This window comes from Gilliamella sp. B2887 (genome assembly GCF_026537015.1).
Classification (GTDB): Bacteria; Pseudomonadota; Gammaproteobacteria; order Enterobacterales; family Orbaceae; genus Gilliamella.
Genome location: NZ_JAFNMX010000004.1, coordinates 1 through 182,457, shown reverse-complemented (window position 1 = coordinate 182,457; position 182,457 = coordinate 1). Strand labels below are relative to the sequence as shown.

The window sequence follows — 182,457 nt, the reverse complement described above, 5'->3', positions numbered from 1 at the left end:
GTGGCCCAGTTTATGATATGTTAAGTAATGTATTTGATAAATTGAGCACTAAGTTGTCTAATATCATTTCTTAATTAGCAATACTTATTGTTATAGTGATATAAGCCACGCCTTTATAAGGGGTGGTTTATTATTTTAAGGTAATTTATGCTTGCTTCAAGATGAAAAATAAACTGTCGAAAAATAAAATAAGTATTATTAACGGTTAGCATAATAAGCTTAAGTCCTAAGTTTATTATTGTGAAAATTGCATTTCTTTTAATTTATTTATACTCAAATTTACTAATTGATAGCTCACATTTTATATTGCCTATTTTCAACTCATAATAACTTAGAGATATATCTAAATTTCTTAATAATTTTAATATTGTAAATAGCTTAATTATCCTAACAACCAGATGACCACCCAATAAATTTTCAATAAAATTTCATATAATCACTATTATTTTTACTAAATAACAAGGATTCTATTATTTTTACAATTAAGCTCATGTTTTATATTGATTTAATTTTTGTAAAAATTTAAATAAAATTTACATTTAGCACTAGCAAATTTATACTATTTCGCATATAATGTGAAAAGTTTACAATAATAAAGTAAAATAATTATAAAGAAACCGTAAATTTAAAAAGAATTACTATGTTTATCAGTTAGCTGATTGTGTAAAGTTGCTGAATTTACAAGTGGATTTACCAAAAAATAAACGCAATATAACTGCGAATATATATACAATCATTGTTTTAAATATTTCAGCAATGTTTTTAGTACTTTCGATAAAAATTCTATACGGTTCATGATGTTTTAGGGAAAGCATTTGATTCATTTGAGTTAAATGGGATCATTGCTTAATTACTATTCTAGTATCTCTTTCTTTATACAAAAGATATTGATGTTGAATAGTTTAATATCATTTCAATTTATAAGATAAAAGTTGCTGATACAATATATTGCAAGTAGCTTTTGTTAGTTAGGGGCTCGAACAAAAACGCTATGGCTAATGAACAATTTAAGTTTTCTAACGAGTGGGGAAAGGTTCGTGATTTAGTATTTCAAGTCCTAGATCTTGATTTAATTGATCAATTTAAAAAAGAACCTAACCGAGTTTTACGTGAAATACAAACTATAATCCGAGATATCATCAATTCAGGTAGTGCTTATATTACAGCAGATGAATCAAATGTATTAGCCGGTATGATCTGTGATGAGATCGTGGGTTATGGACCAATTGACTCTTTAATGAAAGATGAAACGGTTAATGATATTTTAGTTAATGGTCCTGATAGTATTTATATTGAGCGAGGCGGAATTCTTAGTAAAACTGATAAATTTTTTATTAGCGAACGACAATTACTAGATATTGCAAGACGACTCGTAAATAAAGTAGGAAAAAATATTGATGAATCGCACCCTTTAGTCGATTCAAGGATGCCTGATGGCAGTCGTCTTAATGTTGTTATTCCTCCAATAGCCATTGATGGTACATCAATGTCAATTCGTAAATTCGGTAATGGTCACCGAACATTTCATGATTTAATTAAATTCGGTTCATTGAACGAACATATGGCTAATTTTTTAGTGATTGCTGCTCGTTGTCGTATGAATATTATTATATCGGGTGGAACGGGGTCAGGTAAAACAACAATGCTTAATGCCCTCTCTGGATTTATTGGTGAACATGAACGTACCATCACACTTGAAGACGCCGCAGAATTAAGACTTCAACAAGAACATGTAGTTAGAATGGAAACTAAAAGTGGTGGTGAAGATGGGCGTGGCAAAGTAACCATGCGTGATCTCTTAATTAATGCCCTGCGTATGAGACCAGATAGGATTATTTTAGGGGAGTGTCGTGGTGAAGAAGCATTTGAAATGCTACAAGCCATGAACACCGGTCATAGTGGTTCAATGTCAACACTTCATGCTAATACGGCTAAAGATGCATTAGCGCGTTTGGAAAGTATGATTATTATGGCTCAGTCTGAATTACCTATTGCTGCAATTAAGCGTTACATTAGTTCATCTATAAATTTTATTATCCAAGTCTCACGTCTACCCGATGGTCAACGGAAAGTGATGAGTATTACAGAGGTTATTGGATTAGAATCGGGTAATATTGTTACTCAAGACGTATTTGAATTTCGCGTTAATGACGAAAGGGATCCTCATGGGAAAATTCAAGGCGAATTTGTTTGTAATGGATTAGTTAAACGTTCAGCTCTTTATGAAAGTGCTCAATATTATGAAATGTCAAATATTTTAGAAAAACTGATGTTTAGTGCCATGGGAATTGAATAATGATTATTATACTTTCGATAGCTCTTATTTTCGCTGCTCTTATGAACCTTTTTTCATTGCGTCGTCGTAGGGAACGTTTACAGGTTTTCAATAATATTGAACCTAAAAGTATATCATTATCGAATTTGATTGAAAATCAAGTCCCTGGTCGAGAACAATCTTTTTCAGATCAAGTTGTCTTTGGTATTAACGCTTGGATCAAATTTAATCTTCGTCTATTAATGACGGGACAATCAAAATCTAGAACGATAATTTACATTTTAATAGGAACAGTTGCAGGTATTATTTTAAATAAGAAATATGTAGGTTATGACAACTACCTAGTAATCCCTTTAAGTCTTATTTTTACTATAGCAGTCATTTGTATTTATAGAAAAAAAAGGCTTAAAACAGAGTTTTATAATAATTTTCCAGAAGCATTAAATATTATTACAGGTCTTGTTGCTTCTGGTTATGCAATTGCTACAACCTTCAAAACTTGTGGGGCTAATATTGAAGGAGTAGTTGGCAAAACGTTGAAAGAGGTTAGTGATAGATTGGAAGTAGGGGATAGCGTCGAAAATGTATTGATCAATTCTTATCTACAGCTTCCTTTTCCTGAATATTATTTTTTTGTTTTAACGGTAATGGTTAATCTTGATAGTGGTGGCGAACTAAAAGAGATTTTTAGCCGATTAAGTAAAATGTTAACAGACAATCGAATTATGGCTAAAACTAGAGATGGTAAAACGGCTGAATTAAGAATGACCATGTGGATTTTAGGTGCTATGCCTTTTCTTTTTATTGGACTACTCAGGCTTGTCTCAAAAGAAAATTATAACTTTTTAGTAAACACTGATGGGGGTCATTATATTATTTACTATGTTATAGGCAGTGTTGTTATTGGTTTTCTAATTATCAAAAACTGGATTAATAAAATTATTTAAATTATGAATATCTTATTAAATATAACAATCTCGTTCTTTCTTATCGTTGTTGGCTGTAGACAGTTGTTTAATATCTATTTGCTTTATCGCAATCGAGAAAGGGTTGCTTTACTACTCAATAATGAAAGTCAAGAAAGAAAGTCTTCTAAAAAACGCGTGAATGAGAAAAATGTTGCTTTTGAAAAAATTGTTGCAAAAAACAGTGTATCTATAAGCTTTTTAAGAAGTTTTCAGGATAAAAATAGCTGGAAAGTTTATGCCATTATTATTGTATTTTCGATTTTTTATTTGATAAATGAAATCTCCAAACTTATTGAAATTAATCCAAATGTATTATTGATTATTTTGTTATTGATTGTCATTTTTGTCATCATCGTTCCGGATATACTTGTTAAAAGACAAACACAAAGACAGATTAAAATTGTTTCACGAGATTTACCTTTGGTTATTGATATGATGGCGATTATGGTTAGATCGGGTATGACAGTCGAAAGTAGTTTTAGATATTTAAGTACAAGAGTGAAGCCGATCAATAAAGATATCGCAGCCATTTTAGAAAGAGCTTGTTTAATGATGGATGTTAATGGTATTGAACTTTCAATTGATCTAATTCAACGAGAAGTGCCTAGCAAAGAAATGAGAATGTTTTGTGCAACATTAAAAAGAAGTATTAGTTATGGTAACTCAATTTATGATGCTCTGTTAGATTTATCAGCTGAGATAAGAGAGATGCAGAGGTTAACGATAGAAGAACAGATTTCTGCGCTTGCTGCTAAGCTGACTATACCAACGATGGTATTTTTTCTAGCGCCAGTTCTTGTGATCATTGCTGGGCCTGTTTTTATGAATATTGTGTCAACGTTTAATAGGATGTAGAGATAATGAATTATTTTTCCAGATGCTGTAAATCAAGTAGGCTATTAGAACCAAAATTTATGGTTGTATGTTCAGTGATACTTTTTATTGTTGGGTGTCAAAATAGTACATTAAAATATGATATGAATGAACAACAAAAAATTTATATTAACGAAACAACAAAAAATTATGGTGGTTTAATTGAATTGTATAAACAGCGCTTGAAACGTGAAGATACAGAAGATACAAGACATAAACTTGCTAAAGTTTATTATCTTTCTAATGATTTTAATGCTGTGAAAAGAGTTTTGGATCCTATTATAAAAAATACCGAAAATGATGGTATTCTTATTTTATACGGTCATGTTGAATCTAGATTAGGTCACAATGATGCGGCATTAAAATATTTAAATAGGGCAATAGAAATCAATAGTAAAAATGGTGAAGCATACAATGTAAAAGGTATCGTATTGCTGAAAAAAAAACAATATGATGCTGCAAGATTTGCATTTCATGAAGCTAGAGATAACTTTTATGATGAAAATAAAGTTACTAATAATTTAGCAATGCTATCGATCTTAAATAAAGAATACAGCGAAGCTTATAAACAGCTCAATATTTTATATACTAAAGGATATCGAGATCAAACCATTCTTCACAATTTACTTTTTACATTAGTAAAGTTGGATAAAATGCAATTAGCTAAGTCATTTTGCGTTGCACATAGACTATCTAATGAACCAGATATCTTAGTTCAAGAGTTAAGACAAATTGAGCCAATAGAGGCTATTAAGTTTAATGAAGTTAAATCTTCACAAAATGATAATCAAAAACAATACACAATTGAGAAAGCAGCAGAACAGTTAGCGTCTAATACAAATGCAAAAATTATCCCTATAGATAAAAATACAACTAAATCAATAAAATCAGCTAAGTCAGTCACTCCCGTTAAGTCAGACTTCAATGCTAAATTAACAAATATGACCAAATTAGATGCGACGGATTCTTCAAAGATGACTAGCTCATCGACTAATGTTCCACCTGTTTCCCTGAAACAAAATAAACAAACCGTTCAAAAAACATCTACTCAATTGGCTATCTTAGTGGTTCGTTCTGGGGAACATGGAAAGTTTAGTAGGATAACTTTTGAAACTGAAAATAAATTAAGTAAAAAAAATTATTCAGTTGAAAAAATTTCTCCTACAGAATTTAAATTGTCATTTTATGGCGTGACGCTTCCTGCTGAGGGAATTAATCAAATTATCAAACATATTTCAAGTAGTGATCGCGATTTTGCAACAGTTACAGGAACCTTAACCGCTGAAAAAACATTAATTCTTAAAATAAAAACTAAACAAAAATCAATAGTAAAAGATTTTTATGCTGGACCTAATTCTAAAGGGAAAGCTCATTGTTTCGCGTTTGATTTTTATTTAGAAAAGAAATAAGTGCAAAGGAAAAGTAAAAAAATAATATAGTACGGAGTGGAGTTTGCATGAAAGATAAAAAATTAATTGTTTTATATTTAGCCATGATAGTTGTGGGTCTGGCCTTACTTTTTACTAAGTCAGCCCCTTCAACTGTTGAGCCACCAGATCCAATAGTGGTGATTGAACCGCCTAAAAAAGAAGAGCCTAAAACTGAGTTCATTAATGTTGCTGTGGCAAAGCATAATATCGATAAAAAAACAATCTTGACGAAAAATGACTACTATTTTAAATCAATTGAAGTTGCTATTGATAAAGAAAGACCTAAGTTTATAACTAATGCGGCTGAAATTGATGCTCATGTTGTAAAAAACCATATTGCTAAAGATACTATATTTGAAGAAAGTCTTATTGTATCCCCAACTTCAAAAGATTATGTGATGTTAGCATTAAAAGATGGCAATTATATGTTTCCATTTGCATTAGATCCACTTGATTCTTATTTAGTAAAAAATCTTAAAGAAGGCGATCTGGTTGATCTTTATGTTTTTTATGCTGATGAAACAGAAAAAGGATCAAATATCAGAGAGAATAAATTTGTTTCCCCTGGTCGTGATTTCGTTAAAAATCGCATAAAACCAATTATTGTTGGCAAGAAAATTTTATTCTTTGATCACGAAGAAGGTTTAGACAAAATTTATAACAAAAATGATGTTCCTAAAATTCAACTAGAACTTTCTAATCAGGAAATTAAGTTATTAAGAACATTAATGGCGAACTCAACAATTATTATGTACCCAAGTACTTTCAAAAAAAATGTTGAAGATGGATTACGTCTCTTAAATGATAAAGAAAAAAATTGGCCTCTATCTGAAAAAGATATTTTTTCAGGAACACGAATTAATTTGTTAAAAGGTAACTAAGAATGCTAATAAGAACTAAATCAATTATTAAAGTGCTCAAACCTCTAATCTGTTTATTATCTATTGGTTTTTCTTCATTGGCTTTTGCTAATATTCACAATTTACAAATCGGACAAAGTAAAACACTAGTGTTGCCAGAAAATGTCGGGACCGTTTTTATTAGCCAAGACAGTATAGCAAATTATGAGGTTGTTGGTGGTAAATCACTGATTATATATGGAAAATCAAACGGAAGGGCAAGTTTAATTGTTTATGATAGCGATAATAATATCATTATTAATGACACTATTAATGTCGATCCGCTTTTATATCAAATTACAAATCGATTAGCGCAAAATTTTCCAAATAGTAATGTAACAATCGATCGTTATGATAGTGGGGAGTTAAATAGTAAATTTGTGTATATATTATCAGGTACTGTACCAGATACTACAACAAAAGGTAAAATTTTGGCCCTTATAGGGTCTTCAATTGGGCAAAATGCAGAACGGATTAGAGCGGAATACAATAGTGAAGGGAGCTCTGGAGGTATTCCTATTACATTCCAAGATTATTATACTTACAGCAATATAATCGATAATATCAGAGTAATACAAGAATATCAGGTTAACGTGCAATTAACGTTCGTTGAAGTTAGCAAGGATTTCACAGATTCCCTAGGTATTGAATGGCAAAGTTTGACCCTCGACAGCATGATAAATAATGAATCTGTTGTCAATTCTATTGGTGAGTTTTCACTATTAGGCATAAAAAAAGGATTAAACATACATAATATAACCACCATGATCCGTGCCGTAAAAAATGATCGTTTGGCTAAAGTATTAGCTCAGCCTAATTTATCTGTGCTCTCTGGTGAAACTGCATCGTTTTTGGTCGGAGGTGAGATTCCTATTGTAACTAAAAACAAAGATGGCGATGCTAATGTGACTTATAAAGAATATGGTATTAAGTTAAACATTAGTACAAAAGTAAATAATGATAAACGTATAAGATTATTCATGGAAAATGAAGTGAGCTCAGTTTCTGGTTCGTACGCTTTTAATAACTATAATATTCCTACGTTGTCATCTCGAAGAACAAGATCCACTATTGATTTATCTGATGGTGATAGTTTTGTCATTGCGGGATTAATTAATGAAAATGATCAGGAGCAATTATCTCGTCTTCCTTTTATTAGTGATATTCCAATTTTGGGTGCACTAGCGCGAAGTTCAACAACGAGTCGTTCTAAATCCGAGATGGTAGTTTTTGCAACAGTGAATTTAGTAACACCAAAAAATAGTTTTGATAGTATTGAATTACCAACTATAGAGCGGACTGATGTAATCAATAGTTTCTTTAATATTAAAAACAATATTAATAAGCAAAGAAATAATACAGTACCAGCTTCTAACGAAAGTGAAAAATTTATTAATGACATGGGCTTTATTGAATAAAAGGTTATTGGGATTCTTATGCAATTATTTGGAAATATAAAAGATACAGATACATCAACAAATTCTCCTTCACAAGAATTCGTTGTTGGAAGAATATCTGGCTATAAAGTAGCTATTGTAAGTAAAAGAACTGAATTAATTGAAAAAGTTCGTTCTGTACTATTTCTATATAACATATTGGGTATGGAGATTATTTCATTAACATTATCTGAGTTAAAAGAAACGCCAAATTGGAATCAGTTTGATGCAGTTATTATAGACATTCAAAATGCTGATGATGCTGAACAAATAACAGAAAATATCAATCGTTGTATTCCTATTCAAGCGACAACAGTACTTATAGGTAGTTATGATTCAATTCAGTTCTCTGAATTTTTATTAAAAAAAGGAATATATTTCTTATTGGAAAATAGTCAATTAGAAAAAATTCCAGATATTTTACATAAAAGAAGCATGACACCTCCAGGTTCAAGTCAAAGAGTAGGAAGTGTTATTACCTTCTTAGGTTGTAAAGGCGGAATTGGAACTTCATCATTGGTAGTTCATACACTCAAGAAAATTAGTGATTTAACCAATTACCCACTTCTTTATATACAAGGTGCAACAACAAGCTCTAATGCGGATTTTTTGTTTGAAATGCCAATACCTGATGATGGTTCATTAATTGATGTTGGAAATTCTTTGCAGGTTAAAGTAGAAACTAATGAAAAAGCATGGAACTATAAAGACCTCCATTCTGGTGAATTCAACATTACTATTATTGATCAGAATATGGGATTATCTTCATCATTCAAACATTTTGAAGAAATAATAACGTTTTCTAACATTATTTTTATTGTAATAAATAGAGATCCCTATTCTATTAAAGTGGCTAAGAAGATGCTAACAGAAATCACGCGCGCCAGTGCCACAAATTTTGATTTACTCAACAAGCGTTTTTTAATTTGTCTCAATGATGATATTCCTTATGATAAAAAAAATGCTTTGCGTGATTCAGATATTGAAGATTTTTTAGAACGGAAAATTGACTTTACTCGTAAATTTATACCAAGTATTGATAAATTTAAGAAAGCAAGTGATAGTGCAGAAATAAAAGAAATAGCCGCTGCTATTATTGGCAATAAAGTAATGAATGATGATCAACAGAAAGCTTTTTTTTCTTTATTAAGAAAAAAGAAAAATCATTTTTAAGACAAAGTAGAGTAAAAATATGTTGAAATATTGGGAATTTTTTTTTAGACAAAAAAATGGAGTTGTTTCAATACAATTTGCCATTATTTTTCCTTTTTTACTTATTCTTTTTTTGTTGGCGTTTGAATTTAGCCGAGTTATGATTATTGGCTCGGCTTTAGATTTAATGACTACTGAAATAACAAGGCAGGTAGCCATCACAGAAGAAGACGATTATGCTGAGAAAATCGAAGATTTAATTCAATCTGAAGTTCCTTTATGGCCTTATGTCGCTAATCCTGATCATTTTGAAGTTTCTGTAAAGTATTGTAAAAAAATAAACGACATCATCAGTAACAATTGTCAAACAACACTTTCTGATGAAACCAACTTATTGCTATTTGATTTGAAATATCAATATTCAGTTATATTTTCTGAGTTTTTTAGTTTTCTTGACACCGCATTGGCCAGAAAAACTGTCGTTTACCGTGAGTTTATTAAAAGTGAAATGGAAAACAAAGGAAATTGGTAATAATGAAAGATTCTAAAAACTTTTTCCATAATAAAGATGGAGCATTGTCAATTGAGTTTGCATTTTGTTTCATATTGTTTTCACTCATAGTTTTCATTATTTATGATGTGTACACAACTATTATGTTACAAAATAAAATAGAACGCGCAAATTATACTGTAGCATCAGTTTTTCGTGAAAGATCAACTTTGTATAAAGATAAAGTCAAACGAGCTGGGGAGGTCCTTTCCGCAGGTTTATGTGCCAATAGAAATGCTTGTTATATTTCTAGTGAATTATTTGATTCACAACAAGTCAATGAGATGAGTAAATTAGCAAGCTCATTATTGAATAATCGTGAAGTTGCTTTACAAATAGAGGCTCTGTTTATTTTACAAGATCCCGATAATATTGAAGATTTGGAAAAAGCCAAATTAGTAACTTATGGAAAAAAAATTCTATCTTGTTCTAAAGGTACATGTGGTAATAATTCAATTAAAAGCTATTTTAATTCTTTACCAGCCATGGACGATCCTTCAAATAATTACCAACAACTTGCTCCTTATGCCCAAAAATTTGTAGATTCATCAAATATGTTGAGTGGGCGTTGGATTCCTTTATATCGGGTTTCAATGTGTATTGTCAATGAAGACAGCCTTTTTTTAAATTTGGTAAATCATACTGGACAAAGCTCAGATGGTATCGTACCAAATCTATGTAGTAACGTTGTTGTGTTGTCACGTTGTAACAATTCAAGAATTTGTCCTACTTATTATTAAATACACTTTTGAGACGATAATATGAACAATAATAGCCAATTAATTATAAGAAATCATAAAGATTCTTTTTTCAAGTGTACTTCTGGAGCAGTAGCAATATCTATGGCAATTATGCTCCCTGCTATCTTTACTTGTGTGGCATTTTCAATTAATCAAGCATACACTATGCGCAATCGGGCTAAGATATCTGAGGCTACTAATGAAGCATCATTAGCGGTGATAGCTATAGATAACAGAAATGTTGATGATAAAGCAAAAAAACAAAATCGAAAAATCGCATTGAATTATATTAATTATTTCATTTCTAAAAAAATTGGTGATCACTCTGTGTCAGATGCAAATTTATTAGAACCGGGGTCCAAAATTAAAATAGATTATAATGGAGATAAAGAGGAATATTATATCGCCTATAACCAAGCGTTTAACGAATTTACTGAGATTAAACTTCATGATGGTCAACAACCTCAGCCAATTGTTGTGGGTAATAAAACAGAAAGCTATGGGAATACTAGAAAATATCTAATTCGAGATTCATTTGATTTCGCTTTTATCAGTGATTTTTCTTCTTCATCAACATGTCAATATAGTAATGTAAACTGTAATAATTATTCTTCAAATAATAATGCTCAGCGACGTCTTGACTATATGAAAGAGGCAATAACAGACATTATTGAAAAATATAAAGATTATCCAGAATACCAATTTGCATTAGTGCCCTATGATATTGGTGTCCCAGTAGAAAGCCAAACTAAGAATGCAGCTGGGGGGCAAAGTTATGATTGTTCTGTTATGTATAAAATGAACCAACCTTATAATTCTATCGATTATAATTTTTGGGCAAACAAAAATATTGGGTTTACAAAATGGAGTAAACTGAAAAAAGATAAAGTTATTACAGATTATTTGGATAAAAATAATTATTTTCCTAAGCATAGAAAATTGTTAACTTACTATATGGATAGTTCTTATTATAACTATTATGCACAAATAATTGGACCTGCATTAGGTTTAGAATATGGTAATAATCAAGCATTAGTTGATGCTGGTTTATGTAGTTTGAGAACTGATTATCAAGATCGAATTGAAAATGGTTTACATGAATATGCTTGTGGCACAGACAGAAAAGATCATCCAGAAAAAAATAGAGTCCTCATAAATACTCAATATGCTGCAGTGGTTCAAATGTTTGATTACATGTTCTCAGGAAATTATAAAGATGTACATTATTCATTTGCTAACACTAAAACAGTAGATGTAGAAGGTACTATTGATACTTTATTCAGCGATACAAAGAAAAATATTATAACATTTGAGCGTCCTATTTCACCTGTACTTGCGGAATTTTCACCTTTTATGGGCATGTGTCAATCACCGTTATACAGTAATAATCTTATGAATAAAAAGATGATTCGTGAAAGAACGGTAACGGATGATATGTATAAAGAAATAGCAGAAGGAAAATATGTTAAGAACTTTGAATCTGCCCCTCATTTAATCCCTTTCAGTGATGATAGAGATCATAATAATAATATTTTAACAAGTATAAAAAAGACAAATTGGATGCCAGGGGGAGGTACTGACACCATAACAGCATTATTGAGAACCGTTCCTGTAATGGCTAAAGGTAATGGCAACAATAAAGTTATGATTATTATTAGTGATGGTAAAGATGATACCGGTGCAGGTGTTCTTAGAGATGATTTTTTAGATAAGGGTGTTTGTCAGGCAATAACATCAGGATTAAGAGATAAGAAGAATTTTGATAAAGGTTATCTTACAAATCAGGCTAAAAGTGCAATTATTTACTATATAAAATTAAATCCTAATGCGAGTAATTTAACAACTGATGCTCAATATGAAGCTGAGTTCGGTAAGTGGTTTACTAAATGCATGAACGGTAACCCAATATTCTTAATGGAAGCAAAAGATAGGAAGTCTTTGACCGCTGTAATAAGTAAAGTCATTGGAATTGAAACTGGAAAATTCATCAAAAAAAATCAGAATGAATATTAATAGGGCTAAAATAGGAGTAATAATGAAATGAAATCAATAAGAATAATAGTGATGTTTTTGACTTACTTTTGTCTTCCTGCTATAGCCCATTCAGAAACTGATGCTGTAATATTATCAACCCAAACAGGCGTGAAAGCAACTACACGCCTAAACCTGATACATACAGGGGTTACTGTTGAAAATGGTGATGTTTGGGTTTGGGGTTATAGAAATCAGGGGCTGCAAGGTAATGGTGTTTCGTTCGTTCACTGGAGGAGTGTGCCGGCGAGAGTACAAAAATTCGTTGATGAAGGGCTTACTATAATGCAAGTTGCAGCAGGAAGATATCATATTATTGCACTTGATGAAAATGGTGACGTATGGGGTTGGGGCCGTAATTATAACAGACAAGCAACAGGTGGAGTGGGAACCGATTCCATTTTTGTGGCCACACCTGTCAAAGTTTTATCTGGTAAAAGGGTTATCGATATCTTTTGTAACGAATATACATCTTATGCTTTAACTGCTTCGGGCGATGTTTGGGTTTGGGGAAGAGGAAATCTTGGTGAAACAGGACTTAACAATTTACAATTTAAACAAAAACTCCAACAGATTCCATCAAGTTTTTTTAACGACAGCCGAGTGAGAACAATGGGTGTTGGTTATCGAAGTGCTTATGCTATTACTCGTTCTGGAACTATATTTGCTTGGGGCGTCACTGTAAGCAATAAATTCTGTCCAGAAAATCAGAGATCTTGTGTTTATTCCATTAAACCAGTAAGGATTAATAATGCTTTAGTACAATCTAATTCAGGTATTTCTTCTGGTCAATCTATAAAACAAATTACAGGTGGTTATGGTTTTTTGACTTATTTAACCTATGAAGGTGAAGTTTTTGGAATGGGGAACACTTTATATTTACCCGATGGCAAATTAAATGAAAATATTAATGAAGAGGATGATGATGATGAAGAATGGAATGATAATGGTGAAACTGAACACATAGAAAATGAAGATGAAGATGAGAAAGATGCTGAGGATGATAGAAAAGATCCAATCAACATAACTGAAAGTCCTATACCTATCCTAGGTAAAAGTGCAGCAAGTGAAAAAGCGGCTGCACACTCAATTTATTGTCGTTATCGTGGATGTGTTGCTATTACAAAACATAAAAGTTTACTAACATGGGGTATAAAAGGTTGCAGTCGTTTAAATGAGATACTTTATGGTAAAAAGTTAATTGGTTCGGTAGTGCAAAGAAAACTTAATGGAATATTGACTAAATTTGATGGGGGCATGGAATTTTTATTTTATTGGAATGAAGATGGTGATGTTTATGGTGTAGGTAATGGCTGGTATTATAAATTAGACCAATCTAGTGTCCTTGACCGAGATTGGACTGCGCCAAGAGTGGAATTTTTGATGAATGCTATGCACGATGTTTACGGTAAAGATCATGTTTTAGGACAAGTACAGTAATGATTAATCAAGAATTATTTAATGACACTATTATTTTAACTGTTTGGTTGTGTTTGTTGATTTCTTGTTATACGGATATAAAATATCGAATAATTTCAAACTATATTGTCATAGTTATATTTGCTTTGGCGATGTTAAATTATGCTTTTGGTCTTGGGGCACTAAATTATGGTGCGTCTGGAATATTTTTAGTTTGTGGTTTATTGATGTTTTATTGCCAAATTGCAGGTGCTGGAGACATAAAATTAATTACTGTACTTTTGATAACTGTTCCTACAAGTAGCATAATGTTTTTCTTAGCAGTGACTACATTTTTAGGGTTACCTCTGGTAATTATTGCAATTATATATAAATGGTTAAAAAAAATAGAGGGTGGTATTACATTACCTTATGGTGTTGCAATTACAGGTGGTTATATCTTGACTTCTTTAACTTTCTTTAAGGTATTAATTTAGATATAGATTTTGAATAGTTATTTTAAAGTGAATAAACTCTAATATCAATTCTATCCCTCTTAGTTAAAACAATAGCTAGAGGGAGTCAAATTCCTTCCAAATCTTGTTCTTTTTTAATCAATGAAAATTCGATAATAACAGTCTACTCCTATCGTCACTATTTTCTAAACTTTGGAAAGGATAAAGATGGCGGTTCAAATTTCAATTCATCGCAAAGAAATCCTGAGGTTAAGCAGTGAATCCGGTAATTTTCAATAAAGGTAAAAAAAGTTGCAGAAATCAATTCATAGTATTTGTCTTATTATTTAATAAAATTGATAAGAGTTTTTCATTTTTATTAAGCTATAGTAAATCATTTTCTAAAATCTCTACAGTTTCATCAACAATACAAATTGACTTAAATGTAGTTGATATTTTGTTAACTATAATCTATTGATTAAGTTTTTTTATTATTTTCATTGCCTATTTATGCGCGATATGTTACAAATGTATATAAATTATCCTTTATTATCTTTTTATATATGGATATTCAGAGATAATTTCTCTATCTAGTCTTTTCCTGTTGCTGTTTATATAGATATCCCCCATAACTTAGTTTAGAAAGAATAAAGTGTTTTAAATATCTAAAGAAGTCTTAAAAAATTTTCCATGTCCTATATATTTGTAAATTGTCTTAAGTCGATATGATAATTGTTTTGTAACTCAATAAAACAAATTAACTCATTTCGTGCGTCTTTTTTAGGTTAAATTTTTCAAACTATGTATTTTTAAGTCATTGTTAGGAGGTATAGCAATTGATTTGTAATTTGATGAAACAAATCAACTAATTTTTTACGTCTTTTTAAGCTTGAATTTTGTCAAAAATTAAAGAAGTCATAAATCTTTTCCAAGTCATGTATCTATAAATGGTTGTTCGTTAATACACTAATTGATTTATTAATTAATAAAGTGATTTATCTGAATTAGTAATTTTCATTCAGTACAAGTTTGCAAATAAAAACTGGTTAAATCCAGCATAAATTAATTGTCTATTTGAATGGGAGGAAATAATGAATAAAGTATACAAATTAGTTTGGAATGCTAGACGTAAAGCTTTCATTGTTACATCAGAAAAGGCGCAATCAAAAGGTCGATTATTTTTAGTTAATTTATTATCTGTAGCCAGTTTAACTATGGCAATGATACCCATTAGTAATGCGCAATGTACAGACTCTTCTCTTAACAATAATCGTTGCATCCCAAAAATTACTCAACACTATTCAAATCAAACTTTATTAAGTTCACAACGTAGTGATTATCTAAATCATTTGTTGAGTGCTACACAGCGTAAGAACTCTGTTGAGATATCGATTCCACACCATGTTGAATCTAATGACGACGGTTATTCTTATACAAGTGATGCTAATGTTGATAACTTAATTATAAATCAACCTGCTGGTGATATTATCGGAGAAAAAAATGGTATTAATATTAATCATAATGGTACCGGTTCGACCAATATTTCAATTGGAGGTGATGTAACAGGTAAACAAAATGATGGTATTCATGCTTCAAACTCAATTAATGCTCAAGACTTAAATATTATAGAGATTGTTGGAGCCGATATTCATGGTAAATTAAATGGAGTTAATGTTGCTAATAATGGGAGAGGAATAACAACAATAACAACTTCTGATTCTGTTGTTGGAGAAGAAAATGATGGTATTGTTGTAGTAAATAACGATGATTCTAAAAGTATTAAAGTTACCCAATCAGCAGGAAGCATACATGGTAAAAAAAATGGTATCAATATCATCAATAGAGGTAAAGAAGATACAAATATCTCAACAGTAGGGAAAGTTATTGGCGATGAAAATGAAGGGATAAATGCTCTCAATGAACAAAATGCAGATAATATAACTATTGAACAAAATAGTGGTTCTATTAGTGGTTATTTAAATGGGATCAAAGCTAATAACTTGGGTAATGGGTCGACTGCTATTACTACTTCAGCCAAGGTTATTGGGGAAAATAATGATGGGATATTTGTTAATAATAACAGTAATACGAAAGATTTATCGGTCACCCAAACTAATGGTTCAATTAATGGAGAGTTAAACGGAATCAATGCCAACAATAGTGGTAATGGAGTAACTATTGTAACCACTTCAGGAACGGTTACTGCTAGTGAGCAAAATGGTGTGAGTATTAACAATTATGCCAATACTAAAAAATTAACTTTCAACCAATTAAAAGGCAGTATTACGGGTAAACAATATGGCATCAATATTGTAAATAATGGTAATGGATTAACATCTATTAATAGTTATGGTAATGTCGAAGGACAACAAAAAGATGGTATATTTGGTATTGGTGGTATAAATACGAGCGATTTAAACGTCAGTCAATCTACAGGTAGTATAAAAGGCGAGCTCAACGGTATTAATATGACTAACCAGGGAAACGGTTCAACCTTAATTACGACTAATGGTGAAGTGACAGGTCATCAAAATGATGGGATATATGCTGTTAATGAAGTGAATACTCATGAACTGACAATTAATCAATCTGCTGGCAATATTAATGGCCTATCAAATGGTATAAATATTAACAACAAAGGTAATGGTTCAACGATTGTTAGCACATCTGGCGATATTACAGGCGAAAATAATTATGGGATTAGAGCTGTTAATGAAACTAATACTAAAGACCTTAATATTCGTCAACCAGCAGGTAATATTCATGGCAAGCTTGATGGTATTAATGTAGAACATAAAGGCGCAGGTGCAACAACTATCGCCACTTCCGGACAAGTGATTGGCGAACAAGAAAATGGAATCTATGCCATCACTCAAATTAACACTAAAAATTTAACAGCTAAACAATCATCTGGTTATATTGTTGGTAAAAAAAATGGTATTTACTTTAATAATCTAGGAAATGGTTCAACTTTCATCAACACTGCTGGACATGTTATAGGTAACGAAAATGAAGGAATACTTGTTAATAACGAAACTCATAGTCTGGATGTTAATTTAATGCAAACCGCTGGTAGTATAAAAGGTAATTTGAATGGAATTAATATTAGCAATGAAGGAAAGGGTTCTACAGCAATAACAACTTCAGATGAAGTTATTGGAACAAAAAACAATGGTATAACTGCTGTTAATGAACAAAATACCCGAGATCTAGCTGTTTCTCAGTTAAGTGGTAATATTCAAGGTTTACAATATGGTATTAATATGATTAATAATGGTAAAGGTGCCACATCTATTAATACATCAGGAAATGTTATTGGCAAACTTAATGATGCTATTTATGCGTTTAATAACGTCAGTAGTACAGATTTTAAAATTAGCCAATTAGAGGGTGAAATCAACGGTAAACATAATGGTATGACTATTGAAAATAATGGGCAAGGTTTAACATCTATTACTACTTTAGGTAAGATAATGGGTGATGAAGGGGATGGAATAGTTGCAACGAATAATACTAACGCTAAGGATCTCAATATAATTCAATCCGGTGGTGAAATTAAGGGTAACAATCATGGCATTAATCTAGTTAACAATGGTCAAAGATCCACCATAATTAGTATAGCTGGAAAAGTTATTGGCAACCATGATGATGCTATTATAGCCATAAGCCAATCATCAACGAATAACTTATTGTTTGGACAAACAAAAGACAGTGAAATAATTGGTAACCTTAATAGTGTTAATCTTGCTAATCATGGACAAGGTTCAACGGGGCTTAAAGTAGCAGGTAAAATAGTTAGCCAAACTTTAGATGCCATAATTGCTTTTAATGATACTGATGCTAATAATCTAACATTTAGACAAGAATCTGATAGTGAAATCCAAGGTGCTAAAAATGGCATTAATTTCACTAATCAAGGAGATGGTTTTACCCGTATTTTGAGTGAAGGTAAGATTACTGCTTATAACGGCTCAGCAATCTTAGTCTCTAATGATGATTCAACCTCAGATTTACTAGTAAACCAAACAAATGGCATCATTAATGGTTATGATAATGGTATTAAAGTAACCAATAACGGTACCGGAAGCACTCAGATTAACATATTTGGTAAGGTAATCGGACAAAATGATGAATCAGGAACTGGTATTTATACCGCAGGTAAAGAAGGTTTAAAAACCTATATAAATTTAAATAAGGGTGCAGATGTCTCATCAGCTAGTGATCTCGCAATAAAAAATGAAATTACAGATTCAATTATTTCTCTTAATGACGGTTCTAAAATCAGTGGTCAAATTAGACTTGGGAATGGGAACGATACATTATTTATTAATGAAGGAGCAAATATATCAGAACTAACCGTGATAGATAGCGGTAATAAATTGACACGTGTAGATGGATCGTCTGACAATGATACTCTTAATCTTAATGTTCATCTTATCGGCTCATCAACATCTAGCGGGTCGATTGGTAATGTATCAATTGTTGGATGGGAAAATATTAATCTGAGTCAGATTGGTAGTTTAACATTAACAGGTGATTTAAACACTGATAAATTAACTCTTGATTCAGGCTCAATTGTTGATCTTCAATCGAGTGTGCATCAATCGCAAATTAGTGGAAGTGTTTATAATGGAGGAACTATTACACTTGGTAATGCATTTGCAGGCGACAGATTAATTATTGCTGGTGATTATATTGGAAACAAGGGAAAATTGGTACTTGATACCGTTGTTCAAAATAGTAATAGTCCAACAGATCGATTATTAGTAAATGGTAATGTATCAGGGAACACAGTCATACAAATCAATAATATTAACGGATTGGGTGCTGATACCAGTTATACTGATGGCATTGAATTAGTCCACGTTAATGGATTAAGTAGTAATGACGCATTTAAAATGCAAGAAGATCATTTAGATGTTGGTGCATATGAGTATTATTTGCATAAAGGCGATCTTAAAAACCAAAATAATAACTGGTATTTACGTTCCTATTTACCTAAAGACCCAACAGACCCAACAGACCCAACAGACCCAACGAACCCAACGAATCCAACGAACCCAACGAACCCAACGAACCCAACGAACCCAACGAACCCAACACATCCAATCGATCCATTGGAGCCAACCGATCCTGCTATTGATCCTGAGCCAGAAAAACCTGTTACACCAACTGGAGTAAAAACTTATCGTAAAGAAGTTCCTATGTTTGGCGCAATTGCAAAACAACTCCGATTAGCGGAAAATATTATGCAAAGTAATTTACATCAACGTATTGGTAATATGCCATTATTAGATTCGCCAATAAGTTGGGGAAGAATCATCACCAAACGTATTGATTTGAAACAAAATGGTATTACCAATCCTCGAAGCAAAGGAAACTATACTGGTTTTCAATTAGGAAGTGATCTTTGGCAAGAGGATAACTGGCGATTAGGTGCTTATTTTGGTTATTTGTACGGTAATTTAACCGTTAATGGATTTGCCAGTGGTCGAAATGGGCAAGTAGGTAAAAATGGCATAAATTCCTACTTTTTAGGAGTTTATAGTACCTATATGCAAGACGATGGTACTTATCTTGACCTTGTTTTACAAGGAGCTCGTCATCGTGTAGATGTCAAACCTGATAGTAATAAAAATAGCAAACAAAAAAGTTATGGCTTAAGTGCATCAATCGAAACAGGTAAACCATTTATCTTATCGGATAATGGCTGGAAGTTTGAACCGCAAGCTCAAATCATTCATCAATGGCTTGATATGCATGATAGTCATATTAGTGGCAATACTAAAGTAAAGCATCGTGATAATAATGCTTGGTTGTTTAGAATTGGTACTCGTTTTGAAGGGAATTTCAAAATGAACGATGCATTATTACGACCTTATGCTCGTGTTAACTTATTCTACTCACCAAGTGGTGCTGATCATGTGACATTTGCTAATAAAAATGCTGCTACGGAATTTAGCAATGGTGCTAAATATTTAAGTTCTGAAATGGCAATCGGTGGCAGTTATGAAATGAATAATCAATTCAGCGCTTATACAGAAATCGGCCATACATGGACAAATGGTGGAGCTGCAAGAGTCAAAGCACCGATTAGTGCATCTGTTGGTATTAGGGCGAATTGGTAATAGTTAAATAAGTTTTATTAATATTTGAAAACCGGTATGACATTGCGAATACCGGTTTATTTGACTATCACAATTATGTTCAATAATGCCATTCAAAATACTACCCAAAATTTAATTAAAATAACGTGATTGAAAATAACGATACATGATCATGTTATTATTGCTATCCATATCACACATAAGAATTACTTAAAATATCGTAATCAAAACCGTTTACATACGCAACACTTTATGAATTTAAAAGCCTCCTTTTTTAAAGGGGGTTTAGTTATATCTATTAATATTAAGTTTATAAAAAGAGGGCAAATTTAAATATTAGGTCGGCGTTTAGTCAGCCACTCTACAATTGCCGGATCACGATGTGAGAAAAAAGCACTGGTTGCAGTATCAATAGCAGTAATATCGATCATGTCTTGATTAGAAAGTTCAAAATCAAATATACTAAAATTTTCAGCCATACGTTCTTTTCGAACGGATTTTGCTAAACAAACTATTTGACGTTGTATTAACCATCGTAAAATAACTTGACCTACCGACTTATTATATTTATTACCAATTGTGGTTAACACAGAATGATTAAAAATATCATTTTTTCCTTCAGCAAAGGGTGCCCATGCTTCGGGTTGAATAGTTTTACTTAGCATCCAAGGTACTGCTTGTAACTGTTGGTTGAATGGATTAACTTCTATTTGATTTACGGCAGGCTTAATTTTATTAAAAGCCATTAAGTCAGCTAAGCGATCTGGGTGAAAATTACTGACGCCAATGGCTTTTATTTTTCCTTGCTCATATAACTCTTCCATTGCATGCCAAGCACCATAAATATCACCAAAAGGTTGGTGAATTAAGTATAAATCAATATAATCAACTTGTAATAAATTTAATGATTGTTCAAATTGGATTTTAGCCCCTTCATAACTAGCTCGGTTTAACCAAAGTTTGGTGGTAATAAATAGTTCTTTACGGTTAATCCCGCTTACTTTAATTGCATTTCCAACTTGGCGTTCATTTTGATAAGCTGTAGCAGTGTCTATAAGGCGATAACCAACTTCAATTGCATCTAATACTGCTTGTTTACAATATTTTTCATTAATTTGATAAACACCAAATCCTAAAGTTGGCATTTCGATACCATTATTTAATTTTATGTTTGTCATTATGATCACCTCTGCTATAAAAAATAAACTGAGAACACCAAATGTTATTGTAATTTTTGATTATTTATCATAAATATTATTTAGTAAAGTGAAAAAGTCTGAATCAGTAAAATAATGTTCCTCATATTATGAAGTTTACAAACATTGTCTAAAGTTTGAGTTTCAGATTAATTATTAGAAAATTTTTTTAAATTCATTTAAATTAAATATACTTAGAATATTTTAACATGGCATTATTAAAAACTTCACATGTTAATATCCAATTTTTTCTGATGGTTTGCTAATATTATTTTCTCTAAATCTTCATAAAATTATGACACCCGATCACTGATTTTTACTATCCTTATCAATAAAAAAGAAATAACAAATCTTAATAATAAAACAATATCATATTAAAAATAGTTATCATGATAATTTTTTTATAGTTTTACTATTTAATTATGGTAATGTTTTGACGTTATATTCTTATATAGGGAAATACTATGTCTCATTCAACCAATAGATTGATTCGTTTTTATTTTAAAGTAGGGCTGATACCACAAATTGTATTAGGGTTAATTTTAGGTATCACTTTAGCTGCTCTTTCGAAAGATCTTGCGTTAGATATGTCCTTTATTGGATCACTTTTTATTAATGCTTTAAAATCAGTCGCTCCAATTTTAGTACTTATTTTAGTTATTGCATCAATATCCAACCACCAACATGGTAAACGCGCTAATATGGGCGAACTTCTTACTCTTTATTTTTCTGGTATGATGTTGGCCGCTTTATTAGCAACCGTTGCTAGTTTTATTTTTCCTTCTGATATTTCCTTAGGTGATGCTGCTGACCAAATTAAATTAACTCCTCCAGGAAGTATTGTTGAAGTTTTAAAAACTTTGTTTAACAAAATGATAGACAATCCAGTTAATGCGCTTGTTAATGCTAATTATATTGGACTAATTATTTGGGGAGTTGGTATTGGGATTGCGTTAAGGCACTCAAGTGAAACAACCAAGACGATGATGAATGATCTTTCTTTAGCCATTTCATTCATTGTGAGAATTATTATTCGCTTTGCTCCATTGGGGGTTTTTGGTTTGGTTTCTTCAACACTTGCAGAAACAGGTTTTGGGGAATTACTAAAATATGCCCATCTATTAATCGTATTAGTGTCTTGTATGTTAGTTGTGGCATTAATTATGAATCCTTTATTAGCTTATATTGTTATGCGTAAAAATCCTTATCCACTGGTTTTAACTTCATTAAAAGATAGTGCTATTCCAGCTTTCTTTACTCGCAGTTCAGCGGCAAATATTCCTGTTAATATCGAAATTTGTAAAAAATTAAAAATGGATGAAGATACTTATTCCGTGGCCGTACCATTGGGTGCAGCAATTAATATGTCAGGTGCAGCAATTACTATCACTATTTTAACTTTAGCTACCGTAAATTCTTTGCATATAGAAGTTGATATTCTTTCTGCGGTATTACTTTGTATTGTGACGAGCATATGCGCGTGTGGTGCATCAGGAATCGCGGGGGGGTCTTTACTGCTCATTCCTGTAGCTTGCAGTATGTTTGGTATACCTAACGAAATTTCAGCTAAAGTCATTGGTATTGGTATAGCTATTGGTGTAATTCAAGATTCTGTTGAAACTGCGCTTAATTCATCAAGCGATGTTGTATTTATTGGTGCAGTATCAGAAAAAGTAAAGCGTAATAAAACAAAATAGTTTGTAGAAATATAGAGTTATCAATTGGGTTTCGCTTATATTAATTGCCTGACAAAATTATAATTTGTTAGGTTTTTTTACAATACAACAAGTTTAGTTTATAGGCAAATTATTGCATTTATTGATATGACTATTTATCATAATTTAAAGCTCAATCATTTATATTCACGCAAAATGTTGGAACCTTATGCCATTTAATCAAAATACTTCTGCCTCGACGACTACGAGAAAAGGTAATACAAAAAAAGGTAATGAGACTAGATCTGCATTGATTCGTAGTGGAATTGAATTAATGACTACCTATGGGTATATTTCATCAAATATTGAAAGTATCTTAAACCAAGTAGGTGTTCCCAAAGGCTCCTTTTATTATTACTTCAAAAGTAAGGAAGACTTTGGAAGAACTATCATCGCTAGCTATGACAGTTTTTTTGCTCACAAATTAGATAAGCATTTAACCAATTCATCAATTGAATCAGCAATTGATCGAATTAAAGCTTTTTACGAAGATGCAAAGCAAGGTATGGCAAAGTATGATTATCATCGAGGCTGTTTAATTGGTGAATTAATTCAAGAAGAATCGCTTTTACCTCAAGGTTATGCATTATTGCTTGAACAGGTATTGCAAAGTTGGCAAATTAAAATAGAGAAATGTCTAGAATTAGCAAAAAATTCAGGAGAAATTAGCTCAAGAATTGATTGTAGATTATTAGCAGAATTTTTTTGGTTAGGTTGGGAAGGTGCAGTAACGCGAAGCAAATTGCTAAAAAAATCAGAACCGTTGGATACATTTATTACTACTTTCCTGAGTATGATTACCAAATAGAATGTAACATTATAATTTATTGTAAATTGTTTATTTACACCTCGTAATAGTGCAATTTATTGCTTTTTACTAGACAGTTGGTCTATAATTTTTAGACCGTTCGTCTATTAATGGCGATTAAATTACCTAACTGACGTGCTAAATTTCTTCGGTTAATTATTCATTCATTGGTTTATCATTCATTACACAATAAGGAATCTGTATGTCATTCAATGCTATTATTCTAGAAAACAATGAAGTTACTGGGTTTTCCCAATCTTTAAAAATCTTAACTAAACAACAATTAATGCAACAACAAGGCGATACCTTAGTAAAAATACACTATTCAAATATTAATTATAAAGATGCATTAGCATTGACTAATAAAAGTCCTATTGTTAGGCAATGGCCAATGGTACCGGGTATTGATGGTGTAGGGACGGTAATTGAATGTCAAAGCGATCGTTACCAATCCGGTGATTTGGTTATTCTAAATGGTTGGGGATGCGGTGAAACACACTGGGGTTGTCTTGCTCAATATGCCCATTTGAAATCAGATTGGTTAATCCCGTTACCAAGCAATCTTACTCCTCATCAATCAATGACTATTGGTACTGCAGGATATACGGCTGCTTTATGTGTTGGGCGTGTAGTTGATTTTGGTGTTAAGCCAGAAGATGGTAAAGTTTTAGTAACAGGAGCGACAGGTGGTGTGGGTTCAGTTGCAATCGCGTTATTAAGTAAATTAGGTTATCGGGTTACTGCTTCTACAAGTAAAGTGATGGATGAAGATTATCTGCGTAAACTGGGCGCAGCCGAAATTCTTGATAGCCAATCTTTGAAAGAGCCAAATAGACCACTACAAAAAGAGTTATGGTCAGCAGCAATCGATGTCGTTGGTTCCTATACGTTAGCTAACATTTGTGCACAGACTCGATACGGAGGTATTGTCACCTGTTGTGGTCTTGCACAAGGTATTGATTTCCCCGCAACGGTTGCACCGTTTATTTTACGAGGAGTAACATTAGCTGGTGTTGATAGTGTGATGGTAAATTATGATGCACGAATTGCCGCTTGGCAATCAATAGTACAAAACTTTGACGAAAAACTGTTTTCTCTTATCGGTAAAACAATTACGTTAAATGAATGTTCTAGCGTAGCTAATAAACTGATAGCTGGACAAATTAAAGGTCGTTTTGTGGTTGATGTTAATCGATAACGTAAAAATATCATCATAAATTTTCGATAATTCAGCGGTATAGAAAAGTTACCGCTCATTCAAGTTAAATAAATAGCCGATTTTAATATAAACCTAAAAAAGATTAATTAAGTAATAAACCTTGTATTTTTTGTTAAATCAGACTAAATTTAATTTACATAAGCTATTTTGAACATGAAGTTCGCAAAGATCCTTTAAAATCGTCAATATTTTATGAGTTATTTAAAAGGGGGAATGTGATATGCCTTATCAAACCCGAGATGATCTACCAGAATCTGTTCGGCATGTTTTACCTGCCCATGCTCAGGATATTTTTAAAGAAGCATTTAATAGTGCCATAAAAGAGTATCAAGATCCTAAAAAAAGACGAGACAATAGTTCGCCTGAGCAAATTGCTTTTCGTGTTGCTTGGTCGGCGGTTGAAAAGCTATATCATAAAGATGAAAACGGCAAATGGGTCGCGAAATAGTTACTTTAATGATAAAAATACTTTTTAACATATAATAATGCTATCGAATTGATGAATAACAAAAAAGTATAAGATTTAAGCCAACCTGGAGGTTGGCTTATTTATATTTAAGTTAAGTAATTAAAATATTTATTTCTTTTATTACCTACCTCAAACCCTTTAGTGAAGTAGAAAAATACTTACCGCAACATATCGATTATTTATAACGTCATTATCAATCCATTCATCCTTTAATATCACTATTTTAAAAAATTAATAAAAACTTTGAGCTTTTTTGCTTTTTCAAGTTCTATATATGTATGTTATCTACTAAATAAAATTATTTTAAATTTATTCAAGTCTATCATTCTATTATGAAGTGATTTATTAGAGATGAAAAATTTAAGTAAAAAAAGAGGATAGCTAATGAAATCAGCATGTTATTGGGATGAATAAGCCTTTCAAAAATTATGGTCGTCAAACTAATGATTAATTTATTATTGGTTTAATTGTATTTGACACATATGCTGGTTATTTCTAAAAATTTACCTACCAAATTTGAACATAAAAATATTTAACTATGTGAAATATTTATGATTTACATCTCGACGCTATCTCTTTATTTTAAGGTTAAATAAATATTCCTTATTATGTTTTCTTTTTTTATTTTTCCTTATCAATACGGAAAATATTGGTTCGTAATTTGATTTTTTTCCTTTTATACTAAATTTGAATTCTCAATAAATAATAGGTACTTGATTATGAATAGCAAAGGTTTACCAAAAGAATTTTTATGGGGAGGCGCTGTTGCCGCTCATCAATTAGAAGGTGCTTGGCAGGCTGGTGGTAAGGGACCTAGTGTTGCTGATGTGATGACAGTTGGGTCGCCTAAAAGTTATCGAAAAATCACTGAAGGTATTATTCCAGGTGAGTATTATCCTAATCATGAAGCTATCGACTTTTATCATCATTATAAAGATGATATTAAACTCTTCGCTGAAATGGGTTTTAAATGTTTTCGAACCTCGATTGCTTGGACTCGTATTTTTCCAAAAGGGGATGAGCCTGCTCCAAATGAAGAAGGCTTGAAGTTTTATGATGATCTTTTTGATGAATGTTTAAAATATAATATTGAGCCAGTCATAACCCTTTCACATTTTGAGTTACCTTATCATTTAGTTACCGAATATGGTGGCTTTCGGAATCGTAAATTAATTGATTTCTTTGTTCGATTTGCTGAGGTTTGTTTCGATCGTTATAAAAATAAAGTGAAATATTGGATGACCTTTAATGAGATCAATAACCAAGCTAATTTTAATGAAGATTTTGCGCCGTTCACTAATTCTGGTATTTACTATCAAGCTGGTGATGATCGCGAACAAATTATGTATCAAGCGGCCCACTATGAGTTGGTTGCTAGTGCAAAAGCGGTGCAAATAGGTCATGCGATTAACCCCGATTTTAAAATTGGTTGTATGATTGCGTTAGTACCAATTTATCCTGAAACGTGCAAACCATGCGATATTTTAATGGCTCAGAAAGTCATGGAACGTAAATATTACTTTACTGATGTCCATGTGTATGGCAAATACCCAAATTACATTAAAAAATATTGGCAACGTAAACATATCAAACTTGATATTACTCAACAAGATTTGGAAGTGTTAAGGAAAGGAGCGGTTGATTATATTGGATTTAGTTATTACATGTCGAATGTGATTAGACACAATATAGGTAATGACTATTATGATTATAACGAAAAAACCGATTTAGTTGGGAATCAATATGTCAAAAAATCTGATTGGGGTTGGCAGATTGATCCGGAAGGCTTGCGCTACACTTTAAATTGGTTAACTGATATGTATCATTTACCTCTTTTCATTGTGGAAAATGGTTTTGGTGCGTATGACAAAGTTGAAGCTGATGGGAGTGTTCATGATAGTTATCGTATTGAATACCTTAAAGAACATATTAAACAAATGAAATTAGCGGTTGAAGAAGATGGTGTTGATTTGATGGGATATACACCTTGGGGTTGTATTGATTTGGTGTCAGCTGGAACGGGTGAAATGGAAAAACGTTATGGTTTTATCTATGTTGATAAAGACAATAAAGGTAATGGAACCTTAAAACGAAGTCGAAAAGATTCATTTGCTTGGTATAAAAAAGTCATTGAGTCAAATGGTGAAACGTTATAACGATTTAAATTCATTAGGAGAAGTTATGAGAAAAGCGTTAATTATTTGTGCAGCCGGTATGTCATCATCGCTTATGGCTAAAAAGGTAACTGAATATTTCGCCTGCAAGAACATACCAATTGAACTTGATGCGGTATCAGCAACTGAAGGTAGTAATAAAATAAAAAATAGTGATTTTTCACTGTTTTTAATTAGCCCTCAGACCATGATGATGTTTGATAAATTAAAAGCATTAGGTGATGAAGTAGGTAAACCAGTCATCAGTATTCCATTTCAAGCTTATATTCCTATTCAATCTGGTGTAGAGCAATTAGCTAAATTAGTTGAGGACAATATTAATTAAAACATAAAAGATCCGATTTTACCTTTTTTAACATGATGCGATTGTTTGATTAAAAGATCGCATCATAAAAATGGTTCCAATCTTTAATCGCCTTATTAATAATTTACTCCTTTTGGATAGATTTAGCTAATAACTTAGGTATAGTAGATAATGATAAAACATAAACAACGAGAACTCATTAGTTTACTAGTTCGTTCTAAAAATGGATATAAAAGTAGTCAAGAACTTGCTACGGAATTATCGTTATCTGATCGTACCGTACGTACTTATCTTAAAGATTTAAAAACTTTGATTGAATGTAATGGGGGGAATATAGTTAGTAAGCAAGGATATGGCTTTCAGTTAAAGATTTTAGATAGAACTTCGTTTAACTTATTTTTAATTGAACATCATTTATTTGAAAAAAATATTGAACAATCCCAATGTCGTGAAGCCAGTGAGCGAAAGCATTTTATCCTCAATTTGTTGTTACTTGAGAGCCAAAAAGTTGATATTGAGGATTTATCGGAACAGCTATTTATTAGTTCATCACAATTAAACAAAGATATTGCTGAAATAAAATCTCAATTACTGACTTATGAATTAACCCTTAAAAAAAATCGATCTTTAATTTTTGTCGATGGCGAAGAAAAAGCCAAACGCCATTTTATAATGAGTTACTTTTTTCATGAAGATTCAATTAATTTTTTACACCATTTATCTTATTTCAATCAATCTTGTGAAGCCATTAGTTTTGATACACTCACCATCATTATTTTAGATGAGTGTCGTGAAGCACATATCAAATTATCTGATGTTATGATTCAAAATATTGTTTTGCATCTATCACTGAGCATTAAGCGTTTACAATCAGGGCTTTCTATTCAAAATCTCAACTTACCCGTTTCAACCAATACAACAGTTGAATATCATGTCGCCTATAAAATCATTGCACGTATTGAATCAATAATTGGTTTTCACTTTCCAAAACAAGAGCAAATGTATCTTACTTTGCATTTGATGAGTAAATCCAATTTAATTCAAGATGTTCTTGATGATGATCTCTGCTCTTCATTAACTAACTTACTTCTAAAAATTCAACAAGAGACTACTTACCCTTTTTGGCATGATGAACAATTGAAGAATGGACTTATTCAACACTTAAAGCCCATGTTAGTGCGTTTAGAGCAGAATATAAAATTGGAAAACCCACTAATTGATGAAATTAAGAGTCAATATTTTGACGTTTTTGTATTAGTTAAACATTATTTAAGCCAATTACCAAATTTGCATAAATATGAGGTTAATGATGATGAATGGGGGTATTTGGCATTGCATTTTTTAGCTTCGCTTGAAAAGTTAAAAAATGAACAAAAAGTTAAAGTTTTGATCATCTGTGCAACAGGATTAGGCAGTGCGCAATTACTAAAAAATCGGGTCGAAAGCGAATTTGATGAGCGTGTAAAAATAGTTGCAACACGTGGTTATTATGAGATTGAACCCGAAATGATAAATGACATTGACTTTATTATTTCTTCCGTTGACTTATCATCGAAAGTATTTAAAGTGCCCGTATTTCATGTATCGGTATTCTTTTGTGAAGAAGACGTTCAAGCAATTCGTCGATATCTTTCTCATAGACAAGTGCCGAATTTATTACTAAAAGATGCCTTATTACGAACAACGGATCACAAAAAACAAAATCATTTGAATTATATTTCTCAGATTTTTGATGATATTGTCGCCGATTATTTTCATTTGTGTCAACAAAAGCCAGATAAACAAACGCTATTAAATCATTTACTTGATTCATTATCAGTTAATGAAGAAAAAAACTTCAAGCATGAGATGAAAAAGCAAATGGAAAAACGTATGACTATAGGCGAAATACTTTTTAGTCCAACCATTGTAGTTCCGCATCCAGCTATACCTGTTGGTAAAATAACGAAAATAGCCATTGCCGTAATACCCGATGGTTTGTTTTGGGATGAAGATTATCAGGATATTAAGTTTGTTTTTATGATCTCTCCATCAATTTATCAAAATTCCAACTTAGCTATGATGACAAAAGCAATTATTAACTTAATTGATGATTTATCCATGCAACAAGCGATGTTGGAAATTTCAGATTTTAATCAATTTAAATCACTTTTTATCCAATTAATTAAAAAAGGAGCGTAGCAATGAATGACAATATGAGCTCAGAAGATATTCAAATTACCGCTTTCAATATTATTTTGCATAGTGGTAATGCTAAAACCAAAATCCATTCCTCTTTCGAATCAATGAGAAATTCTAAGTTTGATAAGGCAAATCAGCTTTTAGAAGAGGCGAATGAAGAAATTTTAGAAGCCCATAAATCACAAACAGAGTTACTTCAGTCTTATGCAAATGGGACTAAAATTGAGATGGAAATTATTATGGTTCATGCTCAAGATCATTTAATGACCACAATGACTCTTCGTGAAATTGCAATTGAGATGTCTTATCTATACCAACATATATACAAGTTATCAAATCAATAAAGAGGTTAGTGATGAATACTCCACTAGAAAACCAATTTAAGATGCATAAACAAATCAGTATGACTAGTCTCTATTTTAATCGCTTTTTAGCAGTTCGTTATACCACAGCATTTTTTCTATTTTTGAATCTTTACTGGACAATTTTTTTGATGGGAAGCTTATCAATAGCTATCTTATTACCACTCATACTCATTATTCTTGCTACCTTAACCAGTGTCGAGCAAATTAAACTTTATCGGAGTCATCAAAACCATTTACGATATGCTAGTCTTTTCTATCGAATGATGTTGATAAGTGGCATTATGCTCATTGTTTCAATTTATACTCCATTATTTTACTTTTTCTTTCCATTTTTAAAATATTCCCAAGAGGCTTTAAAAGTATTAGTAAGTATTTTGGCAGTAAGTTTAGTTTTTACAATTTTTATACTGTTTAAACTGAAAAAGATTGAGCGTAATGAGGACAAACATTTTAAGAGAATTCAAGCTTATCAAGAAATCATTAATTAAATGAGGAAAACAAAATGAATAACGGATTTGTGTTGTTACAAAAATATTTAATGACTCCGATGGCGAAAATATCGCAGTTTAAAATTGTTCGAGCAGTAATGGCGGCGGGAATGGCATCAGTTCCTTTTTGCATTGTGGGATCGATGTTTTTAGTATTTAATACCTTACCGATGACATTTATGGGATTAGAAACCGCTTTTGAAAATTCTGTTTTTAAAATAAGAGATCTTTATATGATAGCTAACACTGCAACAATGGGCATATTAGCGCTTTATTTTAACATTGTTGTTGGTTATGAATTAACTAAAATTGAGGAAGAAGAAACAGGCTTAAAAGTTAATGCCCTTAATGGTGCAATGCTATCTGTTTTCGCTTTCATTATGACATTGCCAGAATTAGTTATGCAAAATGGAACGATAGTTTTATATAATGACCAAAATGAAGCCGTCTATAACGGATTAAGTCTAAACCCTTTTGTTGTTAGGTTAGGAACTTCAGGTATTTTTATTGCAATTGTTATGGCAATTTTAGCCACACAACTTTATTTTATGTGTGTACGTCGTAATTGGGTGGTTAAAATGCCTGAAACCGTTCCATTGGGGGTATCACGATCATTTACTGCACTTATACCAACATTCGTCATCGCATTTGCAATTATTATTTTAAACGGTATTTTGATTTATTTTGGTACCGACATTTTTAATATCATCGGTATTCCATTTATCTTCGTAACCAATTTAACTAAAAGCTGGCTTGGTATTATGGTGATACTATTTTTAATCCATGCTCTTTGGGTTGTTGGTATTCACGGCGCAAGTATCATTGGTGCATTTATTACACCGATAATGCTTACCAATATGAATGAAAATGTTGGCGGGGCAGCAATTCCGTTTGCTGGAGAATTTAATAACTCCTTAGTAATTTTAGGTGGTTCAGGTTCGACACTTCTTATGACATTCTTTATTGCTTTTTGTGCTAAATCAAGCCAATTAAAGATTTTAGGTCGTGCATCTGCCGTTCCTGCGATATTTAATATTAATGAACCAATTATTTTTGGTATGCCTATTGTATATAACCCATATCTAGCTTTACCATTTTTATTAGCACCAATGGCATGTGGTACTCTGGGCTATTTTGCTATCAATTATGGCTTTATGAATCCAATCATTGCGTTAATACCTTGGCCTTCTCCAATGGGATTAGGTGCATTTATTGGGACTGGTGGTGATTATCGTGCTATATTTGTGGCCATACTTTCTGCAATCTTGGCTCTACTAATTTATCTTCCATTTGTAAAAATTTATGATAATAAGCTTTATAAAGAAGAAAAAGCCAAAATTGGAAATCAAGAACAATGAGCTTAATTGCTGATGAATTGAAAAGAGTGTAGATAATTGTATGTGATTAATTACGCTCTTTCTATTTTCCTGAGTTTCTACCTGAAAAGTAAATAAAGCCCAAAGTTAGATTATCCTGATTTTATTGTTGATTATTATTTGCTCACATCCTTGATTTTATATGGTACGTTGATTAATAGCTTTTCATTAAATACACAATCTCAAGTTTATTTATTTTTTATTTATGGGAAGAAATTAATCATTTATTTTAGGAGATCTAAAATGTTTTATTTTAAACATAGGTTGATCAAGTATAGCTGTTTTGTTGTGTTTTTAATGATAAGTTGGCAAGTAATTCCAACTGAAAATATCCAACCAAAATTTGAATCTGGAGCGGTTGCCTCTCCTGATTATTATGGAGCCATCGCTGCCAAAGAGATGTTAACCAAAAATGGTAATGCTGTCGATGCGGCTGTAGCTACAGCTTTTACATTAGCGGTCACTTATCCTGAAGCAGGTAATATAGGTGGTGGCGGATTTATGACACTTTGGTTCGATGGTAAGCCATATTTTCTTGATTATCGTGAAGTGGCCCCTGCCAAAGCAAATAAAGATATGTTTCTTGATGATAATAAAAATGTCATCGATAATTTGAGTTTATATTCTCATAAAGCGTCCGGAGTTCCAGGTACAGTAGCAGGTATGTGGGCTGTTCATCAACGCTTTGGTCGGTTAACTTGGAAAGAAGTTATGGCGCCAGCAATTCGATTTGCTCAAGATGGATTTATGGTTGATAAGCAATTAGTGACTCGTTATCAAGAAATAGAACAAACGGCACCTACCAATGGTCACTTTAAACACTATTTTGGTACTATGCGAGCAGGGCAGATGTTTAAACAACCTGAACTAAGTAAAGTATTACAACGTATTGCAATTCAGGGTAGTGATGGATTTTATAAAGGAAAAACCGCTAAATTAATAGCGCGGCAAATGTCAAATAATAACGGTTTAATCACCGAAAGTGATTTAGCTAATTATCAAGCAAAATGGCGCAATCCTTTAGTAGCTGATTGGCACGATATGCAGATCATTACAGCACCACCACCAAGCTCAGGTGGAGTAGGTTTAATTCAATTATTATCTATGAAACAAGAGTTATCTAATGATTTTAAAAGTATTAAAGTTAATTCATCACAGTATATTCACTTATTGGCAGAGATAGAAAAACGTGTTTTTGCCGATCGAGCTGAATATATGGGAGATCCTGATTTTGTAACAGTACCCGTCTCTCAATTAATTGATACTCATTATATGGCTAACAGAGCTAAACAAGTTAATCCAAAAAGCATTTCTAAAACTGAACAGGTTAAACCTGGTTTGGATAGTCGTGAAAAATTACAAACAACCCATTTTTCTATTGTGGATAAATGGGGTAATGCGGCTTCTAACACCTATACACTTAATGGTTGGTTTGGTTCTGCTGTCGTTGTACAAGGTACGGGTATTATACTAAATAATGAGTTGGATGATTTTAGTAGTAAACCAGGCGTTGCTAACCAATTTGGCGTTATAGGTAAAGATGCAAATGCAATAGAACCATATAAACGACCTTTATCCTCTATGTCACCAACTATCTTCATAAAAGATAATAATGTTGTAATGGTTATTGGTACGCCTGGTGGCTCAAGAATTTTTACCTCCATCTTTCAAGTTGTAGCTAATGTTTTTGATAATCATATGTCTCTTAAACAAGCTGTACAGGCACCACGCTATCATCATCAATTATTACCAAGTAATATTATTTATATCGAAAGTTTTCAAAATAGTGTTCCAGAACCATTGAAGACTGAGCTAGAGCAGATGGGATATAGTTTTTATCAACAAGATTTTAGTGGGGATATTCAGGTTATAAAAATTAGAAATAATGAACCTATTGCAGTATCAGATATCCGTGGGCGGGGTAAAGCAATAATTGTAAAATAAAACATTTATAATAGTAATTTATCTGATTGTATCGAATAAATTGCTAGTAACAGATAATAAAAAAAACCCGCCAATTTGACGGGTTTCTTTATTGAATGATAATTATTCAGGAATAATTTCAATAATAAGTTTAGCAAAAGCTTCGCTGTGTACTTGGAAGAACACCTCGTGTTCACCAGTTGTACGTAACACACCATTTGGTAAACGAACTTCGCTTTTTGATACTTGAACACCACGAGCTTTAACTGCATCAGCGATATCACGAGTACCGATAGAACCAAATAAACGACCTTCGTCACCAGCTTTAGAAGCAATGGTTACTTTTTCAAGTGCGTTAATTTCGTTTACACGTTGTTCAGCGGCTTTTAATGTTTCAGCAAGTTTTGCTTCTAAATCAGCACGACGCGCTTCAAAGAATTCAATATTCTTTTTAGTAGCTGGTACTGCTTTACCTTGTGGAATTAAAAAGTTACGTGCGTAACCCGCTTTAACATTAACTTGGTCGCCTAAGCTGCCTAAATTAGCAACTTTATCGAGTAGAATAATTTGCATTATATGTTCCCTCTGTTGCTAATTACTGATGGTTGTCAGTATATGGTAATAATGCCAAGTAACGAGCGCGTTTAATAGCGCGAGCTAATTGACGTTGATATTTTGCGCTAGTACCAGTAATACGGCTTGGTACAATTTTACCACTTTCTGTGATATAGCTTTTTAATAAAGAAACATCTTTATAATCAATTTCTTTAACGCCTTCTGCTGTAAAACGGCAGAATTTGCGACGACGGAAATAACGTGCCATTTGGCTATTCTCCTAATAGTTTAACTTGGTCAGCATGTAAAACAAGTTGGCTTGTTTTATTACGTTTTGTGTGAGTACTTATAAAACCACTCACTAAAACTTTGCTGCCTTTTTTTATGTAACTTAACTCTTGTTGTCCACTGACAATTACAGGTACTATGCACCATGCTTGTCGGGTAAGTTCTGCTTCAATTTGTTTAGAGACATGTTCTAAATAAAACTGACAATGCGAGATCCCACTTGGACTCACTTTTTGCATCGGTGTTTTTTTTACAATACCCGATAACACTAAACGATTATTCGTCAGAATCATCGTCCATGTTTACTTCGCTAAAATCTTCTTCAGAGTTACGACGCTCATCTTTAGCTTTTAACATAGGTGAAGTTTCAGTTACAGAATTTTTGGTACGCATAATTAAACTGCGAATTACTGCATCATTAAAACGGAAGTTATCTTCAAGTTCATTAACAGCTTCTTGAGTTGCTTCAACATTCATTAACACATAATGTGCTTTGTGCAGCTTTTCGATAGGATAGGCTAATTGACGACGACCCCAATCTTCTAAGCGATGAATTTTACCACCATCAGTGGTTAATGTACCAGTATAACGTTCAATCATACCCGGTACTTGTTCACTTTGATCTGGGTGAACCATAAATACTATTTCGTAATGACGCATTATCGCTCCCTACGGATTAATCAGCTTTCTGTCGGGGCAACCGTAACCCATTGAAAGCAAGGAACATGAAAATAAACGGTTGAAATCGACGGGGCATTATATATCAACTTATTTTAATTGACAAATGAATATATTAAGATTGTCTTCACGTAGACTTAAATTTATATTTAGAAATTTAAGTCTGGGTATAATACTAATGAATCGGTATAGACTCCTGAATAATTTTTACAAAAGTCCGTTTTTTTGATTTTAAATTTGTTTTTGTAAATCATTCTTGACAAAAATCTTGTTGCCTTTTGATTAAACATAAGCTATTTAATAAAATGGCTAGTAGGCTGGTTCTGATATTTTTTATATTTAAATAAAAGGCTACACGCTAAAATGTAACGATATCTATACATTATTGATATCAAAATATGTTATGCTTGAGCCAATACAATTTTTTACTTATAGACATACGATAAAAAGGAGAAACGTGATGGCTCAGGAAACTATTTTTAGTAAAATTATTCGGAAAGAAATTCCTTCTGATATTGTTTTTCAAGACGATAAAGTGACCGCTTTTCGTGATATATCGCCTCAAGCTCCGACACATATTTTAATTATTCCAAATAAACTTATTCCTACCGTTAACGATATTCAAGAAGAAGATGAGATTGTACTTGGGCATATGGTGCTTGTTGCCGCAAAAATAGCCAAACAGGAAGGTATTGATGAAAGTGGTTACCGTTTAATTATGAACTGTAATAAAGATGCGGGACAAGAAGTCTTTCATATTCACATGCATTTGTTGGGTGGAAAAAAATTAGGTCGATTAATAGGTTAATATATGAAACAGATAAAACGCATAGTTGTTACTTCGGCAATAGCTTTTGTTTTAACGGGTTGTCATCTTTTAGATAATATGAGCGGAACAGTAACGCCTCCAGTTATTGTAAAACCTTCTGATGGAGATGTGATTGAAACCCCACCTTTAATCACTATGAAAACGGATTGGTATACAATTTTATCACCATTTACAAATAAATTGATGAATGATTTATCTTCTTTAAATGATGAAAACAAAATTTTGTTAATTAGTGATATTCAAAATCGAAGTGGTGATTATCTGGTAAATAACCAAATTGATGAAGTGTTACATCAGTTAATGAATAAACAAAATAAATTTACTGTCGCCAGTCGACAATCTATCAATCAAGCTAAACAAGCGTTGGGCATTTCGCCTGATGATAAGTTGGTTTCTCGGGGTAAAATGATTGGATTAGCCAAATCAATGAATGCTAGTTATGTTCTTTTTACCACTATTTACAAAATACCGACTGAGAATGACGACGCTAATCTTTCTATGGAATTAATTTCAACCCGAACAGGTGAAATCTTAAATCGGGTAACATCTAAAGATTTTCCTAAGCAACGTACCATAGATAATCATTTTAGTGAGGCAAGTAAGTAATGGGGCCATTACTGATCGATCTTGATGGCATATCGCTTACCGATGATGATAAAAGATTACTTCAAAATCCATTGGTTGCTGGTGTGATTCTATTTAGCCGTAATTATCAAGAACCAAAACAGTTGAGCGAATTGATAAAGCAGATCCGTGCGGCATGTAGTGAGCGATTATTAATTTCAGTCGATCATGAAGGTGGGCGCGTTCAACGCTTTAAACAGGGATTTACTCTTATTCCACCAGCACAAGCTTTTGCTGCACTTAACGATATTGAACATGCTAAATCATTAGCATTTGATGCGGGTTGGGTATTAGCTATGGAGCTGATTGCTTTTGATATTGATCTCAGTTTCGCACCGGTGTTAGATTTGGGTCATGACTGTTTAGCGATAGGGAGTCGATCCTTTCATTCTGATATTAATATTGCTTATCAAATTGCTTCAGCTATGATTGATGGTATGCATGTGGCAGGGATGAAAACTACAGGAAAACATTTTCCTGGTCATGGTCATGTTATTGCCGATTCACATAAAGAAACACCTATTGATGATCGTAAAAAGTTATTGATTGAACAAGATATGCAAATTTTCTCAAAACTTATTATGGATAATCAACTTGATGCAATTATGCCCGCACATGTGATTTATCCTGCATTTGATGATAAACCAGCCAGTGGGTCGTCATACTGGCTCAAAACAGTGCTTCGAAAACAGTTACATTTTAAGGGTGTGATTTTTTCTGATGATTTATCAATGGAAGGTGCATCAGTAATGGGAAATCATGCTCAACGAGCACAGGCTGCATTAGCCGCAGGGTGCGATCTGCTTTTAGCTTGTAATAATCGACAAGGTTCATTAGCGATTTTGAAGCAGTTGATGTTTTTAAATAAAATTCAGCCTCTAGCAACAAATAAAGCAAAACTTTTATTATCCGAGACTAAAATAACCTTTGATGAATTAACTAAAAGCCTTGAGTGGCGGCATCGTCGTGATAAATTAACCAAATTAAATGAAAAATGGGCAGATTATGCAAGCAGCAATCATTGAAATCAATAATAACCAACAATTAGTTACCTATAATCAACAAGCTGGTCAACTGATTTCGTCTGATATGTTAAATTTAAATCAACCTTTTAATTATCAAAATGTATTTTCTCTCGATAACACGGTTAATTTGGACACGCAGGATGACACGATTATTGTAATAAATAGTCAATACTATTTATTACAAAAAGTAGTGGAATCGTTAAGAACAATATTTATCATACAATCAATTGAGTACTTAAAAAAACGGTTATCGAAAATTAATGTCGTTGATCAACAGGCTTTTGATATTTTTGCTACACAAAGCGCTATTATGCAAAAACTTATTGCACAGGCAAAAGCATTTTCAATGCAGCGTGAACCATTATTAATATCGGGTGAAACAGGAACCGGCAAAGACTTGCTTGCCCATGCTTGTCATCAATACAGTTCACGAGGCGATCAAATCTTTTTAGCATTAAATTGTGCCGCTATGCCAGATGACGTGGTTGAAAGCGAGTTATACGGTCATGCTGCGGGAGCTTATCTTGGTGCTGTTGAGAGCAAAAAAGGTTTTTTTGAGCAAGCGAACGGCGGTTCAGTTTTACTAGATGGTATTGATGAAATGTCATTTCAAATGCAAACTAAATTACTACGTTTTATTAATGATGGCTATTTTCGACGTGTTGGTGATGATGATGAAGTTTATGTAGATGTACGTATCATTTGTGCAACTAAAGGTGATTTAGCTGGTTTAGTTGAACAAGGTAAATTTAGAAAAGATCTTTATTATCGTATAAATGTTTTACCTCTTAATCTACCGTCATTGCAAGAACGTAAAGATGATATTGCCTCGCTTACACAAATTTTTGTGGATGAATTTGCTCATAAACAAGGCATTATTTCACCTACTATTGATGCTAGTGTGATTGATTGTTTTAAACGCTATCCTTGGCCAGGCAATGTAAGACAACTTAAAAATGTCCTCTATTCAGCTTTGGCACAACTGAAATCGTCAACATTAACAGCCAAAGATATTGTGTTACCAACAGAAAATCGTGCCCAATTATCATGGGTTAATAATATGGAAAATAAAACTCTTGATGAAATGACGAAACAGTTTGAAAAAGAAATCTTAAAAAGCTTGTATATTGAATACCCAAGTTCCAGAAAACTTGCAAAAAGATTGGGGGTTTCACATACTGCTATTGCTAATAAGCTTAGGGATTATGGAATAGGTAGATAAATACACTTAGCGATTGATTCAAATTGAATTATTTCAATTAAATCAATCTATTTATTATCTGTGCTTGAAGTTTTTTAAAAAAAGTATGTTAAAATGATATAAAAATTAAAAAAACTGTATCATGAGTAAGGTAATTATAGGAGTTTTATCTAGCCTTTATTATTATTGGCTTCTGTCTATTTGATTATCGAAACAAAAATGACTTCACCAATGTTAAAGAGCAACAGAAAAGAAGAAAAACTAGTCCTACAAGATTCATTTAAAGTAAACGATTATATTAATATAGGACTTACTACTTATGTTGCCTCCATGATTAAATATACAAAATAGCAAATAAGCTATTTAAAGTTGTTATGATAATAGTGGTTATTTTATTGTACTTTATAAGGTAGAGATTTTACCCAATTACTTCAAGGATGACATCAATCACGCTAAATTAAAAAATAATAGGGTCTATCATTCTTATGCATATTTCAAAGCCATTTATGACGTAATGAGCAATAATTAATTGGATTCTAATAATTAATATTATTTTTATCCCTCATTGTTTTATTTCTCATACTGAAAATAAACTAGCTTTAACGTCAAAAGTTAATTTATTAATTGAATAGTAGGGTTAAGTGTTTATGTTAAAAGTATTGATATGTACTAATCATATGGCAAGCATTGGTGGTTCTGAAATAGTTGCATTAGAAGTTGCAGAATCCTTCAAGAAAAACAATTATTTGGTAGATATTGTGGCGAATTACATAGGTTCTCCTATAATTGAGATCGCTAAAAATTCTGATATCAATTTATTCACAACCGATGAATTACCAAATCCCTTTAATTACGATATTGTTTGGTCTCAACATCAGGTATTACCAATTCTTGTAAATCATTATATTGAAAGTTTTAATAGTAAAACTTTCTTTGTTTTTGCGCATTTATCCCCTTATGAACATTTAGAGAGTTTTGGTTTATATACTGAAAGGTTATTAGCTAACAAAATTTTATTTAATAGTGAAGAAACTTATAATCATTTTAGTAAATTTGGGATTCCTACTAATCTTTGTGAAGTTTTTTATAACGCCGCTCCCTCAGAGTTTTTTTGTGAAAAAGATTCTAATAATGAACAATTAAAGAATATACTTTTAGTTAGTAATCATCCACCACAAGAGATGTTAGATGCACTAGAAATTTTAAAAAATGAACATGGATTAAACATAATAAATATTGGTGTAAGAGGAAATGTAGTAAGATTGACATCGAAAATGGTTGAAGAAGCTGATGCTATTATTACAATAGGAAAAACAGTACAATATGCCATTGTTAGTAACACTCCTGTTTACTGCTATGACCATTTTGGTGGAGTAGGGTGGATATTGCTCGAAAATTATAAAATCGCAGAACAGTTTAATTATTCTGGAAGATGTTGTTTAAGGCGAATATCTTCGAGTGAAATTGTTGAGGAAATAATAACTTATTTTCCAAAAGCTAAATGTGATGTATCAAAAATCAAGAGTGAAACTTTAGATAAATACAGCTTAGATAAATATATTAGAACTATAATCATTAACTCTAAAGAAAATATTTTAAGAAAAACTTTAAATTTGGGGGAACGTCAAAAGATAAGATTGGAATCAGAAATCGTAAAATCTATTAAGCAATATTATAATGCATACAATAGTTTATTATTAGAGCATAAACAACTGTTGTATAATAACAATGAATTAATCATTAAAAATGCTGAATTACAATCTCAAAAAAGTGTGATGTGTTCAAAGGTCGATGATCAAAATTTAAAACATCAAGAACTTTTAACGAAATACGAAGAACTTTTAGCAACGCATCAAGAGCTTTTGTCGAAATATCAAGAATTTTCAACAAAAATTCACGATCTTTCAAATAATTATGAAGAACTTTCAATAAAACATCAAAAAATATCTGATACTAATAAGGTATTAATAGAGCAAAAAGAATCTATTTCAAACAAACTGAGCCAATTACTTGAAGACTATAATAATCAATTATCGAAAAATCAGCTCATTTTAGATAACTATAACCTATTACTTAATTCATACAATAAATTAGAAACTCGATATTATAAATATAAAAATACATTTTTTAAAAGATTAGCACGAAAAATTAAAAGACTTTATAACAAAAATGTTGATTAAGTTTATTATAAGAAAAACAATCTTTTATATGTTATTCAGTGATAAAAAACATAATAAAAAGATTGTTTTACATTGATTAGTCGTCAAAAATTAACCATGTTACATTTTTGAAGCTTCTTTCCATAGTTTATCTAAGTTTAAATTTAATATTAAATCCGAAATGCCTCTTGGATTATGCATCAACAATGGATCTAACTTTACAACCCAACTGTGGTCTTTGCTTCTCTCTCCTTGCGCTCCAATATCAAACACCAATGTCGGTATTTTTAAAGCTAAAGCGATTGATAATGTATAAGAGAAAGTCTCTTCCCATATACTAGGTAACAATATCAAATCAGGGGAAATCTCTCTGAGCAAGTTAATACATTCTTCATCATTTTGATATTTACCAGTCACTTGGACATTATTTGTTTGCATTACATGTTGATCATCAGAATTACTGTAACCAACTAAAAAATAAGATAATTTCAAGTCTCGGTTTTTTGCATCGATGGCCAATGTAGCTAATAATTGTGATCCTTTTTCAATGCTTAATGCGCCTATAGATGCAATTTTTATTATATCTTTATTTTTATTTCGTTGTGCCGGAATAATATTATTGAACACATTTTCATGTGGAATAACATCAATATTTATTTCAGGAAAATCAAATAATATTATGTCACGAGCTCGATTAGATGGCGCTTCGATCTTAGAACATTTATTAAAAAACAGGTTGTAAGCCTTATGCTTTGCAATAGCATCGGAAATATTCATCTCATAATCAGCAGGTAACGATTTTCCGTTGTTCCAAATATTTCTTTGAGCAATAGTTGGTATACCTTTATAAATATGTTCTGGACTCAACAGTTTATAATCATACGACATGCATGCGTAGTCATGGACGATAAACTTATAAATCCAATCTGATGATGCAAAATAGTACAGAAGTTTTTCATGATGATGCCAATCAAGACCAGCAAAACTATTGATATGTATTAAAGTTGGTTGAATAGTTTTTAAAAAGAAGTTTAAAAATGCAAAATCACAACTTAAAGATAAATTCTTTAAATTAGGTATTTCTAAGTGATAATTTTCTGGAATTTCAATTGAATAACATTTTTTATCATGAACTTTTAATAGAATGCAATCAATATTTTGATTTCTAAACTGTTTTACTATTTGTTTTAGATAAGTATTGATACCACCATCCCATGCATGAGAGACAATCACAACAGTTTTTCGATTTTCAAGTTTTAATTTTAATCTGGCAATATCTAAATTACGTCTAAGGACTAAAACCGGATCAACATTGATAAAATGATGCACCATGTTTAAATAATTTGGATGCTTCAGTTTTAAGGCATTTTCCCCTTTTTTCATATTTTCGGCTTTTATAGCAGAAAAAGACACAGAACCAACATGAAATACAAAGACATCTCCGATAATAATATTCTTGAAACCGGCGTGAAGTGCCCTCATGCAAAAATCATTTTCTTCACCGTATCCAACTTTGAAAGCATGATCATCTAACAAACCAATTTTATCAATAACTTCTCTTCTCATATAAAAACAAAAACCTACGCCAGTTGGCGTTTCAACATAGCTCCCTTTGTTTATCTTAGCGGCTAATTGATCCAATTCAGCAGGAGTGACTTCAAGAACCTTATTATTATCTTGACAGGTAAATGGATAACTACAAATAGTGGCATTATTAGACATAGGTGTAATGGTGGCTATCGATTTATCATTATCAGCATATGCAATCATTCTTTCAAACCAACCTTCAAATACAAAGGCATCAGAATTTAATAAGATTACATCCAGATTATGAGATAAATTGCTTATGGCAAAATTAATAGTTTTAACAAATCCAAGATTTTCTTTATTGAGATGATAATCAAATAGCCCTTTTTGAGAAAGCTCTTCAAGTTTTAGATTTAATTCTTTATCAGGGCCTGCATCATTGATGACTAATAAACTATACTCATCAGTAGTTCTACTTTTTAGTGCATGATAAATTGAACATAAGGATTCATCTAAACCTTTATAAATAGGTAAGATGACGACACATCGTGTTTTAGAAGAATATTTAGCGGGTTGCAATTCATCCCATAAATGATCCTCAGGAGAAAATGGTGTAAACCATAATTTTTTTTGTAGTTCAGATTTTATTTCGCATTGGTTAAACAAATTACTACTATCTGGATTTAAGACATTACTTTTAACTGGTAACTTTTTTGATAAAATATTAAAACCAAGAAAATTTATTTTTTTAAAGCCATTCTCGCGTTTTATCACTAAGATTTTTTTTAAAAAAAATTGCTCATTTGAGTCAAGTTTTCTTTTATAAATAGTGATTCCTAAACATTTTATTTTCACTGCGGATTTTGACTTAGTTCTTTTTAACATCTATTTCCTCACCATTTATAATTCAGATTTCTAAAATTATAACGCTATTTTTGATTCAATTAAACATGTAATATTATTTATTTAAGTTCAATTAACCATATGAATATTAATTCATTTAAATTCATGCTAAAGCATGATAAACTAATCCATTAATTATATTAAGTTAAACTAATTATTTCGGATTCAAATTATGAAAATAATAATTACTGGCGGTGCTGGTTTTATTGGTTCTGCAGTTGTTCGCTATCTCATAGAGCAAACCGACGATGAAGTGTTAGTTATTGATAAATTAACTTATGCAGGGAATTTAGAGTCTTTAGATAAAGTATTTAATAGTAATCGATTTTATTTTAAACAGATTGATATTTGTGATAGAAACTCTTTATCGAAAGCAATTAATGAATTTCAGCCTAATATTATTATGCATTTAGCTGCTGAAAGTCATGTTGATCGATCAATTGATAATCCGTCTACCTTTATAGAAACCAATGTAATTGGTACTTTTTCGCTTTTGGAAGAAGCATTAGCTTATTGGAAAAAATTAGATTCAGATAGGCAAAAACATTTTCGTTTTCATCATATTTCTACCGATGAAGTATATGGTGATTTACATGGTACAAACAATCTTTTTACTGAAAAAACGCCTTATTCTCCAAGTAGTCCGTATTCCGCATCTAAAGCATCGAGTGATCATTTAGTTCGTGCTTGGCATAGAACATTTAATTTACCTACAGTTATAACCAATTGTTCAAATAACTATGGTCCTTATCATTTTCCCGAAAAATTAATTCCTCTGATGATTTTAAATGCTTTAGAAGGTAAATCTTTGCCTGTTTATGGTAATGGACAACAAATTAGAGATTGGTTATATGTTGAGGATCATGCTAGAGCACTTTATCTTGTTGCCACTCAGGCAAAAAATGGAGAAACTTATAACATAGGTGGACATAATGAGCAGAAAAATATTGATGTGGTCAATATTATCTGCGAATTACTTGAAGAATTAGTGCCAACTAAGCCTTATAATATTAAACATTATAAAGATCTCATTACTAATGTTACTGATAGACCAGGTCATGATCAAAGGTATGCGATTGATGCTTCAAAAATCCATCATGATTTAGGTTGGAAGCCACAAGAAACATTTGAAAGCGGTATGCGTAAAACAGTTGAATGGTATTTGCATAATCGAGCTTGGTGTGACCATATAAAAGATGGTTCTTACGCCAGATCTAGACAAGGCATTTTAAATTAAAAGGTTAGGTTAATTTATGAAAGGAATTGTGCTTGCAGGCGGTTCGGGAACTCGGCTATATCCTATAACACGAGGTATTTCAAAACAATTACTTCCCATATATGATAAGCCTATGATTTATTATCCAATATCTGTTCTTATGATTGCTGGTATTACTGACATATTAATTATTTCAACTCCAGATGATTTACCGATGTTCAAACGACTATTAGGTGATGGTTCACGATTTGGAATTAAGCTCAGTTTTGCCGAACAACCAAGACCAGAAGGCTTGGCTCAAGCTTTTTTGATTGGTGAAGAGTTTATTAAAGGTCAAAAATGCAGTTTGATTTTAGGAGATAATTTATTTTTTGGTGAAAGTTTTGGTAAGAAACTACAAAAAGTGATGACACAAACTGAAGGAGCAACCATTTTTGGATATCAAGTTGTAGATCCAGAACGTTTTGGTGTCGTTGATTTCGATGAAAATTTTAAAGCATTATCAATAGAGGAAAAGCCAATAAAACCAAAATCAAATTGGGCTGTCACAGGACTTTATTTTTATGATGAAAATGTTGTTGAGATGGCCAAAGAGATTAAGCCTTCGTATAGAGGAGAATTGGAAATAACAACACTTAATCAAATGTATTTAGAAGCAGGATTATTAAATGTTGAAATACTTGGTAGAGGATTTTCTTGGCTCGATACAGGAACCCATGATAGTTTAATTGAAGCTTCATCTTTTGTTCAGATCATTGAAAAACGTCAAGGATTGAAAATAGCGTGTCTTGAAGAGATTGCCTATCGTAATGGTTGGTTAACTTTGGAGCAAGTAAAACAAGAAGCAGCTAATTTAGGTAAAACATTGTATGGACAATATTTATCTCAATTAATTAAAGAATAGGTAAATAAATGCAAATAATTGAAACAAAAATTCCTGATGTGAAAATAATTAATCCTAAAGTTTTTGGGGATCAACGCGGTTTTTTTTTAGAAACTTTTGAACAAAAGCGTTATCAAGAAAAGTTAAAAATCAATTTAACTTTTGTTCAAGATAATCATTCTCGGTCACAAAAAAATGTTTTAAGAGGTTTACATTTTCAAAAACAAAATCCACAAGGCAAGCTTGTTAGAGTTGTTAGAGGTGAAGTATTTGATGTGGCTGTAGATATCAGAAAAGATTCATCAACTTATGGTAAATGGGTCGGTGTTCTTCTTTCTGAAGAGAATAAGAGTCAATTGTGGATTCCTCCTGGCCTTGCTCATGGTTTTTTAGTCTTGTCTGATATCGCAGATTTTGAGTATAAATGCACCAACTATTATGATCCTAACTCCGAAGGATGTCTACTTTGGAATGATCCAACAGTAAATATTACTTGGCCAATATCAACGCCAATTTTATCTGAAAAAGACAAATTAGGTAAAACATTACAGGAGCTATAATAAATCATATGAAAGTTTTGTTAACTGGAGCTAATGGTCAATTAGGTAATTGTTTTGTAGATATTTTCCCATCTAAATGGGAACTAATTAAAACTGATGCTGAACAACTTGATATTACTGATGAATATGCGGTCGATTGTTTTATCGCTAAATATAAGCCTGATGCAATTATCAATGCTGCGGCATATACCGCTGTTGATAAAGCAGAAGATGAACCTCAACTGGCATATAGCGTCAATGTTATAGGTCCTAAAAACTTGTCTATATCATCAAGAAAATATAATGCAAAATTTTTTCATGTTTCTACTGATTATGTTTTTGATGGAACTAACAATATTCCTTATATTGAAGAAGATATTACTAATCCTATTAATATCTATGGTGAAACAAAACGTAAGGGGGAAATAGCAGTTTTAGATAATGACCCAACAGCTATTGTTATTCGAACTTCATGGGTATTTAGCCCTTATGGTAATAATTTTGTTAAAACGATGTTGAGATTAGCTACTGAAAAAAAACAATTATCCATAATTGATGATCAACTCGGTAATCCAACTTACGCAGGCGATTTGGCTCAACTAATTCTTCAATTGCTTCATAAAAAAATAGATGGAGGCATTTATCATTTTTGTGGTGATAGTTCAACATCTTGGTTTTTGTTTGCCAAAAGAATCTTTGAAATTGCTTTAAACCAAAAAATAATAACCCAATCTCCAGAAATCATCCCGATCAAAACTGAAGCTTTTCCTACAAAAGCCACAAGACCAAAATATTCGGTAATGAGTGTTGAGAAATTAGGTAAGCACGGATTATCAGCCTCAGATTGGAATAAAGGGTTAATTGACAGTATTTCTAAAATTCATTTTGATAATTAAATTCAATGATCTCATGACTATTTATTTTGCAGAATGGAATGCGGATTATGAAAAGTATATGATCAACTCTCTCAAACATGAGTATGATGTAGTACTTTTTAATAAATTAATGAAGCATTTTAGAACTATCAATTTTTCATTAGAAAGAAAAAATTTTCCTCGAAAATGGTTTATCAAATTAAATCAATTAATAAAGTTAAGAAAGTTAAAGCCTGAAGATATTTTATTATGCAGTGGTTTTGGCATATCAGGATTTATAGATTTAGTTAAAGATGTGAATTGCCATCGAGTGTTGGTTTTAAGAGATACTATTGATGTATTAAACAATAGTATGAAAAACAAAAAAAAATGGCTACGTCAGGATGAAGATTTTATCTCTAAAATTACGCCTCACTTTGATAAAATATACAGTTTTGATTTTGACGATTGTAAAAAATATCATTTTATCTATTTGAATCAGTTTTTACCTTTTAGTCTCTCTGAGATGAAAAAAATTCGAGAAAATACATTTGATAATAAAACAGTAAAAAAATGTTTTTTTATTGGTGAATATTGGAAAAATCGAGTCGAGGTGATTAATAAACTTGCGCCTATATTGCAACTTAACAATTATGAAACTGATTTTAATTTAATCAATTATGAAGCACTTAATAAAGCGAATGCAACTATTGAGCAATCAAAATATTACACTTTAGGAAAAAAAATAAGTTATTTTGACAATATAGAAAAGGTAAAACAAAGTGATATTATTTTAGAAATAGTACAAATTGGTCAAACAGGGGTAACCTTAAGGGCCATCGAAGCGATTTTGTTTAATAAAAAATTAATCACTACAAATAAATCAATTAAAAAATATGATTTTTATAATGCTAATCAGATTTTTATTCTTGATGATCAGAATGATCAAGACATCATAAATTTTTTACATACAAGGTTTACACCTGTTTCATTGAATATTTTGTATCAGTATAGCGCTGATGCAATGTTAACGACTATTAAAAATGATTTAATCCGGTATGTTTGATTTTATTAATGTTTAATTAGTTTTTTAAGGCAATAAATAATATTGCAAATTATTCCAGAAAAATATTTTTTCTGATGCATTTTATGTTTCGAACAATATCTCATTTGAGTAGCAGTACTAGCAGGTAGTAGTGGTAAAGATCTCAATGGTGATTGTTGTTTTGCTTTTATAAAGTATTGTGCACATTTATAATAGTTAGCCCATACATGCCAAGGTTTAGTTGGTCCAATATAATGTATTAATATAGCTTGATCTAAATGAGGTGAATAGGTGCTATTTTTATATTTCAATTCATAATTAATGCTTACTTGTTGATTGTACTTTTTATCAAGATATTTCACTTTATCCAGAAGCAACAAATTCAAAACATCCTGATCGAGATGGGTAAACTTTTTTGATTTATTGGTATCAGAAAGTAGTTCTAATGCTTTACCATTTATATTGAATTCATGCCACTTATCTAAATTCATAAGTAAAAAACCGGCATTAAAATAACTTTTTGTCAATTTATCTTCATCAAGCCGAGTTGCACATTTATTCCACCAGATAGCATCTTTGTCTGTAACAACATAAGCGATATTTTCTTCAAAGGGTAACGTGAATAATTCTTCTATTGATCCTTTGCATATTATATCTGCATCAATATAAAGAATTTTATCAATTTTTTGATAAAAATAATCGGCTACTATAAATCTAAAATAAGTTGCTATGGTCCAGTTTTTTGTTGTTGGAAGTTTAGACAAACTTATATCATCAACTAAATATAAAGTGATATTTGTTTTATATTGTTCAGTCAGCAAATTTAGATTTTTTTCAAACTCATTCGTTAAATGATTTGTAAATATATGAAAAGAAAAATTGAGATTAGGGTTAAAGATTAAAATGGAAGAAATCGAAACAGCACAACCTAAGAAAAAATTCTCATCTATTCCATAAGCTATATCAAGCTGATTAGTATTGCTACTATTATTACTATCAAAAGTTATTTTTTTTTTAATAATATGATTAGCATCGAGATACATTGCTGATTTCCTATTTGTAATAATCTACAAATAAACGCATTCTATTAAAATAAGCGTACGGTTGGTGTAAACATTTAACATACTGATTAAACATCACATGAAATAAATTAAATTATACATGAAATTTAATTCATTAGTTATTATATAGATAATACAAATTATTTCTAGTTGAAAAAGAATTGAAATAAAATATCAAACAATACTGTTTATGTAGTATAATTAATGTTTTGATGAATTGTTCTCTTTTATGAAAAATAAATATAGCTCATTAAACACAATTAAACAATTGTGGCCATTTATTTCTCCATATAAAAAAGCTTTAATAGTTGCTGTTATTGCACTTTTATTAAATGCTGCAACTGACGCAACATTAATTTCACTAACTAAACCATTGTTAGATAATGGATTAATGGATAAAAATTATGAACTTTTGGTTCTTTTTTCAATTGGTATTATTGGCTTGATTGCTTTACGTGGGTTATCAAATTATTTTTCTACTTATTGTCTCTCTTGGTTATCAGGAAAAGTGGTAACTAAATTTCGCCAATTAATTTTTAATCATCTAGTCAAAAGCCCAACAAGTTTTCTCCATAAAAGTTCAATTGGGGATCTCGTTACTCTAATCACTTATAATACGCAATTATTATCAAAGGCGTCATCGGATGCTTTAATTATACTCGTCAGAGAAATCGCGTATGCTATTGGTTTATGTGTAGTCATGTTTTATGGCAATTGGAAATTAGCTTCTGTATTAATTGTTGTTGTACCTGTAGTTATTTTTATTGCTCAATTTATTGCAAAGAAATTTCGTAAAGCTCTAATTTCAATGCAAAAAGGCATTGGCACCATAACAACTGCAGCTGATGAGATGATTAAAGGGCATAAAGAAATTCTGGTTTATAATGCCCAAAAATATGAAAAAGAAAACTTTTATACTATTAACAAAATTTTTAGGCGAGGTCTATTAAAAATCGTTTTAGTTTCTGGATTGTCCTCACCTATTATCCAATTAGTTGCTACTGCCGCTTTAGGTTTAATATTGTTTCTTGTTGCAAGTCAAACTTTAGATATCACACCCGGCTCATTTACTGTTGTTTTTTCCGCAATGGTGGCTATGATGAGACCATTAAGAGAATTAACCAGTGTTCACCTTGAATTACAAAAAGGTTCTGTTGCTTGTGAATCGCTATTTGCTCTTTTAGCCACTCCTTTAGAAGAAGATAATGGAACAATTGAATTAAAAGGGGTAAAAGGTAATATTGTTTTTCGTCATGTGACATACACTTATCCAACAAATAGTTTCCCTGCATTAAAAAATATCAGTTTTACAATTAAGAAAGGTGAAACCGTTGCATTAGTGGGTCGATCTGGAGCAGGAAAATCGACAATAGCAAGTTTATTACCAAGATTTTATGATATTGTTAAAGGTGAGATATTAATTGATTCTATTAATATCAAACAATATACGCTAAGATCATTGCGTGACCAAATTGGATATGTATCTCAGCAGGTGCATTTATTTAATGGAACCATTGCAGAAAATATAACGTACGGTGCCAAAAAAGAGTATAGCATACAAGATATTATTGAGGCAGCTAAGCAGGCAAATGCAATGGAATTTATTGATAAATTAGAAGATGGAATACATACTGAAATTGGCGATAATGGTGTTTTATTATCTGGAGGTCAGCGTCAACGCATTGCTATTGCAAGAGTTCTTTTGCGTAATAATCCAATTCTTATCTTTGATGAAGCTACATCTGCTTTAGATAATGAGTCTGAAAGGTTAGTGCAACAAGCAATTGAACATTTAAGAAAAAATAGAACTTCTATTATTATTGCACATAGACTATCGACAATCGAACAAGCTGATCGCATTTTAGTTATTGATGGGGGAAAACTTGTAGAAGAAGGTACTCATCAAACGTTGTTATCCCAAGATGGCATTTATGCTTCAATGTATCAACTACAATTTAACTCTTAATTAAAATTATATTATGAAATACAATAGCTCAACGATGAATAATGATATTGATCGAGATTTTTCAACATTACATACGTTTTCTAAGCTATGGCCCTATATTGCCAAGCATAAAATTTTGCTCTTTTTTTCAATAATATTATTAATTTTAAGTGCATTTGCAGATACTTCACTTATTGCAATATTGCAACCTTTACTTGATAAAGGTTTTGTCGAAAATGATCAAACCTTTTTATTTATGGCACCATTTTATATTTTTGGTCTAGTTTTTCTTCGAGGTGCAGCCAATTACGGTTATGCCTATTTTTTATCCTTAATATCATCCAAAATTGTACTTAAAATTCGTCAACGCCTTTTCAATCATTTTGTTGATTCTCCAGTGAGTTTTTATGATAAAAATTCTGCTGGGCGGTTATTATCGCGTATAACGTATGATACCGATCAAGTTGCCTCTTCATCTTCTGATGCTTTGATTACTATAGTGCGTGAATTTGCATTTATTTGTGGATTATTCTATACAATGTTTAGTAATAGTTGGCAATTATCTCTATCATTAATTTTTATTACGCCTGTGGTTATTGGACTCATCACATTTGTATCAATAAAGTTTCGTAAAATGGCTAAAAACATGCAGAACTCAATGGGTAATGTCACTATGTCTGTTGAACAAATGCTAAAAGGTCATAGAGAAATCATTCTTTTTGGTGCTCAAGATGAAGAATCGACTAATTTTGAAAAAGTAAGTAATAAATTTAGAAGGGATACTATGCGATTAGTTTCCATTTCTGCTTTATCTACGCCAATTGTTCAATTAATTATATCATTTGCCATTGCTTTTGTGTTATTAATGGCGAGTAATCCAGAGTTAAATATTACCCCAGGACAATTTACCGTTGTGTTTTCTTCTCTGGTGGCTTTAATGCAACCAATCAAAAGTTTAACAAGTGTCAATGCTGACTTTCAAAAAGGGATGGCTGCTTGCCAGACTTTATTTGCGATATTTGACCAGCCTATTGAGAAAGATAGCGGCAAAATAAATATCGAACGTTCAAAAGGTAATATAGAATTTAAACATGTTTCTTTTACTTATGAAACACGACAAAAACCTGCTTTAAAAGATATCAATTTTACAATAAAACATGGTAAAACCATTGCCTTTGTCGGTCGTTCAGGTTCAGGCAAAACCACTATAGCAAGTTTACTTACTCGTTTTTATGATATAAGTGAAGGTGAGATCTTAATTGATAACCATAATATACAAGATTTAACTTTATACAGTTTACGAGACCAAATTGGTTTGGTTTCTCAAAATGTTCATTTATTCAATGATACCATAGCCAATAATATTGCTTATGGGCGAATAGGTGAGTATTCACAAAGTCAGATTGAAGAAGCAGCTAAAAAAGCTTATGCCTACGATTTTATACAAGCACTGGAAAAGGGATTTGACACAATTGTTGGAGAAAATGGAGTATTATTATCTGGAGGACAACGTCAACGTATTGCCATAGCCAGAGCTTTATTGCGTGATAACCCAATTTTAATTTTGGATGAAGCTACGTCCGCATTAGATTCAGAGTCTGAAAATGCAATTCAAGAAGCGTTGAATGAATTGCAAAAAGGACGAACTTCAATTGTTATAGCACATCGACTATCGACTATTGAAAAAGCTGATAAAATTCTTGTTATAGATAGTGGTGAAATTATTGAACAAGGAAATCATCATGAATTATTATCCCAAAATGGCTTATATTCAAAATTATATAAAAGTAACTTAGCAGATTAATATATAATATTTTATTTATGAATAATATTTATGCACTATAGGATATTAAAGGAAATATGATAAATAAGTTAATGGGTTGTATTAAATATTTAAATAGACAAAGAAATTTAAAGATAAAACCATTAAAGTCAGCAATTAAACTATACTTATTGAACCGAAAAAAAAAAGAACGATCTTTATTAACACTTGAGCATTACTCTAGCGTTGCTATTCTTATGAATGATCAAGGTATTGGTGATGCAATCGTTACATCTTATTTAATTGAGTCTCTGAGAAAAAATAGTTTTAAAGTTTATGTTGTAGTAGAGAAAAGAATTGCATTTTTATTTGATGAATTCATAACTGTTGATGGTATCCTATTTTATGATAGGAATAAGAACATCACAAAGATAAAAGAACAGCTCGATAATATTAAAATTGATGTTGTTGTTGATCTTGTAGATAAGGGGCCAAATAGCGTTAGGCGTTCTCAAATAATCAAACTCATCAATCCATTACATACAATAGGGTTTAATCAAGAGAAATATAAATTGTACGATTCTTCTATCGATTATCATGAATATACTTCGCACATAACCATGCGGAGTCAGAAAGTGCTTGAATTGATAAATATTAAAACCGATAGCATTAAATACCATCTTAATATTCCAGCCAATATTGAACAAGAAGTAAAAGATTATTTAAACCCACTTTTCACATTAGGGAAGAAAATCATTATTTTTAACCCTTTTGGATCCAATACTGCAAGAAGTTTTTCGAATTCCCAAATTGAAATAATTTTATCTTTTTTAGCACAATTAGAGAACTATATAACAATTGTAGTGGGTGAATCAGATAAAATTTCTCGAATAAAAGTTCCTCAAAATATTATTATCAACCAAATGTCTTGTTTTTTTAATACGGTGGCATTGGTTAAATATTCAGACTTTGTTATTACCGTTGATACCTCAATTGTCCATGTAGCATCAACGTATGATAAAAAAATGATTTGTATATACAATAATAGAATTATTGATAGCAAGTTTATAAATAATATGGTGTGGGGACCAAATTATGCTAATGCAATTCAAATTTTTACAAATGAAAACGTAAAAACAGGGCTTGGCGATTTAATATCAAACCTTGATGTTAATATTATTTTAAAACAATTGAATAAAGAGCTTAACAAATAATAAGAATACTCACTGAAAAAAGGAATTTATTTCATAAAAATGAAAAGAAAAATACAAAATTTGAATTGGAAACGTAATCTGGTGACTAAAAAAATCAAATATCTGATTTATATAAAATTTATTTCAGTTATTGTCTTGTTTTTGAAAAAACGAAAAAAAATAATCAATGACAATACAATAAAAAGAGTTCTTGTTATAAGAAATGATGGTATTGGTGATATGATTGTTACTACACCATTTATTCGTTATTTGTCCAACGCTGGATATGAAGTTTATGTTTCTTCTAGAAAAAGTAGCTTAGATATTCTTGATGGAAATCCCAATATTGCTGGTTGTTTTTTATATTATGATAAAAAGCTAATTGATTTGATAAAATCAATTAGAATGATAAGAAAACAAAAATTTGATTTAGCGATAGATGCAAGGTTTCACCGAAGATTAGACTTAAAGCACTTATTTTTTTGCTGTTTAATTAAAACAGATATATTATTGGGTTATAATAAAAGTAATATCAAATCGTTCAATATCTCGTTACCTTATTATAAAATCAATGATCATGTAACAAATCAATTAAAATATTATTTAGACAGTCTTAATATTAAATACCATTTATTTGATTATGAAATTTATATCAATCCTTCTAAAAGTCAATACATTAGTGATTTTGTAAATCGTTATGTTGGTTCCAGCAAATTAATTGTCATTAATCCTTATGGTGGTTCCGAATATCGTTGTTTATCAAATTCTCAACTGCAAGGAATATGTGATTTATTTAAAAGTAATTATCTTGATTATAAGATAGTGCTTATCGGAAAGGGTAACAACTTTGAAAAATTGTTATTGCCCAATACAATTAAATTCAATTCTACAACAATTATGGATGTGATTCCTTTAATTAAAACTGCAGAATTAGTGATTAGTGTTGATACGTCAGTTGTTCATATAGCTTCTGCATTTTCAACAAAGTGTATTTCTATATATATGGAACCTTTAGCTCCAAATACAAATAATTTGAAAGCTATCTATAGCAGACAATTCAGTAATTATAAATATCGAATACAAGATTTATTCCTTGATGGAAAATATATAAAGAAAAACAAGCCTAACCTTGATGCGCAAATTAATAAGGATTTATGGGCTCCAAATGATGTAAATGGTAAGCAGATCGTTTTTATTGCTAATAGCATTAAATCAATTGAAACAGAAAAATTAGTAGAATCGATAAAAAAATGTATCTAGAAAAAAACTATTTACCTTTCAATTTGTAGAGAAAATAAAGCAAATAATACTTTAAGCTACTCATCAAATTTTTATCTTTAAGATGAGATTTTGCATAAATCCGATAATCATTGACTCGCATTTTCGATTTATAACTTTTTAACCTACAGTTACTCCAAGGTGTAAAATGCCTATAAAAGCAGTAAAGATTTTGCGCTAGACCTTTATGCTCTTGATACCAAATCTTTCTTGCACCAGTAAAGTGAATAAAACAAGGTAATCTTTTCTTATTATCAAAAAAAGTTTCTTTTTCTTGATTATTTATCCAAGTAAATAAATAATTCCATTTCACATCAATATAAGAAACTTGATTTTGTAAAACAATGTTTAACGCATCCTGATCAGGATATAATAAGTGATAATTTTGAGGTGATAGTAATATTTGATTCGCTTTATTTTCGGTATCAAATTTTTTCCAATTCTGGATATTTATGTATAAAAAACCGGAATTAAAATATTTCTCAGATGCTAGATTTAAACGTTTTTTATTTTGTAACATATTATCAGCATCTAAAGAGTCGGCTGTTACAGCACATACCACGGAATCAATATTAACATTCAAAATTGAAGAAATATCACCAAAGCATAAAATATCTGCGTCTAAATAAATAAATTTATCAACATATTTAGGCAATAATCTTGGTACGGATAAACGAATATACATTGAACGATTGATATGTTTTATTTTATCGTTTTGTACATCGAAGTATTTATTTAACTCATCAATAGAAACTGAATAAAGAGTAATCGAACTGCTGATTTCCTGTAATTTGTTTTTCTCTTCTTCTGAAACATCATACAAAAAAACATGAAAATGAATATTATGGCGCTTATTATTAAGTAGGATTGAGGTTATAGATACCCCAACATGTTCAAGATAGTTTGAATCAGTACAATATACAATATTAATAAAACTATTATTCATTTCAAATACTCATTAATACAATATTTCAAATATAGCATAGCTATTTATGTATTACAAAATAGTTATACAAATATAAAATTGATAGTTAATTTTTTCATAATAATTGGTTATGCTACAATAAATCAAATTCTAAATTCTCGGTATGACTTTAACATGTTAGCAGAAAATCTCTTTATCAGTAAGACTACAACATTATTTAATAATTCTCTGACCTCTTTAGATACCTTACACGTTGCACTTTGTTTTGATGATAATTATGCAATGCCCGCAGGTATCACAATGTCCTCAGTGATATTAAATAATCCAAATAAAAATCTGGTTTTTCATTTGTTTGCCAATAATGTATCAAATGAAAAAATCTTGCGATTTAATCAATTAAATAAAGAAAATACTTCAATACTTTGTTATGAAATTAGCAATGAATTTTCAATAAATCCTGATACACTAGTTTTACATGTTTCTGCCTCGACGTGTCTTAGATTTGTTGTTCCACAGATCTTGAATAAAGTGACTTCTCGTGTTTTATATCTTGATTGTGATGTACTATGTATTAATAACCTCGATGAACTTGTTTCCATTGATTTAACAAATAAGTTTTCAGCTGTTGTAGCTGATATTGGCAAAACACAAGAAAAACAATGTACAGCTTGCGATATTCCTTATGGAGATTATTTTAATGCAGGTATGATGTATATTAATACGGATATGTGGGTTGAAAATAACCTAACCAAAAAAGCTTTTGACATGATAAATAGTGGTAAAGTTTATAAATTTGCTGATCAAGATGTTCTCAACATCTTAATGCAAGGTAAAACAGTATTTTTACCCAAACATTTTAACAATATTACCTCACTTACTGTTGGAGGTAACGAAGATAATCTGATTGAAGCCAATACGGTTATTATTCATTATGTAACAGGTAATAAACCTTGGTATCAACTCTACATTACATCACTTTATCAATCCTATATAGCTTCATCACCTTGGGCGAACGATAAATTGTTACTCGCCAATGAAAATGCCCCATCAACAACAAGAAGATATGCAAAATTACTTGCTAGTCAACATAAGTATTTAGCCGCGGTTAAATATTATTTGCTTTACTTAAAACATAAAACCACTAAAAAACGTTAAGGAAGAACTTTGTGATTGAAGTTGATAACTTTATTACTAAAAAAAACGAATTATTATCATGTAGTTTTGCATGTAAACAAAATGTATTGCATATTCTATTATGTTTTGATGATAATTATGCTTTGTCGGCTGGTGTGGATATAATTTCTGTAATTGAAAATAATAAAAAACATCAGCTTCATTTTCATCTGTTTACCCATAACTTATCAAAAATTAATAGGGAAAATATCGCTAAAATCAAATCTGATAATAGTTCAATAACTGAATATATCATTAATGATCAGTTTAATGTTGATCAAAAAAATACTAAACAGTTTCCTATTGCGGCTTGCATGCGATTAATTGCGCCAGAGATCTTAAAAGATATTACAGAAAAACTACTTTATATTGATAGTGATACCTTATGTATTAACAGTCTTAATTTTATAAATGAAATCGATTTAGATGATGCAATTGTTGCCGCTGTGGCCGATGTAAAATACATGCAAGAATCTCAATGTAGCAAATATGATATCGTTAAGGGAACATATTTTAATTCTGGAGTGATGTTGATAAATATACCGCAATGGTGTCAGGAAAATATCACAACCAAAACATTAACCTTATTGAATAATGGTGAGACATATCAATATCCTGATCAGGATGTATTAAATATTGTTATTGGTCGAAAAAGAATCATCTTAGAAAAACAATATAATACTCTTTTAGCCCTCTCGATAAATGGTAATGAGGACTCCAATGTTTCAGAAAATACCATTTTAATTCATTATATTACCAAAAATAAACCTTGGCATCAGCCTTACCGTTCGAAATTATTTGATTTTTATTTGGATAGATCTCCTTGGAGGCAATCTCCATTGCCTTTGTATAACCGAAAAAAAACTTCGTCAATACGCGCTTATTCTCGATTGATGTTTAAACAAAAAAACTATTTGTTAGGAATAAAGCATTATTGTATTTATTTAAAAACCAAATTCATTCAATAATTGATTAAAAAGTTTTTTGCTTTACCGTTAAACTTATTGAGTTTAAAGAATCGTATTTAAAGTCAGAAGAGTGAATTTAGCTATTTAATGATCGTTTGTTGATTAACTTGATGATTAATTGATGATATTATGATATAACTTATATCATAAATGTCATATTTGGTATTTGTAAATAATCGCGTATATCTTTTTTACTTGATTACTGTTATAGTATATTCGTAAATTAAGTTTTTAATCGTTCAATTCCATTACAATAAACTCATCCCTTTTGATATGAAATCATGATATTTTCATAACATTGTATTATTCCTTTAATCTATTTTTTTGTGTATTGAACTTATCTTTATATTAGGTGTATTTTAAGTGATTGATGATTTTTCAGAAAGCGGTTTGCTGGCTAAAGCTATTGATGGATTTGTAGCACGAGAGCCTCAGCGCAATATGGCAATCAAAGTTTCTGAATCGATAAAAAATAACCATTCGCTTGTTGTTGAAGCTGGAACTGGAACAGGCAAAACATTTGCTTATTTAGTACCCGCTTTGCGTAGTGAGAAAAAAACAATTCTTTCAACAGGATCAAAAAATTTACAAGAACAACTTTTCAGTAAAGATCTACCCATTATAAAAAAAGCACTTAATTACACAGGTAAAATATCACTTCTTAAGGGGCGAGCAAATTACCTTTGTCTAGAACGGTTGTATCATCAATATGCAGGTGCAGGCGATCTTGATAAAGACTTACGCGTCGATCTTGTTCGAGTTAAAAATTGGTCAATAAAGACTGAAGATGGTGATATAAGTAAATGTACTACTGTTACCGAAGAAAACCCGATTTGGTCAATGTTAACCAGTACCAACGACAATTGTTTAGGCAGTGATTGCGAACATTACAATGATTGTTATGTTGTCAAAGCTCGTAAACGTGCCTTAAATGCGGATGTAGTGGTGGTAAATCATCATCTATTTTTGGCTGATGTAGTGGTAAAAGATACTGGTTTTGGGGAGCTTATCCCTAAAGCAGATGTTATGATTTTTGATGAAGCGCATCAACTACCCGATCTAGCTTGTCAGTACTTTGGTCAACAGTTAACTAGCCGTCAACTGTTCGAACTGGCTAATGAAATAAATCTAACTTATCGCACAGAAGTAAAAGATATGGTGCAATTACAGCAATGCGCTGATAAACTTCAAAAATGTACGCAAGATTTACGACTATTAATTAGCCAACAATCACCTAAAGGCAACTTACGTTTTTTATTCAATCAAGAAACAGTTAAAAATGAGTTATCTTATCTGGTTGATGCTTTAACTTTTTGTCGTGAAGTTGTGTTATTAGCCGTTGGGCGATCGTCAACATTGGATAACTGTTTTGAAAGAATAAATCAATATATTACTCTTTTAAATCGATTACAAAAGACAAATGTAACGGGTTTTAGTTATTGGTATGAAAGTACTAATCACTATTTTATTTTTGCTTTAACTCCTTTATCGGTGGCAGATAAGTTTACTCAATTAATTACTGAACGTAATGGAAGTTGGATATTTACTTCTGCAACGTTATCTGTTGATAATCGATTAGACTATTTTACTAAACGTCTAGGTTTAGATAACGTAGAATCATTAATACTTGAAAGCCCATTTGATTATGTAAATCAAACTATTATGTGTGTACCACGTTATATTCCCTCACCCAATGAACAAGGTAATGCAAAGACATTAATCGATATTTTATTACCAGTTATAGAAGCGAATAAAGGACGTTGCTTCTTTTTATGCACTTCTTATGCAATGATGAACGCATTAGCCAAACAATTTCGAGAATTAACTTCTTTGCCGGTGTTGGTTCAAGGCGAAACCAGTAAAGTTAAATTGTTGGATCAATTTATCCTAAAAGGCAATGCATTACTGATTGCAACCAGTAGCTTTTGGGAAGGGATTGATGTTAGGGGAGATACCTTATCTTGTGTTATTATAGATAAGTTACCTTTTACGTCACCGGATGATCCTCTAATGAAAGCCCGTATGGAAGATTGTCAAATGCAAGGTGGTGATGCATTTAATGACGTACAACTACCTGAAGCCGTTATTACCCTAAAACAAGGTGTCGGACGTTTGATACGTCATCATAACGACAGAGGTGCAATTATAATTTGCGATAATCGATTAGTGATGCGATCTTATGGTGCAACATTTATTAATAGTTTGCCTCCTTCGCCAAGAACACGCGATGTAAATAAGGTAATAAATTTTTTATTAGCTAAAAGTGAATTACAAAAATAAATTATTTTGGGAAAAAAATGAGTACTATTTTAGCCATTGATACTACAACAGAGGCTTGCTCTGTTGCATTACTCTATTGTAATGAAATCACATACGATTTTAAAATATCTGCTCGAAATCATACTAAGCAGATTTTACCTATGATTGATAACCTTTTAAAACAATCAGATTGTTCACTTTCTCAGGTAGATGCGGTAGCCTTTGGTGCTGGTCCTGGTAGTTTTACTGGGGTTAGAATAGGTATAGGAATAGCACAGGGATTAGCACTTGGTATTGATAAACCTATGATAGGGGTTTCAACTTTGATGACTTTAGCTCAGGGGGTATATCGTACTAAGCAGGTAACGAATGTTATTGCTGCGATAGATGCCAGAATGAATGAAGTCTATTTAGGTCAATATCAATACGATAATGATCATTGGCAAGCAACTATTCCTGAGTGTGTCATTACTCCAGAACATGTTATAGAGAAAGTTAAAGATTTTTGTAATAATTGTTATAGTGCTGGTACTGGATGGCAAACTTATCCAAATATGCTAGAAAATATTCACTCAAGCGATATTGTGTTACCACATGCTCAGGATTTGATAGTCATAGCCGAAAAGAAGTGGCAGCAAAATGAGTGGGTTAGTGTTGAAAATGCTGATCCAACTTATTTACGTAATGAAGTGACATGGCAAAAACTGCCAGGTCGTTAAAAAGAAAAAGCCACCTAATGGTGGCTAAATTATTCTCGAAAATCGAGTTTCGATTATTCTCTGAAAAGTCCTAAATGCTCTTTAGCATAAGCTTCAAAATCTGTACAACCACCAATCGGCTTTTCATCGATAAAGATTTGTGGAACGGTTTCTACTGGTTTGCCAACACTTCTAGATAGATCTTCTTTCGTAATGCCTTCAACATTAATATCTACATAACGGTAAGAAAAGTCATCACGCTCTTTAGACAGTTTTTCGGCTAATTCTTTAGCTCGTACACAATATGGACAACCTTCGCGACCAAAAATTACAGTATACATTTTTCACCTCTGATAAATTATTTTATGAATGTATATACTATACATTACTTTTTAAGAAGAAAAGCAAATATACGTAGTTTCTTTAATAAATTATATCTATTGATGCTATCAATTAACCATCAAGATCATTGTGAAATAAAATAATTTTAATGTATTTATCTATTTTCTCTTAGTAAGTATTGAGTTAATTTATTCTAATATTCAGAAAACCTAAAGTTTTTTACATCTTTTTCTTGATTTTTCATATAAACCATAATGATACAGTCATAAAAGTGAAAGACAATTGTAAACTGGAATAGTTAAAATAAAATTAATGAAATGAGAGGAAAAGAAAGAAAACTAAAATAAATTTTTTAATTGTTGTAAAAAAGTTTCAGGTTAACTATACGTTTCAATATATATAAGATATTTGTTTGGAACTTTATTCATTAACACTGTCATAGAGTTTTGGCAAGATACATTGCAATGCTATCTAAGCATAGAGTGAAAAAACAACTTTATAAATGAAGAAAGATAAAAAGACCTTAAAGAAATCATTTGAACCATTTTGAAAATGAACTGTATTTTTCATTAGCTATTTTATTGCCATTTATGTTTAAAAACCTCTCCAATAACTTTGAGATAAAGTTAAATGACATCACAAAGATATTTTTATTATATTAATTAAAATTTAATCGTTATAATTTACTCTAATGAAAAAAGCTGGATATAGATATGTTAAAGAAATTATTATTGATGGTCATCATTTTTCCCACTACATTGTTTGCTGCCCAAAAAGAGTGTCCGGTCAAGCCAAGTTATAACATCATAGTAACTAGAGAAAATGTGCATATTTTCGATAAAAAAAATGATTTAATGATTAAACCTAACGGTGAAGTTATATTTAATGAAAAAAATCTTATACTCCAACCATCATTAGAAAAACAAACACAAAAATTCCAGGCAAATTTACGACAGCAATTACCAAAATTGGAACAGGAAGCTTTGAGTATTTTAACCGAAGTTAAAATAACATTTGAAAAAGCCATAAAAAATAAATTAGGCAATGATAATGAATTGCATGATGAATTAAGTAAATTATATAAGAGATTAGTTAAATTACTTCACAAATCTATAATGACTGAAAGTGGCAATACTCAATTTTATTACCAAGATTTTAATAATTTAAAAAAAGATGGTGAAGCGATCGGTAAGCGTATTTTTTATAACGTAGTAGGGGGTAGCATCATCAACTTTGATTTTTTCAAAAATTATGGCGCAATAAAACAAATCTCGAAAAATGAATGGAAAGATCAGAAACCTAAACTAAAAGCTTTCGATGCTCATATTTGTTCCGTTATCACTGATATTGATGACCAATATCAGCTAATATTAACTCAACTTAATCAATCAACCTATAAGTGAATAGACATTAATAAAAACTTTTGCGAAAATACTTTTCTATTATCAACCCAGTTGAAGATGCAGAAGTTTATGACAGCCAATATTATTGATGGAAAATTATTAGCCAAGCAAATCAGAGATGATATTGCTAGTAAGGTAAAACAACGAATTGAAAATGGTTTATCTGTTCCAGGACTTGCTGTCGTGCAGGTAGGCTCAGACCCAGCTTCAAAAATTTATGTTAGAAATAAGCAAAAAGCCTGTGATGATGTAGGATTTGCTTCTTTTTCTTATGATTTTCCCACTTCATCAACAGAAGAGTTATTAACTCTTATCGATGAACTTAATCAACGTGCCGATGTACATGGTATTTTAGTCCAGCTCCCTTTACCGGATAATATTGATAAAACTAAAGTCCTTGAGCGTATACATCCTAGTAAAGATGTTGATGGTTTTCATCCATACAATATTGGTCATTTATTACAACGAGATCCGCTGTTACGTCCATGTACTCCTTATGGAGTGATTAAAATGTTAGAGTCAACAGGCATTAATTTATCTGGATTAAATGCCACCGTTGTAGGAGCTTCAAGTATTGTTGGTCGCCCTATGGCCCTAGAGCTTCTATTATTAGGTTGCACTACAACTATAACTCATAGTCGTACCGTAGATTTAGCTAAACATGTTAGTAATGCTGATATTGTTGTTGCCGGAGTTGGTATTGCTAATTATGTTAAAGGTGAATGGATTAAACCAGGTGCAATTGTGATTGATGTTGGTATTAATCGATTACCTGATGGTAAACTAGTAGGGGATGTTGAATTTGAAACCGCAGTTGAGCGCGCCGGTTGGATAAGTCCAGTTCCTGGTGGCGTTGGTCCCATGACTGTAGCAATGCTAATGAGTAATACGCTAGAAGCATGTGAAAAATTTGGCAAGTAAATAGAGAAACATTCTCTTAATTTTGGATATGTAAATTTAAATTAAAAAATGAAAATAATAAGGAACCGTTTATGATTATATTTCACACTACTTTAGGTGATATAAAAATTGAGACTTTTGAAGAAAAAGCGCCACAAACAGTTAAAAATTTTGTTGAATATTGCCAAGAAGGTTTCTACAACAATACAATCTTCCATCGTGTTATTAATAATTTTATGATTCAAGGCGGTGGTTTTGAGCCTGGTATGAAGCAGAAAAAAACCAAAACACCGATCAAAAATGAAGCGGATAATAATTTAAAAAATAATCGTGGAACATTGGCCATGGCTCGTACATCCGATCCTCATTCCGCTACTGCACAATTTTTTATTAATGTTGTTGATAATGATTATTTGAATTATCGTTCATCTGACATTAATGGATATGGTTATTGTGTTTTTGCTCAAGTCGTTGATGGTATGGACGTAGTTGATAAAATTAAAGGAGTAAAAACAGGACGTAGTGGTATGCATTCAGATGTGCCTGTTGAAGATGTAATCATTATGAGTGTAACGGTTGAATAATCCAAATCGTTATTTTATTGCAGATATTCATCTAACTGATAATGAGCCTGTTCAGGGTTATTTTGATATAACCGCAGGCTTTTTATCTTTCTTAGAGAGCTTACCTGATTGCTGTGAACTCTATATTTTGGGTGATTTATTTGATTACTGGATAGGTGATGATGTTAATTCAAAATTACATCAAAAAATTGCCCTTGCGTTGCGATCACTCACGGAACGGCAAATAAGAATCTATTTTGTTCATGGTAACCGTGATTTCTTATTAGGTAAAAAATATGCAAAGTTATGTAATATGACAATTCTACCGGATATTAACTGTTTACCTACTGGAGAGAGTAAAATCCTCTTTTTACATGGTGATTTGCTATGCACAGATGATCCTCAGTACCAAAAATTTCGTAACATCATGCATAAGAAGTGGTTACAAAAAGTTTTTTTGATGCTTCCTCTATTTATTCGTTTAAAGATTGCTAGCAAATTGCGACAAAAGAGTTGTTTACATAATAGAATTAAGTCAGAAAGTATTATGGATGTTAATCAACAAACTGTTGAAAAGATGATGATCAAATATAATGTCAGTACTATGGTACATGGTCATACACATAAGCCAGCAATACATCAATTTTTAGTTAATGGTCAGCCCGTTAGCAGATTAGTTTTAGGTGCTTGGCATCATGGTGTGTCTTATATTAAACAAGATAGTAATTGTGATGCATTACAACTTTATAACCATTCTTTTAAATAATCACACTGTAATATATTGTTAGTGTCTCCATAACTCAGTAACTTTCCTTGTTCTAAAATAACCACATTGTTTGCTATACGCTTAACTTCATTAATGTTATGAGTGACATAAATAATAGGCACTTTTAACTCACTAACTAATGTATCAATATAAATTAATAGCTCTTTTTTTCGTGGCATATCTAATGCTGATAGTGGCTCATCCATTAATAATAATTCAGGATTGGTTAATAATGCTCGACCAATTGCCACGCGCTGTTTTTCACCACCAGATAACATTGCAGGGTAACGTTTTAATAAGTGGTGAATGTTAAGCACATCAATGATTCCGTTAAATCTCTGTCGATCAATATTCTTTGTACCGTAAGTTAGATTCTTTATCACTCTTAAGTGAGGAAAAAGTAAAGCATCTTGAAAAACGGTACCAATATTCCTTTGTTCTGGGGGAATAAAAATATTTTGATTGGTATCAACTAATTTTACATCATTAAGTGAAATTTTACCTTTATCTGGTTTAATCAAACCATTTATTAAGTTAATCAGCGTTGATTTTCCTGCACCAGAAACACCTAAAATGGCTGTAACACCTTGACAAGGAATTGATTGCTCAAATTCAAAGGAAAAAGTAGGCAATTGTTTAACAACATCTATTTTAATCATCATTAATTGCCTAATAATTTCCGTTTATGCCAGCGGTTTAAAACTTCTGATAAAAATAGAGCAACCAATGATAGTGTAATTGAAATGATGCATAGCCTTAAAGTGGCATTTTCTCCATTAGGCATTTGTAATAATGTATACATCGCAAGGGGTAGGGTTCTTGTTTCACCTTGAATATTCGAGACAAAGGTAATAGTAGCGCCAAATTCGCCAAGACAACGCGCAAAACCGAGCACTGTGCCCATTAAAATACCAGGAAATGCCAAAGGTAGTGTGATTGTCATAAATACTCTTAAACGATTTGCACCTAATGTTCGTGCTACATTTTCCAAACGTGTATCAATCGATTCTATCGCTAAACGAATTGAGCGAACCAGTAGTGGAAAGGCCACCGTAGCAGAAGCTAATGCTGCACCTTGCCAGTTAAAACTAAAGCTAATACCCAAATAATGAATTAACCAGCCACCGATTACACCGTTGCGTCCCATCGTCAATAACAATAAATAACCAAGTACTACTGGTGGTAGCACTAAAGGTAGATGTACAATGCTATCGAGTAAGGATTTGCCATAAAATTGACATCTCGCTAGGATCCAAGCGGTCAAAATACCAATGGGCAAACTAAACAAAATTGCTGCTCCAGCTATTTTTAGACTAAGTAGCAATGTTTGCCATTCATATAAGGTCAATATCATATTAATTCGTTACTATTTTGTTACAAATCCATATTTTTCGTAAATCATTTTAGCATATGGAGATTTTAAATATTGATAAAAATCGTTTGCTTCAGGTTTTAATAAAGTAATGGGATACTCAATAGATGCAAATGTTTCGGCAGGAAAGACTCCTACAATTTTTACTTTATTGCTTACTTTTGCATCAGTAGCGTAAACAATACCTAATGCGGCTTCATTACGTTCAACTAGCATTAATGCATCGCGCACATTACTCGCAGGGACAAATTGTGGTGTGAGTTTATCAAATACGCCTAAATGAATTAGTGATTCTTTAGCATAAAGCCCTACTGGTACATGATCGGGATCACCTATTGATAACCTTTCTCCTTTAGGAAGAATCTCATTCCAATTGGTACGCATATCAATTTCAACTTTCTTTAATTTTGATTGCGCAGGTGCAATTAAAACTAACTTATTTTTTATTAAATCCTCTTTATCTTTGACTAGTTTTTTTTCAATAAGATAGCTCATCCATTTTTGATCAGCTGACATAAAGATATCAGCAGGGGCACCTTGTTGAATTTGTTTTGCCAAAACCGAAGATGAGGCAAACGAAAAAACAACATCCACATTTTTATGACTGATTTTATATTCTGAAGCAATATCGAGCATCGCATTCGTTAATGAAGATGCCGCAAATACCGTTACTTTTTCAATAGCCTGTGTAGTAAAAGTTGGTATCAAAGCCGTTATGGCAAACATAAATATAGTGCGCTTTTTCATTCTATTCCTCATTCCTAAAAAGAATTTATCCTATTTGGTTAAAAATGTACGTCATGGTTATGATGCAAATGCCTGTTATTTTTATTATTTAATAAAACTCTTTTTATAAATAACAATAAAAAATATAGTAACATTTCGTTATATAAAATAAAACATATCGATGTAATTGATCGTAGTGATAATCAACAAATGAATTAGAAAAGACCTGATTTTGTATCACTAATGTATTAAAAAGAAAAAATTGTAAATCAGCAAATTGATTTATTGATTTCCTTTATTAAAAAAGAATTGTTTCTCGCAAATTTTGTAGGAAGCGATAAAAGGGTCTACAATACCTAAATTGTTTTTTTATAAAGCTATTTTTAAAGTTTATCAAGGTATATAAATGAACTTATCGCCTGACATATTGTTAACACTAAATTTGAACCAACAGCTTTTTATTGATCCAAGGCGCATTGCTTTACTTAAAGCAATTGATCAAACCGGTTCATTAAGCCAAGCGGCCAAACAAATTGGGCTGAGTTATAAAACGGCTTGGGATGCAATTAGTGAAATTAATAAACTAACAGCCAAACCTTTCTTAATAACAGCAACTGGAGGAAAAAATGGTGGTGGTACTAAATTAAGTGCTTATGCAGTGAGATTTATTCAGCTTTACGATCTTTTAACCCAATTACAGCATAATGCCTTTAACATATTAAATGATGATAATGTACCTCTAGATGATATTTTAAAGGCCACTGCAAAATTATCATTACAAACCAGTGCTCGAAATCAATTATATGGTTATGTTAAACATATTGAAGCGAACCATATTGCTGGGTATGTTGATGTTAAATTAAGCGATAACCAAACAGAATTAAAAGGTTATATCACTCAACAAAGTATTGAAAGATTAAAGTTAAGTATGAATAAAACAGTACTTTTGTTAATCAAGGCCCCTTTAATTGAGTTAAATGATGCTAATGAAAATTGTTTATCAGTTGAAGTCGAAACAATCAAAACTGACGGTGAGTGGACTGAAATTAAATTCTTGTTACCATCAGGTATACAACTTTATGCAAGCAAAGTAACCCATGAAGTTAAGCAGTATGCTTTATATAAAGGGAAACGGCTAACAATATCAATTCATCCTCAACATATTATTGTTGCCACATTAGTTTAGTAAATCGAGGTCATTATGTTAACCATTGAAAATGTTCATTATAAAATTAATGATTACAAAGTTTTTACTATTGAATTGCTTACTATCAGTCCAGGTCAAAGCATTGCTTTTGTTGGTCGTAATGGTAGTGGAAAGTCTGTATTGGCTAAAGCACTTGCCGGTGAGCAAAAAGTATTATCAGGTTCGGTAATTAATCAATTTGAGTCAGTGTCCTATATTTCGTTTGAAAAGTTACAAAAGTTAATTGAGGAGGAATGGCAGCGTAATAACACTGATATGCTTAGTGAAGGTGAAAATGATACTGGATTAACCACTCAACAAATTATTCAAGAGAATAGAAAAGATGAAAAACTCTGTCAACAGCTTGCACAACAGTTCGGAATAAGCCATCTGCTACCACGGCGATTTAAATATCTTTCAACAGGTGAAACACGTAAAACACTAATTTGTCGAATGTTAATGTCAAACCCTCAATTAATAATTTTGGATGAACCCTTTGATGGATTAGATACCTTATCGCGGGAAAATTTAGCAGAAAAACTTAGTGAATTAGCCGAACAAGGCATTTCAATGGTATTGGTATTAAATAGATTTAATGAAATTCCTTCTTTTGTTGAAAATATAGGGCTTCTTGTTGATTGTCAACTATTGAAATTTGGTCCTAAAGCATCCATATTAGATGATGAAATCGTTAAGCAGCTAGCAGATTTAGAAAACCTGCCCAATCTACCGTTACCTGAAGCAGACGAGCCACCAATTCAGTTAGCCGATCAATTAGAGCGAGTAAACTTTAATAATGTTTATGTTCAATACGATGAAAAAGTTATCATTAATGGATTAACTTGGCAGGTAAAAGCTAATGAGAATTGGCAAATTATCGGTCCGAATGGTGCAGGTAAATCGACAATTTTGAGCTTAATAACAGGTGATCATCCACAAGGTTATTGTAATGATCTCACCTTATTTGGTTGCAAACGTGGTTCAGGCGAAACCATTTGGGATATTAAACGACATATTGGTTATGTAAGCGGCAGTTTGCATCTTGATTATCGTGTAAGTACAAATGTTAAAGCCGTGTTAATTTCTGGATATTTTGATTCAATTGGGATGTATCAGGTTGCTACTGACAAGCAGTCGAAATTAGCTGATGAATGGCTTAATTTACTTCAACTTAATGATTATGCTGATAAGCCTTTTCAATCATTATCATGGGGACAACAAAGATTAATATTAATAGCTAGAGCATTAGTTAAACATCCAACATTACTTATTTTAGATGAACCTTTACAAGGATTAGATCACCTTAATCGAGAATTAGTAAAATGTTGGGTAGATCGCTTAATAAAAGAAGGGCACACACAGCTGTTATTTGTTTCCCATCATGTGGAAGATGCTCCAAAATGCATCACTCATCGATTAACATTTGTGCCTAATTTTGATCATAGCTATCAATATAAATTTGAAACACTGAATTAGTTATTAGTTTTTAACTATTAAAATAGATTTAAAAATAGAAAAAAACTTAAAAAAAAAAGTGTTTTCATTATGGATTTTTTGCGTAATATCAGAAAAAAGTTTATAGCTATTACACTTAGAGAGTTATCCCCGTTGCCTGTGGATAACTCTGTGAGTAGTTTATTGAAAAAAGCTCAGAACCCAATAGCTATCAGGTTTTAAGTTGATTTGGTTACATGTTAGTCATGATTCATGTTTTTTTTATTTATCAATAAGTTAACTTAAATCAAGCTGTTATTTTTAAACGAATCTGATAAGCGTTTTGGTTAACTGAACAAAAAATATAAGATTTTAAAAGGTCAAGCCTTTTTGGGGATAATTTTTATTAATAGGTAAAATATTAGGTTACGATGTAATGAAAAAATTCAAATTGTGTTCCGAATTTAAACCAGCTGGTGATCAACCAGAAGCAATAAAAAGGATTAATCAAAACCTTGATGATGGAATTGCACATCAAACATTATTGGGTGTAACTGGATCGGGTAAAACGTTCACTATGGCAAACGTTATTGCCCATCACAATCGGCCTACAATTATTCTTGCGCCGAATAAAACATTGGCAGCTCAATTATACGGTGAAATGAAGGCTTTTTTTCCTGAAAACGCTGTTGAATATTTTGTTTCTTATTATGACTATTATCAGCCTGAATCATATGTACCAACAACCGATACATTTATCGAAAAAGATGCATCGATAAATGAACATATTGAGCAAATGCGTTTATCAGCAACCAAATCATTGCTTGAGCGTCGTGATGTTGTGATTGTTGCCTCAGTGTCTGCTATTTATGGATTAGGTGCACCTGAGACCTATATGTCCATGATATTGCATTTAACTAAAGGTACAATAACCGATCAACGAGCAATTCTAACCCGCCTTGCAGAACTGCAATATACTCGCAATGAAATTGGGTTTAGTAGAGGTACGTTCCGGGTTCGTGGTGATGTTATCGATATTTTCCCTGCAGACTCTGATGAACTTGCTGTGCGCGTTGAGTTATTTGATGATGAAGTTGATCGTATTGTGATGTTCGATCCTCTAACTGGTAGTGCAGTGAGTGAAGTATCACGTATCACCATTTATCCAAAAACTCACTATGTTACACCAAGAAATATTATGGATAATGCGATAGCACAAATTAAGCAGGAGCTAAAAGAGCGTCAAAAGGTACTTCTCGATAACAAACGCCTTTTAGAAGAGCAACGTTTAACGCAACGTACACTCTTTGATATTGAAATGATGACAGAACTGGGATATTGCTCGGGGATCGAAAATTATTCGCGTTTTCTATCACAGCGTAATCCAGGTGATCCACCTGCAACATTATTTGATTATTTACCAGCAGATGGGCTACTGTTTATTGATGAATCGCATGTAGCAATTCCACAGCTAGGTGCCATGTACAATGGTGATCGATCACGTAAACTGAATCTGGTTGAATATGGATTTCGTTTGCCATCTGCGTTAGACAATAGACCTTTGAAGTTTTCAGAATTTGAAAATATTATGCCACAAACGATATACGTATCGGCTACACCTGCAAAATATGAAATTGAAAAATCGGGGGGAGAAATCATTGAGCAAGTAGTTAGACCAACAGGTTTATTGGATCCCATTATTGAAGTTAGACCAGTTGCAACACAAGTGGACGATCTCTTGTCGGAAATTAAACTCCGTATTAATAATGATGAGAGAGTGTTGGTTACGACATTAACTAAACGAATGTCAGAAAACTTAACGGATTATTTGTCCGAACATAATGTGAATGTTAAATATTTACACTCAGACATTAATACCGTTGAACGAATGGAAATAATTCGAGACTTAAGGCTAGGTAAAGTTGATGTTTTAGTTGGCATTAATTTATTGCGTGAAGGACTAGATATACCGGAGGTTTCGCTTGTGGCTATTTTAGATGCCGATCGTGAAGGCTTTTTGCGCTCGGAAAGTTCATTAATTCAAACCGTTGGCCGTGCGGCACGTAATGTGAATGGTAAAGCGATTTTATATGCGGATAAAATTACACCAGCAATGCAGAAAACGATTGACGAAACCGCTCGTCGACGTAAAAAGCAGCAGAATTTTAATATAAATCATGGTATAACACCAAAATCAGTACGTAAAGAAATTAAAGATATATTGGATGCAGGATTGAGCACTAAAAAAGCGACAGCTAAAATACAGGCTTTTGAGCCAAGTAAACCATATAATTATGTGTCTGTCAAAGAAGTACAAGCAAGAGTTAAAGAACTCGAAGCAATGATGTACGAAGCAGCACAAAATCTCGAGTTTGAAAAAGCTGGCGTATTACGTGACGAAATTAAAAAACTGCGTGCGGATTTTATTAAAGTATCCTAACCATCCATTGAACAAGGAAATTATGATGACAATTATTCGAATTGATCCACAAGATCGTTGGTCCGAAGCAGTGATCCATAATAATGTTATTTATTACACTAGTGTGCCAAATAATTTAATCAATGATGCTTACCATCAGACTAAGAGTGCTCTTGAAGAAATCGATAAAATTTTAGCGAGTATAAACAGTGATAAAAGTCATATTTTAGATGTGACGATATTTTTAGAAAATAAAAGCGATTTTGAAGCGATGAATAAAGCTTGGGATGAGTGGGTTGTTAAAGGATTTGCGCCGGTACGTTGTACTGTACAGGCAGGTTTAATGAATCCTGATTACTTAGTTGAAATAAAAATCATTGCTGCGCTAAAGCAATAAATTATTGTCATTCCGCCATCATAGATGGCGGATCCATTTTAAATATTTCGTTTACATACTTAAATCTTAGGAACTAAAAGTGTTTTCTTAGGTGAACTGATTGAATTTTTTAATATAGATATTTCAAATCCTGTTTATTCTTATCCCCATAAGTTAAAATTTGGTGTATACTTCTACAACATAATATTTTATATACACATATAATTTTATATGCATATTCAACCTAAAATTGCCATTGTAATGGGCTCTAAAAGTGATTGGGCAACCATGCGATATGCTGCTGAAATCCTTGATGCTTTAACTCTCACTTATCATGTTGAAATCGTTTCAGCTCATCGAACACCTGATAAATTATTTCAATTTGCCCAAGAAGCCAAACAACGTGGTTTTGATATCATTATTGCAGGAGCGGGTGGTGCGGCGCATTTGCCAGGTATGTTAGCGGCCAAAACCTTAGTACCAATATTAGGCGTTCCTGTTCAAAGCGCCGCATTAAATGGTATTGATAGCCTGTATTCTATTGTACAGATGCCAAAAGGTATACCCGTTGGAACACTAGCTATTGGTAAAGCAGGAGCAGCCAATGCTGCGCTATTAGCAGCACAAATTCTTGCTTTGCACGATCAAGAGATTCATCAGCGTTTAACTACTTGGCGATTAAGCCAAACAGATGAAGTATTAAATAATCCTGATCCAAGAGTAGATGCTTAAAATGATGATTAAATCCGTTTGTGTCTTAGGAAATGGACAATTAGGTCGAATGTTAAAACAAGCTGGTGAACCGTTAGGTGTTCATGTGTTTCCTGTTGGTTCAGATGTTGATCCAACAACTATCCCATACCAGCATTCGATCATTACTGCCGAAATTGAACGTTGGCCGGACACGCCTTTTACTCAAATTCTGGCCAATCATTCTCATTTCATTAATCGAGATGTTTTCCCGATTATTGCTGACCGTCTAACTCAAAAACAGCTATTTGATGAACTAGCTTTGCCTACGGCGAAATGGTCTTTATTGGATGATCCTCAAAATTGGAAAAAGTTATTTGCAGAGCTAGGTAAATCATTAATTGTCAAACGTCGAACCGGAGGATACGACGGTCGAGGGCAGTGGCGTATCACTAATGATCACAATATAACTATACCTAATGATATATACCACAACGCGATTGTAGAACAGACTATCAAGTTTGAAAAAGAGATCTCTTTAGTCGGTGCGCGTAACAAAAATGGTGAAACCGCTTTTTATCCACTGACCAACAATTTGCATCAAAACGGTATTTTAAAAGTGAGTGTCGCAATCCCTAATCAATATCCAGTATTACAAGCTAAAGCAGAAAAAATGCTAACAGTCATTATGAATAAACTTAATTATATTGGTGTATTGGCAATGGAATGCTTTGTCATTGGTGATAATTTATTTATCAATGAATTAGCACCAAGGGTACATAATAGTGGGCATTGGACACAAAATGGTGCATCTATTAGTCAATTTGAATTACATTTGCGATCGATATTAGCATTACCACTTCCACAACCTAATGTATTTGCACCTTCGGTTATGATCAATTTAGTTGGTACAGAATTGAACCTAAATTGGTTGTCTATTGATTTAGTTCATTTACATTGGTATGAAAAAGAAGTTAGAGAAGGTCGTAAAGTTGGACATCTAAATTTGACTCACAATCAATCGGATAAATTGAAACATTCTTTATCGCTTTTAAGAACGCTTTTACCTCAAGAGTATCAATCATCGATTGAATGGGCGAAACAACAGTTGTAGCAGCTTAAAAACAAAGGATTGAATATGATAGACTTTTCCAGAAAAATCAATTATCAGCGTGATGCTCGTAGAACAAACGAGATTTTAACTGATCCCTATTCAATTGTTCGCCAGTTTGAAAGTGATCGTGGACGGATAATCAATTCTGCTGCGATTAGACGTTTACAACAAAAAACACAAGTATTTCCATTAGAAAGGAATTCAGTAGTCAGAACTCGTCTCACTCACTCAATGGAAGTTCAACAAGTCGGTCGATATATTGTGAAAGAAATCATCCAACGACTAAGCGAATCAAAAAAACTCAAAACCTTTGGATTAGATAATGCTGTTACGTCGATAGAAAGTTTAGTTGAAATGGCTTGCTTAATGCATGATATTGGTAATCCTCCATTTGGACATTTCGGTGAAAAAGCAATAAATCACTGGTTTGTTAAACAGTTAGGAATGGATTGTCTACCAAAATATTCCGTACTTCAACCACAAGAGTTGGATGATGACACGATTAAAGAATTAAAAATCAAAATCCGTCGTGACTTATCAAACTTTGAAGGTAACGCTCAAGCCATAAGATTAGTCCATAGTATCCAAAAATTAAATCTTACTTATTCACAAGTTGCCTCAATCTTAAAATACACCAAACCCGCTTATTGGCCTAAAGAAGATATACCAACTGAGTTTTCTTATTTAATGAAAAAACCTGGTTATTATTTATCTGAAGAGCCATTTATAAAAAAATTATCCGAACAATTGGAAATTAAATCTTTTCATCGTTATCCACTGACTTATATTATGGAAGCTGCCGATGATATCTCCTACTGTATTGCGGATCTTGAAGATGCAGTTGAAAAAAAACTCTTTACGGTTCAACAACTTTATCATTGTTTAGAAAAAGCTTGGGGAAGTGTTAAAAATGGTGATTTATTTGATAAAGTAGTAAAACGTCCATACGCAAATCTTATGCAAAAGAAATTTAACTCAATCGCTGTTGGGCAATTTTTTATGTATTTACGTGTAAATACCATTGGCAAACTTGTTTCTCATGCTGCTGAACGTTTTGTTGAAAATATTGAAGATATTTATCATGGTTCGTTTAATTATGCATTATTAGAAGATCATGGGGCAGAATATCAATTATTAAAAATATTTAAAAGTGTGGGGGTTGAACATGTTTTTAATCATGAATCAGTAGAAAATATAGAATTACAAGGTTATCGCATCATTAGTGGATTATTGGATATTTACAGCCCGTTGTTAAATATGCCAACTTTTGAATTTTTCAAACTTGTCAAGGAAAACAACCATCAGCAATACCCTATCGAAACTAGACTTTATCATAAACTCTCTGCTAAACATTGTGATGCTTATTTACAGGCAACAAATTCAATTGAGAAAAATGATCCTAAATTTGCCTATTGGGAATTTTATTATCGCTGTCGATTATTACAAGATTATATTAGCGGTATGACCGATCATTTTGCTTATGATGAATATCGTAAATTAATGGTAACTTTTTAATCCTACTATCCTTTTATCGGGATTAGCACCAAATAGAAGCATAAGCACTATTTTTGTGCGTAATAAAAATTATCTCTATTATTGTCATTAATAAAAATTTTAAAGTGAGTCAATTCACACAACAAGCTTATTGTATGACTGATAATCTCATCTCAGTTTACAGCAATTTTGATAACGTTCAGATCAACATTTCCGGTTAATTAATAAGCATTTTTACTGCATCATCCAAAAATAGCACAATATTTCAATTCAATAGCATATTAATTAAATAGTATTTTTATGCATTGAGTTTTAAATAAAAGAAAATTTACAATTTGTTGTAAGTCGAAATAATGACGGTGAAAACAAATCAGATTGGCCATTCCAAGTAATTTATTTATTAATTTTATTAGATAGGTAAAGTAAAAGCTTAAAGTTGGTTTTATGGCACGGACTTTGCATGATTTCATGCATATACCATATTCTTGGGGAGTAATTGATGAAATTAGTCACAGTAATTATTAAACCTTTCAAGTTAGAAGAAGTCAGAGAATCATTATCAAATATCGGGATTACCGGATTGACCGTTACTGAAGTTAAAGGTTTCGGTCGACAAAAAGGACATGCAGAACTCTATCGCGGAGCGGAATACAACGTTAATTTTTTACCTAAAGTGAAAATAGATTTAGCCATCAATGATGAAGAACTTGATGAAGTTATTAGTACTATTTCTAAAGCTGCTTATACTGGCAAAATTGGTGACGGTAAAATTTTTGTAACTTCACTTGAGCATGTAGTTCGTATTCGTACCGGTGAAACGGATGAATCAGCTTTGTAATCATAATTAAGGATAATATTATGTTGAAGAAATGTATTTTACCATTATGTTTTATCTTCCCAACGTGCGCTTTCGCAGATAATGTTATGGAACATGCGGACAACGCAGATAATGGTTTTATGATGATTTGTACCACATTAGTATTTTTTATGTCTATTCCTGGGATTGCATTATTTTATGGAGGTTTACTACGTTCAAAAAACGTGTTATCGATGCTTTCACAAGTTTTAGTTACTTTTTCACTTATTTCTGTTTTATGGATTTTTTATGGCTACACGCTTACTTTTGGTGAGGGGAACTGGTTTTTTGGTAATTTTGAACACTTGATGTTAGCAGGCATTGATATAAAAGATGTTTCTGGTTCAATTTATGAATTAATTTGGGTTGCATTTCAGGGATCTTTTGCTTGTATTACATGCTGCTTAATACTTGGTGCTTTCGCAGAAAGAATACGTTTTTCTGCTGTATTAATCTTTATGGTGTTATGGTTTACATTTGCATACATACCAATGGCACATATGGTATGGGGAGACGGTATTTTAGGAGAAGAAGGTGCATTAGATTTTGCCGGTGGCACAGTTGTTCATATTAATGCTGCAGTGGCTGGTTTAATGGGTGCTTATCTACTAAAGAATCGAATCGGTTTTAATCGTGAGCCATTAAAACCATTTAATCTTCCTTATGTTTATCTTGGTGCTGCAATTCTTTACATTGGTTGGTTTGGCTTTAATGCAGGATCTTCAACTCATGCTGATGAAGTTGCGGCATTAGCGTTTATCAATACTGTCACTGCAACAGCCGCAGCAGTTTTATCTTGGTCGTTTGCCGAATGGATTTTACGAGGAAAACCGTCATGTTTAGGTGCAGCATCAGGTGTGGTAGCTGGATTGGTGGGAATCACACCGGCAGCCGGATTGGTTGGTGTGGCTGGTGCTATGTTAATAGGTTTTATCTGTGGTTTTGCTGGTGTTTGGGGTGTCTCATCACTAAAACGAATTTTAAAGATCGATGATACTTGTGATGTATTTGGTGTGCATGGTGTGTGTGGTATCGTTGGTTGCTTATTGACGGGTATTTTTGCTTCAAAATCATTAGGTGGGGTAGGTTATGCCGATGGGATAGGTATGACTACTCAAGTTGGAATTCAACTCATGAGTGTGATTACCTGTGTCATTTGGACTGCTGTTGTTGCTTTTATGGCTTATAAAATTGCGGATATTTGCGTTGGTTTACGCGTCAGCGAAGAACATGAACGTGAAGGTCTTGATATTAACAGTCATGGTGAAAGTGCTTTCAACAGTTGAGTTAAATTCGTTTAATCGTTAACTGAAATAGAATCCCTTTATTAAAACAATTATCAGCTTATTTTAAAATAAACATGAAAAAGAAAAGTTGAACGTATAAACTTATTAATTGGATTACTAAAGTGTTATCAGTAAAATCTACAGCATAACTGCTGTAGATTTTTTCGTAAAAATTAATATTAACTGATTAATCATCCCAAAGCATAATGGCATTATCATCCGTTAATATTAATGGTGGGGCAAAAAGATGTTCTTTAATTTTTGTTGGTATCACATTGATATTATTTAGATCAATTTCAACGCAAGGGTAAATTTTTGCCATTTGTTTTAAACGGCTACCAAGTAATTGTTTAACTTTATTTGATTCTTTAGCTAAAGCTAATTCATCTTTTAAGATACCAATTTGTTTCTTATGGTGCTCTGACTCAAAGTTTTCACCAAATATAAAACGAAATTCTTTATTGCTATCATTAAGGTGTTTACAATTAAATTCCTTATCTTTGTATTCACCGTGATGTAATTTATGCTCTTTGATGCGCAACGCAATAATTTCATTAATACTATCAGGATAATTTAATTTAGAGTCTAAAAAACTTAACGTATTTGTTTCCGGTATTGATTCACTGCTCTGTACTAAGGTAAATAATGGTTTTTTATGTGTCTTCATTCTATAACTTCCTTTTTATTCAGGACAATAATATGACAATATGTAGGACAATTAAAAAAACGATTGTTACTATGTTGTAAAGATGTTTTAAGTCAACAAAATGATCAACTAAAACTGCTAATTTTTACTTTCACTTTATTATTAACTTTCATGGTGTTATTATTTTAATAAAATAAATCACCATGGAATTGATTGCTTATAAGATCAATATTCATTTTTTTATATTTTTGCAAGGCTAAGATATTTTCCCATTTCCTCCTTTGGAACCATGCCACCACCAGTTGCCCAAACTAAGTGAGTCGCATTTGTTAAAATTTCTGATGAAACATTAATTCTTTCTAAATATATTGAATTGTTTTCAACATGTAATGAACCAAGCATTCCAGCTAAAGCTGAGGGTTCTAATTGAATTTGTTGTTGTTTATTTAATAAACCGAGTAAATCATACATCTCTTGATCATTAATGGTGTAATAACCATCAATTAATCTTTCCATTGCACGACCTACAAATCCCGAAGGTCTGCCTACGGCCAAACCGTCAGCAGCGGTGACATTATCAATACCAATATCTTGAACAGAGATATGGTCATGTAATCCAGTATAAACACCTAAAAACATACAAGGTGAATGGGTTGGTTCAGCAAAAATGCAATGTACATCATCACCAAACGTCAGTTTTAATCCAAATGCAACTCCTCCAGGTCCACCACCCACTCCGCAAGGAAGGTAAACAAATAATGGATGTTGTTTATCCACCTTTATGTTCATCTCAGTAAATTGTTTTTTAAGGCGTTCACCAGCTACTGCATACCCTAAAAATAAGATCTTTGAGTTTTCATCATCGATAAAAAAACAATTAGGATCAGATTCTGCAGCTTTACGGCCTTTTTCAACTGCAACACTATAGTCTTGTTGGTATTCGATAACATTTACACCGTTTGAACGTAATTTCTGTTTTTTCCACTCGCGAGCATCGCTAGACATATGAACATTAACTTTAAAACCTAATTTAGCACTCATAATACCAATAGATAGACCTAAGTTACCTGTTGAACCTACTGCAATACTGTATCGACTAAAAAATTGATTGAATCTGTCAGAAAATAATTTGGTGTAGTCATCCTTTTCGGTTAATAAGCCATTTTCAATAGCAAGCTTTTCTGCGTGTGTCAGTACTTCATATACACCGCCACGAGCTTTTATGGAACCGGAAATTGGTAAATGGCTATCTTTCTTGAGGAACAGACTTCCTGTGATCTTGCGTTGATAACGGCTTTCAAGGGCCGCTTTCATATTGGGAATCGGAACAACTTCGGACTCAATTATTCCTTTTGTTACTGCTGTTTCTGGAAATGCTTTGCATAAGTAAGGAGCAAATCTCGCTAATCGATCACTTGCATCTTTAACATCCTGCTCATTCAATTTTACATATGATAATCCATTTGTCAAGCTCGTTATATTAGGATTAAACCAAGCAGTCTCTTTTAGTTGTATTAAATTAGCAATTAAAGGATATTTTTGTATCAACTTTTCAACATCTTTAGTGATCATAATTTATTCCTGTAATTTATTTTATATAATATAAGATAGTAAAAAAGTACTTGCTAATGCGACTAATGAAGCAATAAATGTGGCTGATGTGTAGTATTTAAATATTTCATTTAATGTTGCACCGCAATATTGCTTAACTAACCAAAATAAAGAATCTGTAACAATTGTGCACCCAATAGCTCCTGAACCGATTGCTAATGTGATGACTTCTGGACTCAAGTTAGGATAGTGAGATAACATTGGTGAAACGATGGCGGTTGCTCCCATCATAGCAACAGTGGCGGATCCCACAGCGGCATGTAAAATTATCGATACAGACCATGCCAATAAAATTGGGTGCATATCAAAATGAGACAAAATACCGGCTAAACCATCACTTAATCCACTGTTTTTTAGAATGCCATTAAATGCACCACCTGCACCAATTATTAATAAAATATTGGCAATGGATGAAAAGCAACTTTCTGTCTTAAATAACAACACGGACATAGTCATATTGCGCCGAATACCCAACATATAGTAAGCTACAAAGGCCCCAATAAACATTGCTGTAATAGGATTACCAAGAAATTCTAATATTAAGTAATTAAAAGAATTTTTATCGACAATAAAGTCTGCAGCTGTTTTTATTAGCATTAAAACAATCGGTAGTAATACGGTAAATAATGTTGTGCCTAAAGAAGGAAGTTCTTCTTCTGTTCTCACTTTCATATCTGAAAACTCTTCAGGCACAGTTTTAAAAGGAATTTTATTTTTTATGCAATTTAGAAAGATTGGTCCGCCAATTAGTGATGCTAATAATCCAATACCTAACCCATAAACAATTACTGTTCCAATATCCGCACCTAATGCATTTGTTACAAATAGTGCAGCAGGATGAGGTGGAACGATACAATGAACTGCCATTAAAGCAGTACAAAGTGGAATAGCTAGCGTCAAAAGGGACGTTTTAGTTTTTTTAGCAATTGAAAAAGCTAATGGAATTAATAAAACTACACCTACTTCTACAAACAGGGTAATACCACAAATCAGCCCAACTAGCACCATAGTAACTTGTGGAGATAACCAGCGACATTTTTGTAATGTCAACCCTATGCGCTCGGCAGCGCCTGAAATTTCCATCATTTTACCAAGAATGGTACCCAAACCTATTACTGTAGCTAGAAAACCTAATGTACTACCTATACCGTCTTCGATTGCTGCAATCATTTTTTGTGGAGGCATTTTCATCAATGCACCTACATAAAAGCTAGCAAGTAATAACGCTAAAAAAGGATGAAGTCTAAATTTTATAATCGAGATTACTATAAGGATAATGCTGGTGATTAAAACACCTATAATCCACAACTGCGAATCCATATTACCTCCTTTCTTTTATTATTAATTGCTAGCTTTATTAAAAGTTTTTGGCGATAATTTGACAAATGATCAATTATGGGTTTAACTTGAATTAAATTCATCTATAAATGTGATTAAAATCAAAAAAAGCTAATATTTCAATAAATTTCGTGTAAATAATTATTTAGAAGTGTAAATCTTGGAACGCAAATACATGAATTAATATACTAATGGATTAGTAAAGGAGAATTATTATGTATGATGAAAATAGGTTTTTAGTTAAAAATCATGTTGTTAATCGTTATCAGTTATCTAAACTGCATACTTTTGAGTCTGTTGCGCGTCATTTATCATTTGCATTGGCTGCTGAAGAACTTTGTATCAGTCCAAGTGCGGTCAGTCATCAAATCAATAAACTAGAAGATGAACTTTCATTTAAATTATTTCAACGATATCATCGACGAATAACTCTGACTCATGAAGGTATGAACCTATTTAAAGTGGTCAAAAAATCTTTAAATATTTTAAATCAAGAAATACTGGAGATTAAAAATCAAGAAGTTTTTGGTACTCTAACTATCTATTCAAGACCCTCATTTGCTCAAAATTGGCTAATCCCAAAATTATCACTATTTGCTCGACATTACCCTTATATATCATTGAACATTGTATCGGGTAATGAAATTATTAATTTTAGTCGTCACCGGATTGATTTAGCTATTTATTTTGATGATCTGATTTATGATGATTTAAATAGTGAACATTTATTAAATGAAACGATGGTTCCTGTGTGTAGCCCATATTATGCACAACAAAATGATTTATATAATAAAATTGAAAATTTATCGAAATGCTTTATATTGCATGACACCCAAGCATGGGGATATGACTCGAACTTTGATGAATGGGAAAGTTGGGCCAAACATTTTTCATTATCTTATGATTTTAACGAAATGCAAAACATATGTTTTGATCGTTCAGACTTGGCGGCAACTGCTGCAATAAATCATGCAGGTATAGCGATGGGAAGGAAGCAAGTCATAAAAAATTATCTCGAATCGGGCTTATTAATTACCCCATTTGAGGGGATGGAAGTGATGTGTTCTCAGCATTATTATATATGTACCCCAAAAGAAAGATATAATCCTAAAGCTGATTTATTTGTTAAATGGTTAAAAAGTTATGTATAAAATTTTTTCAAGATATTATGCTAATTGATATTAACAAACTCTCATTTGCTGAAGTGCGGTAGTGAACCGCACTCACAAAAAATAACTTATTATTTTTTTATATGTTTTAAATTGGATATAGCAATCGCCAATAAGATAATTATCACTCCTGTCCATTGGTTGAAATACACGAATTCCTTTAAATAAAAATAAGAACAGGTAACTGCTACGGGTAACTCTGCTGCTGATAATATTGCACTTAATGAAATCCCTATTTTAGGCATACCTACAGAAAATAAAAATGGTGGTAAAACTGTCCCAAATAAAGATAATAAAAAACCTAACTGATAAAGTTTATCACTCATATCTAGTTTAAAGAAAAACGTAGGTGGAAAAATTAAAAATGTCACAATGCAAGCACCGGTTATCATTAATGCACTTTTTTCTAATGTTGGTAAATCATTACCAATATTACTGCTGGTTGTGATGAATAATGAGTACATTAATGCAGCTAAAAATCCAAATAGACAGCCAGTTAAATTCAATTTTATGTCTTCATTAAAAATACCAGCAGCTAAACAGCTACCGAAAATAATTGCTATTACGGTTAAAATTTGAAGATTAGTCGGTTTATTTTTAAAGATAACAAAATCAATGATGATACTGATCCATAGATATTGCATCAATAATATTATAGCAATTGAAGCAGGAACTAATTGTACACATTGATAATAACAAATTCCTACTAACCCTGGAAAAATACCAACAGCGCAGACTTTCCATTTTTTCGTTAAAGGACGTTTTGGGGTTAAATCAATTTTAGATTTATTTATTGTTTTAACCAGAAAATGAATCAACCACAACATTAACATACCTAAAAAACATTGGACACCAGTCACTTCACCTAATGTATAGCCATCTTTATAAGCGGTTTTGACGATAGAAGAGAGCACTCCAAAGCTACAGGCTCCAAAAAAAACCAACAAACCACCCAAAAATTTCTCTTTCATATTTTAAATCTCATTACTCTAACAAAATATTTATTCAACAAACACAATTAGAGTCCACAAGGGAAATTCCCCTGCACCTCATAAATTATTCAATAATTAGTATAAAGGCTACTAAACGAATCAGAACAGAATGTACGCTATAATGTTTAGCTCATTAGCTTGACCAGCAAATTAATACACAATAGGCTCTAATTTGCTGTGCGCTCGTTAAATGTAAAATAAAAAACTATTCCTAATATAAGCGCATAAGATGCAAAAATGATCCAAATCATTTGCCAATCTTTAACACCTTTATGTGTACACATATCAACGACAAAACCACTTATTATTGATCCTAAATAAGCACCAATGCCATTGACCATAGTCATGTATAAACCTTGCGCACTCGATCGTATATTCGGATTCACTTCTTTTTCAATAAAAATTGAACCCGAGATATTGAAAAAGTCAAACGCACAGCCATACACAATCATTGATAACATTAATAATACAAAACCAAATGGTGTTGGATCACCAAAAGCAAACAGACCAAATCGAAGAATCCAAGCAACCAGGCTGATCATTATGACTTTTTTTATGCCAAATTTCTTGAGAAAGAAAGGAATAGTCAAAATAAATGCTACTTCTGCCATTTGTGAAAAGGATAATAAAATAGCTGGATACTTTACAATTAAACTATCTTTAAACTCTGAAATTTTACCAAAATCATGTAAAAATGCACCTCCAAATGTATTGGTGATTTGTAATATTGCACCAAGTAACATCGAAAATAGAAAAAATACGGCTAGGGTGGGATTTTTGAATAGTACAAATGCATCTAAGCCTAAGCGTGAACTCCAAGACTGTTGATGGATTTTATTTATGATAATATTGGGTAACGTCGCACTATACATTACAAGCAATACTGATGCTGCACTGGCAACATAAAGCTGAGCATTGCTTAATTCAAATTTCAGCAGGCTAATCATCCACATTGCGACAATAAAACCAATAGTACCAAATACTCTAATTTTTGGAAAAACAGTTATTGTATCAAAATTTTCCTTATCCAGACAGTGGTAACTGATTGAATTTGATAATGCAATAGTTGGCATAAAAGCCAATGCATTGCATAACATCACCCAAAATAGCATTGTCGAATTATTGACTGATGCTGCATAAAATAGCGCAAAAGCACAAATGCAATGGCAAAGCATATACAAATATTTGGGTTGCAAAAATTTGTCAGCAATAATGCCAATAATACATGGCATTATTAATGCGGCTAAACCTTTTGTACTAAAAATCATTCCTACTTCGGCGCCTGAAAAATGCAATGTATTGAACAGATAACCACCGAAAGTCACTAACCAGCTTCCCCAAATAAAATATTGGAAAAACATCATTATTTTTAATCTATCTTTGATGTTCATTATTTATTCCTAAAATAATGCGAACTTTTTATTTAACATATTAAATAATAAAAAGTATTGATTAAAAACGCGCTATAGTCTTAGTGATTAGCTGTAAAAATGTTGATTTAACACGCTCTGCTGTTTCAATCACTTCTTCATGACCTAAAGGTTGATCTAATATGCCGCATGCCATATTAGTTAAACAAGATATACCAATAGTTTTAATACCCGAATGATGAGCAATAATTGCTTCTGGTACTGTTGACATTCCCACTGCATCCGCCCCTAAAACACGAATCATTCTAACTTCAGCTGGTGTTTCATAAGTTGGCCCTGTCCACCATGCATAAACACCTTGTTGTAATGTAATATTAAGTTCGTTTGCTGCATCACACACAATCGAACGTAATTGCTTATTGTAAACTTCACTTACATCTAAAAATCGAACGCCAAGTTCTGGATTATTCGGTCCTATCAATGGATTATTGGCTGTTAGATTAATGTGGTCAGTGATCAGCATTAAATCACCGGGCTTAAAAGTCGTATTTACAGCACCACAAGCATTAGTAATAATCAGTTTTTCAACGCCGAGCATTTTCATTACACGAACTGGAAAAGTTACCTGATCTAATGAAAAACCTTCATAATAATGAAAACGACCTTTCATTGCGATGACGGTTTTATCTCCGCTTTGACCAATGACCAACTCGTTAGCGTGACCAACAGCGGCAGATTTAGCAAAATGAGGAATCGTATCATAAGCAATACGAACTGCATCTTCAAGAGTATCGGCAAAAGGACCTAAACCTGAACCAAGAATAATCCCAATCGTTGGTTTTTTATTGGTATATTGTTTAATAAAATTAACTGCTTGCTGTATATCAGATGTTTGATGCATGACTTTACCCTTTCAAATTAACAAAAAACGGAAAAATGGGTGATTAACGATAATCACAAAAAATTAGATGTCATTTTGCCAACAATCATTGTCAGTTATTGAGTAATAAGGTTATATATCGTTATGCTTTCAATAAATATCATAGCTAATATATATAATCCTTTTATTCATTTTCAGAAAAAGATCATCTAAAAATCTACAAGAAAAACAATGTATTTGTAATCCGTAGTTGTATATTATGCTGATCTTCATGAAATAAAGAAAGATGCTTATTAATTTATCTTTAATTTAATTGTGGTATAAAAAATTTATTATTATTATTCAATTTATTATTTGCAAATTGATTAGTGGCAATCATACAATAAAATAGCATTTTTTTGTATGATTCGGTTATTTAAAAGCTTTTAGCTCAGATTAAATTTAATCTCATTCAAGAATACGTCCGAAATCTGAATAAATAACTCCTTTATCACCTCGAAAGAATCCAATCAACGTTATGTTATTTTGTTTGGCATTTTCAATAGCCATTGAAGTTGCAGCTGAAACTGCCAAAAGAATTTCGATTCCACATATGGCTGTTTTTTGAACCATTTCGTAGCTAGCACGGCTAGAAACCAGAATAACTCCTTTCTGAACTCGATCATTCAATTGTTGTTGTTTAGCTCGATAACCAAGTAACTTATCTAATGCAACATGCCTTCCGATATCTTCAAAACCAGCTAGGAGTTGCCCATTTAAATCAAGCCAGACAGCAGCATGTGTACACCCAGTTTGTTTACCAACCGACTGGACTTGGGTTAAGTATGAAAGCGATTCACTAAAATTAGATAATACAATTTTATCTTTTATTTGAAGGGGAGAAATTCTTTGACAGACTTGTTCAATTTGCTCGGTACCACAAATTCCACATCCTGTTCTACCCGTTAGATTACGGCGTTTTTCTTTTAATTGAGCGAAACGTCTTGATGATAATTCAATATTAACTTCGATTCCTTTTGATCGTTCAATAATATCAATACCATAAATATCATTAACTGACTGAATTATGTTTTCTGTTAATGAAAAACCAATAGCAAAATAGTCAAGATCTTTAGGTGTTGCCATCATAACAACATGTGAAATTCCGTTATAAATCAATGCAACCGGTTTTTCGATGGCTATTTTATCCGTTTGTGGGTTTTGTAAAGTGCTGTTATTGAATTTGTTCACTTTTAATGAAGTTGTTCCGTTCGTCATAATTGATCTCTGACTAATATAAATGTTTACAACTAGGTTTGATTATGATCAGCTTATTAATGTTAACAATGAGTAAATCAATTTACTTATTATTATAAAAGTAGCTAATAATTAATGAGTTCAAATCCTATACTGTTAATATTATGGTAAAATAAGAAACTATAATCAATTGCTAATTTATTAATTTAAACTATGTCATTACACGAAATCACACAAATAATAATGCAGTTTATTCAAACTCAGCAAATATGGGCTTTGCCAATTATATTTATACTGGCTTTTGGAGAGTCACTGGCTATTATTTCATTACTTGTGCCAGCTACAGCCATATTATTGGGTGCAGGCGCCTTGATTGGTGGTGGAGCGATATCTTTTTTCCCTGTGTTGATTGCCGCCTCACTAGGGGCAATTTTAGGTGATTGGGTATCTTATTGGTTAGGTAAGTATTATCATCAACAAGTGATTGCTTCATGGCCGTTAAACAAACATCCAAAACTTATTTTTCGTGCTGAACAATTCTTTCAACGTTATGGTACTTTTGGGGTTTTTATTGGTCGTTTTTTTGGCCCATTACGAGCATTTGTACCACTCATTGCTGGCACTATGCATATGCCAGCAAGCAAATTTAATTTAGCGAATATCGCTTCCGCGCCAATTTGGGCATTTGTACTTTTGGCTCCAGGAGCATTTGGTGTGCCTTGGTTAGAAACCCTATTTGGTTAAATAGTGCCAACATGGTAACTACGACGCCCACTTTTACGACCAAGTGCTTCTAAATTGGTTTGTAGAGGTGGAAATGGTAATTGTAAATTGTGTTCACGGTAAGCTTCCAATATTAATTTATGAATAGCACTGCGTAGTCGCATACGGTGTCCCATTTCAGCCGCAAATACGCGTATTTCAAATAACTGAATACCTTCTTGAATATCAACTAGATATACTTGTGGTTCTGGATCTTTAAGTACATATTCACATTTTTCACATGCTTTCTCTAATAGTTTGATCACAAGATCGCTATTTGCATCGATGGTTGCTGGAATGGTTAATACAATTCGGGTTATTGAATCAGATAATGACCAATTGACGAGTTGTTCGGTAATAAATGCCTTATTGGGCATAACTATTTCTTTGCGATCCCAATCGACAATGGTAATAGCACGCGTATTGATTTTTGTGATATTACCCGTTAAATCCCTGATGGTAACTGTATCACCAATGCGTACCGGTTTTTCAAAAAGAATAATTAAACCAGAAATAAAATTTGCAAAAATTTCTTGTAAACCAAATCCTAAACCGACACCTAATGCTGCAATAAGCCACTGAATTTTTGCCCAATCAATGCCGATAAATGAAAATGCAATCATACTGCCTATCATCAATACAATATATTTTGAAACGGTTGAGATGGCATAACCCGTTCCTGGGGCTAGATCTAAATGTTGAAGTAAACCTAATTCAAGTAGTGCAGGCAGATTTTTGACTAATTGAATGGTAATAGTCATAACTAAAATGGCAATACAAACAGCACCTAACGTAATGTATTGTTCTACTTCGGTTCCATTTACTATTACGCTTGTACCCCAAAGTTTAATGTTATTCATAAAGGCAAAAGCTGAATGCAATTCTGACCAGAGTAAAATCATACTGATTGATGCTATAAGCATAATAATTGATCTAACCAATAGTAATGATTGAGCACTAATTGCATCTAAGTCAATCGCAGGTTCATCCATACCATCATTAATTGATGTTAAATCTTCCTCGTGACCTCTAGCGCGTTGCATACGTTCTAATCGGCGCTGTTTTGCTCGTTCAAATTTGATGCGACGTTTTTGGATCCACATCCAACGACGAATCATAAAATAAATAACTAATAAACCTAACCAAATAATGACTGAAGCTTCAAGGCGCCCTAATAAAACTTGCGCAGTAGATAAATATCCTAAACAGGCGGCTATTATTGCTAACCACGGTGCACTCAATAAAATGAGCCATAAAATATGACTCAAGAGATTATCGCCTGAGCCTTTTTTATCTATATATAATGGAACACCAGCGCGGTGAATTGAGTTGCTCATGAATACTAATGCAAAACATAAAATAATAAAGGCACAACGACCAATAGTAGCAGCAAATTGGCGATTGTTAAACTGATCAAAACTCATTACAATCATTACAAGAGGAATCACCACCCACACTGAAAGTTTATAATATTTCATTGCTTCATGAACATTAGCTTTTGACCAGCCAAAATGGGTGATAAAGAGTCCTGATTTTTCCGCAAAATGAGCTGTGATTATAAAAACCCATAAAATTGGTGCAGCAGCATTAACTCCATAGCCCAGCGCAATAGCCACCGGATAATCCCAATTGATTTGTTGTAGTGCATAACCAAAAACAGCCCATAAAATAGGTATAGGCAACGCCATAATTAACGAATAAACTATTACTTTTAACGTTAATGAATAATTGTCTTGCGTTACTTTACCTACACGCGTAGCTGATTTATTTAAAAAAGCATAATATTTATTTCGCATTTTGAAATGTGCAAAAACAAATATTATGGATATTATTAATAAAAATAGTAATTTAGGTGATGATAATATTTCACAACTCGCATGATATAACTGAGATAATGTGTCGATAGAAAATATTACATAAGCCACATCTTTAGCTAAATTTACTGGATACTCCAATGAAATTGGATTTACATCGGCAACCCAAAAAAAATAACGATGTGCAGCATCATTAACTTCATCTATAGCATTAGTTAATTGCTTATTTGATATTTTTAATTTTGTTAACTCCAAAATAGTGGTGTCTGTGCCTGAGATTAACGTTTTAAGTAATTCAATCTGTTCACGAATTGAACGTCGATATTGGCTAGCAAGTTTTGAGCTATTAACTGGGTTAGTTAATGTCGGATAGCTGCCTAATGCCTTTAAATTATTGCTGTAATTTAACTGCTGAACTTTTGCTTCCGCTATTTCTGCATCAAGTGGTTGAGATTTTGGTTTTTCTGGTAGATTTAACAATTGTTGGCGAAGTGTTTCGCCAAGCGCAGTTGAAAAACTTAACCATTCCCCTTGTTCGGCAAGAGTTGATAATGTATTTTGAACATGTGAAATTTGCGTAGTAATATTATTTTGTTCATTAATAATGCTGGTTAAATGTGTTTTTTGAAGCTCTAAATTTTGACGGAGTTCCTCATTTTTATCACCTAATTGATTGAGTGTTTGTAACAGTTCTTCTTCATTATTAATGGTAATGACTGTTTGTTCAGCCAATGTTATTGATGAAAACAGCAATAAAGCACAACATAAAATACTACGTATCCACATAAAGCTATATCCTTTCAGCTAATTTTTGACCAACACGTGTTGTATCGCCAACTTTCAAGTGGCTATCAAATTCAATTGTATTGGATGCAAACAAGGTGATAACGGTTGAACCAAGTTTAAAACATCCCATATCTTGTCCTTTAATTAATTTTACTTCGCCTGAATAGATCCAACGTTTCATTATGCCTTCGCGTGGCGGAGTAATACAACCTTCCCACTCTACTTCAATACTACCAACGATAGTTGCCCCGACTAGTATTTGTGCCATTGGACCAAACTCAGTTTCAAATAAACAAATTACGCGTTCATTCCGAGCAAAAATATTTGGTATACATTCAGTGGTTGCTTTACTCACAGAATAAAGCGAACCGGGTACATAAATCATTTCACGTAAAACGCCATCACAAGGCATATGAAAGCGATGATAATTTTTTGGGGAGAGGTACGTGGTTGCATAAGAACCATGTTTAAAAAATTTAATCATATCAGAATGACAAGCAACTAGTGCTTCTAAGGAATAATAATGCCCTTTTGCTTGTAGTAAGAAGTTATCTTGAATCGTTCCAAATTGGCTTATAACTCCATCAGCGGGCATAATAATAGAATTAATCGCGGTATCAATTGGGCGAGCATCTTCTTTCAGTTTACGTGCAAAAAAATCATTAAAGGTTTTATAGTCTCGAACATTTACCAATTTAGCTTCACTTAAGTCTATTTTATACAATTTGATAAAGCCCTGAATTATCCAAGTAGTAATGTTACCTAGCTGCTTTTTAGCAAGCCAACCAAATAACGAAGTTAATAACTGTTTAGGAAGAAGATACTGAATAAGGGCTTTTAACTGATTTACCATGGATTACTCTCAAATTTTGTAAAAAAATTATTATACCAATAATTTATGGGAATGTATAAAACCGATAAATTTGGTAATTTGTGTGATAGATCACACTGAGTTTGAAAATATTGCCAACATTTATTAAACAATGGCAATCGATTAAAAGTCTTTGAATTTAACGCTATATAAACTATCACCATTAATAAAATTAAGGGCAGTGTTAATGGAAGATAGATATATTGTAGCAATTGACTTAGGGGCATCGAGTGGTCGGGTCATGCTGTCATGTTATCAACAGCAAATTCAAAAAATAACGCTTAAAGAAATTCACCGGTTTAACAATGGATTCAAAGCAATAGATAATGATTATTGTTGGGATTTAGTTTATCTGGAACAACAGATCTTAATTGGACTAAATAAAATTATTCAGCAAAATATCAAAATCGATAGTATCGGTATTGATAGTTGGGGCGTTGATTATGTATTGCTTGATAAGAATGGACAAGTAGTTGGATCCACTTATTCTTATCGTGATCATCGTACTGATAATGTCATGTCACTGGTGCAATCTGAACTTAGCACAGAAAGGATTTATCAAAAAACGGGCATCCAATTTCTCACTTTTAATACCCTTTACCAACTCAAAGCAATGATGATCAATCCTCCTACTTGGCTATCACAAGTAACCGATTTAGTAATGATCCCTGATTATTTTATCTATCGACTCACTGGACAACTTAATCGCGAATACACTAACGCAACGACCACTCAATTAGTTAATGTTGTTACGAAAAACTGGGATGATGACTTGCTTAACTATTTAGGTATACCACGTAAATGGTTTGGTACTATTTCTCAACCAGGTAATCAAGTTGGAATGTGGAAAACACCCGAAGGCGATCGAATTCCGGTTATCGCTATTGCCAGCCATGATACGGCTAGTGCAGTTATTGCTGCACCAATCAATGATCAACATAGTGCTTACTTATGTTCTGGAACTTGGTCATTAATGGGGATTGAATCAAAACAGCCTGTTACTGGACAACCGGCATTAAACGCAAATATTACTAACGAAGGGGGCGTTGATGGACATTTTCGAGTATTAAAAAACATAATGGGACTATGGTTATTCCAACGAGTCTGCGTTGAACATGAAGTTAAGGATATTACCTCATTAATTCAATTAGCTGAACAAGAATCCGCATTTACCTATCTTATCAATCCAAATGATTGTCGATTGTTAAATCCTCAATCGATGACAGAAACCATAAAACAAATTTGTTTGGAAAACCACGGTCATGCACCTGAACGTCTATCGCAGCTGTTGCGATGTATTTTTGACAGTTTGGCTCATTTATATCGCGATATCATCAAAGAATTAGTAACGATCACTAATAGAAAAATCGAAACTCTACATATTGTTGGTGGTGGCTGTCAAAACGCTTTTTTAAATCAGTTATGTGCTGATGTTTGTCAAATCAATGTTACTGCTGGCCCCATTGAATCTTCATCACTTGGGAATGTGGGTTATCAATTGATTGCGTTAGGTGACATTAAAAATGTCAATACTTTGCGCCATATTATTGCACAAAATTTTGACACCAAATATTACTCTCCAACCAATAATTATTTAAAAAATTTATATATTTCATAAAGGAGTCTTCCATGAATGTCGTTGAAAAGGCATACCAAATTGCCAAATCAAGATATGCAGAAATAGGTGTAGATACTGATGCCGCAATTTCTACTATGGCCCGCTTACCAATTTCGGTACATTGTTGGCAAGGTGATGATGTGGTTGGTTTTGAAAAACTTGAAGGCGAGTTAACAGGTGGTATTCAAGCAACAGGAAATTATCCTGGCAAAGCGCGTAACGCTGACGAACTGCGCTTAGATTTAGATAAAGCCTTCAGTTTAATTCCTGGACCAAAACGCCTTAACTTGCATGCTTGCTATCTTGAAGTTGATCACAAAGTCGATCGTAATGAAATTAAATCCGAACATTTTGCTAACTGGGTTTGTTGGGCAAAAAAACAGCATATTGGTTTAGACTTCAATCCTACTTACTTTTCACATCCACTGAGTAATGATGGGACTTTAACCCACACTAACGATCAAATCCGTCAATTCTGGATTGATCATGGCAAAGCATGTCGTAAAGTATCTGAGTACTTCGGTAAAGAGTTAGGTACACCGTCAATTATGAACATTTGGTTACCAGATGGCATGAAAGATATCACGGTTGACAAATTTGGACCAAGACAGCGTTTAGTTGAAGCTATTGATGAAATGATCAGCGAAAAGATTGATTCCAAATATCACATTGATGCCGTTGAAAGTAAGCTATTTGGTATTGGTTTAGAATCCTATACTGCTGGCTCTAACGAATTTTATTTGGCTTATGCCACATCTCGTAAAACAGCATTATGTTTAGATGCTGGTCATTTCCATCCGACAGAAGTGATTTCAGATAAGATTTCTGCCGTTATGCCATTTATTGAACACTTATTATTACACGTAAGCCGTCCAGTACGTTGGGATAGCGATCACGTCGTATTATTTGATGATGAAACTCAAAACATAGCCAGTGAGGTCATTCGTAATAAATTATTCGATCGTGTACATATCGGTTTAGACTTTTTTGATGCATCAATCAACCGTATTGCTGCTTGGGTAATTGGTACTCGTAATATGAAAAAATGCTTAATGAAAGCACTATTAGAACCAACGGATAAACTCAAACAGTACGAACATGACCGAGATTTTACCTCCCGATTAGCATTATTAGAAGAACAAAAATCACTGCCTTGGCAAGCAGTTTGGGACAGGTATTGTCAGCTTAATGATGTCCCAGTAGGCCAGGCATGGTTAGACGAAGTTCGTCAATATGAGCAACAAGTATTAAGCCAACGATAAAAAAGGTGAAAACAATGCAACAGATTCTATCTTCTTGGTTTGTGCAAGGCATGATCAAAGCAACGTACGACATGTGGTTAAAAGGTTGGGATGAACGTAATGGAGGTAATGTAAGTCTGAGATTATTGGAAAGCGACATCTTATCGTTTAAAAACGATTTTTATCAAAACCCACGTCATCTTATGCTTACTCAAGATGTAAGCAAATTGGCGAATCAATACTTTATTGTTACAGGTTCGGGTAAATTCTTTCGTAATGTGATTTTAGATCCTGCTGATACTTTAGCCGTTGTAAAAATTGATGAGCAGGGTGAAGGTTATTACATCATGTGGGGATTAATTAATGGGGGATTGCCTACTTCAGAATTAGCAGCGCATTTGCAATCACATATTGTTCGTATTGAGAAAAGTCATGGTAAAGATCGAGTCATTATGCACTGTCATGCTACCAATTTAATTGCATTAACATATGTGATTGAACTAGATACTGCGGTCATTACTCGCTTGTTATGGGAAATGAGTACCGAATGCCTGGTTGTTTTTCCAAATGGTGTTGGAGTAGTGCCTTGGATGGTACCAGGTAAAGATGAAATTGGTTATGCAACGGCAAAAGAAATGGCAAAACACACATTAGTTCTTTGGGCGTTTCATGGTGTTTTCGGTACAGGATCAAATTTGGATGAGGCTTTTGGATTAATTGATACTGCTGAAAAATCCGCGGAAGTATTAGTAAAAGTATTATCCATGGGAGGCAAACGACAAACCATTACTTTAGAGCAATTTAGGCTTCTTGCTCAACGGTTTGATGTTACTCCTTTAGAGGACGCATTAAAACAATAAATAAGCTTAGCAAAAATATACTAAGTAATATTGTTTAGCTATAAGGAAACAAATATGGGTAGTTCAATTTTTCTAGGCATTATTTGGCATTTTGTTGGTGCCGCTTCTGCCGCTAGTTTTTATGCGCCTTTAAAAAAAGTGAAAAACTGGTCATGGGAGATAATGTGGTCAATAGCTGGTCTGTTTTCTTGGATTATTTTACCATGGTCTATTAGTTACTTTTTATTACCCGATTTTTGGGCTTATTACGGTTCATTCAGTCCACAGATACTGATACCTGTTTTTTTATTCGGAGCCATGTGGGGAGTAGGCAATGTCGGTTATGGTCTTACCATGCGTTATTTAGGTATGTCGATGGGAATTGGTATCGCAATTGGTATTACGTTAATTGTTGGCACTTTAATGACGCCGATATTACAAGGTAAATTTGGTGAACTTATCGCTTCAACCGGCGGCAAAATGACACTGCTAGGCGTAGTTGTCGCTGTTATTGGGGTAGCCATTGTTACTTATGCGGGACTTTTAAAAGAAAAAACATTAGGTGTACAGGTAGCGGATTTTAATCTACGCAAAGGCTTATTATTAGCGGTAATGTGTGGGATTTTTTCTGCCGGTATGTCTTTTGCTATGAGCGCCGCGGTACCTATGCATACTAAGGCCGCTCAATTAGGTGTTTCCCATCTGTATGTTGCGTTACCTAGTTATGTAGTCATCATGGGTGGTGGCGCGATAGTTAATCTCGGTTTTTGTATTTCCCGCCTCTGTTTTAAAAAAGAGTTGTCATTCAAACAAGATTTCTCGGTTGCTAAATCGTTACTCATTAGCAATGCATTGTTTGCCATTTTGGGCGGTGCAATGTGGTATTTTCAATTCTTCTTTTATGCATGGGGCCATGCCAATATTCCAGCAGAATATGGCTTTATGAGTTGGATGTTACATATGAGCTTTTATGTGCTTTGTGGTGGTATTGTTGGTTTAGTTTTAAAAGAGTGGTTTGGCACAGGAAAGAAACCAGTAAAAGTATTATGTATAGGTTGCTTAGTTATTATTTTTGCTGCCAATATCGTTGGCTTAGGCATGGCAAATTAATTGAAAGGAAAACAGATTATGGCTTATAGAATGATTTTAAATGAAACCTCTTATTTTGGTGCAGGTTCAATCCAACATATCGTTGATGAGATTAAAAAACGGGGTTTTAAAAAAGCATTGGTGGTTACTGACAAAGATCTAATTAAATTCAAAGTAGCAACAAAAGTAACAAAATTATTAGATGACAATGGTTTTGCTTATCAAATCTTTGATCAAGTTATGCCTAACCCAACAATTGGAATCGTTAAAAAAGGGGTAGACATTTTTAAACAGTCAGGTGCTGATTATTTAATAGCGATCGGTGGTGGATCTCCGCAAGATACGGCCAAAGCAATTGGAATCATTATTAATAATCCTGATTATGCTGATGTGCGCAGTTTAGAAGGCGTTGCATCAACTAAAAAACCTGCGGTTCCTACCATAGCCATTCCAACAACGGCAGGTACCGCTGCGGAAGTAACGATCAATTACGTTATCACAGATGAAGAGAAAAAACGCAAGTTTGTTTGTGTTGATCCGCATGATATTCCGATTGTTGCTATTATTGATTCCGAAATGATGGCTAGTATGCCTGCAAGTTTAAAAGCTGCAACAGGTGTTGATGCGTTAACTCATGCTATTGAAGGGTATATTACTAAAGGTGCATGGGAACTTTCTGATATGTTCCATCTAAAAGCGATTGAAATTATTTCACGTTCACTTCGCGATTCTGTCAAGGGTAATAAAAAAGGTGGTGAAGATATGGCACTTGGGCAATATATTGCAGGAATGGGCTTTTCAAATGTTGGTTTAGGGCTTGTGCATGGTATGGCTCATCCGCTTGGTGCATTTTATAATACACCGCATGGTGTGGCAAACGCGGTTTTGCTCCCCCATATCATGGCTTACAATGCTGATTTTACTGCTGATAAATTCCGTGATATTGCTAAGGCAATGGGAATTGTTAATACTGAAAGTATGAGTATTGAACAGGCCAGGCAAGCTGCTGTTGATGCAGTCAAACAACTTAATCAGGATGTAGGTATTCCAGCTAATTTGAAAGCCATTGGTGTAAAAATTGAAGATATTCCATTGCTTGCGAAGGCTGCTTTTAATGATGTTTGCACAGATGGTAATCCACGTAAAACAAATGTTCACGAAATTGAACAACTTTATCATACTATTTATCAATGATAAGTTGCTTACATAAAATTATGAAATAGGTTAGTAAATATCATATTGACTTATTTCATATTTGATGATTAATAAAGAGGAATGGTTATGTTAAGAAAAGCTTCAATCATGCAGGTTAATCCTGATAAACATGCGGAATATAAAAGACGGCACGATGAAATTTTTCCAGAATTAGTGAAAGAATTAAAAGCACATGGTGCACATAATTATTCGATTTTTCTCGATGCAAAGCGCAATCTATTATTTGCTTACGTTGAAATTGAATCAGAAGAACGTTGGAATGCTATTGGTAGTACCACTGCGTGCCAAAAGTGGTGGACATTTATGCGTGATATTATGCCAAGTAATACTGATAATAGCCCAATCAGTGAAGAGTTATTGCCTGTATTTTATCTTAATTAAATGGTTGCTCTCTTTTGGTGTTTTAAAAGAGAGTAAACTTTAACAATCTAATTTAACTCAAGGAGTGTTACTTTTTATTGTGTTTATTTTTAAATTTTGATCGATATTGGGATGGCGTTTGTTGAGTCTCTTTTTTAAAAACCACAGAAAAATAGTTACTATCATCATAGCCACATTCCGATGAAATCATACTGATCGAGTATTGCGTATTGCGCAGTAATGACATAGCGTTACATAGACGACGCTTTTGCAAATACTCATTAATGGTCATGCCCGTTTGGCTTTTAAATAGACGGCTAATTGAACGTTCTGCAATATGATTTTGTTTGCAAAACATTTCCAAGTTAAATGAACTGCCAATACTATTATGCAACATTGTAAAAAGTAGATCTAACTGATGAGTCTCTGTAGTAGATTGTTCATTAGGATCTTGCTTGATTCTATCTAATAAAATTAATAACTGTAAAAACAACGTTTCAGACAAATGCACTGAGGGTAAATTATTTTTTTTTGATTCTATGGTTAACTGATCAACCAATGATGATAACTGTTTAATAAATGAAGGATTAATTCGCCAAACGCGTTCTGTGTGTTTAGCGTTATGTTGAGGTAGATATTTTTCAATTATAGCTGACAAAAAAAGCGTTTCTCGCAAATATAATACATTAAACAGTTTAAGATTATTTACGGATTCATAACCGTGAATGTCCTTTGGATTGATATATAAAATATCGCCACTGGTAATGGGATAAATATAATCATTCCAATGATGCAATCCATTTCCTGAACAGACAATAACAATTTCATAGAAGTCATGATTATGCAAAGGAAAGGATTGCTGATGTTCTCTTTTTTCGACAGTAACCGTATTTATCTTTGAAATAAAATAGTCCTGTTTATATAAACGTAAATATTTATTCATAACTTGTTCTTGACGACTTTGTTTCACGATTAATGATAACGTCTTTCTGGATCATTACGTAATATTTGTGGACCAATTTCAAACTCTTGTTTAAAACAGGTTGAAAAGTAGGCACTATCATTAAATCCACATTCTTGAGCAATTTCTGTAATTGTCTTTCTTGTATATATTAATTGAGTGTAGGCCTCAGCTAAGCGTAATTTTATTAAATATTTTTGGGGAGTAATACCTAAATGGTTTTTTATGTGTCGATGAAAAGAGCGAAGTGACAGTGAAAATTGTTGTGTGATCATATCCCAATCAATTGGTTCATTAAAATGAATTTGTAACCAGTGCAACAATTGTTTAACTCGAGAATCTGTTGATCCTTCTCCTTGATTAACATGATGATTTTGTTTAAATAATAAAAGTAATTGTAAAAAAAGACTTTCCTGAAAGGCATTTGGCTGTTTATTCATTTGATTGAGTTGATTTAAAATAGCTTGCACATATTGGTTACATTTTTTATCTACAAAATAGTGCGATTGGTTCGTTTTTTGTCTGGGTATCAATTCGTTAATACCATTGATAAAATTGAATTTATCTTGATCTCTAAATAAGATATTTGTTAAGTGTAAATTATTAACATTTTCGTATAAATGGCAATCACTTGCATGAATATAAAACATCATACCTGGATAAAGGTCAAAAAGTTGACCATTTAAAATATGCTTACCTGATCCCTTTGTGACAATGACAATTTCATTAAAATTATGAGTATGTTCAGGATATACGGTTTGTGGTGCCCGAGGTTCAAGAGCAATGTTTTGGTCACTTGAAACAAAAAAATCTTTATCAAGCAGTTTTTTAATCATGGATAGTCCCCATAGCTTTACTAATTGTTATACCCATATTTTAAAAGGAAAATCATACCGGACCTTTAATATATGGACATGAAAAATCTTTTTTTGGCTGTTATTTATAGTAATTTTAGACTTTTTATCAAATTTGTGCGAAGACTCACACTTTTGACAACCAGTTCAATTTTAAAGCAGAACGATTCTTTGTAAGATTAATTTATTAAATTCTGTTTATCGTTTTTCCTTTCTTCACTTGGCGTTATACCAAATGTTTTTTTATATAACGTTGTAAAATGAGTACTATTGATAAAACCGCAAAGTAAAGATATTTCAGTAATTGTCATATCACTTTCACGAATTTTTGCTCGTGCTGATAACAATCTCAATCGTTTGATGTAGTTTTCTGGTGTTAGGCCTGTGGCTTGTTTAATATGCCTGAACATTGTTCTAAGAGTTAAATGAAAACGTTGAGCAATACTATGCCAATCATATTCATCAAAACAGTTATCTTGTAAATGATTAAGCAATAAGTGAAGTTTATAACGTGTATTGTTTTTTTGTGTTTGCCGTTGTGATTGATCAATAATAGTAATTAATTTAAAAAATAAAAATTCACGATACTCTAATGAATTTTGCAAATTAAACATCTGATCAATAACGGTATTACACTCTTTCCGTATGCTCGGTGTTAGCCAAATAGACGAACTTAAATCATTCACGGAAATTCGATTCAATAACATTTCTATCTTATTTAAATACATAAAGTTGCGACGAGGATTGATCAAGATATTTGTTAGTTTTAAAGTACCCAGTTCGTCATAAAAATGATAATCATGGTGACGAACTAAAAACACATCACCTTGTTGTATAAATAAAGGTTTACCATTAATAATATGCAGTCCATGTCCTTGTTCAACAGTGACTAACTCATCAAATTCATGGTTATGTTCATAACTGTTATCTTCTGGGTCACTTTTATACAGCGCTAATTTATCTAATTCAGAATTAAAATAAGTAATGATTTTTAAATGATTCATAATGCTTACCTAACTTCTTTTCAATAATTCTAATTATGGTTAGTGAAAATGCTGAATTAAAAAATGTGTAGCATCAATGATTGTTTACGTCACTTTCACTCCTCACACAATAATGTAATTAACATTCTGTTTAAAAGTAATAATTCTAAAAATGTGAACTGACTCTTAATGATCTTTTTACTAATGCCATTTATACCGCTAATGTGGCAATATCAAAGTAGCTGTCTTAAGTAACTCATAGCTATACTCCTAAATAGAGATTTTTAAGGAGAATACTATGGCACAAGCGATACAAAAAAATGATGATATTGTTATGATTCGGGACATAAAGTTCATTGCTAAAGCCGAAAATTTAATACCAACAATCCATCAAACAATTATTAAAGCGCAAAATATCATTACATTAGTTAATGACTCACAAGCAATTCATGGATGGTCGTCTAAGGTAATTAGTCCTGCCACTATTTATTTCAATCAAAGTTTTCAAACTGGTGAAAGTTTTATTATTGATTTTGGTCAACATGGAGTTGGGTATTTATCTTTTTTGTGTGATGCGGTAGGAAGTCCTCCCGATGCACCTGCACATATCAAGTTTTCGTTTGCTGAAACTTTATGTGAGCTTGCCGAGCCATTCAGTCAATATCAAGGATGGTTGAGTAAAAGTTGGTTACAAGAACATGACGAGTACATTGATGTACTACCAGCCCAAATAACCTTAGGAAGACGTTACTGTTTTCGATATTTGAAAATTGATATTGTTTCATTATCACCTAAATACAATTTAGCGTTTAAAGACATTGAGTTTAAAACAGTAAGTTCAGCGCCTGAGCACTGTATTGAGTGCCAAACACAAGATCTTCAATTAGCTAAAATTGATCAAGTGTCCGTCCATACACTGCGAAACTGTATGCAAGAGGTGTTTGAAGATGGACCTAAACGAGATCGACGATTATGGTTAGGAGATCTACGACTTCAAGCTTTAGTCAACAATGTTACTTTTAAACAACATGAACTTGTCCGCCGTTGCTTATATCTGTTTGCAAGTCATAGACGAGAGGATGGTATGGTTTCGGCTAATATTTTTGTAAAACCACAAATTATTGCTGATGATACTTTCTTATTTGATTATTCGTTGTTTTATATTGATGTCTTATATGACTATTTCATAGCAACTCAAGATCACACCACTGTTAAAGAATTGTGGCCAGTAGCTTTACAACAGATTAATATCGCGCTTAAACGTTGTGATCAATATGGACTTGTGGTCGATAGTGATGACTGGTGGTCATTTATTGATTGGCATGAAAAACTAAATAAACAAGGTGCTTCACAAGGTGTTTTAATCTATTGTTTAGACAAAGCGATACAGCTTTCTCAAACCTTTCAACCAGAGATATCCGCAAATTTACAACAAAATTTGGATTTTGTAAAACACGCGGCTGACAAATTATGGGATGAAAAATCCGGATTTTACATAAGTGGTGTACAACGTCAAATCAGCTATGCAACGCAAATTTGGATGATTCTTGCTGATGTAGGGGATCTCAAACATCAGCGAAAATTGATGAATAGTTTGCAATTAACCCCTCCTGATATCGGTATGAATACACCTTACTTACGCCACCACTATATTTTAGCTTTATTAAAAGTTGGTATGACCAAAGAGGCGATAGACGAAATTAAAGCCTATTGGGGAAAAATGGTTGCATATGGCGCTGATACGTTTTGGGAACTGTTTGATCCTAACGATCCCAACTATTCACCTTACGGAAGCAGAATCATTAACAGTTATTGTCATGCATGGAGCTGTACGCCTGCTTGGTTTATTCGTCAATACTCTCTTTAATCAATTTAATTAAAGGATTTAAAATTATGCATTCAATATTTAAACTTTGGCAACAACGAATTGGTTATGGAATTGCTGATTTGTCTTGTAACTTAGTATGGCAGTTAATTTCATTATATCTTATGTATTTTTATACTGATGTAATGGAGCTACCAGCTTACTATGTGGGTATTATGTTTTTAGTTACACGATTAATTGATGGTGTTGCTGACGTATTAATGGGACTTATCATTGATAATACATCGACTCGTTGGGGTCGGTGTCGTCCATGGTTATTAATTGGTGCAATACCTTTTGGTATATTATGTGTATTGGTATTTTATGTGCCAGATTTTGGTACAACAGGTAAACTTATCTATGCATTTGTGACCTACTTGTGTCTGTCATTTGTCTACACCATTGTTAATATTCCCTTTAGTGCAATGTTACCGTTTTTAACTGCGGATTCTTTAGAACGTACGACATTATCCTCCGTACGAATTTTATTAGGATCATTAGGATCAACCATTGTTGCAGTGGCAACATTACCTTTAGTTGCAACATTAGGTAATGGCAATCAAATTCATGGTTTTTTATATACCGCAGTTATTTTTGGATGCATTGCAACCTTCTTTTTAATCGTCAGCTTTAAAAATGTTGAAGAAAAAATCACTATAATTCAAGATAAAATGACTCTTGCCCGTGCATGGCTAGGTCTAAAAGATAATACACCTTGGAAAGTTTTTGCTTTCAATATTTTTCTAATGTGGGGAGCGTTCTTTTTACAAACAGGAGCATTGGTCTATTTTTTTAATTATTATGTACAAAGCACAGAATTAACAGCAATTATTGCAGGTATATCAACCTTTGTACCATTACTTGGAACACTGACTGTTCCTTTGTTAGCCAATCGTCTTAAAAAACGCCATATTTACTTATTTGCTAGTACTATCAATTTGATTGGAATGGGGATTATGATGCTATCTGGTGTTAATCATCTTGGTTTGATTATAGGTGCCGTGATTTTATCAATTGGAGCCGGACAACGCTTAGCGATCTATTTTTCAATGCAAGCTGATCCCGTTGATTATGGAGTTTGGAAAACAGGTATTAATACTGCAGGTATCTTAACCTCTATTAATGGTTTTTTAGGTAAGGTGGCTATGGCGGGTGCTGGTGCAATTACTGGTGTTTTGCTCACTTCTGGTGGTTATATTGCTAATGCTGTGCAAATACCAAGTGCACTTTTTGTCATCAAGCTTTGCTATCTTTATCTACCAGGTATTTTAATTATCGCTTCCATGTTTTGGATCAGTAAGTTTTATAAACTTGATGACATTTATGAGTTTATTTGTAAAGAACTTGATGCCAAACGCTTAGATACTAATAAAGATAAATAACCGTAGTTCAGAGTATGCCTTTCCTTATAAAAGAAAGGGTTATGAAGTTAAAATTATAGTTGCAGTTTGTTATTGATATTTGGTCCCAACACTAGTAGCAATTGGTATTTATTAAAACGTGAGTAAAAAAAAATCGATGTAAAAAATGATATGTTAATGGTCGTATCATAATTGTATTATACGGTAAGTGTGAATTAGACGATCACTATTAGACGGATTTTCTCAGTACAACTCTAGATTAATCTTAGCAAGAAATGGATTTCGATGATGACAAATCAATAAAGGAGCTTTGAAACTTATAATAAGTTTCCATTAAGGCAAGATCTCTTTATTTAATATTAAAATCAACCCACTAACAACTTATCCTCTTATAGTTTTGGTTTATATTTATATGATAAAAAAAAGCGTAAGCGAATTGGTGATACTTTAGAGTTGACAAAAATATCGGTAATCTGACTTTTCAAATTACTCTATAAAAAATGGAACAGCGTTTATTAGGGATAACACTTATCATGGATATAAAATAAGGATAGAAAAGCGGATTATTTACGTTTAAATGAATTAGATACTTTATTGTCTAAACGCATATTTTTAACTTTCTATCCATCATTCATTTTATCTAAAACAATACAAAAAAGATGAAATTGTTTATCCCAAAAATTGGGATTAATATAGCAATTGACCATTTCATATAACCAAAAAAGCTTGGCATTTTAATTTGGTGCTGTATTGCTATACTTTTAACCATAAAGTTAGGCGCATTTCCTATGTAACTAAGCGCCCCCATAAACACGGAACCCATTGATATGGCCAATAGTGTTTTTGCCATTGTGGTCATTAACGTCATGGCATCTCCTGATGCTAGATTGAAAAACACCAGATAAGTCGGAGCATTGTCTAAAAAGCCTGAAAGCAATCCTGCAAACCAAAAATACAGAGTATTGATTGGCTCAAGATGGTCATTGTTAACGAGTGTTACCATCGCCGCTAATGCCCCATTACTGCCTGATCGTAAAATTGTTAACACCGGTACAATTGTAATAAAAACACCAATAAACAATTTTCCAACTTCAATAATTGGATCCCAATTAAATTCATTATCAGCACGAATTTGCTTTGGTGTAATCAGGACAGAAGTAACAGTGATAATTAACAATAAAAGATCTCGCACTAAATCGGATAGGGCGATCGAAGTAGTAAAAATGGTGAATGTGATTGAAGATTGCCAAATCCCAGATATCAACACACATATAATAATAGCAAACAATAAAAAAATGTTTGTTATACCATAGAGTTTGAAGGATTGAGTACTGGTAGTATTCATTTTTGACGATTGACCATATTGTATAAGAAAGTAATGATTATCGATAACATAGAAAATTATCAATAATAAAAATGTAGTCAATAACACTGGACAAAACATATGTTTAACGGTCCAAAAAAAATCAACTCCTTTTAAAAAACCAATGAATAATGGCGGATCACCTAATGGAGTTAATCCCCCCCCAATGTTGGCAACTAGAAAGATGAAAAAGATAATAATATGAACAGATTGATTACGGTGACGATTAGCCCTAATTAGAGGACGAATCATTAACATCGCCGCACCTGTTGTACCCATAATTGATGCTAAAGCAGTGCCAATTGCTAACAATATAACATTTAATTTTGGGGTACTAATAACATCACTTTTAATCAAAACCCCGCCAGATACGGTAAACAGGGCAAGTAGTAAAACGATAAAAGGGATATACTCCTCTAATATTGCATGAGAAGTTAGATTGATGGTGGTTTGCATGCCGAATGAAAAAATGGCAGAAACCATAAACAGTGTTGTCCAAAAAATAATAATTTTACCATAATGATAGTGCCACAATCGTACTAAAAATAGTGGGCATAATGCAATTGATAGCAAAATTCCAATAAATGGTACAGCCCAAACCAAGCTCAACTGATCACCGTTAAAGTCGGAAGCATAGAGATCAAAAGGGATAAATAACAATAAGATAAATGAGGATGGAAAGAATTTTAATGGAATTCTCATGGCATTTCCGTTTGAATTAAAAGTTTGAAATTATAACAAATAAGAACTTTTTTTCTAATGGAATGTATTAAAGTCATGTTTAATGTCATAATAACTAGATTTAATCAACACTAAATGAAATTACCCTTTTAAATTTATGTGTATTAACACTTAGTTCTCCACGAGCTACGGACAATAAGCATTAATCACCGTATCAGCAAAACAGTAAAAAATAATGCGCTTCAAATAGCTAAAATAGACGTAGCGGTGAATAAACAGTGAGTCATATTAGATCCTATCGCTGATGGAAAAGCAACCAAACACATCAATACAAATGTGGCTAATGAATTTAGTGACGAGTACAAACCAGCCAGTTTTGCAATCAAGAATTTTAATCCAATTTATTGGATGACAAAATAAATTCTGTGGATAAAATGGCGATGGTATCGATACTACTAAACCATTTTGGACTAATTTTTACCCATGCGAAATAGTATTACAATAATATCAACGTTTTAATCGATATCAGCAAAATCTTAGGGGAAGAATTATTTTATGTCATTATCCGTAGAAATTTCTACTTAAGTGTAAACAGCTTATTTAAAATAAGCTAAGTTAAGCGTTTTTTACTTTTCCTTATTCTATGTAAAACCTTTATAATAGGCGGTCTTTTTAATGTTGGATAAAACATGCAAGAACAGTCAAACTCAGTTAATAAAACTGCTTTACATCAACGTAATAAACATCGGCATGGATATGATTTTTTGACTCTATGCCAGACATTACCTGATTTCACAACGTACGTTAAAACGAATCAATACAATAAGTTATCTATCGATTTTGCTGATCCAATGGCAGTTAAATTGCTAAATAAAGCACTTTTATTACATTATTATCAACTCAGCAACTGGGATATTCCCAATGATTATCTTTGCCCTCCAATTCCAGGGCGAGCAGATTATCTTCATTATCTAGCTGATTTACTCGCTCATGATAACGAAGATAAGATTCCTTTAGGTAAACAGATCCGTGTTCTTGATATCGGTGTAGGAGCAAATGTAATTTATCCGATTATTGGTCGAGCTGAATATGATTGGTCATTTGTGGGTAGTGATATCAACCCAATGGCCATTAATGTCGCAAAGCTTATTGTTCAATCTAATCCATTATTAAATGGTTTTATTGATTGTCGATTACAGAGTAATACCTCTGCAATTTTTAAACAGATTATAAAGCCAAAAGAATTTTATATGTTAACTATGTGCAATCCACCTTTTCATGATTCGGCACAAGCAGCAAAGGCTAGTAATCAAACTAAACTCAAAAATTTAGGTAAATTACGATATTCAAAATCTAATCCTGTTCTCAATTTTGGTGGTCAGCAGGCTGAACTATGGTGCAAAGGTGGTGAAAGTGCTTTTATCACTAATATGATCAAAGAAAGTACACAATACAAATACCAATGCTTATGGTTTACTTCGTTGGTTTCTAAAAAAGAGTCATTGAAGGTACTAAATAAGCAATTAATTACAGTTAAACCTGCTGAGGTGAAAATTATTTCAATGGCACAAGGGCAAAAAAAGAGTCGTTTTATTGCATGGAGTTTTTTCCATCGAGATAGAAGGCAAAATATTGTCAAAAAATTTGAAAAATAGAGTTCGTATAAAAAATTTTCTTAGACACTTATTTTTAAAATATTTATTTAAATCAATTTATTATGTTATTTGTTTTAGTCAAAATTATTTTGAATAGTAATAATATTTTTATGAATAGATGTTTTTATAAGTCTAGTATGTAATAAAATGTCATACGGAAACATGTAATTTTTATGTAAATAATTATATACAGTTAATTAATATTGTTATTAAACTATTTTGTTTATTGTTTAATCTATTTTTTTTTGATAAAAAGTCATTTATACTTATTTCAGTTTTATATTTTGTATCGAAATTGAGTTTTAGTTTTTAGATAGTCATTATCACGAATAAATTAAGCAGTTTCAAAGGAGATACAATATGTCTGAAGTAGTCTTCTGTAAATATAATCTTTTTTTTTTAATACATATTAATCAATTTTGTCGTTCTCATTTTATTGTCAAATTATTTTCAATAATTGTTGTTTATTTTTTATTTTTGTTTAGTAATCTAGTCAATGCACTATCCGCATCGACTGAAAGTATTATTTATGGTCATGCACCTTATTTAACTTTTGACGGTGGTAAAACTAAAGCGGTCAGTGTTGAAGGTTTACTGGGTTTACAGCTATCTGATGGTCGAAGCTTTATTGCTTCTGGCAGTCAAAGTGATTTATATCCTCATGCTATCATAGATAATTCAAGCCAAGAATCACCCATTGATTTGTTGAGTAATAATGATACTTTTTTGAGCATTAAAACCTTGGTACCGTTAGTCAATAATAGTAGCTATCCAAGTATTTCATTGAGTAATCTTATTGCATCTTCTGATAATTATTGGGGAGATGAAGATGGTGATGTTTCACCAAATGCAACTGGTAATTTGATGGTTAAGTGGTTAGATGCAAATAATAACGATATTACTACGCAAGTAAAAAATAATCCTAATGCCCAGTTAACAGCATGCGATTCCCCTTATAAATTAACGATTACTTCTAATGGTGGTCAATTATCTACTCAATATGGTATACCTAATGTGACGCATTTTAATGGTGCTAAGCATACGTATTATCTTAATCGTAAAATTGATACTCCGTATGTATGTTACATTCAACCAAATGTTTGGTATGATGGACGCCATTATCCTGATTCAGATGGTCCTGATTGGATCAGAAGCCGAGGATTTAAAGTGCAAGATACCAGTAACCCTGATCGCAATTTTCCCACGACAGGTTTAAATGGGCTTCATTTTTATTTGGTGTTAGGCGGGGTTACACCTGAACAAGTCATAGCTGCTAATGCCCAAAATGGTCAAATTGTTTATCCTGTTAACGGTGGGAATAAAGTCACCATTTCATTAAAATCCGAACAAACACCAGGTTGGGATAATTCACCAAAGGTGCTGGCATTAAAAGTGGTTTTAAATGGACCTAATGAAAATTCCACTGATACTTCATTTAGCCCAGTTCTATTTAAAATCTATGCAGACAATGAACACCAACAGTTATTATACAGTTTTAATATTGATAGATGGTATATCGCTAGTTCAAATGATGCATCATCTAAGGGTGATGTACAACGCTTTTGTGATAATCTGAGTAATGGTTATCGATTCCCTAAAGTAAATGATTTGACCAATGCTAATGGCAAAGGTTGGCATGGCGGAATTAATGGACACAATATTAATAATTATCGTCGACAAATTAGCTATAAAGATGAAAGTGGTAAATGGATTGGTGGTATTTTTAATGAATGGGGATCTTCTTATCAACTTTATTATCCAACAAGTGATTGGCATACTTCAACGCAATCCTACTATTGGGCATTATCCGATGATGCCAGCATACAATATGCGGTTGGTTCTGATGCCGGTGATATCGATTCAGATTCTACAGCAAATAAAATGGTTTGCGTTAATCCTTAATAAGAAGAAATAACTATAAAAAATAATCTTAACATTTATTCAATTAAATAAAACTATTTTAAAGGATTTGATTGAATAGCACATTATGTATCTTTTCTACCTGATTGAGCGATTATAAAATAATCGGTACTCACATAAAAAATAAGTAGGTAAGATAAAAATGAACGGAAATGAAAAAACAGCGTTAATTGAACAACTGCAAACCATTGTTGGAAAAAAATACACTTTAACAAATCCTAATCGGACTTTGCCTTATCGTCAAGGTATTCGTTTTGGTGAAGGTGATGCATTAGCTGTTGTATTACCTGGAACATTAGTAGAGCAATGGCAAATATTAAAAGTTTGTATTGCCGCTGATGTTATTGTTATTACACAATCAGCAAATACTGGCTTAACGGGTGGTTCGACCCCAGATGGTAATGATTATGATAGACCCATTGTAATCGTGAGTACTCGTCGTTTAGAAGGTATTCAAATTATTGAAAATGGTGAGCAAGTTGTATGTTTACCAGGAAGTACATTATTTCGTTTGGAAAAAGAGTTAAAAAAATATAATCGAGGACCGCATTCAGTTATTGGATCATCATGTATCGGTGCATCTGTTATGGGCGGTATATGCAATAATTCTGGTGGGTCCCTAATTCAACGTGGTCCTGCCTATACACAAATGGCTGTTTTTGCACAATTAGATGCACAAGGTCAATTACATCTTGTTAACCACTTAGGCATTGAACTGGGTGATGACCCAGAAACCATTTTACAGAATCTAGAAAATCATACCTATACTGAAAATGACATTAATCGCGATGCGGGTTTAGGTCACGATCATCATTATTGTGATCATGTTCGTGAAGTTGATGCCGATACTCCTGCACGTTTTAATGCCGATCCAGCTCGCCATTATGAAGCTTCGGGTAGTGCCGGACGCTTAATGGTTTTTGCCGTACGTCTTGATACATTTCCATTAGAGAAAAAATCAGAGGTATTTTATATTGGTACCAATGATATAAACGAGTTAAATGATATTCGCCGTCATATTTTAAGTCAGTTTAAAACATTACCGGTATCAGGCGAATATATGCATCGAGTCGCATTTGATATTGCTGCGGTTTATGGCAAACCGACTTTTTTGGCTATCCAAAAATTAGGAACCGATACCATACCTCGCCTTTTCGCTTTTAAAAACTTTGTTGATCGTGTTACAGGTAAAATTCCATTTTTTCCAAAAAACTTTTCTGATCATTTTTCTATTTTTGTCTCTAAATTTTTACCTAATCACTTACCGAAAACCATCCGTGACTACCGTGATCGTTATGAACATCATTTAATTTTAAAAATGGCAGATGATGGTATTGCCGAAGCTGAAGCATTTTTAAGAGATTATTTCCAAAATAAAAACGGAAATTATTTTTTGTGTAATGCTAAAGAAGCCGAAGCGGCAATGTTACATCGTTTTGCTGCAGCAGGTGCTGCCACATCTTATCGAAATATCCATAGTAAAACAGTGGAAAACATTGTGGCATTAGATATTGCCCTACGTCGTAATGATACAGATTGGTTTGAAACCTTGCCAAAAGACATTGATCAAAACTTTATCTATAAAATGTATTATGGGCATTTTTTCTGTTATGTCTTTCATCAAGACTATATTGCTAAAACAGGCACAGATTGTGATGAAGTGAAGGAACAAATTTTGGCTTTACTTGATCAGCGTGGGGCACAATACCCAGCAGAACATAATGTTGGGCATCTGTATCACGCTAATGCCGATTTGAAAAAATTCTATCAAGAACTTGATCCGACTAATAGTCTAAATCCTGGTATTGGTAAAACTTCTAAGAAAAAATATTGGAAATAATCTTATTTAGGAAACTGTTAGTTGAAATAGGCTGGCGAAGCTTAGATGGAGATAATTTAACGCTCACAGAACAACTTTAGTTGTTTTAACGAGCAGTGTAGCCGATCACTAATATTAATATTTTGATTAATCATTAAGATAATTATTGATTATTCTGTGATGATTAAGGAAGTTAGTTGAAAAAGATAGATAAACAAAAAAGGGCACAAAGCCCTTTTTAATTTAGGAGGTATTGGTTTCACAGCATTTGCTTTAATTGATACAACATTTCTAATGCTTGTTTTGGTGTTAAGGCATCAGGATCGATCTGTTTAAGCGCTTGTTCAATTTCAGAAGGTTCACTTTCCGTCACAAAGCTAAGCTGCGATTGGTCAACATGGCTCTTTGCCGCTTGTTTCGAAATGACTTCGAGCTCTTTTAGCTTTTGTTTGGCGCGTTTTAATACTTGTTTTGGTACGCCAGCTAATCCGGCTACCGCAATACCAAAACTTTTACTGGCAGCACCTTCAGATACTTCGTGGATAAAGGCAACTGTATTGTCATGTTCAATGGCATCAAAATGAATATTATAAACGCCTTGCATATGTTCAGGTAGTTGCGTTAACTCAAAGTAATGGGTAGCAAAGAGTGTCATCGCCTTGATTTGGTTTGCTAAGTTTTCAGCACATGCCCAAGCTAAGGACAATCCGTCATAAGTCGATGTACCACGTCCAATCTCGTCCATTAGCACAAGGCTTTGTTCAGTGGCGTTATGCATTATGTTAGCGGTTTCAGTCATTTCGACCATAAATGTTGAACGCCCCGACGCTAAATCGTCAGAGGCACCAATTCGGGTAAAGATGCGATCAACCGGTCCAATAATGGTTTTTGATGCGGGCACAAAACTACCTATGTAGCTCAGTAAAACAATTAATGCAGCTTGGCGCATATACGTGCTTTTACCACCCATATTAGGACCGGTGATAATGAGCAATCTTTTATCAGGTGAAAGCCGTAATGAGTTAGCAATAAATGGCGTTTGTAAAACTTGTTCAATAACAATATGGCGACCATTAATAATTTCAATACCTGCTTTTTCAGAAAATGTAGGGCATTGATAATTGAGTGTTAAAGCTCGTTCAGCTAAATTCGTTAAGACATCAAGTTCAGCGATAGCATCGGCACTGAGTAGCATATCGACAAGCTGTGGCATAAGTAAATCAAATAATTGATCATACAACTGTTTTTCAAGTGCTAGTGCACGACCTTTTGAGGTGAGGACTTTATCCTCATACTCCTTAAGCTCTGGAATAATGTACCGTTCAACATTTTTGAGTGTTTGGCGTCGGGTATAGTGAATTGGTGCTAAATGGCTTTGTCCTCGACTAATTTGAATATAGTAGCCATGTACAGCATTAAATCCGACTTTTAGTGTGTCTATACCTAAAGTTTCACGTTCGCGAATTTCCAGTTGTTCCAGATAATTCGTTGCACCATCTGCAAGATTGCGTAGCTCGTCAAGTTCGGCATTGTAACCACTGGCAATGACGCCTCCATCACGAATAATGATAGGTGGTGTCTGGACAATTGCTCGCGTTAAAATAGATGCAATATGATCAAATTGATTGATTTTAGCTCGCAAAGCAATTAAAGCTGGCGTATTCATTTGGCTTAATAACTGTTGCATTTGAGGCAGTAAGTTATAAGCATCACGCAAACGGGCAAAATCACGTGGACGAGCTGTTCGTAGTGCAAGCCGTGCTAAAATACGCTCAAGGTCGCCAATGAGTTTTAATAATGGCTGAATATCATCAATATGATTTTGTAATTCACTGATTGCTTGTTGACGGTGTTGTAATAAATTTACGTCACGAATTGGGGCATGTAACCAGCGTTTTAACATGCGACTACCCATTGGAGTTTGGGTTTTATCTAAAATTTCAGCCACTGTATTTTGTGTGCCACCCGATAAATTTTCAGTGATTTCTAGGTTTCGCCGCGTTGCTGCGTCGAGTACCACAAAGTCGAAAGCTGATTGTTTGATGATTGAACGAATATGAGGTAGCGCGGTGCGCTGCGTATCTTTTACATATTGCAGTAAACAGCCAGCTGCACTGAGTGCATAAAGGCAATCTTCCACGCCAAATCCGACTAAATCATTGGTACCAAATTGTAAATTAAGCTGTTGTTTGGCGGTTTCAAGGTCAAAATCCCAAATTTGGCGACGTCTTAAACCGTTGCGATGTTCGATCAAAGCCATTGATTGAAACTCTTCAGGATAAAGCAGTTCAACTGGATTTGTACGTTGCAATTCAGCTTGAATTGATTCGTAACTATCTGTTTCAAAGATAAAAAATCGTCCAGAACTTATATCGAGTGTGGCATAACCATAGTGGTTTTTTGATTGCCATATTGATGCTAATAAATTATCTTTACGATCTTCTAATAATAATTCATCACTCACGGTACCAGGTGTTACGATACGAACAATTTTTCGCTCCACCGGACCTTTAGTTGTCGCAGGATCCCCGATTTGCTCACAAATCGCAACCGATTCACCAAGAGAAATTAATTTAGCCAAATAGCTTTCAACAGCATGATAAGGTACGCCGGCCATCGGAATCGGCTCGCCATTAGAAGAACCACGTTTAGTTAACGAAATATCTAAAAGTTGCGAGCCACGCTTAGCGTCATCATAAAACATCTCATAAAAATCGCCCATACGATAAAACAGTAGAATGTCGGGATTTTCAGCTTTTAACTTAAGATACTGTCGCATCATTGGTGTGTGGTTATCAAAATTATCTTCACTATTCATGGTGGTATTTCTTTTTTTAAAATTCAATAGATTACTGTCTTACACTATCTAATTTTTACAACATCCATGATTTTGCTATTTCATGGTAGGTAACTGCAATAATGTTTAAAATTGTTATATAAACTAAGATTTAAACAATAAAACTTTATATAATTTATATGCATATTAAATCATAGATAATATGCGTTTATTATAACCTATTATTTAAAGGGTTTGTATGAAATTAAAAGTAGAGACAGTAATGATTCAATGTTTTCTTGGTTTGATCTTGTTAGGCAATGGTCAGCGTATCGTTGTGATTTTTAGCTGTTAAATAATTGTTTAGTCAATTTACAATTTGTGTACTCGAAAAATACACTAAGTTATCTTCATTTAATCCTTCAATCTTCATAATCGATGAAACATCGATGGTTTGTTTACTGATGTAAAAAATTAGGCGTCAATGTAAATAGTTATGTTATATAAACATCAATAAACGTTCGCATTGAAATTTAACAAGATGAAAGTGTTTAGAAAATATCTACAAATGATCTTACCGATTTATTTCGAATTCATCTTTACAATTTGACCTGAATAGCTGGACATAATTTTAAACAATGATGATTATGTAGATTAGTGAAGTGTATAAATTGTGCAATAAAAGTGGGTTATGGCAATTTGATTAAATTAGCAGTCACTATTTTTTGAAATTTAGGGACTATTTTTTACTTATTTATTTTGTCAGGTGAGGTGTTTTGAGTAAGTAAATGATTTTATTGCTAATCGTGTTATTTCAATAATTTTCTGTTAAAACTATTTAATGAATTCGTGTCTAAATTGATCGAATGATCTTGAATAAACCGTTAAAATTTGATAGCTTACAGCAAAGATTTTTTATATTTAAAAACACAAAAAAGAAGGTAATTGTTATGACAATCAAAGTAGGTATTAATGGTTTCGGCCGTATTGGTCGTATTGTTTTCCGTGCTGCTCAAAAACGTTCAGACATCGAAATCGTTGCTATTAATGATTTATTAGATGTTGAATATATGGCTTATATGCTTAAATATGACTCAACTCACGGTCGTTTCGATGGCACTGTTGAAGTTAAAGACGGCAAATTAATCGTTAACGGTAAAACTATCCGCGTTACTGCTGAAAGAGATCCTGCAAACTTAAAATGGAATGAAGTAAGTGTTGATGTTGTTGCTGAAGCAACTGGTCTTTTCTTAGATGATGCAACTGCTCGTAAACACATCGAAGCTGGTGCTAAGAAAGTTGTTTTAACTGGTCCTTCTAAAGATAACACTCCTATGTTCGTAATGGGCGTTAATGACAAAGAATACGCTGGTCAAGATATCGTTTCTAATGCTTCATGTACTACTAACTGTTTAGCGCCTTTAGCTAAAGTGATTAATGATAATTTTGGTATCGTTGAAGGATTAATGACTACTGTTCACGCGACAACAGCTACTCAAAAAACTGTTGATGGTCCATCTCACAAAGATTGGCGTGGTGGTCGTGGTGCTGCTCAAAATATCATCCCATCTTCAACTGGTGCTGCTAAAGCTGTAGGTAAAGTTATCCCTGAATTAAACGGTAAATTAACTGGTATGGCTTTCCGTGTCCCTACTCCAGACGTTTCTGTAGTGGATTTAACTGCGCGTTTAGCTAAACCAGCTAAATACGAAGAGATCTGTAAAGTGATCAAAGAAGCTTCTGAAGGCTCAATGAAAGGTGTTCTTGGTTATACTGAAGATGCAGTTGTTTCAACTGACTTCTTAGGTGAAGTGTGTACTTCTGTATTTGATGCGAAAGCAGGTATTCAAATCAGCGATACTTTCGTGAAACTTGTTTCTTGGTATGACAATGAAGTGGGTTATTCTAACAAAGTATTAGATTTAATCGCTGTAGTTTCTAAATAATAAAAAATAATTTATTTTACTTATTTCAATAAGCGACCTTCGGGTCGCTTTTTTAATTACATGATTGTTATTAAGTTGTTAAAACAATAAAAAGCCCATTTATTTAAAATGGGCTTTGATTTCACACTAATAAAGAAATTAGTTAGTTAAATAACAACAACTTCAGCTGCTGCTGGTCCACGAGGGCTATCTTGGATAGCAAATTCGACTTGTTGACCTTCAGCTAATGTTTTAAATCCGTCGCCGGAAATAGCTGAGAAGTGAACAAATACGTCCTTACTTCCATCGGTAGGGGTTATAAAACCGAAACCTTTACTCTCGTTAAACCATTTTACTTGGCCAGTTTTCTTATTCATTTACTAGACATCCTAACAATAATTAATAATTTGCCTTTAAGGCACGAATAGACCTTCACTTAGTATTATTACTTCAACTCAAAACTAAAAATATGATTAACGTTACATAAAAAAAGTTAATCGTTTTCATAATAAAATACTGCGTTATAAGTCTGCTACTATTACCGCATAAATTATATTCGAAAGCAAGATCTTAATGACAATTTTTTCATCTTATAATGCAGTTTTATATATATTTCTGTTTAAAATATACTTAATTTGATATAAAACAATTAAAAGATGACAAAAAATTAATTTTATTTCGAAAGTCAAAGTTAAGTATAAAAAAAGAGTCACTAAAGATTTTTTAGTGACTCCTTTTTATAACTTTTTGTAATGATTGCTTAATACGAATTTTGTAATTTTTTTGATTAAGCCTATTTTTTATTAGCTCTTTCGAAAGATTCGATAATTTCTTTACGAGCTGCTTCTGCGTTTTCCCATCCCTCTACTTTAACCCATTTCCCTTTTTCGAGTGCTTTGTATTGTTCGAAGAAGTGTTTAATTTGAGATTTTAATAATTCTGGTAAATCCTCAACATCTTTAATATGGTCATATTCTTTTGAAAGTTTAGTATGTGGTACTGCGACTAATTTAGCATCTTCACCCGCTTCGTCTGTCATTTTTAATACACCAACAGGACGGCAGCGAATAACTGAACCTGGTTGTAATGGGTATGGTGTCGGGACTAATACATCAACAGGATCACCATCAAGAGATAATGTGTTATTGATATAGCCATAGTTACACGGGTAAAACATAGCTGTTGCCATAAAACGGTCAACAAATACTGCGCCAGTATCTTTATCTACTTCATATTTGATTGGATCTGCATTGGCAGGAATTTCAATCACAACATAAATATCATCGGGTAATTCTTTACCTGCTGGTACATTCAAAAGTCCCATTTTTGTATCCTCTATCTTAGTTAATAATAGTTTAGTTCATTAGTAATGAGCGTACATTATAAAACTTATTCTGTATCGCTCAATTCTTTTAAATATTGAAAAATTTGTCTTGCTGTTTTTGGTGGTTTATTGGTTTGTAACTCTTTTTTAGCTAAACGAGCCAAAGTACGCAGTTGTTGCCTGTCAGCATTTGGAAATAAACTAATAATGGTTTCAGCATCACCTGTTTCAATAAGATCATCGCGCAATTTTTCCAATTTATGAAATATCGCTATTTGTTGGTTATGGCGATTTTTAAGTTTGTTTAGTGCAAGGGTTATCGGTTCAATATCTCGACTGCGAAGCAGCTTACCAATATATTGAATTTGTCTTCTATAACCTTCTTTTTTGATTTTTTGCGCTAATTCAATAGCGTAAAGTAAATCTTCATCAAGAGGAATTTTTACAATTTCATTTTTACTTAAATTAACTAGTTCAATACCGAGTTTTTTAAGCTCTTCAGCATCTCTTTTAATTTCACTTTTACTGACGTAAATGATCTCATCTTCGATCTCCTCGACAGCTAAGTTTGGCTCTTTGATTGTCTCTTGATTTTGATTCATATGATTTCTTTTGTTAACTAAAATGCAATTCTGGCTTATTATAACGTATCACTAGCAGAATTGTAGAAAATAATGAAATGAGTATAGAACAAATCAAGAAAGACGCTTTAGTCCAAAAAGAGAATTTATCCGCTATTGTGGCTCATGCTATTGAGCAAGCTAAACCAAGAGTTGATTCAGTTGAAGTTTCAATTAATCAATCTACAGGTATAAGTATAAGTACTCGTATGGGTGAAACTGAAAACGTAGAATTTAATAGTGATGGTGCGTTAGGCATTACGGTTTATCAGAACCAACGTAAGGGTAGTGCCTCGACGAATGATTTATCTCCGCAAGCAATTGCCCAAACCATTGATATGGCCATCAATATTATGCAATATACTTCATCCGATCCTTATTCTGGTTTAGGTGAGGCAGAATTGATGGCATTCGATGCACCTGATTTAGATCTCTTTTATCCTGGTGATTTGAATGTAGATGAAGCTATAGAAAAATCTAAACAAACAGAAGAAGCTGCGTTAGCTTACCCCAAGATTTTAAATAGTGATGGTGGTTATTTTAGTAGCCGTTATGGCATTTATATGTATGGCAATAGTTTAGGTATGTTGAATGGTTATTGCGCAAGTTCTCATTCATTATCATGTTCAGTTATTGCCAAACAAGATGAGCAAATGGAACGCAATTATGCTTTTACTTATTCACGGGACATTAACGATTTAAAATCGCCATTATGGATTGGTCAACAAGCGGCTGAAAAAACTATAGCTCATTTAGGGGCGAAACAAATTGAAACCATGCAAGTACCCGTTCTGTTTTGTGCAGAGGTTGCCGTCGGACTAATTAGACACTTGGTGGGTGCAATAAGTGGTGGAGCAATTTATCGTAAATCTTCGTTTTTATTAGATAGCGTGGGCGAAAGAATATTTCCATCTTGGTTAACTATTTTTGAAAATCCTTTTATATTAAAAGGCATTGGTTCTTCACCATTTGATAGTGAAGGAACAAGAACTGTTAAACGTAATATCATTGAGCATGGCGTTTTGCAAACGTATTTGCTGAGTAATTATTCAGCCAGAAAATTAGGTCTAAAATCAACAGGGCATGCGGGTGGTATACATAATTGGTTAGTCTCATCAAGTCAAACCGATGCAGACTTTAATGGAATGTTAGCAAAATTGGATAAGGGTATTGTGGTGACCTCTTTAATGGGAGATGGTGTTAATAATGTTACGGGGGATTATTCACGAGGAGCAACTGGATTCTGGGTTGAAAATGGTCAAATTCAGTATCCAATCAATGAATTCACCGTTGCAGGTAATCTTAAAGATATGTATCAAAATATTGTGGCGATAGGGAATGATCTTGAAACAAGAAGTAACATTCAATGTGGATCGATTTTAATTGAAAATATAAGCATAGCTGGAAGATAATAAAATATGCAAAAAGTAGAAAACAAAGGGGTATTACAAAAAATAGCATTATGGATGCCTGGATTAGTCAGTTTATTGCATTATAAACGTGAATATTTTAATTCTGATATAAAGGCAGGCTTATCCGTAGCGGCTGTTTCGTTACCTGTATCAATTGCTTACGCTGAATTAACGGGTGTTGGTGCAATAGCCGGCTTATACTCAACCATTTTACCTCTTATTGTTTATGCACTTTTTGGTTCTTCCCGACAACTTATTGTTGGTCCTGATACCGCAACTTGTGCAGTAGTTGCGGCTGTTGTTTTTCCTTTGGCGGCAAATGATCCCATTTTACGCTGGCAATTGGTTGTTTTATTAACCATTATGATTGGTATATGGTGTATCATTGCGGGTAAGTTGCATTTAGGAGCACTGGCTGATTTACTCAGTCAACCGATTTTAATTGGTCTACTCAACGGAATTTCAATTACAATTATCATTGATCAATTGGCTAAAACTTTAGGATTTTCCTATGACTTTTCATACTTAATTGAACGAGTTGTGTATTTACCTTTTAAAATATCACAAATTCATATTTTAACTGCATTGATCTCGTTTTTTACTTTACTCTTATTGATTGTTTTGAGAAGATCAAAACCTCGATATCCAGCCCCGCTTTTAGCTGTAATGATAACGACGTTTTTTTCGTGGTTATTTAATTTTGAATCGTACGATATCCGTATCATTGGCCAAGTTAGTGGCGAATTTATACCTACTGAATCCTGGATTGATTTTGATAAAGGAAAAATGAGAGATTTAGTGGTGCCATCACTGAATATAGCGGTTATCTGTTTTGTCAGTATGATGATTACGGTACGCAGTTTTGCATCCAAAAATAATTATGAAACAAACGCAGATATTGAATTTAAAGCCTTGGGTATGGCAAATATTGTAGCCGGGTTATCACAAGGATTCGTGGTAAGTGGTACTTCATCGCGTACTGCAGTTAATGATGCCAATGGCGGTAAAACTCAGTTGGTTTCAATTATTGCAGCAATATTAATTGGTTTTATAGTTCTGTTTTTTTTAGCGCCGTTGCAATACATTCCAACTTGTGTATTAGGGGTGATTTTAATTTACTCTTCGTTTTCTCTTATTAATTTTCAAACTATATTTCGCTTTTTTAAATTTGATCGCGATGCATTTTATTTAAGTTTAATCACATTTATCTCGGTATTATTGATAGGTATTATCCCAGGTATGGCGCTCGCTGTTTTGTTAGGGCTATTTCTATTTTTACGCCGTGTTTTCAGACCGAAAGATCAACTATTGGGGATCGATGATAGTGGTCGTATTCACTCTTTAGGTAAAGAGGTTAAAAAATTAAAAAATACAATGATTTATCGTTTTAACTCCCCGCTAACTTATTTTAACATTGCATATTTTAAGCGAAAAATTATAAGTTATATTGACGAAGCTGAAGAGCCAATAAACTACGTTATCGTTGATGCTATTCCTTGTTTTACTTATAAAGATGTCAGCGTGTTATTAGGTGTTGAAGAATTAGTTAAATCTTTAAAAGTCCGAAATGTTATATTAATCCTATCAGGTAGACGAAAAACACTCAAAAATTGGTTTAAGCAGATGAATATACAGCTTGATGAAGAGTATATTGAATTTGCTTATGATCTCTATTTTTCAGTAAAGTCAGTGCAAAGTAAAGAACATATGGACAATGATGAAGAAGGTTTGGATAGCAAAAATATTGTTATTTAATCATTATTTGTTTAAGGGGTATTTGTGATTAAAAAAAAGATAAACATCGAAATGCTCAGTACTGGTGATGAGGTGTTACATGGGCAAATAATTGATACTAACGCTGCGTGGTTGTCTCAATTCCTTTTTCAAGAAGGTATCTTAATAACATCCAAACATACAGTTGGTGATGATTTGACTCAGCTAATTAGCACACTTCAACAACATAGTTTAGATAATGATATTATTATTGTGAATGGTGGCTTAGGACCAACAAGTGATGATTTAAGCGCTCAAGCAGCAGCGTTAGCCAATCATGAACCCCTTATATTGCATCAAGAGTGGCTGAGCAAAATTGAACAATTTTTTTTAAGGCATGGTAAAACTATGTCACCAAGTAATATAAAGCAAGCAATGTTACCACAAAGTGCTACTTTAATTGATAATCCGATTGGAACGGCATGTGGCTTAAAAATACAAATCAATCACTGCCTTTTATATTTTACTCCAGGTGTACCTAGCGAATTCAAGGAAATGATTAAAACCTGGATTTTGCCTGAAATTAAATTAAACTTTCCAACATTAGAAAAGAAATTGTGTTATCGACTGATGACAATGGGGCAAACCGAAAGTAATTTAGCGACTCAAATTGATGATAACCTCAATTTACCAACGGATATTGTGATTGGATATCGAGCAACAATGCCAATGATTGAACTGAAATTAACAGGTTCAGAAGAGCAAAAAACTAAGATGGATGCGTTATGGCAAAAAATTAAAGCAATAGTTGCTAACAATTTTTTGTATGAAGGAGTCTTAACGCAACATGGAGATCTAGGCTTAGCGATGTTTGTTTCTAAAATTTTAATCGAAAAAGGGCAAACAATTGCAGTTATTGAACATCAATCCGCAGGGCGCATCGCTCACCAATTATTTGAGTGTGAAGCACCACTGGTTAAGTCGGAAATCGTTCCATTGTTTCCTGAGGCTTTTAAAGACTATTGTTTACATGTATTAACCAGAAATAGAGCTGATATCGTGCTAGGGTTAGTTAATTTTAGAGAAAAAAATACGGAATTCACATTGATAATAGCCACTTCTCAACAATTTTTCCAATTTAATTTGAAATATACTGGTCAAGTACAGAATCGTGAAATCACTCAAAAAATTCTTTGTGCAATTGCTTTAGATGCTTTACGCCGTTATCTTCTAAACATGCCAATTCTTGGAAAGAATGTTTGGTTAGATTTGATTGAATAACTATTGATAGTTTTTTGTAAAAAAATCAGCTAGCTTGAGTTTATAAATAATATTAATATGGACAATTTGCTACAAAATTAAGTACAATAATAGATCTTTCAAATAAAGCAATTTAGTAAAACAAATTAGAGGTAAAAATGGCTCGTGTAACTGTTCAAGATGCAGTAGAAAAAATTGGTAATCGCTTTGATCTCGTTTTAGTTGCAGCAAGACGTGCTCGTCAATTACAAATTGAAAATAAATCGCCATTAATTCCAGAAGAAAACGACAAAGAGACCGTTATTGCGTTACGTGAAATTGAAGATGGTCTTGTTAACAAACAAATTCTTGATACTGCTGATTTTCAGGCTCGTCAAGATGAAGAAGCAGAAGTTCGTTCTGCGCTTCATGAATCGATTCTTCTTGATAATACTCCCTCGTACGAATAAATTCTGCTGAGAATTGCCTATGCAATATTTTGATGGTTTAAAAGAGGTTGTCACATCTTATCTTCCAGCTAAACAAGTTGATATTATTCAAGATGCTTATCTCTTTGCTCAAAAGGCGCATGATGGGCAATTCCGATGTAGCGGTGAACCTTATATTACCCATCCAGTCGCGGTTGCGACAATTTTAGCCGATATGCGACTGGATTATGAAACAATTATCGCTGCACTTTTACATGATACTATCGAAGACACTCCTGTCACCTTTCAAGATATTACGGAAAAATTTGGCAAACACGTTGCTATTTTGGTTGAAGGTGTTTCTAAATTAGATAAATTAAAATTTCGCAATAGGCAAGAAGCACAAGCTGAAAATTTTCGTAAAATGGTTCTCGCCATGACCGAAGATGTGCGCGTTATTTTAATTAAACTTGCTGACCGTACGCATAATATGCGAACTCTTGGATCACTAAGACCTGATAAACGTCGTCGCATAGCAAAAGAGACACTAGAAATTTATGCTCCTTTAGCACATCGTTTGGGTATTCATCATATTAAAACTGAGCTCGAAATATTGGGCTTTACGGCGATGCATCCTAATCGCGCTAAAGTGCTAGAAAAAGTCGTTGATGTTGCTCGCGGTACCAGAAAAGAACTTATTGAGCAAATATTATCAGAAATTAGAGGGCGTTTAGCCGATGCTCATATTGATGCAGTAGTGGAAGGATTAGAAAAAAATATTTATGTAATTTATCAGAAAATGCAAATGCGTGAACAGCATTTTCACTCAATTATGGATATTTATATTTTTCGAGTCGTTGTTAAAGATGTCGATGCCTGCTACCGAGCTCTGGGTTTAGTACATAATTTATATAAACCACGCCTTAATCGATTTAAAGATTATATAGCCATTCCTAAAGCCAATGGTTACCAATCGTTACACTCATCCTTAATTGGTCCATATGGTACGCCAGTAGAAGTGCAAATACGTACTGAAGATATGGATCAAATGGCTGAAATGGGGGTAGCTGCTCATTGGGTATATAATGAAAATGATGAGATTACGCATACCACCACTCAAATTAAGGCTCAACGCTGGATGCAGAGTTTATTAGAGCTGCAACAAAGTGTAGGTAACTCGTTTGAATTTATTGAAAATGTAAAATCGGATCTGTTTCCTAAAGAGATCTATGTTTTTACGCCTAAAGGTCGTATTGTTCAATTACCTGAAGGTGCAACAGCCGTTGATCTTGCTTATGCAGTACATTCTGATATAGGTCATCAGTGTATTGGCGCACTTGTTGATCGCAAACCTTATCCGCTATCCCAACCTCTAAGTAATGGACAAACAGTTGAAATTATTACTTCACCAGAAGCTCGACCTAATGCACGTTGGCTGAGTTTTGTGGTGAGTGCCAAAGCGAGATCGCGTATTCGGCAAGCGTTGAAATCGTTAAAACGTGAAGATGCCATAGCGCTTGGACGACGATTACTTAATTTAGCACTAGTTAACACAGGTGGAATTGAAAATCTTTCTAATGAACAGATTAAAAATATTTTGCAAATTACCAAATTACAATCTTTTGATGATGTGTTGGCTGAAATTGGTTTAGGCAATATTATGAGTCATTTTATCGCCAACGGGTTGAAGCATAATGAATTATTGCAAGATCATTTCGATTCGAATAAAACATTAGTAATAACTGGAAGTGAAGGTGTATTACTAACATTTTCAAAATGTTGTCATCCCATCCCTAATGATCCAATTATTGGTCATGTGAGTCCAGAAAAAGGTTTAACCGTACATCATGAATATTGTCGAAATATAACCGGTTATCAAAATAATCCTGAAAAGTATATTCCTCTTAAATGGGCGACTAATATCGATCAATTTTTTGTTGCTGAAATCTGGGTAGATATTCTAAATAATCAAGGGTCATTAGGGCATATACTTTCGATTATTAATGATGAAAAAGCGCATTTACAGTGGCTAAATACGGAAGAAAAAGATCGACAAATTTATACTATCATCTTACAAATTGAAGTAAAAAATTCTCAACAACTCAATGAGTTAATGCGTAAATTGTCTTTACAACAAGATGTTGTGAGTGTGATTCGTAACATCAATTAATTATCATGTTAAACCGTTTTTTTAATCATATTCCATTAATTAAATTAAGTGGAGTTGGTGATAGTTTAGAAAAAAAATTTCATGCACTTGGAATTGATACCATTCAAGATTTATTATTCCATTTCCCTTTGCGTTATGAAGATCGTACTACATCGTGTGCCATCGGTGATGTGACTGTTGGTAAACATACTACGATCGAAGGTTGCATTATAAAAACTGAAGTGATCTTGAAACGCAAACAAATGTTAGTTTGTCATATTCAGGATGAATCAGGAATAGCAATATTGAGATTTATGAATTTTAATGCTGGAATAAAAGCGAGTTTGATACAAGGTCAATGGGTAAGAGCCTACGGTGAAATAAAAAGCGGAAAAAATTATCCAGAGATTATTCATCCTCAATATAAAGTTAACGCTAACCGTGAGGATATAGCCTTAACTGATGGGAGTCAGGAAAGATATACCCCTATATATTCTACAACATATGGTTTGACTCAAAATGTGATTCGTAAATTGATTCAATCAGCGTTATTACTGTTAAAACGTAATCCTCCAATTGAAATTTTGCCTAATTATTTATCTAATCATTATTTGCCTGCGTTAGATTCATTAACAATCATTCATAATCCGCCAATTGATACCGATATCAATCTATTGGGTACTGGCGAACATCGCGCGATTAAACGATTCATTATTGAAGAGTTACTCGCCTATCACTTAAGCATGTTGCTATTAAAAGTCGATAATCAAAAGCATCAAGCCTATGCTATGCGTATTAATCAAAAGTTTATAACACCTTTTTTAGCTTCATTGCCTTTTAGTCCAACTAATGCCCAGCAACGCGTCGTTAAAGATATTTATACAGATATGGCTAAACCTATTCCAATGATGCGTTTAATTCAAGGGGATGTGGGTTCAGGTAAGACCTTAGTTGCTGCATTGGCGGCATTGAACGCTATAGAAAATCATCAACAAGTTGTCTTAATGGCGCCGACAGAAATATTAGCAGAGCAGCACTATAACAATTTCAAACAATGGTTTGAACCACTTGGTATAAAAGTGGATTGGCTATCTGGACGCTTAACTGCAAAAAATAAAAAGCAGCGTTATGAAAGTGTACAAAATGGTGATATCACTATGTTAATCGGTACACATGCTGTTTTTGTTGATAAGGTGGAATTTGCCTCTCTAGGCTTGGTGATTATAGATGAGCAGCACCGATTTGGTGTTAATCAGCGATTAACATTATGGGAAAAAGGAATAAAAGAAGGTATGCATCCTCATCAACTAATTATGACCGCAACACCCATACCTAGAACACTGGCAATGACAGTATATGCGGATTTAGACGTCTCGGTGATTGATGAGTTACCGCCTGGGCGTACGCCTGTTACGACAGTTGTTATTCCTAATTCTCGCCGAGAAGAGATTATCGAAAGAGTGCATCAAGCTTGTTTAAGTGCTCGACAAGTCTATTGGGTCTGTACGTTAGTTGAAGAGTCAGAAATTCTAGACGCTCAAGCTGCGGAAATGTTAGTTGAAGAATTGGGTGAACGATTACCAAGCTTGTCGATTGCCTTAATACATGGCAAAATGAAATCAGATGACAAACAATTGGTCATGCAAAACTTTAAAGCAGGTAACATTCAACTTCTAGTTGCAACGACGGTAATTGAAGTTGGTGTTGATGTACCCAATGCGAGTTTGATGATTATTGAAAATGCTGAACGACTCGGGTTAGCTCAATTACACCAATTACGTGGACGAGTTGGTCGAGGTAGTGCAGTTTCTTATTGTGTTTTAATGTACCAAGCTCCGCTCAGTAAAGTGGCTCAAGCAAGAATGAAAGTCATGCGTGAAAGCAATGATGGATTTGTAATTGCCCAAAAAGATCTCGAAATTCGTGGCAGTGGTGAAATTTTGGGGACTCGGCAAATGGGTGTGGCAAACTTCAAAATTGTTGATTTAATCCGTGATCAACATCTGATTAGTGAAATACAAAAAATATCTCACTCTTTACAACAAAACTATCCACAAGTTGCTCAGCAATTGATAGCTTGTTGGCTTCCTGACCGTCAAAAATATATTAATGCTTAGAGCTAATCGATTGATTATTTTATAACAGAATAAATTGATTTAAAAAATCACTCTAGTATGGTTGGTCTCTTCCATGAACCATTTTTTATCGATTTCTTTGTAAAAAAGTTTCAGGTTACACCTACGTTTCAGTAAACACGACCAGAACAATAATATGAGGTTATAATAATCTAACACTCAATGCCTACATATATCAGAAAAATCAGACACAGTAATCGCTCTCGTTTCTTGAGAAATAAAAATTGTTTTGTAAAAAAGTTTCAGATTATACCTACGTTTCAGTAAAAATTGACCAGTAAAAGGATAGTTAGTTCATTAAGGAATAAAATGTAATTTATAGAAATAATTGAATATTGCAAGATAACTCAATAAAAGTAAACAAATGAATAATATTAATATCAAAGTTATATATAACGATTTGATTATTTATGCTTTGCACGGATATGGCTATCGTGTAATATAGTCGGCATCCTAAAAATGAAATAATTGTGAATGTTCTATGAAATCATCAATAAAACTACTTTCTATACTTTTAGTTACATTGACATTATTGGGGTGTGGACTGAAAGGACCTCTTTATATTCCTGCTGAGACGTCAACAATATCAATGGATTCGTATTCACTTAACCAAACAGTTTAACGGAATAGATTATGGATTTTCTACATTATAAAAGAGGTCAATTGTTTGCTAATAAAATTGCAATATCTGATTTAGCTGAACAGTACGGTACACCACTCTATGTTTATTCAGCCAATTATATTACTAAACAGTTTCTGGCTTATCAGCAAGCTCTAATGGATACTAACCATTTAATCTGTTATGCAGTTAAAGCTAACAGTAATTTATCAGTATTAAATCAATTGGCAAATTTAGGAGCTGGGTTTGATATTGTGTCTCAAGGTGAATTGGAACGAGTGCTAAAGGCAGGAGCGGATGCGAGCAAAGTTGTCTTTTCTGGTGTAGCAAAATCCATTGTAGAAATTGAGCGCGCACTGACAGTTGGTATCAAATGTTTCAATGTTGAGTCAGAATCAGAGCTTTATCGAATTAATGATGTTGCTAAAAGATTAAATAAAATTGCGACAATTTCGTTAAGAATTAATCCTGATGTTAATGCAAAAACTCACCCTTACATTTCAACAGGATTACGTGAAAATAAATTTGGTATTAGTTATCAATTAGCATTAGATGTATATCGTAAAGCCAAATCATTAGCAAATATCAAAATAGCAGGCATTGACTGTCATATCGGCTCTCAGTTAACGGAATTGTCACCTTTTCTTGATGCTGCCGATCGTATTGTGGCACTAATCGATGAATTAAAAACTAATGACATCAGTATTGATCATATTGATTTAGGAGGCGGTTTGGGAGTTTGTTATAATGATGAACAACCTATATCACCTTCACTGCTTGTTACTGAGTTGAAAAAGAAATTTGCAAAATACGTTAATGTTGAACTTCTATTTGAACCCGGTCGGTGCATTGTTGCTAACGCAGGACTATTAATCACGAAAGTTGAATATACTAAGCATCAAGATGGTAATCATTTTGCAATTGTGGATGCAGGTATGAACGATTTAATTAGACCAGCGCTATATCAAGCTTGGATGCGAGTTTTACCAGAAAAAGAACCGAAACTAACAGATGAAACCTTGATATATAATGTTGTTGGCCCAATTTGTGAATCAAGTGATGTATTGGCATATCAACGTGAGCTTTCGGTTCAACAAGATGATTTATTAGTGGTTTGTAGTGCTGGCGCTTATGGATTTTGTATGGCATCCAACTATAACAGTCACCCAAGACCAGCAGAGGTGATGTTAATTGGCGAGCAGCAACATAAACTCATTCGTCAGCGAGAGTCGTTTGATGATTTATGGCGAGGTGAATTCCTATAATAAATAATATTGCTGATTATGTGAGAACTTAGGCGGGTTTTCATACATCAGACAGTGTGATGTGCTTATCAGATAATATAACGCAATAGACAATTATGTTTTTTTCAATAGAAGGTAGAAATAGATGAACTTTTCAAAAATGCATGGACTCGGAAATGATTTTATGGTCATTGATGCGGTAACCCAAAATGTTCATCTTTCGACTGAAATGATCAAACGTCTTGCTAATAGATATACTGGAGTAGGTTTTGATCAACTTTTGATTGTTGAGCCTCCTTTTGCTCCAGATACCGATTTTCATTATCGAATTTTTAATGCTGATGGTAATGAAGTTCAGCAGTGTGGAAATGGAGCACGTTGCTTTGCACGTTTTGTTCGTTTGAAAGGTTTGACCAAAAAACGCACATTAAAAGTTAGCACGATGAAAGGGAATATTGTATTGACTGTCAACGACGATGAGACGGTAAGAGTCAATATGGGACAACCTATTTTTGAGCCGAATAAAGTACCTTTTAAAGCAATTAAAGAAGAGAAAACTTACATCATTCGTGCTCAAGAACGCACAATATTATGTGGCGTTGCTTCAATTGGTAATCCACATTGTGTTTTACAAGTAGATAATATTCTTACCGCGGAAGTGGAACAATTAGGTCCATTATTGGAACAGCATGAACGGTTTCCGGAGCGAGCTAATATTGGTTTTATGCATATTATCGATCGCAATAATATAAATTTACGTGTATTTGAACGTGGTGTTGGTGAAACGCAAGCTTGTGGTACTGGAGCATGTGCCGCTGTTGCTGTTGGTATTAATCAAGGATTACTTAACAGCAAAGTCAAAGTAAACCTACCTGGTGGTAAGTTATTAATCGAATGGCAAGGTACAAATAAACCTCTTTATATGACAGGACCTGCTACGCATGTTTATGATGGATTTATTGCGATGTAAATTTTGTTTGACAATAAAGTAGATAAATAACATTTCATTCTTTGTTAATAAATTAGTTAAAAATATATAACTCCATTAATTTTAACTGATTTTTTAGCCTAGTGTGTCTTATCGGTTATAACAGAGATTCAGAATGGTTGCTAAAACATCACAATCTTATAAAGCAAAAAATACAAAACCAACAACTCGTAAAATGAAATTGAATGATGAGATTGTTAGTCAATATTTGCTCGATAATCCAGATTTTTTTATCAGAAACGCAAGTCGTATTGAAAATATGCGTATTCTACATCCAATCAGGGGTGGAATTTCACTACCTGAATGGCAAATGGCAAGACAGCGTAATAAAATTAGTCATCTTAAGGATGAAATAACCTTATTAATGGAATACGCGCGTTCTAATGAATTACTTTTTAATCAGTTTATGGATCTACAATGTCAGATAATTAAAGCCAATGATCTTGATGAACTGGTACAGATATTAAAAAATTGGGCAAAATCGTTGGGTCTTAATGGTGCATACTTATACCTTTTTGATGACAAATGGTTAATCAATGCCCCTTCAAAATATCAACATTTTGCTTTGAATAGTTCAGGTTTTGATTTTATTCGAGTTAGACATCTACAATACAGTAATCAATATCTTGGTATCTTAAATACCACCGAATTAGATTTTTTATTATCTCAACATAATTATGTTGGTTCTGTTGCGTTATCCTTATTAGGACAATTTGGTGATTTGGGGATCTTAATGTTTACCAGCTCCAATCCGAATCATTATCAGGAAAGACAAGGTACTTTATTATTAGAAAAAGTGAGTCAATTATTACCTATATTAATTGGAAAATGGGTTATGCGAAAAAAATAAGGTAAGTTATGGTTCAATCCTCTCAAAATAATCGTTGTTTATTAACTGAACCGGTTGAGCGTTTTTTAAATTATTTAAAATCGGAAAAACAGCTTAGCCTAAATACTCAAGTTAATTATCGACGTCAACTTTTTGCGCTTATAGCCATCGCAGAAGAAGTGGGAATTACTCAATGGCAAGATGTAGACTCATCGGCAGTTAGATTATTAATTAGTCATAGTAAACGAACGGGTTTACAGGCAAGAAGTTTATCATTAAGGCTATCGGCATTGCGCAGTTTTTGTGATTGGTTAATTAAAAATCAAGATATTAATGCCAATCCTGCCCGTGGGGTGTTAAATCCTAAATTGGGGCATCATCTCCCTAAAAATATTGATATTGATGAAATTAATCAATTGCTCGATATTGAATATAATGATCCTCTTTCCGTACGTGACAGAGCTATGCTTGAACTTATGTATGGTTCAGGTTTACGATTGTCTGAATTAGTCAATCTTAATTGCCGTGAATTGAATTTGAATGAGGGTGAAGTTCGCGTAATGGGGAAGGGAAATAAAGAGCGAAAATTGCCATTAGGTTATGAGTCTATTAAATGGATTAATCATTGGTTATCACTGCGTGATTTTTTAGAGCCGCAGGATGATGCGTTATTTATCTCCAAATTAGGTAAACGCATTTCACCCCGTAATGTTGAAAAAAGATTTGCACAGTGGGGCGTTAGACGCGGATTGTCTGTTCATGTCCATCCGCATAAATTACGACATTCGTTTGCCACACACATGTTAGAATCAAGTGGAGATTTGCGAGCCGTACAAGAGTTGTTAGGTCATGCAGATTTATCAACCACTCAAGTTTATACTCATTTAGATTTTTCACATCTGTCTGAAGTTTATGATTCAGCCCATCCAAGAGCGAGAAGAGGAAACAAGTAATGCACATTTATCGTTCAATAAACAAAATTAAGGCAATCACTTTCGATCTTGATGATACGTTGTACGACAACAGTGACATTGTAGAAAAATCCGAAGAGGAAATTGTTAAATATTTGCAGCGTTATGAAGGGTTACATCATTTAACTGTATCCGAACTGCATTTAGAAAAAAAAACGGTGCAGGCTGCGCAACCAGAGATTTATCACGATGTTGTGGCCTGGCGAATGGAAACTATTAAATCATTGTTAAATAAAGCAAAGATTTCTCCAGAAAATATGGTAAACATTATTAACGAAACAATGGATATGTTTAATTTTTGGCGTCATAAAATGCATGTTTCACCGTCCACTCACACCTTATTAACGAAATTAGCAACCATAGTCCCTTTAGCGGTGATTACTAATGGTAATGTTGATATTGATAAAATTGGATTAAGAGATTATTTTCAATTTTCATTACGTGGGGGAGCCGATGGGCGCTCAAAGCCTTTTCCAGAAATTTTTGAATTAGCAGTTAACAAATTAGCCGTACCGGCAGGTAATATATTACATGTCGGTGATAATTTGATAACGGATGTCAATGGTGCGATTAATAATGGTTTATTAGCGTGTTGGATAAACATTATGAATCAGGACATTTTTCATCTTGCTGATGCTCGATGTTTACCCCATATTGAGATTAGTCAATTGCTTGAATTAGAGAATCTGTTATAATTTTGTAAATATCTGTATAAATAGACAGTGAAGCTAAGAGTGATTTACATTTAACTCAAAGCCTATCTTATTTGCTTACAGTCAATTAACTATATTTAGAAACACAATGAACATATTTGTAATGCTTATGAAATTGAAACCAATTTGTATTTGTTCTAACCAAGATAGGTTTAAATATAATGGATATTAAAAAATCATTATTAAAAGACCTCAATAATGAACAACAAAACGCCGTGACTACCGATAACCAATACACTGTTGTACTTGCAGGCGCCGGAAGTGGTAAAACGCGTGTTTTAGTTCACCGAATTGCATGGCTTTGTATGGAAAAACATTACCCTTCCCAATCCATTTTTGCCGTTACTTTCACAAATAAAGCTGCTGTTGAAATGCAAGAGCGTATCCAAGCATTAGTTGGTGACGGTTATTTTAGTGGGATGTGGATTGGTACCTTTCATGGATTAACTCATCGTTTACTACGGATGTTTTCACAGCAAGCCAAATTGCCTTCTAATTTTCAGCTTATTGACTCGGAAGATCAGATTCGTCTTATTAAGCGAATTTTTCGAGAACTTAAAGTAGATGAAAAACAATGGTCAGCAAAAGAATGTGCAGCTTTTATTTCTAATCAAAAAGAGATGGGATTACGAGCTCATGATTTCACACCAGAAGATCCTAAACAAGCGATGTGGCAAACCATCTATCGTGATTATCAAGCAATTTGCGACAGAGTTGGATACGTTGATTTTTCAGAATTAATTTTAAGAGTTTATGAACTTCTCAATCAAAATCATGATGTACTAAATTATTGCCATCAACGTTTTTCTAATATTTTAATTGATGAGTTTCAAGACACGAACTTAATTCAATATCGATTAGTAAAAAAATTGGCAGGTGATACGGCTAACGTTATGATTGTTGGTGATGATGACCAATCAATCTACAGCTGGCGTGGTGCTAATGCCGACAATCTACAATTGTTTATCAATGATTATCCGGACACTGAAATCATTCGTCTTGAACAAAATTATCGTTCAACCAGTAATATTTTAGATGCGGCTAACATTTTAATTGCCAAAAATCAAAAACGCTTAGGGAAAAATCTTTGGACAGATAGTGGTGAAGGTGAAAAGATTTCACTTTATGTTGGTTTTAATGATATTGATGAAGCAAGATTTGTAATTGGTCAAATAAAAAAGCGTCATGAAGAAGGCGATAAATTTTCAAGTTGTGCCATTTTATATCGTAATAATGTTCAATCGCGTATTTTTGAAGATACCCTGTTACAAGCAGGATTGCCGTACCAAATTTATGGTTCAATACGCTTTTATGAGCGGCAAGAAGTTAAATTAGCACTGGCGTATTTGCGTTTACTGCACGATCACAACAATGATATGGCTTTTGAAGCGACAGTTAATACTCCAACTCGCGGTATTGGTAATGTTACTCTTGATAAAGTCAGACTTACGGCTAAACAACATAATCTTTCATTATGGGAGGCGTGTTTATTATTAATTCAAACAAATGCATTAACTGAAAGACAGCGCTCTGGACTAAGTCGTTTTCTACAATTGATGGACTCAATTCATGAAGAAGTAGGACAGTTGCCATTTTATCAACAGCTTGACGTTATAATTAAATTATCTGGTGTTCAGCAAATGTATGAGCAAGAACCAGGAATTAAAGGGCAATCACGATTAGAAAATCTTGAAGAACTGGTTTCGGCTGCCGAACAATTTTTTCATAACAATGAAAATACAGTCATTGAGGATAGTACCACAGGTAAAACACTGACAGTACTTGAGTCGTTTTTAGCGTTTACCTCATTAGAAAGTCGAGATGTCGTTAAAGCTCAAGATTCCATTCAATTAATGACTCTGCATTCAGCTAAAGGATTAGAGTTTGATAATGTATTTATTGTTGGATTAGAGGAGGGTATCTTTCCTGCTCAACGTTCAGTTAAAGATAATGATAGTATGGAAGAAGAGCGACGTTTAGCCTATGTTGGAATCACTCGGGCTCGAAAACATTTGACATTAACTTTATGTGAATTAAGACGACTTTATGGTCGGGATGAACGTAATTTACCTTCTCGTTTTTTAGCAGAATTACCTGTTGAAAGGTTAAACGAGGTAAGTTATCGAGGTATTATCCCCTCATCTGAGTTTAAATCAAATGATTTAACTAAAAGAGATCTTAGTAAAAATGAGCAATTTATTATCGATCGTAAAAAATCCTATCTTGAAAAACAACGTGAAAGTGATGGTTATGTTTTAGGTCGAAAAGTTAGACATCATCGTTTTGGAGAAGGGACTATTATCAATCTTGATGGCGAAGGAGATCATAAACGAGTTCAAATTGCCTTTGTAGACGAGGGAGTTAAATGGCTGGTAATTAAATTAGCCAATCTTACCTTACTTTAATACTTATAAATTGAAAAATAGTAAAGGCAAAACTCAATTTGCCTTATCTAACCGATTTTTAGAGCTCTACCGTTATATTGTTGCTTGATCAGTGACAGATTGCGAGAATATTTTATTAAATGACTGATTTGTACGAGTACAAACCCATTCATTATCGACATAAACAAAGTGATAGCCTTGTTTTGCTGTTGCTAGCCAAACTTGAAATAGGGGTTCTTGAGTATTGACGATAATTTTACTGAAATTAGGAAATGTGATAGTAATGACATTACCATTAATTTCATAATCAATGTCAATGTCTTGTTCTTCGGAAAAGTGATCTAAAAATGATTCGACCTTATTAAACAGTTGATCGGTAATCGTGTGAAATTCAGTGATGTTCATAGAAAGTTAATCAATATTGAGGTAGTTAAGTGATATTAGCATAATCAAAAACTATCTGCCACTAGAAGTGGCAGATAGATATCAACAAAAAATCAGTAATATTTAATGAGCAATAGATAAAGAACAAGAAACGATCAACAAACGACGCTGTTCATTATTATCAATTGCATTTGCCCATCGGTTAGGTGTGTCATTGGTACTCACTAAACGACCATCGCCAAAATAATTTTCAAATAACTGAATATTCCCTTTAGCGATTTCTTTTTTATCACAGTTAGCGAAATGTTGAATCACAATTGATCGGTAAGTTATTTTTTCACCTTCACTGTTTTCTTGTACTAATGGGGGTATAAAATTAACAACCTCATTAAATACTCGTATTTTTTTATTATAAGGGTGTAGAACAATGGAACTCCTATCAATAAATGAGTAACCTATTGATTTATCTTCATTAAATTTGCTCATTGGAATAAATTGTTCACCAATGCGCGAATCTTTTAAATTTTCACTTGTTTCATGGGAACTACTTGTATCACTTTCATTATTACTGGTTGTTGCAGGAGTATTAAAATCATTACATAAAGCTGAAAAAGAAAAGAGAATAAATAACAAGTATATTTTTTTCATTTAGATTTTATCCCCATTTTTTGAATTATATTTAGTTGATTTTTGATTAATATCTTTTTCTTGTTGGGATTTCAGGTTTTCTTGATTCTCTTTTTGTTTTATTTGATTGTTATCTTCAATTCTTTTTTTACGTTTTATTTCATATTCCTTATCGATAGGTTTCATATCAGGGCGTACTGAATAGAGAATCTTTTTATCAATATCTCCTTGTATTGAGCAAATCACACGGCTTTGATTATCTTCTATTGGTTCTAAATATAAGGATTTTTCAACAGTGCCAGATCTTGGAATCACCATGTCAATTGAATAAGGATTGTCTTGCCAAGTTTTATTTTTACTTTTTTTATCGTAAATTTTAGGATTAGCAAAGTGAATTTTTTCGTTAAAATCTAACCAGTTAATATTATTAAGTGCCTGTTTAACGTATTGAGGTTTATTATCAAAAATAAACCCCCAATAATAAAATTGACCAGATACTGATGTTGGAATAAAGATATTTTGATAACCTAAAATTTTTAATCCTCTGTATTCAATTGGCTTTTTAAATACCACTCTATTTTTTTTATCGTGTTCAATCGAATCGGACACAATATAAGCAAAATTATCAACAAAGGCTAAATCTGTGTACTGACTGAAAGAATCTTTATTCGTTTTTAACTGTTTAAAAAATTGATTATCACACTGAAAAAAAGAATCAATAACTTTGCTTGTTTCATTTACATTAGTTTGGTTTTGTGCATAAACCATAAAAGAAATTATTGAAGCACAAATAAGCACAAATAGTTTTTTTGTGAACATAAAGTAGGCCCTTTTTAAATAATTCTTCTGCTAATGTGTGTATAGTTGTGTATATTATTGTAAAGTAATGTAAATGTTATTGTCAATCTTGTGTAGCTTTATTTTCTATAAAAACAAGCAAGTCACCGTTTTTAAAGGATATTTTTACTGAATCCGTGATGACTTTATTTCTTAAACTTGTTAATCCTCTTAACGTTAATGTTGCATTACTTAATGGATATTTAACACCTGTAATGGTGACATTTGTAACTTTAGACAAAGGAATAAAAGAAATGATATGATTTTTTATATTACAAAGAGTTTGCTGCTTTTTGGAAAAAAAGAACTGGCAATAATTATCATAGAACGTAAAATTCAATCGATCATAGTAACGTATAACAACCGATAAATTTCCTAAGAAATGATCACTAGCATAACCTGATGCGCCATAAATATCAAATTTTTTCACACCTTTACTTGCTAAAAATAAGATGGCTTTTTCAAAATCCGTTTTATTTTGATCGGGAGTATGAATAATTTCAGTTCCACTTGGTAGAGTACCGCTATGATCAAAACTATCTAAATCACCAATAATATAATTAGGAATTATTGGTGAATTGCAAAGATAGTTATGATAAGCCCCATCTGTTGCGGCAATAAAAGCATAGTTTTCTAAATTGTTGGGATAATGTTTAGTCGGCTCACCATTTACAAAAAGTAAGGCTCTATTGCTTTGCATTGTCATATACTTTACAGTTTTATAAAGTTAAGGTATAGGCCATTATAATGGCATCTTCCTGTTTTCCATCAATAGTTGGATAATAATTTTTTCTGATGGTTATTTGGTTAAAACCTAGTGAATGATAAAGGCGAATGGCTGCATCATTGGATTTTCTCACTTCTAACCACAAGGAAGCAATAGGTTTGTCAAAATTGATCGTCATTAATTTTTCAATCAAATGATTTAAAAGCTCTTTCGCTAGCCCTTGTTGCCTAAATTGAGGGTGAATGGCAATGTTAAATAAATTAGCTTCATCGGCAACCAGCTGGCAGATGCAAAATCCGATTATTTTATTATCTATGGTTAATTTCAAATTTAAATAATGCTCACCTTGATTGGAAAAGAACGTTGGTTTAGACCAAGGGATCCTATGACAAAGCTGCTCTAGAGCAAAAGCCTCGGTTAAATCATTGTGAGTGAGGGTGGAAATAGTTTTCATATTGGCATAATTGTCGCCAAAGTTGGCGCTTTTGTTGTGGTGCATTAGCTAGAACATCTAAACTGGAAGTTTGGATGGTTAATTGATTTTGCCACATTTCATCAGGTATGATATCAATAAACCAAACAACCGTTTTTATATCGCTAGCTGGAACAATGAATTGTGATGGAGTAAGTATTAAGACTTGATTTTCTTTAAGTCGAATAGCGTTAAGGATATCTGTATATATTTTTTGTGTTGGTTTTTGTTCAGCAACAACAATCAAACGAATCTCATCACTAATATGGATTGTCATTTCACCTTTGAATACTGTTGAATTACGCAAAATGTATTGAGTAATATTGCATTGTTGCAAATACCAATCTTGTTCAGTCATTATTGAATTACTGTTTTTTTATTAGAGAATAATAAGGGTTAATTGTATAATTAACAGATAAAATTATAAAGGTTTTTTCATCGAGGTACTATGTCAACATCCGTTTTTACTCCAGCAAGTCAGGTAATTGAACGTCATCAAACATTTTTTCATGATAAAAATGTGATTATTGCAGGTGATATTCAAGATAGTTATCCAGCAATAATGGTCGCAAATCAAGTTAAAATTCATTGCACTCAATTTCATACTTATTTACGTCTAAAAAATAGTGTGCGTGGTGCTCAAACCATTTTTTCGTTGCTGCCGGATACGGAGTTTTATGTTGGAATGAATACACTAATTTATTACTGGCCAAAAACGAAAAGTGAAGCACAATTCCAGCTTTCTTATTTACTTAATAATATGCCCAAAGGAAGCGATATCTTTATTGTTGGCGAAAATCGTACAGGAGTAAAAAGTGTTGAAGCTTTATTACAAGATTTCGGTTCCATCCAAAAAATGGATAGTGCAAGACGTTGTGGATTGTATCATTTTCAAGCCGATAGTCGCTTAGCATTTGAACTCAATGAATGGTGGTTGAGCTACCATATTACTATTGAAAATCAAAATATTGAAATTAAAAGTTTACCAGGCGTATTTAGTCAAAAAGGGTTAGATGCAGGTTCCGAATTATTATTGAATGCAGTCATTGACCATGCTGAAATCATTAAAGGCAATGTGTTAGATGTTGGGTGTGGTTCGGGCATATTATCTACGATATTAGGTAAGCTATACCCAGATATTGAGCTCACTTTGTCAGATGTGAGTAGCGCAGCAATGGAGTCAAGTAAAATCACACTAAATTGCAATAATGTCAAAGGGACTGTTGTTGCAAGTGATGTATTTTCCAATTTAAATGATAAATATCATCTTATTATTTCTAATCCTCCTTTTCACGATGGTAAAGAGACAAGTTACACAGCAGTCAATGCATTAATTAAAGAAGCCAAAAAACACTTAAAATTAAATGGTTTTTTGTGCATCGTGGCCAATTCATTTTTGCCTTATCAATCGATTTTAGATGAAACATTCAAAAATGTGGAAGTCATTGCACAAACCACTAAATTCAAAGTCTATTTAGCCAGTCATTAAGTATCTAACCGCATTAATTAAATTGATTAAATAAGTTACGGTGGTAGCCGTAACTTTCTTAATTTATTAAATTACTCGTGAAAACTGCTGTTGTCTTGCCATTTTACGCATATAAATATCAAAACACATGCAGATATTGCGGATCAATAAATGACCTTTTGGAGCGACTTGAATTGTATCGCTATGTATGGTGATCAGTCCATCTTTCTGTAATGGTTGTAAAAGTGCCAAATCTTCGGCAAAATAGTCATTAAAATCGATATCGTATTGCTGTTCAATCACTTTCTTATCAAGATAAAAATGACAAATCAGTTGCTTTATTACATCACGACGAATAAGGTCATCACGTTCTAACGTAAAACCTTTCCATAGACCATTACCGATTTTCTCGACTTGTTGCTGATAGATTTTAAGATCTTTTTGATTTTGCGCATAACTATCACCTAACATGCTAATTGCAGAGACGCCTAATCCTAGCAAATCTGCATCCCCTTGCGTTGTATAACCTTGAAAGTTTCGATGTAATTTATTGTGCTGTTGAGCAAGGGCGAGTTCATCGGTTGGTTTAGCAAAGTGGTCCATGCCAATATATTGATAACCTGATTGGGTTAATTTTTCTATACTTGTTTGTAAAATCAGTAATTTTTCCGAAGCACTGGGTAAATCGTTATCTTTGATTTTGCGCTGAGCTGCAAAGCGACTCGGTAAATGCGCATAATTGAACACACTTAAACGATCCGGAGAAATATCAATCACTTTATTGAGGGTTTCGGTGAAACTGGCAACGGTCTGTTTAGGTAAACCATAAATTAAATCGAGACTAATGGAGTCGAAATGATTTTTTCGAGCTTGATCGATCAATGAACGAATCAAATGTTCGTCTTGTTCTCGATTAATCAGATTTTGGATCTCGTGGTTAAAATCCTGAATTCCCATACTTAAGCGGTTAAAGCCAACTTGGGCTAAATGATCGATAGTTTGTGACGTAATTTCACGAGGATCAATTTCAATTGACATTTCAGCATTGTCAGCAAATTGAAAATGGGATTTTAGCGAGCTGATTAATCGGCTAATTTCTTGATCTGTTAAAAAGGTAGGTGTTCCTCCTCCCCAATGCATTTGTGTAACAATTCTGTTTTGGAAAAGTTTGGCTCGTTTTGCTATTTCAATTTCTAAAATATCCAGGTATTTGGTGACTTTCTGGGTTTGACGTGTAATAAGTTTATTACAACCACAAAAATAGCAAAGTTTATGACAAAACGGAATGTGTACATATAAAGATAAAGGTTGGGTAGGGTAACGAGACGTCGCGTTCAAAAAATCCTGTTCATTATAATTTTCATTAAATTCAAGGGCAGTAGGATATGAAGTATATCTTGGACCAGAATAGTTATATTTTTTAATTAAAGCCTGATCCCATAATTGTTTTTCAGTCATACTTCTGTTTCCGTTTAAGTCTGTGTTTAGCATTATTATATCCATGACTTAGTAAAGTTGGTTTTTGCTTAGTTACACTTTTTGCTCTGTTTCTTGTTTTCAGCTTGATCTGATTTGTTTTACGCAAATACAATAATGTGCAAATAAATAATCCAAAATATAAATTTAACATTATCAATAATGGCATTATTATCTGCTCGCTATGTGTTATAAATTACAGTTCGAATAAGACATCTGTTATTATAGCATTCAGTCAGGGATATTTTTTATAACTCTTTCCCTGACCTTACTACAAAAATGAATGGTATTGGGTGAAGTAAGACCCTTACCCATTATTAATTACGTTTTAATAAACTTACGATATCTTCCTTCTCATCATCAAGAGCTTCAAAATCATCATCGATATAACCTAATTCTTGCATCAGTTCATCTATTCGATTCAATTTACTATCCAAATAAGTTTGTTGTTCTATAGTCAACTTGCCATTTTTTTCAACCAAATCTAGCAACATATCCAATTTAGGATCGTTTTCAAGTTGCTCTAATTCTTGTTGTGGTGATAAAACGGTTTTCTCTACTTTAGGTTGTTTAACAGCCTTAAGGGGATTCACCTTTGTATCAACAACTAAAGCAATCGGCGTTTTACTGCCTATACGTGGATCTTTCGCTACTTTTTGAGTATTGTTATTTTTGTTTTTATCTGTATTATTAAAGCGTGAACCACTAGGCAAACCTTTATGCTTGCGTTTACGTTTGAGTTCGCGAGACTCTTCATTAATTTCCTGACGGCTTTTTTTGAGTTTTTGTTTCGATTTAGATTTTAACATACTATCTCTGTTTTACAGTTTGGTTAATCATTTATTCAGTATATTTTATCAGTAAGTCTAAAATATAGCTATGAGGAAGACACATTGTGAATTAGTGATTGTAAAATTACAGTTTTATGTATAATCTGAGCCGAATATTCTTGAATCAATCGTTATAGAGAAATAAACATGAATAATCATTTGAGTCCTTACATGCAGTTTAGCCGTAAAGAATGGGCAAGCTTGCGTAATTCGGAACCAATGACCTTAACATCTGGAGAACTAATTTCTTTACAGGGAATCAATGAAGATTTATCAATGGATGAAGTAAGTGAAATTTACTTACCTTTATCAAGATTACTCAATTTTTATATTAGTAATAGTTTTAGTCGGCAGGCGGTATTATCTAAATTTTTAGGTAAAAGCCAAAAAATCCCTTACATAATTGGTATCGCGGGCAGTGTTGCTGTTGGTAAAAGTACTACGGCACGTGTATTACAGGCATTACTAACTCGTTGGCCTGAACATAGAAAAGTAGCGTTAGTTACTACGGATGGTTTTTTATATCCAAATAAATGCCTTGAAGAGCGCGGCATTATGAATAAAAAAGGTTTTCCACAATCCTACAACCTTAAAAAGCTAATTAACTTTGTTGCAGATATAAAATCAGGGCAAGCGGAAGTTAAAGCACCGGTTTATTCACATTTAGTTTATGATATTGTAGAAAATGAAGAGATCGTGATCGACAGTCCAGATATTTTGATTTTGGAAGGTTTAAATGTATTACAAGGTGCGGTCAATTATACTCAAGCACATAATCGAGTATTTGTTTCAGATTATGTTGATTTTTCGATATATGTTGACGCCGATTTATCTTTATTACATCATTGGTATGTGAACCGCTTTTTAAAATTTAGAGCAGGGGCCTTCAGTGATCCCAATTCATACTTCAATCACTATTCTCAATTACCAGAACAAGAGGCAATCAGCATCGCTAATCGCTTGTGGAGTGAGATAAACGAATTAAATTTAGTTGAAAACATTTTACCAACTCGAGAAAGAGCCAGTTTGATTTTGACAAAAGGTAACGATCACAAAGTAGATTATGTTCAATTAAGAAAATAAACTTAGGAGGATCAATATGAAATCAGCAATAGGGTTATTAAGTAAATTAAGCATTATCACTTTAGTTATGGCGTTTTCTGTAAATAGTTATGCATCAAGTAATGATGTACATGAAGGATTGACTTGCGATGCAAAAAAACAGGCCATCGAAGCAAAAATAGAACAAGCCAAAAAAGCCAATAATACTTTTGAAATCACAGGGCTTGAAAAAGCACTTCAACAAGTTAATACCAATTGTTCGGATGACACATTGGAACAAAAATACAAAAGATTAGTGGAAGAAAAAAGCAAAAATGTCTCTGACAAAACCAAAAAATTAGCAGAAAAAACCAAAGAGTATGAAAAAGATGGTATTAATGCAAATCAAGACAAAATTGATGCTCTAAAATCTAAATTGCACGATGCAGAAAAAGAACTCACTGAAGCAAAAAATAAATTAGCGGATTATTATGATAAAGTTAATACTAAGTAATCTTAGTTTTTAATTTTATTGAAATTAAAAAATAGATTCGAACAATAAAATAATATTGAAATTTGTGCAATTAATATTGACCTTGAGGAGATATATTACTTCTTGAGGTCATCTTTAATATCTCATATTAGCTAAAATTATGTTAATTTTCTTTAGTTCTATTTAGCTATTTTCTGTAAAAATGCTGTTAACCTAAAGTGCTACCAAAAACGATAAGTTTTATATGATCATTTATCTAAATATTATTAAATAAAACCATTAGAAATGGATGAATATTATGACAGATAATTTACGGCTATTAATTACAAAATTTTAAAACTTGAATACTGAAAATCGACTAAATGTATTCGATGTAAATATAATCAATTAAATTATTTTAATTTTCTATTACCAATTGTTAAAAAATAATTAGATAATCGCATTAGGACTATTAATAGTCCAAAGAACAACATGAGTCTTACAACGATATAAATAAACAGATTATAACATTGATCTTTATTATCCCTTTACTATTCATAAATTTATGACTATTGATTAAAAATCTTCTACAAGGATGTTTTTTTATCGGTAATGAATGTTGTCTTTTTGATAAAACAGAATGAGTGTTACACATAACAATTACTGAAAATAAACTGATCTCTTTTTTATAAAATTTTATTAGATAGCTAATTTTATAGAGTAATATTTGCTATTTTTCAAAGTTAACCGTTTCATTGTTTCCAAATCAGCTCTTAATTAATTTGATTAAAATGATGTTCTAGACTTTTTTAGTAAAAAAAGGTAAGGTGTGCGGCTTGTCTCGTGGTTCGTGAACCTCCCACGCAAAAAAACTAAGGAAAATTATGAGTAACGTTACATTATTAGGCGATCAGTCTGTTCGCTATCCAACAACCTATGCTCCGGAAATTCTGGAAACTTTTGATAACAAACATCCCGGTAATGATTATTTTGTTAAATTTAATTGTCCGGAATTTACGAGTCTTTGTCCTATTACAGGTCAGCCTGATTTCGCCACAATTTATATTTCTTATGTGCCTAATATCAAAATGGTTGAGAGTAAATCTCTTAAGCTGTATCTATTCAGCTTTCGAAATCATGGTGATTATCATGAAGATTGCATCAATATCATTATGAAAGATCTGATTAAGTTAATGGATCCTAAATACATTGAAGTGTGGGGTAAATTTACACCACGTGGTGGTATTTCAATTGATCCTTATGCCAATTATGGTAAATCCAATACTCAGTGGAAGCAAATTGCACTCAATCGCTTAGTTAATCATGATCTTTATCCCGAAAAAGTCGATAATCGCTAATTATCAATCTGACAGGAATTTTTAATGAAAAATCGTAAAGCACTAGTGATATTTTCTGGAGGGCAAGATTCGACGACTTGTCTGCTGCAAGCCATTGCCGATTATGGTCGTGAGAATGTTGAAACCATAAGCTTTCAATATGGTCAACGCCATAGTATTGAATTGGATAAAGCTAAGTGGATCGCCGAGGATTTAAGTGTCAAGCAAACCGTAATTGATACATCAGTGATCAAACATATGACCAATAATGCTTTGATTGATGATTCGCAAGAAATCAAAGCTGCACAAGATGGTGATTACCCAAATACTTTTGTTGATGGACGTAATATGTTGTTTTTACTGTTAGCGGGTTGTTATGCCAAGCAGAAAGGTATTAATGATATTATTATCGGCGTTTGTGAAACGGATTTTAGTGGTTATCCTGACTGTCGTGATATTTTTATTAAATCCATGAATGTATCGATGAATTTAGCGATGGATTATGCATTTAATATTAAAACACCCTTGATGTACCTGACTAAAGCTCAAACATGGGAAATGGCTGATAAATTGGGTTATCTTGATTATGTTCGCCAAAATACCCATACTTGTTATTACGGTGTAGAAGGGGGATGTGGTAAATGTCCTAGTTGTATGCTGCGTGATAAAGGTCTACAAGAATATTTAGCCCAAACTTAACCAATATTTATCTGGGTTCTCTCACCCCATTAAAAAAGGAAACAAATATGTATTTAAACGTTCATTCACAATTGATTGAAAAACAATTTACTCGACAGCAAAAACATAAAGCACTCGGCTGGTTGGCTTTTTTTCATATTATCGTTATTGCTTCCAGTAACTATTTGGTACAAATTCCATTTGATATTTTTGGATTTCATACTACTTGGGGAGCGTTCACTTTTCCATTTATCTTTTTGACCACTGATTTAACTATTCGTATTTTTGGTGCCAGTTTGGCGAGAAAAATTATTTTTGTGGTTATGATTCCCGCTTTATTGTTTTCGTACCTAATTTCGGTTCTATTTTTCGAAACCCATTGGGTAGGTTGGTCAGCATTGATTCATTTTAATAGCTTTGTTTTTCGAATTGCTTTAGCCAGTTTTGCGGCTTATTTAATTGGACAATTAATGGATATTACTGTTTTTAACTATTTAAGAAAAAATCGTTCTTGGTGGGTAGCACCTTCCGCTTCTGCAATTTTTGGAAATGGTATTGATACTATCGTCTTTTTTGCTATTGCTTTTTACAAAAGCAGTGATGAATTTATGGCCAATCACTGGGGTGAAATTTCGTTAATGGATTACAGTTTTAAAATTTTAATTTGTGGTTTGTTCTTTTTACCATTATATGGGATTATTTTGAATGTTATTTTAAAAAAATTAACTGCAAAAACGCTATAAACCAGTCAGTCATCACCCAATTATTTATAAATTACCAACATTTGGAGCTTATTGATCGTACAGTAAGTTCTAAATGCCAAGAGTACCACTTCAAATCAGTTTTTCTGAAAAATTCTGTTAAAAATTTGATTTATCATTTTATAAACAATTCCTATTATAAAGATTTTTTGCTAAACGTTTACTGACAGTGCATAATATTGATAAAAAATAATCACATCATTTTGTGAAATAAAAGGGTAAATGGGTGAAATCATGATATTGATTAAACACTTAGCGATATTAAGTTTGTTTTTAACGCTATGTGCTCAAGCCAATGATAACGAGCTTATGACAAAGATAATGGATAACAAAAAAAATAGCTCGACGCAAAATGTGAATATTGATTTGCAATCACCTATTGTATTTAATCCAACACCTGATTTAATCGAAAAATATAAAGATAAAAAACTAGAAATTCTTGATTGCTCAGAGATCATTCTTGATGGATCAAGTACTCTAGTTGTGACTTTTTCTGTTCCACTTCTACCCAAATTAAATTTTACAAATTTACTGAGATTAGTCGATAAGGAAACCGGTGTAGTCGATGGTGTCTGGGAGTTGTCTGATAATGGTTTGGAATTACGACATCGTTATCTTGCACCAAATCGTAAATTAGCATTAACGATCGATAAAATGTTAACGGCAATTAATAACAGTCGTTTACAATCAGTTTATGAAAAAGAATTAACGACTCAAGATCGTCATCCCATGGTGAATTTTGCCAGTACTGGATTATTATTACCGAGTAAATCCATGAGTGGATTACCTGTCACCACATTGAATGTTAATAAGGTCGACATTAACTTTTTTAAAATTAAGCCCGATAAATTAAGTGATTTTATTCATAAATTTGGCTTTATTAATAAACTTTCAGTTTGGCGTTCAGAAGAGATGAATGGCTATGCCGATTTAGTATATTCGTCACGTTTTGATCTTAATCCTAAACCCAATGCTCAAGAAACTGTTCTAGTCAACCTTTCAAAAATTAATGAACTTAATCAGGAAGGCGTTTATGTTGCCGTGATGAATGAATCTGGGACTTACAACGAATCAAATCCAGCAACCCTATTTTCAATAAGTAATATTGGAATTTCAGTTCATAACTATAAAAATCATAAATTTACGGTTATGGCTTATGGATTGGATGATGGTAAGCCTCTTGCAAATGTTGAAATAGCTTGTCGTAATCGTGGAAAAGTAGATAACAATTGTCAATATATTTTAGAAAAGACAGACCAAGATGGTTATGCTGAATTCACTATGGATAACAATGATGAATATCGGGTATTGACAGCCAGCGATGGAAAACAAACTTCATTTATATATATTGATCGCAATGCCCTTAATCTGACTGAATTCGATTTATCAGGCACACCTTATTATGACAAGCAATTATTTGTTTTTGGACCCCGAGATCTTTATCGTCCAGATGAAACTGTCTATTTTAATGCATTATTACGTAATGCCGATGGACAACCATTGCCTAACCAACCAATTATAGCAGATATGATTTCAGCTAATGGACGAGTAGTTAAAAATTTTCAATTAAAAAGCAATGCTGATACGAATGGTTTATATCAGGCTAATTATGTTATTCCATCTGATGCAGCAACAGGTAAATGGTCAATTCGTTTCAATCTAGGGGATGACATTTATCGTTATTGGTATTTTAAAGTGGAAGAATTTTTGCCAGAACGTATGGCGATGGAAATAACCAGTTCATCCAGCGGTCCAATATTAAGCGATGAAGACGTTTACTTTGATATCAAAGGTTGGTATTTGTATGGTGCACCAGCATCAGATAATCGCCTAGATGCTAATGTGTATTTAAAGAAAGTTGATTCTATTGCTGGATTAGCCGATTTTAAAATTGGTTCAGTAACAGACGCTAATCTCTACAGTGAACTTGGTTCGTTTGAGGAGAAATTAGATAACAATGGCTTAAAACAGCTTCATATTAAGAAAAATAGTTGGTCAAACTTACGTTCTCCAGTCAAAGTGGTTCTACAAGCGAGTCTGCTGGATTCAGGTGGTAGACCTATTACGCGTTATGCTACTCAAACCATTTGGCCTGCAAATAAATTACCAGCAATTCGAGCTTTATTTGCGGATTCACCATATTATGATTGGAACAGTGATAATTATTATGAGCGTCCAACCGTTGATATCGGGACTAATGCAGAATTTGAAATTGCTTATGTCAATTTAGAGGGTGAAAAACTTGGTACAAATTCCTTAAAAACAAGACTGATTCATGAGCGTCGTCAATATTATTGGACTTGGTCAAACGAAGATGGCTGGCAAGTAAATTATAATTCCAGTGACATTGTTATTTCTGAGGATCAATTATCCATTGAAGTGGGGAGTACGACTAAAATAAGCTATTTGAGCAGTGATTATGGATCTTATCGTATTGAAGTTATTGATGCAGACTCTAAAGTAGTGACAAGTTTTCGCTTCTGGTCAGGTTACGATTGGGAGGATAATACACATGGTACGAAATCAGTGCGCCCCGATCAAGTCAAGTTAAGTATTGATAAACCCTTTTATCATGTCGGAGATGTGGCTAAAGTCAATGTTCAAGCTCCAGTTGTAGGATCTGGTTACATCTCTCTTGAAACAAATGATGGTATCATTTGGAAAAAAGCAATTACTGTAGGCGAAAATGGTTTGGATGTCGATATACCAATTGAAAATTGGGGAAGACATGATATTTATATTAATGCCATGATAATACGCCCATCGACTGATGCAGCAATACAAACAGTAAAACGAGCAATGGGTTTACTTTATTTACCTACTGATACAACTAAGCGTCATTTAAATATCTCAATCGATTCTCTAAAACAAGTGCATCCAGAAAGTATTGTGCCAATTAAAATCAAAATGGATAAGCAATTTATTCAAAAAGATAAAAAAGTCATAGTGTTAGTTTCTGCTGTTGATTCGGGTGTACTAAATATTACTGATTATGTTACGCCAGATCCTTACGTTGGCTTTTTAGGACGTAAACGTTATGATGTTGATATTTTTGATGTTTATGGTAGCTTAATTGAAGCTTCAGGGCGTAATGTTACTATGAGCTTTGGTGGTGATGCAATGGGCACTGGTGGAAAAAAACCGTCTAATGATGTTTTTATTGTTGCTCAACAATTAGAAACTATTCAATTAAATGATCAGGGCGAAGGTATTGTTGATTTACAATTACCTAATTTCAATGGTGAATTGCGCATAATGGCGCAAGCATGGGATGACAATCGTTTTGGTAAAGCAGAAAAAACGATAAAGGTAGCAGCGCCTGTGATTGCCGAATTATCCACTCCGCGATTTTTATCCGGCGGAGATCAGGCTGTATTAGCGTTAGATCTTCATAATTTGACTGATACGATCCAAACTATGCAAGTTGAAATATCAACCACAGGTTTGATTCATCAAAATGATGCCAAATCTATTTCTGTCAAACTTGATAGCAAACAAAAACATATTATTCAGATTCCTGTTGCTGCAAACTTTGGTTATGGTATAGGTACTATAACTGTTGATGTGAAAGGTATTGTCATGGATGATAATAAAGATTTTAACATTCGTCGTTCTTGGAATATAGGTGTAAGACCAGCTTACGCTCCAACATTAAGATATTATCAGGCAGTGTTAGATGAAAATAAAAGTTGGAAATTACCTGACCAAGCATTAACTGAATTGATTAAAAATACCGTTGAAGGGCAATTGGTCGTCTCTAATCAACCTCCACTGAACATCGCTCAATATATTAAAAGTTTATTTGCTTATCCTTATGGTTGTTTAGAACAGACAATCAGTGGATTATTCCCATCTTTATATGCGAACAATGAACAGCTTGCACAGTTAGGTATTAAAACCGATTCTGATGACAAACGCCGTGAAAAGGTTCATATAGGCATTTTACGCATTTTATCAATGCAACGGAGTAATGGCAGTTTTGGTTTATGGAGTAGTCATAGTGAAGAAGAACATTGGCTTACTGTTTATGCCACTGACTTTTTATTGCAAGCTAAAGAACGAGGTTATCAGGTAAATGATAAAGCACTTGATGCCGCAATGATGCGTCTTGGTCAATATATTTATGATTCATCTTCATTTAACCATCTTTATTATTACGGGAATGAAAAAGAACTTGAGTTTGAAAAGTTGTCTATTAAAGCTTATGCGCTAATGATTTTATCCAAATACAGTAAGATTTCCTCAGCAATGCGAAATGAAATCAATTATTTATCTAATAAAATCAATCATGATACATCGTTTGTTTACTCCCCATTACCTTTGGCACAATTATCAGTAAGTGCGAAGATAAATGGCATGACATCTATTTATGACAAATTATTACCATTAATCTTCACAACTCCATTTAACTATAGTAAATGGCTAGGTAATTATGGTAGCAAAATTCGTGACCAAGCATTAATTTTATCATTATTGATTGAAAACGATATGGCTCAAAAAGATCAAGCCAGTTTTCTATTTATTCTATCTGAATTATTAAATGAAAAACGCTATTACTCAACTCAGGAATTGAATGCATTGTTTATTGCTGGTTGGTCATTAGAGCAACATAAAAAGGACAATAAATTTAAACTGGCAATAAATGATAACGTTGCTAAGGTAAATTCAATCTTCTCAAATTCCTATCATTATGAAGCCTTAACGAAAGGGTTATCTATTAACAATTCAAAATATAATCAACCTCTTTATCTTAAATTCTCTCTTTCTGGTTATGGACAAACTGCTCCACCACCAACATCACAAGATGGCTTTTTTAACATTAGTCGAACCTATTACGATTTGCTGGGTAACAAGATTAACCCATCGCAATTAGAAGTAGGAACCATAATGGTAGTGATTTTAGATGTAACATCCAAAGAACCTGTTCATGATGCATTGATTGTTGATTACTTACCAGCTGGATTAGAACTTGAAAATCAGAATCTTTCTAATAGTAGCGTGCATCTATCATCCATCCCTAGCATAGCATCTTTATTGAAAGATGATGACGTAAGTCAACTTAAATATCAGGAGTTCAGAGATGATCGATATGTGGCTGCTGTGAATATCCAAAATGATATCGGACAAAAAAAATATCATAAACGTGTTGCTTACTTAGTGAGAGCAGTAACAACAGGAAATTATATGATTCCTCATCCTTATGTTGAATCAATGTACCGTCCTGATCGATTTGCTATTGGGCAATCTCCGAGCTTAATGACGATATCGGTTCCAATAAAAAAAGTAATTAATTAAGTGATAGTAAAGGATTTGAATACCCTTACTTAGATAAATTTCATTGATTACTCCGTCAATAGCATTGGTGGAATTGCTTTTTTAATTGTATTAGATAGACGAATACCAATAATGAAAAAGTTTTTTAATAAATTATTTATCTTTTTATTGTTATCGTTAGTCGGCGGCTTTTTTGTTGCTGATTTTCTTTTTCCATTATCAATTTCGCAAAATAAAACAACACAAACCGTTGTTGCTCAAGATGAAACTCCTTTATGGCGATTTGCTGATGAAAAAGGTATTTGGCGTTATTCGGTAAGCCTTGATGAAGTTCCTGATTATTATCTTGATGTATTATTACATTATGAGGATCGTTATTTTTATCATCATATTGGTATTAATCCATTATCGTTATTTCGAGCTGCTTGGCAAAATTTATCGAGTAATAAAATTATTTCGGGTGGTAGTACCATTTCAATGCAAGTGGCTAGGTTACTCGCTCCTCATGATCGAACTTTGATTGGTAAATTAAAACAAATTTTTCGGACTTTGCAACTTGAACTCCATTACACTAAACAAGAGATTTTAACTTTATATATTAATCATGCTCCCTATGGGGGAACCATAGAAGGTATTGGTGCCGCTAGCTGGTCTTATTTTGGTAAACAACCTAAAGCCTTAACTCGAAGTGAGGCAGTATTATTGGCAGTATTGCCTCAAGCTCCAAGTCGATTAAGGCCAGATCGATTTCCTCGAAGAGCTACGCTAGCTCGTGACAAAGTATTAGATAGACTTGCACAGTATGATGTTTGGCCAAAAGAGTTAATTGATCAAATTCGACGAGACGAAGTTTGGGTTTATCCACGAAAAACGCCACAGTTAGCCCCATTATTGGCTTATAGATTAAAACAGCAATATCCTAATGATAATACGATTCATTCCACTATTGATGTTTCTATTCAGTATATTTTAGAAGATCTTGCTATTAATCGAAAACAACAATTACCGCCTAAAACTTCATTAGCAATTTTAGTGGTAGATCATGCAGATATGACAGTTAAAGGGTATGTAGGTTCAGCTGACTTTAATGATAAAGAGCGTTTTGGTCAAGTTGATATGATTAGAGCGTTACGATCTCCTGGTTCAACACTCAAGCCATTCATTTATGCATTTGCTCTCGATGAAGGTATGGTCCATTCTGAATCGTTATTACAAGATGTTCCACGTATTACCTCCGATTATCGACCAACTAATTTTGATGAAGGTTTTCATGGACCTGTAAGTGTCTCTGATGCATTAAATCAATCATTAAATTTACCAGCAGTCCAATTGATTGAGTTATACGGCCCAAAAAAGTTTGCAGGAAAACTTGCTGGCATTGGTTTACCTTTATTTTCTATTGCCAATGAACCAAATATTTCCTATATATTAGGTGGAGCCTCGCTTAGGATGGATAACCTTATTAGTGCATACAGTGCATTTGCAAGGCAGGGTAATGTTAGTCCCTTACGATTTACTCAATCCGATCCCTTGATTAATAAACCCTTTATCTCTAATGGTAGTGCATGGATTACTCGGCAAATGCTAATGAATAACAATTTATTAGCTTTTAAAACAGGAACCAGTTATGGTTATCGTGATGCTTGGGCTGTTGGTATAAATCCTCGATATTTAATTGGTATTTGGGTAGGGCGCCCTGACGGTACTCCTGTTGTTGGGCAGTATGGTTCAATGTCAGCATTGCCAATTTTGCAACAAGTTAATTCAATATTATTAAATAGAGAAAGGCGCTTAAATCAACCTCTCCCTGCTTATGAGAAACCTGAATCGGTATCGATTGAGAAAATTTGTTGGCCATCAGGTCAGCCACTTCCCGATTCAGATGTTAATTGCCATCGTCAAAAAACAGCATGGGTATTAAATAATCTGTTACCACCAACATTAAGTACCGTGAGTGAATTAAAAAACAATATTTACCATTCAAGTTGGATAAACATTTGGGTAAATGAACGAGGTAAGCGTGTTGCCGCTGATTGTACAGGAGCACAAAAAAAAACAATAGCCTTGTGGCCTGTTTCATTAGAAAATTGGTTGTTAACCAAAGAACGAAGACAAGCATTATTGCCTCCCATTGATAAAAATTGTCCTGTAATGAATAAAGATATCTTCGCCTCACTTAATATCGTTGGTTTACGGAATAACCAATTGATTAGGGCGTTACCCGGTAATAACCAAGTCACAATTGATTTAATTCCTGAAGGTGGATTTGGCGAAAAATGGTGGTTTCTAGATGGAGTTTTAGTCGCTAACTCCAAGGATAATGAAAAAGTTGCTTTAACAGTAAACAAAAATGGGAAACATCGTTTACTGGTGTTAGACGAAAGTGGACAAATTGTACGAATTAATTTTATTTCAGATGAATAAAGGAACATTAACATGGCTCTAGAAAAAACGCTCTGTATTATTAAACCTGATGCTGTAAAAAAACAGATTATTGGTGAAATTCAAACACGTATTTGCCAAGCTAAACTTAACATTATTGCAATAAAAATGGTGAAATTAACACAAGAACAAGCTGAAGGTTTTTATGCTGAGCATCAAAACACCCCTTTTTTTGCTAATTTAATAAAATTTATGATGTCTGGTCCAATTGTTGTTCAAGTTTTGCAAGGTGAAAATGCCATTGAACGTTACCGACAACTTATGGGACCCGCTGATCTATCTAAAGCTACTGCTGGTACTTTAAGAGCAGATTTTGCTACCAATGTGAGAGAAAATGCCGTGCATGGGTCCGATTCTTTTGCATCAGCAGAACGTGAAATTTCTTATTTTTTTGTTGATAGTGAAATATTTGGATAGGTAATGGTGATTTCACAATTAGCTAGATAATTTAGGAAAAATTAACAATAAATAATTAATAAGTGCAGTGCAACAATCATGATTGACCCATCAACAGGCAAATTATTGATGGGTATTTTAGCAAGAACAGAATAACCATCTGTTTATCTTTTATTTATGCATATTTGCTATTATTTAACTAGTTTGATTACGATAGATGCGATGTCATTATTTATTAATAGCATTCAGGTGGTATTGGTTTAATGTGTGTTTACTGAGTCTAATCTACTTCATCCTTCCACATATTACACTCTATTTATTAATACCTTTCAGAGTGATATAACACACTTGAGTCCTTCTCAAAAGGATTTCTTTTTATCGAGTATGCTATTTTTTTATTTATCTGAATATCCTTCCCAATCTCAATTTTAATAGCCAATTATTTTCCAACGTATTTACCTTAATGCAAGAGGTAATTATTTTCCTTGCATCTATGAATTTAAAGATGTGTTTTTTTAATTATTACTCTTTAATATAAGATCTAATTATTATCATTTTCATCTTTTTGTTAAAAATAGCTTATTTTCAATCTATTAGCGATTTTAACTAGCAAATTTAATTACCTTAATATAACTTTTAGTTATAACTATGTGATGATTTGTTATTTATCCATATCATTTTTTTGTTGATAGACTTTTCAGATATCAAATATAACTTTTATTGAGGTATAAAATGAAATTTCTTACTAAACTGCTAATAATGATGGCTATTATCGGCGCATTATTAAGTGCGAATTCTGCTTTTGCCGATCGCTTAGATAATATTGAAAAGCAAGGTGTTATTAAAATAGCCGTATTTGATAGTAATCCGCCTTTTGGTTTTATTGATGAAAAAACGAATAAAATTACCGGTCTTGATGTGGATTATGCCAATGCTATTGCCAAAGCATTAAATGTCAAAGTTGAATTGGTACCCACTAATCCTGCTAATCGGGTTCCATTATTAACTTCACAAAAAGCAGATTTAATTGTGGCAAACTTTACGGTAACGGATGAAAGAGCAAAAACAGTCGATTTTAGTTTGCCCTATTTTGCTACTGGTCAAAAATTTATTGCTAAAAAGGGCATACTTAAAACACCCGACGATCTGAAAAGTCTACGAATTGGCGCTGACAAAGGTACTGTTATGGAGATTACCCTTAGGGAAAAGTATCCAACAGCGAAAGTGATTTCTTATGATGATACACCCTTTGCGTTTGCTGCGTTACGTAATGGTGTGGTGCAAGCGATTACTCAAGATGATGCTAAATTAATTGGTTTACTTGCCAATGTACCAGAAGCACAGCGTGAGGCTTTCGAAATTTCACCATTTAGTCTTACGCAAGAATATCAAGCGGTTGGTATTGCAAAAGGAGAAACGCGTTTAAAAAACAAGATAAACCAAATATTAGTAAATCTTGAAACAGATGGCGAAGCATTAACGATTTATAATCGTTGGTTTGGTCCTAATACTAAATCAGCAATGCCTCGTGGTGAATTTAAAATAGGTCAAAGCGAATAAATCATGTTAGATCAATTAATTGAATCTCGCTATTTATGGTGGTTATGGGACGGTTTTTTAGTAACCTTAGCCATCTCATTTCTTACTATCGTTTTTTCGACCATTTTGGGTTTTTTGCTGTTTGTTGCTCAGCAAAGTCGAATTAAATTGATTAAAGGTATTGTAATAGGATATAACGCAATTTTTCGTTATTCTCCATTATTACCTCAACTGTTCTTTTGGTATTTTGGTATTGGAAACTTGCTGCCCAACGAATTTAAAATATGGTTGTTTGACGAACCACAGATTCAGTTATGGTTTTTTACATTAAAAATGCCATCATTTGAATTTATTATTGGTTTTATTGGATTGACATGTTATTCCAGTGCTTTTATTGCAGAAGAATTTAGAGCAGGTATGGCAGGCGTGAGAGTAGGGCAACAACAAGCAGCTTTAGCATTGGGATTAACATGGTGGGAAAGTATGCGTTTTATAATTTTACCTCAAAGTTTTGGTATCGCCTTTCCTCCCCTAATTGGTCAATATATGAATATTGTCAAAAATTCATCACTAACAATGGCGATAGGAGTATTAGAGCTATCTTATGTTTCAAGGCAAGTTGAAACCGAATCATTAAAAACTTTTCAAGACTTTGCTATCGCAACATTTTTATATATTTTGGCTATTGTAATAATTGGCACATTAGGCAACATTTATCAAGCCAAGCACATCCAAATAAGAAATAAGGTGTAGTGACTTATTATGGAACTTAAAGGTTTAGAAGTTATTTATCATAATTTAAGTTATATGATGTGGGGTAACTTTCCTGGCGGAATATTTTTAACACTCTTAATGAGTTTAGCAGCGATTGTGTTTTCAACTTTTATAGGGATTTTAGCTGGCGTTGGATTAACGGTGACTAAAGGTCTTGTTCGCTCTTTATTCATTAGTGTGCTAGGCTTTTTAAGAGCAATTCCAGTGATTATGCTCATATTTTGGACTTATTTTTTATTGCCTGTATTACTTAATGTGAATGTACCGGCAATTACAACCGTTGTTTTTGCATTATCTGTTATTGGTGCTGCTTACATTGGCCATTGTGTGAATGCCGGTATGATTGCTGTGGCGAAAGATCAGTGGCAAGCTGCATTTTCCTTAGGATTCTCTAAAACCCAAGTTATTATCTATATTATTTTACCTCAAGCTATTAAAATGATGATGCCATCTTTTGTTAATCAATGGGTGTCGCTAATTAAAGATACTTCCTTGGCTTATATCGTTGGTGTTGCTGAATTTACTTTTATTGCCACACAAATTAATAATCGCAGTATGGTGTATCCGACCGAAATATTTTCATTTGTTATCATTGTTTATTTTATCATTTGTTTATTTCTAGATATTGTTGTATCGTTTTTAACAAAAAGTCGTTTGTTTCATGCAAAATAATGAATCATTTAACGATTTTGTTTGATAAAAATTTATTGATTAATTGAGTATTTTGTTATTAAGGTTCTTTTAAGATTTATGCATTAAATTATGAATAACTGTAATTAATCTGGTAATGATCAATGTGGCATGATTTTAATACCCAAATTTTTCTATTAATCAATGCGTCGGATCAAGCATCGAAATCATTTGTTAACTTTGCTATTTTTTGTGCTAAATATTTAGTCTATGTCCCTATTATTATTATGAGTATTGATTGGTTTATTCATCCTAATTATCGGCAGCTTATCATTAAAATGGTAATAGGTTTAGCAATTGCATTATTGATTACTTTTATTATTCGTCATCTATTTTATTCTCCACGACCATTTGCAGTAGATGTCGGAACGAATTACCTTTTTCATGATAAAACAAGCTCGCTACCAAGCCAACATACGGTCTTTGTATGGACTCTATTTTTTACTGCTTTTTTTAATAAAACGCAGCGAACTAAAACAACTTTATCTTTATTGGCATTAGTTGCATTGTTGGTCAGTTGGAGTCGTATCTATCTAGGGGTACATTGGCCATTAGATATTTTTGTTGGATTTATTGTAAGCATTGTATCTTCATTGATAATAAAAAAATGCTGGATACATATAACTAAATTATTTAATCGATAGTTATCTGATAAATTGTCATTAACCGATTTATTATGCCAAGCTAAATTTATAATAAGTCATCAACTATCGACTTGATCACTAAATTCCGATTAGAGTAAATGATAATGAAAATACTTATTGTTGAAGATGATAGTTTGTTACAAAAAGGTCTGTATGATGGTATTACATCCAATAATTATGTGTGCGAGATAGCATCGACAGGTAAGCAGGCTGAACAATTTATCCAATTTGGGCAATTTAGTTTGATTATTTTAGATCTGGGTTTACCGGATTGTGATGGTTTAGAATTGCTTACCCGATGGCGAAAAAAGCAAATTGATACACCCGTCCTTATTCTTACCGCTCGCGATACAATTGAGGATAGAGTCGAAGGTTTAGATTTAGGTGCTGATGACTATTTAATCAAACCTTTTGCTTTAACGGAATTATTAGCTAGAGTACGGGCATTAATTCGTCGTAATCAAGGAACCGCTGATAATTTAATTAGTTATAGTTCAGTTACTATTGACATCAAACAGCAAAAAGTGACTCTCAATAATGAAGAAATAATATTAACACCTAAAGAGTTTATTGTTTTGTCTCGATTGATGTTAAAAGCAGGTGAAAAGGTGCATCGTGATTTACTGCAAAATGATCTTTATGATTGGCAAAGCGATCCCAGCTCAAACGTCTTGGAAGTTTATATTCATGGATTACGTAATAAACTCGGGAAAAATTTTATTCGAACTGTTCGTGGCTATGGCTATCAACTTAGCGATGGTTCTTAATTACCTATTAAATAAATAAACTTATTATGATCGTAAAATCTGTTAGTAATATTCGTCACAGTATTCGCTGGAATCTTTTTTTTACTTTAGGCGCAATTATGCTCATTTGCCAAATTATCACCGTCTTTTGGTTATGGCATGAAAGTAAGGAACAAATTGATGTATTGGTGAATTTAACACTGAGCCAAAATAAAATTGATGAAGTGGTTGAGCATGAAGAACTTGAAGCCATTTTTGCTCTGTTTTGTTCTGCTTTTACCATGATGTTAGTGACATTATTTTTAGCCTATAAAGCGATTAAATGGATTACCAAACCGTTAGAGATTTTGGAAAAAGATCTTAATCAGCGCACTGAAGAAAATTTAAAACCCATTTTGCCGATTAGTAATATGCGTGAAATAAAGTCCATCACTTCAGTACTAAATAATCTGTTTATTCGACTTAATACAACTTTAGCACAAGAACGACTTTTTACTGCCGATGTGGCGCACGAAATGCGAACGCCACTTGCTGGCATTCGTTTACATTTAGAATTATTAGAAACAAAAAACAAGATTGATTGTACAGAATTAATCGACAGAATTGACCGTTTGGTCAATACTGTTGAGCAATTATTGATGTTAGCGCGTGCTAGTCAAAAATTTACCGTTGGACAATATCAACAAATTAATTTTTATCATGATATTATGTTCCCATTATCCGATGAATTAACGGAATTAACCAAACAGAAATTTCAATCAATTGAATGGAATATACCTGACTCGAATCTTTTATTTAATGGTGATGTTACTTTGATTAGGTTACTATTGCGTAATTTAGTTGAAAACAGTTATCGATACAGCCCAAAAAACACCAAAATAGTGGTAAGTTGCTATAAAGATAATAAAAATATCATTATAAGTGTGGAAGATGAGGGGGCAGGCATTGACGAATCCAAAAGTGAAAAACTTACTCAAGCCTTTTTCCGTATGGATCGTAAGCATAACGGTATTGGGCTTGGTTTGAGTATTGTTAATCGTATTGCTAAGTTACACCATGGTCTATTTACATTAAAAAATCGATCTGACAATACGAAAGGTGCGATTGCGCAATTACAACTTACTGATTCACCGCGTCAATTAAACGAGTAATCAAAGGGTTATTGCTATTTTCTTTAACGATAGATACTAAAAAGCGCTGCCAAGTACGTTCAATTTTAGATTTAGCAAAATAAGGAAGGTAATTTGCTATTGGAATAAAAGTAGAATTGCCGATATTATCGATAATAATCAAACGACTATTTGTTTCATTTAAATGTTGAAATAAGATGTTCTTACTTTTGATGGTCATGGTAATAATACGATCTTTCAATAATGCGGATTTTAACTCTTTAAGTCCCATGACTAAGGAATCAAAATATTTTTCGGTTAACAAGTTATCAGCAAGATATTGTTCCAGTGGCGTTGCGGTTTTGCCATTATAATCTCGAACCAGCTCAAAGATATGACCTTTACCATAATTGGTTGAAACAGGCCCATAATATTTAGCTAATGCATCAAACGATATATTTCGTTTAATAAGATGTTTATAATAGGCAATTTCGCGGTTGGTTTCTTCTTCTGCTCCTTCATTATAATTAACTTTAATGCATTGATTTGCATCTTTAGGATGATGATAACATTTGCGGTGTAATCCTTGACTTATATAATCTTTTTCAGACAGTGTAATGGTCGTATTCATGGTATCAATACTCTATGATTTATCTATGATTTTAAGTTTAACAGCAAGCGTTTATTCTCGCCATGATTTTTTATTTTTACGCTAGCACTTTTATAATATTTCTGTATAATATTGGCACCCACGTTACAACAACGTTTTTCCCAACGTTGTTTTCGGTTGTCAAAGTTAATGTAACAACTCGAAGGGGTTAGTTAGTTAATAGCAACAATCAAAAAGTGTAAATAAATCAAGTGATTTATTAACGTGAGATTAATTAAAAAATTGGATAATTACGAATGAGTACTTTTTCAGCTAAACCAGAAACAGTTAAACGCGACTGGTATGTTGTTGATGCAGCAGGTAAAACGTTAGGTCGTTTAGCTACTGAAATCGCAAGCCGTTTGCGTGGTAAACACAAAGCAGAATATACACCACATGTTGATACTGGTGACTATATCATTGTTATCAATGCAGAAAAAGTTGCTGTAACAGGCAAAAAACGCACTGATAAAATTTATTATCGTCATACTGGCTACATCGGTGGACTTAAAGAAGCGACTTTTAGAGAAATGATTGAACGTCATCCTGAACAAGTCATCGAAATTGCTGTAAAAGGCATGTTACCGAAAGGTCCTCTTGGTCGTGCAATGTACCGTAAACTAAAAGTTTATGCTGGTAGTGAGCACAATCATGCGGCACAACAACCGCAAGTACTAGATATTTAAGGGGATAGAAGATGGCTGATAATCAATATTACGGTACAGGTCGCCGCAAAAGTTCTGCTGCTCGCGTGTTCATTAAACCAGGTAGTGGAAATATCGTTATTAATAAACGTTCATTAGAACAATACTTTGGTCGTGATACTGCTCGTATGGTTGTTATGCAACCTTTAGAGTTAGTTGAAATGACTGACAAACTTGATCTATACATCACTGTTAAAGGTGGAGGTATTTCGGGTCAAGCTGGTGCGATTCGCCACGGTATTACTCGTGCATTAATGGAATATGACGAAACATTACGTTCTGCATTACGTCAAGCAGGTTTTGTTACTCGTGATGCTCGTCAAGTTGAACGTAAAAAAGTGGGTCTGCGCAAAGCACGTCGTCGTCCACAATTCAGCAAACGTTAATTGCATACGTTACAAAGTTGTTTTCAAAACCCAGTCAAAAGCTGGGTTTTTTTATGGCTAATTATTATCATATTTACAACAGCCATGGAAGTGAGTGATTAAATGCCACATAGTCTATTTGCTATAATCCTAATCTTTTAAATTTAAAGATTACAACCAATAGAACGATCATTTTTTACTCAAACGTATAGTTAACCTTAAACTTCTTGTCTGAAAATAATTCCTTACAAGAAAGATAGCAATAAAATGCAATTTTTTAACAAATTTGTTATCCAATTTGTTAGAATAGTTACTAAACTAACTTATTTTAACTTTGGTTATTGGGAGTGAGCATGGTTGTTGCTGTTAATAAACGTTCTGTTATGACATTATTTTGTGATACAACAGATATTTACGGCCATCAGATTCGTTTTGTACTGGCAGAAAAAGGTGTGACTGCTGAAATCGAATTTGTAACCGCAGATGATTTACCTCAAGAATTATTGGATCTCAATCCATATGCAACTATCCCAACGTTAATTGATCGCGATCTCACTTTATACGAACCTCATATTGCATTAGAATATCTTGATGAACGATTCCCACATCCTCCTTTGATGCCGGTTTATCCTATTCTCCGCGCAAATGCTCGCTTAACCATGTATCGTATCAAAAAAGAGTGGTATTGCGCTTACGAAACTATTATTGCCGATCCTAATAGCAATGCAGCTAAAACCGCCCGTAAAAACTTATTGGATGATCTTGTTTCGATTTCAGTTATCTTTAAAGAAAAAGATTATTTTATGAGTGATGATTTTACTTTATGTGATTGTTATTTTGCTCCATTATTATGGCGCCTACCAATGCTTGATATTGATTTACCTAAAGTCGCTGAAAAAAATTATTTAAATTATATGGCGCGGATTTTTGAACGTCCTGCTTTTACTCAGTCTCTTACCGATGATGAAAGAAAGATGAGAGCATAATAAATAATTTTATCTAACTAGCACTATTTGTTATACAAGGTATTTTTTTATGGAACTTGAGCAAATGACTCCTCGCCGCCCTTATTTATTTAGGGCTTTTTATGATTGGATTCTGGATAATGATTTAACTCCCTATATTGTGGTGAATACTTCTATTTATGGAGTATTAGTTCCACAAGAGTTTGTACAGAATAATCAGATTGTTTTAAACATTGCACCACAATCCGTAGGTCAATACATATCGAATAATGAGCAAATTGAATTTAATGCTCGCTTTTCAGGTGTACCACAACATATCGTTGTCCCTATGTCTGCCATCGAAGCGATCTATGCTCGTGAAAATGGAGTAGGAATGGGATTTGAAGATGAACCTCAATATCGAATGTTACAAGACAAGCAAAATAATCAATCCAAAGCACCTCCTGCGAAAAAGACCAATCCATTTAGAGTGGTAAAATAATTTTTTCAATAATAGCATTATAGTTAGAATTTATTTTTAATGCCTATCAATGCCCGCTTAACTAACGGGCAATAGGTAAAATAATTCATGTATTGCCATTGAAAATTCTATCAGTTATCGTTTATCTGATGAAGCGATCAAACGTATTGTTGAGCAATAATAATGATTATTAATAAATTTTCTTCATGTCATGTATGAATATCCCTGAGAACAATTCAAGTAATCGTTTTGAGGAAATTAATATTGAAAGCATGAATAAACAATAACATTGCCATTATGTTTGCACACCCCTACCCACTTTAAGGAATACCGATAACAAGTTTATGAGAGAAAGAAAGTATTGTTGAACAAAGTAACTATCCATAATTAATGGATAATAATGGTTTATTTGCCTGACTTTGTTCTCTGCAAAAATAACCGTTTTTGTTAGCAATGGATTAAGTGTATTTATTGGGAAAATCAGTATATGATATAAAAAATTAACTGATTTAACTGAACATAATGAAAGAAATCGAATTAAAATTTGGAATTGCAACTAACAATATTCATGATTTGAAACTTTTTTTAAATCAATGGACAAGTTGTGATCAAAATGAATTTGAAACCGCTTCAAAAATTCAAAACAACATTAATGAACTAAAGCTTTATAATACTTATTATGATACTCAAGATTACTATTTACGATCAAATGGCTATGGTTTACGTATCAGGGGAACACAAAATAAGTTCGGTAAACAATTTGAAATAACCATAAAACATGGTAACAAAGCTGTTGCTGGTCTACATGAACGTTCTGAATTTAATGCTAATCTACCAGATGACCATCTCGACTTAACATTGCTTCCAAGCAGTGCCTTTCCCAAAGATTGTAATATCACAAATTTACAAAAAATGCTGCACCCTTTATTTTCAACACATTTTGATCGGCAAACATGGTTAATTTCATTTGCTAATAGCGAAATTGAAGTCGCCTTAGATCAAGGAGAAATCATCTCAGATGGTAAATCAAAATTAATACAAGAAGTTGAATTAGAGATAAAACAAGGAAATAAAGATGATTTAATCAACTTTGCCATTGAGTTGAGCAGATTTAATTTACATCTTTTTTCACAAAGTAAGGCGTCACGTGGTTATCGATTATTGAAAAACGTACCACTTAATTGCACACCTTTTTGCTTGCAAATTCAACATGATTTATCAAGTCTATTAAATTTTTGGCAAAAAAACGAAGAGTATGCACTCGAAAATACTGATCTTGCGTTTTATCAACAACTATTACTTCAAATAAGTGAAATTTTAGCTAATCACGATATTGCAAATGAATCTGAATTTAAACAGTGGCAGCAAGCAATCACGAGTATTCATTCCGTTTCTGATTTTGCTTACAGTCCAGTAAATACAGTTTTGAAACTAATGTTAATTGCACAGTTAAATAAAGAGTAATATTAGATGTAGATAAGGTAAGCGAATATCGTCATTAATACGAGAAAAGGATATGTCACAATCTGAAATTTTGAATCAACAAAAGCAGAAAATAACATCACAATTATCACAATGTGATCCAGATTATGTTCAGGATAATCTAAATATTTTGGTGCAAAGTGATTTTCTGGTCGATACTTTCTATCGATATCCTAAGTGGCTTGCAAATATTATTCAATACCCACCACAAGCTGACGAAAGGTCTTATTACCAACAATGGCTTAATGAACAATTAACATCTGTCTCAGATGAAATGGCATTGATGAAAGCATTAAGATTATTTAGACGTTATATGTTAGTAAGGCTTGAATGGTCACAACTAATTCATACCAGTAGCGATGAACAAATATTAACTCAATTAAGTGAACTCGCTGAGGTCATAATTGTAACGGCACGTGATTGGTTATATGAATTAAGTTGTAAAGAGTGGGGAATACCGTATAGTCATCAAGGTAAACGTCAACCTTTGTTGGTATTGGGTATGGGAAAATTAGGAGGAGGAGAACTGAATTTTTCCTCCGATATTGATTTAATTTTTACTTATCCTGAACATGGGCAAACACAAGGTGGTCGGCGAGAACTGGATAATGCTGTATTTTTTACTCGCTTAGGACAACGTTTAATAAAAGTACTCGATAATCTTACCGAAGATGGATTTGTATACCGTGTGGATATGCGATTACGCCCACTTGGAGAGGGAGGACCCTTAGTTTTAAGTTTTTCATCTATGGAAGATTATTACCAAGAACAAGGGCGAGATTGGGAACGTTATGCTATGGTTAAGGTAAAAGTATTAGGAGATCAACAAGATCCCTATAGCAAAGAACTTTACCAAATGCTTAAACCTTTTGTCTATCGTCGTTATATTGATTTTAGTGTTTTACAATCACTGCGTAATATGAAAAGTATGATTGAACGTGAAGTGCGTCGTCGTGGTTTAAAAAACAATATTAAACTAGGCGCGGGTGGCATTCGCGAAATCGAATTTATTGTACAGGTTTTTCAACTGATTCGAGGAGGCCGTGTCATAGGATTACAAACACGTTCCTTACTTACTGCGTTACAGGTAATTGAACAAGAAGCACTGCTTGATACTAATGAAGTTGCTCAATTACGGAACAATTACTTATTTTTACGCCGCTGCGAAAATTTACTGCAAGCGATTAATGATGAGCAAACTCAGACATTACCAGAAGAAGAACTTGACCAAATTCGTTTAGCTACCAATATGGGATTTTCGAATTGGTCAGAATTTAGTCAACAGTTAGCTATTCGTATGCAACAAAATCGCCAGATATTTGATACCCTTATTGGTAACGATGATTCACAATCGATCCCGAGCACAAAACAATATAATGATCTGTTTGATGATCTATGGGTTCCTGATTTGCAATTAAGTGATATACAAGCTGTATTGCCAAACTATTCAGATAGCGAAGCAGAGCAACTTTGTCAAATGCTTATTCAATTTCGTAATGATATTGGTAAACGTACAATAGGTGTACGTGGGCGTGAAATACTCGATCAATTAATGCCTCGTATATTAGATGCTGTTTGTAATGAACCTCAGGCAATCATGGTTTTTTTGCGCATTTTCCCTTTATTGGTAAACATTGTTAGTCGTACGACTTATTTAGAGCTATTGCTCGAATATCCAAGTGCATTAAGGCAGTTGATTCGTTTATGTAGTGCATCCCCAATGATTAGTGATCAACTGGCTCACTATCCAATTTTATTAGATGAATTAATTGATATTAATTCACTTTATCAAACGGTTGCACCTAATGAGTATAAAAGTCAACTTTATCAATACTTATTACGCATTCAAATTGACGATGAAGAACAGCAATTAGAAGCCTTGCGTCAATTTAAACAGATGCAATTATTGCACATTGCCGCAGCCGATGTGGAACATGTATTATCCACTATGAAAGTCAGTGATCACCTGACTTATGTGGCGGAAGCATTACTTGATTTTGTTGTACAAATGGCTTGGAATCAGATGATTGAACGTTATGGTAAACCAGCCCATTTAGCCCATAATGATAAAGGAATAATTGTGGTTGCTTATGGTAAATTAGGCGGTTGGGAGTTGGGATATGGTTCTGATCTGGATTTGGTTTTTCTGCATGATTGTCCTGCAAATAGCCTCACTAATGGTGAGAAACAGATTGATAGTCGCCAATTTTATTTACGCTTGGTTCAACGTATTATTCACTTATTCAATGTGCGTACTAGTTTTGGTATCCTCTATGAAGTGGATGTCAGATTACGCCCACAAGGCGATGCTGGCTTACTCGCATGCAGTTTAGATTCCTTTGCTGATTATCAAATGAATGAAGCATGGACATGGGAACATCAAGCTTTAGTAAGAGCTCGTGCAGTTTATGGTGAAAGTGCCCTAATAAAACGTTTCAACCAAATTCGTCACGACGTGCTTTGCAAACCACGTGATGAAAACCAATTAAAAATTGAAGTTAGGCAAATGCGTGAAAAAATGCGAAATTATTTAGGAACTCACCAAACTGAACTGTTTAACCTCAAAATTGATGAAGGTGGCATTGGTGACATTGAATTTTTATCACAATATTTGGTGCTCAATTATGCTAATACACATCCTAAAATGACCGCTTGGAGTGACAATGTTCGAATATTGGAGTTAGCCACTCATTATCAAATTATGGACAGTCATGAAGCTAAGCAATTAACTCACGCTTATATTAACATGCGTAATAAAATTCATCAGCTTGCGCTGCAATTATTACCAAGTACAGTCAATAATTTACAATTTTATCAAGAAAAACAGATTGTCAATCAGAGTTGGCAAAAGTGGTTAACGTAATAGTTTAGGTGATCCATTATCGGTTAATAGAGGGTAGTTAGCCGATAATGGATATTCACTATTTGAAAGGGGTTATTTTGCTTCTTTCCATAGGATCAAATCTTGCTCTTCAAGTTCTGAGGCATCAAAACTCCTGGTGGGAGCAATCTCTTCGCGGTCAAAAGCAATATCACCGCCATTCACGGCATTATCCCCTTTTTTGATTCCTCTAAAATCAAAAAGGTTAGTGTCACATAAGTGAGACAGAGTAATATTTTGGGTAGCTCGGAACATAGTTTCAATACGACCTGGATATTTTTTATCCCACTCATTTAGCATCTCTTTAATGACTTGACGTTGTAAATTTGGTTGTGAACCACAAAGATTACAAGGAATAATTGGGAACTGCTTAATTTCAGCATATTTGGCAATATCCTTCTCTTTGCAATAAGCAAGGGGACGGATAATAATATGCTCACCAGAATCATTCATCAGTTTGGGAGGCATGGCTTTTAGCTTACCACCATAGAACATATTTAAAAACAGGGTTTCTAAAATATCATCACGATGATGCCCTAATGCTATTTTGGTCGCGCCCAGTTCGGTTGCCGTGCGGTATAATATCCCCCGTCGTAAGCGTGAGCAAAGCGAACAGGTAGTTTTACCTTCAGGGATCTTTTCTTTCACAATACCGTAAGTATTTTCCTGTACGATCTTATACTCAATACCTAATGATTCTAAATATTGAGGTAGAATATGTTCAGGAAATCCTGGTTGCTTTTGATCTAAATTTACCGCTATTAATTCAAAGTTGATCGGTGCGCTCATTTTCAAATTAATAAGGATATCAAGTAGAGTATAGCTATCTTTACCACCTGATAAACATACCATAATACGATCGCCATCTTCGATCATATTAAAATCAGCGATTGCCTCGCCAGTTAAGCGACGCAATCGTTTATGTAATTTATTTTGATTATATGTATTCATCACAATTTTATAGATTACTCAGCACGGCTCATGTAACGACGTTCAGCAATATGAATTTTGATTTTTTCATGGTTATCAATGTATTCAGGTACTTGTATAACAAGACCCGTTGATAATGTGGCTGGTTTAGTGCGAGCACTTGCTGAAGCACCTTTGATGCTTGGTGAGGTTTCAATAATTTCTAAATCTACTGTTTGTGGTAATTCTAAGGCAATCACATCACCATCCGCCATCAACACTTGAATGCCATTCATACCACCTTCTGGAATGAACAGTAACTCTTCTTCAATTTGTTCTTTTTTGAAGATAAATGGCGTATAGTCTTCATTGTCCATAAACACATATTCATCGCCATCGATATAAGAAAAACTGACTGGACGACGAGAAAGTTCAATGGTTTCGATAATATCATCACCTTTGAAACGTTCTTCTACTTTACCTCCGTTTTTTACATCGGTAAAACGCATTTTATACAGTGTACTGGCACCGCGAGCACTAGGACTTTGAACATCGATGTCTTTAACAAGAAGGAGTTTTCCATTGTATGTGACCGCATCGCCACGTTTTATTTCATTTGCTTTAGCCATAATATTTATTCTTCACAATTTATGATAGTAAGGATCAGACAAGGTAAAAATGAGCTCGCTATTTTACCGCTAACTTGCTATTGTCACCATCAAAATTTGTCGAAAAACCTTAAAATAAAGGAAATAGTATGGTTAATGTATATGAATGTCGAAAAAAATGTGGGGCTTGCTGTATTGCACCCTCAATTTCATCCGCAATTCCTGGTATGCCTAATGGCAAACCTGCAGGTATTGCTTGCATTCATTTAGATGATAATTTTCAATGTGGTCTTTTCAAGCAACCATCAAGAACGTTAGTTTGTGGTCGATTAAAACCCTGTTTTGAAATGTGTGGCAATAATCGACAACACGCTATGCATTATTTAACTCAATTAGAACAGTTGACTAGCAATTAAGTATTGCTTAAATTTAACAAACCAGATCGATTATTAGAATTATTTATCTCGAAAAGTTGTTTTTTTGATAAACTTCACCGCACTTCAATATCTAGTAATAAATATCAATAATTATAGAATTAATTTTTGCTATACAGATTAGGAAATATCTTAACTGATAGCTGTTTTTTCTATGAAATTTAATATCAATAAACAGAAGAACATTGTTATGAAAAATAAATTAAAACGAGATTTAAAAGCTCGTCATTTAACGATGATTGCTATCGGTGGTTCAATCGGAACGGGGCTATTTGTTGCATCTGGTGCAACAGTTGCTCAAGCAGGCCCAGGTGGTGCGCTACTTTCATACGCCATTATTGGCGTGATGGTGTATTTTTTAATGACCAGTCTTGGTGAACTTGCCGCCTATTTACCTGTTTCAGGAACATTCGCAACTTATGGTGCACGTTATGTCGATGAAGCATTTGGTTTTGCAATCGGTTGGAACTACTGGTATAACTGGGCAATAACTGTTGCTGTTGATTTAGTTGCCGCTCAGTTGGTTATCTCGTATTGGATTGATGCAGGGGCTTACAGTTGGTTATGGAGTCTACTCTTTTTAAGCATTATATTTTGTTTAAATTATATTTCCGTCAAAGGATTTGGTGAGGCTGAGTTTTGGTTTTCTTTAATTAAAGTCGTCACAGTTATTGTATTTATCGTTGTTGGATTGTTGATGATAATCGGCATTTTACGTGGTGCAGAAAGTGCAGGTTGGCAAAACTGGCAAGTCGGTGATGCGCCTTTTGTCGGTGGATTTTCATCAATGATTGGTGTCGCAATGGTGGTTGGATTTTCATTCCAAGGTACTGAATTAATTGGTATTGCAGCGGGTGAATCAAAGGATCCTGAAAAAAATATCCCAAGAGCTATGCGACAAGTATTTTGGCGTATATTATTATTTTATATCTTTGCAATTTTAGTTATCAGTTTGATTATTCCTTATACTGATCCTAATTTGCTACGCAATGATGAAGCGGATATCAGTGTTAGTCCATTTACATTAGTATTCCAACATGCTGGACTGTTGTCAGCTGCGGCTTTGATGAATGCCGTTATTTTAACTTCAGTTTTATCTGCAGGTAACTCGGGTCTTTATGCATCAACACGTATGCTTTACGCACTAGCTCGAGAAGGAAAAGCACCAAAAATATTTGGTCACTTATCATCATCAGGTGTACCACGTGCAGCATTGTTAGCAACCACATTTGTTGCGATGCTCTGTTTTTTAACTTCAATGTATAAAGATCAAGCCGTTTATTTGTGGTTACTTAATATGTCGGGTATGACAGGATTTATTGCTTGGCTTGGCATTGCTATTAGCCATTATCGTTTTAGAAAGGGTTACCTGATTCAAGGTAATGATGTCAATAAATTGCCTTACCGTTCAAGTTGCTTTCCATTTGGTCCTATTTTTGCCTTTGTATTATGCTTAATTATTACTTTAGGACAAAATTATGAAGCGTTTTTACAAGACACTATAGATTGGAATGGTGTAATTGCCACTTACATTGGTATACCATTATTCTTTGCGATTTATTTTACCTACAAAATAGTCAAAAAGACCAAATGGGTAAAATACGATGAAATGGATTTTTCCAAAGCAGATTAATGCTCCAGATTTTCCAAAACTTCCTAATTTTCCGTCGACGTTTGTCGACGGCCTTTTATTAAGAAAGAGATAAATAATCGGTTGTGTGGATTATTTTGATAACGATATTAGCGACTACGGAATATGATACGTGCTTTAGAGAGATCGTAAGGCGTCATTTCAACAGTTACTTTATCACCAGTTAAAATACGAATGTAATTTTTTCGCATCTTACCAGAAATATGTGCAGTAACAACATGACCATTTTCGAGTTCAACACGGAACATCGTGTTTGGGAGTGTATCAAGTATTGTACCTTGCATTTCAATGTTATCTTCTTTTGCCATTTGGGCCTCTTAAATAATAAATACAAATTAAATATACTTAAATTGCAAATCATATTTCACACGATTAACATGTGCGTGAAAAAACCATAAGCTTTTTCGTTACCATATTGATTGTTTAAAATAGGACTTCGCAAATTACAGCATAAACATAAAAAAACTGAATTTAGAATATATAAACTTAGCGGCAAAATAATGCCGAAAAAACTGTCAGATGTAAAGTCCTTTCTACTTTTTCTTTGTGTTATAAAGTGCATGTTGATGAATATAATGCCAAACTTTAGCTGGCAACAAATTTTTATAGTTTTGTTTAGTGTTGATATTTTGTCTGATTTCCGTAGCTGAAATATTTTCAAGTGGTGTATGAGCAGAAAAAATGTAACCATAAGGAGAATCATGTAAATCTTTAACATTCATTGTCTGATGTGCAGCTATCCAATTTTGTAACTCGATATTATTGGTTTTTTCTGCATAGCCAGGTCTACGACAAATGAGCAAATGGCAATAATCAAGCAGTGTTTGCCATTTATGCCAAGTAGGTAGGCTCAGCAATGAATCTTGACCCATAATAAATGCTAACCCTTTTTCATAACCATTTTCCTGACGCCATTTTTCTAACGTTTCAATTGTATAGGAAGGTCCCTTTAATTTTTCAGATGATATTTCCCGAGTATCAATTGAAAATAAAGGAACATCCTCTATCGCCAAATTTAGCATCGCCAGACGTTGCTCAGTTGTTGCTACTGGCGGTGGTTTATGTGGAGGAGTTTGGTTAGGTAATAAGCTAATTTGGGTTAAGCCAATTTCTTTGGCTAAAGCCATAGCGGGATGTATATGTCCATAATGCACGGGATCAAATGTACCACCTAACAAAGCTGTTAACATTTATTCAATCCCATAAATTGAAGTGTTAGAGCAGATAAAGCATCCCAAATTTGTAATTGATTATCATGTTTAAAACGTATTTCAATTTCAGTCAGTTGCTTGAGTGTATTAAATAGATCTTTAATATCAAAACGATTTAAATAAGCGCTATACATCGGTCTTTTATTTTGCCAAATTTTATATTCGTCAAAAACTTGTTTAAACGATTTGGTTAATAATCCTTTTTTCAAATTGATGAGTAAGATAAGTTCTCGTTGTATAATACGCAGTAAAATTAATGGTTCAAATTCATTCATCTTTAGCTGTTGCATTACATGGACTGCGCGCTTAGTTTTATGTGACATCATTGCATCAATCCAATGATAAGGCGAAAATATTGCTGAATCATTAATATTACTTTCGACTTGATCATAATTGATAGTCTGATTTGGGAACAGTAATTTTAATTGTTCAATAATTTGAGTTAATGCAAGTAAATTACCCTCATAATAGTAACAGAGTAACTCAATTGCCTGTGGTTCAATCTGCATCTGTTTTTGCTGCAGATGATTGATAACCCACTTAGGTAATTGAACCTCATCAGGAGTATTACAACTTACCACAACTAACTTATCAGATAATCTTTTGTACCATGGTGCGTTTTCATTCGTTTTAGTGATTTTATTTACATTAATGATTAAGACAACATCAGAAGTTAACATTTCACTTAACGCATTGAGCTTAGTGGTAATATTGGTATTGATTGAACCTTCACCAAAATCCAATAAAATCAATGTATTGTCAGAAAACAAATTCATTTCTTGGCAACTGTCAAAGATAGCTGACCAATCGGTTTGATTATCTATATTAAACGTGTATGGTTCATTAAATCCTAATTGTTTAAAAGAGGTTTTTAATTGAGTGTGGGCATAGTGTTGTAAATAAGGATCATTCCCTATTATTAAATAATAAGGCGATCCTAATTTTGTTGTGATTTGATCAGCGTTGATTTTAATCATATCAATTTGTTAATTAATGGCATCAACAGATTTTAATTTTCGAATAATTTGTTTGGCTGCTTCCACATACATTTCATCTTCAATCAAATCTTGTTCAGTCGTTTTCGCAAGCGCGGCTGATGGATTATCGAAAAATGTTCGGAAAACACGAACATTAATTGGGTAAATTTTTTCATTTTCGATAATCACTTGTGTCTCAACAGTTAAAACTAATTGATATTCCGCTGCTTTACCATCTTTATAAATTGATATTGTGCTACGATTTAATGAATCTCTTACGACCTTTAATACTGGATGATTTTGTGAATCCCCAGTATTGGCTAACGTAACGTGATTATCGCGTAACAATTCTTTAATATCTCGTGAAAGCCGTCCATAAGGATCATGACTTACATAAGACATCGTTTTAAAACGTGTTGGCACTTCTGTCTCGTGTTGTAAATGAAATCCACATCCAGTTAAGGATATTGTTAATAACATGAGAAAAGCTAAATATTTTTTCATATCCACTACCGCCTATATTGAGTTATAAACAATATTAACCAACAACAAGATTTAATAATTTACCAGGCACATAAATCACTTTTCGAATCGAAACATCAACCAAATATTTTTGGATATTGGGTTCTTGTTTAGCTTGTTCTATGACCGAATCTTGATCCGCATTTGCTGGTACGGTAAATTTGCCGCGTACTTTACCATTGATTTGTATCACAATGAGTTTTTCATCCTCAACCATTGCTGAATCATCTGCAACTGGCCATTGGCTATCATCAATGGATTGGCTGTGTCCTAACGCTTGCCACATCACAAAACAAGCATGAGGCATCATAGGATAAAGTAAACGAACAATAGCATTTAACGCTTCGTTCATTAATGCACGATCTTGTTCAGATTCTTGAGGTGCTTTTTGCAAGCGATTCATAAATTCCATTACCGCCGCAATTGCAGTATTAAATGTTTGACGGCGACCAATGTCATCACTTACTTTGGCAATCGTTTTATGTAATTCACGACGTAATGATTTCTGATTGTTGTCAAGTGAGGCAACATTAAGCTCTGCTGTTTGGCCTTTTTGTGCATGCTCATACACTAGACGCCATACACGTTTAATGAAGCGATTGGCACCTTCAACACCTGATTCTTGCCATTCAAGGGTCATATCAGCAGGTGAGGCAAACATCATAAATAAGCGAACAGTATCTGCACCGTATTTTTCGACCATCTCTTGCGGGTCAATACCATTATTCTTGGATTTTGACATCTTTGTCATACCTGCATGCACAAGTTCATTACCTTTATTATCAACAGCTTTAGCAATACGACCTTTTTCATCACGCTCAATGGTCACCTCTGTTGGTGATACCCAAATACGTTCATTCGTTGGACTGGTGTAATAAAATGCATCAGCTAATACCATGCCTTGGCAAAGTAAACGTTTGGCTGGTTCGTCAGATGTGACTAAACCAAAATCACGCATTAACTTATGAAAGAATCTGAAATAAAGAAGATGCATAATCGCATGCTCAATACCGCCTACATACTGATCGACAGGTAACCAATAATTCGCTGCTTTTTCATCTAACATGCCTTTGTCATAGTGAGGGCAAGTATAACGCGCGTAGTACCAAGATGATTCCATAAACGTGTCGAAAGTGTCGGTTTCGCGTAAGGCGGGTTGACCATTAACCATAGTTTTAGCCCAGTTAGGATCGGCTTTAATTGGGCTTGTGATACCATTCATTTCGACATCTTCTGGTAAGATAACAGGCAATTGATCTTCCGGTGTTGGAATCGTGGTGCCATCTTCTAGAGTAACCATTGGAATTGGTGCACCCCAATAGCGTTGGCGTGAAACGCCCCAATCGCGTAAGCGATAATTGACTTTCCGAGTACCAATACCAAGAGCAGTTAGCTTATCTGCAATCGCATTGAATGCTTGCTCAAAATCAAGGCCATTAAATTCGCCAGAATTAAATAATTTACCATGTTCGGTATAAGCTTGCTTAGAAAGATCGGGTGCATTACCTTCTTGGTTCAAAATAACCGGTTTAATTGGTAGGTTATATTTAGTAGCAAATTCGTAATCACGCTCATCGTGCCCCGGTACTGCCATAACTGCACCAGTACCATACTCAATTAGTACAAAATTAGCGATCCAAACTGGCACTTTATTGCCAGTTAATGGATGAATGGCATAATAGCCCGTTGGCATACCTTTCTTTTCCATCGTCGCCATATCAGCTTCAGCAGTTTTAGTGTTTTTACATTCGGCAATAAATTCAGCAAGTTTAGCATCGCTTTGAGCGGCTAATTGTGCAAGAGGGTGTTCTGCTGCAACTGACACAAAACTTACGCCCATTAAAGTATCAGGACGGGTCGTATAAACACGTAATTTATCCGCATAGTTTTCGACGGCGAAATCAAATTCAACGCCCTCTGAGCGCCCAATCCAATTACGTTGCATAGTCCTAACTTGTTCAGGCCAGCTTTCTAAGGTATCCAAATCATTAAGCAACTCTTCTGCATATGCCGTAATTTTGATAAACCATTGTGGTATCTCTTTACGTTCAACTGGGGTACTGCAACGCCAACAGCAACCTTCAATGACTTGTTCATTAGCAAGTACGGTTTGATCATTAGGACACCAGTTGACGGCAGACGTTTTTTTATAGACTAAACCTTTTTCATACAGCTTAGTAAAAAACCATTGTTCCCATTTATAATATTCAGGGCGGCAAGTCGTAACTTCGCGATCCCAATCATAACCAAAACCTAACAATTGTAACTGCTTTTTCATATAAGCAATATTTTCATAGGTCCATTTTGCTGGAGCAGTATTGTTCTTAACCGCTGCACCTTCAGCGGGTAAACCAAATGCATCCCAGCCAATTGGTTGCAATACATTTTTGCCATTTAAGCGTTGATAACGTGAAATGGTATCGCCGATTGTGTAGTTACGAACATGACCAAGATGTAAACGCCCAGAAGGGTAAGGTAGCATTGATAAACAGTAATATTTTTCTTTGGATGGATCTTCTGTAACGTGGAAAGTTTTATTTTCTAGCCAATGTTGTTGTACGGCGGCTTCTATTTCATCGGGGCGATATTGTTCTTGCATGACGAATTAATGTCCTATCTATTATTGCTAATAAAAATAATTTGCTAATTGTATTGGTTATTGTAGTGTTTTACAAACGTTATATGCATGGTTTGTCTGAATTGTTAAGCAAAAAGAAGAAGGGGCAGTTGACTAAAAGCATTAACTGATAGAAATGAATAATCTACATATAATGGTTTTTCAGATTATGGCAAAAATAATAAGCGGAGTTGATCTCCGCTTATTAAGTTTTAACCGCCATTAAATACACTGGTCAATCTCGATAATAATGATTTTTGCTCTTCTTTAGGCATATTTTCAAAATTCGCTTGAATTAACTCATCGACTTTTTGGGTTTCGTTAGCTAAGCCCAATTCATTATAAGCATTGCGCATCAATAAAAGTGCTTTTTTCGTTGAGTCTGTGTCAGGAAATAACGATATCATTCGGCTTACCCGATTAATTACTGCAACGTAAGCACCACGTTTAGTGTAATACTCTGCAATTTTTAATTGGTACCGAGATAATCTATTTTTCAGATAGATCAAACGTTTCTGGGCATCAGCAGCGTAAGGACTGTCTGGAAAACTTGAAACAAGATAGGTAAAATCCTTGAACGCAGCCATAGCAAAATCAGGATCTCTATCGGAACGATCGACGTTAAACCAACCTTGGATAGTATTATCATCTTGTGCCATGTTAGTGATACCGCGCATGTAGATAATCCAATCTATATTGGGATGAGTTGGATTCAATTTTAAAAATCGGTCAATTGACGCAATAGTCAATGGAAAATCACCGGATTTATAATAGGCATAAATTAAGTCAAGCTGTACTTGTTGTGAATAAGGACCAAATGGATAGTTCTTATCGATTGTCTCTAATATGGTAATACTGGATTTTATGTTACCACTTTCGAGTTCACTTCGAGCTTTGTTATGTAGATCTAATTCTGATACATTTTCAACATCTGGCTTAGAAGAAGTACAGCCAATTAGCATGCTAGCTAAAGTGATTGCTAATAAAGTGTGTAAACGTAGTTTCATTCGGTTTTCAGTCCAAATTTAATTAAACATTAAAGGCAATGATTGGTATATAATACTCTAAATCCTAACAGCTTAAAATAGATAAATTACACATGCACGAGTTAAAATTATCGACCGAAATTGAACACACCCAGCTAGGAATGCGCTTAGATCAAGCGTTATCAGAACTTTTCCCTGATTACTCAAGATCGAGAATTAAAGATTGGATCGTTAATAATAAAGTTACAGTCAACAATATCATTGTCAATAAACCGAAAGAACGTGTTCTTGGTGGTGAAAAAATATGCATAAACGCTGAAATTGAGGAAGAAACTTATCATCAGCCAGAAGATATCAAACTTAATATTGTTTATGAAGATGATGATATTTTAGTGATTAATAAGCCTCGAGATTTGGTTGTGCATCCGGGCGCAGGTAACCCCAATGGCACTGTATTAAATGCTTTATTGCATTATTACCCAGAAATATCGCGTGTACCACGTGCGGGTATTGTTCATCGATTAGATAAAGACACAACTGGTTTAATGGTTGTCGCAAAAACAATTGTAGCCCAAACGCATTTAGTTGAATCATTACAACTGCGCGAAATCACCCGTGAATATGAAGCAGTAGCAATGGGAATTATTACCGCAGGTGGCACAGTTGATCAACCGATCACACGGCATCCCACTAAACGAACACATATGGCGGTATTCCCGACAGGTAAACCTGCGGTAACACATTATCGAGTAATGGAAAGATATCGATTACATACGCGTTTACGCTTACGTTTAGAAACCGGGCGAACTCACCAAATCCGTGTGCATATGTCACATATAGCACATCCACTGGTTGGTGATCCATTATATGGAGGACGTCCGAGACCGCCAAAAGGTGCCAATGAATCGTTGATTCAAAACTTACGTAATTTTGATCGGCAAGCACTGCATGCTACTATGTTACGTCTATTCCATCCTGTTACAGGTGAACAGATGGAGTGGCATGCGCCTCTTCCTGAAGATATGCAAAACTTAATTCTAGCATTACAGGAAGATACTGAACTTCACAAAGATGAACTGGATTGGTAACCAAGATGATCAAATCGATTTACCCTTATTGGACTGCACCTAAAAATATTCATGCGTTTACTACAACCAGAACTGGTGGTGTCAGTTTAGCGCCATTTGCCAGTTTAAATTTGGGTAATCGTACTGATGATAATTTAGAGCATGTTGCTGAAAATCGCAAACGTATCATTCGCGCCCAGCAGATACCAAGTGAACCTTATTGGCTTACTCAAACGCATAGCACTACAGCATTGGATATTTCACAAATTACTCTACAAGCGCCAACAGGCATGATAAATACTCATCGAACATTTGAAGCCGATGCTTCTTATACCCATCAACCAAAGCAAGTTAGTGTCGTGCTAACAGCGGACTGTATGCCTGTATTATTTTGTTCGATAAAAGGGGATGAAGTTGCTGCTGCACATGCGGGTTGGCGAGGGTTATGTTATGGTATTTTAGAAGAAACGGTTAAAAAATTTGCGTGCCCAACCAATGAAATATTAGCTTGGATGGGACCCGCCATCAGTGTAAAAAAATTTGAGGTAGGTGTTGAAGTCAAACATCAATTTGAAAAAATCGATTCTAACGCTAAGCTGGCTTTCACTTTAATTAATCCAACTGAGAAAAAATATCTGGCTGATTTGTATCTAATAGCCAAACAACGTCTGCAAGCTATGGGAGTTGTTAATGTGTTTGGTGGTGACTACTGCACCTACACTGAACAAGATAAATTTTTTTCATATCGTCGTGAAAATAAGACGGGTCGAATGGCATCGATGATTTGGTTTGACTGAACCGTAAAGTAGGATGCTACATAAAAATACGATCTAGCATTTATAGCATAATCTAATTTCAATTGAAATCAATAAGAAATATTGACCTATTGAATATTGCAAATCCGATTTTGCTGGATTTAGGCTATGATATTGTGAATATGCTCAATCATGTCCGAGTCAAAATCGTTTATTAAAGCTTTATAACATTTAAAAAATGAAATTTAACCAAAACCAAAAGATCCATCTGATAGAAACAAAGTCTATTTAGAATCTGACTTGTTGCTGAAAAATGAAATTTAAGGGATAAAAATAAAATGAAGCGGTATAGACTCCTGAATATTTTTTACAAATTGTTCGTGATGGTTTATTAAGGCTTTTGCAATAAAAGCCTTAATTAGAAAAGATATCCATATGATAAAAAACAAATTCAAGCTGAAACAAGCAAAACTTCAATCTAATTTTGGATGTTGATCGACTAAATCTTGCCGCTGTTCCTGCAGATTTTCGATTTGTTCATCGATATCTTCCACTTTTTGCTCGATGGAATCAAAGTGATTCGATAAGATCTCTTTTGCTTCAGAACGATCTGATGCCGCAGGCGTTGCACCTCGTAGTGGTTGATTGGCGGTTTCTCTCATTTTTATACCAGTAAGCAATCCTATTAATGCAACAATCATTAAGTAATAAGCGGGCATGTAGAGGTTATTTGTCTCTTCCACTAACCAAGCGGCAACAGTTGGTGTTGCGCCAGCAATCAACACTGAAACATTAAATGAGATAGCCAAGGCACTGTAACGGATATTGGTTGGAAAGATGGCTGGTAAAATTGATGCCATTACTCCTGTAAAACAGTTTAGCAAAACCGCCAATATCAATAATCCTAAAAAAATAAGGCCAATCACATCACTGTTAATCATTACAAAGGCAGGATAGGAAAGAATAAGTAATCCAAGACTTCCTCCTATTATAAAGGGTCTACGTCCTATTTTATCACTAATTAACCCTATCATTGGTTGTACAAATAACATGCCAATCATAATAGCAATAATTATTAATACTCCATGATCAGTATGATAATTTAAATTGTGTGATAAGTAACTTGGCATATAGGTTAGAAGCATGTAATAGGTGACATTAGTCACAATAACTAATCCAACACAAACAAATAAACTTTTCCAATACTGAGTAATGATTTTTTTGAAAGTCATTTTAGGTGGATTTGCGACATGGGTTTGTTCGTTTTTATCCATTGAATCAGTATGTTGTACAAATGCTGGCGTTTCTTCTAATGCATGGCGTAAATATAGACCAATTAGCCCTAATGGCAGAGCAAATAAAAATGGGATCCGCCATCCCCAGTATTGGAAGTTAGCATCACTGAGGAGAGTTGATAATAGCACTACTAAGCCAGCGCCCACTAGAAACCCTGCAATAGAGCCAAAATCCAGCCAACTGCCCATAAATCCTCGTTTACGGTCTGGCGAGTACTCAGCCACAAAAATGGCGGCACCAGAATATTCACCGCCAATCGAAAAGCCTTGTGCTAATTTAGCTAACAATAATAATATTGGTGCGGTAATACCAATTGATGCATAGGAAGGAATCAACCCAATACAAAATGTACTTAATGACATGATAATGATGGTGATAGAAAGTACTTTTTGGCGACCAAATTTATCGCCTAATATGCCAAATACTAATCCCCCCAATGGTCGAACTAAAAAAGGCACCGAGAAAGTTGCTAATGCAGCAACCACTTGTACATTTGGTGAAGCATTAGGAAAAAAAACTTGTCCTAATACATAAGCTAAAAAGCCATAAACACCAAAATCAAACCATTCCATTGCGTTACCAAGTGCTGCTGCAATGATGGCTTTTTTTAATTTGCTGTCATCAATAATAGTTATGTCATTTATGTTCAATGGGTGATTTTTCGGTTTTATAGTTTTCTTCATAAAATACCGCCTTTCTTCATACAATAAATGAAACAGAGTGAATTGGTTGCTAATCAATAACTATCTAATAAAATTTAAATTATTTATTAACTGCGTGGTATTCATTTAAATATTTTTGATGAAAAATTAAGTAAAGATAAAAAGAGGATATTAAAAAGCAAAATTGATGTTTTGTTGATGCATTTTAAATTAACTGAATCTCGACAAAACCATCCCTTTTCATAAAAATTAGGTGCTGATTATAGCAAAATGCCCCAATTATGTAAAATGCACACAATTAACAGTTTAATTTTTTTATTAAATTATTAACCTGTATTTATTCATAAACGTTACAGTTAGACAATCATGTAAATGACTGATTGCTAGTCATTTGGCGATTGAAAAATGATCTATAAAGAAGTATTTTATAGCCTAGCTTAATAATTATGATCAATTGTTTACATCACTAATATGTAGTTCAAAATAGCAAAATTGTTTTTGCCGTGCACATGAAATATATCGAGGATAACATGGATAAAGGATTAACCCATCTGATCAATCCATTGGAAAATGGTTTAAGTCATGGTTTAAAACATGGATTAAAGCGCAGTCTGAAGAAAGGCACCGTCCATAATCGCTATACCTTAACTGTCGATGGTCAAAGCGCGCCGATTTCGGTTTTACAGGTTGCCGGCAATGAACAACTCAACCAGCCCTG

At 33.2% G+C, this 182,457-nt stretch carries 153 protein-coding genes, 2 pseudogenes and 1 riboswitch; of the genes and pseudogenes, 108 read left to right on the top strand and 47 right to left on the bottom strand.

Annotated features, from left to right (window positions below; translation table 11 throughout):
• Positions 1–991: 991 nt before the first annotated feature.
• The 13 genes from J3U13_RS05250 to J3U13_RS05190 all read left to right on the top strand — a co-directional run bounded on the left by J3U13_RS05250 (position 992) and on the right by J3U13_RS05190 (position 20,335).
• Entirely contained in the window at positions 992–2,296 is a 1,305-nt protein-coding gene (locus J3U13_RS05250; RefSeq protein ID WP_267340613.1) for a CpaF family protein, read from the top strand.
• Positions 2,296–3,222 (top strand): type II secretion system F family protein, encoded by a 927-nt coding sequence (locus J3U13_RS05245; protein ID WP_267340612.1) that lies wholly within the window; start codon positions 2,296–2,298, stop codon positions 3,220–3,222. Before J3U13_RS05250 ends, J3U13_RS05245 begins: the two co-directional genes overlap by 1 nt.
• A gap of 3 nt (positions 3,223–3,225) precedes the next feature.
• Positions 3,226–4,098 carry a type II secretion system F family protein gene (locus tag J3U13_RS05240; RefSeq protein WP_267340611.1) on the top strand — a complete coding sequence of 291 codons (873 nt, stop codon included), beginning with the start codon at positions 3,226–3,228 and terminating at the stop codon, positions 4,096–4,098.
• A gap of 122 nt (positions 4,099–4,220) precedes the next feature.
• Positions 4,221–5,525 carry a tetratricopeptide repeat protein gene (locus J3U13_RS05235; RefSeq protein WP_267340610.1) on the top strand — a complete coding sequence of 435 codons (1,305 nt, stop codon included), beginning with the start codon at positions 4,221–4,223 and terminating at the stop codon, positions 5,523–5,525.
• Positions 5,526–5,572: 47 nt separating this feature from the next.
• Positions 5,573–6,427: a hypothetical protein gene (locus J3U13_RS05230; RefSeq protein ID WP_267340608.1), complete on the top strand. Its 855-nt coding sequence runs from the start codon at positions 5,573–5,575 to the stop codon at positions 6,425–6,427.
• 2 nt (positions 6,428–6,429) lie between these two features.
• Positions 6,430–7,863 carry a type II and III secretion system protein family protein gene (locus tag J3U13_RS05225; protein ID WP_267340606.1) on the top strand — a complete coding sequence of 478 codons (1,434 nt, stop codon included), beginning with the start codon at positions 6,430–6,432 and terminating at the stop codon, positions 7,861–7,863.
• Positions 7,864–7,881: 18 nt separating this feature from the next.
• Positions 7,882–9,054 (top strand): hypothetical protein, encoded by a 1,173-nt coding sequence (locus J3U13_RS05220; protein WP_267340605.1) that lies wholly within the window; start codon positions 7,882–7,884, stop codon positions 9,052–9,054.
• Between the two features lie 19 nt (positions 9,055–9,073).
• Positions 9,074–9,565 (top strand): TadE/TadG family type IV pilus assembly protein, encoded by a 492-nt coding sequence (locus J3U13_RS05215; protein WP_267340604.1) that lies wholly within the window; start codon positions 9,074–9,076, stop codon positions 9,563–9,565.
• A 2-nt stretch (positions 9,566–9,567) separates the two neighbouring features.
• The gene (tadF, locus tag J3U13_RS05210) at positions 9,568–10,323 is read left to right on the top strand and encodes a tight adherence pilus pseudopilin TadF (RefSeq protein ID WP_267340603.1); all 756 of its coding nucleotides are present in this window, start codon (positions 9,568–9,570) and stop codon (positions 10,321–10,323) included.
• A 21-nt stretch (positions 10,324–10,344) separates the two neighbouring features.
• Positions 10,345–12,336, top strand: a complete 1,992-nt coding sequence (locus J3U13_RS05205) for a TadE/TadG family type IV pilus assembly protein (RefSeq protein ID WP_267340601.1) — start codon at positions 10,345–10,347, stop codon at positions 12,334–12,336.
• Positions 12,337–12,363: 27 nt separating this feature from the next.
• Entirely contained in the window at positions 12,364–13,794 is a 1,431-nt protein-coding gene (locus J3U13_RS05200; RefSeq protein ID WP_267340600.1) for an RCC1 domain-containing protein, read from the top strand.
• Positions 13,794–14,249 carry a prepilin peptidase gene (locus J3U13_RS05195; RefSeq protein ID WP_267340598.1) on the top strand — a complete coding sequence of 152 codons (456 nt, stop codon included), beginning with the start codon at positions 13,794–13,796 and terminating at the stop codon, positions 14,247–14,249. Before J3U13_RS05200 ends, J3U13_RS05195 begins: the two co-directional genes overlap by 1 nt.
• 1,049 nt (positions 14,250–15,298) lie before the next feature.
• Positions 15,299–20,335 (top strand): autotransporter outer membrane beta-barrel domain-containing protein, encoded by a 5,037-nt coding sequence (locus J3U13_RS05190; protein ID WP_267340597.1) that lies wholly within the window; start codon positions 15,299–15,301, stop codon positions 20,333–20,335.
• A 308-nt stretch (positions 20,336–20,643) separates the two neighbouring features.
• Here J3U13_RS05190 and J3U13_RS05185 read toward each other — a convergent pair whose 3' ends face one another.
• Positions 20,644–21,492: an aldo/keto reductase gene (locus J3U13_RS05185; RefSeq protein WP_267340596.1), complete on the bottom strand. Its 849-nt coding sequence runs from the start codon at positions 21,490–21,492 to the stop codon at positions 20,644–20,646.
• Positions 21,493–21,974: 482 nt separating this feature from the next.
• Between J3U13_RS05185 and sstT the strand changes: the two genes are divergently transcribed.
• The 11 genes from sstT (at position 21,975) to ggt (ending at position 34,553) form a co-directional block, all read left to right on the top strand.
• Positions 21,975–23,207, top strand: a complete 1,233-nt coding sequence (gene sstT, locus J3U13_RS05180; RefSeq protein ID WP_267340595.1) for a serine/threonine transporter SstT — start codon at positions 21,975–21,977, stop codon at positions 23,205–23,207.
• 187 nt (positions 23,208–23,394) lie between these two features.
• Positions 23,395–24,033, top strand: a complete 639-nt coding sequence (locus tag J3U13_RS05175; RefSeq protein WP_267340594.1) for a TetR/AcrR family transcriptional regulator — start codon at positions 23,395–23,397, stop codon at positions 24,031–24,033.
• A gap of 202 nt (positions 24,034–24,235) precedes the next feature.
• A complete protein-coding gene (locus tag J3U13_RS05170; protein ID WP_267340593.1) occupies positions 24,236–25,231 on the top strand; it encodes an MDR family oxidoreductase in 996 nt (331 codons plus the stop codon).
• A gap of 241 nt (positions 25,232–25,472) precedes the next feature.
• Positions 25,473–25,700, top strand: a complete 228-nt coding sequence (locus tag J3U13_RS05165) for a ChaB family protein (protein WP_086289315.1) — start codon at positions 25,473–25,475, stop codon at positions 25,698–25,700.
• 740 nt (positions 25,701–26,440) lie between these two features.
• Positions 26,441–27,877: a 6-phospho-beta-glucosidase gene (locus J3U13_RS05160; RefSeq protein WP_267340592.1), complete on the top strand. Its 1,437-nt coding sequence runs from the start codon at positions 26,441–26,443 to the stop codon at positions 27,875–27,877.
• A gap of 25 nt (positions 27,878–27,902) precedes the next feature.
• On the top strand, positions 27,903–28,220 hold the full coding sequence (locus J3U13_RS05155) for a PTS cellobiose transporter subunit IIB (protein ID WP_267340590.1): 318 nt from the start codon (positions 27,903–27,905) through the stop codon (positions 28,218–28,220).
• A 150-nt stretch (positions 28,221–28,370) separates the two neighbouring features.
• Positions 28,371–30,380: a BglG family transcription antiterminator gene (locus J3U13_RS05150; RefSeq protein WP_267340589.1), complete on the top strand. Its 2,010-nt coding sequence runs from the start codon at positions 28,371–28,373 to the stop codon at positions 30,378–30,380.
• A 2-nt stretch (positions 30,381–30,382) separates the two neighbouring features.
• Positions 30,383–30,724, top strand: coding sequence for a PTS cellobiose transporter subunit IIA (locus J3U13_RS05145; RefSeq protein ID WP_267340587.1), 342 nt, complete (start codon positions 30,383–30,385; stop codon positions 30,722–30,724).
• 11 nt (positions 30,725–30,735) lie between these two features.
• Positions 30,736–31,233, top strand: a complete 498-nt coding sequence (locus tag J3U13_RS05140; RefSeq protein ID WP_267340585.1) for a hypothetical protein — start codon at positions 30,736–30,738, stop codon at positions 31,231–31,233.
• 14 nt (positions 31,234–31,247) lie between these two features.
• Positions 31,248–32,591, top strand: a complete 1,344-nt coding sequence (celB, locus tag J3U13_RS05135) for a PTS cellobiose transporter subunit IIC (protein WP_267340583.1) — start codon at positions 31,248–31,250, stop codon at positions 32,589–32,591.
• 315 nt (positions 32,592–32,906) lie between these two features.
• The gene (gene ggt, locus J3U13_RS05130; RefSeq protein ID WP_267340582.1) at positions 32,907–34,553 is read left to right on the top strand and encodes a gamma-glutamyltransferase; all 1,647 of its coding nucleotides are present in this window, start codon (positions 32,907–32,909) and stop codon (positions 34,551–34,553) included.
• Positions 34,554–34,655: 102 nt separating this feature from the next.
• On the opposite strand, the gene rplI is transcribed toward ggt, so the two are convergent.
• Genes rplI through rpsF form a run of 4 tightly spaced genes read right to left on the bottom strand, consistent with a single transcriptional unit; the run spans position 34,656 to position 36,035 of the window.
• A complete protein-coding gene (gene rplI, locus J3U13_RS05125; protein ID WP_039129438.1) occupies positions 34,656–35,105 on the bottom strand; it encodes a 50S ribosomal protein L9 in 450 nt (149 codons plus the stop codon).
• Positions 35,106–35,127: 22 nt separating this feature from the next.
• Positions 35,128–35,355: a 30S ribosomal protein S18 gene (rpsR, locus tag J3U13_RS05120; protein WP_025314965.1), complete on the bottom strand. Its 228-nt coding sequence runs from the start codon at positions 35,353–35,355 to the stop codon at positions 35,128–35,130.
• Positions 35,356–35,359: 4 nt separating this feature from the next.
• On the bottom strand, positions 35,360–35,665 hold the full coding sequence (priB, locus tag J3U13_RS05115) for a primosomal replication protein N (RefSeq protein WP_416380640.1): 306 nt from the start codon (positions 35,663–35,665) through the stop codon (positions 35,360–35,362).
• The gene (rpsF, locus tag J3U13_RS05110) at positions 35,652–36,035 is read right to left on the bottom strand and encodes a 30S ribosomal protein S6 (protein ID WP_267340580.1); all 384 of its coding nucleotides are present in this window, start codon (positions 36,033–36,035) and stop codon (positions 35,652–35,654) included. Before rpsF ends, priB begins: the two co-directional genes overlap by 14 nt.
• A gap of 478 nt (positions 36,036–36,513) precedes the next feature.
• Here rpsF and J3U13_RS05105 point away from each other — a divergent pair, with 478 nt between their 5' ends.
• The 5 genes from J3U13_RS05105 to J3U13_RS05085 all read left to right on the top strand — a co-directional run bounded on the left by J3U13_RS05105 (position 36,514) and on the right by J3U13_RS05085 (position 41,912).
• Positions 36,514–36,861, top strand: coding sequence for an HIT domain-containing protein (locus J3U13_RS05105; protein ID WP_267340578.1), 348 nt, complete (start codon positions 36,514–36,516; stop codon positions 36,859–36,861).
• 3 nt (positions 36,862–36,864) lie between these two features.
• Positions 36,865–37,488, top strand: coding sequence for a penicillin-binding protein activator LpoB (locus J3U13_RS05100; protein WP_267340576.1), 624 nt, complete (start codon positions 36,865–36,867; stop codon positions 37,486–37,488).
• Positions 37,488–38,531, top strand: a complete 1,044-nt coding sequence (nagZ, locus tag J3U13_RS05095; RefSeq protein WP_267340575.1) for a beta-N-acetylhexosaminidase — start codon at positions 37,488–37,490, stop codon at positions 38,529–38,531. The genes J3U13_RS05100 and nagZ overlap by 1 nt, the downstream gene beginning before the upstream one ends.
• The gene (locus J3U13_RS05090; protein WP_267340574.1) at positions 38,512–39,753 is read left to right on the top strand and encodes a sigma 54-interacting transcriptional regulator; all 1,242 of its coding nucleotides are present in this window, start codon (positions 38,512–38,514) and stop codon (positions 39,751–39,753) included. The genes nagZ and J3U13_RS05090 overlap by 20 nt, the downstream gene beginning before the upstream one ends.
• 626 nt (positions 39,754–40,379) lie before the next feature.
• Positions 40,380–41,912, top strand: coding sequence for a hypothetical protein (locus J3U13_RS05085; protein WP_267340573.1), 1,533 nt, complete (start codon positions 40,380–40,382; stop codon positions 41,910–41,912).
• Between the two features lie 99 nt (positions 41,913–42,011).
• On the opposite strand, the gene J3U13_RS05080 is transcribed toward J3U13_RS05085, so the two are convergent.
• The gene (locus J3U13_RS05080) at positions 42,012–44,303 is read right to left on the bottom strand and encodes a glycosyltransferase (RefSeq protein ID WP_267340572.1); all 2,292 of its coding nucleotides are present in this window, start codon (positions 44,301–44,303) and stop codon (positions 42,012–42,014) included.
• A 187-nt stretch (positions 44,304–44,490) separates the two neighbouring features.
• Here J3U13_RS05080 and rfbB point away from each other — a divergent pair, with 187 nt between their 5' ends.
• The 5 genes from rfbB to J3U13_RS05055 are packed head-to-tail and all read left to right on the top strand — an operon-like array spanning position 44,491 to position 48,879.
• Positions 44,491–45,558 carry a dTDP-glucose 4,6-dehydratase gene (gene rfbB, locus J3U13_RS05075; RefSeq protein WP_416380639.1) on the top strand — a complete coding sequence of 356 codons (1,068 nt, stop codon included), beginning with the start codon at positions 44,491–44,493 and terminating at the stop codon, positions 45,556–45,558.
• A 16-nt stretch (positions 45,559–45,574) separates the two neighbouring features.
• Positions 45,575–46,441, top strand: a complete 867-nt coding sequence (gene rfbA / locus J3U13_RS05070) for a glucose-1-phosphate thymidylyltransferase RfbA (RefSeq protein WP_267340569.1) — start codon at positions 45,575–45,577, stop codon at positions 46,439–46,441.
• 8 nt (positions 46,442–46,449) lie between these two features.
• Positions 46,450–46,980, top strand: coding sequence for a dTDP-4-dehydrorhamnose 3,5-epimerase (rfbC, locus tag J3U13_RS05065; RefSeq protein WP_267340567.1), 531 nt, complete (start codon positions 46,450–46,452; stop codon positions 46,978–46,980).
• A gap of 8 nt (positions 46,981–46,988) precedes the next feature.
• Complete coding sequence (rfbD, locus tag J3U13_RS05060; protein WP_267340565.1) at positions 46,989–47,855, top strand: dTDP-4-dehydrorhamnose reductase; 867 nt, start codon at positions 46,989–46,991, stop codon at positions 47,853–47,855.
• A 13-nt stretch (positions 47,856–47,868) separates the two neighbouring features.
• Positions 47,869–48,879, top strand: coding sequence for a hypothetical protein (locus J3U13_RS05055; RefSeq protein ID WP_267340564.1), 1,011 nt, complete (start codon positions 47,869–47,871; stop codon positions 48,877–48,879).
• Positions 48,880–48,884: 5 nt separating this feature from the next.
• On the opposite strand, the gene J3U13_RS05050 is transcribed toward J3U13_RS05055, so the two are convergent.
• Entirely contained in the window at positions 48,885–49,901 is a 1,017-nt protein-coding gene (locus tag J3U13_RS05050; protein ID WP_267340563.1) for a glycosyltransferase, read from the bottom strand.
• A 247-nt stretch (positions 49,902–50,148) separates the two neighbouring features.
• On the opposite strand from J3U13_RS05050, the gene msbA (J3U13_RS05045) reads away from it, so the two are divergent.
• From msbA (J3U13_RS05045) to J3U13_RS05030, 4 genes are read left to right on the top strand one after another with little or no spacing between them, the layout of a single operon-like run.
• Positions 50,149–51,885 (top strand): lipid A export permease/ATP-binding protein MsbA, encoded by a 1,737-nt coding sequence (gene msbA, locus J3U13_RS05045; protein WP_267340562.1) that lies wholly within the window; start codon positions 50,149–50,151, stop codon positions 51,883–51,885.
• Between the two features lie 34 nt (positions 51,886–51,919).
• Entirely contained in the window at positions 51,920–53,668 is a 1,749-nt protein-coding gene (gene msbA / locus J3U13_RS05040; protein ID WP_416380310.1) for a lipid A ABC transporter ATP-binding protein/permease MsbA, read from the top strand.
• Positions 53,669–53,724: 56 nt separating this feature from the next.
• Complete coding sequence (locus J3U13_RS05035) at positions 53,725–54,840, top strand: glycosyltransferase family 9 protein (RefSeq protein WP_267340560.1); 1,116 nt, start codon at positions 53,725–53,727, stop codon at positions 54,838–54,840.
• Between the two features lie 39 nt (positions 54,841–54,879).
• Positions 54,880–56,079 (top strand): glycosyltransferase family 9 protein, encoded by a 1,200-nt coding sequence (locus J3U13_RS05030; RefSeq protein ID WP_267340559.1) that lies wholly within the window; start codon positions 54,880–54,882, stop codon positions 56,077–56,079.
• Positions 56,080–56,086: 7 nt separating this feature from the next.
• Here the strand turns inward: J3U13_RS05030 and J3U13_RS05025 are convergent, their stop codons facing one another.
• Complete coding sequence (locus tag J3U13_RS05025) at positions 56,087–57,043, bottom strand: glycosyltransferase family 8 protein (protein WP_267340558.1); 957 nt, start codon at positions 57,041–57,043, stop codon at positions 56,087–56,089.
• Positions 57,044–57,196: 153 nt separating this feature from the next.
• Here J3U13_RS05025 and J3U13_RS05020 point away from each other — a divergent pair, with 153 nt between their 5' ends.
• The 4 genes from J3U13_RS05020 (at position 57,197) to tsaB (ending at position 62,141) form a co-directional block, all read left to right on the top strand.
• Positions 57,197–58,177 (top strand): glycosyltransferase family 8 protein, encoded by a 981-nt coding sequence (locus J3U13_RS05020; RefSeq protein WP_267340556.1) that lies wholly within the window; start codon positions 57,197–57,199, stop codon positions 58,175–58,177.
• A gap of 11 nt (positions 58,178–58,188) precedes the next feature.
• Entirely contained in the window at positions 58,189–59,163 is a 975-nt protein-coding gene (locus J3U13_RS05015) for a glycosyltransferase family 8 protein (protein ID WP_267340555.1), read from the top strand.
• A 363-nt stretch (positions 59,164–59,526) separates the two neighbouring features.
• Positions 59,527–61,443 (top strand): ATP-dependent DNA helicase, encoded by a 1,917-nt coding sequence (locus J3U13_RS05010; RefSeq protein WP_267340554.1) that lies wholly within the window; start codon positions 59,527–59,529, stop codon positions 61,441–61,443.
• A gap of 17 nt (positions 61,444–61,460) precedes the next feature.
• On the top strand, positions 61,461–62,141 hold the full coding sequence (gene tsaB / locus J3U13_RS05005; RefSeq protein ID WP_267340552.1) for a tRNA (adenosine(37)-N6)-threonylcarbamoyltransferase complex dimerization subunit type 1 TsaB: 681 nt from the start codon (positions 61,461–61,463) through the stop codon (positions 62,139–62,141).
• A gap of 53 nt (positions 62,142–62,194) precedes the next feature.
• Here the strand turns inward: tsaB and J3U13_RS05000 are convergent, their stop codons facing one another.
• Complete coding sequence (locus J3U13_RS05000) at positions 62,195–62,461, bottom strand: GrxA family glutaredoxin (RefSeq protein WP_267340551.1); 267 nt, start codon at positions 62,459–62,461, stop codon at positions 62,195–62,197.
• A gap of 714 nt (positions 62,462–63,175) precedes the next feature.
• On the opposite strand from J3U13_RS05000, the gene J3U13_RS04995 reads away from it, so the two are divergent.
• From J3U13_RS04995 to J3U13_RS04980, 4 genes are all read left to right on the top strand, one after another.
• Positions 63,176–63,865 (top strand): DUF2884 family protein, encoded by a 690-nt coding sequence (locus J3U13_RS04995; RefSeq protein WP_267340550.1) that lies wholly within the window; start codon positions 63,176–63,178, stop codon positions 63,863–63,865.
• 69 nt (positions 63,866–63,934) lie between these two features.
• Positions 63,935–64,786, top strand: coding sequence for a bifunctional methylenetetrahydrofolate dehydrogenase/methenyltetrahydrofolate cyclohydrolase FolD (gene folD, locus J3U13_RS04990; protein WP_267340548.1), 852 nt, complete (start codon positions 63,935–63,937; stop codon positions 64,784–64,786).
• Positions 64,787–64,857: 71 nt separating this feature from the next.
• Positions 64,858–65,349: a peptidylprolyl isomerase B gene (gene ppiB, locus J3U13_RS04985; RefSeq protein ID WP_267340546.1), complete on the top strand. Its 492-nt coding sequence runs from the start codon at positions 64,858–64,860 to the stop codon at positions 65,347–65,349.
• Positions 65,342–66,094: a UDP-2,3-diacylglucosamine diphosphatase gene (locus J3U13_RS04980; RefSeq protein WP_267340544.1), complete on the top strand. Its 753-nt coding sequence runs from the start codon at positions 65,342–65,344 to the stop codon at positions 66,092–66,094. The genes ppiB and J3U13_RS04980 overlap by 8 nt, the downstream gene beginning before the upstream one ends.
• Here the strand turns inward: J3U13_RS04980 and modC are convergent.
• From modC to modA, 3 genes are read right to left on the bottom strand one after another with little or no spacing between them, the layout of a single operon-like run.
• Positions 66,073–66,756, bottom strand: a complete 684-nt coding sequence (gene modC / locus J3U13_RS04975) for a molybdenum ABC transporter ATP-binding protein (RefSeq protein WP_267340542.1) — start codon at positions 66,754–66,756, stop codon at positions 66,073–66,075. The genes J3U13_RS04980 and modC overlap by 22 nt on opposite strands.
• Entirely contained in the window at positions 66,756–67,448 is a 693-nt protein-coding gene (gene modB / locus J3U13_RS04970; RefSeq protein ID WP_267340540.1) for a molybdate ABC transporter permease subunit, read from the bottom strand. Before modB ends, modC begins: the two co-directional genes overlap by 1 nt.
• A 12-nt stretch (positions 67,449–67,460) precedes the next feature.
• Entirely contained in the window at positions 67,461–68,225 is a 765-nt protein-coding gene (gene modA / locus J3U13_RS04965; protein ID WP_416380305.1) for a molybdate ABC transporter substrate-binding protein, read from the bottom strand.
• Between the two features lie 373 nt (positions 68,226–68,598).
• On the opposite strand from modA, the gene J3U13_RS04960 reads away from it, so the two are divergent.
• From J3U13_RS04960 to amtB, 9 genes are all read left to right on the top strand, one after another.
• Positions 68,599–69,378: a TOBE domain-containing protein gene (locus J3U13_RS04960; protein ID WP_267340538.1), complete on the top strand. Its 780-nt coding sequence runs from the start codon at positions 68,599–68,601 to the stop codon at positions 69,376–69,378.
• A gap of 15 nt (positions 69,379–69,393) precedes the next feature.
• On the top strand, positions 69,394–70,854 hold the full coding sequence (gene modF / locus J3U13_RS04955) for a molybdate ABC transporter ATP-binding protein ModF (protein WP_267340537.1): 1,461 nt from the start codon (positions 69,394–69,396) through the stop codon (positions 70,852–70,854).
• Between the two features lie 394 nt (positions 70,855–71,248).
• Positions 71,249–73,252, top strand: a complete 2,004-nt coding sequence (uvrB, locus tag J3U13_RS04950) for an excinuclease ABC subunit UvrB (RefSeq protein WP_267340535.1) — start codon at positions 71,249–71,251, stop codon at positions 73,250–73,252.
• A 25-nt stretch (positions 73,253–73,277) separates the two neighbouring features.
• Positions 73,278–73,628, top strand: coding sequence for a RidA family protein (locus J3U13_RS04945; RefSeq protein WP_267340533.1), 351 nt, complete (start codon positions 73,278–73,280; stop codon positions 73,626–73,628).
• A gap of 210 nt (positions 73,629–73,838) precedes the next feature.
• A complete protein-coding gene (gene purE, locus J3U13_RS04940; RefSeq protein WP_267340532.1) occupies positions 73,839–74,339 on the top strand; it encodes a 5-(carboxyamino)imidazole ribonucleotide mutase in 501 nt (166 codons plus the stop codon).
• 7 nt (positions 74,340–74,346) lie between these two features.
• Positions 74,347–75,411, top strand: a complete 1,065-nt coding sequence (gene purK / locus J3U13_RS04935; RefSeq protein ID WP_416380311.1) for a 5-(carboxyamino)imidazole ribonucleotide synthase — start codon at positions 74,347–74,349, stop codon at positions 75,409–75,411.
• Between the two features lie 18 nt (positions 75,412–75,429).
• The gene (dgt, locus tag J3U13_RS04930) at positions 75,430–76,926 is read left to right on the top strand and encodes a dGTPase (protein ID WP_416380527.1); all 1,497 of its coding nucleotides are present in this window, start codon (positions 75,430–75,432) and stop codon (positions 76,924–76,926) included.
• 478 nt (positions 76,927–77,404) lie between these two features.
• Complete coding sequence (glnK, locus tag J3U13_RS04925) at positions 77,405–77,743, top strand: P-II family nitrogen regulator (protein ID WP_267340529.1); 339 nt, start codon at positions 77,405–77,407, stop codon at positions 77,741–77,743.
• A 20-nt stretch (positions 77,744–77,763) separates the two neighbouring features.
• Entirely contained in the window at positions 77,764–79,047 is a 1,284-nt protein-coding gene (gene amtB, locus J3U13_RS04920; RefSeq protein WP_267340528.1) for an ammonium transporter AmtB, read from the top strand.
• A gap of 187 nt (positions 79,048–79,234) precedes the next feature.
• Here amtB and J3U13_RS04915 read toward each other — a convergent pair whose 3' ends face one another.
• The 3 genes from J3U13_RS04915 to dsdX all read right to left on the bottom strand — a co-directional run bounded on the left by J3U13_RS04915 (position 79,235) and on the right by dsdX (position 82,624).
• Complete coding sequence (locus J3U13_RS04915; RefSeq protein WP_267340527.1) at positions 79,235–79,714, bottom strand: hypothetical protein; 480 nt, start codon at positions 79,712–79,714, stop codon at positions 79,235–79,237.
• 219 nt (positions 79,715–79,933) lie between these two features.
• A complete protein-coding gene (locus J3U13_RS04910) occupies positions 79,934–81,265 on the bottom strand; it encodes a D-serine ammonia-lyase (protein ID WP_267340526.1) in 1,332 nt (443 codons plus the stop codon).
• 21 nt (positions 81,266–81,286) lie between these two features.
• The gene (dsdX, locus tag J3U13_RS04905; protein WP_267340525.1) at positions 81,287–82,624 is read right to left on the bottom strand and encodes a D-serine transporter DsdX; all 1,338 of its coding nucleotides are present in this window, start codon (positions 82,622–82,624) and stop codon (positions 81,287–81,289) included.
• A 233-nt stretch (positions 82,625–82,857) separates the two neighbouring features.
• Here dsdX and dsdC point away from each other — a divergent pair, with 233 nt between their 5' ends.
• Complete coding sequence (gene dsdC, locus J3U13_RS04900; protein WP_267340524.1) at positions 82,858–83,793, top strand: DNA-binding transcriptional regulator DsdC; 936 nt, start codon at positions 82,858–82,860, stop codon at positions 83,791–83,793.
• Between the two features lie 89 nt (positions 83,794–83,882).
• Here the strand turns inward: dsdC and J3U13_RS04895 are convergent, their stop codons facing one another.
• The 4 genes from J3U13_RS04895 to fdhD form a co-directional block, all read right to left on the bottom strand.
• Positions 83,883–84,782: an EamA family transporter gene (locus tag J3U13_RS04895; RefSeq protein WP_267340523.1), complete on the bottom strand. Its 900-nt coding sequence runs from the start codon at positions 84,780–84,782 to the stop codon at positions 83,883–83,885.
• 188 nt (positions 84,783–84,970) lie between these two features.
• A complete protein-coding gene (locus tag J3U13_RS04890; RefSeq protein ID WP_267340522.1) occupies positions 84,971–86,194 on the bottom strand; it encodes a nucleoside permease in 1,224 nt (407 codons plus the stop codon).
• 61 nt (positions 86,195–86,255) lie between these two features.
• The gene (locus J3U13_RS04885) at positions 86,256–87,074 is read right to left on the bottom strand and encodes a purine-nucleoside phosphorylase (RefSeq protein ID WP_267340521.1); all 819 of its coding nucleotides are present in this window, start codon (positions 87,072–87,074) and stop codon (positions 86,256–86,258) included.
• A gap of 426 nt (positions 87,075–87,500) precedes the next feature.
• Positions 87,501–88,310, bottom strand: coding sequence for a formate dehydrogenase accessory sulfurtransferase FdhD (gene fdhD / locus J3U13_RS04880; protein WP_267340520.1), 810 nt, complete (start codon positions 88,308–88,310; stop codon positions 87,501–87,503).
• A 192-nt stretch (positions 88,311–88,502) separates the two neighbouring features.
• Between fdhD and J3U13_RS04875 the strand changes: the two genes are divergently transcribed.
• On the top strand, positions 88,503–89,033 hold the full coding sequence (locus J3U13_RS04875; protein WP_267340519.1) for a DedA family protein: 531 nt from the start codon (positions 88,503–88,505) through the stop codon (positions 89,031–89,033).
• On the opposite strand, the pseudogene mscM reads toward J3U13_RS04875, so the two are convergent.
• Together mscM and asd are read right to left on the bottom strand one after the other, a co-directional pair.
• Positions 89,030–91,576 (bottom strand): annotated as a pseudogene (gene mscM, locus J3U13_RS04870) (miniconductance mechanosensitive channel MscM); the annotation flags it as partial. The gene J3U13_RS04875 and the pseudogene mscM sit on opposite strands and share 4 nt — an antisense overlap.
• Before the next feature lie 79 nt (positions 91,577–91,655).
• Complete coding sequence (gene asd, locus J3U13_RS04865) at positions 91,656–92,504, bottom strand: archaetidylserine decarboxylase (protein WP_267340517.1); 849 nt, start codon at positions 92,502–92,504, stop codon at positions 91,656–91,658.
• A gap of 205 nt (positions 92,505–92,709) precedes the next feature.
• On the opposite strand from asd, the gene rhaB reads away from it, so the two are divergent.
• The 6 genes from rhaB to rhaM all read left to right on the top strand — a co-directional run bounded on the left by rhaB (position 92,710) and on the right by rhaM (position 98,905).
• Positions 92,710–94,140 (top strand): rhamnulokinase, encoded by a 1,431-nt coding sequence (gene rhaB / locus J3U13_RS04860; protein ID WP_267340516.1) that lies wholly within the window; start codon positions 92,710–92,712, stop codon positions 94,138–94,140.
• An 11-nt stretch (positions 94,141–94,151) separates the two neighbouring features.
• Positions 94,152–95,402: an L-rhamnose isomerase gene (locus J3U13_RS04855; RefSeq protein ID WP_267340515.1), complete on the top strand. Its 1,251-nt coding sequence runs from the start codon at positions 94,152–94,154 to the stop codon at positions 95,400–95,402.
• Between the two features lie 14 nt (positions 95,403–95,416).
• Entirely contained in the window at positions 95,417–96,241 is an 825-nt protein-coding gene (gene rhaD, locus J3U13_RS04850; RefSeq protein WP_267340514.1) for a rhamnulose-1-phosphate aldolase, read from the top strand.
• Positions 96,242–96,295: 54 nt separating this feature from the next.
• The gene (gene rhaT, locus J3U13_RS04845) at positions 96,296–97,330 is read left to right on the top strand and encodes an L-rhamnose/proton symporter RhaT (protein ID WP_267340513.1); all 1,035 of its coding nucleotides are present in this window, start codon (positions 96,296–96,298) and stop codon (positions 97,328–97,330) included.
• Between the two features lie 18 nt (positions 97,331–97,348).
• Positions 97,349–98,503 carry a lactaldehyde reductase gene (fucO, locus tag J3U13_RS04840; RefSeq protein ID WP_267340512.1) on the top strand — a complete coding sequence of 385 codons (1,155 nt, stop codon included), beginning with the start codon at positions 97,349–97,351 and terminating at the stop codon, positions 98,501–98,503.
• An 87-nt stretch (positions 98,504–98,590) separates the two neighbouring features.
• Positions 98,591–98,905: an L-rhamnose mutarotase gene (gene rhaM, locus J3U13_RS04835; RefSeq protein WP_267340511.1), complete on the top strand. Its 315-nt coding sequence runs from the start codon at positions 98,591–98,593 to the stop codon at positions 98,903–98,905.
• 67 nt (positions 98,906–98,972) lie between these two features.
• On the opposite strand, the gene J3U13_RS04830 is transcribed toward rhaM, so the two are convergent.
• From J3U13_RS04830 to J3U13_RS04820, 3 genes are all read right to left on the bottom strand, one after another.
• Complete coding sequence (locus J3U13_RS04830; protein WP_267340510.1) at positions 98,973–99,827, bottom strand: helix-turn-helix domain-containing protein; 855 nt, start codon at positions 99,825–99,827, stop codon at positions 98,973–98,975.
• Positions 99,828–99,856: 29 nt separating this feature from the next.
• Positions 99,857–100,681, bottom strand: a complete 825-nt coding sequence (gene rhaS, locus J3U13_RS04825; RefSeq protein ID WP_267340509.1) for an HTH-type transcriptional activator RhaS — start codon at positions 100,679–100,681, stop codon at positions 99,857–99,859.
• A gap of 197 nt (positions 100,682–100,878) precedes the next feature.
• Positions 100,879–101,703 (bottom strand): helix-turn-helix domain-containing protein, encoded by an 825-nt coding sequence (locus J3U13_RS04820; protein ID WP_267340508.1) that lies wholly within the window; start codon positions 101,701–101,703, stop codon positions 100,879–100,881.
• Positions 101,704–101,980: 277 nt separating this feature from the next.
• On the opposite strand from J3U13_RS04820, the gene J3U13_RS04815 reads away from it, so the two are divergent.
• Positions 101,981–103,549 carry a hypothetical protein gene (locus tag J3U13_RS04815; RefSeq protein WP_267340507.1) on the top strand — a complete coding sequence of 523 codons (1,569 nt, stop codon included), beginning with the start codon at positions 101,981–101,983 and terminating at the stop codon, positions 103,547–103,549.
• Between the two features lie 26 nt (positions 103,550–103,575).
• On the top strand, positions 103,576–104,928 hold the full coding sequence (locus J3U13_RS04810) for an MFS transporter (protein ID WP_267340506.1): 1,353 nt from the start codon (positions 103,576–103,578) through the stop codon (positions 104,926–104,928).
• Between the two features lie 619 nt (positions 104,929–105,547).
• Here the strand turns inward: J3U13_RS04810 and J3U13_RS04805 are convergent.
• The gene (locus J3U13_RS04805) at positions 105,548–106,972 is read right to left on the bottom strand and encodes a sodium:proton antiporter (protein WP_267340504.1); all 1,425 of its coding nucleotides are present in this window, start codon (positions 106,970–106,972) and stop codon (positions 105,548–105,550) included.
• A 668-nt stretch (positions 106,973–107,640) separates the two neighbouring features.
• On the opposite strand from J3U13_RS04805, the gene rlmF reads away from it, so the two are divergent.
• From rlmF to dld, 3 genes are all read left to right on the top strand, one after another.
• A complete protein-coding gene (rlmF, locus tag J3U13_RS04800) occupies positions 107,641–108,606 on the top strand; it encodes a 23S rRNA (adenine(1618)-N(6))-methyltransferase RlmF (RefSeq protein ID WP_267340503.1) in 966 nt (321 codons plus the stop codon).
• Positions 108,607–108,966: 360 nt separating this feature from the next.
• On the top strand, positions 108,967–110,508 hold the full coding sequence (locus tag J3U13_RS04795; protein WP_267340502.1) for a hypothetical protein: 1,542 nt from the start codon (positions 108,967–108,969) through the stop codon (positions 110,506–110,508).
• Positions 110,509–110,668: 160 nt separating this feature from the next.
• Entirely contained in the window at positions 110,669–112,366 is a 1,698-nt protein-coding gene (gene dld, locus J3U13_RS04790; RefSeq protein ID WP_267340501.1) for a D-lactate dehydrogenase, read from the top strand.
• A 238-nt stretch (positions 112,367–112,604) separates the two neighbouring features.
• On the opposite strand, the gene mutS is transcribed toward dld, so the two are convergent.
• Positions 112,605–115,163 (bottom strand): DNA mismatch repair protein MutS, encoded by a 2,559-nt coding sequence (gene mutS / locus J3U13_RS04785; protein ID WP_267340499.1) that lies wholly within the window; start codon positions 115,161–115,163, stop codon positions 112,605–112,607.
• A 908-nt stretch (positions 115,164–116,071) separates the two neighbouring features.
• Here mutS and gapA point away from each other — a divergent pair.
• A complete protein-coding gene (gene gapA, locus J3U13_RS04780) occupies positions 116,072–117,067 on the top strand; it encodes a glyceraldehyde-3-phosphate dehydrogenase (RefSeq protein WP_267340498.1) in 996 nt (331 codons plus the stop codon).
• A 146-nt stretch (positions 117,068–117,213) separates the two neighbouring features.
• Here gapA and J3U13_RS04775 read toward each other — a convergent pair whose 3' ends face one another.
• From J3U13_RS04775 to yjgA, 3 genes are all read right to left on the bottom strand, one after another.
• Positions 117,214–117,423, bottom strand: coding sequence for a cold shock domain-containing protein (locus J3U13_RS04775; RefSeq protein ID WP_065619463.1), 210 nt, complete (start codon positions 117,421–117,423; stop codon positions 117,214–117,216).
• Between the two features lie 416 nt (positions 117,424–117,839).
• Entirely contained in the window at positions 117,840–118,370 is a 531-nt protein-coding gene (gene ppa, locus J3U13_RS04770; RefSeq protein ID WP_267340497.1) for an inorganic diphosphatase, read from the bottom strand.
• Between the two features lie 65 nt (positions 118,371–118,435).
• Complete coding sequence (gene yjgA, locus J3U13_RS04765; protein ID WP_267340495.1) at positions 118,436–118,972, bottom strand: ribosome biogenesis factor YjgA; 537 nt, start codon at positions 118,970–118,972, stop codon at positions 118,436–118,438.
• Positions 118,973–119,049: 77 nt separating this feature from the next.
• Between yjgA and pmbA the strand changes: the two genes are divergently transcribed.
• From pmbA to uvrD, 13 genes are all read left to right on the top strand, one after another.
• Complete coding sequence (pmbA, locus tag J3U13_RS04760) at positions 119,050–120,402, top strand: metalloprotease PmbA (RefSeq protein WP_267340494.1); 1,353 nt, start codon at positions 119,050–119,052, stop codon at positions 120,400–120,402.
• A 6-nt stretch (positions 120,403–120,408) separates the two neighbouring features.
• Positions 120,409–122,157 carry a SulP family inorganic anion transporter gene (locus J3U13_RS04755; protein ID WP_267340493.1) on the top strand — a complete coding sequence of 583 codons (1,749 nt, stop codon included), beginning with the start codon at positions 120,409–120,411 and terminating at the stop codon, positions 122,155–122,157.
• A 24-nt stretch (positions 122,158–122,181) separates the two neighbouring features.
• Complete coding sequence (locus tag J3U13_RS04750) at positions 122,182–123,396, top strand: CinA family nicotinamide mononucleotide deamidase-related protein (protein ID WP_267340492.1); 1,215 nt, start codon at positions 122,182–122,184, stop codon at positions 123,394–123,396.
• Positions 123,397–123,533: 137 nt separating this feature from the next.
• Positions 123,534–123,824: a DNA-directed RNA polymerase subunit omega gene (gene rpoZ / locus J3U13_RS04745; RefSeq protein WP_267340491.1), complete on the top strand. Its 291-nt coding sequence runs from the start codon at positions 123,534–123,536 to the stop codon at positions 123,822–123,824.
• Positions 123,825–123,843: 19 nt separating this feature from the next.
• Entirely contained in the window at positions 123,844–125,952 is a 2,109-nt protein-coding gene (gene spoT / locus J3U13_RS04740) for a bifunctional GTP diphosphokinase/guanosine-3',5'-bis pyrophosphate 3'-pyrophosphohydrolase (protein ID WP_267340490.1), read from the top strand.
• A 5-nt stretch (positions 125,953–125,957) separates the two neighbouring features.
• On the top strand, positions 125,958–128,048 hold the full coding sequence (recG, locus tag J3U13_RS04735) for an ATP-dependent DNA helicase RecG (RefSeq protein WP_267340489.1): 2,091 nt from the start codon (positions 125,958–125,960) through the stop codon (positions 128,046–128,048).
• Positions 128,049–128,547: 499 nt separating this feature from the next.
• Positions 128,548–128,688 (top strand): LPS translocon maturation chaperone LptM, encoded by a 141-nt coding sequence (gene lptM, locus J3U13_RS11480; protein ID WP_416380307.1) that lies wholly within the window; start codon positions 128,548–128,550, stop codon positions 128,686–128,688.
• An 11-nt stretch (positions 128,689–128,699) separates the two neighbouring features.
• On the top strand, positions 128,700–129,950 hold the full coding sequence (gene lysA, locus J3U13_RS04730) for a diaminopimelate decarboxylase (protein ID WP_267340488.1): 1,251 nt from the start codon (positions 128,700–128,702) through the stop codon (positions 129,948–129,950).
• Positions 129,951–130,074: 124 nt separating this feature from the next.
• Positions 130,075–130,899 carry a diaminopimelate epimerase gene (dapF, locus tag J3U13_RS04725; RefSeq protein ID WP_267340486.1) on the top strand — a complete coding sequence of 275 codons (825 nt, stop codon included), beginning with the start codon at positions 130,075–130,077 and terminating at the stop codon, positions 130,897–130,899.
• A gap of 133 nt (positions 130,900–131,032) precedes the next feature.
• Complete coding sequence (locus J3U13_RS04720) at positions 131,033–131,767, top strand: DUF484 family protein (protein ID WP_267340485.1); 735 nt, start codon at positions 131,033–131,035, stop codon at positions 131,765–131,767.
• Positions 131,768–131,775: 8 nt separating this feature from the next.
• Complete coding sequence (gene xerC / locus J3U13_RS04715) at positions 131,776–132,699, top strand: tyrosine recombinase XerC (protein WP_267340483.1); 924 nt, start codon at positions 131,776–131,778, stop codon at positions 132,697–132,699.
• Positions 132,699–133,412: a 5-amino-6-(5-phospho-D-ribitylamino)uracil phosphatase YigB gene (gene yigB / locus J3U13_RS04710; RefSeq protein ID WP_267340482.1), complete on the top strand. Its 714-nt coding sequence runs from the start codon at positions 132,699–132,701 to the stop codon at positions 133,410–133,412. Before xerC ends, yigB begins: the two co-directional genes overlap by 1 nt.
• A 179-nt stretch (positions 133,413–133,591) precedes the next feature.
• Positions 133,592–135,835, top strand: coding sequence for a DNA helicase II (uvrD, locus tag J3U13_RS04705; protein ID WP_267340481.1), 2,244 nt, complete (start codon positions 133,592–133,594; stop codon positions 135,833–135,835).
• A 72-nt stretch (positions 135,836–135,907) separates the two neighbouring features.
• On the opposite strand, the gene cyaY is transcribed toward uvrD, so the two are convergent.
• The 6 genes from cyaY to J3U13_RS04675 form a co-directional block, all read right to left on the bottom strand.
• Positions 135,908–136,219, bottom strand: coding sequence for an iron donor protein CyaY (gene cyaY / locus J3U13_RS04700; RefSeq protein WP_267340479.1), 312 nt, complete (start codon positions 136,217–136,219; stop codon positions 135,908–135,910).
• Between the two features lie 102 nt (positions 136,220–136,321).
• A complete protein-coding gene (locus J3U13_RS04695; protein ID WP_267340477.1) occupies positions 136,322–136,846 on the bottom strand; it encodes a surface-adhesin E family protein in 525 nt (174 codons plus the stop codon).
• Entirely contained in the window at positions 136,847–137,644 is a 798-nt protein-coding gene (locus tag J3U13_RS04690; RefSeq protein ID WP_267340476.1) for a hypothetical protein, read from the bottom strand. It lies immediately after the preceding gene.
• Positions 137,645–137,726: 82 nt separating this feature from the next.
• Positions 137,727–138,362, bottom strand: coding sequence for a thiamine diphosphokinase (locus tag J3U13_RS04685; protein WP_267340475.1), 636 nt, complete (start codon positions 138,360–138,362; stop codon positions 137,727–137,729).
• 19 nt (positions 138,363–138,381) lie between these two features.
• Positions 138,382–138,843, bottom strand: a complete 462-nt coding sequence (gene rimI, locus J3U13_RS04680) for a ribosomal protein S18-alanine N-acetyltransferase (RefSeq protein ID WP_267340474.1) — start codon at positions 138,841–138,843, stop codon at positions 138,382–138,384.
• Complete coding sequence (locus J3U13_RS04675; RefSeq protein ID WP_267340473.1) at positions 138,812–139,219, bottom strand: DNA polymerase III subunit psi; 408 nt, start codon at positions 139,217–139,219, stop codon at positions 138,812–138,814. The genes rimI and J3U13_RS04675 overlap by 32 nt, the downstream gene beginning before the upstream one ends.
• 90 nt (positions 139,220–139,309) lie before the next feature.
• Between J3U13_RS04675 and rsmC the strand changes: the two genes are divergently transcribed.
• The gene (rsmC, locus tag J3U13_RS04670) at positions 139,310–140,350 is read left to right on the top strand and encodes a 16S rRNA (guanine(1207)-N(2))-methyltransferase RsmC (RefSeq protein ID WP_267340472.1); all 1,041 of its coding nucleotides are present in this window, start codon (positions 139,310–139,312) and stop codon (positions 140,348–140,350) included.
• A gap of 66 nt (positions 140,351–140,416) precedes the next feature.
• Here rsmC and hemN read toward each other — a convergent pair whose 3' ends face one another.
• On the bottom strand, positions 140,417–141,787 hold the full coding sequence (hemN, locus tag J3U13_RS04665) for an oxygen-independent coproporphyrinogen III oxidase (RefSeq protein WP_267340471.1): 1,371 nt from the start codon (positions 141,785–141,787) through the stop codon (positions 140,417–140,419).
• A 335-nt stretch (positions 141,788–142,122) separates the two neighbouring features.
• Positions 142,123–142,614: a Der GTPase-activating protein YihI gene (gene yihI / locus J3U13_RS04660; protein WP_267340470.1), complete on the bottom strand. Its 492-nt coding sequence runs from the start codon at positions 142,612–142,614 to the stop codon at positions 142,123–142,125.
• Between the two features lie 168 nt (positions 142,615–142,782).
• Between yihI and coaA the strand changes: the two genes are divergently transcribed.
• The 14 genes from coaA (at position 142,783) to pmrB (ending at position 160,580) form a co-directional block, all read left to right on the top strand.
• Positions 142,783–143,718: a type I pantothenate kinase gene (gene coaA, locus J3U13_RS04655; protein WP_267340469.1), complete on the top strand. Its 936-nt coding sequence runs from the start codon at positions 142,783–142,785 to the stop codon at positions 143,716–143,718.
• A gap of 16 nt (positions 143,719–143,734) precedes the next feature.
• Entirely contained in the window at positions 143,735–144,190 is a 456-nt protein-coding gene (locus J3U13_RS04650) for a DUF1090 domain-containing protein (protein ID WP_267340468.1), read from the top strand.
• Positions 144,191–144,985: 795 nt separating this feature from the next.
• Positions 144,986–145,030, top strand: a riboswitch (PreQ1 riboswitch).
• 2 nt (positions 145,031–145,032) lie between these two features.
• Entirely contained in the window at positions 145,033–145,506 is a 474-nt protein-coding gene (queF, locus tag J3U13_RS04645) for a preQ(1) synthase (RefSeq protein ID WP_267340467.1), read from the top strand.
• Positions 145,507–145,530: 24 nt separating this feature from the next.
• On the top strand, positions 145,531–146,184 hold the full coding sequence (gene queC, locus J3U13_RS04640) for a 7-cyano-7-deazaguanine synthase QueC (RefSeq protein WP_267340466.1): 654 nt from the start codon (positions 145,531–145,533) through the stop codon (positions 146,182–146,184).
• A 47-nt stretch (positions 146,185–146,231) separates the two neighbouring features.
• Positions 146,232–146,906 (top strand): 7-cyano-7-deazaguanine/7-aminomethyl-7-deazaguanine transporter, encoded by a 675-nt coding sequence (locus J3U13_RS04635; protein ID WP_267340465.1) that lies wholly within the window; start codon positions 146,232–146,234, stop codon positions 146,904–146,906.
• A gap of 252 nt (positions 146,907–147,158) precedes the next feature.
• Entirely contained in the window at positions 147,159–152,219 is a 5,061-nt protein-coding gene (locus J3U13_RS04630) for an alpha-2-macroglobulin family protein (RefSeq protein ID WP_267340464.1), read from the top strand.
• Between the two features lie 111 nt (positions 152,220–152,330).
• The gene (pbpC, locus tag J3U13_RS04625) at positions 152,331–154,622 is read left to right on the top strand and encodes a penicillin-binding protein 1C (RefSeq protein WP_267340463.1); all 2,292 of its coding nucleotides are present in this window, start codon (positions 152,331–152,333) and stop codon (positions 154,620–154,622) included.
• A 12-nt stretch (positions 154,623–154,634) separates the two neighbouring features.
• Positions 154,635–155,057, top strand: a complete 423-nt coding sequence (gene ndk / locus J3U13_RS04620; RefSeq protein ID WP_267340462.1) for a nucleoside-diphosphate kinase — start codon at positions 154,635–154,637, stop codon at positions 155,055–155,057.
• Between the two features lie 738 nt (positions 155,058–155,795).
• Positions 155,796–156,596, top strand: a complete 801-nt coding sequence (locus tag J3U13_RS04615) for an ABC transporter substrate-binding protein (protein ID WP_416380312.1) — start codon at positions 155,796–155,798, stop codon at positions 156,594–156,596.
• A gap of 3 nt (positions 156,597–156,599) precedes the next feature.
• Positions 156,600–157,328 carry an amino acid ABC transporter permease gene (locus J3U13_RS04610; RefSeq protein ID WP_267340459.1) on the top strand — a complete coding sequence of 243 codons (729 nt, stop codon included), beginning with the start codon at positions 156,600–156,602 and terminating at the stop codon, positions 157,326–157,328.
• Positions 157,329–157,337: 9 nt separating this feature from the next.
• Positions 157,338–158,021, top strand: a complete 684-nt coding sequence (locus J3U13_RS04605; RefSeq protein WP_267340458.1) for an amino acid ABC transporter permease — start codon at positions 157,338–157,340, stop codon at positions 158,019–158,021.
• A 122-nt stretch (positions 158,022–158,143) separates the two neighbouring features.
• A complete protein-coding gene (locus tag J3U13_RS04600; protein WP_267340457.1) occupies positions 158,144–158,683 on the top strand; it encodes a phosphatase PAP2 family protein in 540 nt (179 codons plus the stop codon).
• A gap of 104 nt (positions 158,684–158,787) precedes the next feature.
• Complete coding sequence (gene pmrA / locus J3U13_RS04595; RefSeq protein WP_267340456.1) at positions 158,788–159,450, top strand: two-component system response regulator PmrA; 663 nt, start codon at positions 158,788–158,790, stop codon at positions 159,448–159,450.
• A gap of 26 nt (positions 159,451–159,476) precedes the next feature.
• A complete protein-coding gene (gene pmrB / locus J3U13_RS04590; protein WP_267340454.1) occupies positions 159,477–160,580 on the top strand; it encodes a two-component system sensor histidine kinase PmrB in 1,104 nt (367 codons plus the stop codon).
• Here pmrB and J3U13_RS04585 read toward each other — a convergent pair.
• Entirely contained in the window at positions 160,549–161,169 is a 621-nt protein-coding gene (locus tag J3U13_RS04585; protein ID WP_267340452.1) for a YrbL family protein, read from the bottom strand. The two genes, pmrB and J3U13_RS04585, sit on opposite strands and share 32 nt — an antisense overlap.
• A 275-nt stretch (positions 161,170–161,444) precedes the next feature.
• On the opposite strand from J3U13_RS04585, the gene rplM reads away from it, so the two are divergent.
• The 6 genes from rplM (at position 161,445) to glnE (ending at position 168,026) form a co-directional block, all read left to right on the top strand.
• The gene (gene rplM, locus J3U13_RS04580) at positions 161,445–161,873 is read left to right on the top strand and encodes a 50S ribosomal protein L13 (protein WP_267340451.1); all 429 of its coding nucleotides are present in this window, start codon (positions 161,445–161,447) and stop codon (positions 161,871–161,873) included.
• A gap of 11 nt (positions 161,874–161,884) precedes the next feature.
• Positions 161,885–162,277 (top strand): 30S ribosomal protein S9, encoded by a 393-nt coding sequence (rpsI, locus tag J3U13_RS04575; protein WP_034915459.1) that lies wholly within the window; start codon positions 161,885–161,887, stop codon positions 162,275–162,277.
• Between the two features lie 332 nt (positions 162,278–162,609).
• On the top strand, positions 162,610–163,242 hold the full coding sequence (locus J3U13_RS04570) for a glutathione S-transferase N-terminal domain-containing protein (protein WP_267340447.1): 633 nt from the start codon (positions 162,610–162,612) through the stop codon (positions 163,240–163,242).
• 49 nt (positions 163,243–163,291) lie between these two features.
• Complete coding sequence (locus tag J3U13_RS04565; RefSeq protein ID WP_267340446.1) at positions 163,292–163,702, top strand: ClpXP protease specificity-enhancing factor; 411 nt, start codon at positions 163,292–163,294, stop codon at positions 163,700–163,702.
• Positions 163,703–164,203: 501 nt separating this feature from the next.
• The gene (locus J3U13_RS04560) at positions 164,204–165,145 is read left to right on the top strand and encodes an inorganic triphosphatase (protein WP_267340445.1); all 942 of its coding nucleotides are present in this window, start codon (positions 164,204–164,206) and stop codon (positions 165,143–165,145) included.
• A 52-nt stretch (positions 165,146–165,197) separates the two neighbouring features.
• Positions 165,198–168,026, top strand: a complete 2,829-nt coding sequence (gene glnE, locus J3U13_RS04555; protein WP_267340444.1) for a bifunctional [glutamate--ammonia ligase]-adenylyl-L-tyrosine phosphorylase/[glutamate--ammonia-ligase] adenylyltransferase — start codon at positions 165,198–165,200, stop codon at positions 168,024–168,026.
• A 72-nt stretch (positions 168,027–168,098) separates the two neighbouring features.
• Here the strand turns inward: glnE and ttcA are convergent, their stop codons facing one another.
• Positions 168,099–168,995 carry a tRNA 2-thiocytidine(32) synthetase TtcA gene (ttcA, locus tag J3U13_RS04550; protein ID WP_267340442.1) on the bottom strand — a complete coding sequence of 299 codons (897 nt, stop codon included), beginning with the start codon at positions 168,993–168,995 and terminating at the stop codon, positions 168,099–168,101.
• 14 nt (positions 168,996–169,009) lie between these two features.
• The gene (gene yeiP, locus J3U13_RS04545) at positions 169,010–169,582 is read right to left on the bottom strand and encodes an elongation factor P-like protein YeiP (protein ID WP_267340441.1); all 573 of its coding nucleotides are present in this window, start codon (positions 169,580–169,582) and stop codon (positions 169,010–169,012) included.
• Positions 169,583–169,710: 128 nt separating this feature from the next.
• On the opposite strand from yeiP, the gene J3U13_RS04540 reads away from it, so the two are divergent.
• Both J3U13_RS04540 and J3U13_RS04535 read left to right on the top strand, forming a co-directional pair.
• On the top strand, positions 169,711–169,977 hold the full coding sequence (locus J3U13_RS04540) for a hypothetical protein (protein ID WP_267340440.1): 267 nt from the start codon (positions 169,711–169,713) through the stop codon (positions 169,975–169,977).
• Between the two features lie 172 nt (positions 169,978–170,149).
• Positions 170,150–171,628, top strand: a complete 1,479-nt coding sequence (locus tag J3U13_RS04535) for an amino acid permease (protein ID WP_267340439.1) — start codon at positions 170,150–170,152, stop codon at positions 171,626–171,628.
• 107 nt (positions 171,629–171,735) lie between these two features.
• Here J3U13_RS04535 and infA read toward each other — a convergent pair whose 3' ends face one another.
• The 6 genes and pseudogenes from infA to bamD form a co-directional block, all read right to left on the bottom strand.
• On the bottom strand, positions 171,736–171,954 hold the full coding sequence (infA, locus tag J3U13_RS04530; protein ID WP_025315083.1) for a translation initiation factor IF-1: 219 nt from the start codon (positions 171,952–171,954) through the stop codon (positions 171,736–171,738).
• A gap of 225 nt (positions 171,955–172,179) precedes the next feature.
• On the bottom strand, positions 172,180–172,836 hold the full coding sequence (nadD, locus tag J3U13_RS04525) for a nicotinate-nucleotide adenylyltransferase (protein WP_267340438.1): 657 nt from the start codon (positions 172,834–172,836) through the stop codon (positions 172,180–172,182).
• Positions 172,830–173,834, bottom strand: a complete 1,005-nt coding sequence (gene holA / locus J3U13_RS04520) for a DNA polymerase III subunit delta (RefSeq protein ID WP_267340436.1) — start codon at positions 173,832–173,834, stop codon at positions 172,830–172,832. The genes nadD and holA overlap by 7 nt, the downstream gene beginning before the upstream one ends.
• Positions 173,835–173,843: 9 nt before the next feature.
• Positions 173,844–174,338, bottom strand: coding sequence for an LPS assembly lipoprotein LptE (lptE, locus tag J3U13_RS04515; RefSeq protein WP_267340435.1), 495 nt, complete (start codon positions 174,336–174,338; stop codon positions 173,844–173,846).
• 34 nt (positions 174,339–174,372) lie between these two features.
• Entirely contained in the window at positions 174,373–176,955 is a 2,583-nt protein-coding gene (gene leuS / locus J3U13_RS04510) for a leucine--tRNA ligase (RefSeq protein ID WP_267340433.1), read from the bottom strand.
• Between the two features lie 302 nt (positions 176,956–177,257).
• Positions 177,258–177,980: pseudogene (gene bamD / locus J3U13_RS04505) on the bottom strand (outer membrane protein assembly factor BamD); the annotation flags it as partial.
• A gap of 92 nt (positions 177,981–178,072) precedes the next feature.
• On the opposite strand from bamD, the gene rluD reads away from it, so the two are divergent.
• Both rluD and pgeF read left to right on the top strand, forming a co-directional pair.
• Entirely contained in the window at positions 178,073–179,047 is a 975-nt protein-coding gene (gene rluD / locus J3U13_RS04500; protein WP_267340430.1) for a 23S rRNA pseudouridine(1911/1915/1917) synthase RluD, read from the top strand.
• Between the two features lie 8 nt (positions 179,048–179,055).
• Positions 179,056–179,823 carry a peptidoglycan editing factor PgeF gene (gene pgeF, locus J3U13_RS04495; RefSeq protein ID WP_416380314.1) on the top strand — a complete coding sequence of 256 codons (768 nt, stop codon included), beginning with the start codon at positions 179,056–179,058 and terminating at the stop codon, positions 179,821–179,823.
• A 431-nt stretch (positions 179,824–180,254) separates the two neighbouring features.
• On the opposite strand, the gene proP is transcribed toward pgeF, so the two are convergent.
• Positions 180,255–181,760, bottom strand: coding sequence for a glycine betaine/L-proline transporter ProP (gene proP, locus J3U13_RS04490; RefSeq protein WP_267340426.1), 1,506 nt, complete (start codon positions 181,758–181,760; stop codon positions 180,255–180,257).
• A 509-nt stretch (positions 181,761–182,269) separates the two neighbouring features.
• On the opposite strand from proP, the gene J3U13_RS04485 reads away from it, so the two are divergent.
• On the top strand, positions 182,270–182,457 hold a 188-nt coding region (locus J3U13_RS04485), incomplete at its 3' end, for a hypothetical protein (RefSeq protein WP_267340424.1).

Bases quoted from the DNA above. Each gene is read 5' to 3' on its own strand.
- J3U13_RS05250 (WP_267340613.1), top strand. From the start codon at position 992: ATGGCTAATGAACAATTTAAGTTTTCTAACGAGTGGGGAAAGGTTCGT.
- J3U13_RS05245 (WP_267340612.1), top strand. From the start codon at position 2,296: ATGATTATTATACTTTCGATAGCTCTTATTTTCGCTGCTCTTATGAAC.
- J3U13_RS05240 (WP_267340611.1), top strand. From the start codon at position 3,226: ATGAATATCTTATTAAATATAACAATCTCGTTCTTTCTTATCGTTGTT.
- J3U13_RS05235 (WP_267340610.1), top strand. From the start codon at position 4,221: ATGAATGAACAACAAAAAATTTATATTAACGAAACAACAAAAAATTAT.
- J3U13_RS05230 (WP_267340608.1), top strand. From the start codon at position 5,573: ATGAAAGATAAAAAATTAATTGTTTTATATTTAGCCATGATAGTTGTG.
- J3U13_RS05225 (WP_267340606.1), top strand. From the start codon at position 6,430: ATGCTAATAAGAACTAAATCAATTATTAAAGTGCTCAAACCTCTAATC.
- J3U13_RS05220 (WP_267340605.1), top strand. From the start codon at position 7,882: ATGCAATTATTTGGAAATATAAAAGATACAGATACATCAACAAATTCT.
- J3U13_RS05215 (WP_267340604.1), top strand. From the start codon at position 9,074: ATGTTGAAATATTGGGAATTTTTTTTTAGACAAAAAAATGGAGTTGTT.
- tadF (WP_267340603.1), top strand. From the start codon at position 9,568: ATGAAAGATTCTAAAAACTTTTTCCATAATAAAGATGGAGCATTGTCA.
- J3U13_RS05205 (WP_267340601.1), top strand. From the start codon at position 10,345: ATGAACAATAATAGCCAATTAATTATAAGAAATCATAAAGATTCTTTT.
- J3U13_RS05200 (WP_267340600.1), top strand. From the start codon at position 12,364: ATGAAATCAATAAGAATAATAGTGATGTTTTTGACTTACTTTTGTCTT.
- J3U13_RS05195 (WP_267340598.1), top strand. From the start codon at position 13,794: ATGATTAATCAAGAATTATTTAATGACACTATTATTTTAACTGTTTGG.
- J3U13_RS05190 (WP_267340597.1), top strand. From the start codon at position 15,299: ATGAATAAAGTATACAAATTAGTTTGGAATGCTAGACGTAAAGCTTTC.
- J3U13_RS05185 (WP_267340596.1), bottom strand. From the start codon at position 21,492: ATGACAAACATAAAATTAAATAATGGTATCGAAATGCCAACTTTAGGA.
- sstT (WP_267340595.1), top strand. From the start codon at position 21,975: ATGTCTCATTCAACCAATAGATTGATTCGTTTTTATTTTAAAGTAGGG.
- J3U13_RS05175 (WP_267340594.1), top strand. From the start codon at position 23,395: ATGCCATTTAATCAAAATACTTCTGCCTCGACGACTACGAGAAAAGGT.
- J3U13_RS05170 (WP_267340593.1), top strand. From the start codon at position 24,236: ATGTCATTCAATGCTATTATTCTAGAAAACAATGAAGTTACTGGGTTT.
- J3U13_RS05165 (WP_086289315.1), top strand. From the start codon at position 25,473: ATGCCTTATCAAACCCGAGATGATCTACCAGAATCTGTTCGGCATGTT.
- J3U13_RS05160 (WP_267340592.1), top strand. From the start codon at position 26,441: ATGAATAGCAAAGGTTTACCAAAAGAATTTTTATGGGGAGGCGCTGTT.
- J3U13_RS05155 (WP_267340590.1), top strand. From the start codon at position 27,903: ATGAGAAAAGCGTTAATTATTTGTGCAGCCGGTATGTCATCATCGCTT.
- J3U13_RS05150 (WP_267340589.1), top strand. From the start codon at position 28,371: ATGATAAAACATAAACAACGAGAACTCATTAGTTTACTAGTTCGTTCT.
- J3U13_RS05145 (WP_267340587.1), top strand. From the start codon at position 30,383: ATGAATGACAATATGAGCTCAGAAGATATTCAAATTACCGCTTTCAAT.
- J3U13_RS05140 (WP_267340585.1), top strand. From the start codon at position 30,736: ATGAATACTCCACTAGAAAACCAATTTAAGATGCATAAACAAATCAGT.
- celB (WP_267340583.1), top strand. From the start codon at position 31,248: ATGAATAACGGATTTGTGTTGTTACAAAAATATTTAATGACTCCGATG.
- ggt (WP_267340582.1), top strand. From the start codon at position 32,907: ATGATAAGTTGGCAAGTAATTCCAACTGAAAATATCCAACCAAAATTT.
- rplI (WP_039129438.1), bottom strand. From the start codon at position 35,105: ATGCAAATTATTCTACTCGATAAAGTTGCTAATTTAGGCAGCTTAGGC.
- rpsR (WP_025314965.1), bottom strand. From the start codon at position 35,355: ATGGCACGTTATTTCCGTCGTCGCAAATTCTGCCGTTTTACAGCAGAA.
- rpsF (WP_267340580.1), bottom strand. From the start codon at position 36,035: ATGCGTCATTACGAAATAGTATTTATGGTTCACCCAGATCAAAGTGAA.
- J3U13_RS05105 (WP_267340578.1), top strand. From the start codon at position 36,514: ATGGCTCAGGAAACTATTTTTAGTAAAATTATTCGGAAAGAAATTCCT.
- J3U13_RS05100 (WP_267340576.1), top strand. From the start codon at position 36,865: ATGAAACAGATAAAACGCATAGTTGTTACTTCGGCAATAGCTTTTGTT.
- nagZ (WP_267340575.1), top strand. From the start codon at position 37,488: ATGGGGCCATTACTGATCGATCTTGATGGCATATCGCTTACCGATGAT.
- J3U13_RS05090 (WP_267340574.1), top strand. From the start codon at position 38,512: ATGCAAGCAGCAATCATTGAAATCAATAATAACCAACAATTAGTTACC.
- J3U13_RS05085 (WP_267340573.1), top strand. From the start codon at position 40,380: ATGTTAAAAGTATTGATATGTACTAATCATATGGCAAGCATTGGTGGT.
- J3U13_RS05080 (WP_267340572.1), bottom strand. From the start codon at position 44,303: ATGTTAAAAAGAACTAAGTCAAAATCCGCAGTGAAAATAAAATGTTTA.
- rfbA (WP_267340569.1), top strand. From the start codon at position 45,575: ATGAAAGGAATTGTGCTTGCAGGCGGTTCGGGAACTCGGCTATATCCT.
- rfbC (WP_267340567.1), top strand. From the start codon at position 46,450: ATGCAAATAATTGAAACAAAAATTCCTGATGTGAAAATAATTAATCCT.
- rfbD (WP_267340565.1), top strand. From the start codon at position 46,989: ATGAAAGTTTTGTTAACTGGAGCTAATGGTCAATTAGGTAATTGTTTT.
- J3U13_RS05055 (WP_267340564.1), top strand. From the start codon at position 47,869: ATGACTATTTATTTTGCAGAATGGAATGCGGATTATGAAAAGTATATG.
- J3U13_RS05050 (WP_267340563.1), bottom strand. From the start codon at position 49,901: ATGTATCTCGATGCTAATCATATTATTAAAAAAAAAATAACTTTTGAT.
- msbA (WP_267340562.1), top strand. From the start codon at position 50,149: ATGAAAAATAAATATAGCTCATTAAACACAATTAAACAATTGTGGCCA.
- msbA (WP_416380310.1), top strand. From the start codon at position 51,920: ATGAATAATGATATTGATCGAGATTTTTCAACATTACATACGTTTTCT.
- J3U13_RS05035 (WP_267340560.1), top strand. From the start codon at position 53,725: ATGATAAATAAGTTAATGGGTTGTATTAAATATTTAAATAGACAAAGA.
- J3U13_RS05030 (WP_267340559.1), top strand. From the start codon at position 54,880: ATGAAAAGAAAAATACAAAATTTGAATTGGAAACGTAATCTGGTGACT.
- J3U13_RS05025 (WP_267340558.1), bottom strand. From the start codon at position 57,043: ATGAATAATAGTTTTATTAATATTGTATATTGTACTGATTCAAACTAT.
- J3U13_RS05020 (WP_267340556.1), top strand. From the start codon at position 57,197: ATGTTAGCAGAAAATCTCTTTATCAGTAAGACTACAACATTATTTAAT.
- tsaB (WP_267340552.1), top strand. From the start codon at position 61,461: ATGAGTACTATTTTAGCCATTGATACTACAACAGAGGCTTGCTCTGTT.
- J3U13_RS05000 (WP_267340551.1), bottom strand. From the start codon at position 62,461: ATGTATACTGTAATTTTTGGTCGCGAAGGTTGTCCATATTGTGTACGA.
- J3U13_RS04995 (WP_267340550.1), top strand. From the start codon at position 63,176: ATGTTAAAGAAATTATTATTGATGGTCATCATTTTTCCCACTACATTG.
- folD (WP_267340548.1), top strand. From the start codon at position 63,935: ATGACAGCCAATATTATTGATGGAAAATTATTAGCCAAGCAAATCAGA.
- ppiB (WP_267340546.1), top strand. From the start codon at position 64,858: ATGATTATATTTCACACTACTTTAGGTGATATAAAAATTGAGACTTTT.
- modC (WP_267340542.1), bottom strand. From the start codon at position 66,756: ATGATGATTAAAATAGATGTTGTTAAACAATTGCCTACTTTTTCCTTT.
- modB (WP_267340540.1), bottom strand. From the start codon at position 67,448: ATGATATTGACCTTATATGAATGGCAAACATTGCTACTTAGTCTAAAA.
- modA (WP_416380305.1), bottom strand. From the start codon at position 68,225: ATGAGGAATAGAATGAAAAAGCGCACTATATTTATGTTTGCCATAACG.
- J3U13_RS04960 (WP_267340538.1), top strand. From the start codon at position 68,599: ATGAACTTATCGCCTGACATATTGTTAACACTAAATTTGAACCAACAG.
- modF (WP_267340537.1), top strand. From the start codon at position 69,394: ATGTTAACCATTGAAAATGTTCATTATAAAATTAATGATTACAAAGTT.
- uvrB (WP_267340535.1), top strand. From the start codon at position 71,249: ATGAAAAAATTCAAATTGTGTTCCGAATTTAAACCAGCTGGTGATCAA.
- J3U13_RS04945 (WP_267340533.1), top strand. From the start codon at position 73,278: ATGACAATTATTCGAATTGATCCACAAGATCGTTGGTCCGAAGCAGTG.
- purE (WP_267340532.1), top strand. From the start codon at position 73,839: ATGCATATTCAACCTAAAATTGCCATTGTAATGGGCTCTAAAAGTGAT.
- glnK (WP_267340529.1), top strand. From the start codon at position 77,405: ATGAAATTAGTCACAGTAATTATTAAACCTTTCAAGTTAGAAGAAGTC.
- amtB (WP_267340528.1), top strand. From the start codon at position 77,764: ATGTTGAAGAAATGTATTTTACCATTATGTTTTATCTTCCCAACGTGC.
- J3U13_RS04915 (WP_267340527.1), bottom strand. From the start codon at position 79,714: ATGAAGACACATAAAAAACCATTATTTACCTTAGTACAGAGCAGTGAA.
- J3U13_RS04910 (WP_267340526.1), bottom strand. From the start codon at position 81,265: ATGATCACTAAAGATGTTGAAAAGTTGATACAAAAATATCCTTTAATT.
- dsdX (WP_267340525.1), bottom strand. From the start codon at position 82,624: ATGGATTCGCAGTTGTGGATTATAGGTGTTTTAATCACCAGCATTATC.
- dsdC (WP_267340524.1), top strand. From the start codon at position 82,858: ATGTATGATGAAAATAGGTTTTTAGTTAAAAATCATGTTGTTAATCGT.
- J3U13_RS04895 (WP_267340523.1), bottom strand. From the start codon at position 84,782: ATGAAAGAGAAATTTTTGGGTGGTTTGTTGGTTTTTTTTGGAGCCTGT.
- J3U13_RS04890 (WP_267340522.1), bottom strand. From the start codon at position 86,194: ATGAACATCAAAGATAGATTAAAAATAATGATGTTTTTCCAATATTTT.
- J3U13_RS04885 (WP_267340521.1), bottom strand. From the start codon at position 87,074: ATGCATCAAACATCTGATATACAGCAAGCAGTTAATTTTATTAAACAA.
- fdhD (WP_267340520.1), bottom strand. From the start codon at position 88,310: ATGACGAACGGAACAACTTCATTAAAAGTGAACAAATTCAATAACAGC.
- J3U13_RS04875 (WP_267340519.1), top strand. From the start codon at position 88,503: ATGTCATTACACGAAATCACACAAATAATAATGCAGTTTATTCAAACT.
- asd (WP_267340517.1), bottom strand. From the start codon at position 92,504: ATGGTAAATCAGTTAAAAGCCCTTATTCAGTATCTTCTTCCTAAACAG.
- rhaB (WP_267340516.1), top strand. From the start codon at position 92,710: ATGGAAGATAGATATATTGTAGCAATTGACTTAGGGGCATCGAGTGGT.
- J3U13_RS04855 (WP_267340515.1), top strand. From the start codon at position 94,152: ATGAATGTCGTTGAAAAGGCATACCAAATTGCCAAATCAAGATATGCA.
- rhaD (WP_267340514.1), top strand. From the start codon at position 95,417: ATGCAACAGATTCTATCTTCTTGGTTTGTGCAAGGCATGATCAAAGCA.
- rhaT (WP_267340513.1), top strand. From the start codon at position 96,296: ATGGGTAGTTCAATTTTTCTAGGCATTATTTGGCATTTTGTTGGTGCC.
- fucO (WP_267340512.1), top strand. From the start codon at position 97,349: ATGGCTTATAGAATGATTTTAAATGAAACCTCTTATTTTGGTGCAGGT.
- rhaM (WP_267340511.1), top strand. From the start codon at position 98,591: ATGTTAAGAAAAGCTTCAATCATGCAGGTTAATCCTGATAAACATGCG.
- J3U13_RS04830 (WP_267340510.1), bottom strand. From the start codon at position 99,827: ATGAATAAATATTTACGTTTATATAAACAGGACTATTTTATTTCAAAG.
- rhaS (WP_267340509.1), bottom strand. From the start codon at position 100,681: ATGATTAAAAAACTGCTTGATAAAGATTTTTTTGTTTCAAGTGACCAA.
- J3U13_RS04820 (WP_267340508.1), bottom strand. From the start codon at position 101,703: ATGAATCATTTAAAAATCATTACTTATTTTAATTCTGAATTAGATAAA.
- J3U13_RS04815 (WP_267340507.1), top strand. From the start codon at position 101,981: ATGGCACAAGCGATACAAAAAAATGATGATATTGTTATGATTCGGGAC.
- J3U13_RS04810 (WP_267340506.1), top strand. From the start codon at position 103,576: ATGCATTCAATATTTAAACTTTGGCAACAACGAATTGGTTATGGAATT.
- J3U13_RS04805 (WP_267340504.1), bottom strand. From the start codon at position 106,972: ATGAGAATTCCATTAAAATTCTTTCCATCCTCATTTATCTTATTGTTA.
- rlmF (WP_267340503.1), top strand. From the start codon at position 107,641: ATGCAAGAACAGTCAAACTCAGTTAATAAAACTGCTTTACATCAACGT.
- J3U13_RS04795 (WP_267340502.1), top strand. From the start codon at position 108,967: ATGTCTGAAGTAGTCTTCTGTAAATATAATCTTTTTTTTTTAATACAT.
- dld (WP_267340501.1), top strand. From the start codon at position 110,669: ATGAACGGAAATGAAAAAACAGCGTTAATTGAACAACTGCAAACCATT.
- mutS (WP_267340499.1), bottom strand. From the start codon at position 115,163: ATGAATAGTGAAGATAATTTTGATAACCACACACCAATGATGCGACAG.
- gapA (WP_267340498.1), top strand. From the start codon at position 116,072: ATGACAATCAAAGTAGGTATTAATGGTTTCGGCCGTATTGGTCGTATT.
- J3U13_RS04775 (WP_065619463.1), bottom strand. From the start codon at position 117,423: ATGAATAAGAAAACTGGCCAAGTAAAATGGTTTAACGAGAGTAAAGGT.
- ppa (WP_267340497.1), bottom strand. From the start codon at position 118,370: ATGGGACTTTTGAATGTACCAGCAGGTAAAGAATTACCCGATGATATT.
- yjgA (WP_267340495.1), bottom strand. From the start codon at position 118,972: ATGAATCAAAATCAAGAGACAATCAAAGAGCCAAACTTAGCTGTCGAG.
- pmbA (WP_267340494.1), top strand. From the start codon at position 119,050: ATGAGTATAGAACAAATCAAGAAAGACGCTTTAGTCCAAAAAGAGAAT.
- J3U13_RS04755 (WP_267340493.1), top strand. From the start codon at position 120,409: ATGCAAAAAGTAGAAAACAAAGGGGTATTACAAAAAATAGCATTATGG.
- rpoZ (WP_267340491.1), top strand. From the start codon at position 123,534: ATGGCTCGTGTAACTGTTCAAGATGCAGTAGAAAAAATTGGTAATCGC.
- spoT (WP_267340490.1), top strand. From the start codon at position 123,844: ATGCAATATTTTGATGGTTTAAAAGAGGTTGTCACATCTTATCTTCCA.
- recG (WP_267340489.1), top strand. From the start codon at position 125,958: ATGTTAAACCGTTTTTTTAATCATATTCCATTAATTAAATTAAGTGGA.
- lptM (WP_416380307.1), top strand. From the start codon at position 128,548: ATGAAATCATCAATAAAACTACTTTCTATACTTTTAGTTACATTGACA.
- lysA (WP_267340488.1), top strand. From the start codon at position 128,700: ATGGATTTTCTACATTATAAAAGAGGTCAATTGTTTGCTAATAAAATT.
- dapF (WP_267340486.1), top strand. From the start codon at position 130,075: ATGAACTTTTCAAAAATGCATGGACTCGGAAATGATTTTATGGTCATT.
- J3U13_RS04720 (WP_267340485.1), top strand. From the start codon at position 131,033: ATGGTTGCTAAAACATCACAATCTTATAAAGCAAAAAATACAAAACCA.
- xerC (WP_267340483.1), top strand. From the start codon at position 131,776: ATGGTTCAATCCTCTCAAAATAATCGTTGTTTATTAACTGAACCGGTT.
- yigB (WP_267340482.1), top strand. From the start codon at position 132,699: ATGCACATTTATCGTTCAATAAACAAAATTAAGGCAATCACTTTCGAT.
- uvrD (WP_267340481.1), top strand. From the start codon at position 133,592: ATGGATATTAAAAAATCATTATTAAAAGACCTCAATAATGAACAACAA.
- cyaY (WP_267340479.1), bottom strand. From the start codon at position 136,219: ATGAACATCACTGAATTTCACACGATTACCGATCAACTGTTTAATAAG.
- J3U13_RS04695 (WP_267340477.1), bottom strand. From the start codon at position 136,846: ATGAAAAAAATATACTTGTTATTTATTCTCTTTTCTTTTTCAGCTTTA.
- J3U13_RS04690 (WP_267340476.1), bottom strand. From the start codon at position 137,644: ATGTTCACAAAAAAACTATTTGTGCTTATTTGTGCTTCAATAATTTCT.
- J3U13_RS04685 (WP_267340475.1), bottom strand. From the start codon at position 138,362: ATGCAAAGCAATAGAGCCTTACTTTTTGTAAATGGTGAGCCGACTAAA.
- rimI (WP_267340474.1), bottom strand. From the start codon at position 138,843: ATGAAAACTATTTCCACCCTCACTCACAATGATTTAACCGAGGCTTTT.
- J3U13_RS04675 (WP_267340473.1), bottom strand. From the start codon at position 139,219: ATGACTGAACAAGATTGGTATTTGCAACAATGCAATATTACTCAATAC.
- rsmC (WP_267340472.1), top strand. From the start codon at position 139,310: ATGTCAACATCCGTTTTTACTCCAGCAAGTCAGGTAATTGAACGTCAT.
- hemN (WP_267340471.1), bottom strand. From the start codon at position 141,787: ATGACTGAAAAACAATTATGGGATCAGGCTTTAATTAAAAAATATAAC.
- yihI (WP_267340470.1), bottom strand. From the start codon at position 142,614: ATGTTAAAATCTAAATCGAAACAAAAACTCAAAAAAAGCCGTCAGGAA.
- coaA (WP_267340469.1), top strand. From the start codon at position 142,783: ATGAATAATCATTTGAGTCCTTACATGCAGTTTAGCCGTAAAGAATGG.
- J3U13_RS04650 (WP_267340468.1), top strand. From the start codon at position 143,735: ATGAAATCAGCAATAGGGTTATTAAGTAAATTAAGCATTATCACTTTA.
- queF (WP_267340467.1), top strand. From the start codon at position 145,033: ATGAGTAACGTTACATTATTAGGCGATCAGTCTGTTCGCTATCCAACA.
- queC (WP_267340466.1), top strand. From the start codon at position 145,531: ATGAAAAATCGTAAAGCACTAGTGATATTTTCTGGAGGGCAAGATTCG.
- J3U13_RS04635 (WP_267340465.1), top strand. From the start codon at position 146,232: ATGTATTTAAACGTTCATTCACAATTGATTGAAAAACAATTTACTCGA.
- J3U13_RS04630 (WP_267340464.1), top strand. From the start codon at position 147,159: ATGATATTGATTAAACACTTAGCGATATTAAGTTTGTTTTTAACGCTA.
- pbpC (WP_267340463.1), top strand. From the start codon at position 152,331: ATGAAAAAGTTTTTTAATAAATTATTTATCTTTTTATTGTTATCGTTA.
- ndk (WP_267340462.1), top strand. From the start codon at position 154,635: ATGGCTCTAGAAAAAACGCTCTGTATTATTAAACCTGATGCTGTAAAA.
- J3U13_RS04615 (WP_416380312.1), top strand. From the start codon at position 155,796: ATGATGGCTATTATCGGCGCATTATTAAGTGCGAATTCTGCTTTTGCC.
- J3U13_RS04610 (WP_267340459.1), top strand. From the start codon at position 156,600: ATGTTAGATCAATTAATTGAATCTCGCTATTTATGGTGGTTATGGGAC.
- J3U13_RS04605 (WP_267340458.1), top strand. From the start codon at position 157,338: ATGGAACTTAAAGGTTTAGAAGTTATTTATCATAATTTAAGTTATATG.
- J3U13_RS04600 (WP_267340457.1), top strand. From the start codon at position 158,144: ATGTGGCATGATTTTAATACCCAAATTTTTCTATTAATCAATGCGTCG.
- pmrA (WP_267340456.1), top strand. From the start codon at position 158,788: ATGAAAATACTTATTGTTGAAGATGATAGTTTGTTACAAAAAGGTCTG.
- pmrB (WP_267340454.1), top strand. From the start codon at position 159,477: ATGATCGTAAAATCTGTTAGTAATATTCGTCACAGTATTCGCTGGAAT.
- J3U13_RS04585 (WP_267340452.1), bottom strand. From the start codon at position 161,169: ATGAATACGACCATTACACTGTCTGAAAAAGATTATATAAGTCAAGGA.
- rplM (WP_267340451.1), top strand. From the start codon at position 161,445: ATGAGTACTTTTTCAGCTAAACCAGAAACAGTTAAACGCGACTGGTAT.
- rpsI (WP_034915459.1), top strand. From the start codon at position 161,885: ATGGCTGATAATCAATATTACGGTACAGGTCGCCGCAAAAGTTCTGCT.
- J3U13_RS04570 (WP_267340447.1), top strand. From the start codon at position 162,610: ATGGTTGTTGCTGTTAATAAACGTTCTGTTATGACATTATTTTGTGAT.
- J3U13_RS04565 (WP_267340446.1), top strand. From the start codon at position 163,292: ATGGAACTTGAGCAAATGACTCCTCGCCGCCCTTATTTATTTAGGGCT.
- J3U13_RS04560 (WP_267340445.1), top strand. From the start codon at position 164,204: ATGAAAGAAATCGAATTAAAATTTGGAATTGCAACTAACAATATTCAT.
- glnE (WP_267340444.1), top strand. From the start codon at position 165,198: ATGTCACAATCTGAAATTTTGAATCAACAAAAGCAGAAAATAACATCA.
- ttcA (WP_267340442.1), bottom strand. From the start codon at position 168,995: ATGAATACATATAATCAAAATAAATTACATAAACGATTGCGTCGCTTA.
- yeiP (WP_267340441.1), bottom strand. From the start codon at position 169,582: ATGGCTAAAGCAAATGAAATAAAACGTGGCGATGCGGTCACATACAAT.
- J3U13_RS04540 (WP_267340440.1), top strand. From the start codon at position 169,711: ATGGTTAATGTATATGAATGTCGAAAAAAATGTGGGGCTTGCTGTATT.
- J3U13_RS04535 (WP_267340439.1), top strand. From the start codon at position 170,150: ATGAAATTTAATATCAATAAACAGAAGAACATTGTTATGAAAAATAAA.
- infA (WP_025315083.1), bottom strand. From the start codon at position 171,954: ATGGCAAAAGAAGATAACATTGAAATGCAAGGTACAATACTTGATACA.
- nadD (WP_267340438.1), bottom strand. From the start codon at position 172,836: ATGTTAACAGCTTTGTTAGGTGGTACATTTGATCCCGTGCATTATGGA.
- holA (WP_267340436.1), bottom strand. From the start codon at position 173,834: ATGATTAAAATCAACGCTGATCAAATCACAACAAAATTAGGATCGCCT.
- lptE (WP_267340435.1), bottom strand. From the start codon at position 174,338: ATGAAAAAATATTTAGCTTTTCTCATGTTATTAACAATATCCTTAACT.
- leuS (WP_267340433.1), bottom strand. From the start codon at position 176,955: ATGCAAGAACAATATCGCCCCGATGAAATAGAAGCCGCCGTACAACAA.
- rluD (WP_267340430.1), top strand. From the start codon at position 178,073: ATGCACGAGTTAAAATTATCGACCGAAATTGAACACACCCAGCTAGGA.
- proP (WP_267340426.1), bottom strand. From the start codon at position 181,760: ATGAAGAAAACTATAAAACCGAAAAATCACCCATTGAACATAAATGAC.